Here is a 224,325-nt window from a genome sequence, read left to right on the forward strand (position 1 = left end):
CCGTGGTGTCGATGGGCCTGCGCTACGCCACGATCACGGGTGTCGCCCGCGACGACCTGCCCGACGGCGGCGCCTGGCTGTACGCCGAGACGGTCCGCCAGATCCACGCCCTCCAGCCGGGCTGCGGCGTGGAGCTGCTGATCCCCGACTTCAACGCGGTCCCCGAGCAGCTCGCCGAGGTCTTCGGCTCGCGCCCCGAGGTGCTGGGGCACAACGTCGAGACGGTGCCCCGGATCTTCAAGCGGATCCGGCCGGCGTTCCGGTACGACCGCTCGCTGGACGTGATCCGGCAGGCCCGCGCCGACGGCCTGGTCACCAAGAGCAACCTCATCCTCGGCATGGGCGAGGAGCGGGCCGAGGTGTCCCAGGCGCTGCGCGACCTGCACGAGGCGGGCTGTGAGCTGATCACCATCACGCAGTACCTGCGCCCGACGCCCCGGCACCACCCGGTGACCCGCTGGGTCAAGCCGGAGGAGTTCGTGGAGCTGCGCGAGGAGGCCGAGGAGATCGGCTTCGCCGGGGTGATGAGCGGTCCACTGGTGCGCTCGTCGTACCGGGCCGGCCGGCTCTACCGGCAGGCGCTGGACGCCCGCGACGCCGTCCGCGCCTGACCCGCGCGGCGCGTCGGGCCTCGGCCGCCCGGCACCACCGCCGTTCCGAACGGGGCGCCGCCACGAGCCGCGCCGCGCTGGGTCGGGCCGTGGCACGTCCACCGGTGACATGATCAGGTCATGACCACGGGGGTACGCGACCGGGGGCGCGCCGTCCCGGCGCCCCGGCCGGCGTGGCGGCTGACGCTGCCCACCGCGCTGACCGGGTTCGCCGTACTGGCCGGGGTCGGGTACCGACTCTGGCTGCTGGTCAACGAGGCGCCGCCGACGAACAGCGACGAGGCCACCATGGGGTTGGCGGCGCTGCACATCGCGCAGGGACGGCACTTCCCCGTCTGGTTCTACGGCCAGTCGTACATGGGGACGCTGGAGGCGTACCTCGCCGCTCCGCTGTTCGCCCTGGACGGGCCCTCGGTGACCGCCCTGCGGCTGCCCCTGCTCGCCCTGTACGCGCTCTTCCTGCTGCTGACCTGGCGGCTGACCCGCCGGCTCGGCGGTGCCCCGTGGTTCGCCCTGCTGGTCGTGGGGCTGCTCGCGCTCGGCTCGGACCGGGTGGTGAAGAACCAACTCATCGCCGGTGGCGGATACCCGGAGCTGAACCCGATGGGGGTCGGGTTGGCACTGCTGACGCTGGGCCTGTGCGCGGGCCGGCCGGGGGCCGGCGCGGCCCCGGGAGCGGAGACCGACGCGGCCGCCAGACCGGGCGCCCCGGGTGCCCGGTGGGCGAGAAGCCGGGAGGCCCGGTGGGCGGGCTGGGGCCTGCTGGCCGGGCTCACCGGGTGGATCGACCCGCTGCTGCTGCCGTACGTGCTGGCCGCCGGCGTGGTGCTGGTGGTGATGTGCCGGCGGGAGCTGGCCGGCCCGGGCGGGGCCCTGGCCTGCATCGGCGCGCTGGTGGGGGCCGCCCCGATGCTGGTCCACAGCGTCGCCCAGGGCCGGAACCCACTGTCGGCCGTGCTCACGGCGAGCGGCGCGGAGACACCGGCGGGCTGGGCGGACCGGCTGCACGGCGGGCTGCTGCTCGGGCCGCCGCTGGGTATGGGGTTCTGCTCCCCGTCGCACTGCGCGCCGTGGCAGTTGTGGTGGGCGGCGGCGCTCCCCGTTCTGCTGGTCCTGGCCGGTCTGGCCGCGTGGCGCGCCCTGCGTCCGGCCGGGGACAGGGACAGCGATCGGGACCTGCGGGCCGGGGCGGCGGTACGCCTGGCGCTGGTGGCCGGGGCGGCGGCCAGCGTCGCGGCGTACGCGGTCAGCAGCACGGCGGGGCGGACCCCGGTGGAGAGCGCCCGGTACCTGTCCTGCGTGGCGATCGCGCTGCCGGCGCTGCTCTGGCCCGTGTGGGCAGCGCTGCACGACCGGGGCCCGGGGGTCCGGGGCGTCGTGGCCCGGGTAGCGGCACTGGCCGTGCTCGCCGGGACGGTCGGCACGGCGGCGGTGGCGACGGCCGGCGCGGTGGACGCCGCCGCGGCGGCCCGGGAGACCGCCACGCAGCGCCGCGAGCTGGTGGCCGCCCTGGACCGGCTGGGGGTACATCACATCTACGGCGGCTACTGGACCTGCAACGCGGTCACCTTCGCCACCGCCGAGGAGGTGGTCTGCGCCGTGGTCGACGACGAACTGCGCCCCGGGTTCGACCGCTATCCGGCGTACCGGGAGGCGGTGGTGCGGGCGGCGGCCCCCGCGTACGTCGCGCCCGTCGGGTCGCCGCTGGCGGCACGGCTGGACCGGGAGCTGCCCGGGCGACCCGGCGGGATGCGCCTGGTGACGGTCGACGGCTGGCGGATCTGGCTGCCGGGCTCCTGACCGTCGGCCGTTCGGGGCCGATGCGGAGGCCCCACGCGTGCTAGATTCCGCGCGTTCGAGGGCCAGGCGTCCCATCCTGCGGGGCGGCACTTGCCGTCAGACGTCGAAGATGGTGAATTTAGTCATGCCCCTGCCACATACGGTGATCATCGGTGCCGGTCCCGCCGGCCTGACCGCCGCCTACGAACTGACGAGGCGGAACGCCCCTGTCGAGGTGGTCGAGACAGACGACGTGGTGGGCGGGATCAGCCGCACCGTCGAGCGGGACGGCTGGCGGTTCGACATCGGCGGGCACCGGTTCTTCACCAAGGTGGCCCGGGTCGAGGCGTTCTGGCACGAGGTGCTGCCCGACGGCGACTTCCTGCTGCGCCCCCGGATGAGCCGGATCCACTACCGGGGCCGGCTGTTCGACTACCCGCTGCGGGCCGGCAACGCGCTGGGCAACCTGGGGGTCGTCGAGGCGGCCCGCTGCGTCGGGTCGTACCTGTGGGCGCGGATGCGACCGCCGGCGGACCAGAGCCACTTCGAGGGCTGGGTGTCGGCCCGCTTCGGCACCCGGCTGTACCGGATGTTCTTCAAGACGTACACCGAGAAGGTCTGGGGCATCCCGGCCACCGAGTTGCAGGCCGACTGGGCGGCCCAGCGGATCCGGAACCTGTCGCTGGCCGGGGCGGTGCGCAACGCGCTGCTGCCCCGCCTGGCCCGGGCCGACATCACCAGCCTGATCGAGGAGTTCCAGTACCCCCGGCTCGGCCCGGGAATGATGTGGGAACGCTGCGCCGAACTGGTCACCGAGGCCGGCGGCGTGGTGACGCTGAGGGCCCGGGCGGCGACCGTGCACCGCGCCGACGGCCGGGCGGTCGCGGTGACCGTGGCCGGGCCGGACGGCACGCGCCGGGTCGCCACCGACCACGTGATCAGCAGCATGCCGCTGCCCGCGCTGGTCCGGGCCGTGGACCCGCCCGCGCCGCCGGAGGTGCTGGCCGCCGCCGACGCGCTGCGGCACCGCGACTTCCTCACCGTGGCCCTGGTGGTGCCGGCCGCCGCCGGCTTCCCGGACAACTGGATCTACGTGCACACCCCGGGGGTACGGGTCGGCCGGGTGCAGAACTTCGGCTCCTGGTCGCCGTACCTGGTGCGGGAGGGGTTCACCTGCCTGGGGCTGGAGTACTTCGTCGACGTCGGCGACGACCTGTGGGACGCCGCCGACGACGAGTTGATCGCCCTGGGCACCGCCGAACTGGAGGCGCTGGGGCTGGTCGACGCCGGCGCGGTCTCCGCCGGGTACGTGGTCCGGATGCCGAAGGCGTACCCGCTCTACGACGCCGGGTACGAGCAGGCCGTGGAGACCGTCCGCGCCTGGCTCGCCGAGGCGGTGCCGAACGTGCACCCGGTCGGCCGCAACGGCATGCACCGCTACAACAACCAGGACCACTCGATGCTCACCGCGATGCTGACCGTGGAGAACATCCTCGACGGCGGCGAGCACGACGTGTGGACCGTCAACGTCGAGGAGGAGTACCACGAGCAGGCCGACGGCGCCCCGGCAGGCGGGTCCACCGGCCGGCACGGCACCGGCCGCGCCGCGCCCGTCCTGCCCCGCCGGTCCTGACCGGCCGGAGCACCGGGCGCGGATCAACCCCGTTGCACGGCGACCACTAGACTCTGCGACATGGCAAAGCCCCAGGAGAAGGTCTCGTTCGGCCAGCGGCTGAAGCAGATCGGGATGGTGTTCCAGTTCACCGCCAAGCAGGACCGGTGGTTCGCGCCGCTGACCGCAGGCGCGGTGCTGATCCCGCTCGCGCTGACCGTGGTCGCGGTGATCCTCTGGGGCTGGTTCTGGCTGCCGCTGGGCATCCTGATCGCCCTGCTCGCCGTGCTGATCGTGCTCAACCTGCGGTCCAACAAGGCGATGATGAACGCCGCCGAGGGGCAGCCCGGCGCGGCGGCGCAGATCATGGAGAACATGCGGGGCGACTGGCGGGTCACCCCCGCCGTCAGCGCCACCACCCAGATGGACATGGTGCACCTGGTGATCGGGCGCCCCGGCGTGATCCTGCTGGCCGAGGGGAACCCGCAGCGGGTCCGCGGCCTGCTGGGGCAGGAGAAGCGGCGGCTGACCAAGGTCATCGGCTCCGCCCCGCTCTACGACTACGTGATCGGCCAGGCCGAGGGCGAGCTGCCCATCCGCAAGCTGCGAATGACCCTGATGCGGCTGCCGCGCAGCCTCAGCGGCAAGGACGTCAACTCCCTCGACAAGCGGCTCAAGGCGCTCACCGCCCGCCCACAGATGCCCAAGGGCGCGATCCCGAAGAACATGCGCCCGCAGCGCAACGCCTTCCGCCAGACCCGAGGCCGCTAACCCCCTCCCCTCCCCCGCGCGCCGCGCCCACGCCCGGCGCTCCAAGACGCGCTATTTCACGGAAAGAGTGGCCTCCCGTCGCCGGGAGGCCACTCTTTCCGTGAAATAGCGCGAGATCGCTGGGGTCGAGGAGTGGCCGCCCGGGGGCGGGGTGGTCAGGGCCGCCGCCCGGGGGCAGGGTGGTCAGGCGCGGGGGCGGGGGTGATGACCGAGCCGGTGAGGCGGTCGTGCAGGCCGCGGCGGTGCTCGTCCATGATCAGCGCCGGGACCACCAGCGCCAGTAGGACGCCGCGCAGCAGCGCGCGGGTCAGCCCGATCCGGCCGCCGTCGGCCCAGGACAGGCACCGGATCCGGGTGATGTACATGCCGGGGGTCTGGGCGAACAGTCCGAGGAAGAGGGCGTACTCGACGATCAGCACCACGACGGGGGCCCAGCCGTCGCGGACCGGGTCGGCGAAGAAGTTGGACACCAGCAGGCAGAGCACCCAGTCGATCACCAGGGCGCCGAACCGACGGCCCAGGGTGGGCGGGACGAAACCGGGGTCGGTGGCGGGGGGCGCGGGCTGCTGCGGCGTGGTCACAGTCGCCAAGGGTAGTCAGGCACGCCGGGATGGTCGGATCGGCACCGGCCGCCGAATCGGACCAATGGCGGTAATCTGCGGTACAACGCCGCGCCGAGTATCCTCCGAACGGACAGCGGATGGCGACTGACCGGCGAAGATGACGCAGCGCGAGCGACGTAACACGACAGAAACACTCAAGATACGGCCGGGCAACCGCGCGGTCATAGCGTCGCCAGGAGCCAGCCACCCCGTGGACGTGCCAGGAGGACGTGTGTTCGCCAATCCCGAGGAACTCCTGCGATACCTCAAGAACGAGGACGTAAAGTTCGTCGACGTACGTTTCTGTGACCTGCCCGGCGTGATGCAGCACTTCAACCTGCCGGTGGAGTCCTTCGACGACAGCGTCTTCACCGACGGTCTCGCCTTCGACGGGTCGTCGATCCGCGGCTTCCAGTCGATCCACGAGTCGGACATGCTCCTGCTCCCGGACGCCGCGAGCGCCTTCGTCGACCCCTTCCGCACGCATAAGACCCTCGCGCTGAACTTCTTCGTGCACGACCCGTTCACCCGTGAGGCGTACTCCCGGGACCCGCGGAACGTGGCGAAGAAGGCCGAGGCGTACCTCGCCGCGAGCGGCATCGCCGACACCGCGTACTTCGGCGCCGAGGCCGAGTTCTACATCTTCGACTCGATCCGCCATGAGACCTCGGCGCACCAGTCGTTCTACTACATCGACTCGGTCGAGGGCGCCTGGAACTCGGGCCGCGAGGAGCCGGGTGGCAACCGCGGGTACAAGACCCCGTACAAGGGCGGGTACTTCCCGGTGCCGCCGGTCGACCACTACGCCGACCTGCGCGACGGCATGGTCCGTCGCCTGCTCGACGCCGGCTTCACCGTGGAGCGGTCGCACCACGAGGTCGGCACCGCCGGCCAGTCGGAGATCAACTACAAGTTCTCCACCCTGCTGCAGTCGGCCGACCAGCTCCAGCTCTTCAAGTACCTGATCAAGAACGAGGCCTGGGTCAACGGCAAGACGGCCACGTTCATGCCGAAGCCGCTCTTCGGCGACAACGGCTCGGGCATGCACACCCACCAGAGTCTGTGGCTGAACGGTGAGCCCCTGTTCTACGACGAGACCGGCTACGCCGGCCTGTCCGACATGGCCCGCTGGTACATCGGCGGCCTGCTGCACCACGCCCCGTCGCTGCTGGCCTTCACCAACCCGACGGTCAACTCGTACCGCCGCCTGGTGCCGGGCTTCGAGGCGCCGGTGAACCTGGTCTACTCGCAGCGCAACCGGTCCGCCTGCACCCGCATCCCGGTGACCGGCAGCAACCCGAAGGCCAAGCGCGTCGAGTTCCGGGTGCCGGACCCGTCGAGCAACCCGTACCTCGCCTTCTCGGCGATGATGATGGCCGGCCTGGACGGCATCAAGAGCAAGATCGAGCCGCCGGAGCCGATCGACAAGGACCTGTACGACCTGCCGCCGGAGGAGTGGGGCTCGGTCAAGCAGGTTCCGGGCTCGCTGCCCGAGGTGCTCGACGCGCTCGAGGCCGACCACGACTACCTGCTCGACGGCGGCGTGTTCACGCCGGACCTGATCTCCACCTGGGTGGGCTGGAAGCGGGCCAACGAGGTCGACCCGGTGCGCCTGCGCCCGACCCCGCACGAGTTCGCGATGTACTTCGACTGCTGAGCCCTCGGGTCAGCAGGCTCCACCAGCACCGGCCGGGCCGGCTCCGCAGCACGCGGGGCCGGCCCGGCCGTTTCCGGTACGGGTGGAACGGCGCCCGCCCACCCACGGGATGCCCCGCCCCCACCCGCGCGACGTCCGGCCCCGATCAGCGGACGAGCAGGGCGTCCAGCTTGCCGAAGGAGCTGCCCCAGCCCTCCCGGGCGCCCGCCTCGACATCCTTCGTGTACGGGCCCTGGCACAGCACGAGGCGGGTCTTGTCGTCGCCCTCGTCGTGGAACTCGATCCGCATCTCCAGCCGGGCCCCATCCGGGAAGCCGGGGATGCCGTGCACCTCCTCGTGGCCGACGAGCAGCTCGTTCTCGACCACCTCGGTGAACGTGGCGTCGACCGGGGAGCTGAAGCTCGGGTCGGCGTCGTTGACCATGATGAAGCGCTGGTGGCCGCCGACCCGGGCGTCGACGCTGACGGTCTCCCGGGGCACCGAGAAGCCCATCGGGCCGAACCACTGGGCGAGTTGGTCGGGGTCGATGAAGGCGCGGTAGACCAGCTCGCGCGGGGCGTCGAAGATCCGGGTGATGACGAGCTTCTCGGTGGCTGCGGTCTCGGTCATGGTGTTGTCCTCTCTCACTGCTTGCCCTGGTCGTCGTGGTCGGCTTGGGCGTCGGCAGGCGTCGCCGGTGCCTGCCGCATCCGTCGCAGGTGCGCGTCGAGCCGGTCGAAGTTCGTGTCCCAGAACTGCCGGTACCGCTCCATCCACGCCGTGGCCTCGCGCAGCGGCTCGGGATTGAGGCTGCTGGAGCGCCACTGGGCGGACCGGCTCCGGGAGATCAGCCCCGCCTGTTCGAGCACCTTCAGGTGCCGGGAGATCGCCGGAAGGCTGATCGCGAACGGCTCGGCCAACTCCGTGACCGTGGCGTCCCCCTCGGCGAGCCGGGCGAGAATCGCCCGGCGGGTCGGGTCCGCCAGCGCCGCGAAGATGACGCTGAGTCGATCGGCTGCCACGTTCTTAACCACCTCGTTAATTAACTTCTGCGTTAAACATAGAGTCCGCAAGGTGGCTCGTCAAGCACTTCGACACAGCCGAGGCAGGCCTGCGCGCCAGGGCAGGTCCGTCGGTAGTCAGCCGGGGAAGTTGTTCGTAGGGCTGGCTGACCCGGTCACGGTGCGGTACGCCCACCCGGTTGACGAGGCGCCCCGGCGCAGCGCCCACCACGCCCCGACCATCAGGCCGGCGCGCGGGTCGCCCTCGCCGACCGCACCCACCACACGACGGCCCAGATCAGCAACAGCGTCATCAGCGGCGCACCGGGCACCTTGGTGTACCGGGCCAGGCCGGTGCCGTCCGGCAGCACCAGGAATGATCCGACCAGCGCGACCCCGGCGAACCACGTGCCCCGCCGGGCGGTGGCGGCGAGCACCGTCAGCGGCCAGATCCAGTACCAGGGGTGCACGATCGGGGAGAGCGCGACGGTGGCGGCCAGCGCCAGACCGGCGTGGAAGAGCGGGTCGCGGGTGCGGGCCCGCCACCAGAGCCAGACCAGCAGCACGGCCAGCGCGACCAGGCCGATCGCTCGGGTCACCGGCAGGGCGTCGACGTGCGCCCCGAAGATCACCGCGACGTAGCCGACGGTCTGGCCGACCGCCGTCGAGGGCGACGTCCAGGCGATCACGTCGCCCCCGCTCTCCAGGCCACCGATCCAGCCGAAGTCCAGGCCACCGGCGTAGGTCACCCCGACCATCGTGGCGATCGCTCCCACGACCACCGGCGCACCGTCACGGAGCAGGGTCCGGATCCGGTACGGCCCGGCCATCGCGGCCAGCGCGGCGAACGGGATCACCACCAACCCGGTGATTTTGATCGACACGGCCAGGCCGAGCAGCACCCCGCCGGCCAGCAGCGGGCCCGGCCGCCCGGGCCGGGCGGCCACCACGGCCAACCCGGCGACCAACAGGCCGACCATCAGCGCGTCGTTGTGCGCACCGGCCACCAGGTGCACGCCGATGAGCGGGCTGGCCAGGGCCAGCCAGAGCGCCCGCCCGATGGGAACCCCGCAGCGGCGGGCCAGCACCGGCAGGCAGGCGGCGGTCAGCGCCACCCCGGCGAACGCGAGCAGCCGGAACGCGACGACGGCGGCGGTCAGCGAACCGGTCGCCTTCACCACCGCCCCGGCGAGCACCACGAACAGCGGCCCGTACGGGGCCGGGGTGTCCCGCCAGATGTACGAGATGGAGTCCAGCCACGGGCAGGGCAACGCGGACACGCCCTGCTCGTACGGGCTGATCCCGTTGGCGTAGCTGGCGCCCTGGCAGGCGTACGCGTAGACGTCCCGGCTGGCCATCGGCGGGACGAGCAGCAGCGGCAGCAGCCAGAGGCCGACGGTGACCAGGGCCCAGCGCGCGGACGGCGTCCCGTCCCGCAGGGACCACCACGCCCAGGCCATCAGGGCGGTGCCGACCAGCCAGGCCGCGATGATCAGCGGCCCGTGCGGCCCCTGCCAGATGCTGACCGGGGTGGGGCGCAGGTCACCCTTCGGGAACGCCCCGCCGAGGTACGCGGACACGGCGAGCAGCAGGGAACCGGTCAGACCCGTCCAGCGCGCGAGGTGGTGAGGCACGCCCGCCATGCTGCCAGTACGGTGGTCGCGGTACGGAGGTGGGCATGCGACGCAGTGCGGTGGTGGCGGTGTCCACCGGGTTCGCGGCCGTCCTGGGCGTGGGCTACCTGCTCCTGCCGAGGATGGGCTCCGACCTCTCGGCCCAGGTGGCCCGCGCCGACTTCTTCGCCGCGCACGGCCCCGCCCTGGTGGACCTGCGGTGGTACGGCGGCATCCAGCCCCTCGGCTACAGCCTGGTCTCCCCGCCGGTGATGGCTGTCCTCGGCGTCCGGGTGACCGGCGTCCTCGCGCTGGTGGGCGCGGCGGCGGCGTTCGCCGCGCTGCTGGCGCGTACCGGGGTGCCCCGCCCGCTGCTCGGCGGCCTGGTCGGGGTGGTCACCATCGCCGGCAACCTCGTCTCCGGCCGGGTCACCTACGGCCTCGGCGTGGCGTTCGGGCTCGCCGCGCTGCTCGCGCTCACCCTGCCGACGAGCGTGCCCCCGGGCCGCCGCTGCCTGCGTGTCGGGCTGGCCGCTGCCGCAGCGCTGCTGGCCTCCGCGACCAGCCCGGTCGCCGGCCTGTTCGTGGGGCTGGCCGGGGTAGCGCTGCTGCTCACCCGCCGGTACGGCGACGGCCTGCTGCTCGGAGCCGCCGCGGCGGCCCCGCTGGCCGTGACCGGGCTGCTGTTCGGCGAGGGCGGCTGGATGAACATCAGCCGCACCGACACCCTGCGCGCCGCGCTGGCCAGCCTGGTGGTGGCCGCGCTGGTGGCGTACCGGCCGGTCCGGGTGGGCGCGCTGCTGTCGGCGGCCGGGGTGCTGATCGCCGCGCTGGTGCACACGCCGGTCGGGCTGAACGCGACCCGGCTGGCGGTGATGTTCGCGCTGCCGGTGCTGGCCGCCGCCGCCCGGCTGCCGGAGCGGGCCACCCGGCGGCTGCCGGCCGCGCTGCGTCGGGGCGGGGCGGCCGGCACCGCCCTGGCGGCGCTGCTGGCCGCCGTCTGCTGGTGGCAGCCCCCGGTGGTGCCGGCCGACCTGCGTGGCGTCGGCGGCCCGACGACCGAGCCGGCCTACTTCGCCCCGCTGCGCGCCGAGCTGGCCCGACGTGGGCTCACCGGGCGGGTCGAGGTGCCGCCGACCCGCGACTACTGGGAGGCCGCCCTCCTCGGCGACGTCCCGCTGGCGCGGGGCTGGTTGCGGCAGGCCGACATCGCCCGCAATCCGCTCTTTTTCACGACCGTGCCGGGCGCCGCCGGGACCGGCGTTCCGCTGACCGCCGAGAGCTACCGGGCCTGGCTGGCCGACAACGCCGTGCAGTACGTCGCCGTGCCCGACGCCGACCTGTCCTGGGTGGGGCGCGCGGAGGCGGAACTGATCGACGGCGGGCTGCCGTACCTCACCGAGGTCTGGTCCGAACGGCACTGGCGGCTCTACGCGGTGTCCGACCCGACCCCGCTGGTCGCGCCGCCGGGCATGCTGACGGGGCACGATGCCGGCTCGATGACGGTCGAGGCGCCCGCCGGGGCCACCGTGTCGATCCGAATCCGGTACAGCCGATGGCTGACCACCGATCCCCCCGCGCGGCTGTCCCGCGCCGGGGAGTGGACGACGATGACCGTGCCGACCACCGGCCGGTACACGATCCGCTGACCGGCGGCCCCGCCCTGCCGCAACGCCGACCGCCAGGTCAGGAGTCGAGGACGCGTTCCATCGCCGCGCGGGAGCGGCGGCCGGTGCGCAGGTACTCGTCGAGGAACTCGCCCGGGTCGTCCCGGCCGAGCAGCCGGACCACCCCGGCCAGCTCCACGCCGTGCCGGGGCAACTGGTCGCCGTCCCGGCCGCGGACCAGCATCAGCGCGTTGCGGACCTGCGCGGCCAGGGTCCAGCCGGCCGCCATCTCGCCGGCGTCCTCCGGGGCGACCAGGCCGGCTTCGGCCGCCGCCGCGAGCGCGTCGAGGGTACGCGTGCCGCGCAGCGCCGGTAGCCGGCCGGCGTGCCGGAGCTGGAGGAGCTGCACCGCCCACTCGACGTCGGCGAGGCCGCCCCGGCCCAGCTTGGTGTGGGTGGCCGGGTCTGCGCCCCGGGGCAGCCGTTCGGTCTCCACCCGGGCCTTGATCCGGCGGATCTCGACGATCTGTTCCCGGGTCAGCCCGTCGGCCGGGTAGCGCACCGGGTCGACCATCGTCTCGAACTCGGCGCCCAGGTCGGCGTCGCCGCAGACGAACCGGGCGCGCAGCAGCGCCTGCGCCTCCCACACCTTCGACCAGCGGGCGTAGTACTGGGCGTACGCGGCGAGGCTGCGTACCAGCGGGCCCTGCCGGCCCTCCGGGCGCAGGTCGGCGTCCACCCCGAGCGGCGGGTCGGGGGCCGGGGCGGACAGCAGCCGGCGCAGCTCCTCGGCGATGGCGTGGGCGGCGGCGCTGGCCGTGCCCTCCTCCGCCCCGGACGGCTGGTCGTAGACGAACAGCACGTCGGCGTCGGAGAGGTAGTTCGACTCGTACCCGCCGAGCCGGCCCACGCCGATCACCGCGAACCGCAGCCCGGGCGGGGCCGGCCGGGCGGCCCGGGCGGCGCGCAGCGCGGCGGCGAGGGTGGCGTCGGTGACGCCGGCCAGCGCGGTGCCGACGGTGGTGATGTCGGCGAGGCCGAGCGCGGCCCGCCCGGTCGGGTCGGAGCGGGTCGGGGTGGGGGCGAGCGACCCGGCGCGGCTGAGCACGTCGGCGCAGGCGATCCGGACCAGTTCCCGGCGGCGCAGCGCGCGGACCGCCCGGGTCGCCTCGACCGGGTCGGCGTGCCGGGCCGCAGCGGCGGAGAAGCCCTCGCAGAGCACGTCGCGGGGGCGCGGGGTCAGCTCGTTCTCCTCGGCCAGCAGCCGCAGCGCCTCCGGCTCCCGGGCCAGCAGGTCGGCCGCGTACCGGGAGGAGGAGAGCACCCGGGCCAGCCGGCGGGCCACCGGGCCGGAGTCGCGCAGCAGCCGCAGGTACCAGGGGGTGCCGCCCAGCTTGTCGGAGACCTTCCGGTAGTTGAGCAGCCCCCGGTCCGGCTCGGGCGCGTCGGCGAACTCGCTGAGCAGCACCGGCAGCAGGGTGCGCTGGATGGCGGCGGTGCGGCTCACCCCGCCGGTGAGGGCCTGGAGGTGGCGCAGCGCCCCGGCCGGGTCGGCGAAGCCGAGGATCTCCAGCCGGTGCCGGGCCGCCTCCGGGGTGAGCCGCAGCCCGTCGGCGGGGACCCGGGCCACCGACTCCAGCAGCGGCCGGTACAGCAGCTTGGCGTGCAGCCGGCGTACCTCGGTGGCGTGGGTGACCCACTCGGCGCGGAACTCCTCGACGGCGCTGCGGCCCGGGGTGGCCGCGTAGCCGAGCGCGGCGGCGAGCCAGCGCAGCCCGGCCGGGTCGGCCGGCACGGTGTGGGTGCGGCGCAGTCCCTGGAGCTGGAGGCGGTGCTCGACGCCGCGCAGGAAGCGGTACCCGCGCAGCAGCGCCTCGCCGTCGGCCCGGCCGACGTAGCCGCCGGCCACCAGGGCGCGCAGGGCGGGGATGGTGCCGGGTGCCCGCAGCGCCTCGTCGCCCCGGCCGTGCACCAGTTGCAGCAGCTGGACGGCGAACTCGATGTCGCGCAGCCCGCCCGGGCCGCGCTTGATCTCGCGGTCCAGCTCCTTCGGCGGGATGTTGTCGATGATCCTTCGGCGCATCGAGCGGACGTCCTCGACGGCCTCCGGTCGCTCGGCGGCCCGCCAGAGCAGCGGGGCGAGCTGGTCGATCCACTCCTGGGACAGCGCCAGGTCGCCGGCCGCCGGGCGGGCCTTCAGCAGCGCCTGGAACTCCCAGGTGCGCGCCCAGCGCCGGTAGTACGCCAGGTGGCTGGCCAGGGTGCGGACCAACGGGCCCCGGTTTCCCTCGGGGCGCAGCGCGGCGTCGACCGGCCAGGCGACCAGGCCGCAGATGTGGATCAGCCGGGTGGCGACCGTGGTGGCCGCCGGCAGCTCGTCGTCCTCGGCGCAGAGAAAGATCACGTCGACGTCGGAGACGTAGTTCAGCTCGCCACCGCCGCACTTGCCCATCGCCACCACGCCGAGGCGGGGCCGTGGCGTGCCCTCGGGCAGCTCGCCCACCGCGATGTCGTAGGCCGCGCCGAGGGTGGCGTCGGCCAGCGCGGAGAGCGCGACCATGGTCTGTTCCAGGGTGCGACCGCCGGTCAGGTCGGCCGCCGCGATCCGCAGCAGGGCCAGCCGGTACGCCTGGCGCAGCACCGCGATCGGCTGGGTGGACGCGGTGACCCGGGCCGCGGCCGTCAGGTCCAGCCGGCCCTCGGCGGCGGGGGCGAGCCCGTCCGGGTCGGTGGCGAGCACCGGCCACTGGCCGGCGTTGGCCACCAGGTGGTCGCCGAGCGCCGACGACGCGCCGAGCACGGCGATGAGCCGCCGGCGCAGCCCCGGGTCGACGTGCAGGGCGTCCAGCAGCGCCGAGTCGGCGGGCTCGCCGGCGTCGCCGGTGGCCCGGCGCGCGGGGCCCGGCGGCCCGCCGTCTGCTCCGGTGGCATCCGTGACCCGGCGCGCACCCGTCGATCCGCCGCCGCCGGTGCTGCCGGCCGCGCGGCTCTCGGCCTCGGCGAGACGGTGCAGCTGGCGCAGGGCCAGGTCCGGGTCGGCGGCCCGGGACAGCGCGGCCAACAGCTCGGCGGCCCGCTCGTCGACCGGCTCCTGTTCCTCCGGCCGCCACAGGCCGAGCCCGGCCGGGCCGAGCAGGTCGGCGGCCCGGGAGCCACCGTCGCCGTCGGCGGTGCCGAAGCCGTAGCGGGCCAGCCGGCCCCGGGCCGGTCTGCTGATCACGGGTCAGTGCCCGAGCAGGGGCAGGTTGCGCCGGACGCCGTCGCCGCTGAGCTCACCGAGGGCGAGGGCGGCGAACCGGATGGCGAACGGCTGCCACACCTCCTCGATGTCGGCCATCACCCGGTCGCAGGCGGCCACCACCAGTTCCGGGTCGTAGCCCAGCTGGTCGAGCAGGGCGGAGTCGGTGGCCCAGTCGGCGATCATCGCGGTGTCGGGCTCGATGTGGAACTGGAGCCCCCAGGCCCGGTCGCCGAGCCTGAACGCCTGGTTCGGGTAGCGGGTGGAGGCGGCCAGCAGGGTCGCCCCATGCGGCAGCTCGGTGATCTCGTCGACGTGCCACTGGAACACGTCGGGCATCAGCGGCACGTACCGGAACAGCAGGTCGGTATCGGCGGCGTCCCGCCGGCCGACCACGGTGGGGCCGACCTCGGGCCCGGACGGGCTCAGCTCGACGAGGCCGGCGTGCGACGTGGCCAGCAGTTGCGCCCCGAGGCAGATGCCGAGGGTGGGCACCCGCTGCCGGACCGCCTTGCGCAGCAGCCCCTCCAGCTTCGGAAACCAGGGTGCCCCGGGGGTGCCGTCGGGCAGCGGGTACGGCTTCTGCTCGCCGCCGAGCACCACCAGGGCCACGTACCCGTCGAGGTCGGCGGGCAGTTCGTCCCCGGCGTGCGGGCGCAGCACCCGCAGCTCCAGGCCTCCTTCCACCAGCCATTCGCCCAGGCGGCGGACGTCGTCGGTCGGGTCGTTCTCGATCACCAGCGCGGTTGCCACGCCGTCGAGGCTATCCGGTACGCCGGCCGCGGCCCGGAACGCCTCGGCGCGGTGCTCCCCGAGACGGCAGCGGACGGGCGCCGGCGGGCCAACCCGGGGTCCCCGGCCGGCGGCTAGGCTCTGCGGCTGTGATCACCGACGACGCCGTCCTGCGCCCACCGGTCCTGCGCCCCGGGCACACGGTGATGTTGGTGTCCCCGTCCGGGCCGATCCGGCCGGAGCGGGTGGCCCGGGGCATCGAGCTGCTCACCGGCTGGGGCCTGCGCCCGGTGCTCGCGCCGAACGCGTACGCCCGCCAGGGATACCTGGCCGGGTCGGACGAGCTGCGCGCCGCCGACCTGAACACGGCGTTCGCCGACCCGTCGGTGCGCGGGGTGATCTGCACCCGGGGCGGCTACGGCGCGCAGCGGGTGGTGGACGCCGTCGACATGGCGGCGGTGCGCCGGGACCCGAAGGTGGTGGCGGGCTTCTCCGACATCACCGCGTTGCAGCTCGCCCTCTGGCGCGGTGCCCGGCTGGCCGGCGTGCACGGCCCCGGGGCGGCCTGGCTGGACGAGCGCACCCCGCTGCGCTCGGCCGAGTCGCTGCACGCCGCGCTGATGACCACCGAGCCGGTCACCGTCGCCGCCGTGGCCGGGGAGGAGACGTTCGGCGTACGGGTCGCCGGCCGCGCCACCGGGACGCTGCTCGGCGGCAACCTCTGCCTGCTCGTCGCGTCGCTGGGCACCCCGGACATGCCGGACCTGACCGGGGCGGTGCTGCTGGTCGAGGACGTGCAGGAACCCCCGTACAAGGTGGACCGGATGCTGACCCAGCTGCGCCGGGCCGGCGCCCTGGACGGCCTGGCCGGGGTGGCCGTCGGGCAGTTCACCGGCTGCGCGGACGAGTGGGACACCAGCGTCGCCGACGTGCTGACCGAGCGCCTCGGCGACCTCGGGGTTCCGGTCCTCGGCGGCCTCCCGATCGGCCACGGTCAGGGCCAGCTCACGGTCGGCGTGGGCGTCCCGGCCACCCTCGACGCCGACGCCGGCACCCTCACGGTCGCGCCGGCCGTCCGCTGACCCCTCAGGGGGTCAGGTGGGCCACCGCGCCGCGTTCCAGGGCGGCGTGGACCGTGCCGTCGGGCAGGACCGCGAGGCCGTGCGGCTCCGATTCCGGGGTGGGCAGGTCGTACGCGTCGACGCGGCCGTCGGGGGTGACGTGGCCGATGCGGTTGGCCGCCCACTCGGTGAACCAGCAGCCGCCGGCCGGGTCCGCGACGATCGCGTGCGGCCGGGCGGCCCGGTCCGGCAGCGGGTACTCCTCGATCCGGCCGTCCGGGGTGATCCGGCCGAGCTGACCAGCGGCGATCTCGACGAACCAGAGGGCCCCGTCGGTGCCCAGCGTGATGCCGACCGGCCCGGCGGCGTCGGTGGGCAGCGGGTGCAGGCGCACCGCGCCGTCCAGCGCGATCCGGCCGACGGCGTTCGCCTGGTTGAGGGTGAACCACAGGGCGTCGTCCGGCCCCGCCGTGATCATCGACGGGAATCCGCCGCTGACGGGCAGCGGGTACGCGGTCACCGTCCCGTCGGTGCCGACCCGGCCCACGGTGTCGTTGCTCATCCCCGCGTACCAGAGGGCACCGTCGGGGCCGGCGGCGATGCCGCACGGTGCGCTGCCGGCCGGCAGCGCGACCGACGTGGCCGACCCGTCGGTGGTGATCCGGCCGATCCGGTCGTCCCCGGAGCGGGTGAACCAGAGCGCGCCGTCCGGGCCGGCCGCGATGACCAGCGGGCGGGTCGCCGGGTCGCCGGGGTGGGCCCGCACCGCGCCGTCGGCGGTCACCCGGGCGATCCCGCCGGTGCGGACCAGGGTCAGCCACAGCGCGCCGTCCGGCCCGGCGGTGATCCCGTACGGCCCGCAGCCCGGGTCCGGCAGGACGGTCTCTCGGATGGTGGGGGTGGTCAACGGGTGCCCGCCTCTCTGCTCGACTCGACCCCACCCTTTATGCCGGGCCGTCCTGTGGCAACTGGTTTGTCCCCGATTCGAAACCGGATTTTCAGCTCGCTGACAGGGTCGCCATGGCCCCTACCCAGCTCGCACCGTCACTGTCGGTGATGTCATCGCATCCGAGCAACGAAATGGAGAACGAATGTCCCGCACGATTTCCAAGAAGCAGTTGCTGGCCGGCCTCGCGGCGGCGGGCGTACTCACCGTGGGGATCGCGGCGCCGGCCGTCGCGTTCGCCGAGGACAGCTCGACCCCGACCCCGAGCGCGAGCAGCAGCGAGGGCACCGACCGGCAGCAGCAGCGGGCCGACCGGCAGTCCGAGTTCGCCGAGGCGCTCGCCAAGGAGCTGGGGGTCTCCACGGACAAGGTGACCGCGGCCCTGGACAAGGTGCGCGAGCAGAACAAGGCCGACCGCCCGGAGCGCGGCGAGCGTCCTGACGCCGCCGACCGGCAGGCCGCGCTGAAGGAGCGGCTGGACAAGGCCGTCAAGGACGGCAAGCTGACCCAGGAGCAGGCCGACGCCATCACCAAGGCCGCCGAGGCGGGCGTGTTCCCCGGCGGGGGCGACCGGGGTCACGGCCACGGCGGCCCGGGCAAGGGCGACCAGTCCAAGGACGACTCCGAGGGCAAGGGCGACTCCGAGGGCAAGTGACGCCCGCGCGGCCCCGCCCCGGTCGGGGCGGGGCCGCGCACCGACGCGCCGACAGGGGCGGGGTCCCGACGTCTCGGATCCCGCCCCTGTCCGCCCGGACAGGGGGCGGCTACGGGGCGGGCGGCGTGAACACCCCGAAGTGGTTCCCCGCCGGGTCTGCCAGGTGGCCGAAGGTCAGCCCGCTCGGCGCGCCGCGCGGCGGCACCAGCACCCTGCCACCGGCCGCCTCGGCCCGCCGGCAGGCGTCCGCCACGTCGGCGACCTGGGCGTAGAAGATCGCGTAGTTCGGCGTGCTGCCGTCGGAGGCGCGGATCGCCCCGCCGATCCCCCCGTCCCGACCGTCGGTCACCCGGTACGACCGGCCCGGCGCCCCCTGCTCCTCGAACGCCCAGCCGAACAGCTCCCCGTAGAAGCGCTCCGCCTCCTCGGGCCGGTCGGTGCCGATCTCGAACCAGGTGATCGCGTTGGTCGTGGTCATGTCTGCCTCCCGTGCGCCGCGCCGGCCGGTCGACCGACGCCGTCGGAGATCAGCCTCGACCCGTCCCGCGACACCGTCCTGTCGGTGTTTCCCGGCGGTCGGCCGGGATCGTGAGCCCGACGGTCAGGTCGACCGGCCCGCCCCGCGATCGGCCGGCCCGTCCAGCCCCGCCCCGCCGCCGATCCCCCGCCGCCCGGCCGTCGCGGGTCCGGACCCGGTCGTCGCGGGCTCAGGCCAGGGTGAGCTGGCGGACGATGTGCTGCGGGATGTCCAGCTCGCCGGGGCGCAGCTCCCGGGTGACCGGCTCCGGCAGCGCGGTCACCGAGCCGATCCGGTCCACCCGGAACGCGCGCAGGCCGTCGCGCAGCCGGCACCAGGCCAGCAGATACCAGTGCCAGGGGTTGCCGAGGAAGCCCAGCGGCTCCACGACCCGCTCGGTGACGGCCCCGGCCCGGTCGGCGTACCCGAGGCGCAGCACCCGGCGGGCGGTGACCGCGCCGGCGACGGCCGCCGGGACGGGCGCGGCGGGCCCACCGCCGATGAGGTGCACCCGGCCGGCGAGCCGGCGGGCCTCGGCGGCGTCGGCGGGCGGCAGCACCGCGAGCAGCTTGCGCAGGGCCGTGGCTCCCGCCTCGGTGAACGGGCCGCCGCCGAGGCGGTGCAGCGCCACGGCCATCGCCACCGCCTCGGCGGCGGTGAGGTTGACCGGCGGCAGAGTGTGCGCGCGGTCGACCACGTAGCCGCCGGTGCGGCCGGTCTCCGCCCAGATCGGCACCCCGGCCTGCTGCAACGCGCCGATGTCGCGCTCGATGGTGCGCGAGCTGACCTCGAAGCGGTGGGCGAGCCAGCGGGCGCTGCGCGGCCGGGGCGACACCGCCCGCAGCTCCTCGACCAGGGCGTAGAGGCGGTCCGTCCGGTTCACGCCCGCAGGTTAGCCGCCGGGTGCGACGAGGCGGGGCTGGGCCGAGGGCCGGGCCGCGTCAGGCGATGCAGGCGCAGACGATCAGCGCGGCCCCGAAGTGGGTGGCGGCGCTGACCCAGGCCGCCGGGTGCGGCTCGTCGGAGCAGATGACCTCGCCGAGCCGGCCCGGGGTGAGCAGGTCCAGCACGAAGAAGGCCAGCGCCATGACCGCCAGGCCGATCAGCCCGAAGATCACCGTGGAGGCCAGCCCCTTGGCGAAGTCGCTGTAGCTGGTAAGGATCGCGGTGAACACGATCCCGGCGATGCCGAGTTGGTTCGCGGCGAGCAGCAGCCCGGCGTTGGTGTTGCGCCGCACCCAGATCAGGTCGCGCAGCTTCCCCGGGGTGAGCAGGTCGACCAGGCCGAAGCCGGCCGCCATCAGACCCACCCCGACGACCCCGAACACGACGCTCTGCCAGGCTCCGCTGAGCAGGTCCTCCAGCACCGACTGCCTCCCGACCACCTACCGCCCGGCGGGGGTGCCGGCGCGGTGATCGAGACGATAGCGGCCCGCCGCAACCCCCGGCAGCCCGCGTCGGTGGCAAGCCCTACAGCGACAGGTAGCGCTGCCGCTCGTAGGGGGTGACCTCGCGGCGGTACTGCTCCCACTCGGACCGCTTGTTGCGCAGGAAGAAGTCGAAGACGTGCTCGCCGAGCACCTCGGCGACCAGCTCGGAACCGGCCATCACGTCGATCGCCTCGGACAGGTTCTCCGGCAGCGCCTCGTACCCCATGGCGCGGCGCTCGGCGCTGCTCAGCGACCAGACGTCGTCCTCGGCGCCCGGGGGCAGCTCGTAGCCCTCCTCGATGCCCTTGAGGCCGGCGCCGAGCAACACCGCGAAGGCCAGGTAAGGGTTCGTGGCCGAGTCCAGCGAGCGAACCTCCACCCGGGCGGAGTTCGGCTTGCCGTACGCGGGGACGCGGACCAACGCGGACCGGTTCAGGTGACCCCAGCAGACGTACGCGGGGCTCTCCGTGATCCGGTCCGGCAGCGCCTGCGGAAACAGCCGCTTGTACGAGTTGACCCACTGGTTGGTGACGGCCGTGTACTCCCGGGCGTGCGTGAGCAGCCCGGCGATGAACGACTTCGCCACCTTGGACAGCTTCATCGGGTCGCCGCTGTCGTGGAACGCGTTGCGCTCCCCCTCGAACAGCGACAGGTGGGTGTGCATGCCGCTGCCGGGCTGGTCGGTGAACGGCTTCGGCATGAAGCTGGCCTGCACCCCGGTGGAGAGCGCGACCTCCTTGACCACGTGCCGGAAGGTCATGATGTTGTCGGCGGTGGTCAGCGCGTCGGCGTAGCGCAGGTCGATCTCCTGCTGGCCGGGGGCGACCTCGTGGTGGCTGTACTCCACGGAGATGCCGATCCGCTCCAGGGCCAGCACGCCCTGGCGGCGGAAGTCCCGGGCCACCGCGTGGGTGGTGTGCTCGAAGTAGCCGCCCGTGTCGACCGGGACGGGCACCGAGCCGTCCTGCGGGCCGTTCTCCAGCAGGAAGAACTCGATCTCCGGGTGGGTGTAGAAGGTGAAGCCCTTCTCGGCGGCCCTGGACAGCATCCGGCGCAGCACGTGCCGGGGGTCGGCCCAGGACGGGCCGCCGTCGGGGAGCAGGATGTCGCAGAACATCCGGGCGCTCTCGCCGCTCGCCCCGCCCTCGAAGGGGAACACCTGGAAGGTGGTCGGGTCGGGCATGGCCACCATGTCGGACTCGAAGACCCGGGCGAAGCCCTCGATCGCCGAGCCGTCGAACCCGATGCCCTCCTCGAAGGCCGCCTCCAGTTCGGCGGGCGCGACCGAGACGCTCTTGAGGGTGCCCAGCACGTCGGTGAACCACAGCCGGACGAACCGGATGTCCCGCTCTTCCAGCGTGCGGAGGACGAACTCCTGCTGACGGTCCACTTCCACCCCTCGCGACGCTGTTGCCCAGCACCGGCCGGGCTTACCGCCCAGTCTCCACCGGGTCCTTTACGCAGACGTTACGCGACCTTTCCGGGCCGCGTCCTGTCGTGTCCCGCCACCTGGCGGGCGGGCCGGCGGACCTGCCCCCACGGGCCCGCGGCCGGGCCCCGGGACGCCCGGGCCGGTAGCCGCCGTCTCCCGGCCGCCCGCCGTGTCGGGCCCATCCGGCTGAGGCAAGATGAGGGCATGCCCACCCTGCGTCTCGCCCTGTCCCAGGTCAATCCGAGCGTCGGCGACCTCGACGACAATGCCGGCCTGGTCCGCCGGTGGACCCGGCGGGCCGCCGACGCGGGCGCCCAGCTCGTCCTGTTCCCGGAGATGACGCTGACCGGGTACCCGGTCGAGGACCTGGTCTTCCGTCGGTCCTTCGTCGCCGCGTCCCAGGCCGCGCTGCGCCGCCTCGCCGCCGACCTGGCCGCCGACGGCCTCGGGGAGCTGCCCGTGGTGGTCGGCTACCTGGACGCGGACGGCCCGCCGCAGGTCAGCGCCGACGCCAAGCCGGGCCACGGGGCCCGCAACGCCGCCGCCGTGCTGCACGGTGGCGAGGTGGTGGCCACCTACTTCAAGCACCACCTGCCCAACTACGGCGTGTTCGACGAGGACCGCTACTTCGTCCCGGGCGACACGCTGACCGTGGTGCGGGTCGGCGGGGTGGACGTGGCGCTGACCATCTGCGAGGACCTGTGGCAGGCCGGCGGCCCGTTCGCGGTGGCCAGGCAGGCCGGGGTGGGCCTGGTGGTCACCATCAACGGCTCGCCGTACGAGCTGAACAAGGACGACGTCCGGCTGCCGCTGGTGCGCCGCCGGGCCGCCGAGGCGGGCGCCACCGTGGCGTACGTCAACATGGTCGGCGCGCAGGACGAGCTGGTCTTCGAGGGCGACTCGATGATCGTGGGCGCGGACGGGACGCTGCTGACCCGCGCCCCGCAGTTCGTCGAGCACCTGCTGCTGCACGACGTCGAGCTGCCGGCGGCGCCGGAGCCGGTCGGCGACGCCGGGGAGCTGGAAGGCGGGATGCGGATCGAGCGCGCCAAGGTCAGCGACCTGCTGCCGCCGGCCCCGGGCGAGGTGGCGGTCGGCGGGATCATCGAGCCGGCGGCCGACGAGGCCGAGGTGTGGCAGGCGCTGGTGCTGGGCCTGCGCGACTACGTCGACAAGAACCGGTTCCCGTCGGTGGTGCTCGGGCTCTCCGGCGGCATCGACTCGGCGGTGGTGGCGGCCCTCTCGGTCGACGCGCTCGGCCCGGACCGGGTGGTCGGGGTGTCGATGCCCAGCCAGCATTCCTCGGAGCACTCCCGCGAGGACGCGGAGGACCTGGCCAAACGCACCGGGCTGGACTACCGGGTGCAGCCGATCCAGCCGATGGTGGACACCTACCTGGCGAACCTGTCGCTGTCCGGCGTGGCGGTGGAGAACCTCCAGGCCCGGGTGCGCGGGGTGCTGCTGATGGCGCTGTCGAACCAGGAGGGCCACCTCGTCCTCACCACCGGCAACAAGAGCGAGCTGGCGGTCGGCTACTCCACCCTGTACGGCGACTCGGTCGGCGGGTTCAACCCGATCAAGGACGTGTGGAAGACGCTGGTCTGGCGGCTGGCGAAGTGGCGCAACGCGGACGCCGCCCGCCGGGGCGAGACGCCGCCGATCCCGGAGAACTCGATCGGCAAGCCGCCGAGCGCCGAGCTGAGCCCCGGCCAGCTCGACAGCGACACGCTGCCCGACTACGACGTTCTCGACCCGATCCTGATCGGGTACGTCGACGGCGACCTCGGCCGGGCCGGGCTCGTCGAGTCCGGCCACGACCCGGCGGTCGTCGACCGGGTGCTGCGGATGGTGGACACCGCCGAGTACAAGCGCCGGCAGTCGGCGCCCGGCACGAAGATCTCGATGAAGGCGTTCGGGCGGGACCGCCGGCTGCCGATCACCAACCGCTGGCGCGAGGACGGCTGATCCGGCGGGGTACGCCGAGCGCCCGGCGGCCGGCCCGCGCCGCCGCCGGGGAGTGAGATCCTGCACTGTCTCCTCCCGTCGCCGCCCGCCCGGTGCGACGATCGCGGCGGAACCCGGGGACCGCGAAGGCGGCCTCGAGGAAGGAGACAGTCATGGTGGAGTCCACCCCGACCGAGGTGACGGCGCTGTACGGCGGCCCGGCCACCCGGCGGGTCCGCACCCGCGACCTGCTCGCCGCCAAGGAGCGCGGCGAGCGGTGGTCGATGCTGACCTCGTACGACCAGTACACCGCGTCGATCTTCGACGCCGCCGGCATCCCGGCGCTGCTGGTCGGCGACTCGGCGGCGAACAACGTCTTCGGCTACGAGACGACGCTGCCGGTGACCGTCGAGGAGCTGCTGCCGCTGGTCCGCGCGGTGGTGCGGGCCACCCGGCAGGCGCTGATCGTCGGCGACCTGCCGTTCGGCTCGTACGAGGAGGGGCCGACGCAGGCGCTGCGCACCGCCGTGCGGTTCATGAAGGAGGGCGGCTGCCACGCGGTGAAGCTGGAGGGCGGCCGGCGCTGCGCGGCGCAGATCGCCGCGATCGTCGACGCCGGCATCCCGGTGATGGCGCACATCGGCTTCACCCCGCAGCGCGAGCACACCCTCGGCGGGTACCGGGTGCAGGGGCGGGGCGACGCGGGCGAGGACGTGCTCGCCGACGCGCGGGCGGTGACCGAGGCGGGCGCGTTCGCGGTGGTGCTGGAGATGGTGCCGGGCGAGGTGGCCGGGCGGATCACCGCGGAGCTGCCGATCCCGACGGTCGGCATCGGGGCCGGCCCGGACACCGACGCGCAGGTGCTGGTCTGGCAGGACATGGCCGGCCTGCGTACCGGGAGGGCCCCGCGCTTCGTGAAGCGCTACGCCGACCTGGCCGGCGCGCTGACCGACGCCACCCGCCGGTTCGCCGACGAGGTCCGCGGCGGCGAGTTCCCCGCCGCCGAGCACACCTTCTGACCGGTACGCGGGTTGCGGTGGGCACCCGGCGGGTGCCCACCGCACGGCCACCGCGTCCACAATCGGGGGATGTTCGACTTCGGCATCTCCGGCTACCGGCCGGCGTGGCTCCAGGGGCGGGCGGCCGTCGAGGCGGCCCACGGGACCGGCTCGCGGCGCTGGCCGGGCGCCCGCTGACCCGGGCCTGGCTGGCCTGGGACCTGGACGACGACTCCTGGTTCGCCGACTGCCCGGTGCTGCTGGACTTCGCCGGCGAGCAGGTCGAGATCAACCACCGGAAGTTGGACGACCTCTCGGTCACCTGGAACTCGGTGTGCCCGGTCGACGGGCCCGCCTGGCCCGGTTTCCGGCTGGCCTGGCGGGCGGAACCGCTGCCCGACCTGGCCGCGCTGCGGGGCCAGGAGCTGCGCGCGGTCACGCTGCTGGAGTGGCGGGGAGCCAAGCACGACCTGGCCAACGGAGCCGCCGCGATCGGTCTCGCCTTCCCCCGGGGCGACCTGGTGGTCCACAACGCCCTCGACGAGAACGCCCTCGCCTTCGGCCCGCCCGACCCCCGCTACCGCCGCCATCCGCTGCCCCGGTTCCGGTAGCGGGGGTCGGGAAACTGCCCGTCCGGGAGCGCCGGCAGCGGCGCGCTGACGTGATCCTCGCGAACGGCCCGCCGCGCCGACGGTGCCCACCGCCGTGAGAATCTTCGCTGGCATCGGCCGGTGACGCTCAGGCCAGCGCGAACAGGACCTTCCGGGCGACCGGGTCGGCGGTGACCAGCCGGACCCGGACCCGCTCCCCCAGCGGCAGCTCGCCCGTGCAGCGGGCCCGCACCGGCGGGGAGTCCAGGGCCACCGTGCCGCCGGGCTGCCGGCCCGGCTTCGGCTGGCCGTTCGGCGGGGTGTCCACGTCGAGCACCGCCGCGTCGAACGTCTCGCCCACCCGGTGCTCCAGCAGCACCGCCTCGGTCAGCTCGACCGCGCCCCGGGTGGCCGCACCGGCGGTCCGGTCGGTCGCGGCCATCGCCTCCGGCAGCTTCGGCAGCGCGGCCCGGGCCCAGTCGGGCACCGCCCGCCCCTCGTGCAGGGCCAGGCACACCTCGGTGGCGTACCGGTCGGCCAGCCGGCGCAGCGGCGCGGTGACATGGGCGTACGCGGCGGCGACCCCGCCGTGCTCCGGCCGGTCGGGCGGCACGCCGTCGAACGCCGTGTACGCGGCGCCGCGCATCAGCTCGGCCGCCTGGTCGACGAACGCCGCCGCCCGGGGCTTCGAGGCGTCCAGCCCGGCGAGCACCTCGCCCACGCCCACACCGGCCGGCCAGTCGACGCCGAGCGCGGCGGCTGCGGTGCGCAGCCGGGCCACCGCCTCCGGCTTCGGCGCCGGCATGGTGCGCAGCAGCCCGATCCCGCCGGCCAGCATGAGGTCGGCGGCGGCCATGCCGGTGAGCAGGGAGATCTGGGCGTTGTGGTCCTCCATCGGCACCGGCCCGCGCAGCACCAGCCGCCAACCGTCGCCGTCCGCCTCGACGTCCTGCTCCGGCAGCGGCAGGTTCACCGCGCCCCGGCGCAGTCCGCGCGCGGTGAGCAGGGCGCCGATCTCGGGCAGCAGGGCGATCGGCTCGGGCAGCCGCCCGGCATCGGCATCGGCCTGGACGCCCGCGTAGTCCAGCTTGGCGCGGCTGCGCACCAGGGCGCGTTCCAGCGTGACGGCGACCGTGCCGCCGTCGGGGTCGAGGTCGACGGTCCACACCACGGCCGCCCGGTCCTGGCCCGGCAGCAGGCTGGCCGCGCCCTCGCTCAGGGTGTGCGGGTGCAGGGGCACATTGCCGTCGGGCAGGTACACGGTCTGCCCCCGCCGCCAGGTCTCCTCCTCCAGCGCGCCGCCGGGGCGCACGTGCGCGGCGACGTCCGCGATCGCGTACCGGACCCGGAAGCCACCGCCGGGACGGCGGGCGAGGTGCATCGCCTGGTCGAGGTCCCGCGAGGTGGCCGGGTCGACGGTGACGAACGGGATGTCGGTGCGGTCGGTGGCGGCGCGGGGCGGCGCGGCTGCCGCCGCCTCGGCCTCGCGCTGCGCCACGGGCGGGAACTGCTCGGGCAAGCCCAGCTCGCGGCGCAGCGCGCCGAAATCGATGCGGGGCGCCAGTACGCGTCGGATCACCACGGGGTCAATCCTGACACGGGTGATCCGCTCCCCGGCACCCTCGCGGGCCCGCCGCCCGGGCCGCGTACCGGTGCGGGTGGCGGGCCGGCGACGGACGGTCAGCGGCGGGCGGCGCTGCTCAGCCGGTGGCCTTGCGGGCCGTCGCCCGGGTACCGCGCGGCGCGCTCGCGCGGGCCGCCGCCGTCCGGGCCGCCGCCTTCTTCGCCGTGGTCTTCTTCGCCGGGGCCTTCTTCGCCGCCGCGGCCTTGCGGGTGGTGCTCGACGAGGTTGCGGTCGCCTTTTTCGCCGGGGCCTTCTTCGCGGCGGCCTTGCGGGCGCCGCCGGTGGGCCGGGTCGAGGCGGTCTTCGTCGCGGCGGTGGTCTTCTTCGCCGGGGCCTTCCTGGCCGCAGTGGTCGTCTTCCTCGCCGCCGCGCCCGTCTTCTTCGCCGCCGGGGCCTTCGTCGCGGTGGCCTTCGTCGCGGCGGCCTTCGTCGCGGTGGCCTTCGTCGCCGCGGTCTTCCTCGCCGCGGCCTTCGTCGCGGTGCCTGCGGCTGTGGTGGTCCGCTTCGCCGCCGTGCCCGCGGCGGCGGTCGTCTTCTTCGCCGTGCTCCGGGCGGCCGGGGCCTTCTGCGCCGTGGTCCTGGTGGCCGGGGCCTTCTTCGCGGCGGTCTTCGAGGCCGGGGCCTTACGTGTGACGATCTTCGTCGTGGCGGCCTTCCTCGCGACCGCCGCCTTCGCCGGCACCCGGCCCGCCCCGGCGCCGGAGGCGTTGGGGGACGCCTTGGTCACGGTCGACCCCCGGGCCGCCGCGCCGGCCATCCCCGAGGGGCGCGCGGCCGTGGCCCGGGTCCCGCCCGCGGCCCGCCCCGCCGTGGCGGTCTTCTTCGCGGGCGTACGTTTGGCGGCCGGGCGGGTGGTGGCCTTCTGTGCTTCGGCCATCTGGGTTCCCTCCTTGGGGACATGCGCTCGCGTGCCTCCTCACGGGGCACGGAGTTCCTCGACGCGGGCGGTCCCGCGCCGCTTATCTGTCCTCCCCGGCCCAACGGGCGTCCGCGGCGTCCCACGCGTCGTTACGCTCCCGCACCTGCTGCAGGGCGTTCTCCGCGTCGGATGCCGAGGCGTACGGCCCGAGCACGTGCCGCGCCGCGCAGACGTCGGCATCGGTCTCGACCCGGTGGTGTCGGGTGCACCAGTAGTAGTGCCCACCACTTCCGCTGTCGCTCATGGGATCACTGTGCACCGCGAACCGCCCGACCGCCACCGGTTCAACCAGAACCGGTAGCGGCTTCCACAGTAGACGTGCTGGTCAGCGGCCGGGCCGGAACCGCGAAACCCGCCGGACCGGGTGCGTCTGCCGCGCCCCGCCGGACGTACCGGCTCGCCTTCCGGCTGGCCCACGGGCAGGTCGGCCGACCGCTCGACGCGACGGGCGGCGGCACCGGATGCTGGCGGGCCGCAGTGAGCTGATCGGCCTGCCGGTGACGTCGGAGGAACCGCTTGACCTGGGGAACTTCATACCAGCTGGACCCGGGATGAACCATCCGTCGGAGCGTCCCACTTACGGGACTGGCGGGACCAGTAGCTTGGGCCGCTCAGGTCGATGCGACGACCTCCGTGTGCGCCGGGACCGCCCGTGTGCGAGCCTCGTCGGAGCATTTTCACTGCGTCGCGCCACCTGTCACCGCGGGGTCACCCTCGGCACGGAGCCGGTGGCGCCGGCCAGCCATAGCTGGGGAGAAGAACTGTGGCGAATCTTGACATCGCGCTGAAAAGCGCGATGAGTATCGATGGGGCGATCGGGGTGGCGCTCGTCGACTACAACAGCGGCATGACGCTCGGCGTGGCCGGCGGCACCGGGGAGATCGACCTGACCGTCGCCGCCGCCGGCAACACCGACGTGGTACGCGCCAAGATGCGCACCATCGAGATGCTGAAGCTCGACGACGAGATCGAGGACATCCTCATCACGCTCGGCGGCCAGTACCACCTGATCCGGCCGGTGACCAGCCGCACCGGCAAGGGGCTCTTCCTCTACCTGATGGTGAGCAAGAGCCGGGCCAACCTGGCGATGGCCCGCCACCAGCTGCGCACGATCGAGGAGAGCCTGGAGTTGTGAGCGGACTGGACAACACCGGGACAGCTCTCCCCCGCCGCACCGCCCGACCGTCCGAGGGGATGCCACCGCCCCGGTCGCTCCCGCCGTCGCTCGCGGGGAACCCGACGCTGCCGTACCCGCAGATCGGTCAGGCGCTGGCCGAGCTGCGGTTGGAGATCCCCGGGGTGCACGGCTGCGTGCTGGGCGGGGTGGACGGTCTCATGATCACCCACAACATGCAGACCGACGTCGACCCGAGCGACCTGGCCGCGCTCGCGGCGACCACGTACGGCCTGGGTCGTCAGGTCGGCCTGCGGCTGGGGCAGGGCGACTTCCACCAGTCCACGGTCCGCAACGCGCTCGGCTACCTGAGCGTCTACGCGGTCAGCGCGCAGGCGCTGCTCGCCGTGGTCGGGAGCGACACCATCAACGTGGCCCGGCTGCACCTGCACGCCCCGCCGGTGGCCCAGCGGCTCGCCGCCCTGCTCGACGGCGTGACGCCGACCTCCCGGCAGCGGTGACCCGGCGGCTGCCGTCCCGGGGCCACCCGCCCCGGGTCGGCACGCCACAGTGCGGCATGGACCCGGACGTGCGGCGGTACCTGACTGACCTGGTCGGGGCGGCCCGCGACGTGCTCGGCGCCGACCTGGTGGGTGCGTACGCGGCCGGCTCGGTCGCCCTCGGCGCGTACCAGGCGGGGCGCAGCGACATCGACGTGGCGCTGGTCTGCGCGCACGCCCTGCCCGACGGGCGCAAGCGGGAGCTGGTGGCCCGGCTGCGGCACGAGGCGCTGCCCTGCCCCGCGCGCGGGTTGGAACTGGTCGTCTACCGGCGGGAGGTGGCCCGCTCCGGCACCCCGGAGCCGGGCTTCGAGGTCGAGCTGAACACCGGCGCCCGGATGCCGTTCCGGGTGACCTGGTCCGGCGACGGACGGCCGGCGGCGGACGGCCGGTTCTGGTACGGGCTGGACCGCAGCATCCTGCACTCCGGTGGGCTGGCCCTGGCCGGGCCCCCGGCGGCGGAGACGTTCGCCGACCTGACGCCGGCCGACCTGCGCCGGCTGCTGGTGGACGCGCTGACCTGGTGGCTCGCGCTGCCGACGCCGCCCGGCGACGCGCCGGCGGCCGGCGCCGAGGACGCCGTGCTCGGCGCCTGCCGCTCGCTGGTGCGCTGCCGCGACGGGGTGTGGCTGCCCAAGGTCGCGGCCGGACGGCGGCTGGTGGAGCGGGGGCATCCCGAGGCGGCGCTGGTCGAGCGGGCGATCGCCGCCCGGCACGGCGGCCCGCCGCCGGGCGGCCAGACCGCACGGGCCTTCCAACGGGCCGCCCTCGACGAGCTGCGCGCGATGCTATGACCCGACTGATATATAGCCTGTCATGGATATATAGATAGCCTGTCATCACGATCTCGGACCGCGTACGACCAGCTCCGACGCGGTCGACACAGAGGAGACCGACAGATGACGCTCCCCCGCAAGGTCGCTGCCCTCGGCGTGCTGACCGTATCGGCGATGGCCACGGCCATGATCGGCGGCCCGGCCACCGCAGCACCGACGACCGGTGAGATCCGCGCCGCCGGCGGTGCCACCGCCGTCCCCTCCAGCTACATCGTCGTGCTGAACGACACCGCCGTCGGCGGCAAGGCCGGCACCCGGACCGCCGCCGTCACCAGCTCCGCCGACAAGCTCGCGAAGCGCTACGGCGGCGACGTCGCCCAGGTGTACGGCGAGGCGCTCAACGGCTTCGAGGCGCGGCTGTCCGAGGCCGCCGCCAAGCGGCTGGCCGCCGACCCGGCGGTCGCCTGGGTCGAGCAGAACCACAAGGTCACCGTCGAGACCACCCAGGCCAACCCGCCGTGGGGCCTGGACCGGATCGACCAGACCAACCTGCCGCTGAACAGCGCCTACAGCTACACCAGCACCGGGTCGGGCGTCACCGCGTACATCGTCGACACCGGCATCCGGACCACCCACACCAACTTCGGCGGGCGGGCCGTCGACGGCTACGACGCGGTCGACAACGCCCTGCCGGCCGCCGACTGCAACGGCCACGGCACCCACGTCGCCGGCACCGTCGGCGGCTCGACCTACGGCGTCGCCAAGAACGTCCGGCTGGTGGCCGTGCGGGTGCTCGACTGCGCCGGCAGCGGCACCACCGCCGGCGTCATCGCCGGGGTCAACTGGGTGACCTCCAACCACCAGGCCGGCCAGCCGGCGGTGGCGAACATGAGCCTCGGCGGCGGGCTCAACTCGGCGCTCAACACCGCCGTGGCGAACTCCGTCGCCGACGGCGTCACCTACGCGGTGGCCGCCGGCAACTCCAACGCCAACGCCTGCAACTACTCGCCGGCCTCCGTGGCCAGCGCCATCACCGTCGGCGCGACGCAGAGCAACGACGCCCGCGCGTCGTACTCGAACTACGGCACCTGCGTGGACATCTTCGCGCCGGGCACCAGCGTCCTGTCCGCCTGGTACACCAGCAACACGGCGACCAACACCATCAGCGGCACCTCGATGGCCTCGCCGCACGTGGCCGGCGCCGCCGCCCGCGTCCTGCAGAACAACCCGGCCTGGTCCCCGGCCCAGGTGGCGTCGTACCTGGTCTCCACCGCCACCCCGAACGTGGTGGGCAACCCGGGCGCCGGCTCCCCGAACCGCCTGCTGTACGTCTCCCCCGCCAACTGATCCTCCCACCCCCCCTGGTGCGGCCCCGGAGCGCTCGATCGCTCCGGGGCCGCACCGCGTCCGACGTCAGGCCGGGACGGGCACGGTCGCGTCGGCCGGCACCCGCCCGGTCGACCGGGCGGCGCGGATGGCGTACGCGAGCGCGTACGGCGTGCACGCGAGGTAGAGGTACGGCGCGATCAGCGCCTGGTCGGTTATCAGGAACATCTCCGAGCCGGTCGGCCGGGGCAGGCCGAACGCCCAGTCGGTGAGGCAGACGAACAGCCACAGGGGCGCCGAGACGTAGCTCACCGTGTCGTCCTGGGGCACCCCGTCGATGACCGTCGGCAGGCCGTTCGGGATCTGGCTCACCACGGCGAGCACCACGGCCAGGTCGGCCACCACGAGCGCGCCGAACACGCCGAGCAGCCAGGCGGCCCGGACCCGGCCCCGGGCGGCCAGCCGGCCCGCGCCCCACAGCACCGGGACCAGGCCGGCCAGCCAGAGCAGCAGCCCCGGCGCGTGCGGAGGAAGGTCGTCGGGCCGTACGCCGGCCGCGAAGCCGGTGGCGAGCAGGACGGGCCCGATGGGGAGGACGACGCCGAGCGCGACGCGCAGCGGCCCCGCGAGCGCGGTACGGCGGGCCCAGCGCGCCACGAGGACGGCCAGCGGCACCGCCAGCCCGGCGGTCAGGACGGTCCACACCGGCAACTGTGCCTGCGTCGACCAGCTCACCCGCTGCGACAGCGCGTCGCTGACCAGCGCGCCGAGGACGACGGCCGCGACGCCGGCCAGCGGGGCGAGCAGCAGCGGCAGTGCGGTGGTGCGCAGCCGCCGGTCGACGGGTGCGCGCTCGGCCAGCGGCGTGCCGGGGCGGCTGGCGGCGAGGCTCGCCGCGTACCGGAGCATCCGGGCCGGTCGCCCCTCGGCGGCGAGGACGTGCAGCTCGGCGGCCCACTCTCGGTGCAGGTCGGCGCGCAGCTCGGCGGGCCAGCGCCGGGCGGCGATCCGCAGCAGGGAGTCAGCGAGTCGGCGGGTCACCATGCCGGCGCCTCCATCGCCCCGCCCCGGGCCGGCCGTGCCTCGGGCGCCAGGGCGCGCAGCTCGGCGAGCGCCTGCCGGGCCGAGGTGACGCCCTCGGGGGTGAGCCGGTAGTAGCGCCGTGCGGGTCGGCCGGCGGCGGCCGGGTCGATCTCCTCCCAGTCGGCGGTCAGCCAGCCGGCCCCCTGGAGCCGGTGCAGCACCGGATAGAGGGTGCCGCTGGGCAGGCCGGTCAGCTTCATCAGGTCGAGGCCGTAGCGCTCGGCGCCGGGCTCGGCCAGCAGGGCGGCGAGCACCTTCGCCACCGGGATCGTCATCCGCATGGCGGCACTATATCGGAAGTCTACATAGGGTCTCGTCCCGTACGCCGACCCGGCGGACACAATGGCGGGGTGACAGACCCCCCTCCCCCGCCCCTGACGCTGCAGGTCTACTGCCGGGCAGAGGTCGTGGTGACCGACCCCGAGGCGCTCGTCGCGTACGCCGTGGCCGACCTGCGCGACGCGGACATCGACTGGCCGCAGGAGGAGGACGACCTCGACACGGCGGTCCAGGAGTTGCGGGCCGACATCACCGCGTGCCTCGCCTCGGCCATGGACCTCAACGTGATCGTCGAGGGTGTGCCCGGGGTCGAGTTCCGGGGCGGGCTGTGCTGGGCGGAGTTCGGTCCGGCCCGGGAGCCGTTTCACCCGCCGACCCCGTAGCACCCCGGTTCACCTGCTGAAACGGGCGTAACCGACGCCCCCGACGGCGGGTTGATCCCCATGACGTGGGCGAATGCCCGCGGGCACGCGTCACGGCCTGGGGGTGAGCGGTGCAGCGCAGACTTCTCTCCCTCGCCCCGCTGCTCGCCTGCGTGCTCCTGTTGCACCTCGGCTTCGCCTTCGCCACGGCGCTCCCCGGACCCGCCACGACCCACGACCGGGTTTCGGGCACCACGCTGCCCCGGACCGATCTGCCGGTCCGCACGACGCGAGATGGCGTCGCGTCGCGGGCCGATTCGGTACGGCTCGAAGCGCACCTCCCCGTGACCACCCTCGCCGCGCCGGCCGGGCAGTCGCCGAAGCGGACCGTGGTGGCGAACTTCGACGGTAAGGCGTGCGGCTCGGTCACCCGCTCCGGGCGCAACAACCCGACGACCGACCGCCGCGACCCGGGGGGCCAGGAGACGTGCGCGCCGCCCGACGCGCCGCTGCGCCGGGCCAACATCGCCGACGGGCGTCCGCTGAGCACGGTCACAGGCCCCGACCCGATCCGGTCGAGCGTCCTGCGCTGCTGACCGGCGCGCGCCGCGAGTCCCGGCCGCACCCGCCCACCCACCGCCGTCCCGAGCCGCTGCCGGGCGGGCGGCAGCAGCGGCGGCGCAGACCCGACCGGCCGGAGCGGCCCCCGCACACCCGTCGACCACGCGCGCCCCACCGACCCGTACCGCCGACCGAAGCTGGCGGTGCGCCCGGCCTCACGCCGAGGTGGCGCGCCTCCGTTGCTCGCCCCGCCGCCTCCCGGAGTGGACCATGCCGTTTCCCGCCCAGCCCTGGCGCACTCTCCGTGCCGACCTGCCCGCCTCCATCGTCGTCTTCCTCGTCGCGTTGCCGCTCTGCGTGGGCATCGCCGTCGCCTCCGGCGTACCCGCCGAACTGGGCCTGGTCACCGGCGTGGTCGGCGGCCTGGTCGTGGGGTTCATGCCCGGCAGCAGCATGCAGGTCAGCGGCCCGGCGGCCGGGCTGACCGTGCTGGTCGCCGAGGCCGTGGACCGCTACGGACTGGCCGGCCTCGGCACGATCGTGCTGGTCGCCGGGCTGCTCCAGGTCGGCCTCGGGCTGCTGCGGCTGGGTCGCTGGTTCCGGGCCATCTCCGTGGCCGTGGTGCAGGGCATGCTTGCCGGCATCGGCCTGCTGCTCATCGTCGGGCAGCTCTACGTCCTGGCCGGCGCCGCCACGCCGCACACCGGGCCGGGCAAGTTCACCGGCCTGCCCGGCCTGGTGGGCGACCTCGTCGCGTCCACCACGGCACAGGTCTCGCTCTGCGTCGGCGTCGCCACCATCGTGGTCATGGTGCTTTGGGACGCCCTACCCGGCCGGCTGGGGACGGTCCCCGGCGCGCTGGTCGCCGTCGCCGGGGCGGCCGGGGCCACCGCCGCGCTCGGGCTGCCGGTGGACACGATCAGCGTCGAGGGCCTGCTCGAGGCGGTACGACCCTCGCTCGGGCACTGGGGCACGTTGGCGGACGTCGGCGTGCTCGCCACCATCGCGACGTTCACCCTGGTCGCCTCGGCGGAGAGCCTGTTCAGCGCGGCGGCGGTCGACCGGCTGCACCAGGGGCCGCGCACCGACTTCGACAGGGAACTCGTGGCGCAGGGCACCGGCAACACCGTCTGCGGCCTGCTGGGCGCGCTGCCGATGACGGCAGTCATCGTACGCAGCTCCGCGAACGTGCGGGCCGGCGCGCGGACGAAGGCGTCCCGGGTGCTGCACGGGGTGTGGCTGCTGCTGTTCGCCGCCGCCGCGCCCGGCCTGCTCGGGCTGATCCCGCTGCCCGCGCTCGCGGCCGTGCTCGTCCACGCCGGGGTGAAGCTGCTGCCGCTGCGGGCCGTGCCGCAGCTGTGGCGGGGGCAGCACCAGGGCGAGGTGGTGGTGCTGGCGGTGACCGCCACGGCCATCCTCACCATGGACATGTTCGTCGGCGTGCTCGTCGGCCTCGGCCTGGCCATCGTCAAGACGGCGTGGGAGACGTCCCACGTGCGGGTCACCGTGCAGGACGGCCGGGCCGGGCCGATCGACGTGACGATCTCCGGGAACGCGACGTTCCTGCGGCTGCCCACCATCCTCACCACGCTGAACGGGCTGCCGTCCGACCGGACCGTACGGCTGGACCTGCGCGGCCTGCGGCACGTGGACCTCGCCTGCCGGTCGGCGCTGGACTCCTGGATCGAGACGCACAACGGCAACGCGGGGGTGTCCGTGCAGATCGTCGCGCCGCGCCCGGCCGAGGACGACCGGCCCCGGACGGTCGACGCCACCGAGTGACCCGACCCGCCGGCCGGGCCGGGCTCAGACCGCGCTGATGTGGGCCGCCAGGATCCGCCAGCCGCGATCGCCGTACGTCCACGTCCTGGTGTACCGGAGCCTCGCCGTGACCGGGACGCCACCGAAGGTCCCCGTCACCCGGCCCAGGAAGAACGTCACCCCGGTCGTCCCCTCGACGATGAGGTCCAGTTCCTCCTCCACCAGCTCGTCGATGACGGAGGTCCGGTCGCGGTGGGCGATCAGGTCGTCCTGCTTGGTGAACCTGTTCCCGTCCGGGCCGAAGGCGATCAGGCGCTCGTCGAGCAGCCCGTCGAGGGCGGCCACGTCCCCCGCCCGTTGGGCGGCCTGAAGCCGACGCTCGGCGTCGAGCAGCTCGGCCTCGAGTTCGCTGTCCGGCATCGTGCCATCCTCCTCGGGACGGACCTCGTCGGCAAGCCCGGTCGCTGCCCGAGGCGCCGTCGCTCGGCCGCCGGCCGTCCGGCCCGCCCCGGCGTACCGGTGGTTCGGGACGACGACCGGGCCCCGACGTCACGACCCTATGCGAGTCGCCCGGGCCGCACGGGACAACCGGCGGCCCGGGAGGACCGTCGGTGGGACCTGCTTGAATACCGGTCGGATTCGAGAACGAAGAGGGTGCGGACACCATGGGAACCTGGGGCAGCGGGAACTTCGACGACGACACGGCGGCCGACCATCTGACGGACCTGACCAACCGGCTGATCGCCGAGGTCACCGAGGCGATGTCCGGCGACCCGACCGGAATCGAGCCGGACGACTACTGGGGCGTCGCGGTGCCCTGCAACCTGGAACTGCTCCACCTCGTCGCGCGGCAGAACTACGTCGGGGCCATCCTGCCCGACCCGGCCACCATCGCCGCCTGGAAGACCCGGTTCCTGGCCGTCTGGGACGAGACGATCGACGGCCTGGAGCCCGGCCCGGAGTACCGGGAACAGCGGCGCGAGGTCCTCGTACGCACCTTCGACCAGCTGGCCGAGCTGGCGAGCAGCAAGAGCTGACGCGGTCGCCGTCTATCGGCGTACCGGTTGGCGTGTGCCCGGCGCAGGGGCGGGCCTGCGGCCCGGGGTTGCCGGCCGCTGGTTGGTCCGGCGCGGGGCCGGCGCGGCCGGCCGGCGCATGAGCTGGAGGCCCGCCGGCTGCACGAAGAGGTCCCGTTTCTCGACAGCGTTGCCGCGCTCGTCGAGCGAGTAGCCGTGCAGCCAGGTCCAGCCGTCGTAGGTGACCCACTCCGTGACCACCCGGATCACGCGGAACATCACCGGCCGGACGAACTGCACCGACGCGGCCCGGGTGACCAGCACGACGTCACCCGGGGAGGGCAGGCCGTCCACCGGCTCCCCCTTCCGGCGAGGCCCCGCCACCGGCTCCGCCCGGCCGGTCATCCACGCTCGGGCGGTCGAGCGGGCGTCCGCACCAGCCGAGGAACCGATCGGTGATCTCGGCGAGTTCGACGTCGACCAGATCCACGCGGGCGTCGCGGAGGTAGGGCGTCAGATAGTTGCGCAGCAGACGTACGTCGCAGCGGCACAGGTCCTTGAGCTGCCGTTTGCGGGTGTGGCAGGGCCACGGATCACCGCAGGTCACGCAGGTCCACTCCGGCCGCACGGGGCCGTGCAACGCCGCCAGTCCGCTCATCGGGTACGCCCAGCAGCACGCCGCCGGTCCGCTGGGCTCGGCCAGTGCCCGGCGTCGCGGGCCCTCATTCGACTCTCGTCCGTCGTCCGTCTCCGCGACTGACCAGCACCGCCCCGGAAAACCCGCCGGACGATCGTCACCCAGATCGAGCGCCGCCAGAGGCAAGGCCCACCCATGGTCAACCCTTTCGACGACAGGAGGTAGTGGGCCGCTGTGGAGCAGGCGAGCCGCCCGTCCACAGCGGATGACCGACACCTCGGAGTGCTGAAGTCCAGGAGCGATCGGTCACTGTCTCACTGTATCCACTGTCTCAGTGTAGTCAAGTTTTCACTGTGCTCACTTGCTCGGCTTGCTGGCTTGTCCACCCGCGCCCGGACCTGGAAGCATGATCTTCGCTGAAGTCCAGGAGAGCTGATCATGGCAACCAGACCGCCGCACTACCGACGCGTGGCCGACGACATCGAGCAGAGAATCAGATCCGGCGAATACCCGGGCGGGCACCAGTTGCCCTCGGTCTCCGAACTGGGCGAGATCTACAACATCGCGCGGTCCACGGCGTACCGGGCCGTGAAGGAGCTGCACACGCGCAACCTGGTGTACGGGCAGCAGGGCCAGGGCGTCTTCGTGACGGACGAACCGGAGACGCACGAACCGCAGGACTGAGCGCGATCGACAACCGCCGGAAACCGGGCCAACAGGGGCCGCCACCGTCTCGGGCGAGATGGCGCAGATGGTGGCCGGCGATGCGGGACGTCGCGTCCTTTTGGCGGGCGGTCGGACGAGCGGATTTGGAGGGCGCGGCGCTTATCCCCGGGCACCTGTCCCGGTCGGCACCGGCTAGACGATCAGGGTGTCGAACCGGCCCTCGCGGCGACGGACGTGCCCGCGCCAGCCGGCGAGCAGTGCGATGACGGTCCAGCCGGCGGCACCGGCGACCAGCGCCACCAGCCTCCCACGGGAGTCGACTCGATCGGCGGCCCGGAGCGGGACCACCCCGTCCGGATCGGTGAGCACGACCAGGGTGTCGCCGACCTGGTAGCCGTGGTTCCTGCCCCGATAGATCATTGGTTCATCGAGCGGCCCGTCCTCGCCCCGGAGGGTGAACGCGTGTCGCTTACCGGCGACCTCGACGTTGACGATGGTCACCTGCTGACGGACGCCGCGCTCCTCCAGCACCGCCTCGGGGGCGAACTGCACCGACCCCACGAGGACGAACAGGGCGGGAACCATCGCGAGGAAGGCCAGCCACGCCGCCCGGTGCAACACGCCCACGACCGACGCGAAGACGACGCAGAGGGCGAGGCCGGCGATGATCGGCACCGCCTTCGGCCAGCCGACCGTGGCGTACGCGACGGCGGTACTCAGCCCGACGACGGCCAGGCCGAGCAGCACCACCAGCATGGTCCTCCGGACCGACCTGCCGGCCGACCAGGCGCCCGCCGCCGGAACGCGACCGGTCGGGGGCCCTCCGGGGTGGGGGAATCCGTACGGATACGGGTTGTGTCCGGCCGGCCCCGGCCGGGCGGCTCGCCCGTCGACTGGTTGCCAGGGGCCAGACTGCATTCGGCCTGGTGGGGTGGGGTGTGCGGGCACGGCAAGATCGTAACAGCGACCCCGATACCCGCCCGCTGCGAGCCGAGGTCACGACTGGAGACACACGTCACGCGCCGATGCCGACGAGGCACGCAGCGGACGCTCCCCGGATCGCGGAACGCCCGACCCACCCGATCAGTTCACCGGTCGCCGCGCCCAGAACAGGGTGTGCCCGCTCGCGCCCTCAGGGACGAATTCCTCTGCCGTGATCGTCAGTCCGGCCCGCCGTAGCCAGGACCGGTAGGTGGGGGCGTCCGCCTGGCTCCACCACATGGCGGCTGCACCGCCGAGCCAGGCCTCCTCGGTGCCGGTCCACGCGTCGTGGCCGACGGTGGTCAGCAGCCAGCCGCCGGGGCGTAGCCACCTCGCGATCCGTTCGACCAGACGCGGCTGGTCGGGCAGGGGCATGTGGATGAGGGCGTAGAGGCAGACCACGGCGTCGAACGACTCCGGTGCCAGGTCGAGCCGGGTGGCGTCCGCGCGCAGGAAGGTGGCGGTGGGCACCAGGCGGCGGGCCCGTCCGATCTGCACGTCGCTGATGTCGATGCCGGTGACCTGGTGCCCGGCGTGGGCAAGGAAGCGGGCGACCGGCACGCCGCAGCCACAGCCGAGGTCGAGGACCGCAGCCGAGGCCGGCAGGCGCTCGTGCAGGTCGGCGAGCCAGGGCGCATACTGACCGTCGTCGGCCTTATCCGCACGGTAGTGGTAGGAGAGCGCGTCGTACCCCCGTCGGACCAGGCCCCGCTCGTCGTCGCCATCCATCCTGGTGAGACTACGAGTCCCGATGCCGCCGGCCCACGGCGATGGCAGGTAGTGGAGTCGGCCGTTCGGGGACGCCAACGATCCCGTTCCGCGTGCCCGTACAGCCGGTTGGCCGCACGCCCACGGGCTACCGCCCCGCGTGCGGCCTCCGACCACTGCCGCTACCGTCAGTTTGACTGATGCGACGCTCAGTGAGGCAGCTCGCGCCAGGTCGGGCTACTCCCGCGCCAGGCCCCGGCGAGGATGCTCGCCGAGCTGCGGCTGGAACACTCCAACACCTTCGAACGGCCCTGCGCACCACCGATCTGCGCCTGAACTTCCCAGCGCTGACCATCAGTACGGATGTAGATGTCGCGACGTCCCCGCGGCGTCGCCTCCCCATTCCACCAATGCTCCTCGACGTTCACCTCGCGACCGTACCAGGAGTCGCCAGTACCGCCAGGATCGTGTCCCTGCCGCCCGCCCCGGACCAGCCCCCGCAGCCGCACCCCGACCCCTCGCCCACTCCTGGTTCTGTGCGTCGCAGAGTCCTCGCTCAGCACGAGCAAGCGGGGTCTGACCTGCGGCCCGATCCGTCCGTCGGTGTCACCGCATGAGGCTGGTGCGTCCCACTGGTGCTTGACGGTTGGTCTAGGGATTGTCGTCCGGGTACGGGGCACCAGTCCCGCCGGCCAGCCGGGCAAGGAGCCGGCGGTACTCGTCGGGTGTGCCGATCGCGGCGCGGTGTTCGGCGTGCTCGGCGTAATGGCGAATGACGTCGGCGATGAACCATGGATGCACGGTGTCGATCCGCAGCCGCTTCTTCGGGCCAAGTCCTCGACGGCTCACTCGGCGAGGATGCGAGTAGGACAACGTGAGCTGTTGGGCGCGCAGCGACGGCCGCTGCGGATGCCCGGCTTGCAGGGCGTCCCAGGGCACGAACAGAGAGCTTTGAGTCGTCCGCACTTCGACGCCCTCGGAGCGCAGGCGCAGGTGGGCACCCCGCCAGGCGTCGATGACGCGGAGCACGACCAGGAGGGCCAACACCAAGCACGAAAACAGCGACCAGGCGAGATCCTGACCTGAGGAGGACGACAGTATGGCGATCGGCATGCACAGCAGAACGACGTACGCGGCGGCGAAGTACACGTCGGTCGCGCTTGGAGGGGCCTGAAAGGCCCGGCGCTGCGAGTCGACGACCAGCACGGCCGGACGGGATCGCCCCCAGCTCAGCACGGACAGCACCAGCAGTGTCACAGCGGAGCCGACCACGACAGCGAACAGGTCGACCGTCTTCGGGCTGCCCTCCTGAAGCAGGAGCGCCAGGGCCAACGCAGCAGTCGCGATCATCACGATGACGAGGATCGGGCGGCGGCGCCGGACCACGAAGGCGTCGATCATGGCAAGCACGACCACACGGTACGTACGGGATGCAACGGCCTCGGCAGGACGGATAGCCCCCTTCAACCCACCGTGGTTGAACTAGGACGGAGCCGGACCCCGACCACCGTGGGCCGTCGCCGCGTCGTCGGGGTCACCCGACTCGCAGGTACTGCTCCATGCGGACCCGGAGTGCCTGTCGCCGTGCGCTCTTCACCGTCATGGCGTACGCCGACTTGTCGTACGCGCCGACCTTCAGCAGGTCCAGGTCGCCGTAGGAAAAAATGACGTCGTAGAACGGCGCCAGCACCTCGTCGGTGTACCGGAACTGCGCAATCAACACCTGCAACGGCGTACCGAACTTGTTCGCGACCCCGTTGACATCGGCACCTCCGTCGATCAGCCGCCGGAGCACCGGAGCCTCGAACGCGGGATCGAGCGCCGCACTGCCGAGCATTGCGTGCAAGGTGTTCACCCCGTCGGCAGCGGTCGACCGGGCGTCGGCTCCGTCATCGAGAAGCACGGCCGCGATGCCCGCGCGGGCCGCCGGAACCACGTTGGTCAGGGCAGCCATCAGGACGCTGCGTCCCTTAACCTCGGCGTTCGCCTGCGCGGAGTCGTACCCTCCAGGAATGCGTCAAGTGAGCGCCGCTGCGCTTCGAACACGATGTCCACCCGCACCCTCCTCGGAGCGAACCTACAGCACCGGGCAGGAGGCTGCCGTCGCAGCACGACCTCATCAAGCGGCTCAGCGTCGCCCGCGAGACGATCAAGGCAGCCCTACGGAAGCTGCGAGAAGACCGGCTGATCGTGACCCGTCAGGGCAGCGGCACCGTTGGGCGATCCGTGTGTGTGAACCGGGTTGGCTCCGGGTGGGGTGGAACGAAGGTGGCCAACGCGGCGACCCGCAGCGGGCTCGGGCGTCGTAGCGGCGGGGCCGGCCGCTGCGCGGCCGGTCGGTCAGCCCGGCCAGTCCCAGCCAGGCGAACCGACGCCGCAGGCGTCGCGCGTCGGGGCGAGGCGACGCCGCGCTGATAGGGTCGAGGAGCGGCCGGACGCGGAGGACATGTGGAGCGCGGCGAGGTTTGGTGGGCTCAGATCGACGAGAAGCGGCCCGTCGTGCTGCTCTCGGGGGGTGCGGGGCCGGAGTTCCGGGCCATGCAGATCGTCGAACCGGCCACCCCGGCGCAGAGGCTCGGGTTCGTCCTGATGTCTGGTGAGCAGGCGGTCGACGCCGACGAGCTGCGCCGGATCGTCAAGGAGGCCGGGCCGGACCCGCGCGCTATCGGCATCGAGGTCTTCTTCGGAGCCGAGGAGGGCCTGGGGGAGAGCGGCGTGGTTCGCGTGGCGCTGCCCAAGGACGGGAAGATCTTCTGCACCTGGAGCACGACCATCAGCGAGGAGTACCTGATCGAGCGGATCGGCACCCTCTCCCCGGCCAAGCAGCACGAGCTGGACGTCGCCCTGGAGCTCGCCGGCGGGGAGTAACCCCGCCTCGGCGGTCCAGTGCGACCATCGACGCTTGGACATAGAACCAGCTCAGAACCTTGTTCGAGGCTCTGAGCTGGTGGGCGACGAACGAGTCGACCGGTAGGCCGGATTATGGATCTGACACCCGCTCTGGTCGGGCGTTTCCGTCACGGAGCAGGGCCTCAGGGCGTCGCCAGGGCGTCAGAACTTCTTACTGAAGTTGCACCGTCGTCCGGCTCCGCCATCCTTGCCTCCCGGCAGCCATGCCAGCAGCCATGGACATGGGCGAAGGTTAATGGAGGCATCTCCCGCGCCACGGCCGAGAGCCATGCGCGTGAGGCCTGACCTGCGATCCGCAGAGGACCCAACGCGACGTTGGCGCAGAGAGGCGGAGAATCCTCGAAGGCCACGCAACATTCGCTCAAATGGTCCTCTTTGGACTGGCGCGCGACACACGTCCGCCAACTGATCTGCGCCGACTCAACACGCTGATCGCGGCATGGGCGGATGACCGCCGATGCCGGGCGTGCTCTGACAGGTGCACTGAGGCTGCCGGGCGTGGGCTCTCAAGGTCGATGCCGAGCGTGTACGTTGCGCCGATGAGTCCACAGGATCAGGCCTCGGCCGCCTCGTTCGGCGGTCGCATAGTGGTGTCGGCGCAGTTGCTGTTGCTGACGATGTATCTGATCGGCAGCTTCGGTGTGCTGCTCGTAGCCGCACTGCACGTCAGGGATCTCCCGGCTGTGCTGGGCCCAGGGGTGGATCGGTTGGGCGACCCGAAGGATTCACTTCCGCCGGTCGGCCCGGACTCGGCGTGGAACCCGCTGCTCTGGGTGTTCGAGCTCGGTCGGGTGCTGGCGATGTTCGTCTACCCGCTCGCTTTCGTGACCTTGGTCCTCGGGCTGGCAGCCCTTATCCGAACCTGGCGGGTCGGCGACCGGAAAGCGTTCGGCTGGCTCGTTGTCAGCTCGGGAGCGTGGTCCGCCCTAGCGGCGCTCGCCCTGACTCCGTACGGCACGCAGCTACACCGCTGGTTGCTCGACTGAGCCTGGCGGAGTTCATTGGACTGGTAGAGGCTGCCGCGACGAAACTGGTGCAGAGCCGGACGGCCGTACGCGCGATGTGGTTCGAGAGTGGCCTCGTCAGCGCGGCGACCTTCGACCAAAATTCGGTATCGTCGCTTCTCGATTCCTGGTACGAACCTCCAATGATCGAAGAAGCCCTGCCGGGCGGCAGGACCGTCGGCGCCGTGCGGATCGGTGATGTCGTCCACAAGTTGGCCTCGCCCTGGACGCCAACGGTGCACGCGTTGTTGCGGCATCTGGAGGATGCCGGTTTCGACGGCGCCCCAAGAGCGCTCGGCTTCGACGACCAGGGCCGTGAGATGATCACCTATCTGCCTGGCGAAACGGTCGGCGACCGGGTTCCCTGGCCCGAGTGGGCCTTCGCCGACTCGACGCTCGTGCAGGTTGGCCAATGGCTGCGGCGCGTCCATGACGCGACGGCCGAATTCACACCTCCTGCGGATGAGCGATGGCTTATCGGTTCCACGATGCAACCCGGGTTGATCGTCGGCCACCAGGATGCGGCTCCCTACAATGCGGTGATGAACGGCGACAAGCTGGTCGGGTTCTTCGACTGGGACACCGCAGGTCCGTCGTCACGGGAATCCGACCTGGCATTCTCAGCGCTCTCCTGGGTGCCGATCCACCCACAGGGGCCGGCCGAGGAATTGGGCTTCCACAACTTCAAGGACCGGTCCCGCCGCCTTCATCTCCTGCTTGACGCCTACGGGTACGACAGCGATCGACACGCCTTCCGGGCCGCGATCGCGCAGCGCGCCCGACGGCAGGCAAGCGTCATTCGTGACATGGCCGAAGCCGCAGACCCCGCTGCGACCGCTCTCCTACCTGTCGCTGGCCACCTCGAAACGGCCGCGGCGGACGTTGAGATGCTGCCGGACGACTTCTGGGCGCGTTGACTCGCGTCCGGTCCGGTCGGCACCCCGGCAGCTCCGCTGTTTCAGTTCAATGCCACGCGAAGCATCCGCTTCTGCCGGTGACAAGGGACGGCCCCCGACGATCCGGTTAGCGGGGCGCGAGTCAGGCGCTGCCCGGTGGCGGGTGGGGGCACTATCGTTCTGGCGTGCACATTCGTTTTGACGTCCCCGCTGATCCCGCCTACCCGGGCCGCGTGGCCGCTGCGCTCAGCAGTGTTCGGTTGCGTAGGTACCGCGATATCGGCGCGGTGCTGGCGGCGGTCGGGGCGATCGGCTTCGCCGTCTCGTGGGGGTTCGCGTGGGGCGAGCGGCTCTCGCCGCTGTGGCTGTCAATGGTGGTGGCTGGCCTGCTGTCGATGCTGTACTCGCCGTGGGTGCGGTGGCGCGCCCGACGCCGCTCCAGTCGCTACGCCGTCGAGGGCGCCTACGACATCACCGACGACAACATCATGATGCGCAGCGGCTCGGAGTCCGGCGGCATCGCCTGGGACGGGGTCGCCGAGGTGAGGGACACCCCTGAGTTCTGGATCGTGTACGTCGGCCGGATGCCGGCGACCGTGATCCCCCGCCGCTTGATGTCCGCAGAGGACGCCGAGACGTTGCGAGCCTATATGGCCAAACGTGGGCTGCTCCAGCTTCGGTGAACTCATTTGCCGCGATCAGCGCGCTGAGGGGTGTCGACATCAGTAGACGGATGACAATGCCGACGTGGCAGTGCGAGCCGACAGGTGATGTGCGACACCTCAGCGCGCCAATCGCGGGCATGACAGGATGCTCGGCATGGGCGCTGCCGGCGAGCATCCCCGTCTGGCGCTGGCGATCAACAGTGACGGCCTACTCCTCGTGCAGGACAGCGTCGGCGCCTGGCTGATTCAAGGCTCTGCCGACAGATTGGTCTACCCGGCCGGAGACCGGCCGGTGTGGCTGCTGCCGTTGCTGGAGCGCACCCCGACCGCGGTCAGAACGTCGCTGTCTCACGTGCCCCTGGCCGAGACGCCCCTACCCAGCCTCGTGCGGTTCGCGCTCACCGCGTGGGGTGAGCACTGGCCGGCACTGGCACTCGGATGGTTGGAGTCTGGCTGGCCGATCCGAGACGTGCTCGACGTGCTAGCCGAGATGAAGGACTCGCGCCAACTCTCCCAGCCGCTTCGCCGCCGAACGCTTTGTCTGTGGCGTCGCAGCACATGACGGACGCCCCTGACAAGGCCGGATCTCGATGGGACAGCGCGGATCGCGGCAGATCCGCGCACTCACCTCGAACCAGTACGGTCGGCGTCACGTCAGCGTGGCAGCGTTGGCGGGGCGGGCAGTTTCACCACCGAGCAGGATTCAGTCGGGTCGTCGGTGAGTTCGTAGAACGTACTCAAGCCGCTGTTCGAGTCGGCTGCGAGCGAGGCCGTCATTGATGTCCAGCCCGGAGTCGCGCCATGGCTGGACGACTTTCGCTGGGTCCGGCAGGTAGCCGACAATGTCCATGACGTTCCAGTACCGGAACTCGTCCTCGTCGTGACGGCCATCGGCCCAGCGGCGGTAAGCGTTCGTGAATCTGGCCCCAGCCTCAACGCCGTGCAACATGGCCAAATAGGTCGCCGCGTGTGCGACGTCCAGGGTCGCCGGCCCCCACGATGTCTCGACCCAGTCCACTACGCCGCTGATGCGCCCTTGCGACCACAGCAGATTTCCCAGATGAAAGTCTCGGTGCAGGAACGTACCGGCATAGGTCGGCACGGGTTGTTCCAGCAGCTCGAACGCCTGATGCCATAACTGTCGCCGCTGTGCCCACGGCGGCATGACTCGTTTGCCCGGCGCCGCCCACGACTGGTACTGCCGTGGCCTGTTCCGCCCAGGCTCGAATTGATGGATGCCTACGAGAACCTGCGCCATTGCCTCCAGGATGCCGTCCGCGGCAGAGGTCAAGCACAGACGCCCGGGCAGCCAGGACATGAGGTGTGCCGGTGCCCCGGCGGTCTCCCCGGACAGATCGAGGGCGATACTTCGAGGCACTGGGATCGATGACCGTTGCAACTGCTGCTGGACGGCCGCCTCTCTGGAAAGCAATCCGGCAGCGTGTCGGCGCCACGGCTCCTTCGTCATCAAGCGGAGTACAGCCTGTTCGCCGTCGTGTCCGGTCAGGCCCAGCATGGTGGACGTCCAACCACCCGTGAGACGTCGCACCCTGGTGATCCGACGCTGCCAAGTCGACTCGACCCAGCGAATCTCAACCTCGGTCGCACTGCCCACAAGTAGCCAATGAGCGTGCACCCCTGGCTTCCGGAGCGATGTCACGTGACGAGCACGGCGGTGAGCATCGAGAGATACGACTCATGGGCGAGACGCAGGCTGTCAAGGTCGGACGTCTCGAACCACGCCACAGCGTCGTGCTCGTCCGGCGCGGCGTTGACGGGTGTTCCGGTCCACCTGTCGACCAACCAGATCTGCATGTCGAACGTCGAGGTCCGGATCTCATGCATCGGCGGGCTGGACGGCTCCGACGCCGTGATTCCCAACTCCTCCCGAAGCTCGCGGACGAGGCTCTCTTTCGGATCCTCTCCCTCCTCAACATGACCACCCGGCAGGTCCCACACGTCGGGATACCAACGGCGTCCGGGGATTCGATGACACAGCAACACCCGATCGCCGTCGCGAAGAACGGCCGTCACAATCCGGACCAAACCGGAGTCGTCAACGGAGATCGTCATCGTCACATTCTGCCCCATGCGGATCTGCCGCCTACCGCGCCGACTGTGTCGCAGATCAGTTGGCGGACGAGCGTCGCGCATCAGTCGACGGAGGACAACATGTGATCCGTCAGCACTGCCGAAACGTTCTCCTTAGGATCAAGGAACCGCGCTCCGCGCGGTGCGGGGCGGCAAGCCCGGCCCAGCCCGCCTACGGCGCCGGGGCGGTGAGCCACCGACAGCCGCCGGGACACCGCCCCACCGCAGGCAGGAACCAGCCACAGAGAGGCCGTGACGGAAGCCGGCGGGTCGGCCTGGTCGCGTGGTCGGGGCTTCCGGCTGCCGTGCCAGTCCAACCCCGGGACTGGCTTGCCATCGGGTCACCGGGTCGCCGCAGCAGCCCCACCGCTAGGACGTGCCCGGGCCCTCCCTCGCAGCCGGAAGCCCCGACCCAGGGTCCCCGAGCGCCGGCCCCGGAAATGCCGCCACGACGGCGCAGCCGGCCCGGTCCAGGGCAAGGTCAACTGATTCTGCGCTCAGGGCGTCTCCAGGGCGTCAGGACGTCCTCAGGGCGTCAAACGCCGGCCAATGTTGACCGAGAGCGACCATCGACACCCGAACATAGAACCAGCTCAGAGCCTTGATTAAGGTCTCTGAGCTGGTGGGCGACGGACGAGTCGACCTGTAGGCCGGATTAAGATCACGACAGACCCGCTGACCAGGGTCAGAACCTGGCGAGGGCCGCTGTAGGCCGTCGCCAGGCCGTCAGGCGTCGTCTGCCAACCAATTCGCGATCGACCACATCGCGGAAGAGCCCCAGCCAGTTGCCAGGGGTCATGTGGCCCCGGGTGCACGAGATCGCATGTCGTCGGTTGTCACACGGACGGGTCCCAGGCGGCGAGCTGATCGAAGATGCGACGGTCGCCTTCGAACTTCAGCGAATCCAGCGGTATGCGGCCGTAGAAGAACAGGACCAGGTCACTTGCCGTGCCCCGGGCGGAGGCGTCGGCCGTTTCGGGATCCTCGCCGGCAACGGGCGTGAAGCGGGCGACCTGTGCGCCGTCTTGAGAAAGCCGAAGGCGCCAGGAGTGGCCCTCGGTGGCGTGGTAATCGACGATGGCGGGATCGTGTGGCCAGGCGACCGTGGTTGCGCAGAGGGTGAACTGGCAGTCGTCGAAACCGTCGAAGGCGACCTCTTCTGGTAGCGGCTGCGGGGCACCCAGGGTGAGCTGGGCGTCGTAGGTGTGCACCGCGATCTCGGGGACCTGTCGCCGTGCCCAGGCACCAGAGGTTTGCGGTGACGGCGAGTCATCCCACCACGTCCAACAACTGCGATCCGGGCCGGCCTCACGCAGCGCGCTCGTCAGTTGCTCGATGGACTCGGTCCACCAGGCCAGCAGTGCCTCGCGTTCCCGAGGCGCACCCATGCCGTCGTCCCAGGCCAACTTCTCCGGGGGTGCGTCTGCGGGCCCTGCCGCGACGATGGCGGCTGATTTGCGGCGGCCCATGCCCACGTGTTGCACGAGATCAAACAGCGTCCGCTCGGGATGGGTCGGAACCTGCATGTCGAGACTGGGTGCCGCGGCGACCGCAGCGCGGAAGGCGGTCGACCGTTCGTTGATCAGCCGCAGATGATCAGAGAACGTGAGAATTTTATGCACCCGGCTTTCTACCACTGTGCTCCAACGATCGGACAGCGAATTTCGCAACCGATCGCGCCGGCCGCCCCGGCACTGATACGTGCCCTTGGTTGACGCGCGGAGAGCGACATCCGCGACGTGAAGACCACTCGCACGGCGCGCCACTCGACTAGGTGGTAGATCAGTCTGTGGACGGGGGTTCTTGGAAAAGATCATCGATTGCGCGGCGGGTACGTTCCTCGCTGGCCGGCATCAGGTGGGTATAGACGCGGAGCGTGAAGCCGGGGTCGGAGTGCCCGAGGTACGAGGCAAGGGCTTTGATGCTCTCCCCCGCGTCCAGCAGCGCCGAGGCGTAGAAGTGGCGAAGCGCGTGCATCCCGGTCGCCGGGTCGGGATGATGCCGGCCGCCTCGACCGCCGGGCGCCAACTCTTGCCGTCGAAGGTGGCACGCTTGAGCGCACCCCGCCGGGTGGTGGTGAAGATCAGCGGCGCCGTCACCCGCTCCTCGCTGAACGGGTCTTCCCACGGCAGGGTGATCGAGAGTGGGTCGTACTTCTTGGCGTGCTCTTTGAGTGGCTGTGCAACCGAGTCAGGTAGCGGGATGCGGCGGTCCCGATCGTTCTTGGGTAGGCCGAAGACCAGCCGGGAGCGGACCACCTTGACTTGCCGAACGACGTGGACCCAGCCTGACGCGAAGTCGACCTGATCGACACCGAGCCCGAAGATCTCACCTTGCCGCAACCCGCAGCCGGCGCCCAGGTCGGCCATCGGGCGGTACCGCTCCGGCCCGTACGAGCCGAGCGTCAGCGTGAGCCACATGGACGGCCGGTAGGTCGAGCCGTCCGAGGCGGTGTACGTCTTGCCGACGTGCACCGTTCGACCTTGCGCCGAGGAGGTTCCGGGGCATCCTACCGCCGCTTGGTCGACCGCTTGCGGCGCCGGCCGGTGCCGTCGTCGCCCAAGGTCAACCAACGACACCAAACAAAAGACCAGGTCAGAGCCTTGATCACGGCTCTGAGCTGGTGGGCGACGGACGAGTCGACCTGTACGCCGGATTCTGTGCCCGGCGCCTACCCCTCGCGGGGTCCGCGCCAGCGGCGGCCATCCATCTAGGCCTGCCGTCGCCGGCAGGCTCGTGCGGCCTACCCGCAGACATCGGGCGGGCAGCCCTCAAGCGTCTGCGCTGGGCCGTCATCTTGCGATGGCGGCCCATTTTGGCCTTGCTCCGGGTGGGGTTTACCGAGCCATCCCGGTCACCCGGGATGCTGGTGGGCTCTTACCCCACCGTTTCACCCTTACCGTCCCCGTTGGGGCCGGCGGTCTGTTTTCTGTGGCACTGTCCCGCGGGTCGCCCCGGGTTGCCGTTAACAACCACCCTGCCCTGTGGAGTCCGGACGTTCCTCGGCGACGGGCCGGAGCCCGTCGACGCGACCGCCCGGTCGACTCGTCCGTCGCACCACCCATCCTAACGACGCGGCGGCCTCGCCTATTGCCGGCCCTCGCCCGCCCTTGATCCACTCGATGTCATGGACATCGGGGAAGGGCGGGGCCTGGAGACTGCGGGGGTGCGTGACGTGAAGTGGATCAAGGTCAGGGTACGGGGGCGGGGGTGCCTCGGGCGTACTAGCCTCGGGGATCGTGGATCTCTCCAGCGCTGCGCTCCTGGTCACTGCCGGTCTCGCCGCGGGCACGGTGAACGCGGTGGCCGGGGGCGGTTCGCTGATCACCTTCCCGGCCCTGATCGCGGTCGGCCTGCCGCCGATTCCCGCGAACGTGAGCAACTCCGTGTCGGTCTTCCCCGGGTACGTGGCCAGCGTGGCGGGCAGCCGGGCGGACCTGCCTCGCGGGCGGGCGCTGTGGCTGCTGCTGCCGACCACCGTCGCCGGCACGATCGTCGGCTGCCTGCTGCTGCTGGCCACCCCGGCACGGGCGTTCGAGCTGACCGTGCCGTTCCTGGTGCTCGGGGCCACCGCCGTGCTCGCCTTCCAGGATCCGCTGCGCCGCCTCGTCGGGCACCCGGCCGACCTGGCTCCGCGCCGTCGTACGGTGACGGTGCAGGCCATGGTCGCGGTCGGCGCGGTGTACGGCGGCTACTTCGGCGCGGCGCTCGGGGTGATGCTGGTGGCCGGCCTGGCCCTGGTGCTGGACGCGACGCTGGCCCGGGTCTCGGCGGTCAAGAACCTGTTGTCCGCCACGGTCGGGCTGACCACGCTGGTGGTCTTCGCGCTGTTCGGCCCGATCAACTGGGCGGCCGTGGCGGTGGTCGCCCCGGCGACCCTGGTCGGCGGGTATGTGGGCGCGCGGCTGGTTCGCCGGCTGCCGCCGGTGGTGCTGAAGACGCTGATTGTGGTGTTCGGCACCGGCATCGGCCTGTATCTGCTCTGGCGCGCGCTGCGCTGAGCGTCGACGCGGCCGTGCTGGTCGGCACACCGGCGACCGGAGCCGCCCAGGCAACGGGACACGGGCAGCGCCGCGCTGTGCTGAGCCCGCGACCGGGGCCGCCCCGGGGAGCGGGCTCAGCGGCGGCTCAGTACGCCTCGCCGACCGGTTCCTCCGGGGTGTGCTCGACGTCGGTGGCGGCCCGGTTCCAGCGGGACCAGAGCACCCGCTCGCCGTAGCCGGCGGCCATCACGTGGGCGAAGGCCAGGTAGACCAGCACGCCGACGGCGAGGACGCCGAAGCCGACCCAGAACGGCAGGGCGAGGCTGTGCTCGGCGAGCTTGCCGGAGATGATCGGGGCGGGCGCGGCGGCCCCCCAGCGGACCAGGTTGAACGCGCCGGTGGCCACCCGGCGGTCACCGGAGCCGAGGCCGAGCGCCAGGTCGGTGAGGTTGGCGTTGGCCAGGCCCATGAACAGGCCGGAGATGACGAGCACCACCAGCGACATGGCGGTGCCGGTCGAGGTGGCGAACAGGACCATGCAGACCAGTAGGCCGGCGATGGCCACGCCGACGGTCTGCACCGCGCCGATGCGGTGGGCGAGCCGGTGGCCGAGCACCAGGATGCCGGCGGCCAGGCCGAGGCCCCAGCCGGTGAACGCCAGCCCCAGCGGGACGATGTCCAGGCCGAGGAAGAGCGGCGTGTAGCCGAGCACCACGAAGAAGACGAAGTTGTACGCGGCGGTGACCACGCACAGGGTGACGAACGCGGGCCTGCGGTAGGTCGAGAAGATCTGCCCGACGCGTACGGGCGGCTGCCGGTTGGCCGGCTCGCGGATCTCGCGGGACGCGACGGCCAGGGCGAGCACCATGAACACGCCGCAGACGAAGAACGGCAGCCGCCAGCTCACCTGGCCGAGCAGGCCGCCGATCAGCGGTCCGACTGCGAAGCCGAGGCCGAGCGCGGTCTCGAAGAGGCCGACCACCCATTCACGGTCGTTGGCGAGGTTGACCAGCACCACCATGGCGGTGGCGAAGAACATCGCGTTGCCCAGCCCCCACACGCCGCGCAGCACGGAGAGCTGGACGATGTCGTTGCTGAACGAGGCTCCGATGGCGGCCAGGCCGACCACCGAGACGCCGGTGATCAGCACCGGTTTGAAGCCGAACCGGCCGCTGGCCAGCGTCGCCGGGATCATCCCGACGGCCATCACCGCGATGTACGCCGTGAACAGCAGCTCGACCTGCCAGGCGGTGACCCCGATGGCCTCGCCGATGGCGGGCAGGATCGGGTCGACCACGGCGATGCCGGCGATGGCGAGGAAGGCCACCAGTGTGGTGGCGTAGATGGCACTGCGGTTGGGCTCGGTACGCCGATCCACTCCGCCTCCCAGATAGCTGTATCGTACAGGCAATTCGGTTGTATCATACAAGCATGAGCGACGACCACACCACGGGAAGCGGGCCGGACGAGACCGCCCTCGCGCGCATCGAGACCGAGGTGGCGATGCTGATGCGCCTCGGTGAGGCGACCCGACGGGCCACCGGCACCGCCGAGCACCGGGTGCTCGACCGAGCGGCGTACGTGATCCTGCGGCACCTGGCCGTGGCCGGGCCGCAGAACGTGTCGGCGCTGGCCGCCCGGCTCAACCTCGACGGCTCCACGGTCACCCGGCAGGTCTCGGCGATGCAGCGGGACGCCCTGATCGCCCGGTCCCCCGACCCGACCGACGGCCGGGGCACGGTCATCTCCCCCACCCCGGCGGGGCTGCACCGGATGGACGCCGTGCGGGCGGCCCGCACCCGGCTCTACGGGGACATCCTCGCCGACTGGACGCCCGGGGACCGGGACACCCTCGCCGACATGCTCGCCCGGCTCAACGAGGCCCTGGAGAACCGCGCCCGCCGCTGAACGCGCAAAACCCGGAAAGAGTGGCCATTCGCCGAGGAATGGCCACTCTTCCCGAAAGGTGCGCGGGGCGGGGGTGGGGTCAGGGGGTGGGGAGGTGGGCGGTGTCGTTGATCGAGCGGACCGCCAGGCCACCGTCGGGCCAGCGGTCCAGGACGGAGATTCCGGCCGCGTCGAGGTAGAGCCGGTGCAGGAACGCGTCGTCGGCGCTGAGGGCGTCGCGCAGCACCAGCTTGATCGGCGAGACGTGCGAGACCACCACCACGGTCTCCCCGGGGTACGCCTCGATCAGCGCGTCCGTGACCCGGGTCGTCCGGGCGGCGACCTCGGTGAACGACTCGCCGTCCGGTGGGGCGACGCGGGTGGAGGCGAGCCAGGCGTCCAGCTCCCCCGGCCAGCCGGCGCGCACCTCGGCGAAGGTGCGCCCCTCCCAGGCGCCGAAGTCGCACTCGATCAGGTCCCCGGCCGTGCGTACCGGGACGTCGCCGAGCGCCCCGGCGATCGCCTCGGCGGTCGCCGTACACCGGGACAGGGGCGAGCTGACCACGGCCGCGACGGACGGCGCGAGGGCGGCCACCCGGGCGGCCGTGGCCCGCACCTGGGCCCGGCCCCGCGCGGACAGCGGCACATCGCCCCGGCCGGAGTAGCGGCGCTGCTCGGTGAACTCGGTCTCGCCGTGCCGGACCAGGATCAGCCGGGTGGCGGTGTCACTGGGCTGCGGTTCCCAGGAGGCGGGGATGGTGGCCGGGTCGGAGCCGGCCCCCCGGGTGGCGGCGCGGGCGGCTGCCTCGCGGGCACGGGCCCGGGCGGGCGAATCCGGGGCGGCCACCTCGCGCGGCGGCTCGCCGATCGCAGCCGACGCGGCGGTCCGGGCCGGCTCGACGATCGCAGCCGGCGCAGCGGTGCGGGCCTGCTTGCCGGCGGCGGCGTCCATCGCCGCGTTGGCGAGGGCGTCGGCGTGCCGGTTGCGTTCCCGCGGGATCCACTGGAAGCGCACCGCGGCGAACCGGCCGACCAGGGCCGCCGCCTGCGCGGCGAGCGGACGCAGCCCCGGGTGCTTGATCTGCCAGCGCCCGCACATCTGCTCGACCACCAGCTTGGAGTCCAGCCGGGCGTCGACCTCGGCCGCGCCCAGCTCGGCGGCGGCCTCCAGGCCGGCGATGAGCCCGCGGTACTCGGCGACGTTGTTGGTGGCGGTGCCGATCGCCTCGGACCGCTCGGCCAGCACCTCGCCGCTGGCCGGGTCCCGGACCACCGCGCCGTAGCCGGCCGGGCCGGGGTTGCCCCGGGACCCGCCGTCGGCCTCGATGACAACCGCGCGCACCGCCACCGCGCCTACAGCCCGGACTCGTTGGTGCGGACCATGATCCGGCGGCACTCCTCGCAGCGGACCACCTCGTCCGGGGCTGCCTTACGGATGCGGGCAATGTCGGCGCCGGAGAGGTCCAGCCGGCAGCCGCCGCAGCGGGCGCCGGTCAGCAGCGCCGCGCCGAGGCCGCTGTCCTCGCGGATCTTGTCGTAGAGGGTGACCAGTTCGCCCGGCAGGTCGCCGGCGAGGGGCTGGCGGGCGGTCCGCTTGAACTCCTCCTCCTTGGCGATCTCGGCGAGGGCCTCGTCGCGACGCTGCTCGGCCGCGGCCCGCCGCTCCCGCGCCTCGGCCGCCCGCCGCTCGATGCCGTCGAGCACCCCCTGCGCGGTCTCCCGCTGCTCCATCAGCTCCAGCTCGGCGTCCTCCAGGTCGCTCTGCCGGCGGTTCAGCGAGACCAGCTCGTGCTGGAGCGCCTCCAGTTCCCGGGCCGGTCCGGTGCCGGCGGCGAGCCGCACCTCGTCCTTGTTCTTGCGGGCCCGGACCTGCTCGACGTCCTTCTCCAGCCGGGCGATGTCCCGGTCCAGGTCGTCGACGGCGACCTGGGCGCGGACCCGCTCGTCCTCCAGCGCGGACAGCTCCCGCGCGAGGCCCTCCAGCTCCGCCCGCTCGGGCAGGGAACGGCGGCGGTGGGCGAGCTGGGCGAGGGAGGTGTCGATCGCCTGGAGGTCGAGCAGGCGGCGCTGGACCTTGGGGTCAGCCTTCACGGTCTGGGCTCCTTGTCGTCCGCGGCGGGGGCGGGGTCGGGGTCGGGATCGGCGGCGGATACCGGGGCGGCGCCGCCGGGCGCGGGGTCGATGGTGGCGGGGTCGGCGGGTGCCGAGCCGCCGCCGGGCGCGGCGGCGTGCACCGTCCACGGGTCGGTGTCCAGGTCGGACACCATGGTCTCGACGCCCAGCTCCGCCCGAAGGAGGGCGGCCAGGTCGTCCAGCCAGGGTCGTTCGGTCGCCCAGTGGGCGGCGTCGAGCAGGGCCGGGCCGCCGGCGGCGAGGTGCTCGCCGGCCGGGTGGTGGCGCAGGTCGGCGGTGAGGTAGGCGTCGACGCCGGCCGCGGTGGCCGCGCCGAGGAAGGCGTCCCCCGAGCCACCGCTGACCGCAAGGGTACGCACTGTCCGCGTCGGGTCGCCGGCGGCGCGGACGCCCCAGGCGGTGGCGGGCAGCACGGCGGCGGCGTACCTGGTCAGCTCGGCGAGGGTCATCGGCCGGGGCAGCTCGCCGATCCGGCCGATCCCCCGGCCCGCGCCGACGGCCGGGGTGCCCGGGGCCGGGGGGTGCAGCGGGCGCAGCCCGGTCAGCCCGAAGCGGGCCGCCAGCGCGTCGGAGACGCCGGGATCGGCCACGTCGGCGTTGGTGTGCGCGACGAGGAGCGCAACGTCGGCCTTGATCAGTTGGTGGACGATCCGCCCCTTGTACGTCGTCGGGGCGACCGAGGAGACCCCGCGCAGCAGCAGCGGGTGGTGGGCGACGATCATGTCCGCCCCGGCGGCGAGGGCCTCGGCGACGGTCTCGGGGACGACGTCGACGACGCAGGCCACCCGGCGGACCTCGGCGGTCGGCTCGCCGAGCACCAGCCCGACCCGGTCCCAGTCCTCGGCCCAGGCCGGCGGATAGTGCCGGTGCAGCGTCGCCACCACGTCGGCCACCGTCGGCGGTGTCGGGGTTTTGCTCACGGCGGGCCACTCTACCGGCGCGCGCCGTAGGTCAGGGCCGCGGCTGTGGACAGGGCCCCCGGGTGCAACGGAATCCGTCGGCAAGGGGCCCTGCTCCTCGATCAGGCGGCTGGGGTGACCGGGCAGCGCCGGTCGCGGAGCGCCGCCAGGCCGGCGCCCCACGGGAACGCGTGCAGGTGACGCTCGCCTGCGCCGGGTGGGTGCAGCGGCACGACGTGCTCGCCGAAGACGACGTCCACCCCCCACTCGGCGAGCCGGGCCAGGCTGGCCCGGAAGGCCGGGTGCCCGGCCATCGCGACGTTGGTGAACGGCACCGCCACGATCGGCACCCCCTTGCCCTGCGCCTCGACCAGCAGGCCGAGGGCGAGGGTGTCGGTGATCCCGGCCGCCCACTTGTTGACCGTGGCCGGGCAGACGATGATCGCGTCGGCCGGCGGCAGCACGTCCAGGTCACCCGGGTCCTTGTACCGGCTGCGGACCGGATGGCCGGTCTGCCGGGCCAGCGCCGGCCGGTCGACGAACTTCGCGCCGTCCGGCGTGACGACCACGCAGACCTCCCGGCCGTCCTGCTGTGCCAGCTCGACCAAGCGGCCGACGTGACCGGCCAGCGGCGACCCGCAGGCGATGACGTAGAGCACACCATGGCGCTCGCTGCCGCGGTGCGCGCCGTTCATACCGACCCCCGCCGCGCTCATACTCCCACTCCCATGTGCTCAGCCAACTCCGCAATCGGCGGAGGCAGCGCACCCCGTGTGCGACGCAGGACGTCCGACATCACCTCGTGGGCGATTGGGCGACAGCGGATCTCCGAGGGCGCGAGCCGGTCGCCGCGCAGCAGCATCTCCCCGGCGGTGGCCACGTCGCCGATCTGGGCCATGCCCCGGGCGATGTCGAGCAGATGGTGGGCCCGGCGCTCGGGGAGCAGTCCGTTGAAGGACGACTCGGGGATGCGCTGCTGGTGCACCTCCACCGCCCGCCCCCCGTCGCCCAGCTCCACCGCGGCGGCGGCCCGGTGCAGCTCGACGTTCGTCGGGCCGAATGAGGTCCAGTAGTGGTTCTGGTCGCCGCCGAGCAGGACGGCCGCCTCCTGGGCGCCGTTGATCAGGTCGTCCACGGTCGCCGAGTCGCCGAGCCGGGCAGCGGCCATCGCGCCTTGAAGCAGCAGTATCCCGTAGACGGAGAGCCGGTCGGGGGTGGCGTCGTTGCCGCCGCCGGGGGCCAGCCGGTTGGCGATGTTGACGTTGAGTTCCAGCGCGGAACGGGCCCGCCCCATGGCGACCATCGCGTTGCAGACCCGGGTGGTGGCGATCCCGGCGAGGAGCTGGTCGTCGGCCCGCTGGGCGACCGCCATCGACCGGTCGGCGGCCAGCCAGGCCAGGTCGCACTCGCCGAGCTTGCGCAACACCGAGGAGGCGATCTGGTACACCTGGCCGAGCAGGTGGGCGGCGTCGCGGGCCTGGTCGCCGTCGTGGCCGGCGTCCGCGGCCTGGGCGTCGCGCAGCAGCTTCGGCAGCGCCCGGATGAGCATCCCGTAGCGGCCGTACTGGTAGGTCAGCCAGGCGTGGTTGACCGCCTTGCGCATGTCCACCAGCGGTGGCGGGAACGGGGCGGCGTCGAAGTAGGCGCTCATCGAGTCGTACCGCTCCAGGGCCGCCCGGATCTCCTGGACCTCGACCGGGTCGATGCAGTTGAGCACGTCGGTACGCCGCTCCGGGTCCTTGCCGAGCAGCAACTGAACGTCGACCTCGAGGATGTAGGCGATCTCGTAGAGGACGGAGAACTTGTCCAGCCGGCGCACCCCGCGCTCGACCTTGTCCACCCAGCTCTTGGACTTGCCGAGCCGGTCGGCGAAGACCTGCTGGGACATCTTGCGCCGGCCGCGCCAGTACGCCACCCGCCGACCGATGGGTAACTCGTCCATGTCCATTCCTCCCCTGGCCGGGCCGGTTGGCCTCGGCGGCGACCGTGCGGACGAATCGGTGGTCCGTTCGTCCTCAAGTTTTCGCTGGTCGCACAGCCTGTACGTCGGCCGTGTGGTCAGCACTCTTAGCTTTCGTGCAACTTGCATCAGCCGTTCCGTCAAGTCAACGAACGCGGGTTACGGCAGTGACGGCGCTCGACAAGCGACCTGGCACCTACCGGTCCGGGCGAGAGGAGTTCGTAGGCATGTGGGGGAACGTCGGGCCGCGGGTCGCGCAACTGTCGCCGCTGGAACGGGTCCGGCTGCGCCGGGTCGCCGTCCGCTACGCCGTCCACGGCTGGGAGGTGACCCCCGGCGCATGCCTGGCCCGCAGCCGCTTCGTGTGCGGTCGGGCCGGCTGTCCCACCGTCGGCTGTCATCCCGCCCTGGAGGACTGGGAGCGGGCGGCCAGCACCGACGCGGCGCGGGTGGCGACCTGGTGGCGCAGCCGCCCGTACGGCGTGCTGCTGCCCACCGGGCGGGCGTTCGACGTCCTGGAGGTGCCGGCCCACCTCGGACGGGGGGTACTCGACGTGGTCGGGAACCACCCGGCCGGCTTCGGGGTCCGCGGCCCGGTGGTGGTGACGCCGACCGGGCGGTGGATGTTCCTGGTCCGTCCCGGCGACCCGCTGCGCCCGGAGCTGGAGCACTGCTTCCACGTGGTCCGGCACGGCGTCGGCTCGTGGATCCCGGCGCCGCCGACCCGGCTGCCGGAGGGCACGGTCCGCTGGGCGGTCGCCCCGGAACAGGCGCGCTGGCAGCTCCCGGACTCCTACCTGGTGCAGAACGTGCTGGTCGACGCGCTGCTGGCCACCGGCGTGACACTCACCCCCGAGTTGCTTCCCGGGCACCTGCCACTGCCACGACGCGGCTGGTGAACCCGCCCCGCCACACGCCCGCCTGTCGGGGAGCCGACGGGCCCCGGGCAGCGTCCCGCGCCCCGGGACGTCGTTGACCCGGACGAGGGGGCGACAGCGCCCCGAGCGGGGGTGTGATGTCCAGCAGGGATGACGCGGCACGCCGGCCAGACGGCGCCGAACCGCCACCGCACCACCGACGCGGGCACCGCTGGCCGCCGACCCGCCCGGCCGGCTCTCGCCCCGGCCGCCCCCGCCCCGGAGGCGCCCACCCGACCGGCACCCGCCGCCCCGCCGGCTAACCCCCCACCCACCACCCGCTGACCACCCACCCCACCCCACCCCCGCCCTCCGCGATCTTGCAGTTCGGGCCCGGTCATACCGGGACGAAAGCCCCATCCCGGGGCCGCGAGTGCATGATCACGGCGAGCGACGGGGCGCAGGGCCGGGGCCGTCAGGTGGGGAGGAGCGAGAACGGGGCGGGGAGGAGGGGGAGGCGGGGGGAGTGTAGGCAGCGGGCGTCGTCCGTGATCACCGCGTGCAGGTGGCCCGGGAGGCGGTCGAGCCAGCCGATGCCGGCCACCCCCATCGCCACCGCCGCCGTGGCGTACGCGTCGGCGACCCCCAGGTCCGGGCCGACCACGGTGACCGAGCGCAGGCCGGCGGCCGGGACCCCCCTGCGCGGGTCGAGCACGTGGTGCCCGCGCTCGTACACCCCGGAGGTGGCCACGGCCAGGTCGGTGCCGGTGAGCACCAGGCAGGCCGCCGACTCGTCCCACGGGTGCCGGACGCCGACCCGCCACGGCCGGCCGCTCGCCGAGTGCCCCCGGACGCGGACGTCCCCGCCGGCGTTCAGGCAGTGGTTCGGTGCCCCCGCGGCGACCAACCGGTCCGAGGCGACCTGCGCCGCCCAGCCCTTCACGTAGCCGGACGGGTCCAGCCGCCCGGTGGCGTACGCGTCGAAGAAGCCGTCCGTGGCGCCCCACAGGTCGGCGCAGCGCTCCAGGACCGTGCGCAGGTCCCCGGACGCCTTGGACAGCGGCACCTCGCCCCGGTCGAACCGGCACACCTCGCTGTCGGCCCGGTACGTGCTGAACCGGGCGTCCACCTCGCGCAGCCAGGCGAAGGCGTCCCCGGTCAGCTCGCGCAGCCGCGCCGTGGGCAGGTCATCGGCGAGGTCGAGGCTGATCGCCGTACCCATGACCTGCTCGACCCGGCGCAGGCCGGGGCGGGTCACCGGCGTGGTCACCTCAGCGCGCCCGGTCGAGGGCGGCCTGCAACGACTTCCGGTACGAGGTGCTGGTGGCGGTCGCCCCGGAGACGGTGTCCAGGTCGGCGCCCTGCTTCTGCACGACCTGCCCGGCGGTGCCGCTGTACCGGCCGTCGATCTCCTCGCTGCGCCGGTCGGACTGCGCGGTCTCCTGGGGCAGCTCCAGCGCCACCACGTCGACGATCCGGGTCCCGGACAGGGTGATCTGCACCTGCACGTTGCCGTACTCGTTGGAGACCACCGACCCGGTCACCTTGCGGGTGGTGGACTTCGGCGGCGCGGTGGTGGTGCGCGGCACCGAGGTGGGCCGGGCCGAGGTGCCGGTCCGGGAGCCCGGGGTGCGGGTGGCGCTGGCGCGGGGCTTCGGGGTGACGGTGGCGCGGGCCGACGCGGCGGAGGTCGGCGTGGGCTCGGCCGATCGGCCCGGGGCCGGCCCGGACGGCACCACCGGCGGCCGGGGGGCGGGCAGCTCCTGGGCGACCGGGCTGGCCTCCGGGGCGCCCTTGAGCACCACCAGCGCGGTGGTGCCGGCCGCGAGGCCGGCGATCGCGAGCAGCGCACGACGCATGGGCGGGGATCTCCTCACAGACTCGAAGGCGACGGTGGACGGAGGCAACGGAACGGAGGCGAAGGCGACGGGACCGACGGAGGCGGCGGTGGACGGCTACAGCTCGAAGGTGGCGAGGTGGATCTGCCGGCGCGGCACGCCGGCCCGGCGCAGCGCCCGGACGGACTGTTCCATCAGGCCGGGCGGGCCGCACAGGTAGACGTCCCGGCGGGCCACGTCGGGCACCAACTGGCGCAGGCCCTCGGCACTCATCACCTGCCGGGGGCCCTGGTCGTCGCGGGAGCCGATGACGTACCAGACGTCGGTGCCCCGCTCCTGGGCCAGCCAGTCCAGCTCCCGGTTCAGCAGCACGTCGTCGGCGGTGCGGGCCCGGTAGATCAGGGCCGCGCCGGGCGGCAGCTCCTCCAGCATCGCCCGCAGCGGGGTGATCCCGCTGCCGCCGGCGATCAGCAGGGCGCGCTCCCGGGTGCGGTGGGCGGCGGTGAACGTGCCCGAGGGGCCCTCCGCCCAGACCCGGGTGCCCTGGTCGAGGTCGCGCAGGTCGGCGGTGTGCCGGCCGACCACCTTGACGGTCAGCCGCAGCCAGCGGCCGTTCGCGGCGGCGGAGACGGAGAACGGGTGCGACTGCCACCAGCAGCCCCGGGTGAGGAACCGCCAGCGGAAGAACTGCCCGCCGAGCAGGTCGATGCGGTCGAGCCGGTCACCGGTGAGGTAGACCGAGACGGTGTCCGGGCTCTCCGCGACCACGTCGGCCACCCGCAGCCGGTGCCGCAGGTTGAACCGCAGCGGGGCCACCACCTGGCCCCAGAGCAGGGCGGCGGCGACCAGCCCGTACGCGGCGATCCAGCCGGCGCGTACCGGGCCGGCCGGGAAGAGCTGGGCGCCGTTGCTGAACTGGTGGCTGAAGCCGAGCAGCAGGACCAGGTAGCTGGCCAGGTGCAGGTGGTGCCAGAGCTCGTAGGGCAGGGCGGTGCGGACCGCCCGGATCCCGGTGAGGCCGAGCAGCACCAGGATGCCGGCGGCGGCGAACGCGGCGACCATGTCCTCGTACTCGCGCAGCAGCTCGCCGGCCTGGCCGAGCACCGACCGCCGGCCGGCGGCGTAGCCGACCACGATCAGCGACAGGTGGGCCAGCACGGTGACCACCAGGGTGGCGCCGACGTCGCGGTGCCAGCGGGAGATCCGCTCCCCGGCGAGGCGTCCCAGCAGGCCGAGGCGGCTCATCATCAGCACCTGCACCAGCAGCAGGTAGCCGGCGACCAGGCCGGCGATCCGCCCGGCGGCGGTCAGCGTGGCACCGGTGCCGTCCAGCGAGCCGGCCGGGGTGTCCAGCCACCACGGCAGCACGGCCGCGACCAGGCCCACCCAGAACAGGGTGGCCAGCGCCCGCCGGCCGCCCGGCCCGCGCCGGGGCACCGCCGCCGGGGGTACGGGAGCAGCCGACCGGCCGCCGCGCCGGGACGGGGTCCCGGCGCGGCGGCCGGCGGCGTGGGCGTGCTGATGGGTCACGCGTACAGCTTCATCGGGCTGAACTTCCGCCGGGGGAAGATCTTGTCCACCTGCGCGGTGGTGAGCCCGAACCGGCCCTGGGCGACGGATCCGTACACGTTGAACATGTTGTTGTACTCGGGCACGTCGCCGGAGTCCAGCTTGTCCAGGCCGTTCCAGGCGCCGAGCAGGGAACCGGCGAGCTTGCGGCCGGACAGGACGGTGACCACCCCGCCGTGGCCGTGGTCGGTGCCGCCACCGTTGGAGGAGACCCGGCGGCCGAACTCGCTGGACACCATGATCGTCACGTCGGCGGCCTTGTCGCCCAGGTCGGTGAAGAAGGCGGCCATGGCGCCGGCCAGCTCGTTGAGCCGCCGGTGCAGTTGGCCGCCGGACCGGGTGCCCTGGTTCTCGTGGGTGTCGTAGCCGCCCATCCCGACGGTGGCGACCCGGACGTTCGCCCCGCCCTTGATGAGCTGGGCGAGCTGCTGGAACGCGTTCCCGACGCCCTCGTACCTGACGCCCTCGACCGCCTGGTACGGCTTCGCGGCCAGCTTCTGCGCGGTGGCCAGCGCGCCGAGGCCGTCCTGCACCGCCTCCTCGACCGGGTGGTTGATCCCGGTGAACAGGCCCCTGATCGCCTTCTCGGTGGCGGCCCGGTACCGGGCGTCGCCGTTGAGCCGCAGCGAGCCGACGCTGTTCATGGACAGCGCGCCGTTGGTGCCGACCAGCGACCGCGGCAGGGTGCTGCCGATGCCGACGCTGCGGAACGCGGTGCCCTTGCCGAGGTTGTCGACCAGGCTGTCCAGCCAGCCCCGGCCGCCGGTCTCGCTGGGCAGGCCCCCCAGGTTGCAGGCGTCCGCGGCCTGGAAGTGGCTGCGGGACAGCCGCTCGTCGGAGACCGCCGGGACGAAGCCGAGCTGGCCGGCCTTGAGCCACTGCTCCAGCGGCTTGAACGCGCTGGTCAGCTTGAACCCTCGGCCCAGGGCCAGGGAGTCGTCGCCGAGCAGCAGGTCGGGGCGGGTCTTGGCCAGCACCGGGTCGCCGTCCGGGGCGACCAGGCTCAGCCCGTCCAGCCCGCCGTAGAGGAAGACGTGGATCAGCGTGCCGGTCCTCGTGGCGGCGAACGAGGCGGAGGTGGTGACGAACTGGGCGGTGGCCAGCGCGGTGGCGGTGGCGGCGGCCCCGGCCACGAAGGTGCGCCGGGTGACTCCCCGGCCGTCCTGCTGGGCCTCCTCCAGCTCCTCGAGCCGCCGGTAGCGGTCGGTCTCGGCGGCGTTCTCGGCGGCGACGAGGTCGGCCTCCGCCCGCAGCAGCGCCTCGGCCGGGTTGTCGGCCAGCCGCCGCAGGTCGGGGCATTCGGGGTGCAGGGGGAACGAGTGCACAGTCTTCTCCATCGGATGCCTCACCGGAGGTGGTGCTGGGGGGACGCGAGGATCGCCCGCGCGACGGCGGCGACGGCCCCGTTGAACGTGGCGTCGACCCTGGCGCTCGCCGACACCCCGGCGACGTCGAGGATCAGCTCCCGCTCCCGGGCGCTGAGCTTCTGGTGCACCAGTCGCTGGGCCAGCGCGTCCACGTACGCCCCGGCGGTGGCCGGCGGCCGGGCGACCAGCTTCTCCGGCCTGGTGTACGTGAACTGGGTGCGCCAGCCGCCGATCAGCTCGCCGGCCTCGTTCCAGCCGTTGACCATCGCGCCGGCCGAGGTCCAGGCGACGTAGACGTCCGGGTAGCCGTCCGGGGTGGGTTGGCCCATCGGGTACTGGCCCAGCTCGCGCATCTTGTCGTGGATCTGCCGCAGCCCCTGGGCGAACGCGGTGCGCTTGTTGTCGCCCTGCTTGAACCCGGGCGCCGCCTGCGGGGAGACGCCGAGGGTGCGGTACGTGGCGACCAGGTACTCCATCGGCCGGCGCACCTTCTGGCCCACCGACGCCCAGAACTCCGAGGAGCTGAAGAGCGTCATCAGCATCGGCCTGATCATGCCCTTGCTCGCCGAGTACGTCTTGGCCAGGCGCTCCACCAGGGACTTCGGCGGGGTGTCCGAAACGAACCGGGTGGCCAGGCTCTGCGCCACGTACCTCGCGGTCGACGGGTGCAACGCGATGTACGCGATGTACGCGTCGATGGCCGCGTCGGCCTTCTTCGGGTCGTCGGAGTTGTTCGGGTGGGAGAAGCCGAGGACCTTCACCTTGCCCAGGTAGTGCCGCTCCGGGCGGAAGACGTACTTGCCGTCGTTGACGCCGCGGCCGGTCTGGAGCAGGGCGGCCTGCCGGACGTCCTTCTCGCTGTAGCCGCCGTCGACGCCCACCGAGTACAGCTCCAGGTTCTCCCGGGCCAGGTTCTCGTTGACCGCGTCGGCGCGGGAGTCGTTCTGGCTGAGGTAGAGCAGCAGCGCCGGGTGCTTGTTCGCGGCGACCAGCATCTCCGGGTAGCTGCCCAACGCGTGCTTGCGCACCACGTCGGCGTCGAACGAGGTCCGGTACACCTCGCCGCCGTCGAAGTTGGCGGCGACGTGCAGGAAGTCGTTCCAGAAGTCGACCATCACCTCGAAGAGCTGGCGCTCCGACCAGATCTGCCGGGCGATGGTGGCGTCGACCACCTCACGCTCGGGCTGCGCGCCCCGCTCGTTGAGGGCGTCGCGCCGGTCGCGTAGCTGCTGGGGGCTCAGCTTGAGCGTCGGCAGGTCGGCCAGCTTCAGCTCCGCCGGGGTGGGCGCGAGTTTCTCCGGCTCCAGCTGCTGGCGGACCCAGGCGTCGATGCCGAGCCGCTTGATGTCGGCCGTCAGCTTCGGGGTGGCGCCGAAGGTCGCCCGGCTGGCCAGGTGCCGGATCGGGTCCTTGGCGAGCACGGTCTTGACCGTGACCTCGGTGGCCTCGGCGGCGGCGGCCGGGCCGGAGAAGGTACGCCCACCGGAGGGGCTGTTCTTCTTCAGCGCCTCGCCGGCCCGGGAGCCCATGTAGCTCTCGTTCTGCTCGGTGTAGGTGCGCACCGTGCTCGGCTGCTGGCCGCTGGGGCGGGCGGGGGTGCCGTCGGTGACCGTGGTGCCGGTGGCGTCGCCGACCGGGGCGTCGTCGCCGAAGAGCCCACGTACCTGCGGGGTCATGGCCAGGGCGGCACCGCCGGCCACCACTGCGGCGGTTCCCCCGATGGCGGCGAGGGCCCGCCGCCGACCCACCCCGCGGCCCGGGTCGTCGTCATCGTCGAGGTTGGGCAGTCCGTGGCCGGGGGTCGCGGCCTGGGCCGGCCGGCCGAGGCCGTCGGGGCCGACCCACTGGGGGCCGCGTCGCGCCGGCCCGGGGGCGGCGGGCGGATGTCCCAGGTACGGGCCGGCCGGGGCGGGGACGGCGGGCGGATGTCCCGGGTACGGATGGTTCGGCTGCTGGCCGGTCGGGCCGTAGGGGGCGGACGTGCCGTGGTCGCGGTAACCGTCCGGGGTGGGGTGCTGTCGTCCGTCCCAGCCGCGGTCGTCCCGCTGCCGGCTCGGTGGCACATTCTGGTCGGCCATGTACCAATCCCGTTTTCGTCGAACGCCGGCACGGCTGCGCCCGGGGGGTGGGGCGGGGTGCGGCGGCTACTGCTGGAGGAGTTGCCACGGAAGGTAGCCGGGGGGTGAAGGGCCTTCAAGACACGCCGAACCAGCCGGTGGAGGCACTTAAGGCGGCGCTCAACACCACCGACGGAGGGTCCGTTTCGACTGCTGCCGGGGGCGACGTCCGGAGCAGGACGAACACGCACCGGGCGGGCCCGGACGTGCCGTTTCGCACCGTCCCGGCGCGAGGTGCGCCGTTCCACGGCACAGGGAAACTTAAGTCGGGAGTAAGGCTGCGCTCAGGCGGCCACGGCCCGGGAAACCGCGCTCCGGCAGCGGTGGACGGACCGCCGGCGGGACGGCGGCGGCGGCTCCCGCCCGGCGGCCTGTCGAAAGTAGCAGCAGGAGGAGCGCGTGAGCCGCCGCCGCAGCGGGTATGCCGCCGAACCGCTGAACGCGTGAGGGGAAGGCACCGCCATGCTCAGCAAAGAGGATCAGCGCAGGTTCGAACAGATCACCCGTCAACTCCGGGAAAGCGATCCGGAGTTCTTCGCCCGCCTGGAACACCGGGCCCGGGCCCACCGCGGCCGGTACCTGATGCTGTTGACCATCGTGCTGTGGGCCTCGCTGCCGGCGGCGACCGTGCTGGCCGGCGGGCTGGCCGGGGCGATCTTCGCGGTGGTACTGCTGGCCAACGCCGCGCTCATGTGGCGGTTCCGCCGCCGCTGGCTGTGACGCCGGCCCGGCCGCCGGTCCGACGTGGACCGTGGCCAGGACCCTCCCCGCCGGATGGTCTCCGCCGTGGGCCGGGACCCGTCATCGTGGCGTCGGACGGGACCCCGACGCCGGTGCCCGGCCCGCCTCCGGGCGGGCCTGGCCGAACTCCCGGTACGCCCGGCGCAGCCGTTCCAGCAGGCCGGGCCCGCCGAGCGCGGGCGCGGGCGCGCCGAGCTGCCGCAGCAGCAGGTCCGGGCCGGTCGACAGGGTCGGTGGCCGGTCCGGCAGCGGCACCGGAGGCACCCAGAACCGGTCGACGGCCTCGTCCAGCGGCGCCGGGGGCAGCGCGGCGAGCGCCCGAGCCGCGCCGACGGCCGGCGCGACCCGGGGAGCATCGTCCCTCGTGGACGGCGGCCCCGGCCCGCCGCCGGCAACCGCCGGGGCGGCGGCGCGCAGGGCGCGCAGCCGGTCCAGCAGCTCCGCCCGACGCCGCCCCCGCCAGTGCAGCAGCTCGAACGGGTCCGCGTCGAACGCCTCCGCGAGCAGGTAGAACGCCGCCGCGAGGTGCTTGCACGGGACGGCGAAGTCGGGGCAGTCGCACCGCTGGGCCAGCTCGTCGACCCCGGCGGGGAACAGCGGCGCCCCGACACCGGCGCACAGCTCCTCCAGCTCGGCGGGGAGGTCGCCGGCGAGCAGCCGGGCGCTGAAGAACGCCTGCGCCGCCAGCTCCGCCTCGATCCGGTCCCACAGCGCCGCCGGGAACGGCTCCAACGCGATCCGCACCCGGTACGGCCCGGGCCGGGAGCCCTGCACCCGCGCGGTCACCACGCCGGGGGCGACGTCGAGGCTGAGCACCTGGCCCGCCCGCGCGTACGACCGGCCCCGGGTGAGCCGGGTGCCCAGCGCGAACGACTCCAGCACCTCCAGGAACCGGCGGGACCACCAGGACAGGCCGATCGCGCCCCGGGTGCTGCGGGCGCGCAGCCCGCCGTCCACCCGACGCGGCCGGCCGTAGTCGGCGAACCGGCCGGTCGACGCCGACCCGTCCGGCGGCGACCCGGTCACTCGGCCACCGCCCCGGCCTCCAGCGCGAACAGCTCGCGCAGCCGCTCGGTGGACAGCTCGGTCACCCACTGCTCCCCGGAGCCCACCACGGACGCGGCGAGGCTCCGCTTCTCGGCGATCATCGCGGCCACCTTCTCCTCCACCGTGCCGGCGCAGACGAACTTGCGGACCTGCACCCTCCGGCGCTGACCGATCCGGAACGCCCGGTCGGTGGCCTGGTCCTCGACGGCGGGGTTCCACCACCGGTCGACGTGGACCACGTGGTTGGCTGCGGTGAGGGTCAGCCCGGTGCCGCCGGCCTTGAGGCTGAGCACGAACAGCGGCGGCCCGTCGGCGGACTGGAACCGGGTCACCATCGCGTCCCGGTCGGCCTTGCCCACCCCGCCGTGCAGGAAGAGCACCTCCCGGCCGAACCGGGCGGAGAGGTGCCCGCGCAGCATCCCGCCGAACTCGGCGTACTGGGTGAACAGCAGGGCCCGCTCCCCCGCCGCGAGCACCTCGTCGAGGATCTCCTCCAGCCGGGCCAGCTTGCCGGAGCGGCCGGCCAACGCGGACCCGTCGCGCAGGAGTTGGGCGGGGTGGTTGCAGACCTGCTTGAGCCGGGTCATCGCCGACAGCACCAGGCCGCGCCGCTCGATGCCGTCGCTGGACTCGATGCGGGCCAGCATGTCATCGACCACCGCCCGGTAGAGCGACGCCTGTTCGGCGGTGAGGTTGCACAGCACCTCCATCTCCAGCTTCTCGGGCAGATCGGAGATGATCGACGAGTCGGTCTTGAGTCGGCGCAGCACGAACGGGCCGGTCATCCGGCGCAGCCGCTCGGCGGCCTCGGTGTCGCCGTGCCGCTCGATCGGCTCGGCGTACGCCTTCTTGAAGCTGGCGGCCGGGCCGAGCAGGCCGGGGTTGGCGAACTGCATGATGGACCACAGGTCGGCGAGCCGGTTCTCCACCGGCGTGCCGGTGACCGCCACCCGGTGCCGGGCGGGCAGCGACCGGACCGCCTCCGCCTGCCGGGTGGCGGCGTTCTTGATGGCCTGCGCCTCGTCCACCACCAACCGGTGCCAGTCGATCCCGGCCAGCTCGACCGCGTCCCGGGTGGCCACCGAGTAGGTGGTGAGGACCAGGTCCGCCGCGTGCACGACGGCGGCGAACCCCTCCCGGCGCGCCCGGTCGGCACCGTGGTGCACGTGTACGCGCAGCGTCGGGGCGAACCGGGCGGCCTCCCGTTGCCAGTTGCCGACCAGCGACATCGGGCAGACCAGCAGGGTCGGCCCGGCGGTCGGCGGGTCCCCGGCGATCAGGGCGAGCAGCTGCACCGTCTTGCCCAGCCCCATGTCGTCGGCGAGCACCCCGCCGAGGCCGAGCGACTGGAGGAACGCCAGCCAGGCCAGCCCTCGCCGCTGGTACGGCCGGAGCGTCCCGGTGAACGTCGGCGGCGGGTCCAGCGGGGTGAGCCGCCGCTCGGCCTGCCCGGAGAGCAGCTCGCCGAGCGCCCCGTCGGCGGTCACCTCCAGCACCGGGAGCGCGTCGTCGGAGTCCGCGTCGGCGAGGCCGAGCCGGAGCAGGTCGGCCACGGTCAGCTCACCGGCCGAACGGAGCATCCGCAGCCCGGCGGCGAGCCGCCCCGGGTCCAGCTCCACCCAGCGCCCCCGCAGCCGGACCAGCGGCGTCTTCAGCTCCGCCAACGCGGCCAGCTCCTCGGCGGTGAGCGGCTCGTCGCCGAGGGCCACCTCCCACCGGTAGTCGACCAGCGCGTCCAGGCCGAACCCGCCGTCGGCTGCCGCCACGGTGCCCGGCGCGGTGCGGCTGCGGGCCTGCAGCCGGGCCCCCAGCCGGGACGAGGGCCGCCGCCACCAGGACGGCACCAGCACCCCGAAGCCGGCGGCGTGCAGCACCGGAGCGCCGTCGCGCAGGAACCGGTGCGCACCCTCGACGTCCAGCTCCAGGGCCTCCGGGGTGGCCGTACGCAGCGCGGTGTCCAGCTCCGGCCAGAGCCGGCTGGCCCGGCCCAGCTCGGCGAGCAGGGTCTCCTGGGGGGAGTCCAGCCGGCCGGCGAGGGCGGGCACGGTGTGCGGGGACCGCCAGACCTGCCCGGCGTCGACGATCAGGCTCGGCTCGTCGGCGGCCTGGAGCCCGAACTCGACCCGCCAGCGGGCGGCGTCGGGGAGCGTCCCGGCCTGGTCGGCCACCGCCTCCCGCAGGTCCCGGGCCCCGGCCGGCACCTCGCCGAGCGGGTCGGTCAAGGCATCGCCCATCGGGTCGGCGGCCGGCTCCACCAGGCGGAAGCTGGCCCGGACCGCGCCGCCGGCCGCGTCCCGCTGCCAGTCGTCCAGCTCGGCGCGCAGCGCCGCGAGGGCCCCCGGCTCGGCGGTGAACTCCCCGGCCGGCCCGGTCAACGCGGCCAGCCAGGCCGGCACCGCGCCGGTCGGCCGGCCGCCCCGGGTCGGCATGGTGCGGGTGAGGACGGCCCGGGCTGCGGCGTCGGTCAGCGTGTCGAGGGCGTCGGCGACCAGGTCTCCCGGGGGCAGGTCGCCGGCGGCCCGGGCGGCCGGCGGGAGGGCCAGGGCGAGCGACCGGGCCCAGGCCGCGTCGGCGCCGGTGAGCAACGGCCGCCACACCGCCCGCGCCGCGACCGCACCGGTCCGCGCGGGCCGGCGCCGGGCCCGCGTCGGCCCGCCGGCCGGGCGGAACGCCGGCTCCGCCCGCGCCACCGGGGCCCCGGGGTCGTCGTCCTCGGGCCGCGACAGGGCGACCCCGGGCAGGACGCGGCCCCGGCGGACCAGGTCGGCGGCGAACTCGGCCAGCTCGGCCAGGTGCCGAAAGCTGGCGCCGGGCGCCCCGGCGTGGTCACCGGCAGCGCGCAGCAGCGCGAGCGCGTCCGCCGGGGCGTACCGGAGGGCGGGAACGCGCCAGCCGGCGAGGGTGACCGACCCGCGGACCGGCTCGGCGACGGCGGTCCGGACCAGCTCCGGCGAGTCGACCGGCGAGCCTGCCCGGGTGGGCAGGCTCAGCAGCACCGACCCGGCCTCGGCGGTCCCCGGCCCGGTCGTCCCCGGCCCGGTCGTCCCCAGCCCGGTCGTCCCCGGCACGCCGGGTGGCCAGCCGGTGGCCGCCGACCCGGTGCTCTCGGGGCCCGCGGTCGCCGGGCCGGCGGGTGGCGGGCCGGCGGGTGGCGGGCCATCGGTCCGCGGATCGGCGGGGTCGAGGGCTGCGGCCAGGGCGGTGGGGTCGGCGGCGAACGGGTGGGGCCGCTCGCGGGGGGCCCGACCGGGACGGCGGGGCGCCCGCGCCGGCAGGGCGGTGTCCTCGGCCCAGACGGCGAGCCCCGAGCCGGGCAGCCACGCCCCGTGGATGACCAGCACCCTTCCCCCTCCGACCGACGACCACCGAGAATAGCCGGGCGCTGCCGGACCGGCCCGGGACAACGCCCGGCGCCGTCCGGGTTTCCTTCGTTGCGTTCCCGGGGGCGGGCGCGCCGGCACAGCCCGAGCCGACGCCGCTGGAGCGAGCCCCGCCGCTACCGTGGGGCCCATGTTCGATCTTCTCGTGCTCGGCGGGCTGGGGGTGGACCTGCGGGTACGCGTGCCACAGCTTCCGCTGCCGGCCGCCGACTCGCTCACCGTCCCCCCGATCGACCTGCGGGTCGGCAACACCGGCGCCGGGGTGGCGCTGGCCGCCCGCGCCCTCGGCCTGCGGGTGGCAGTCGTCGACGTGCTCGGCGACGACCCGGCGGGCGAGGTGGTCCGGGCCGCACTGGACCGGGCCGGGGTGCACACCGTGCTGACCGTGGACCCGGGCGGGACCCGCCGGTCGGTGAACATGGTGGATCCGGCCGGCCGGCGGATGTCGCTCTACGACCCCCGCCCCTGGCAGGGGCCGCCGCCGTTCGCGCCGGAGCGGCTGGTCGCGCTGGCCCGGGACGCGGCGCACGTACACCTGTCGATCATGGATTGGGCGCCGCCCGTGCTGCCCGCGCTGCGGGCCGGGCTACCGGCCGGGGTCGGCCTCTCCACCGACCTGCACGACTGGGACGGCGACAACCCCTACCACCGCCCGTTCGCCGAGGTGGCCGACCTGGTTTTCGTCAGCGGCGTCCGGCTCGGCGAGCGGGCCGGGGCGGTCGCCGCCGCGCTGGCGCCCCGGACCACCGTGGTCACCCGGGGCGCGGACGGTGCGGAACTCTTCGTCGCCGGCGGGCCGCCCGCCCGGGTGCCCGCCGCCGCGCCGCCGGGGCCGGTGGTGGACACCAACGGCGCCGGGGACGCGTTCGCGGCCGGCCTGGTCGCCGCCCGGCTGCGCGGCGCGGGGCTGCCCGAGGCGGCGGCGTACGCGGCCCGGGTCGCCTCGGCGGCCTGCGCGCACGACGGCATGGAGTACCCGCCGGGGCTGCTGCCGCCCGGGTGAGCGGCCCGGCCGAGGTGAGCGCGCCCGGCCGAGGTGAGCGCGCCACCTGGCCGTCCGGGTGGCGCCGGTGGTCAGACCGCCCCGGTGGAGCCGTCGGTCAGCTCGCGCAGAATGTCGGCGTGGCCGGCGTGCCGGGCCGTCTCCTCCACCATGTGCGTCAGGATCCAGCGCAGGGAGACCTCGCCGAGCTGCAGGTGCGGCACCACATGGTCGAGGTCGAAGCGCGCGGCGACCGCGCGGGACCGGGCGCAGGCCCGCTCGTAGCCGGCCAGGAGGGACCGCACCGTGTCGGCGTCGTCGAGGACGAAGCTCGCCGTCGCCTCCTCCTCGGTGGTCGGGTAGACGTCGCCGGGCTCCGGGGCGAGCAGGTAGGGGAACCAGTTCCGCTCGACCAGCGTCAGGTGTTTCACCAGGCCGGCGAGGGTGGTGAGGGAGGGCACCAGCCGGCGCCGGGCGTCGGCGTCGCTGAGGCCGCGCAGTTTGCGCGTCACGGTGGCGCGGTGGAAGTCGAGGAAGGATTCGAGCACGGCGCGCTCGTCGCCGGTGCGGGCCAGCACCGGCCCGAGGGTGGGGTCGATCGCGATCTCCGCCATCTACGGACCCTAACCGTCACCCCTGGCTCACGCTGCCCCGCTCGCCCGCGCCTCGCAGCGGGAGATCTTGGTAGGAAACGGCCCTTCGGGGGGCCGTTTTCTACCAAGATCTCGCCCGCCCCGGCAAGCGCGGCGCGCGCTGCCGGGGATCTCCTGCGGGGCGGCGGTCGCCCCGGCAGGATTGGGCGCATGGCAGCAACGGAAGAGATCCCGCTGGCGGGCGGCACCGCCGACGGGCAGGCGGTCACGGTCGAGCTGGACAGCAACGGCCGTCCGCCGTTGACCCACCACCACCTCGGCGGGCACGGGCTGGCCGAGGCTGAGATCTACGAGCTGGAATCGGTGGCCGAGGGCGGCCAGGGGTGGCTCTACCGGTGGCGGGGGTCGGCCGTCTGACCGCCCGGCGCCCCGGTCGGGCGAAGCCGGCCGTCCACCCGGCCCGGCAGCCGCGACGAGCGCAGGCTCTCCAGCACCGCGCCGGTCACCTGCGACGTGCCCCGGGCCTGGTCGCAGACCTCGGCCACCCGGCGGGCCGTCTGCGCGGCGCGGGCCTCCCGCTCGTCCCACAACCGGTCCACCTCGGCCAGCAGCGGCCCTTCCACCTCCCGCTCCACGCCGCGCAGCGCCGGCACGCCGAGGCGCTGGGCCAGGTCGAAGACCTTCCCCGCGTACGGCAGAGGCAGGAACGGGGTGCCGACCATCGCGGCGAAGATCAGGAAGTGCAGCCGCATGCCGACGGCGAGGTCGAAGTGCCGCATCAGCCCGAGCACCTGCCGGGGCGAGTAGTCGCCGTGCAGGATGCGCCCCCGCTCGGCGGCGGTCATGTGCGACATCACGCCGTGCGAGTGCCGGATGTCGTCGCGTTCCATGGGCACGAAGAGCACGTACGCGTCGATCCGGTGGATCAGGAAGTCGGCGATCTGGGCGATCAGCCGGTGGTAGCCGTCGACGTCGAGCCGTTCGGCGGCCCGGCCCGGCTCGCGGACGCTGAGCCCGACCAGTCGCCGGCCGGCCGGCACCCCCTCCTCGCGGAGGAACCGCTCGGGGAACTCCTCCGGCGTGAGCAGGAACGCCGGGTCGGCGGTCACCGTGATCGGGTTGATCAGCCCAGCCTCCTCCAGCACCATCCGGGACTCCTGGTCCCGCACGGTCACCTCGGTGGCACCGGCCAGGGTCTCCCGGACCATCCCGGTGTCCACCCCGTCGCTGAGCGGCCCCACCCCCACCGCGTACGTGAGCAGGGGCAGGCCCCGCTCCTGGGCCACCCGGACCACCCGCAGGTAGCGGCGGGCCTCCCGGTCGTAGAGGATGCCGCCGCCGCCGAGGATCAGCAGGTCCAGCTCGGCCAGCACCTGCGCCGAGTCGACCCGGCTCACCCCCTCCCAGGGCACCGCCTCCACGTCGGGATGCGCCCGGGCGGTGTGGTCCGGGTTCCGGGAGAAGACGATGATCCGCGCGCGCGGCTCGTGCGAGCGCAGGTCGGCCAGGAGGCCGGTCAGGATGGCCTCGTCGCCGAGGTTGCGGCCACCGTACGAGCCCAGCACACCGATCGTCAGTGCGGTGCGGTCCCCCATCGCCTCGCTCCTCCCGGTGTGCGTCCGGGCAGGGTCCCGGTGTGCGCCCGGGCGTCCGGCCTCCCGGTGTGCGCCCGGGCGTGGGTTCCCGCTGGGTACGGGGGCACACCTGCGACGTTCAGCCAGCCGACCTCGACGTCGTCGACCAGGGCCAGCCGCAGCAGCACGCGCCAGCCCCGTGTCCCCCGGACGCGGGGTAATCGGTTGCCCGGCCCGCCGGCCGCGCGCCAGTATGGGCCGGTGAGCGAGGCGGCGCGTACCCGGATCAAGTGGGCCGACCTGCCCGGCCACGTGCGCGCCGCCGTGGAGGAGATCATCGGCGACCGGGTGGTGGCGGCGGCGACGCAGCCGGGCGGCTGGTCCCCCGGCAGCGCCGACCGGGTACGCACGGCCGGGGGCCGGCGGGCGTTCGTCAAGGCGGTCAGCCCCGCGCAGAACGACCGCAGCCCCGCCCTGCACCGCGCCGAATCGCGCAACGCCGCCGCGCTGCCCGCGCACACGCCCGCGCCCCGGCTGTGGGGCTGCCACGACGACGGCGAGTGGGTGGCGCTGGTCTTCGACGACGTGGAGGGCCGCCACCCGGCCACCCCGTGGCGGGCCGACGAACTCGCCGCCGTGCTGGACGCCCTGGAGGCCATGGCCGCCGCGCTCACCCCCGCGCCCGTCGCGCACGCGCCACGCGCCGCCGACACGCTGGGGAACGACTTCGCCGGCTGGCACCGGATCGCCGCCGAACCGCCGGAGCACCTCGACCCGTGGGCGCGGGCCCGGCTCGACGAGTTGCGGGCCCGCGCCGACCACGGCGTCGCCGCGCTGGCCGGCGACACCCTCTGCCACGGCGACCTGCGGGCCGACAACCTGCTCGTCGGCCCGGACGGCCGGGTGAGCGTGGTCGACTGGCCCTGGGCGTGCCGGGGCCCGGCCTGGCTGGACACCGTGTTGCTGCTGGTCAACGTTCGGCTGCACGGCGGCCACGACACCGAGGCGCTGCTGCGCGCCCGGCCGCTCACCGCCGCCGCCGAGCCGGACGCGGTCACCGGCGTGCTGGCCGGCCTGGCCGGCTTCTTCGCCGACAGGGCCCGGCACCCGTCGCCGGTCGGCATCCCGGGGCTGCGGGAGTTTCAGCGGGCCCAGGCCGACGCGGTGCTGGCCTGGCTGGCCGAGCGCCTCGACCGGCCGGCTACTCGGTCGGCCAGTCGATGTCGCGCGACCGGATCCGCGCCGCCAGGATCCTGATCCAGCCCGCCTCGGCGGCGACGACGTTGCGCCAGTAGGCGATTTCGAGCTTGTACGCCTCGGGCACCCCGGCGGGCTCCTGCCGCAGGGCCGTCAGCCGCTGGCCCAGGCGGGCGGCACGGTCGTCCAGGATCGCCGCCGCGTCGTCGGCCGGGAGGAGCATCAGGTAGGCCACGGCCATGACGAAGTCCGGGGAGGCGACCTGGGCGTCGCTGAGCCCCTCCACGACCCTGCGGCTGAAGTCCGCCAGACCCGCCTCGGTCACCTCGTAGGCTGTGCGCGGCGGCCGGTTTCCCACCCGCTCGGGGGCGCGGGCGGCGACCAGGCCGGCCCGCTCCAGCGCCTTCAACAGGGACGTGATGGTCCTGCCGGTCACCGACAGGTGCCCGTATCGGTCGCGGAGCCGTGTCGCGACCTCGTAGGCGTGCGACGGCTGCTCGACGAGAAGCCCGAGCAGCGGCAGCACCAGGCTGTCCCGGGAGGTGTCCAGGGGCACCGCGACAACCTAGTTTGCGCACCCGTCGATCGCAACGTCGACCGTGCGGCAGAGCGATCTCGAACGCGCCACCGGTGAGCCGCAGCCGTCAACGTCTTCCATCGGCGGGTGACCGACCGGCGCCGTGGACGACGTCGCGGTAGCTGGCGAGAGCGGGCTTGGGCCGGTAGGTGTCGGTGACGATCCCCAACGTTCCGGTGGGCTGGTCGGAACCGCTGTCCGCGTCACGCAGGCTGAACATCTCGTACTGGGTAATGTTCAGGGCTTCCCGGCGGGCGAGGATCACGCCGAGCATGTCGGACAGTGAGTCGCACTGCCCCTGTTCGGTGCGCGGCGCCCCGCTGGGGCTGCCGTTCTCGACCACGTGGATCGGAACGCCGGGCGGGATGCTGGCACGCGGTAGCGAGTGGTTTCGCAGGTGGTCGAGGGCGTGTCCGGTGAGGGATGCGACGTCGCCCGGCCTGCCGCGCGGGGCGACGGGCGAAAAGGCGTCGGGGTACAGGCCCAGGCCGACGTAGTCGACGTGATCCGCGAAGTCCCGCCGCGGCAGGGCGGACAGGTATGCCCAGAACGCGTCGTCGCCGCCCAGCCACTCCGCCGGCTCGGCGACGGAGAAACCGACCCGTACGTCCTGCCGGCACCGTCGGTCGAGCGCGGCGCGCGCGTGCGGTACGCCGAGGGTCAGGGCCTGGAGAACGCCGGGGGCGCTTCCGTCGATGAGCGGGATCGGGAAGTTGGGTTCGAGCGTCACCTGAAGGCACCGCGCAAGGTGGCCGTAGCGGTCGATGACAGTGTCGAGGAAGGCCAGCCATCCGGGGATGTCGGCGGTCTGGGGGAGGTAGCTCACCACGAGGTCGAGCTCGCGGCCTCCCTCGACGTACCACTCGTCGGGCATCGTGAGGTGGGCGAGGTCGTGGTCGGCGCCGAGCGAGGCGACGACGTCCGGCGGTGTGTCGTCGCCGAAGAAGTGCACGTACTCGCGGACGACGAACGGCTGGCCGCCCGCGAGGTCGTCGACGAGGGCGCGGATCGCGGTGGGATCGGGCGGGTACGAGCAGACGGCGCCCGCCCGTCCGCCCGGGTAGATGCCGAACTTCATGCGTCGGTCCTCCCCAGTCCGCCGGGCTCCGCGCTCGGCCAGTCGATGTCGTGTGATCGGATCCGCGCCGCCATGTTCTTGATCCAGCCCGCCTCGGCGGCGACCACGGTGCGCCAGTAGGCGACTTCGAGCATGTGCGCCTCGACCACCCCGTCGGGCTGTTCCCGCAGGGCCGTCAGCTCCTGGTCGAGCCGGGCGGCGCGGGCGTCCAGGATCGAAGTCGCGTGGCCGGCCGGGAGGATCCCCAGGTAGGCGACGGCCATGATGAAGTCCACTGAGGCGACCTGGGCGTCCCGAAGTCCCTCCTCGACCTTGCGGCGGAAGTCGGTCACGCCCGCCTCCGTCAGCCCATAGGCCGTGCGCGGCGGCCGGTTGCCCACCCGCTCGGGGGCGCGGGCGGCGACCAGGCCGGCCCGCTCCAGCGCCTTCAACAGGGACGTGACGGTGCTTCGGGTCACCGGCAGGTGCCCGTACCGGTCGCGTAGGCGCGTCGTGAGGTCGTAGGCGTGCGACGGCTGCTCGACGAGAAGCCCGAGCAGCGGCAGCACCAGGCTGTTCCGGGAGGCGTCCAGGGGCACCGGGACAACCTAGTAGACGTATACGTCTAAGAGCAACCGGGCCAGGGACCTCGCCGCCGTACTCGACGACCGACGCGGCCCGGTCAGGCCGGCTCGCGGACCTGGGTGGTGAGGAACGGGATCACCGCGGCGGGCAGCGCCGGCGAGGCGACGATGTCGTAGTGGGTGAGGCCGGGCAGCACGGCCAGGCGCGACGCGGGGCGGTCGGTGCCGTCCCAGCCGGCGTCACGGTGGCCGCCCCCGAGCAGCCCGAAGAACTCCGCCACGTGGCCGACCGGGATCGAGTCGGCGTCGGCGAAGACCAGCAGGGTGGGCAGGGCCAGGGCGGCCACCTCGGCCGACCAGTCGTACTCGCGGCGGAGCAGATCGCCGGTCTTGGCCCAGAGCGCCGGCCAGTCCTGCGGGCGCGGGGCCACCCGGGCGTACAGCTCGTGCGGCGGGGTGCCCCGCATCCGCTCGCCCGTCCGCTCGTCCTGGGTGCCCATCGCGGCCAGCACCTCCGGGTACCAGCCCTGCCGTCGGCAGGGGGCGGAGACCACCACCAACCGTCGCACCAGGTCCGGGTGCTGGATCGCGACCCGCAGGGCCACGCCGCCACCCAGCGAGTAGCCCAGCACGTCGGTCTCGCCGAGGCCGAGGTGGCGGATCAGCGCGGCGACGTCGTCGGCCATCGACTCGTACCGCAGCGGGCGGTCGATGTCGGCGGTGCGGCCGTGACCCTGAAGGTCGACCGCGACCACCCGGCGGCGCCCGGCGAGGGCGGGCAGGATCGGGGCGAACATCTCCACCGCGCCGTACCCGCCGTGCAGCAGCACCAGCGGCCGGCCGGAGCCGTGCACCTCGTACCACAGCCGCAGGCCGTTGACCTCCGCGTAGCTCACCAGGGCACCTCCGGCTCGTCCGGCCACTCGCCCCGATCCAACACCAGCCGTACGAAATCCAGGCGTGGATCGCCCCCGGCCCACCCCACGTCCCTCCTATCCCGGCCGGACGCACGGGTCGGTGATCGTGTAGGTCGGGCTCTGCGCCGTGCGGCCGTCCACCGCGGTCGCCCGTACCGACCAGGTCAGCGCCGACGCGCGCAGCCCTCCGACGGTCACCCGCCCGGCGGATCCGTCCACCGTCGTGGCCCGGGTCGACGTGCGGCCGCCGGCAGGTGTCCAGCGAACCTCGGCACCGCCGAGCGTGGCACTGCCGGTGGCCTGCACCGCGAGGCTGTACGTCTCCGCACCGCACCGCACCCGCGCGGTGGCGGAGACCGTGAACGGCGCGGCGACCTTCGGTGCGGCGGTCGGCCGGGGCACGGTCGGTGGTCTGCTCGGTGCCACGGTCGGTGCCGGTGCGGTGCCACCCGGCACGAGATCGGGCGCGGCGGGCGCATCGGTCCGGGCGGCCCCGTCGCCGTCCGCCGGCCCGGCAACGGGGCCGGACGTCGCACCGCCGCCGCCGGCCGGAGCCGGCGTTTCGGCTTCCGTGGCTGTGCCGGACGGCAGCGGCGCGGCGGGGGGTGCCACCGGCTCCCCGGCCGGCTGACCGAGCACTTCGGACACCGGTTGGCCGGAGCCGTCCTGCGCGGCGGTCTTGCGACCGGGGGCCAGTGCCCAGGTGCCGAACACGGCGATGAGGATCAGCAGAGCCACGGTCGCGGCCAGCCGCCGACGGTTCCGGTCGCGGTCCGCCCGCGAGGTCGCCCGCACGGCGTGCGTCGTTCCGCGCGGCACCGCCGCCGCACCGTCCGGGGACGCCGTCGCACCGCCGCCCGTTGGAGTGGGCCCGTCGGCCGGTCCGTCCGCCGGCCCGGCATCGCCGGATCCGGAGGGTTCGTCGGCTGCCGGCGCCAAGTCGGCCGCCGCGCCGTCCGGGCCCGCGCTAGCCGGATCGGCCGGGACCGCACTCGCCGGATCGACTGTCGCGTCGGACGCCGGATCCGCCGGGACCGCACCTGCCGCGTCGGCCGCCGGATCCGCGCTCGCCGCGTCGGACGCCGGGTCGGCGAGGGCGTCGGTCGCGCAGACCTCGGCCAGTCTCGGCCACACCGTGTCGGCGACGACCAGGAAGGCCGGTGCCGTGTACGCCGACAGCAGCGCGGCCGGGCTGAGCTGTTCCCGCCGGAGCAGCCCGCACACCGCGCAGTCCTCGATGTGCCGCGAGACCCGCTTGCGCAGGGTCGGGGTGAGCCGGCCCTGCCAGCCGTCGATCAGGTCGGCGAGGGTGGGGCAGTCCCGGGCCCCGGTGCGGGCCACCAGCAGCGCCCCCAGCGCCCGTTCGAGCTGGGTGCGGGCGCGCGACAGGCGGGCGTGCGCGTGGTTGGCGGGCACCCCGAGGGCCGCGCCGATGTCGGCGGACGACAGGTCGTGGCGGATCGCCAGGTGGACCACCTCACGGTCGCCCGGGTTCAGCGCGGCGGTCGCGGCGTGCACCAGGTCGCGTACCTGCTCGGCGTTGACGCCCGTGGCCGGGTCGGCGGTGTCGGCCACCGGCTCGCCGGCCTCCTCCAGCGGCAGGGAGCGGGACCGCTCCCGGAGCTGCCGGAGGCACTCGTTGCGCACGATCGCGTACAGCCAGGAGCGCAGCCGGTCGGGCTCGCGCAGCTGGCCGATGCGCTGGCTGGCGGTGAGGAACGCGTCGTGGACGGCGTCCGCGGCGGCCTCCGGCTCGCGCAGCATGGTCCGGGCGTACGTGTACAGCCGGTCGGCGTACCGCCGGTACATGCCCTCCAGCCCGGCCCGCTCGCCGCGACGTACCGCCTCGACCAGCGCGGTGTCGTCCTGTGCCGCCGTGTCCATCGTGTCCCCCGCTGCTCGTCAACCGTGCCAGTAAAGCCGGGAATTTTTTTCTTCGGAACTTTCTGTTGGCATCCCGACCCGACCGCGCTCCTACCGGTGTCGAACACCTCCTAGAAAAGGAAGACACCATGCGAGAAGGATTGAACCGGAACCGTTGGTCGCGTCGGACGGCAGCCGTGGGCGGGTGCGTGCTGAGCGCGCTCGTGCTCGGCCAGGTGGTCCTCACCGGACCGGTGGCGGCGGTGCCCGGCCTGAGCCTCAAAACGACGACCGGCCCCAGCAACAGCGTCGCGAAGTCACAGAACGCGACCTGTCCGGCCGGCTCCAAGGTCATCGGCGGCGGCGGCGCGATCACCGGTTCGGGCCTCGGGCAGGTCGGCATGGACATCATGGTGCCGCTGGTGGGCTCGGACACGTACTCGGTGACCGGACGTGAGGACGAGAACGGCGTGGCCGGCAACTGGGCGGTCACGGCCAACGCGGTGTGCGCCCCGTTGCCCCCGGGCCTGGTGACCGTATCCGGCAGTTCCGCGCCCAGCCTCGGCACGTCGAACTGGTTCGAGAAGTCCTGCCCGGCCGGCAAGCACGCCATCGGGGTCGGTGGCGCGGTCGTCGGGGCCTCGAACAGCGAGCTCGTCCTCGAGGATCTGCGCATCAACCTGAACAGCGTCGTGGTGGCGGGCGCCGAGGACGGCACCGGCTTCGCCGGCACGTGGTGGTTGGACGCCACCGCGATCTGTGCCGACCCGCTGCCCGGCGAGCAGCGCGTGATCGACGACAGCGTCTACAGCTCCACCGCCACCCAGTCGGTCACGGCCACCTGCCCCGCCGGCACGCGCGTGCACGGGGTGGGGGGCGAGATCCTCGGCGGCGAGGGCCAGGTGCGCCTGACCGAGATGCGGGCCACGTCCTCGACCGTCGTCACCGTCCGCGCCGCGGAGGACGAGAACGGCTTCAGCGACACCTGGAAGGTGCGCGCGTACGCCGTCTGCGCGAGCTGACCGGCAGGTATCCGTGGTCCCGCGCCGGGCGTCCGGCGCGGGACCACCACCGTTCGGCCCGCCTCACAGTCCGAGCGGGGAGCGGAACCGACGGGGATTGCACGAGATGATCGAGCACTGCACCAGCCTCGCGCACAAAGACGGGGAGCCCGACCACAGAATCGTCGCCTTCTACGGGGAACTGCGGCAGTGCTTCCCAGATCAACCACCGCTCGGTCCTGAATCGCCCTGGATGTCGGCACCTCTGGATGTCGGCATCGACCACGTCGACATGAGCATCACCCATAGGCCCCTGGGCACCAGGGCGGTAGACGTCGTGTGTCGCATGGCCGAGCGGTACGGCCTGGTCATCTACGATCCTCAGGGCAACGAGGTCACTGGCTTGCATCAGGACTATCGCAGGACGGTGCGACTGAGTGACGCTGTTCGCGGGGCGCCCCTCGATCTGGGCGCTGCGCTCCGGTGGGCCGTCAGCCGCGACCATCCCTCCACGTCTCGGGGGGGGAAGGCGCTTAGCCGTGAGACGGTGGCCGGCCACGACCGTGACTGTCGCTCAGCCGCCGCACCATGCCGTCCGCGCTCACACCGAGAGTGAACCTGACGAAACCCCATGTCATCACGTCCCCGGTGGGTGGCACCGGACTATGGTGTTGGTATGACCGAGCCTGCCCAGCGGTTCCGTAAGCTGTCGATCTCCGTCCCCGAAGACGTAGCCGACCGGCTCGAAGCCGAACCCAACGCCAGCGCGTTCGTCGTCGACAGCGTCCGCGCCCGCATTGAACTGGAACAGCTCACCAACCTCAACCGCGAACTCGGTATCACCGTCACCGCCGAAGGCGTCGCCCAGGCCCGCGCCCGCCGCCTTGCCGCCGAAGCCGAATGGACCTCCGAACGGCGGGCCGCGCTCCGCGAAGACGCCCGACGGGCAGCCGCCGACATGTTCACCGACCCCGGCGCATCCCGCTCCTCCGCCGCGTGATCACACCCCACCGGCCCGTCCGGCTCATCCTCGACAGGTCCGCACTGCTCACCTACATCACCGGGTCCGTGCACGTCGCCGAACCCATTCACGAAGTCGTCGAAAGCCGTGTCGCGTTCGGTGTGCCCGCCATCGCCGCCGCCGAAGCCCTCGCCGACATCGACGACGGCCACGACCGGGCGCTGCTGGTACGGCTTCTCCAGCACAGGGCCTGCGCTGTACTCGACACCCACGGTGACTCGTGGCATGAATTGGCGTACTGGCGATCCGCCACCGGCCGCCCTGACCTCGCCGCGTGCGCTATGGCCGCACTCGACCACGACGCCGCGGTACTCACCGCCGACGGGAAGTTGTACGGCGGGGTTCCCGTCATCGACATCGAGGAGGGGTGACCCGCCTGCGCGTACACGGCTTCGAGGGCTGGCTCGCCGACCGTCTGGGCGGTCAGCCGTGGGCGGGCGCCGAGATTCGCGCCGGCCGCCAGCATCCCGGCGTCAAGCAGGTGCAGACGTACGCCGAGTGGGGCGGCTCCATGGGCGCGGGGCGTGGCGCGGATCCCGGCCACTGGTCGTGGCGGTCACCTCGCAAAAAGCCCAAGTAATGCGACGAGCCCGCCGAACAGCACCATGAAGCCCACGAGCATCACATAGAGCGTCATCGCGCCCAAAACCGCCTGAAAGTCGCGTCGATCGAACCATACATAGAGTCCGATTCCTGCGGTTGCCGCCAGCAGGATGGCGACGCCCGCCACGATGAGCGGGTTGGCTGTGAGGAAGTCACCGGCGACAGCGAGCAGGAAGATGATCGCCGCCGCGATGAGGTTCGCCAACACGTTGACTCCGACGTCCCGGGCGAGCTTTCGTCGGGCGGCTGCTGCGGGTTGCGGCTCGGTCACGTGCTCATGGTGAACCAGTGCGTCGACCTTGTCGTCCACGCTGGATTTCGGCGTTGGAAAGGACAGCCCGGTCACCCTCGACGACCTGACGGCCGCCGGCTTTCCAGGCCGTCGCCCGACACTCCGAAGTGAAGATCACTCTGAGGGTCTACTCGCACGCGAACCTTGACGCCATGCGCTCGGTGAGCTCGACGGGCGGCTGTAGTGACCCTCGTTGCTGTCACCGTTGCTGTCAGCGGCCGAACGCTCAATCTTCGGAACTGCGTCGATGCTGGCGCCTCCCATCACCAGCACGGACCGAGATGCGTTCCCGCAAGGCGGAGGCAGCCGCAGGCCAGACGTCGTTACAATGCATGGAACTGCCGAGAAGAGTGCGTCGGTCATCGTGCCTTCGAGCTGCTATTTCGACGAATTCGCGAGGCAGTCCATCGTAACAGTCGGACCCGCCTCGACCACCGGTGAGGAACATTGACCGCTGTGCCCGTGAAAAACGCAGCCTTATCGAGGCTGTCTTCCAACAACGCATCATGAAATGGGTGGTAGATAAGGGGATATGTCAGAAGGGCAGACCATCGCATGCTCGCCACCAACGAATGACGGATAACGCATTCACTTTCAGCTACCGGAATTAGCTCATACTCATGAAATCCGTCGAAGCCACTCGGCGCAGTGAAACGAAATCGGATACGCACCCGGGGCTCATACTGCTCGATCCAGTACCTGACCGGTCCGTGGCCACCGACCGCACCGTCCCCCCTGACGACCGCCTCCACGCCATACCAATCGCAGGACGACGCACGTCGAAGCCCGTAGTTCGGCGCATGCGGGCCGAAAACAATAACCCTTTCAGGCAGGGCCCCGGCAAAGTCGTGAGGGTCTCCGGCCTGGGGTGGTTGGTGGAGACGCGCCCTTGCTGGTAGGAGCAGCGCGGGCAGGATTGCTTCAGAGAATCATCGAAGTTCACGCCGGGGTCACGACTTACCGCACGGGAGATCTTGGTAGGAATCGGCCCCTGGAGGGGCCGATTCCTACCAAGATCTCCCGTCATCCTAAATAGCGGAACGGAATTCCCAGAAGATCAGCGACCGTGCTCTCTCAGCGCGTATTTACTACAGCATGAACTGTCTTCACAACCTCGCCAGTGATCGGAGGCGCCGAACCTCAAGGCGGCGCGGCGGATGTCCACTGCGCCGGAGCCGGCGGTGTGCTGACCGCTCTTGCTGCGGCTCCCCGGTACCGGCAAGGAGTGGACGGTTGCGCGGCCAGCATTCACCAATGGGGGAGCTGATCACCCGGCTGGTGTGGAACCTGTGCAGCGGCACTGCGCACGGGGACTTCTGGTCGATGGTCACCCTCGCCGACCGTCTTGAGCTTCCAGGTGCCCCCGCAGAAATCTCCTAAGTAAGCGAGTCCTGTCCGACCGATTAAGCTCTTTCGAGTTGTGACCCTCCGCCGCCGTTTCCGCAGGTGAAGGGGTGTTGGTGGGCGCGGCAGGTTTCGAACCTGCGACCCCTCGCTTGTAAGGCGAGTGCTCTCCCACTGAGCTACGCGCCCCGAACGCCCGTGCGGCGGGCCGGAGTCCGGCAAGCCTACCCTGCCGGCCCGGCCCGACGCGCCGGTGTGCCTGGGGTGGGATCAGGCGGCGACGGCCTCGGCGAGGGCCTTGCGCCAGCCCTGCTGGTCACGCGCCTCGCCCGGCATGTTCATCTCGGCGAACCGGACGACGCCGGCCTTGTCGATCACGAAGGTGCCCCGGTTGGCGATCCCGGCGACGTCGTTGAACACGCCGTACGCCTGGGCCACCGCGCCGTGCGGCCAGAAGTCGGCCAGCAACGGGAACTGGTAGCCCTCCTTGTCGGCCCAGATCTTGTGGCTGTAGACCGAGTCCACGCTGACGGTGAGCACCTGCACGTCGTCGTTGACGTACTCGTTGAGGTTGTCCCGCACCTCGCAGAGCTCGCCCTGGCAGATGCCGGTGAAGGCGAGCGGGTAGAAGACCAGCAGCACGGTGCGGCTGCCACGGAAGTCCGACAGCCGGACCTCCTGGTTGTTCTGGTCCTTGAGCACGAAGTCCGGCGCGTCTGCGCCAACCTCGATCGGCATGCAAGCTCCTCAGGTCGAGTCAGGGTCGTACCAGCCTGCCACCACACCCGGCGGCCGGGGCTGCCGGGTGTGGTGGCGGAGGGCTGCTGCCCGGTCTTGCCCCGGGCGGGCCGCTGCTACTTCTTGGCCTTCGCACCCCGGCGCAGCACCAGACGGGCGCCGCTCCAGTCCCGGCCGGCGTTGACCGTGGAGGTCTGCTGGAGGCCAGCGGTGGGCGCGGACTCCGCGACCTCGCTCGGCTCGACGTGCCCCTCCCGCCCGGCCTTGGGCGTCAGCAGCCACACGACGCCGTTGTCGGCCAGCGGGCCGAGGGCGTCAACGAGGAGTTCGAAGAGATCACCGTCACTGTCGCGGTACCACACCAGCACCGCGTCGACCACCTCATCGGTGTCCTCGTCGACCAACTCTCCACAGCGGTCGGTCAGGGCGTCCCGGAGATCCTGGTCGACGTCTTCGTCGTACCCCATCTCCATGACGACCATCCCCGGCTCGATCCCGAACCGGTCCGCCAGGCTGCGTACCCCGTCGGCGGCCTGACCAGCGGTCGCGCTCACTGTCGCGTGCCTCCTCATCTCGTCCCTGCTCGCGGCATCGTTGCGATGCCGTCAGGCAGAGTCCACACACTCGTGGCTCCCCGCGCAAGTGGCGCACCGGGTGGATCGGAATTTACCGTGCCAGCAGCGTACGGGCACCCTGGGTGATGGCCTCCTCGGACACCAGTACCTGGCGCGCTGCCGGACCTAATGGTACAAACGAGTCAATTGCCGCCACCCGCAGCGCCGCTCCGACGTACCCGCCGTCCACCAGCGCCGCGAGCACCCCCTCCCCGACCCCGCCGGACCGGCGCGTCTCATCCACGACCAGCACCCGGCCGGTCGCGGAGGCCTCCCGGACGATGTCCGCGACCGGCAGCGGCGCGATCCAGCGCAGGTCCACCACCCGGGTGCCGACTCCCTCGTCGGCGAGAGCGGCCGCCGCGCGCAACGACATCCGTACGCCGTTACCGAAGGTGATGATGGTGACATCCTCGGCCGAGCCCACGCCGTAGACCCGGGCCCGCCCGACCGGGGCGTGTCCCGCCGCCCACGCCTCCGGCTCCGGATAGTCGGCCAGCCACTCGCCGTCTCCCTTGGCGTACAGGTCGCGGGTGTGGTAAAGGGCGATCGGCTCGACGAAGACGCACACGCTGCCGTCCACCGCCGCGCTCGCCAGGCAGGCGCGCAGCATCGGCGCGGCGTCGTCCGGGCGGGCCGGCACGGCGATCACCAGGCCCGGCACGTCGCGGAGCACGGCGAGGGAGTTGTCGTTGTGGAAGTGCCCGCCGAAGCCCTCCTGGTACGCCAGCCCGGCCACCCGGACCACCATCGGGTTACGGAACGCGCCCGAGGAGAAGAACCGCATGGTGGCCGCCTCGCCGCGGAGCTGGTCCTCGGCGTTGTGCAGGTACGCCAGGTACTGGATCTCCGGCACCGGCAGCAGCCCGGCCAGCCCGGCGCCCAGCCCGAGCCCGAGGATCGAGGTCTCGTCGAGCAGGGTGTCGAAGACCCGGGCCGCGCCGAACCGGTCGCGCAGCCCCTTGGTCACCCCGTACACCCCGCCCTTGACGGCGATGTCCTCGCCGAAGACGACCATCCCGGGGTGGTCGAGCATGCCGTCGGCGAGGGCGGCGTTGATGCTCTGGGCCAGGGTGAGCGGACCGGCCGACTCGGGCAGCCGGCCGCTGAACGCCTCGGCCCGGGCGACGCCGCCGGGCCCGGCGGCCCGGGTCGCCGCGTCGGCCACCGCGCGGGCCACCCGGGCCGGCCGCCGGGGCGCGATCTCGGCGACCACCTCGGCCGCGGAGGCGAGTTTCGGCTCGCCGAGCACCTCCTCGGCGATCCGGCGTACCTGCCAGCCGCGCTCGTCGTAGCGGGTCAGCAGCTCATCGGCGGTGGCCACGCCGGCGGAGACCAGCAGCCGCGCGGTGGCCAGCAGCGGATCCCGCGCCAGGTCCGCGGCCAGCTCCCCGGGGCGGCGGTACGCGGCCTCCGCGTCGGCCCCGGCGTGTCCCATCAGCCGCACGGTGGACAGGTGCAGTACGGCCGGCCGCCGGTGCCGGCGCACCCAGCCGGCCGCCTCCACCGCCGCCTCGTACGCGTGCACCGGGTCGGTCCCGTCGGCGGCGAAGTAGCGGATGCCCGGCTTGGCCCGCAGCGTCGCCTCCACCCAGCCCCTGGGCGAGCGGACGCTGATGCCGAGGCCGTTGTCCTCGCAGACGAAGAGCACCGGGATGCGCAGCCCGGTGTGGTCGTACCAGCCCGCAGTGTTGAACGCGGCGGTGGCGCTGGCGTGGTTGACCGAGGCGTCGCCGAACGAGCAGACCACGATGGCGTCCGGCGGCCAGGGCGAGCGGGGTGGCTGCCCGACGTCACCGGCCGGGGCCGCCCCGGCCGGCCGCCCGGCCGGGTCACGCCGGCGCAGCCGCTCCAGGGCCAGGCCCGCGCCGACCGCCCGGGGCAGGTGCGAGGCGATGGTGGAGGTGGTCGGGACGACGGCGAGGTCGGCCCGGCCGAAGACCTTGTGCCGGCCACCGGCGATCGGCTCCCGGGCGGAGGCGACCATGCCGCGCAGCACGTCCCGGGCCGCTTCGGCGTACGTGTCCTCCGGATCGGTCTCCCCGGCCGGGCCGGCACCCTCGGCGGCGTCACCTCCCGCCACGGCGTCGGCCGGCGGGCCGGCCGGGCCGTTCGGGCGGACCGCGCCGGCCGGGCTGGTCGGACCGGCCGGGCTGGTCAGGCCGGCGTCGGGGCCCTCTGCGTCGGCGTCTGCGGCATCGGTGTCGTCGGCATCGATGGCTGGGGCGGCGGCGTCGGGGTCCGGGTCGGTTTCTGGGCGGCGAGGGCCGGCGTGGTCGTCCGCGCCACCCTCGTCGGCGTTCCCGGCCGGGTCGGGGAAGGCCGGGTCGGGGAAGGCGGTCCGGCCGGCGGCCAGGGCGGCCCGGAGGCAGTAGAACGCGCCCGAGCGGTAGTGCAGCAGGGCGGGGTCACCGGGACGCAGCGCGGCGGCGACCGCCGCGTTGCCCTCGTGGCCGGCGGACCCGATGGTGTAGAAACCCTCGCCGAAGCTGCGCAGCCACCGCCCGGCGAGGTCGAGTTGCCGGCTGGTGACCTGGGCGTCGAAGAGGTCCAGCAGTTGCGCCCCGGTCAGCGCCGTGCCGTCGCGGACGGGCTCGGCCGGGTCACGTCGCCGAGGCGCGGCAGCCAGCCCGGCGAGGGCCTCCCGGAACCGGTCGTCGAGATCTTGCGGGGTGGTCACGTCGGACAGCATTACCGACTCGACGCCCCCTCGCCCACTCAGACACGATTCGCCCGGCGCGGCTCAGTCCTCCGCGCACCGCTGTGGGCAGCCGCCGTCGGAGACCTTCCACACCAGCTCGCGCAGGGTGGCCAGCTCGGCGTCGGTGAGCCCGGAGAGCAGTCGGGAGTCTGACATCACCCGTTCGACGTGGCCGCGCATCCGCCGGCCTGCCTCGGTGACGGCCAGCGTCTTCAGCCGGCGGTCCGTCGGGTCGGCCCGGCGCTCCACGAGCCCCGCCTGCTCCAGCTTGTCGACCAGGGTGGTGACGTTCGACCGGTCACAGCCGAGCTGCTCGGCCAGGTCGCGGGCGGGCTGCGGGCGGTCCGGGTCGAGCTGGTGCAGCGCCCGGGCGGCGGCCGGGGTGAGCCCCAGCTCGGCCACCTCGGCGTCCTGATGGTGCCGCACGGCCGCCGCGACGTGCAGGAGCCGGCGCACGGTGTCCCCGGCGAGGCCGGAGCGGTCGCCCGCGTCGGGAGGGACGGGCTGCGGCATGGGCGTCATCGTACGTCCGACCTGGCGAGGGGGGACCGTCCCGCCCTGAGCCGGTGCCGATGGGCGGGCGTGGCCCGCCCCCCGGGTCAGCCCGGCAGGAACGAGAGACGGACCTTGCGGGTGGGGTTGTCGCCGTTCGTGTCGACGAGGCAGATGGACTGCCAGGTGCCCAGCGCGAGCCGCCCGTCGACCACCGGCAGGGTCGCGTACGGCGGGACGAAGGCGGGCAGGACGTGGTCCCGCCCGTGCCCCTGCGAGCCGTGCCGGTGCCGCCAGCGGTCGTCGGTGGGCAGCAGGTCGTCCAGCGCCCGCAGCAGGTCGTCGTCGGAGCCCGAGCCGGTCTCGATCACGGCCAGGCCGGCGGTGGCGTGCGGCACGAAGACGTGCAGCAGGCCGTCGCCCTGGCCCGAGACGAACCGTTCCGCCTCGGCGGTGATGTCCCGGACGGTCGGCCGGGACCCGGTCTGGACGGTGATCACCTCGGTACGCATACGGCGCATTCTGCCCGAGGCACGGCGTGCCCGCCGGCAGCCGCCGCGACGGCGGTCACCAACTTCCGCCGCCCCCGCTCTCGCCGCCGCCCGACCAGCCGCCGGAGTCCCCGCCGCGCCGGCGGCCCGCCCGCTCGAACAGCACCAGGCCCGCCGCCAGCAGGACCAGGCCGAACACCCCGGACCGGGCCGCGTCGAGTTCCCCACCGGCGAGCCCGATCAGCGCCAGCAGGAGGACGAGCCCACCGACCAGTACGACTGCGCCAGCCAACCCCCGCAGCATCGTCATGCCCAGACGGTAGGGGGCGCGGGCAACCCGCCCGCCGCGCCGGACGGAGCGGGGCGGGGCGGTTCCGGGTAAGCGCAATCCGGGGCGCGGGCCTGGAGTGTTCCGCCGGCAGCTCGGGTGGAGCGGCCGGCCCAAATGTTACCCACGGGTACCTGTGTCCAGCGTCGCGTCTGGGGGAGGCAGACGTGACGATCACCGCCGGGAGGAGGCAGGATGGCATCTAGAGACCTGTCCCACACACAACCGAGGGAACGCCTGTGGCCACGGAACGCAAGCGCCCGGTGATCACCGCCGGTCTGCCGAGCCAGCTTCCGGACATCGACCCCGAAGAGACCGGCGAATGGATCGAGTCGCTCGACGGAGTAATCGACGAGCGCGGAACCAAACGCGCCCGGTACGTCATGCTGCGTCTGCTGGAGCGCGCGCGCGAGCGTCAGGTCGGGGTGCCGTCGCTGACCACCACCGACTACATCAACACCATCCCGCCGGAGCACGAGCCGTGGTTCCCGGGTGACGAGCACATCGAGCGGCGGATCCGGGCGTACATCCGGTGGAACGCGGCGATGCTGGTGCACCGTGCGCAGCGCCCCGAGATCGGCGTCGGCGGGCACATCTCCACCTTCGCCAGCTCGGCGTCGCTCTACGAGGTGGGCTTCAACCACTTCTTCCGGGGCAAGGACCACCCGGGCGGTGGCGACCACATCTTCTACCAGGGGCACGCCTCCCCCGGCATGTACGCGCGCGCGTACCTGGAGGGGCGGCTGAGCGAGCACCAGCTCGACGGGTTCCGCCAGGAGCTGTCCCACCCGGGCGGCGGGCTGCCGTCGTACCCGCACCCGCGGCTGATGCCGGACTTCTGGGAGTTCCCGACGGTCTCCATGGGTCTCGGCCCGCTGAACGCGATCTACCAGGCCCGGTTCAACCGGTACCTGCACCACCGGGGCATCAAGGACACCTCGCAGCAGCACGTCTGGGCGTTCCTCGGCGACGGCGAGATGGACGAGGTGGAGTCGCTCGGCGCGATCGGCGTGGCCGCCCGCGAGGAGCTGGACAACCTCACCTTCGTGATCAACTGCAACCTCCAGCGGCTCGACGGGCCGGTCCGGGGCAACGGCAAGATCATGCAGGAGCTGGAGGCGTTCTTCCGGGGCGCCGGCTGGAACGTCATCAAGGTCGTCTGGGGCCGCGAGTGGGACCCGCTGCTCGCCGCCGACACCGACGGCGCGCTGGTCAACCTGATGAACACCACGCCCGACGGCGACTACCAGACCTACAAGGCGGAGTCCGGGGCGTACGTGCGGGAGCACTTCTTCGGCCGTGACCAGCGGACCCGCAAGATGGTCGAGGGGTTCAGCGACGACGAGATCTGGAACCTCAAGCGGGGCGGCCACGACTACCGCAAGCTCTACGCGGCCTACAAGGCGGCGACGGAGCACACCGGCCAGCCGACGGTGATCCTGGCCAAGACGATCAAGGGCTGGACGCTCGGCTCGCACTTCGAGGGCCGCAACGCCACCCACCAGATGAAGAAGCTGACGCTGGACGACCTGAAGCTCTTCCGCGACCGCCTCTACCTGGACATATCGGACAAGACGCTGGAGGAGAACCCCTACCTCCCGCCGTACTACCAGCCGGGCGAGAAGTCTGACGAGATCGCGTACCTGAAGGAACGGCGGCAGCAGCTCGGCGGTTACCTGCCGTCGCGGCGGACCGCCGGCAAGGCGCTGGCGATCCCGGGCAGCGAGCGGTTCGCCGACGTCAAGCGCGGCTCCGGCAAGCAGAAGGTGGCCACCACGATGGCCTTCGTCCGCCTGCTCAAGGACATCATGAAGGACAAGGAGTTCGGCAAGCGCTGGGTGCCGATCATCCCGGACGAGGCCCGCACCTTCGGCATGGACTCGCTCTTCCCGACGCAGAAGATCTACTCGCCGCACGGCCAGCGGTACACCTCGGTCGACCGGGAGCTGTTCCTGTCGTACAAGGAGTCGACGACCGGACAGATCCTGCACGAGGGCATCAACGAGGCCGGCTCGGTGGCCTCGTTCACCGCCGCCGGCACCGCGTACGCCACCCACGGCGAGCCGATGATCCCGCTGTACATCTTCTACTCGATGTTCGGCTTCCAGCGCACCGGCGACGGTTTCTGGGCGGCGGCCGACCAGATGGCGCGGGGCTTCGTGCTCGGCGCGACCGCCGGGCGGACCACGCTCAACGGCGAGGGCCTCCAGCACGAGGACGGCCACTCGCTGCTGCTCGCCGCCACCAACCCGGCGGTGGTCGCCTACGACGCGGCGTTCGCGTTCGAGCTGGCGCACATCGTGGAGAACGGCCTGCACCGGATGTACGGGGAGCAGCCGGAGAACATCTTCTACTACCTGACCATCTACAACGAGCCGATCCACCAGCCGGCGGAGCCGGCGGACGTGGACGTGGAGGGCCTACTCAAGGGCATCTACCGCTACTCCCCCGCCCCGCAGGTCGACGGCCCGAAGGCCAACATCCTGGCCTCCGGCACGGGCATGCAGTGGGCGCTCAAGGCGCAGCAGTTGCTCGCCCAGGACTGGGGGGTGGCCGCCGACGTCTGGTCGGTGACCTCCTGGGCCGAGCTGCGCCGCGACGCGGTGCAGTGCGAGGAGCACAACCTGCTCAACCCGGGCGCTGAGCAGCGGGTGCCGTACATCCAGCAGAAGCTGGCCGATGCCGACGGGCCGAAGGTCGCGGTCAGCGACTGGATGCGCGCGGTGCCGGACCTGATCGCCCGCTGGGTACCGGGCGACTACACCTCGCTCGGCACGGACGGGTTCGGCATGTCGGACACCCGGCACGCGCTGCGCCGGCACTTCCACGTCGACGCCGAGTCGGTGGCGGTCGCGACTCTGCGGCAGCTCGCGCTGCGCGGCGTGGTGCCGGCCACGGTTCCGGCCGAGGCGGCCAAGAAGTACGCGATCGAGGACGTGAACGCGGCCCCGGTCGGCGAGACCGGCGGCGACAGCTAGGTGTAGTGACCATGAGCGTTGTTGACGGCGTGGCGGCTTGATATGAGGTGAGACCTCCGGCGAGGTGTGAGGTGCTGACGCCCACAACCGGACCGGAGGTCTCATGCCCCACCGTAATGCCCGTCTGACAGTGCACGGCCGGCGGCTGTTGATCGCGCGTGTCGTCGGCGAGGGCCGACCCGTGGCCCACGTCGTGAAAGAGCTGGGTTGTTCCCGCGCCACCGGCTACAAGTGGTTGGCCCGGTGGCGTGCTGAGGGAGATCAAGGACTACGGGACCGACCCAGCACCGCTCACCATCTGCCCCACAAGACTCCAGCCACGGTCGAGACAGCGATTTGTCAACTACGTCAGGACCGCAAACTCGGACCTCGCCGGATCGCGCCGCTACTCGGCATACCGGCCTCCACGGTGCACGCGGTATTGACCCGCCACGGCCTACACCGTCTGGCCTGGCTGGACCGGCCCACCGGCGAGCCGATCCGCCGCTACGAACGGGACCGGCCGGGCGAACTGATCCACGTCGACGTGAAGAAGCTCGGCCGCCTGCGCGACGGCGGCGGCTGGCGCGTCCACGGCCGCGACAGCATCGAAAGCCGCCGCGCCCGCTACGCCACCCGCGTCGGCTTCGACTACGTCCACTGCGCCATCGACGACCACAGCCGCCTCGCCTACGCCGAAATCCACCCGGACGAAAAAGCCGACACCTGCGCCAGCTTCCTCCGCCGCGCCGCCGAGCACTTCACCACCCACGGCATCACCCACATCGAACGAGTCATGACCGACAACGCCATGGCCTACCGCCGCTCACGAGCCTGGCGCGACGCCCTGGCCGACCTCAACGCCCAAGCCCGCTTCACCCGCCGCTACCGCCCACAGACCAACGGCAAAGCCGAACGCTTCAATCGCACCCTCCTCGACGAATGGGCCTACCAACAGCCCTACACCAGCAACCAACACCGCACCGACGCCCTACCAACCTGGATCCACACCTACAACCACCACCGCAACCACACCTCACTCGGCGGCAAACCACCCATCACCCGCGTCAACAACGGTGCTGGGCATTACAGCTAGGGCTGCGAAAAACGGCAGGGCCCGGCGCGGTGGTCACCGCGCCGGGCCCTTCGTCTTCTCCACCCCGGACAGGGCAATGGTCCGGCATCCCTGGCGGGGACGCCGGACCATCTCCATCGCGGGTGACGCCGGGACGGGCCCGGTCAGCCGACGGCGGCCAGATCGGTGAGCCGGGCCAGCGAGTTCTCCAGATCGGCGCCGACCCGACGCAACCCGAGCCGGAGCAGGGCGGCCTTGACCGGGCCAGCCGGCCAGCGTACGACGATGAGCCGCACGACGGTCCCGCCCTGCTCCTCGTCTCCGGTGAGCTGGACGTAGATCTCGGTCCGGGCCTCGGCCCGGGCCCCGGCGCCCTTGGCGCGCTCCCGCCAGCCGATCAGGTTCGGCTCCTGGTAGGCGATCACCTCGGCCTCATGCGCCGACCCGCGCCCGGCCTGGACCAGCTGCCGGCGACCAAAGCCCTCCCCTGAGAGCACCTCGGCCGCACGGACTCCCGCCAGCCAGGCCGGCAACTGCTCGGCCCGCTGGACGACTTCCCAGACCGCTTCCACCGGCGCCGCCACGTGCGTACTGCGTTCCACGAGGATCATTTTCGTTCTTTCCCCCACTGAGGACATCCGCGATATTCCGCACTCTATGCATGAAAACGGACTTACTAGGACTTCTTCGGAAAAGACACGCCGAAAGCCCTTGCGCACCGATCGCCGGCCACCTATGGCGCGATCGGCGGTCGGGGGCCTAGAGTCCGAACACGTTTCGCGTTTCGCGGGCGTTCCGCGGGTCGCGCTCCCGGCGTCCCCGCGGAACGCCCGCGAACGCCGTCGGTTCTCGACTCGCCTGGAGGGTGCATGACCACCGAGCCGCTGCCCGAGTTCCCGGCCGGATTCCGCTGGGGCATCGCCACCTCCGCCTACCAGATCGAGGGGGCGACGACCGCCGCCGGACGCGGGCCGTCCATCTGGGACACCTTCGCGCACACCCCGGGGCTGGTCGCCGACGGCAGCACCGGCGACGTCGCCTGCGACCACTGGCACCGGACCGGCGAGGACGTCGCGCTGATGGCCGGGCTCGGCGTGTCGGCGTACCGGTTCTCGGTCGCCTGGCCCCGGGTCCAGCCCGGCGGCACCGGCCCGGCCAACGCCGCCGGCCTGGACTTCTACGACCGGCTCGTCGACGACCTGGCCGCCGCAGGCATCGACCCGGTCGCCACCCTGTACCACTGGGACCTGCCGCAGCCGCTGGAGGACGCGGGCGGCTGGCTGAACCGGGACACCGCCGCCCGGTTCGCGGAGTACGCCGACCTGGTGGCCGCCCGGCTCGGCGACCGGGTCAAGCTGTGGATCACCCTCAACGAGCCGTTCGTGCACATGAGCCTCGGCTACGGCACCGGCGAGCACGCCCCCGGCCGGACGCTGCTGTTCGACGCGTTCCCGGTGGCCCACCACCAACTCCTCGGGCACGGCCTGGCCGTCGCCGCGCTGCGCGCCCGCACCACGAGCCCGGTGGCCATCACCAACAACTACTCGCCCGTACGGGTGGCCGGCGACACCGACGCCGACCGGGCCGCCGCCGACGCGTACGACGCGCTGCACAACCGGCTGTTCACCGACCCGCTGCTCGGCCTCGGCTACCCCGACGTCGCCGGGGCCGACACGGGGGCCGTCCGCGACGAAGACCTCGCGGTGATCGCCGCGCCGATCGACGTGCTCGGCGTCAACTACTACAACCCGACCGGGGTACGGGCCCCCGACGCGGACTCGCCGCTGCCGTTCGAGCTGGTGGAGCTGGCCGGGTACCCGCGCACCGCGTTCGACTGGCCGGTCGCGCCCGAGGGGCTGCGCGAGCTGCTCACCGGCCTGCGCGACCGGTACCGCGACCGGCTGCCGCCGATCCAGGTCACCGAGAGCGGCTGCGCCTACGACGACGCCCCGGACGCCGACGGCCGGGTCCACGACCCGGAGCGGATCACCTACCTGGACGGTCACCTGCGCGCCGTGCGGGCGGCGATCGACGACGGCGTGGACGTGACCGGGTACTTCGTCTGGTCGCTGCTGGACAACTGGGAGTGGGCGGAGGGCTTCACCAAGCGCTTCGGCCTGGTGCACGTCGACTTCGCCACCGGAGCCCGCACGCCCAAGTCGTCGTACGCCTGGTTCCGCGACGCGGTCACCCGGCCGGCGGGCCCCGCGACACCGAGCGCGGAGTAGGGCCGTGACCACCGTCGACCCGCCGCCGGCCACGCTGCCGGCGGCGCTCGCCGAGCCGATCGCGCCGGTGCGGCGGGGCTGGATCGCGCTGATCTTCGCGGCGAACCTCGGGGTGTGGATGGCCTTCTTCACCCCCATCCAGGTGCTGCTGCCCCAGCAGATCGAGCGGATCGCGCCGGGCAACAAGGAAGCCATGTTCGCCGTGGTCACCGGCCTCGGCGCGCTCGCCGCCGTGCTGGCCAACCCGCTCGCCGGGGCGCTGTCGGACCGGACCTGCCTGCGGCTGGGCGGCCGGGAGCTGGGCCGCCGGCACGTCTGGACGGCCGGCGGCGCGGTCCTCGGGGCGCTCGCCCTGCTGCTGCTGGCCCGGCAGAACACGATCGCCGGGGTGGCGGTCGGCTGGGTGGCCGCCCAGGTCTGCTTCAACGCGATGCTGGCCAGCCTCACCGCCGGCATCCCGGACCGGGTGCCGGTGGCACAGCGTGGTGGCGTCTCCGGCTGGATCGGCATCCCGCAGTCACTCGGCCTGGTGCTCGGCGCGGTGCTGGTGACCGCCCTGGTGACCGGCAACGCCGCCGGGTACGCCGCGGTCGCGCTGGCCGTGCTGCTGCTGTCGCTGCCGTTCGCGCTGCTCACCGCCGACGACCCGCTGCCCCGGGAGCACCGCCCGGCGCTGCGGCTGCGCACGCTGCTCGCCTCGATGTGGATCAGCCCACGCCGGCACCCCGACTTCGCCTGGGCCTGGATCACCCGGTTCCTGGTCCAGCTCGGCAACGCGCTGGGCACCCTGTACCTGCTGTACTTCCTCACCGACGGGGTGCGCCACCCCGATCCCGAGGGCGGGCTACTGATCCTGATCCTGCTCTACACCCTCGGGATGATCCTCACCGCCGTGGTCGCCGGCCGGCTGTCCGACCGGTCCGGGCGACGAAAGGCCTTCGTGATCGCCTCGGGCCTGGTGATGGCGGTGGCCGCGACGCTGCTGGCCATCGCCCCGGTCTGGTCGATGGCCATGGTCGCCGCGCTGCTGCTCGGGGCGGGCTACGGCGTCTACCTGTCCGTCGACGCGGCGCTGATCACCGAGGTGCTGCCGACGGCCACCGACCGGGCCAAGGACCTCGGGGTGATCAACATCGCCAACTCCGCGCCGCAGGTGCTCGGCCCGGCGCTGTCCGCCCCGCTCGTGGTGCACCTGGGCGGCTACCCCACCCTGTACGCGGCCACCGCGGCGGTCACCCTGCTCGGCAGCGTCCTGGTGGTCAAGATCCGCTCGGTGGCCTGACCCGTCCGGAGGGGGTGGCCCGGCCCCCTCGCGGAAAGCGCTGGCCGACGGCCGTAGGCTGGGGGACGTGACGGTACGTGTGCGCTTCGCCCCTTCCCCGACCGGTATGTTCCACGTCGGCGGTGCCCGCTCGGCCCTGCAGAACTGGATCTACGCCAAGCAGCAGGGCGGGGTGTTCGTGCTCCGCATCGAGGACACCGACGCCGCCCGCAACAAGCCGGAGTGGACCGAGGGCATCCTCTCGGCGCTGGACTGGATCGGCATCGCCCGGGACAGCTACGAGGGCCCACACTTCCAGTCCTCGTACGCCGGGGAGCACCGCGCCGCAGCCCAGCGCCTGTTCGAGGCCGGCCGGGCGTACTACTGCGACTGCACCCGCGACGCCGTGCAGGCCCGCACCGGCTCCCAGTACCAGGGCTACGACGGCTTCTGCCGCGACCGGGGGCTGGAACCGGGCGAGGGTCGGGCGCTGCGCTTCCGGACCCCCGATGCCGGCGAGACCGTGGTGGTCGACCTGATCCGCGGCGAGCCGACCTTCGAAAACAAGTTGATCGAGGACTTCGTCATCGCCCGGGGCGACGGCTCGCCGGTGTTCCTGCTGGCCAACGTGGTCGACGACATGACCATGGGGATCACCCACGTGATCCGGGCCGAGGAGCACCTGCCCAACACCCCGAAGCAGCAGCTTCTCTGGGACGCCCTCGGGGTCACCCCGCCGATCTGGGCGCACGTGCCGGTGGTGGTCAACGAGAAGCGGCAGAAGCTGTCCAAGCGGCGGGACAAGGTCGCCCTGGAGGCGTTCCGGGACGAGGGCTACCTCGCCGACGCGATGCGCAACTACCTGATGCTGCTGGGCTGGGCGCCGTCCGGCGACCGGGAGATCGTGCCCTGGTCGGTGATCGAGGAGGAGTTCCGGCTGGACGAGGTCAACCCCTCCCCCGCGTTCTTCGACGAGAAGAAGCTGCGCGCGTTCAACGGCGACTACATCCGGGCGCTGCCGGTGGACGAGTTCGTCGCGGCCTGCCAGCCGTGGCTGACCGGCACCGACACCATCGCCCCGCCGCCGTGGCAGCCGGAGGAGTTCGACGCGGACGCGTTCGCCGCGGTCGCCCCCCTGGCCCAGACCCGGATCGCCGTGCTCAGCGAGATCGTGCCGAACGTCGACTTCCTCTTCCTGGCCGCACCGCTGATCGACGAGGCGGCCTGGGCCAAGGCGATGAAGGAGGGCGCGGCCGAACTGCTGGACGCGGCGGTGGTCGCGTTCGAGGCGCTGGAGTCGTGGGACGCCGACTCGCTGAAGGCGACGCTGGAGGCGGTCGGCGCGGAGCGTGGCCTCAAGCTCGGCAAGGCTCAGGCGCCGGTCCGGGTCGCGGTCACCGGCCGCACCGTGGGCCTGCCGCTGTTCGAGTCGCTGGAGGTCCTCGGCCGCGAGCGCTCCCTCACCCGGCTGCGCGCCGCGCGTCTCCGCCTGCCCTGACCTGACCTGCGAAGGGGCCCGCCGGTGACCCGGCGGGCCCCTTCGCCGTCAGTGCCTCGGGCATGCCGGGGCAAGGCCCCTTCGCCGTCAACGCCCGGGCGCGTGGCGACTCAGCGCCCGGGCGCGCGGCGGCTCAGGGGCGGGGCGAGCGGCGGCGCAGCAGGAGGCCGGCGGCGAGGGCCGCGAGGACGACGAGCCCGCCGAGCGCCCACAGCCAGCCGGCACCGCCGCCGTCGTCGTCGGAGCGTTCGGCGGCGGCCGGGGTAGCCGCCGGCGGGCTCGTCGTGGCGGCCGGTGACGACGGCGCGGCCGTCGGGGCGGCGCTCGCCGTCGGGGGCGACGACGGGGGCTGGGCCGGGGTGCCGGCGGTGAGGGTGAACCGCACCTCGCCCTTGACCGGGTGGCCGTCGCCCGAGGCGACCTGGTACCCGACGACGTAGAGGCCGGCGGCGCCGGGCGCGAACGGGACGCTCACCCGGCTTCCGGAGAAGGTGGGCTCGCCCCCGAGCGCGGCCACGTTGTCCGGACCGGTCACTGTGATCTTCGTCGTACCCGGGTCCGGCTTCGCCAGGAAGCGAAGCTCGATCCGGGCCGGCGCGGCGGCCACCCGCGCGCCGTTCTCCGGGTTGCTGCCGGTCAGCGAATTGTGCGCCGAAGCCGGCGCCGCCGGGAGCGCCAGCGACACACCGAGCGCCACGCCGAGAACCACTACCCAGGTACGCGCCATACGTGGGAACGTCCCCCCCATGAACCCCTCCGGAAAGGTACTATCCGCCCGCTAATCAACGGCTGATGGTTAGTCGGCCCAGGATCGCAGATAGTTCCAATTCCCGATCCAGTAGCTGCAACTGATCGACGTTCCGCACAGTCTTAGAGGTGGGCACCCGCCCTGGGGGGCAAGGTCACCGCCGTCGACCGACCAGCGCGTGACCCGCAGTGAAGCCATCCAAATCGAAACGGGGCGAGGAGGCGGCGATGGTCCGACAGGTGAGGCGGCTGATCGCGTTGGCCGCAGGGGTGCTGCTGGCGGCGGTCCTCACGGGACCGGCCCACGCGGGCGGTCCGGCGCAGACCGCCGGCCCGGCGCGCGTCGCGGTGCCGGCCGCCCCGAAACCGCAGCCGGCCGGCGTGGACATCACCGGCGACCGGCTCGCCGAGCCGCTGCGGCTGCGGGCCGCCACCCACCCCGCCGCGGTGCTCGCGGTCATCGACCAGGTGAGCTGGCTGGGTCGCACCGGCTCGCCCTCCGGCCCGGCCGCGAAGGATCTCGGCCCGAAGTACACGGTCGTGGTGTTCGCCGGGGAGATCGCCACCCAGACGTACGACCTGTATCCGCTGGCCAAGGGCGGCCCGCGGGTGTACCGGCCGGCGAAGCAGCCGGGCCCGTCCCCCAAGGTGAAGGCCGGCTGGTTCCTCGGCCGGCTGAACATGTCGGAGAGCCTGCGCACCGCCGGGGTGCCGCTGGAGCGGCAGCTCGACACGGTCGACACGGTCGGCGGGGGTGGCGTCGGCGGCGGCGAGCGGGTGAACCCGGACGAGTCGCTGAACCCGGGCCGGGACCTCGACGAGACCCTCGGCGAGTTGCAGCGGCTGCTGCTGCTCAACGTCGGGGTGATGCTGGTGATCACCCTCGGGCTGGCCGGAATCGCACTGCTGATCCGCCGCCGCACCCGCTGAGCCGCACCCGCCGAGCCGCACCCGCCGAGCCGCCTGAGCCGACCGCGCTACCCGACCGCGCTGCCCGACCGGGCGGTCGGCGGGTCAGACCTCCAGGACCACCTTGCCCCGGACGTGTCCCTGCTCGACCAGGCGCTGCGCCTCGGCGGCCTGCTCCAGCGGGAACGTCCGTGCCACGTGGACGGTGAGCCGGCCGGCGTCGACCAGCCCGGCCAGCACGCTCAGGTCGGCCGTGGACGGCCTGACGAACAGGTAGCTGCCGCCGAGGCGGGTGACGTGTTCGGGGTCGGCGGTGGAGACCAGCCGGGCGGGGCGGGTCAGCAACTCGGCCGAGACGTCCAGCGCCGCACCGCCGAACAGGTCCAGGGCCACGTCCACCCCGTCGGGCGCGACCGCGCGGACCCGGTCGAGCAGCCCGTCGCCGTAGCTGACCGGCTCCGCGCCGAGCGACCGGACGAAGTCGTGGTTGGCCTCGCCCGCCGTGCCGATCACCTTGCCGGCGCCGAGCGCCCGGGCGATCTGGACGGCGAGGTGCCCGACCCCGCCCGCCGCGCCGTGCACCAGCACGGTGTCCCCCGCCCCGGTGCGGGTGAGCTGGAGCGCCTGGTACGCGGTGAGCCCGGCCAGCGGCAACCCGGCCGCCTCCGCCCAGGACGCGCGGACCGGCTTGTCCGCCACCGTCCGCTCCGGGGCCGGCACCAGCTCCGCGTACGTGCCGTGCTGGAGGTCGTCGCGGCGGACGTACCCGATCACCTCGTCGCCCACGGCGAACCCGGCCACCGCCGGGCCCACCGCGGCCACCACGCCGGCCGCGTCCCAGCCGGGCACCAGCGGGAAGTGCGCGGGGATGGCCGCAGCGAGGTGCCCCTCGCGGATCTTTCCGTCGACCGGGTTGACGCCAGCCGCGCGCACCCGCACCAGCACCGTGTCCGGCCCGACCGGCGGGTCGGGCAACTCCCGCACGGCGAGCCGGTCGGCGGGGCCGTACGCGTCGATCGCGATCGCCTTCACCCTGTTCACGCTAGCCGCTGTGGGGTCACCGCGGGGCCGGCACGGGTGGGCCCGCGGACCCGCGCCACGGGGTGGGGCCGGCGGCGGGCGTCAGGCCGCTGTCAGCACCAGCGGCGCGGCGGGCGCTCCCGGCGGACCGCCCGGTGCCGGGGGCGGACCGGGCCGTGCCGGTGCGCGCCGGCCCAGCCGGGCAGGTCGCTGCAGCAGGCCGCCGCGCGGCCCAGCTCGTCGGCGAGTGGCTCGGGGGTGCGCTGGCGGGGCACCGGCGCGTCGTCCTCGGCCCGCTCGGCGGCCCGGCCGGAGGTCGGCTCGACGGGGTGGACCGGGCCGGTGAGCCGGCGGTGGTGCTCGGCCGTCGGCTGGGGGTCGTGGTGGCCCGGCCGGCGGGTCTCCCCCTGGGCGCAGCCGTACTCGGCCTCCCCGTGCGCCATCCCCGGTCTCCTCATGTTCGCCGTCGCGCCTGGCCGGTCGTGGCCCGCGTGCCCTGTCACCGTACTGGGGCGGGCCGACGAGTCGTGCGGCGCGTACCCCACCTCAGTGCTTGGGGCGACGCGGGAAGATCGTCTCCCAGACCGGGAAGGCGACCAGCCAGATCGCCATGGCGAGGGTGAGTTTCTGGATCCAGTTCCACAGCTCACGGGTGCGTTCGGCGTCGTCCACGTAGAGGATCGCGGCACCGAGCAGCGCGCAGGTGACGGCCCAGCCCAGCAGCCCCTTGCCCCACTCCCGCCACTCGTGCCGGGCGCGCGCCCAGCCGTGCCGGGGCGGCCGGACCGGGGGCGGGCCGCCGGCGAACCGGTGGGCGAAGCGCTGGTCGGCCCAGCGGATTATCGAGTGTCCGAAGGCCACCGAGAAGCCCAGGTAGACGGCGGCCAGGCCGTGGGTGACGTCCGCGGTGGCACCGCGCCGCAGGTCCAGCGCGGTCGCCGCGAGCAGCACCAGGTCGACCAGGGGTACGCAGAACAGCAGCGCCGCGCCGAGGCGCGGTCGACGCAGCGGGTAACGGGCCACCAGACCCGCCGCGAGCACCACCCAGAACCCGATCTCGCACCCGATGATGACCGCGACCAGCACGCCGACCCCCCCGTTCGTCGGGGTCCAGCATGCCGCCCGTCACGGGCCCCGGCGTCGGCGCGGACGGTGAGATCCGGGTCCGCCGAAGGATGGACCCGAGGCAGCCCGCCCGGGGCACCTGCGCCTGGCCGCCGTCATGACCCCGGTGTACGGCTGAGCCGTACCTCCTTCGGCGGACCACGGCCTCGTGCCGTGGGCGGAGCCGGCACGGCGGCGGGTGTGGTGGGATCGGGCCATGCGACCGCCACCCTGGCTCGGCTCCGGGACCCCCGGCCGGGACCTGGCGCTGGCCGGGGCCTCCCTGACGGGCGGGCTGGCGCTGCTCAGCCTCGGCTCGTACCTGGCGATCGCCCCGCGCACCGACGTGCCGGCTGCGGCCTTCCTGCCGTCGCTGCTGGCCGTGTCGGCGGCGGTCGGCCTGCGCCGGGTGGCCCCCCGCACCGGCCTGGCCCTCGGCACGGCGGCGCTGGTCGTCGACGTCGTGCTCGGCACCACCCTCGGCACCGCGCTGATCTACACCCAGGTGCTCTACGACTCCTGCGTGTACGGCCCGCCCCGGCTGTGGCGGTGGCTGCTGCGGGTCGCCGTGGCACTCAGCCTGCTCGCCGCCGGCGCCGGGACGCTGGTGTTCGGCAACTGGCGGGGGGTGGCGCTCGCCGTGCCCCTGGTGCTGGTCGCGGTCCTGCCGGTGCTGAGCGGGATCAGCGTGCGGCAGTACCGGGACCAGGCGGCGGCCGAGCGGGCCCGGGCCGAGCAGACCGCCCGGCTCACCGAGCTGGACCGGCGGGAGGCGGTCCGCGCCGAACGGTCCCGGATGGCCCGGGAGCTGCACGACGTGGTGGCCAACCACCTCAGCGCGGTGGCCATCCACGCCACCGCCGCGCTCTCCGTGCCGGGGCTGGACCGGGCGCAGGTGAACTCGGCGCTGCGGGTCATCCGGGAGAGCAGCGTGCAGGGCATGGCGGAGATGCGCCAGCTCATCGGGCTGCTGCGGGAGCCGACGCCGGGGACGACGGACCCGGCCGAGGAGGCGACCCGGGTCCGCCTCGACGAGCTGGACCTGCTGGTGGACCGGATGCGGGCCGCCGGGCTGGCGGTGCGGGCCGAGGTGACCGGCGGGCCGCGTCCGCTGCCGGTGGGGGTGGACCTGGCGGCGTACCGGATCGTGCAGGAGTCGTTGACCAACGCGCTGAAGCACGGCGCGGGCGAGGCGGAGCTGATCGTGACGTACCGACCGGCGGAGGTGGTGGTGACCGTGGCGAACCCGGTCCAGGCGGGCAGCGGCGGACTGGCTGGGGCGGGCGCCGGCCTGATCGGGATGCGCGAGCGCGCGGTGCTGCTGGGCGGCGAGTTCGCCGCCGGCCCGGCCGACGGGCGTTGGCGGGTGCGGGCGGCGCTGCCCACCGGGGAGCCGACGTGAGCGGCCCGGGCGCGGCGGGCCCCGACCGAGAGGGCAACGCCGTGAGCGGCCCGGACGCGGCCGGCCCCGGCCGGCGGGGCGATGGCGCGGTCGGTCCGGTGCGGGTGGTCCTCGCCGACGACCAGGCGGCGGTGCGGTCCGGGCTTGCGCTGATCCTGGCCGGCACGCCGGGGATCGCGGTGGTCGGCGAGGCCGCCGACGGGGCGGAGGCGGTGCGGCTCTGCGCCGAGCTGCGCCCCGACGTCGCCGTGCTGGACGTGCGGATGCCCCGGCTGGACGGCATCTCCGCCACCCGGGAGATCGTCGCCGGCCGGCTCGCCGACGTGCTGGTGCTGACCACCTTCGACCTCGACGAGTACGTGTTCGGCGCGCTGCGGGCCGGGGCGGCCGGCTTCCTGCTGAAGGACACCGACGCGGACACTCTGGTCGCCGCCGTCCGGACGGTGGCCCGGGGCGAGGGATTCATCGCCCCGGCGGTGACCCGGCGGCTGATCAGCGCGTTTGCGGCCACCGCTCCGGGGGCGTCGGCCGCCGTCCGGGAGGCGGTGGCCGGCCTGACCGCCCGGGAGCGGGACGTGCTGGCCTGCCTCGGGCTGGGCCTGTCCAACCAGCAGCTCGCCGACCGGCTGGCGATGGCGGAGAGCACCGCCAAGACCCACGTCAGCCGGATCCTGGCCAAGCTCGACCTGCGCAGCCGCGTCCAGGCCGCGATCCTGGCCCAGGAGCTGGCCCTGCCGGCACCGCCGCCGAGGGGGTGAGCGCCCACGCCACCGGTGCCGTTGACCGGGGCCCCCGGCCTTCTGGAAGGCTGGGGGGGTGAGCGAGCCGGGCGGGATAGAGCTGTCGGCCACGCTGCGCCGGATCGAGCGGGCGGCGGGGGCGCTGGCCACCGCCAGCGTGACCCGGATGGACGAGACGCTGCCCTGGTTCCGGGCGCTCCCGGCCGACCAGCGCTCCTGGGTGATGCTGGTGGCCCAGGCCGGCGCCCGGTCGCTGGTGCAGTGGCTGCGTGAGGGCGGCGGCTCGGCCGACAGCACCCAGGAGGTCTCCGACGAGGTCTTCGCCACCGCGCCGCAGGCGCTGGCCCGCTCGATCAGCCTCCAGCAGACGGTGGCGCTGGTCAAGGTGACCATCGAGGTGGTGGAGGAGCAGGTCGGCGCCCTGGCCGCCGAGGGCGAGGAGCAGCGGCTGCGGGAGGCGGTGCTGCGGTTCTCCCGGGAGATCGCCTTCGCCGCCGCCCGGGCGTACGCGCGGGCCGCCGAGTCGCGCGGCTCCTGGGACGCGCGGTTGCAGGCCCTGCTGGTGGACGCCCTGCTGCGCGGGGACTCCCCGGACGTGCTGGCCAGCCGCGCCGCCGCGCTGGGCTGGTCGGACGCCCCGCCGGTCGCGGTCGCGGTGGGCCGCTCCCCCGGCGGCGAGGTGGCCGCCGTGCTGCACACCGCGTACCGGCTGGCCCGCCGGATCGGGGTGGAGATGATCGGCGGGGTGCACGGTGACCGGCTGGTGATCGTGCTCGGCGGGGCGGCCGACCCGCTTTCCGCCGCCGGGACGCTGCTGCCCGCGTTCGGTGACGGCCCGGTGGTGGTGGGCCCGGCGGTGCCGAGCCTGGACGAGGCGACGGATTCGGCCCGCGCCGCGCTGGCCGGGTTCCGGGCGGCTCCGGCCTGGCCCACCGCGCCGCGCCCGGTGCCGGCGGCCGACCTGCTGCCCGAGCGGGCCCTGGCCGGCGACGCCGAGGCCCGCCGTCTGCTGCGCCACGACGTGTACGCGCTACTGGCCCGGGCCAGCGGCGAGCTGTTGGAGACCCTGGACGCGTTCTTCGCCGCCGGCGGGACGCTGGAGAGCGCCGCCCGGGCGCTGTTCGTGCACCCGAACACGGTGCGCTACCGGCTGCGGCGGATCGCCGAGGTGACCGGGTTCTCGCCGCTGGTCCCCCGGGACGCGTTCGCCCTCCAGGTGGCCCTGACCGTGGGCCGGCTCGACCCGGTGGTGCCCCTGCTCGCGAATCAGCCGGTAAGCGCCACGAGCCGGCAAAAGTCCACATAACGACTATCACCGTTGCCGATCTTTGTAGGGTTCCTCCAAAGGTTCTAGTGCGGTTTGGTGTCGGTCGGTAGCACCGTGACCGGCGAGTATCCGGAAGAGTCATATCCGTGCTCGCCGTACTCTCACCCGGACAGGGTTCCCAGAAACCCGGCTTCCTGACACCCTGGCTCGACCTGACCGGCGCCGAGGCACGGCTGCGGTGGTGGTCGGTGCTGGCCGGCGTCGACCTGGTCCACCTCGGCACGGCGGCCGACGCCGACGAGATCAAGGACACCGCCCGCACCCAGCCGCTGCTGGTCGCCGCGGCGCTGCTCGCGGCCGAGCACCTGCCGATGCACGACGTCGCACTCACGGTCGGGCACAGCGTCGGCGAGCTGGGCGCGGCGGCGCTCGCCGGGGTCTTCCCCGCCGAGACCGCGATCACCCTCGCCGGGGTGCGCGGCCGGGAGATGGCGGCGGCGTGCGCGCTGGAGCCGACGGGCATGGCCGCGGTGCTGGGCGGGGACACCGAGGAGGTGCTCGCCGCCCTCGACAGGCACGGGCTGGAGCCGGCCAACCGCAACAGCGCCGGGCAGATCGTCGCCGCCGGTTCGCTCGACGGGCTGGACAAGCTCGCCGCCGAGCCGCCCGCGAAGGCCCGGGTGGTCCGGCTGAAGGTGGCCGGCGCGTTCCACACCCCGTACATGGCCCCGGCGGAGGCCGCTCTGGGCGCGGTGGCCGCCGGGATCACCCCGGCCGACCCGGCCCGGATCCTGCTGTCCGACCTCGACGGCGCGGCGGTCAACCACGGCCGGGAGATGGTGCAGCGGCTGGTCCGCCAGGTCACCTCGCCGGTGCGCTGGGACCTGTGCATGCGCACCATCGCCGACCTCGGCGTCACCGGGGTGATCGAGCTGCCGCCGGCCGGCACCCTCGCCGGCCTGGTCAAGCGGGAGCTCAAGGAGTCGGGCCTGCCCGAGATCGTCACCCTGAACACGCCGGACGACCTGCCGGCCGCGCGGGACCTGATCGCCCGGCACGGAACGATGAGGGGTCAACACTGATGACTGGCAGCCGGATTCTCGCGCTGGGGCACTACCAGCCGTCCCGGGTCGTCACCAACGACGACCTCGCCCAGTTCGTCGAGACCAACGACGAGTGGATCCGGGACCGGGTCGGCATCGCCAGCCGGCGGATCGCCGGCGACGAGACGGTGGCCGACATGGCGGCGGCCGCCGCCGACAAGGCCCTGGCAAACTCCGGGCTCACCGCCGCCGACATCGACCTCGTCGTGGTGGCCACCTGCACCTCGATCGACCGCAGCCCGAACGTGGCCTGCCGGGTCGCCGCGAAGCTCGGCATCACCGCGCCGGGCGCGTTCGACCTCAACACCGCGTGCTCGGGCTTCGCCTACGCGCTGGGCACCGTCGACCACGCGATCCGGGCCGGGGCGTCGCGGAACGCGATCGTCATCGGGGCGGAGAAGCTGTCCGACTTCACCGACTGGACCGACCGCTCCACCTGCATCATCTTCGCCGACGGCGCCGGCGCCGCGGTGGTCACCGCCACGGCCGAGGGCGAGCCGGCCGGGGTGGGCCCGGTGGTCTGGGGCTCCGTCCCGGAGAAGGGCGACGCGGTACGCATCGAGGGCTGGCGGCCGTACGTCAAGCAGGAGGGCCAGACGGTGTTCCGCTGGGCCACCACCGAACTGGCCCCGCTGGCCCTGCAGGCCTGCGAGCGGGCCGGGGTCGCCCCGTCGGAGCTGGCCGCGTTCGTGCCGCACCAGGCCAACACCCGGATCATCGACGGCATCGCCAAGCGGCTCGGCATCCCCAACGCGATCATCGCGAAGGACCTCATCGAGTCGGGCAACACCTCGGCGGCGAGCGTGCCGCTGGCGCTGTCCAAGCTCGTCGAGCGCCGGGAGGTGCCCTCCGGCGCCCCGGTCCTGCTCTTCGGCTTCGGCGGCGGCCTGACCTACGCCGGTCAGGTCGTCCGCTGCCCCTGACGTCCGGTCCCTTCCGGGGCCGTTCGCACGCCGCCGGCACGCGCCGCGCGGCGAGTCCAACCATCGAGAGGAACGCACCAACCATGACCCGTGACGAGATCACCGCCGGCCTCGCCGAGATCCTCGAAGAGGTTGCCGGGGTGAACCCGGACGACGTGGCCGAGGGCAAGTCCTTCACCGACGACCTTGACGTCGACTCGCTCTCCATGGTGGAGGTCGTGGTCGCCGCCGAGGAGAAGTTCGGCGTCAAGATCCCCGACAACGAGGTGCAGAACCTGAAGACCGTAGGCGACGCCGTCAGCTACATCGAGGCACAGGCCTGATCATGGCTCGCTCCGACGTCGTCGTCACCGGGCTCGGCGCGACCACCCCGCTGGGCGGGGACGTCGCGTCGACCTGGGACGCCATGCTCGCCGGCCGCTCCGGGGTGGGTCCGCTCACCCAGGAGTGGGCCGCGCAACTCCCGGTCCGGATCGCCGCGCAGCTCGCCGTCGACCCGTCCGAGGTGCTGGACCGGGTCAAGCTGCGCCGGCTCGACCGCTCCGAGGCAATCGCGATCATCGCGGCCAGGCAGGCCTGGGCGGACGCGGGCCTGGCCGACTCCGGGTTGGACCCGGAGCGGCTGGCGGTCAGCGTCGGCTCCGGCATCGGCGGGGCCACCACCCTGCTCGCCCAGGACGACATCCTGGAGGCGTCCGGCCCTCGACGGGTGTCCCCGCACACCATCCCGATGCTGATGCCCAACGGTCCCGCCGCCTGGGTGGGGTTGGAGCTGGGCGCGAAGGCCGGGGTGCACACGGTGGCCAGCGCCTGCGCCACCGGCGCGGAGGCCATCTCGCTCGGCCTGGACATCATCCGCTCCGGCCGGGCCGACGTGGTGATGGCCGGCGGCACCGAGGCGGTCATCCACCCGCTGCCGATCGCCGGGTTCGCCTCGATGCGGGCGATGTCCACCCGCAACGACGAGCCCGAGCGGGCCTCCCGGCCGTGGGACACCGGGCGGGACGGCTTCGTCCTCGGCGAGGGCGCGGGCGTGCTGGTCCTGGAGCGGGCCGAGCACGCCGCAGCCCGGGGCGCCCGGGTGTACGCGCGGCTGGCCGGCGCCGGGATCACCTCCGACGCGTACGACATCGTGCAGCCGCACGCGGAGGGCGAGGGCGCGATCCGGGCGATCGCGAAGGCGGTCGAGGACGCCGGCGTCGCGAAGAGTGACATCGTCCATGTCAACGCGCACGCCACCTCGACCCCGGTCGGGGACATGCTGGAGATCGGGGCGCTGCGCGCGGCGCTCGGCGACCATCCGGTGCTCACCGCCACCAAGTCGATGACCGGTCACCTGCTCGGTGCGGCCGGCGCGTTGGAGTCGATCGCCACCATCCTGGCCATCCGCGACGGTGTCATCCCCCCGACGATCAACCTGGACGACCCGGAAGCCGGCCTCGATCTGGACGTGGTCGCCCACAAGGCACGGCACATGGAGATCCCCGCCGCGCTGAACAACGCGTTCGGCTTCGGCGGGCACAACGTGGCTCTCGTCTTCACCCGGCCCTGATACTCCAGGCTCTGAAGGCGGATCTGTCCGGACGACGCGGCCGGCATCGAGGGCGGGGCACGACCTGACCGCGACGATGCCGGCCCCAGGCCATCTGCCCGGCCCAGGCCAGGGGCGGGACGGCGTGGTCTGTGACCGGTGGTGAGAAGGCCCCCTGTTGACGCGATCCGCGCAGCAGGGGGCCTTTTCGACGTTCCGGGGCGCAGGCGTGTTCAAGCTCGATCGCGGATCAGGCTCGGTTGCGGGGGTGCTGCCGCGCGGCGCGTTCGTTGCCCCGGCGGTAGTTGCCGGTCCACCGGGCCATCACCAGTTGCGGGTCGTCGTCGACCTCGGCGAGGAACTCCGCCGCCCGGCCACCCCGCAGCGTGCCGGCCACCCGTCCGTGGTGCGTGATCACCACCGACCCGTCCGCTCGCTGGACGTACGCAAAACCCTGTGCTTCTCCCATGCCCGGCACGCTCCCACCCCGCCCCCACCCGCCGCACCCGATTTAGCCCGCACACCCGGACAGATCTTGGTAGGAAACGGCCCCTCCAGGGGCCAAAATCTTCCAAGATCTGTCGCGGCGGGTCACAAACGACTCAGCTCGAAGGCGTCGTATCTCTCTCGGCGAGGATTCCGGTGCCCTGGCCCAGCTCGACGAGGTAGCCGTCGGGGTCGCGCAGGTAGCACCGGATCTCCACGCCGTGGTCCTTCGGCTCGGTGAGGAACTGTCCGCCGCGCGAGCGCCACAGCTCGTAGACGGCGTGCACGTCGGTCACCCGGACGTTGAGCGCGCTGTGGAGCACGTTCGGGTCCGTCGGCGCCTGAGCGAGGACGGTCGGCTTGTCGTCGGTCGGGCCGCCCTCGTCGTTGATCACGAGGTAGCTGTTGTGCAGCCGGAGGATGGCGGGCTGGCGCTCCCGTACCACCGTCGCTCCGAGCACCGTCCGGTAGAACTCACGCGAGCGTTCCACGTCCCGCACGATCAACAGGTGGGTGAGCACCATGCCGTGTTCCGGCTGGAAGTAGTCCGGGGCCTCGTTCGTCACTGCCGCCTCCCTCGGGATGGCCCGTCGGGTACCCGCAGGTGACCGCGGCACACCTGCAACGCCTGGTCACGCCCGTCAACGGACAGCTCCGAGGAGACCGACAGGCGGCCAGGATGACCCTCGGCGGGATAGACACCGACGAGTTCGAGGCGATGTCTCGGCGTCCCAGCTCGCGACGAGCACCCTGCGGCCGACCGGCTGAGCGGACCGGCGGTTCCGGGTGCGGTTGTTGCGGCCCTGGCAGCAACAACCGCACCCGGAGGGCACCGCCCCGCAAGCGGGGTCAGTGGGGGGCCGGGACCGCCTCGCGGGCCAGGACGACCGCGCCGAGCAGCGCGGCGTCGTCGGCGAAGCCGGAGAGCACCACGTCCGGCCGGTACGGCAGCACGGCGGCCATTCGCTCGACCAGCAGGCCACGGATCAGCTCGCTGCCGGCCACCCCGCCCACCAGCACCACCCGCTGCGGGTCGAGCAGCAGGCAGCAGGTGACCAGGTGGCGGGCCAACTCGTCGACCCGGGCGGTCAGTGCGTCCCGGGCCGGGCCGGGCCGCTCGGCGGCGGCGGCCAGCCCGGCGGCCGTCCCCGGAACCCCGAGTTCGTCGGCGAGCCGGTCCAGCGCCCGGCCGGAGAAGTCCAGCTCCAGCATGGTGCCGGGCCACGGGCCGCCCGCCACGGCGTACCCGATCTCGCCGGCCGCGCCGTGGTGCCCGGCCAGCACCGACCCGCGCACGGTGAGCGCCGCCGCGACCCCGGTGCCGATGCCGACGACCAGGCCGGGGTCGGCGTCGCGGAGCGCGCCGAAGCGCAGCTCGGCGAGGGCGGCGGCGTTCAGGTCGTTGTCGACGGCCACCGCCGGCACGCCGAACCGGTCGCGGACCGCATCGGCCAGCCGGAGCCGGTCCCAGCCGGGCACGTTCGGGGCCAGATCTATGCCGTCGGGCCGGACCACCCCGGGCGAGGCGATCCCGGCCGCCGCGACCGGGCCGCCGACCTCCCCCACCAGCTTCGCGGCCAGGTCCAGCGCGCGGTCCAGGGCCTGCGGGGCACCCTGTTCGGCGTGCGTCGGCACGCGCTCGCAGGCCAGCAGCCGGCCCTCGCCGTCGGCCACCCCGACGGCCATCTTGGTGCCGCCGAAGTCGATGCCGAGCAGCACGGGCGCGTCACCGGCCACCGGCGCGGGCTGGGCGACCCGCCCGGCCAGCCGCACGCTCACAGTTCAGTCCCCTCGATCGGGTCCGCGGTGCCCGCGCTCATCGGGCCGCTCGCTCGGCGGCCACGGCGTCCAGCGCCTCGTCGGCCCGGGCCAGTCGGTCCCGCACGGCGGCCAGCCGGCCGGCCACGGTGTCGAAGGTGCCGCGCAGCACGGTCACCTGGGCCCGGACGGCGTACGCGCCGGGGCCGTCGACCTGGGCCCGGTCGAGCACCAGCTCGGGGCGGACGGCGGCGGCGATCAGGTCGCCGATCGCGTCGTCGTCGAGCCGGTCGGTGATCTGATCGGCCGCCGCCCGGACGCCCTCGGGGGTCCAGGTGTCCGGCGCACCGCCCCGGACCAGCCGGCCGACCACCGAGTGGGCAGCCCGGAACGGCACCCCGTGCCGGGTCAGCGCGTCCGCGGCGGCCGTGGTGGTGGCCCCGGAGGCGACGATCTCCTCCCGCGACGGCGGCTCCAGCGGCTCGATCTCGGCGAGGAAGCCGCCGAGCAGGGCGAAGAACCGGTCGGTGCGGTCGTTGCTGTCCCACAGCCGCACCTGCACGTCGGTGGTGGCGTTGTTGGAGTCCTCCCACCAGGCCGCGCCCACGTTGTTGAGCACGCTCGCGGCGTCGGCGGCGGTGGCCCCGGCCATCGACACCAGGTGCTCCAGCACCACCGGGTTGCGCTTCTGCGGCATGATGCTGCTGCCCTGGGTGAAGTCGCCCGGGGTGGTCACCCAGCGCCAGGTCAGCCAGTCCATCAGGGTGCGGGCCAGCCGCGCCCCGGTGGCCAGGGCCTGCGCGTTGAGGGTGCCGACCCGGACCAGGTGGTCGGCGCCGGCCACCGCCTCGTACGAGTTGGTGACCAGGCCGCCGAAGCCGAGCAGCTCGGCCACCCGGGCGGGGGCGATGTCCAGGTCGGTGCCGGCGAACGCGCAGGAGCCCAGCGGCGAGGTGTTCAGCTGGTCGATCAGGTCGGCGTACGCGACGGCCTCGCCGGCCAGGGCCTCGGCGTACCCGGCGAGGGCGTGGCCGATGGTGGTCGGCTGGGCCGGGCGGCGGTGGGTGTAGCCGGTGATGACCACGTCGGCGTACCGGTCGGCGGAGTCCAGGGCGGTGGCCCCGGTGGCGAGCACCCGGTCGAGCACCCCGAGGAGCTGGTCGCGCAGCAGCATCCGGAACACCCCGGCGTCGAGGTCGTTGCGGCTGCGCGCCATCTGCACGTCCAGCTCGGACGTGGGGATGCCGCATGCCTCGGCGATCCGCTTCTCCATGAGGTAGTACGTGTCCTCGAAGCTGCCGTCGAAGGCGGGCGCGGGGCCCGTGTCGGCGCGCAGCTCCGCCAGCCCGCGCAGCAGCCGGGCGCCCCGCGCGGCGGGGATCAGCCCCTGCTCGGTCAGCATGACCACGTGCGCCTGGCTGGCCCGCACCATCGCCGGGTAGAGGTACCCGACGTGGTGGTCGTATGTCGGCCGCAGGTGGTGCCGCTGGTAGGTGGTCAGCGCGGGTGTGCTCATCAGGAGTCTCTGCTTCCTTCCAGGCCGGGTGCGGCGCTGTTCGCCGCGCCCGGACGTCAGCCGGTCTACTCGTGCACGCCGAGCAGGCGCTCGGCGTTCCCGGCGAAGATCGCGCCCAGGTGGTCGTCGGGCAGGCCCAGTTCCCGGCAGATCCGGAGCTGGTCGTCGAGGTAGCGGGTGACGTACCCGCGCGGGAACCACGACGAGTCGCTGCCGTACACGATCCGGTGCGGGCCGATGGTCTCGTAGCAGCGCCGGAACAGCTCCTCCAGCGTGAGCTTGTACGGCATCCAGCGCACCCACTGATTGGAACCCGACGTGTCGACGTGGATGTTCGGGCATCCCCAGGCGGCGAAGAGCAGGTCCTGCACGTGCTGGACGCCGAAGTGCGGCACCACCACGGCCAGCTCGGGGAAGCGGCGGGCCATCCGGGCCAGCTCGTCCGGGCCGCCGTACCGGCCGTGGGACAGGCCGCCGGCGCTGCCGTAGTGCCCGATGTGGATCAGCACCGGCACGCCGAGTCGCTGGGCGGTGGACCAGAGCGGGTCCAGGTCGGCGTGGTCGAGGGGCCCGCGCAGCAGCGGGGCGAACAGTTTCAGCCCGCGCAGGCCGCGCTCGGTCACCGCGCGGTCCAGCTCGCCGGCCGCGTCGGGGCCGTACGGGTCGTGGTGGGCGAAGCCGAGCAGCAGGTCCGGGTGCCGGTCGACGACGTCGGCGACGGTGTCGTTGCCGCCGCCGGTGACGAAGACGGCCCGGCGGACGTTCACCCGGCGCAGCTCCTCGGCCCACCGGTCCGCCTCGTCCTGCCAGCGCTCGGCCGGGGGCTCCGGGTCGGGGAAGGCCCAGGCCTGCCGCCACTGCCGGGCGTACGGGGCGGAGCCGGCGGCCCGGACGGCCCGCTCGTGCTCCCCGCCGGGGTGCATCCCGGCGGCGTGCTCACACGCCTGGATGGTCGAATCCGCGCCGATGCGGAAGTGCAGGTGGAAGTCGACGATGTCGAGTCCCCGGTCGACGGTCATGATCCTCCCTCGGTTGGCAGCGGGTCGGCGGTGGGCGGGGCGGGCGGCGGGGCGGCCACCCAGGCGGCGACGACCTCGCGCAGCCGCGTCCCGGCCAGCTCCCGCACCCGCCGGCCGGCGGGCTCGTCGGCCAGCGAGATGTGCCCGGACCAGCCCTGCCACGGGTCGGGCCGGGACTCCACCAGCACGTACGGGTGGGTCACCGGCAGCTTCGGCTTCGGCGGCAGGTCGTCGACCGCGCCGAGCCGGACCGCGCCGGGGTCGAACCCGAGCACCCCGGAGGTCTCGTACGCCCCGCCGTGCCCGCGCGAGACCAGCGGGCCGTACAGCTCGGTGGTCTCGGCGGGGGTGACGAGCTGGAACCAGTTGACCAGCAGCAGGCTGGCGGTGCGCCGCCCGGAGACCCACTCCATCGCGGCCCGGACGGTGGACATGTTGGCGTCGTGTCCGTTGACGATGAGCAGCCGGGGGAAGCCGGCCGCGACGATGCCCTCGATCACGTCGGCCAGGTAGCCGACCGCGATCTCGGGCCGGATCGCCACGGTGCCGGGCCAGGGCCGGGTCTGGCCGGGACAGGCGGCGTACGGCACGGCGGGGAAGAGCACCCCGCGAGGGCCCACCGCCGGCCGGCCCTCGGCCGGGGTCGCGGCCTCGTCCGGGGTCCCGCCGCCGGACGAGGCCGCGTCGACTCCGGCCGCCGGGGCGGCGTCGCCCCGAGCCGGCCAGGCCGCGCCGGGGCCCGCCGCGCCCCCGCCGGAGCCACCGCCCGGCCGGGCGGACCCGGTCGCGGCGGAGCTGGTCGCGCTCTCGGCGGCGAAGCCCTCGGCGAGGATCAGGTCGGTGCCCAGCGGCAGGTGCGGGCCGTGCCACTCGACCGCGCCGACGGGCAGCACCGCGAAGTCCGCCGCCCCGGCGACCGCCGCCAGTTCCCCGCCGGGGACCCGGGCGACCGGGACCAGCCCGCCGTGGGCGAGCCAGGCGGCCACGTGGTCGCCGCCGGGGGTCACGTCCGTCACGCCGTCCACTTCGCTGCCTCCCGGCTGGACCGCCGGCCGCCTTCCAGCCGGCCGGAGACCACCATCACCACGAAGATCAGGACCACCTGGAGCATGCCGTACGCGGCGGCGGTGCCGACCTCGAACGAGTACATCCGGTTGTTGATCTCCACCGAGATCGGCGCGGTGTTCGAGGTGTAGATGAGCACCGAGGCGACGAACTCGCCGACGCCGTGCACGAAGGCGAGCAGCGCGCCGGCCAGCACGCCCGGCAGCATCAGCCGCAGGGTGACCGTGCCGAACGCCCGCCACCAGGACGCGCCGAGGTTGCGGGCGGCCTCCTCCAGCGACGGGTCGAGCTGCGCCAGGGCGGCCGAGCTGGACCGGAACACCAGCGGCAGGAACCGCACGAAGTACGCCAGCGGCATGATCCAGAAGGTGCCGATCAGCACCTGGCCGAAGCTGAACGCGTTGCCGGTGCTGAACGCCGAGATCAGGTTGATCGCCACCACCGTGCCGGGCAGCGCCCAGGCCAGCATGACCGCCACGTCCAGCAGCCCCCGGCCACGGAAGTTCAGCCGGCGCACCGCGTACGCGATGAGCACGCCGACCACGACGCAGGCGACGGTCGCGATCAGGCTCATCTGGAGCGAGTTCAGGATCGGCTGGAACGCCCGGGGCTCGGAGAAGATCGTGACGAAGTTCTGCATGGTGTACTGCGCCGGGATCACCTCGGTGGTCCACGAGCCGTCCGCGGAGAACGCCACCAGGGCGATGGTCGCCACCGGGGCCAGCAGCACGGCCGTGGCCAGCAGCGACGCGGCCAGGGCGAGCCACTTGCCCAACGGGTTGGTGATCTCGCGCCGGTGCGCGGCGACGCCCTTGGACTGGGAGCGGTAGCTGCGCCGCCCCTCGTACCAGCGCATGCCGAGCAGGAACAGCACCGAGACGACGCCGAGCACGGAGGCGTACGTGGAGGCCATCGGCAGGTCGCCGTTGGTGCGGTTGATGTAGATCTGCATGGTCATCGTCTGGTCCACCCCGAACAGCAGCGGGGCGGTGTACGACGCCAGCGAGGTCATGAACACCAGCAGCGACGCGGAGACCAGCGCCGGGGTGAGCATCGGCAGCAGCACCGTGCGCCAGACCCGGACCCGGCCGGCCCCCAGGTTGTACGCCGCCTCCTCCACCGACGGGTCCATCCCGCCGAGCGCCGCCGAGGCGGACAGGTAGAAGTACGGGTACATGGTGAACGTGTGCACCACCAGCACCCCGGCGATGCCGCTGAACGGCAGCACCGGGTTCTCCGCGCCGAAGAGCTGCTGGAGGCCGCGCGGCAGGATGCCGGTCTCGCTGTAGAGGAGCTGGAAGGAGATCGCCCCGATCAGCGGCGGCAGGGCCGCCGGCACCAGGATGATCGCCTCGATCAGCTTGCGCCCGGGGAACGAGAAGCGCTTGAGCAGGAACGCCATCGACACGCCGACGATCCCGCAGAGCAGCACGCTGGCCGCGGAGATGATCAGTGAGGTGAACAGGGAGGACCGGGCCACCCCGTCGCTGGTGAGGAAGCTGCCGTAGTTCTCCACCCCGTCCACGCCGACGCTCTCGGCGAAGGTGGCGAACATCGGCTGCACCACGTACCCGAACAGGACCAGCGCGAGCGGGAAGACCAGCACGTACGGGAACCAGCGGGAGCCGGTGCCACCGGCGAACCGGGCGGCGAGCCGGCGGCGCGGGCCCGGCGGCGGCGTCGGGTCCTTCGTCACCGGCGCGACGGTGGCCGGGGTGGGGGTCGCGGGGATGGTGCTCACGGGCGCACCACCCACATCCGCTCGCGGTTGAGCAGCAGCCCGACCTGGTCGCCGACGGCGATCCCGGTGGGCACCTCGACGGCGGCCACCTGCACCTGCTCACCGGCGGTGTCGACGACCAGGTTGGTGGCCATGCCGGTGAACTCCAGGTCGACGATCCGGCCGGGCAGCGCCCCCGGGTCGGTGGTCGAGGTGAGGCCGATGTGCTCGGGGCGCACGGACACCAGGGCGGTCTCCCCCTGGCTGAGGCCGTGGTCGGCCGGCGCGGGGACGACGATCTCCGCGCCGCCGGGCAGCCCCACCGTGAGGGTCTGCGCCGTGGCGCCGAGCACCGGCAGGGTGAGCACGTTGCTGCGGCCGATGAACCGGGCCACGAAGCTGGTGGCCGGGCGGTGGTAGATCTCCTGCGGGGCGCCGATCTGCTGCACCCGGCCGGACTGCATGACCGCGATCCGGTCCGACATGGCCATCGCCTCGGCCTGGTCGTGGGTGACGTAGATGCCGGTGGTGCCGGCTTCCTTCTGGATCCGGCGGATCTCCGTCCGGGTCTCCTCGCGCAGCTTGGCGTCGAGGTTGGACAGCGGCTCGTCCAACAGCAGGGTCTTCGGCCGGATGACCAGGGCGCGGGCCAGCGCCACCCGCTGCTGCTGGCCGCCGGACAGCTCGTCGATGCGCCGGTCGCCGTACCCGGCGAGGTGCACCTGGCCGAGCGCCTCCTCGACCCGCCGCCTCGACTCGGCCCGGTTGACCTTGCGGATCTTCAGCCCGTACGCGACGTTCTGCGCGACGCTCATGTGCGGGAAGAGCGCGTAGTTCTGGAACACCATGCCGGTGTCGCGCTTGTTCGGCGGGCGCCGGGTGACGTCCTCGGTGCCGAACCGGATCCGGCCCGAGGTGGGGAAGTAGAACCCGGCCACCATGCGCAGGGTGGTGGTCTTGCCGCAGCCGCTCGGGCCGAGCAGGGTGAAGAACTCCCCGGCGGCGATGGTGATGTCGACGTCGTCCACGGCCGCGGTGTCGCCGCCGCGCGCGAAGCGCTTGCTCACCGACTCCAGCGTGACATCGATCATGATGCCTTTCTCCTTCTGCGGTACCGGACCGGGGTCGGTCGTGTGACGGGTGGGCGGTGGACCGGAGGACGGGCACCTGACGCCTCCGGCGGGAAGGGCTCCCCTCCGCGCACCGTCCGGGCGCCCCGTGAACGGGCGACGCCGGGGGCGGGAACCTTCCCGCCCCCGGCGTCCGCTGGTCAGCCCTTGTTCTTGATCTGGCTGTTCCAGTGGTTGATCCACTCGGTCTCGTTCTTGCCGATCACGTCCCAGTTGACGTCCAGCGGCTTGAGGTTGAGCTGGGCCAGCCACTCCGGCTTCTCGGCGATGTCCACGGCCGGGATCTGGAAGTAGTCCTTGGCCAGGTCGGCGCGGAGCTTGTCGTCGAAGAGGAACTCCATGAACTTCTGCGCGCCGGTGGTGTTGCCGCCCTTGACCGTGGCGATGCCGTCGACCAGCACCGGGGCGCCGGAGGCCGGCATCACGTAGCCGAACGGCATGTTCGACTGGTTGGCCTGGAGCAGGACGTCCTGGAGGTTCCAGGCGCTGAGCACGCCCTGCTGGCGGGAGAGCTTGAGGTACAGGTCGGCCGGGTTGGCCGCGTACGAGCCGGTGTTGGCGTCGAGCTTCTTCAGCCAGTCGTAGCCGGGCTGCGGGTTGCTGCCGTCCGGGGACTGCCGCGTGATCATCGCGGAGTAGATCGACCGCATGGTGCCGGACGCGGCCACGTCCCGAATGATGATCTTGTCCTTCCACTCCGGCTTCAGCAGGTCGTCCCAGTCCTTCGGGGCCTGCTCCGGGGTGAGCGCCTTGTTGTTGTACATGATGACCTCGGGCAGCAGGATCTCCCCGAACCAGCGGCCCTCGGCGTCCTTGTACTTGGCGTCCATCTTGCTGGCGAACGCCGGCTGCCAGCCGGTCAGCAGGTCCTCGGACGCGCCGGCGGACAGCCCCTGCTGGGTGCCGCCCCACCAGACGTCGGCCTGCGGGTTGGCCTTCTCCGCCCGGACCCGCTCCAGGATCTCCTGCGCGCCCAGGTTGAGGATCTCGACCTTGCCCTTGTACTCGGGGTACTTCGCCGTGAACTGGTCCACCACGAAGGTCGAGACCTTCTTGTCGCGGGCCGTGTAGATGGTGAGCTTCTCGGCGCTCGCGCCGCCGGACGCGCCACCGGCCGCGTCGTCGTCACCGCCGCCGCCACAGGCGGTGCCGGCGGCGAGGACGGTGGCGAGCGCACCGGCGAGGAGAAGACGACGTCTCATGGGGTACCTCCGAGGGGAATAAGGGGAAACTCGTGGGTCAGGGGCTGGAGAGCAGGATCGGCAGGCCGGCCGCGGCGGCGGAGAGCGCGTAGCTGACCGCGCCGTGCAGCACGGCCCGGTCACCGAGCACCGCACGGCGGACCTCGGTGACGCTCGGCGCGGCGGCGTCGACCAGCGACTGGAGCCGTTCGACGGCCTGGTCGTCGAGCTGGGCGGCAGCTCCGCTGAGCAGCACCCGACCGGGGTCGATGACGCAGACGCAGGAGACGATCAGCCGGGACCAGGCGGTCAGCACCTCGTCCAGGTACGTGGCGGCCCGCTCGTCGGCGCCGGCCAGCGCGACCAGGGCGGCCACCGGCGCGTCCGGCCGACGCCCGGGGGCCAGGGCCACCACCCGTTCGGCGATGGCGTTCTCCGACCAGCGGGCCTCGAACGGGCCGATACCGTCGTGGCCCCGGTCGGCCGGGTCCAGCGGCAGAAAGCCGACCTCGCCGGCGGCCCCGCCCGCGCCCCGGCGGACCTGGCCGTCGAGCACCAGGCCGGCGCCGATCCCGTCGGCGACGTGCAGCAGCAGCAGGTCGGCGACGTCGCTGCCGGCACCGGCCGCGTGCTCGCCGGCCGCCATCAGGTTGACGTCGTTGTCCACCACCACCGGCACCCCGAGGTGCCGCTGCACCGACTCCCCTATCGGCCGGCCCTCGACGAGGCCGACCGAGGGGGCCAGCCGGACCGCCCCGCCGGAGGAGACGCCGGGCGCGGCGATGGCCACCCCGCGCAGCGCCGGCAGGCCGTCGCCGGCCAACTCGGGGACCGAGCGGCAGATGGTGTCGATGATGTCGCCGGTGAGCCGGACGGCCCGGTGGGCGACCACGGTGCCGTCGCTGTCGGCGATCTCGCAGCTGATCCGGGACGGCTCCAGCGAGACGGCGGCGACCAGCTCGGCGCGCGGGTTGAACTCCAGCATCGCCCGGGGGCGGCCGGAGCGGGACGCCCCGGGCCCCCGCTCGATGAGGTACCCCTCGGCGATCAGCTCGCGCACGAGCGGGGTGAGCGTGGCGGGACTCAGGCCGGTGAGCTCGGTCAGCTCGGCGCGCGAGAGCAGCCGAACCTGGCGGGCGGTGGAGATCACGGACAACCGCTTGATCTCCTTCGACCGCTCCCGGCTCACCGGGCTCGTTGGTGGCGTCACCACGTCAGTCACACTTCCTTCCTACGGCGAACGAACTATGGAGTCAAGTAACGAAACCGTCTCGGGTTTCGGCGAACCCCTCCACGAGCAGGGGAAACGTCCCCCTTTGGCACCGCAGTCGGGTTGGGCGCATGCGGCCACGCAGGCACTGATGGGGGCAGTTCGGGCGCACTTTATTTCTTACGCAAAGAAAGAAAGACCTTGCAAAGCATTGACTGGCCGCCGCGCCGGTCCTTAGCGTCACCGGGCGAAGGCCTTCCAGTGTGTACGGACCACCGTGCCGCTGCTGTACCCGGTGACCCTGCGCCCGTCGGCGCCCACCGTCCCGTCCTCCACTCGCCGTCCGATCACGACACCCGCGTCGACGCCCCGCGTCCGACGACGGTGGTCGCTGCCCGGACCTCGTAGTTCCGGAAGGATCTGCATGCGAATCAAGGCGTTCCTGCTACCCACGGCGCTCGCCCTGGCCCTGTCCGGGGTGCCCACCGCCGCTCTCGCCGCCCCCGCCGCCGCCGACGCCGTCGACCTGGACGTTCTCTTCGTCAGCGCCCACCCCGACGACGAGGCGGGCAGCCTCGCCACCCTCGGCCAGTGGAAGGAGCGCTACGGCGCCAAGGCCGGCGTCGTCACCATCACCCGGGGCGAGGGCGGCGGCAACGCCGTCGGCCTCGAGGAGGGCCCGCCGCTCGGCATCATCCGGGAGCGCGAGGAGCGCACCGCGATCGGCAAGGCCGGCGTGAAGAACCTCTACAACCTCGACCGCGTCGACTTCTGGTACACCGCCTCCGCCCCGCTGTCCGAGCAGATCTGGGGACACGACGACACCCTGGCGCAGATCGTCCGGGTGATCCGGCAGACCCGGCCCGAGATCATCATGACGATGAACCCGTCGCCGACCCCGGGCAACCACGGCAACCACCAGCAGGCCGCCCGGTTCGCCGCCGAGGCGTTCCAGGCCGCCGCCGACCCGGCCGCGTTCCCCGAGCAGATCAGCAAGGAGAAGCTGAAGCCGTTCCGGGCGGCGAAGTTCCTGCGCTCCGGGGGCACCGGCACCTCGGCCGCCGGGCCGCAGTGCGCCACCAGCTTCGTACCCACCGTGCCGACCGACCAGGTCTTCGGCGTCTGGGAGGGCACCCAGAGCACCACCGGCAAGACCTGGGCCGCGATCGAGGTCGACGCCCGCCGGGAGTACGTCACCCAGGGCTGGGCCAACAGCGCCGACGCCGCCACCGACCCGGCCAAGATCCGCTGCGACTTCTACACCCTGATCGACAGCCGCGTTCCGTACGACCCGGCGGACACCTCCCCCGAGGCGATCCTGCGCGGATCCGTGCTGCCGAACGCGGCCGGCGGCCTGCCCAAGGGCTCCGAGCTGTACCTCACCACCGACCGGTTCGACCTCGCCCCCGGCGAGACCGTCAAGGTCACCGCGCACGTGCGAGCGCCCCGGGACCGGGCACTGGCCGCGCCGCGGATCGACCTGCGGCTGCCGCAGGGCTGGACCGCCAAGGGCTCCGGGACGCTGAACAACGCCGTACCGGCCGGCAAGGAGCGGACCAGGACGTTCACCGTGACCGTGCCGGCTGACGCCGACACCAGCCAGCAGCAGCTCATCGGGGCGACCCTGACCACCCGCCAGGGCGTCGGCCGCACCGACCGGGCCGTCCGGGTCGTCGCCGACGTGCGCGGCACCCTGGAGCCGCTGGAGGAGGTCGGGGTGTTCCGGCAGTGGGCCAGCGAGGGCGGATACCCGCAGCTCGACACCCTGATCAAGCCGGTGCTCACCGTCGGCTCCGGCCAGAGCCGGCCGGTCCGGATCGACCTGCGCAACCACGGCGTGGCCGCCCAGAGCGGCACCGTCACCCTCGGCCTGCCCGCCGGCTTCACCGCCGACGCCACGACGAAGAGCTACGCCGACCTGGCCCCCGGCGCGACCGGGGCGGTCACCTTCACCGTCACCGCCGACGCCAGCCTGCCGACCGCCAACGAGGGCGGCACGGGCGGCGACTACGGCATCACCATCACCACCACCAGCAACGCCGGCAGTGCCGTGGAGACCGGCGCCCTGGAGGTCATGCCGACCACCGAGGTGCCGCAGGCCGGCCCCGGCCACGCCGTGGACGGCGTGGCCTCCCCCGGCGAGTACCCCGGCGAGGAGCTGGACTTCTCCCGCATCTGGGAGGGGCAGGCCACCACCCCGCAGGACGCCTCGGCAAAGGGCCGCATCGCCTGGACCGCCGACGCGCTGAAGGTGTACGTGCAGGTCACCGACGACGTGCTCGGCACGAAGGTCGTCCCGGAGGACTGCAAGCGGCAGCGCCGCACCGACAGCGTGGAGATCATCGTCGACCCGAAGGGGAACTCGGCGGACACCTCCACCGTGTTCAAGGCCGGCATCTTCCCGATCACCGACGACCCGGCCAACGGCAACCCGCCGTGCTGGCAGCGCGACGCCGACAACCGGCAGGGACCGGGCGCCACCACCGCGCCGGGGATGACCGTGGTCAGCAAGGTCACCAGCCCGTACGCGGGCTACACCATCGAGACGAGCATCCCGTTCGCGGTGCTGCCCGACGCGGTGGACCCGGCCCGGATGGGCTTCAACGTGCTGGTCTACGACTCGGACACCCAGGACCTCAGCTCCCAGTCCCGGCTGGGCTGGTCCACCTTCACCGGCGTCCGGGCCGACCCGTACCGCTACGGCCTGGCCACCCTGCCCGGTTACACCCCGGCGCAGCAGCAGCCCAGCGCCCCGGTGTTCCCGGACACCTCCGCCCGCAGCGTGCACAGCCCGCAGACCATCGCCCAGTCGGCGGTGGACGGGGTGGCCCCGGCCGCCGTGGCCAAGCTGCCCGAGAAAGCGCTGCGGCTGACCGACCAGCGCCGGGTGGCCGGCGGGGTGCTGGTCACCCTGCGGGCCGACCGGGCCGGCACGGCGTACCTGTACGCCTGGAACGGCACCACCGCCATCGGTGACAAGAAGGTCGAGCTGACCGCCGGCCGCGCGGTGAGCGTCGTGGTTCCGGTCGCCTCGGGCCGGCCCAGCGCCCTGCTGGCCGCGTTCGAGTCGAACGGCTCGGCCCTGGCCAGCAAGCTCCCCCTGAACTGACGCACCAACCGGGGCCTGCCGGCGACGCATCCGCGTCGCCGGCAGGCCCCGCGTCTTGCGCTCTGCACCCCGCTCTCGGGCACCCCGCTGTTGGGCACCCCGCTCTCGGGCACCGCCGCGAACGGCGCGCGCATCGCCAGCGGCCAGTAGGCCCCCGCGCGCGACCCGGATGTTGCTCCCGTCGGGTCAGTTGCCGCAGGCCGTGGCGGGCAGACCGGAGACCGGCACCGGGGACCGGCCGGCCGGGCGGGCCTTGCCGGCGAGCACGTTCGCCAGGGCGGTCATCGACGCCCGGCCGGAGGAGTACGTGGCCAGCAGCGTCGGCGACTTCGCCTTCGCCAGCAGGTACGGGGTGTCCATCGCCACGGTCACCGCGGCGTCGGCGCTGAGGTCGGCCGAGCCGTCGCCGTACCCGACGAGATGCACCCTCGTGCCGCCGCTCGGGACCACCTTCGCCCCGGCGGCGGTGAGCGCCTCGGCCAGCAGGGCCCGGGTCTTCTCCCGCCCCCCGGAGGAGGTGACGGTGACCGGGCCGCGCACCCCGGTCGCGCAGGAGCCGCGCAGCACGGTCACCGCGCCGGCCGCCAGCGCGTCCGCTGCCTGCCGGTGCGCGGGGCTGTTCAGCGTGGACATCGCCGGGGCGGGCGTGTCGGCCAGGGTGAACTTCATGGTCAGCACCCGGGTGACCGCCTCGACCAGCCGGTCCCGGGGCAGCGAGCCGTCGCGCAGCGCGGCGAGCAGCCCGTCGTACGCCTGGGTGACGTTCGGGGGCATCAGGATCAGGTCGTTGCCGGCCTTGAGCGCCCGCACCGCCGCTTCCCCCGGTGCCCAGCGCTTGGCCGGCGGCATGTTCATCCCGTCGGTGACCACGACGCCCTTGAACCCGAGCTGGCCGCGCAGCACGTCGGTGAGGACCTTGCGCGAGAAGGTGGCCGGGGTGCCCGGGTCGATGGCGGTGACGTCGAGGTGGGCGGACATCACCGCGAGTGCACCGGCGTCGATCCCGGCGGTGAACGGCGGGAACGCGGTGCCGTCGAGCACCTTGCGGCTCTGCGGGATCACCGGGACGTCCTTGTGCGAGTCGGTGGCGCTCAGGCCGTGCCCCGGGAAGTGCTTGACGCTGGCCGCCACCCCGGCGCTCTGCAACCCCCTGACCGCGCCGGCGACCTGCGCCGAGGCCCGCTTCGGGTCTGCGCCGAAGGACCGTGAGCCGATCACCGTGCTGCGGGTGACCAGCACGTCGGCGACCGGGGCGAAGTCCATGTTGATCCCCATCGCGGCCAGCTCGGCGCCGGCGGCCCGCCACGCCGCCTCGGTCAGGGCCGGGTCGCCGGCCGCCCCGGCGGCCATCGGGCTGGGCAGCAGGGTGACGCCGTCGGTGATCCGGGTGACGATGCCGTGCTCCTGGTCGGTGCCGACCAGGAAGGGCGCGGCGGCGGTGGGGAGCTTCCCGGCTGCCTCGCGCAGGCCGGTGGTCAGCTCGTAAACCTGCTTAGGGTTGTCGACGTTGGTGGTGGCCTGGTTGCCGGCGGTCGGGTCGTCGGCGCTGAAGCCGACCAGGATCAGCCCGCCCAGCCGGTACTTCGCGACCATCTCCGCCGGGGTGGCCACCCCCGCGAGGGACCGGTTGCCGGCGGCGGAGCCGTCCGAGACCTTCGTCGCCGAGCTGCCGTACGCGTACGGCATCAGCACCTGGCCGACCAGGTCCTCGTCGGCGAGGGTGCCGACCAGGGCGGTGGCCCGGGCGGCCGGGTCGGCGGCGGCGGGCGGGTTACCGGACGCGGTCGGTTCCGCCGCGGCCGTGCTGGCCGACGGCGTGGGACGGGGCCGGTCCGGCTCCCCCGAGCATCCGGTAACGAGCACAGCGGTCAGGGCGGCGAGCGCGACGCCGGCACGTCGCGAGGTAATCGACACGCGGACCATCCCACCAGTTCCCCCCTTATCAGGGCAACTTGACCTGGTCAAACATCACCCCGGTCGGGCGCATGGGGGCAGCGCCACCCCACCGGACGCGCGGCGGGCGCGGTTCAGCCGACCCGGGTGAGCAGGGTCACCGGCGCGCCGTCGCCGGCGTACCGGTAGGGCTCAAGCTCGGCGTCCCACGCGGTGCCGAGCGCCTTGTCGAGGGCGTGCGCCAGGGCCTCCGGGGCCCGGGCTGCGGCCATGATGGCGCGCAGCCGGTCCTCGCCCAGCTGGATGTCGCCGGCCGCGCCGACGGCGGCCCGGAACAGTCCCCGGCCCGGGACGTACATGAAGCGCTCGCCGTCGACGCCCGCGCTCGGTTCCTCGGTCACCTCGAAACGGATCATGGGCCACTGCCGGAGGGCAGCAGCCAGCTCGGCGCCCGTCCCCGGGCGACCGGTCCACCCACACTCGGCGCGACGAGCACCGGGGTCGACGGGCTGAGCCGTCCACTGCAGGTTGACCGGCGCGACAAGGACGCGCGCGATCGCCCACTCGACGTGCGAGCACACGGCGAGCGGGGTCGAGTGGACGTATACGACGCCACGCGTTGGCACGGTGACCTCCCGGAGAGCGAGGTGCGTCTTCCCCTACGACCTCGACCACCCGAGTGGCTGTTGCAACACATGATGACTCCTGTGACGGATGGTGCGCCAGTGAATCGGCGAATTCGCCGGAACGGGCGCTCGGATCCACCCCGGCCCGGGCCACCGGAGCGGCCGTCCCGGGTCGGCCGGCGAGCGGTCCGACCCGGCGGAATGCCGGGCCGGCGTCCGTGGTTGTGCCCTTCGGACAGGCACGGTGACCAGCCAGGCATCGCGGTCGTGTAAAGTTCTCTCGGCGGCTTGTGCCGCGCACAACTTCGGCGGACCGAGGCTCATTCCGAGCATCACCCGCCACAGCCCCCGGACGTTACCGTCCTCCCGTACGTCTCAAGGAGTACCTCCGTGGCGAGCAACACCTCTAAGACCGCGCGCGCGTCAGTCCGGGCCGGCCAGGCAGGCCAGGGTGGCGCCCTCAGCGTGCTGGGCGAGTTCAAGTACGTCATCCCGCTCAACGGCGGCAAGCACGCCTACGTGCGCAACCTGACCAACGGCAAGACCGCGCACCTGCGCACCGACTCCGAGGCCTTCGTCGAGGAGATCCGGGTGCTGGCCGCCGCCGGCCACGCCGCCAAGATCCGGGCCGAGCTGAACAACCTCGCGGCCACCCACCCGGACCACGGCTGGGACGCCACCGAGAAGCGCCTCGCCGAGGCCGGCGTCTTCGGCGGCTGAGCCCGCCCACCGCGACACCAGGAACCGCCCGTCGGGTCTACCCGGCGGGCGGTTCGTCGTCTCCGCCTCCGCGCACGGCAGGCGTCACCTCCCGCCCACGGTGGCGTCACCTCCCGCCCACGGCAGGCGTCACCTCCCACCCCACCCCACCGCAGCCGGCCGGCTGACCTCCTTCCCCTGGGAGGGTTGGCGTGGTGTCATGACGGGTAGCCGGTGTTACCGCCGGGTCACCCGATGGTGAAATTCTCGCGGCGGCCCGAGGGGAGGCGGCGATGCCGAAGCAGACCGAGGTGCGGCTCGCCGACGACGTGCGGCTGCACGTCGAAGTGTCCGGGCCGGCGGACGCCGAGGTCACCGCGCTCCTGCTGCACGGCTGGACGCTGGACGGGCGGAGCTGGCACCGGCAGCTCGCCGAGGTCCGGGAGCGGTTCGGCGGCCGGGTCCGGGTGGTGACCTACGACGCCCGGGGACACGGCCGGTCGAGCTGCATGGCGCTGCGCACCGCCACCCTCGCCCAGCTCGGCGACGACCTGGTCGCCGTGCTCGACGCGGTGGCCCCGACCGGGCCGGTGGTGCTGGTCGGGCACTCGATGGGCGGCATGACGATCATGGAGTACGCACACCGCCACCCCCGGCACTTCGCAGCCCGCACGGCCGGGCTGGTCTTCGTCTCGACCACGGCCGAGGGGCACACCCACACCGCCTACGGCCTCTCCCCGCGCATCGCCCGGCTGATCCGGCTGGCCGAGACCGCCGGAGCCGGGGTGCTGGCCCGCTGCGGCGCGTGGCGCCCGCCCCGGGCGCTGCTACGGGCCCTGCAGCCCAGCATCCGCTGGATGCTCTTCGGCGACCGCTGCGAGCCCACCGACATTCGGCTGGTCACCTCGGCGGTGGCCCGCGCCTCGCTGCGCTCGATCGGCGGCTTCCGGGCCTCGATCGGGACGCAGCACCGACTGGACACCCTCGCCGCGCTGGCCCACCTACCGGCGGCGGCGCTGGTCGGCGACCGGGACCGGCTCACCCCGCCGCCGTGCGCCGAGTCGATCGCGGCGGCGCTGCCGGCGACCGAGCTGACCGTCTGCCCGGGCGCCGGGCACATGCTGATGATGGAGCGGCCGGACCAGGTGAACACCGCCGTGGCCGGCGTGCTGCACCGGGTCCTGGCGGGCGCGCCGCACCCGGCTTCCCCGGCCTGACCGGAGCCGCGTCACAGGGGCGAGCGGCGGTCCGGGACGTGGGCTGGATCGCGGCGGCGGCATGGCCCCGCATCCCGGTCGGCCGATGGCCGTACCCTCTCCGGTTAGCCCGAGGCGCGGCCCGCGCCCCGGCGCGGCCGTCCGCCGCCGTCTGCGAGGAGCTGCGCGTGACCGACCGGACCACCCTGGAGCAGGAGATCGCCGTCGAGCAGCGGCATCTCGACCGGGTGTACGCCCGCCTCAGCGAACTGCGCCGCTCGGCCGCTCAGGCCGAGAAGGACGGCTACCAGCTGGCCCGGGTGGGCAACTTCGGCGCGCTGGTCGAGCGGGACGCGATGGTCTTCCACGCCGCCCAGCGCCGACACCGGCTCGACGCCGAACACGAGGGGCTGGTCTTCGGCCGGCTGGACCTGCGCGACCGGCAGGTGCTGCACGTCGGGCGGCTCGGGGTGCGCGGCGAGGACGCGGAGACCCTGGTGGTGGACTGGCGGGCCCCGGCCGCCGCCGCGTTCTACCAGGCCACCCCGGCGCAGCCGCTGGGCGTGGTGCGGCGGCGCACCATCGGGTCCTCGGCCGAGCGGGTGACCCGGATCGAGGACGACCTGCTGGACCCGGCGGCTGCCCCGCCGGACATGGCTGTGGTGGGCGACGGCGCGCTGCTGGCCACCCTGTCCCGGGCCACCGGCCGGGGCATGCGGGACATCATCGCCACCATCCAGCGGGAGCAGGACGAGGCGATCCGCTCCCCCGGCTCCGGGGTGACGATCGTCTCCGGCGGCCCGGGGACGGGCAAGACGGCGGTCGCCCTGCACCGGGCGGCGTACCTGCTGTACTCCGATCGCAGCCGATACGCCGGCGGCGGCATCCTGGTGGTCGGCCCGTCGGCGGTGTTCGTGGAGTACATCGCCTCGGTGCTGCCGTCGCTGGGCGAGGAGACCGCGACGCTGCACTCGCTCGGCTCGCTGTTCCCGGGGATGGACGCGACCCGCACCGACCCGCCCGAGGTGGCCGCGGTGAAGGGATCGCTGCGGATGCGGCGGGTACTTGAGCAGGCTGCGCGGGACGCGGTGCCGGGCGGGCCGGGCGAGCTGCGCCTGCTCTACCGGGGTGCCCTGCTCCGGCTGGACCGCCGGGAGCTGGACGGCATCCGGGACCGGGCGCTGTCCCGGGGGGCCCGCCGCAACGAGGCGCGCCGGGCCGGCTTCGACGGCGTGTTCGCCGCGCTGTGGGCCCAGGCCCGGCGGATGAACGTCGGGCGGCTGCCGGAGCAGCGCGCATTCGAGGACGAGATCGCCGAGCGGTCCGAGTTCCGCGAGTTCCTCAAGGCGTGGTGGCCCCGGCTGCACCCCCGGCACGTGCTGGGCTGGCTGGCCCGCCCGGACCGGCTGCGCCGGTACGCCGGGGGGATCCTGTCCCGGGCGGAGATCGGCCTGCTCGTCGAGGCGTACCGGACGCTGGACACCGAGGGGCTCACGATCGCCGACATCGCCCTGCTGGACGAGTTGGACGCGCTGCTGGGCAAGCCGATGCAGCCGAAGCGGGCCAAGCGGGACCCGTTCCAGCTCGCCGGGGGCGTGCGGGAGCTGAGCACGCAGGCCGACCGGCAGCGGGCGGCCCGGGAGGCGGCCCGGCAGCGCCCGGAGGACTACCGCGACTACGCGCACGTGGTGGTCGACGAGGCGCAGGACGTCTCCCCGATGCAGTGGCGGATGGTCGGCCGGCGCGGCCGGCTGGCGTCCTGGACGGTGGTGGGCGACCCGGCGCAGACCGCGTGGACGGGCGCGGAGGAGGAGCTGACCCGGGCCCGGGACCAGGCGCTGGGCCGGCGGCGGCGGCACCAGTTCGAGCTGACCACCAACTACCGCAACTCGGCGGAGATCTTCGCGGTGGCGGCGGCGGAGATCCGCCGGCTCTACCCGGACCTCAGGCTGCCCAGCGCGGTGCGGTCCACCGGCGTGGAGCCGGTCGCGCTGACCGTGCCGCCGGCCGAGCTGGAACGGGCCACCGTTGCGGCGGTCGCCGCGCTGCTCGGCGAGGTGGAGGGGACGGTCGGCGTGATCACGCCGGTGCCGCGCCGGGACGAGGTCGCCGGCTGGCTCGCCGGCCTGGCCGCGCCGCGCCTGCAGGTGGTGACCAGTCTTCAGGCCAAGGGCATGGAGTACGACGGGGTCGCGCTGGTCGCCCCGGCCGAGATCCGGGCCGATCCGGGCTCCGGCGTGCGGACGCTGTACGTGGCGCTGTCCCGGGCCACCCAGCGGCTGACCACGATCGATCCGACCGGCTGACCGGCCGGCGCCCCCGTCCCCGGTCGGACGCCCGACTTTTACTTGCATACATAGCGATGTGAGCATACATTGAGTCGGGTCCGGATCGGGGACGGAGGGTGTTGGCGTGGGCGCAGGTCATGACCATCACGGCGCGGTGGCGAACGCCGCAGACCGCCACTCAGGGCGACTCTGGGCGGCCTTCGGGCTACTCACCGCCCTGATGATCGTCGAGGCGGTGGCCGCGTTCGGCACCGGCTCGCTGGCGCTGCTCTCCGATGCCGGGCACATGTTCACCGACGTGCTCGGCATCGGCATGGCGCTGGCCGCGATCACCGCCACCCGGCGGGCCACCGCCGACCCCCAGCGCACCTTCGGGCTCTACCGGCTGGAGGTGCTCGCCGCGCTCGGCAACGCCGTCCTGCTCAGCGGCGTCGCGGTCTACGTCCTCGTCGAGGCGGTCCGCCGGTTCGGCGACCCGCCCGAGGTGACCGCCGGCCCGATGCTCGTGGTGGCGACGCTGGGCCTGCTCGCCAACGTTGCCGCGTTCGCCCTGCTGCGCAGCGGGGCGAAGGAGAGCATCAACATGCGTGGGGCGTACCTGGAGGTGCTGGGCGACCTGCTCGGGTCGGTCGGGGTGATCGGCGCCGCGGCGCTGATCACCGTCACCGACTGGTGGTGGGCGGACCCACTGGTGGCCGTCGCGATCGGCGTGTTCATCCTGCCCCGCACCTGGCGGCTCGGGCGGGCCGCGGTGCGCATCCTGGTGCAGGCCGCGCCGGAACATCTCCAGGTGACCGCGGTGCACGACCGGCTGGCGGCGGTGCCCGGCGTGGTCGAGGTGCACGACCTGCACGTCTGGACGCTGACCTCCGGCATGGAGGTCGCCTCGGCCCACCTGACCATGGCACCGGACGCCGAGGTGGGCGCGGTGCTGACCGCGGCCCGCACCGCCCTGCACGAGGACTTCCACATCGAGCACGCCACGTTGCAGGTGGAGCCCGGGGCGTCGGCGGGCCCCTGCGGGCCGACCGGCTGGTGATACCCACACCCATCAATTAGGTGGTGTATTGTGCCTTCATGCCGGTTTTAAGAGTATTGGCCCACGCACCGTCCGCCACGGAGGCAGCGGGGGTCTCAACCGCACCGGTAGGCTCTCATCCGGCCTCCGCCGGGCGGCGCCCTCCGGCGCCTGCGGTGGCCGCCGCCTAATCGCCTCCTGGCGAGCCGGGGAACCATGTTCGTGGGGTGCATCCGCCTGAGCGGTAGGGATCTTCCGTCCCGAACCCGTCAGCTAACCCGGTCGGCGACTGACGGAAGGACATACGTATGCCAGTAGTGGCACCTGTACGAAGGACCGCCGCCCGGATGGCGGCGATGCTGGTGCTGACGCTCGCCGTCGGCCTCGGGTTCGGGCCGGTGGCCCCGGCCGGCGCGGCCCCACCCACCGGCCTGCGCGCCCCCACACCCGGCCAGGACGAGGAGGGCGGCACCCCCGCCCTGCGCGCCCAACTGGAAGCGGCCAGCAAGGGTTACCTGGACGCCAAGAGAGCCCTGGCCAACTCGGTCAAGCGGCAGCAGCAGCTCGGCAGCCAGCTCAAGACGGTCGAGGCGGAGCTGACCGTACGCGGCGCCAAGGTCGACGAGATCGCCGGCGTGGCGTACAAGTCGGGCCGGCTCAGCCCGGTGTCCGCGCTGCTCAACAGCACCAGCCCCGCAGGCTTCCTGGACCGGATCGCCGCGCTGGACGCGGTCGCCACCAACGAGGACCGGGCGCTGCGCGACCTGCTGGAGACCCGGGACCAGGCCGCCAAGACCCGGCTGGCCCTCGACGGGGAGATCCGCGAGCAGCGCAAGCAGGTCACCGTGATGGCCAAGCGCAAGGGCCAGGCCGAGCAGGCCCTGACCGTGGCCAACGAGAAGGCCAGCGCCAGCGCCAGCGGCGGCGGCGGGACCAACCGGGGCACCTCCAGCGCGAACGCCACCCCGGCGAAGCGCAACTCCGACGGGTCCTGGCCGTCGGAGTCGTGCAGCGTGAACGACCCGACCCCGGCCGACGGCTGCATCACCCCACGGACGCTGCACGCGCTCCAGCAGGCCAAGTCTGCCGGCTTCACCCGGTACGTCTCCTGCCACCGGCCCAGCGGCTCCGGCGAGCATCCCAAGGGACGGGCGTGCGACTTCGCCGCCCAGAAGGGCGGCTTCGGCGGGGTGGCCTCCGGCGGGGACCGCACCTACGGCAACAACCTGGCGGCGTACTACATCCGCAACGCCGACAACCTCGCCGTGCTGTACGTGATCTGGTTCAGGCAGATCTGGCTGCCCAGCAGCGGCTGGAAGTCGTACAGCGGGGGCAACGGGGACCCGTCCAGCGACCACACCAACCACGTGCACCTGTCGGTGTACTGACCGCGCGGCGGGTGGCCCCCGCCATCCGGGGGCCACCCGCACAAGCCGTGGGGCCCGGCCTGAGCAGCCCGGCCGCGCCGCTCAGGCCGGCTGGGCCGGGCCGTCCCCGGCGCGGTCCAGCACCTCTCCCAGCCTCCGGGCCAGCCCGAGATGCGCCGACCGGGCCTGCCGGAAGGCGTACCGGAACAGTGGCGCCGGGGCGGCAAGGGTGATCTCCACGTCGATCCGGACCACCCCGCCCGGCTCGTCACGCAGCCGGGTGCGGTTGCGCACGGTGGTGGCCGGCCGCTGCCGGGCCACCGTGACGATCTCGTCGTCGGTGACGACCAGCACATCCGCCTGGTACGTCACCGGGAAGCGCAGCAGACCGGCGGCGAGCCGGTCGGTGATGGCGTAACTGGCCCGGGCGCCCGGCCGGGCCGGCAGCCGGCGCACCCGCGTGATCAGTGGATGCAGCTCGCCCTGCCGGGCCGGGTCGCCGAGCAGCGCCACCGCCTCGGCCCGCGAGCAGCGGGCCTGAACCGAATACTGGAAGGTGTCTCGCCGAAGCACGTCCCGATCGTCCCGCACCCGGCGCCCGGAGGGAAGGACCACCGCCCCGGCCACGGTGAACCGCCCCAGAGTGACCGAGTGAACCGCCGCCCCAGAGTGACCGAGTGAACCGCCGCCCGATAGTGACCGACCCAGGGTGAACCGACCCGGCGGCCGACGAAGACCGGGGCACCCGGGGCGGGCTGGGCGGGCGGCCGTCAGGCGCCCGGCAGCACCTCGGGGGTGGCGGCACCGGCACCCGCGTAGTAGGGCTCCGGAGCGCCGAACAGGCCGAGCAGCCCGGTCACCCAGAGCTGTCGGTGCACGAACCGGCTCGGCTCGGTGACGACCAGCTTCACGCTGCTGACCTCGGCGGTCTGGAAACCGGCCACCATCGCGCTGATACCGACGGAGTCGATGAAGGTGACGAGGCGCATGTTGAGCTCGATGCGGGCGGGACGCCCCTTGGCGAGCACCTCTGCGATGGCTTCGCGCACCTCGTACGCGGTGTCGACGTCGATTTCGCCGCGCGGGACGATCTCGATGACACCACCCGACAGTACCGACTTCACGATCGACAGGCTCACGCGAGCACCTCCACTCGCCCGTTCACGGGCGCCTCATCAGTACGCGGGCCGCGACCGAGAGTATTCCTCCGACGGCCTCGGTCGCCACCCCTCGGGATGAGCAATTCATGGATCAGGACACAGCGGGCTGGCCCTTATCCGGACTTTTCACGTCCTGCTCAGCGGACGATCGACCGGGGCCGACGTCGCCGACCCAGGGTAACGGTGACCCCCGACCTTCGCGCGCACATTGTGCGCCGGGCGCGCCCCGCCCCGCCCCGCCCACAGCGGACCGGGTGAGAGAGGTCACCGCCGCCGTTGCCCGGCCCGCCTACGCTCGGTGGCGCCCGTCACCCGTACCACGGAAGGACCACTCATGATCCGGAGACTGGCCGGCCTCGCCGGCGTCGGCGCACTGCTCGCTCTCATGCTGGCCTGCGGCTTCGGCGGCGCGGGTGACGACGACGATGACGACGACGGCGACGACTTCGCCCGTGGCGCTGCCGTGGTGTCCGTCCGCTGACCGCCGCCGTCCGCTGGCCGCCGCCAGACGGGCCGCCGCCGGACGGGCCGCCGCCGGACGGGCCGCCGCCGGACGGGCCGGGTTTGCGGCCGGATCCGGCGGGGCACTGCCCGACTGGGCGGACGGGCGGACCGCCGGACCATGCCGGTGGGCGGGGCGCCCGAGCCCTGCCCAAGCCGAAAAGCCGAAGTGGCCGCAAGCTTCGGCACCCCGAGGAGGTAAGAACGATGTTCGGAACCGATCTGCTGGAACGCCGCAGCAAGCCCGAGCGAATCGCGGACCAGGCGTGGCAGCACCTGGTCTCCGCCGTCAGCTCCGCCGGGGACAATGTCCGGGACACCGCCCGTTCGGCCCGCCGCAACGGTTCGGGCCTCGCCGACGACGCCGGTGACCTGGTCGGCTCCGCGGCCGAGGCGGCCCGCCGCCGGGCGTTGCTGGCCTTCGACGCGCTCGCCGGCCGCCGCCCGGCCCTGCCCTGGACGCTGCTGATCGGCGCCGCGCTGGTCGGCGCGGCGGTCGGCTGGGCCGCGGGGTCGGCCGCGCGGGCCGCTGGCGACCGGAACGCCGACGACATCGAGTTCGTCGACGTCGACCGGCCCGACTCCCCTGTCGGCCTCGACGGCTGACCCGACCGGTCCGGCGGCGCGGCGATCTCCCGCCGCGCCATCGGACCGACCGAGAACCAGATCGACCGACCGAGAACCAGACCGACCGACCGGCCGAGAACCGAAACGGACCGGCCCGCCGAGAACCGCTAGCGGGCGACGGTGGCGGTGCAGCTCAGCACCGGCACCGAGTTCGCCCCGGTGAAGCTGCCGAGGAAGCCGAAGCTGGTGCTGGCACCGGTGCCGAGGGCGCCGTTCCAACCGGCGTCCCGCACCACGACCTGGGTGCCGGTCTGGGTGAACGAGCCGCCCCACAGCTGGGTGAGCCGCTGCCCGTCGGCGTAGTTCCACGCCACCGACCAGGCGCTGCTCGGTGACCCGGTGTTCCTGACGGTCACCTCGCCCTGGAAGCCGCCCGACCAGGATCCGGTCACCTTGTACGTCGCCGTGCAGCCGCCAGCCGGGGCCGGCGTGGTCGGGGACGGCGGCGGCGTGGTGGTTGGCGGGGGCGTGGTGGGCGGGGGCGTGGTGGGTGCCGGGGTGGTCGGCGCGGGCGTGGTCGGCGACGGACTGGTCGTGCCGCCGAGCCGGTCGGCTACGAGGATGCCCCGGCCGTTGGTGCCCAGGTAGACCCGGCCGTAGACCCGGGGGTCGCCGGTCAGCGCCTCGCCCGCGTTGCCGTACTGGTGCTTGTCGTCGTTGATCCGGACCCAGCTCACGCCGGCGTTGTCGGACCGGAACACGCCGTGCTGGCCGTCGACCGTGCCGAAGGTGAACAACGCCGGGTACGTCTGCCCGGGGGCCGCCTTGCCGAAGCCGACGTTCACCGCCGACGACACGTTGGCGAGCTTGGTGAAGGTGGCGCCGGAGTCGGTGGAGTGCCACAGGCCGCCCTCACCGGCCAGCCAGATGTCGCCCTCCCTGCCGGGCAGTGCCTTGAACTTCACGTTCCCCGTGGTCGGCAGGCCGGTCGCGGCCGACGCGGCGAAGCTGGCCCCGCCGTTGGTGCTCACGTAGAACCTGCCGCCGCCGAAGCCGTAGAACTTGTTCTTGTTGACCCGGTCGGACTCGACCACCGCGTTGGCCGGGATGCCGGTCGCCGGGGCCCACGAGGTGCCGAAGCCCACCGAGCGGACCACGGCCTGACCGGCGTCGCCGGGCGCCCAGACGAACTGGCTGCCGTCGGCGGACGCGGCCACCGTGCCGCCGCTGTTGATCCCGGACGGCTCGCCGCCCTGGAACCAGTTTCCCCCGCCGTCGGTGGAGAACGCGACGTGGCTGTCGCCCGGCCGGTCCGCGTCGGCGAAGTTGCCGGCCCGCACCAGCACCGACGGGTTGGTCTCGGCGTAGTCGAGGCTGGTGGTGCTGGTGAAGTTCGGCTGGGTGAACATCATCGGCGGCACGGCCGCGAGGTCGGTGTGCCGGAAGCCGCCGATGTCCCCGAGCGCGCTGACCAGGGGTGCCCCGGACGGCGGGCTGACCAGGTCGAGCACGGCGGTCTCCTCCAGCCCCTTGACCATCGGCTTGATGGTGAGCTGGCCGCCGGTGTCCCATTTGGTCAGGTCGGTGCTGCCGTAGATGGTCGCGCCGGTGCCGTACAGGAAGCGGTTGGAGTCGAACGGGTCGATCTCCACCGACTCGTTCATCCAGCCCAGCTTCGGGGTCTCCTCCGGCGGGGACGGGTTGCTGCCGAAGGTCAGCCACGGCACGGAGCTGACGTCCATCGTGTACTTCTTGGTCTTGTTCGGGTAGCTGCCCCAGTCCCAGATCCGGGTCCAGGTCGCGCCCCCGTCGGTGCTGCGCCAGAAGATGGCGTCCGGCCACCAGGAGATCTGGGTGGCCACCACGAGGGTGTTCGGCTTCTGCCGGTCGATGGTCAGCCCGGAGTAGCCGAAGTACGCGTCGGTGCTGGACGACGGGATCGGGCTGATCCGCGTCCACGCGCCGGTGGCCCGGTTGAACTTCCACACGTCGCCCTTGGCCCCGTCGTACGGGCCGCCGGTGTCGCTGGTGGCGATGTAGAGGTAGCCCCCGACCGGGTCCACCACGCCCTTGTGGGCGAGGTACCCGGTGGGCTGGCCGGCGATCCGCTCCCAGGTCGTGCCGCCGTTGGTGCTGCGGTAGACCGGGTTCTCCTTGTCCGCCACGCCGACGTAGACGGTCTGGGTGGCGGTGCCGGCCGTGCCGGTGCTCTTGTCGAAGCTGACCCAGGTCAGGCCCTGGTTCTGGCTCTGGTAGCCGCTGCTGTCGTTCGGGTCGGCCCGGTAGTTGCCGACGTTGGGGAAGTTCGCCACCTTGGCCCAGGTCGCCCCGTAGTCGGTGCTGCGCCACAGGCCGTTGCCGCCCTCGGCGCCGTAGTACAGGATGCTGTTCCTGTTCGGGTCAACCGCCAGCCGCTCGCCCATCCCCCGGCCGGGCATGTTGCCGCCGTTCTTGAACGGCAGCGCGGTGACCTGCCAGGTGGCGCCCTTGTCCGTCGAACGCAGGATCGCGCCGTTGTTCGGGTCCCAGTCGTTGGTGTACATGCCGACGGCGGCGTACACCCGGTTGGTCTGCACCGGGTCGGTGGCCAGGCTGACCACTCCGTTGTATCCCCACTTGTCGGCGTCGACCCAGTCGAGCAGCGGCGTCCAGGACTGGCTGGTTTGCTCCCAGCGGTACGCGCCGCCGATGTCGGTGCGGGCGTAGATCAGGTTCTTCTCGGTCTGGTTGAACACGATGCCGGGGACGAAGCCGCCGCCGTCGATCCGGACGTTCTTCCAGGAGTACGGCTCCGCCGCCGCGGCGGCGGCCGGGGCGGATGGGGCGACGGTGAACTGAACGGCCACGACTGCTGTGGCGGCGGCCAGCACGGTGGTGACCGCGCCGACGAGACCTCTCCGCATCTGCGGTTCCTCTCGGGATGCCCGTGGGGGTGGGGTACGAGCACGACGCGCGGCGGTCGACGAATGGCCGCGCCCTGGCGCGTCGAGGTGGGGGGAGCGGCCCAGGCTCCCCACCGGCATGCGTGGCTCCCGCTGCCGAGGAAGGAATTCACAGTAGCCTCTCCCCCGACCAGTTTGGAAGCGCTCCCAAGAAAGCCGGTGGACCGGCGCGGGCCACGCCCTGCCCGGGCGGGGTCGCGGAGCGCGGTGGCGGCTCAGCCCGGGCCGCCCACCGCGGCGGCGGCTCAGTCGAGGTGGTAGACGAGCCCGTCGCCGACGGTCTCCCGCCGGATGCCCAGCCCGTCCACCGGCCGGGCCGCCGCGTCGGCCCACGGCGTGCCGGCCGCGTACGCCGGCAGCAGCACCACCGTGCGCACCCCGAGCCCCCGCAGGTACGCCACCGACGCCGCGTCGGGGAAGCTCCCGCTCGCCGCCCGGATCTGCTGCTGGCCGGCCGGGGTGAACGAGGCCAGCCCGTTGACCACCTTCGGGAAGCCGTCGGTGGACCAGAGCATCACGTGGAACTCCCGGATGCCGTCGCTGGGTAGCACCAGCGCCGGCCCGCGCAGCCCGTGCAGCGCCGCCGGCTGCACCGGGGCGGGCACGTGCGGGGTGCGGTTGACCCCCTCGGCGAGCACCAGCAGCATCGGGAGCACCAGTGCCGCCTGCCCCCACCGCCGCCACCGGACGCCGGGCGACCCCGGCTCCGGGTCCGGCTCGCGGACGGTCAGCGCCCCGGCCGCCAGGACGCCCAGCAGCAGCGTCGTCCAGAGCACCAGCCGGCCCGGGGTGCGCACGCCGTCCCAGCCGGGCACGTGCTCCACCAGGGTGACGTAGCCGGGGTCGCCGTCGCCGAACAGCGTGGTGCCGGCGGCCAGCGCCGCGCTGACCAGCACCCCGGCGGCCAGCGCCAGCCGGTGCCGCAACCGCCACGCCGAGACGAACAGCCCGGCGAAGGCGAGCCCGATCAGCACCATCCCGGGCAGCAGGGTCATCTCCCCGGCGAAGCTCAGGGTGGCCCGGGCGGCGATGTGCCGCTCCCCCCACAGCCAGGACTCCGGCGGCGCGGTGAGGAAGCCGCGCAGCGGCGGGGAGAACATCGCGATCTGCTCGACCGTGCGGCGGCCGGACGGGTGCCGGGCCACCACCTCGAAGTAGGGCGCGGCCATCAGCAGGGTCACCCCGGCGAAGAAGGCGCCGCCGGCCAGGTCCGCCACCAGCAGCCGGCGCGGGAACGCCGGCCGGGCCCGTCGCCACCACGACCAGCCGTACCCGACGGCCGCGCCGAGGCAGAGCAGCCCCAGCGCGTACGCGAAGGGCAGGCCGATGCCGAAGCCGAGGCTGACCTGCCAGGCGGCGACCAGCCAGCCGGCCCCCGCCCAGCCCGGCCGGGCCCGGTCCGGCCGGTACCCGTGCCGCAGCGACCAGCCGTGCCCCCGGGCGAGCATGGCCAGCGCCAGCGCGATCCCGCCGATGCTGAGCACGTGCAGGTGCCCGGCCTGGGCCAGCTTCCACGGCGCGTACGCGAAGGACGCCCCGGCCACCGCGGCGCCCGCCCAGCCCGCGCCGAGCTGCCGGGACAGCGCGTACGCCCCGACGAAGGCCAGCGCGTGCACCAGTACGTACAGCAGGTTGTAGCGGACCACGGCGGCGACCGGCCCGTGCCCGATCATCCCGAACGGGGCGTAGCCGAGCAGTGTGTCGGAGTATGCGTAGGTGTACGGCTCCGGCCAGAACGTGTTCGAGTGCCAGACGTGCACCGGGTCGGTGAGCAGGGCGTGCCCGCCCCACGCGATCTGCCACGCCTGGAGCGTCGGGTCGCCGGTGTCCTGCGGGATGGTGCCGGCCAGGTCGCGCAGCGTCGGCCAGGTCAGCACGGCGGCGAGCAGCAGCGAGCCGATCACCGCGAGGGTCCACTCGTGCCGGGCCAGCAGGCCCAGCCGGACGGCCGCCGCCCGGCCCCGTGCGGGGCCCCACCGCCCGGGGGCCCGCCGCCCGGGGGCGGCGGCCGGAGCCGCCGTGCGAACCTCACCCATCGCTCACTCCCCGCCGCCGACAGTCACGCCGCCCACAGATGGTGCCGGACCCGGTGGGTCCTTGTCGACGCCCGGCCGCCTCCCGCCACCCCGGGACGGCCGTGCGCGGCACCCCTCACCCGACCGGGGTGGGTCCGGTTCACCCGCTCCGGCGGCAGCATCGGCCCCGGCGGGCCCACGCGCGCCGCCGACCGTTCGTCGACTTTCGGGAGGATGCAGCCGATGGCCACCGCGACGACCACCCGCACCGACCAGGACATCCAGTCCGACGTGCTGGACGAGCTGACCTGGGAGCCGCGGGTCCAGCCGCACGAGATCGGCGTGACCGTCACCGGGGGCGTGGTCACCCTGACCGGCTGGGTGGACAGCTACGCGAAGAAGTGGGTGGCGGAACGCGCCGCCCACCGGGTCGCCCGGGTCCGGGCGGTCGCCAACGACCTCACCGTCCGGCTGCCCGGCTCGGCCGAGCGCACCGACACCGAGTTGGCCACGGCCGTCGGGCGGGCGCTGGAGTGGGACGCGTTCGTGCCGGTCGAGCGGATGGAGGTCACCGTCGCCGACGGGTGGGTCACCCTGCACGGCGAGGTGGAGTGGGAGTACCAGCGCCGGGCCACCGAACGCGTCGTCGGCCGGCTGACCGGCGTACGCGGGCTGAGCAACGGGGTCACCGTGCGGCCGGCGGCCCGGCCGGACACCGGCGACCTCACCGTACGGATCATCGACGCGCTGACCCGCGCCGCGGCGGTCGACGGCGAGCAGGTCACCGTGCGGGTGCACGGCGACGCCGTGCTGCTGGAGGGCACGGTGCACTCGGTGCCGGAGCGCGAGGCGGTGGAGCGGACGGTCTGGTCGGCGCCCGGCGTCCACGAGGTGCGCAACCGCCTCACGGTGGTGACCCGATGACCACACCGTTGCAGGTCACCGCCCGACTTCGGGTGCCGGTGACCGGGACCGACCACGCCCGAGGGCCGGCGGACGCCCCGGTGACCCTCGTCGAGTACGGCGACTTCCAGTGCGGGCACTGCGGCGCGGTGCACTCGAACCTCGCCGAGCTGCTGCGCCAGCGGGCCGACGTGGTCCGGCTGGTCTACCGGCACTTCCCGATCGCCAACGTCCATCCGTACGCCGAGAGCGCCGCCGAAGTCGCCGAGGCGGCCGGGCGGCGGGACCGGTTCTGGGAGATGCACGACTGGCTGTACGAGCACCAGGACCAGCTCGACCCGGTGCACCTGGCGCTCGGCGTGGCGCAGCTCGGCCTGCCCGCCGACGAGGTGGGCGGCGAGGTGGAGCGGCACGCCCACGCCGACCGGGTCCGCCGGGACTTCGTCGGGGGCATCCGCAGCGGGGTGAGCGGCACCCCGACGCTGTTCCTCAACGACGTCCGGTACGAGGGCGGGCACGCCCTGCCCGAGCTGCTCGCCGCCGTGGACCAGGCCGCCACCGCCTGACCGGGGCCCCGCCGTGGCTTCAGGCGGTGCCGCTTGCCGGTCCCCCTGGTGGACGGCCCCGGGCCCGGTCAGGGCCTCGCCGGCGCCAGGTGGGTGCGTTCCCCGTCGTGGTCGAGGATGCACAGGATCTCGGCCGCACCGCCGTGTGCGCCGAACGCGTGCGGCACCATCGTGGAGAACTCCGCCGCCTGACCGGTCTCGACCAGGATGGTCCGCTCGCCGAGGCGTAGCACCACCGTGCCGGAGAGCACGGTGAACCAGTCCCGGCCCGGATGCACCCGCCCCTCGTCGGGGATCGACCGGGTGATCCGTAGCTTGGCGACCGTTACGCCGTGCGGTGCGCCCTCGCGGGACAACAGCCAGGTAGTGACGCCGCGTGCCTCGTCGCGGTGGGGGCGGATCACCACGTCGTCGTCGGCACCCGACTCCACCAGTTGGTCGAGCGTGGTGCCCAGCGCCCGGGCGATCGGCGTCAACTGGTCCAGGGCGATCCGCCGGTGGCCGGTCTCGATCCGGCTCAGCGTCGACGGGCTCAGAAAACAGCGAGCTGCCAGGTCGTCGAGCGACCAGCCGCGCGCCACCCGCAACCCCCGGATCCGCTGCCGAACCAGGGCGTCCAACTCACCGTCTTGCGTCATACGCAAGATACTATGCTGCCTCCGCAAGAAGCGGGTACCGTCGTCGGCATGGCACATTCGCATTCTCAGCTGGGCGAGATGCTCGACCTCGACGCCGACGTTCTGCACGAGTTCCACCGCGAGGTGATCGCCTGGGCCGGCTCGCTGGTCCCCGACCGGCCACGCATCATCGACGTGGGCGCCGGCACGGGCACCGGCAGCCTCGCGTTGGCCCGACACCTGCCGGACGCCGAGGTCATCGCGGTGGACCTCTCCGACGAGATGCTCGAGCACCTGCGGCACAAGGCCCGGGCGGCTGGCGTCGCGGACCGGATCCGCACCGTGCAGGCCGACCTGGACCAGCCCTGGCCGGACCTCGGGCCCGCCGACCTGGTGTGGGCGTCGGCCTCGCTGCACCACATGGCCGACCCCGTTCGTACCCTCGCCCAAGCCCTCGCGGCGCTGCACCCCGGCGGCATCCTCGTGGCCACCGAGCTGGACTCGCTCCCCCGGTTCCTGCCCGACGACGCCGGTGCCGCGCTGGAGGAACGCGGCAACGCCGCCATCGCCGAGATCCGCGCCGAGGCGGGAATGCACATGGGCGAGGACTGGACGGCCCACCTCACGGAGGCCGGCTTCACCGTCGAGGCGCAGCGGCACTTCGACATCGCCCTGCGAGCACCCCTGCCCCCGGCCACCGGCCGCTACGCCCAGCTCTGCCTGCAGCGCCTGCGGCACGGTCTCGACGGCCGACTCGGTGCCGACGACCTGGCGGCCCTCGACACGCTCGCGGCCGGCGTCCTCGACCGCGACGACCTCATCGTCCGGGCGACCCGGACGGTATGGCTGGCTCGGCGGCCGTAGCAACCCGCGCCCCGAACCCACGCCTCGCGGAGGCCCACGACGCCGGGCCCCGCGAGGCTCAGATCAGGTGCAGCTCCCGGGCCCGGCGGACGGCCTCCCGGCGGCGGGTGGCGTCCAGCTTGCGGTAGATGTTGCGCACGTGCGTCTTGACCGTGTTGACCGACAGCGACAGCTCGCCGGCGATCTCCACGTTGGACAGGATGCTCTGCAGGTAGCGCAGGATGGTCAGCTCCCGCTCGGTGAGCGGCTCCTCCAACGCCCGCCCCGACGCCGGGGCCGGCCGATCGGTCGGCTCCTGGGCGCGGACCAGGTCGCTGACCGTCGGCCAGTGCGCCGTGCCGGAGTCGAGGTGGGCGGCGAGCAGGTCCCGCGCCCCCGGCTCGGCCCGGGTGAAGACCCGCCGGTACCCGTCCGGTTCGGCCAGCTCCAGCGCCCGCTCCAGCAGCCGCCCGGCCCGCCGCTCGTCGCCGGCCCGCCCGGCCAGCACCGCGTCGAGCAGCGCCGCGTCGAGGCGTACGGGCAGCGGCCAGGCGGCGGCGTCCGGGCCGTCCCAGTCCGGCAGGGCGTGCCCGGCGGCCCGCGCGTCCCCGGCGCGCAGCTCGACCCGGGCCAGCGCCACCGCCACCGCCGGCGCGGGCCCGTCCGGGTGGCGCAGCCCGTCGGCGAACAACTCCCGGGCGGTTCCCAGGTCGCCGTGGGCGGCCCGCAGCTCCGCCTCGGCGGCCAGCAGCCAGCCGGCGACCTCCCGCGCCCCGGCCGACCCCTGCCCCGCCCCGCCGAGGCGGTCCCGCGCCGCCGCGAGCAGACGCAGGCCGCCGGCCGGGTCACCCCGGTCGCGCAGCAGCTCCGCCCGGCACAGCGCGGCGAGCGCCGCGACCGGCGGCTCCCCGGCGTCGCCGGGGCCGCCGGGGGTGCCGATGCCGCCAGGAGTGCGGGGGTCGCCGGGTTCGCGGAGGGCACCGGGGGTGCCGGGAGCGCGGGGGTCGCCAGGTGCGCCCGGGGCGTCGCCGCCGGTGGCCGGGGCGGCCAGCGCCAGGTGCGCCGCCGCCTCGTCGGGCAGGTCCCGGTGCAGCGCCACCAGGGCCAGCGCCAGGTGGCCTTGGGCGCAGTCGACCCGGCAGGACCAGCCCTGGCAGGCCGGCAGGGCCAACGCCTCCCGGGCCGTCCGCTCGGCTGCCCGCAGCTCGCCGAGGGCCGCGTGCAGCAGGGCCGACCGGCTCGCGCAGAGCAGCTCGGTGCGGGGCCGGCCGCCCTCCCGGGCCGCCGTCAGCGCCGGCCCGAACTCGGCCGCCGCGCCGCGCAGGTCGCCCTCGGCGAGCGCGGCCAGGCCGAGCGCTGCGCCGGCCGTCGCCCGCACGTCGGCGTCGTCGGCCGCGCCGGTGCGCGGATCGTCCGCCGACCCGCCGGGGGTACGCGTGGCGAGCAGCCGGTGCGCCGCCCGGCGTACCTCGTCGTGGTCGCCGGCCAGCCGGGCCAGGGTGACCTCCAGCGCGGTGGCCAGCCGGCGGAACCGGTCCCGGCGCGGCACGGGCAGCGACCGGGCGTGAGCGGCGGCCCGGTGCAGCTGCGCGGCGGCGGCGGCCGGATCGCCGGCGTGGGTCCGCTCGGCGGCGGCGGCGAGCCCCAGCTCCGGGTCCCGCCGGACCGCCTCCTCCGGCGGCGCGGCCGGCGGCGGCCCGCCCGCGCCCTCGCGGTCGTACGGGACCAGCTCCGGCCAGCGGGTGACCAGCACCTCGGTGGCCCGGTCCCAGTGACCGGCGGCGAGGTCGTGCCGCAGCGCCTCGGCGGGGCGCCCGTGCCCGGCGTACCAGCCGGCCGCCCGCAGGTGCAGGTCGCGCAGCTCCTCGGCGGGCAGCCCGGCCAGCTCGGCCCGGAGCAGGTCAGCCAGCAACGGGTGGCAGCGGTACCAGGGCGGCCGGTTGTCGTCGCGACGCACGAATCCCCCGGTCGCGGCCAGCGCGGCGAGCACCGGCTCGGCGCCGGGGCGGCCGGTCAGCGCGTCGACCAGGTCGGCGCGGAACGCGTCGGCCACCGCGCCCCGGCGCAGGCAGTCCCGGGCCGCCCCGTCGAGCGGGTCGAGCACCTCCTCGCGCAGGTAGCCGGCGACGTCCGGCTGGTCCCCGCCGAACTGCTCCAGCCAGCGCACCGGGTCCGGCCGGTCCCGTACGGCCAGCGCGGCGAGCCGCAGCCCGGCCGCCCAGCCGGCGGTGCGCTCCCGCAGCCGGGGCACCACCGCCGCCGGCAGGTACACGCCGTGCGCGGTGAGCAGGTCCGCCACCTCGTCGTCGGTGAAGGCCAGCTCGTCGGGGCCGACGGTGGTCAGTTCCCCGGCCAGGCGCAGTCGGTGCAGGCCCGGCGGCAGGTCGGTGCGCGCCCCGACCAGCAGGCGCAGCCGCTGGCCCGCGTGGCGGAGCAGGAACTCCAGCCCCGTCAGCGCCGCCGGGTCGGCGATCCGGTGCAGGTCGTCCAGGACGAGCAGCACCGGGCTCTCCCGGGCGGCGAGCGCGGCGGCCAGCAGTTCGAGCTGGTCCGGGCGGGGCGGCGCGTCGGCCGGGGGCGGGGCGGGCGGGGGCGGCTGAGCCGGGTCGGGCCGCCCGTCGGTGGCAGCGCGCAGCGCCGCCGCCAGGTACGACCAGAGCCGCGCGCCCGTGTCGCCGGCCTCGACCGTCACCCACGCCGGGGCCGGCTCGACCGTGCGGGCCCAGGAGCCGAGCAGGGTGGTCTTTCCCCAGCCGGCCGGGCCGGAGACCAGGGTGACCGGGCCGGCCGTGCCTTCGTCCAGCCGGCGCAGCAGCCGGGGCCGGACCAGCACCGGCTCGGCCAGCGGGGCGGGGGCCAGCCGGGACGCCAACAGCGGCGGCGGTCCGCCCGCCCCGGCGCTCCCGGCGGCGGGACCCGGGACCGCGTCCCCGTCGTGGGTCCCCGGCCCCGTACTCGTGGCGGTGGGACCCGGGGCCGCGGCCCCGTCGTGGGTCCCCGGCTCGGCGCTCGGGGCGGCCACGACCGTGGCGTCCCAGTCGTGCTGCGGCATCCGGCCCCACCCCCACGGACGCGTCCACTTCCCCAGGTCGTGCGGCGGGCGGTTACCCGGCCCCGGCCGGTTCACCCCTTCGGGGGGAACCCGCTTCACCCGGCCGGCGGCCACCGTGGGGGCACGCGGGGGCCGGCCGCTCGTCCGCCGGCCCGGGTTCGCAGCGGCCCGCAGGCCGACGAGGGCCACCGACGACGAGGGGTGGGTGGGACGGATGGGACGCGGGACGCGGGGGGCGCGGGCGGTGGCCCGTACCGCCGGGGCGCTGACGGCCGGCGCGGTGACGGCGGCGCGGGCGCTGCGCGGACCTGGGCGGGCGGACCGGTCCCGCCCGGCGGGCCCCGGCGGCCGGGAGGACCGTTGGCAGGTGGTGACCGTCGACCGGCCGCCGGAGCGGGTGCTGCCGGGCGGGCGACGACCCGAACCGCTGCGCCGCCTCGGCGACGGGGTGGAGGTGACGCTGCGCCCGGCACCCGGCGGGCGGGGCACCGAACTGGCCGCCCGGCCGGCCGGCGGCGGCCCGCTCACCGGGCTGGCCGCCCACCTGGTCGGGAACGACCCCGGGCTGCTGATCCGGGAGACCCTGCGGCAGGTCAAGCAGCTCGCCGAGACCGGTGAGCTGCTCCGCCCGGACCGCTCCCCGCTGGACGGGCCGGCGCCACCGGCCGGGCCGGGCCGCCCCCCGTTCGACGGCCCGCTCGACGGGTCGGCACACGGATGAGGGCGCTCTGCTGGCTCGGCGCGGACGGCCTCGGGATGCGCGAGGTGCCCGACCCGGAGCTGCGCAACTCCGCCGACGCGATCGTCCGGGTGCGGCGCAGCGCCACCTGCGGGGAGGACTTGCCGCTGCTCGGCGGCCGGGGGCCGAGCCTCGCCGTCGGCGACGTGCTCGGGCACGAGTTCCTCGGCGACGTGGTCGAGGTGGGCCCCGGGGTGCGCCGGCACCGGGTCGGCGATCGGGTGGTGGTCTGCGCCGTCGTGGCCTGCGGGAGCTGCTGGTACTGCCGGCAGGGCCTGTACGCCTGTTGCGACAACGGCAGCACCGGGGCGGCTGTCGCCGAGCAGGCGTGGGGGCAGCCCACCGGCGGCTGCTACGGCCAGCCCCGCTCAGCCGGGGGCTTCGCCGGCGGCCACGCCGAGTACGTCCGGGTGCCGTACGCCGACGTCGGGGCGTTCGCCGTGCCCGACCCGGTGGACGACGACCGGGCCGTCTTCGCGTCCGACGCGGTGCCGACCGGCTGGCTCGGCGCCGAGCTGGGCGAGGTGCGCCCCGGCGACGTGGTGGCGGTCTGGGGGGCCGGGGCCGTGGGCCAGATGACCGCGCAGGCCGCCCTGCTGCGCGGCGCGGCCCGGGTGGTGGTGATCGACCGGTACCCCGACCGGCTGCGGTCGGCCGAGCGGCACGTCGGCGCGGAGACCCTCGACTACCTAGCCACCGACGTCGCGGCCGAGTTGCGCGAGCGCAGCGGCGGACGGGGTCCGGACGTCTGCGTGGAGGCGGTCGGGATGGCCTGGGGCGGCACGGGACCCCGATCCCTGGCCGACCTGTTCGCCGCCGCCGGGCGGGCCGGCGCGGTCCCGGACCGGCCGATCGCGCTCCGCGAGGCGGTGCACGCCTGCCGCAAGGGCGGCACGGTCGTCGTGCTCGGCACGTTCACCGGGTTCGTCGACACGTTCCCGCTCGGCGCGGTGATGCACAAGGGGCTGACCGTGCGCAGCTCCCGGCAGCACGGGCAGCGGTGGATCCCGATGCTGCTGGACCGGATGGCCCGTGGCGAGATCAACACCGGCCACCTGGCCACCCACCGCCTCCCCCTGGAGCAGGGCGCGCACGGCTACGACCTGTTCCGCGAGCGCGCCGACGGCTGCCTGCGCGCGGTCTTCACGCCCTGAGCCGTTCCCTGAGCCGTCCTCGGGAGCCGGCCGTCCTCGGGGGCGTCCTCGGGTGCCGGGCGGGGTGTCGGCCCGGGTGGGACACTCGCAGGATGCGTGAGGACCGGGCGTACGACGTCGTTCTGTTCGGGGCCACCGGGTTCACCGGGGGGCTCACCGCCGAGTACCTCGCCCGGCACGCGCCGGACGGGCTGCGCTGGGCGCTCGCCGGGCGCAACCCGGCGAAGCTGGCGGCCGTTCGGGACCGGCTGGCCGGCATCGACCCGGCGCTGGCCGGGCTGCCGCTGCTCACCGCCGACGTCACCGACCCGGAGTCGCTGCGCCGGGTCGCCGGCAGCGCCCGGGTGGTGGCCAGCACGGTCGGGCCGTACGTGCACCACGGCGAGCCGCTGGTCGCCGCGTGCGCCGCGGCCGGCACCGACTACCTCGACATCACCGGCGAGCCGGAGTTCGTCGACACGATGTACGTGCGCCACCACGCCGAGGCGGTGCGCACCGGGGCCCGGCTGGTGCACGCCTGCGGCTTCGACTCCGTCCCGCACGACCTGGGCGTCTGGTTCACCGTCAAGCAGCTCCCGGCGGACGCACCGATCACCGTGGACGGGTTCGTCCGGGCCGGCGGGAAGTTCTCCGCCGGGACGTACCACTCGGCGCTGACCGCGTTCTCACGTACCGCCGAGGCGAGCCGGGCGGCGCGGGAGCGCCGGGCCGTCGAGCCCCGGCCGGAGGGCCGCCGGGTCCGGGCGGTGCCCGGGAAGGTGGGCCGGTCGAAGGAGCTGGGCACCTGGGCCGTGCCGCTGCCGACCATCGACCCGCAGGTGGTCCGCCGGTCGGCGGCGGCCCGCCCGGAGTACGGCCCGGACTTCCGCTACCGGCACTTCGCCGCCGTGAAGCGGCTGCCGACGATCGTGCTCGGCGCGGCCGGGCTGGGCGGCCTCGTCGGGCTGGTCAAGCTCCCGCCGACCCGGCGCTGGTTGCTCGGCCGGCTCGCCTCCGGGCAGGGGCCGAGCCCGCAGCAACGGGCCAAGTCCTGGTTCCAGGTGCGGTTCCTCGGCTCGGGCGGCGGCCGGCGGGTGCTCACCGAGGTCTCCGGCGGCGACCCCGGGTACGACGAGACCGCGAAGATGCTCGGCGAGTCCGCGCTCTGCCTGGCCCTGGACGAGGGCCTGCCGGCCACCTCCGGCCAGGTGACCCCGGTGACCGCGATGGGCGACGCCCTGCTGGACCGGTTGACGCGGGCGGGGATGACGTTCCGGGTCCTGGACGCGCCCCGCTGAACGTCAGCCCGGCTCGTCGCCGGGCGGCGGGTTGTACGTGTGGGCCCGCTGCTGGCCGGAGAGGGCACCGATGGCGTCCATGATCTGGTCGGTCACCCGGCGACGGGCCGGGGCGGAGCCGGCGTTCCCCCGGTGTGCGGGGAACTCCAACACCGGGCCGAACCGGACCGCCGGCCGGGCGGCGCCGGGCAGCAGGGCCGCCGCCGACCCCAGCCGGGCCGTGCCGACCACCGCCACCGGCACCACGGGGGCGCCGGAGGCCATCGCCAGCCAGGCCACCCCGGTGCGCCCCCGGTGCAGCCGGCCGTCCCGCGAGCGGGTGCCCTCCGGGTAGATGCCGAAGGCGCCGCCCGCCTCCAGCAGCGCGAGGGCGGCATCGAGCGAGGACTGGAACTCGCGGTTGACGCCCCGCCGCACGGGGATGGCCCCGAGGCCCGCGAAGAACTGGCGGCGCAGCAGCCCGCCGGCACCGTGGCCCTCGAAGTACTCCGCCTTGGCCAGGAACGACACCGGGCGGGGCGCGGACAGCGGGATGAGCACACTGTCCTGGAAGGACAGGTGGTTGCTGGCCAGGATGACCGGGCCGGTGGCGGGCACGTGCGACGCCCCATCGATGCGGGGGTGCCAGGCCAGCCGCATCAGCGGTCGCAGCACGGCGCGGACGGTGGCGGGGGCTCGGGGCAAGGCACTCTCCTGAGTGAGGGGTCCCCCGCACTATAGCGACCGAACGTTCGGACGTTATTTCCTGCGCGCGTCGCTACACTCTCCCGATGAGTCCCCGCTCGTCCCTTGCCGACGCCGCCCGCACGCGCGCCGCCATCCTGGCGCACGGTGCCGCGGTCGCCTCGGTCGAGGGCCTCGCCGGGCTGACCATCGGCCGGCTCGCCGCCGACCTCGGCATGAGCAAGTCCGGGCTGCTCGGCCCGTTCGGCAACAAGGAGACCCTGCAACTCCAGGTGGTCGAGGCCGCCGCCGACGTGTTCTGGCGGGAGATCTGGGAACCGGTCGCGGACCGGCCGGCCGGGCTGCCGAGACTGGCCGCCGTCTGCGGCAGTTGGGTACGCCACCTCGCCCGTCCCGTCTACCCCGGCGGGTGCTTCTTCATCGCCGCCGCCAGCGAGTTCGACGACCGGCCGGGCCCGGTCCGCGACCTCGTCCTCGGGTACGCCGACCGCTGGCACCGCGAACTGCGGGGGCAGGCCCTGCGGGCCGTCGCCGACGGGGACCTGCCCGCCGACACCGACCCGGAGCAGCTGGTCTTCGAGCTGACCGGGCTGGCGCTGGCCCTGCACCAGGCGCTGCGGCTGCGCCAGGACGCGGGCGCGGTGCCGCGCGCCTGTCAGGGCATGGGGCGGCTGCTCGGCGTCCCGGTCCGGCCCCCGGCTTGACCCTCGACCAGGTTGAGGCAACAGGATCCTCGGTGTGGAGAGCGAACTGCGCAGCATCGGCGAGCTGGCCCGGGCCAGCGGGCTGACGATCAGCGCCCTGCGGTTCTACGACCGCTCTGGGGTGCTGGTGCCGGCCCTGGTCGACCCGGTGACCGGCTACCGCTGGTACGCCGACGACCAGGTTGCCCCGGCCCGCCTGGTGGCGGGGCTGCGCCGGGTCGGGATGCCGCTGGCGGAGATCGCCGCCGCCGTGCGGCACCGCGCCGAGCCGGCCGTGGTGCGCCGGCTGCTCGACGGGCACCTGCGCCGGCTGGAGGACGGCCTCGCCGATGCCCGCCGCGAGCTCTCCCGCGTCCGCGCCCTGATCGATCCCGAGGAGAACTCGATGACCACCGTTCTTGTCCTGTCCCGCGTCGACCTCGCCGCCGCGATCGACGCCGTCCGCTTCGCCGTCGGCGCCGACCCCGAGCTGCCGATGCTCTCGGCGGTCCTGTTCGAGGCGAACGACGACGGCGTACGCCTCGTCGCCACCGACCGGTACCGGCTGGCCGTGTCCCGGGTTCCCGGCCGGGTCGACGGGCCCGGAGCGCGGGCGCTCGCCCCGGTGGCCCTCGTGGACCGGATCCGCGCGCTGCTCGACACCGACGCCCCCGAGGCGCTGCTGCGGCTGGACGGGACGAGCGTCTCCGTCTCCGTCGCCGACGACGAGGTCTCCGACACGGTCCTGCCGTACGACTCCCCGGACTACGGGCGGCTGCTGCACGGGCACGTCGCGCCCGCGTACCGGATCGAGGTGGACGTGCCGGCGCTGCGCGCGGCGCTCGCGGGCGCGACGCCGGCCCTGGTCCGACACGAGGGCCTCGACGTACCGGTGACGGTGCTGGGCCTGGACGACGCGGGCGGGCTGCGGGTGCTCGACGGCGAGGCGCCCGCCGACCCGGGCGCGGTGCGGGTCGGGGTCAACGGGCGGTACCTGCTCGACGCCCTCGACGCGGGCGACCGGGGCCAGCTCGTGCTGGAGCTCGACGGCCCGATCGCCCCGCTGGCCGTGCGCCGACCCGACGACGCCGACGCGTTCTCGATCCTGATGCCGATCCGCCTGTGACCGCCCGGGCACCGACCCGCCTTCTTCCCTGATGCCGATCCGCCTGGCCGGCTTGACACCGATCCGCCTGACCGACGTGGCGCCGATCCGCCTTGCCGACGTGGCGCCGATCCGCCGGTGACCGCCCCGCCGGGGTCGTCGACCCGCGCGGCCCCGGCGGGCGGTCACAGGGCCGGGCCGGTGGCGCGGGGCGGCGACGGTAGCATCTGGGGGTTCCACCTGACCCCCGGACGGAGGCGTACGGAGCAGCATGCTCGACATGGAGTTGATCCGGAAGGATCGCGAGGCGGTGGCGACCGCGCTGGCGAAGCGACTGGATCCCGCCGAGGTCAACCGGGCGCTGGACGAGATCCAGCGGCTCGACCAGGAACGTCGCGCCCTCATCACGGAGATCGACGCCGAGCGGCAGCGCCGCAAGGCGGACGCCCGGGCGTACGCGGCGGCGAAGCGGGCCGGCACCACGCCGGAGAGCGTCGCCCCGGAGGCGGAGCGCAAGCAGCTCGCCGAGCTGGAGTCCCAGCTCGACAAGGTGCAGTCCCGGCTGCGCGACCAGATGAGCGAGCTGCCCAACCTGCCCGCCGACGACGTGGTCGCCGGTGGCAAGGAGGCCAACCGGGTCGTGAAGACCTTCGGCCAGCCGCCGGCCATCGAGAAGGTCCGCGACCACGTCGAGCTGTCCCGGTCGCTCGGCCTGGTCGACTACGAGCGGGGCGTCAAGCTCGGCGGCTCCGGCTTCTGGATCTACACCGGTCAGGGCGCGCGGCTGGAGTGGGCGCTGATCAACTGGTTCATCGACCGGCACGTCGCGGCGGGGTACGAGTTCCTCCTCCCGCCGCACCTCCTGCTGGACAGCGTCGGGTTCGCGGCCGGGCAGTTCCCCAAGTTCTACGACGACGTCTACCACCTGGACCGGGAGTCCGCCCCGCGCGGGCAGTTCCTGCTGCCCACGGCGGAGACGGCGCTGCTGGGCACGTATCAGGACGAAATCCTGGACACGACGAAGCTGCCGCTGAAGACGTTCGCGTACACCCCCTGCTACCGGCGTGAGTCGGCCGGGTCGCACTCGGACGAGCGGGGCACCGTGCGGGGCCATCAGTTCAACAAGGTGGAGATCTTCCAGTTCACCCTGCCTGAGCAGGCGGACGCGGCGCTGGAGGAGATGCTCGCCCACGCGGAGAGCCTGGTGGAGGGGCTGGGCCTGCACTACCAGCGCAGCCTGCTGTCGGCCGGCGACGCCAGCGCAGGGATGAAGAAGACCCTCGACATCGAGGTGTGGATGCCGAGCACCGGGAAGTACAAGGAGGTGTCGTCGGTCTCCTGGGCCGGCGACTACCAGGCCCGTCGGGCGGCGATCCGGTACCGGGAGCCGGGCGGCAAGCAGACCCGGTTCGTGCACACCCTCAACGGTTCGGCGCTGGCCACCAGCCGGCTGTTCCCGGCGATCCTGGAGCAGTTCCAGCAGCCCGACGGCTCGGTGCTGGTGCCAGAGGTGCTCCGCGACCGGATCGGCACCGACCGCCTCACCCCCCTCCGCTGACGCCCTTTCACTGACGCCCTTTCACTGACGCCCAAGCCGGGGCGGAACCCCACCGCCCCGGCCCCGGCCCCGGCCCCGGCCCACGCCCTCCTCTGCCCTACCCCGCGCCCCGTGGCCCGTGGCCCTACCCGCACCCTGCGGCCCTGCCCCGCACCCCGTGGGCCCTGCCCCGCACGCCCCACCCTGCCCCGCACCCCGCACCCCGCACCCCGCGGCCCGCACCCCGCGGCCCTGCCCCGCGCCGCCGCCCCCGCTGATCTTGCACTTTGGGCCCACTAGAAGGGCGTCATGCGGCATTTGTCGGGGCCGCAACTGCAAGATCGCGGGACTCAGGAGTGCCCGAGCGGCGCAGGCCGGTCGGCCAGGGCGGCGTCGAACCGCCCCTAGGCGGGCCACCGGCAGCGTCCGGCACAGTGATACATGTCCATGTATTGACAGTCTGCGCAACGCGCTTGTAACATTTCCGGAAATTTCAGCGCGACTTGCAGGATTCCGGCAGTCGGCCCTTCCCCCGTCGTGCGCCGCCGCTCCCCCGATCCCCGTCAGGAGTTCCGATGCATCGACGCCGATGCCGCTCGGCGGTCCTCGCCCTCGGCGTGATCGCCAGCCTGCTCGTCCCGACCATCGTGACGGCACCCCCGGCCGTCGCGGCCCCGTCCGGCGGCAAGAAGGTCATCGCCAACCTGTTCGAGTGGAACTGGCCCTCGGTGGCTAGCGAGTGCACGAACGTCCTCGGCCCGAAGGGGTACGGCTACATCCAGGTCTCCCCGCCCCAGGAGCACGTCCGGGGCAACCAGTGGTGGGTGGCGTACCAGCCGGTCAGCTACCGCATCGAGTCCCGCAAGGGCACCCGGGCGCAGTTCCAGTCCATGGTGAACACCTGTCACACCGCCGGGGTGAAGGTGATCGTGGACGCCGTCGTCAACCACATGTCCGGGCAGGACGCCGGCGGCACCGGCTGGGCCGGTTCGTCGTACGGCCACTACGACTACCCGGGGATCTACCAGACGCAGGACTTCCACCACTGCGGGCGCAACGGCGGCGACGACATCGCCAACTACAACGACCGGTACGAGGTGCAGAACTGCGAACTGGTCAACCTCTCGGACCTGAAGACCGAGTCGGAGTACGTCCGGTCGAAGCTCGCCGGATACCTGAACGACCTGCTCTCCCTCGGCGTGGACGGGTTCCGGCTGGACGCCAGCAAGCACATGCCGGCCGCCGACATCGCCGCCATCAAGGGCAGGCTCTCCCGCTCGGCGTACCTCGTGCAGGAGGTCATCCACGGCGCGGGTGAGCCGATCCAGCCGCCGGAGTACACCGGCAACGGCGACGTGCACGAGTTCCGCTACGGCAAGGACCTCGCCCGGGTGTTCCGCGGCGAGAAGCTGGCGTACCTAAAGAACTTCGGCGAGGGGTGGGGCCACCTGCCCAGCGGCTCGGCGGCGGTCTTCGTGGACAACCACGACACCCAGCGCGAGGGTGGCGTGCTGACCTACCGCGACGGTGGGATCTACGCGCTGGCCAACGCCTTCATGCTGGCCTGGCCGTACGGCTCTCCGACGGTGATGTCCAGCTACACCTTCAGCAACCGGGAGGCCGGCCCGCCCTCGGACAGCGGCAACAAGACCCGGAACACCACCTGCTACTCCGGCTGGGAGTGCGAGCACCGTTGGCGGGTGGTGGCCAACATGGTCGCATTCAACAACGCCACCCAGGGCGCGGACGTCGCCAACTGGTACGACAACGGCAACAACCACATCGCGTTCAGCCGCAGCGGCAAGGGCTACCTGACGGTCAACGACGAGGACGGCGCGGTCAACGGGCGCTCCTACTACGCCGGGCTGCCCGCCGGCCGGTACTGCGACGTCATCCACGGCGACTTCTCGGGCGGGGCGTGCAGCGGCCCGGTGATCACCGTGGACGCGGGCGGCTGGTTCGCCGCGAGCGTCCCGGCCCACGACGCGGTAGCCATCCACGTCGGCGCCAAGCTGAGCTGAGCCGAGCTGAAGTGAGGGCCCTATCCGGGCGCATTTCGCACAGGAGGGGGCCTAACCCAGGACAGGTGGTTACAGTGCATTTGTGCTGTTTGCCCGATTGACCTCGCGGTGGGTGTTCGGCTGGCTGGCTGTCGCGCTCGGCGTACCGCTGCTGCTGGCCGCCGCGGTGCTCGCCGGCCGGGCCGTGACCCCCGACCCGGTCCGCCCAGCGCCCCCGCCCGCCGCCGAGCCGACCGGGAACGCCCCGCCCACCGAGGACGCCGCCCCCACCGACGAGCCGGTCCCGGCGGCGGCCCCCGCGCCCGCCACCCTGCCGGTCGTCGACTACGACCCGGCGCCCGCCGGCTTCCCGGCCGATCCCCGCCCGCTGGACGCCACCCCGCTCACCGAGGGGCTGCGGCCGAGCCGGAACGTCGCCGCCTACGACGCACCCGGCGGCCGGCCGCTGGCCTTCCTCGCCCCCACCATCAACGGCGTCAAGCTGACCGTGCCGATCGTCGAGCGCCGGACCGGCTGGACGGCGGTGCTGCTGCCCTCGGCCAACCGGCGGCTCGCCTGGCTGCCACCCGGCGACGACCGCAGTGTCGTGCCGCTGCGCGACCAGATCGTGGTGGAACGCCGACAGCACCGGCTCACCTGGTACCGGGACGGTCGGGCGAAGAAGTCGTGGCCGGTCAGTCTCGGCATGCCGGGCCAGTCCACCCCGCTCGGCCGCACCTTCGTCCTCGGCCGCACACCCCCGCCCGAGGCGGTGTACGGCGGCGTGGACGTCTACGCCCTCGGCGCAGTCCCCGACGACCCGGACGCCGTACCGGCCGGGCTCCGCGGCGCGCACATCGGCGTGCACAGCTGGCACAACGACGACACCCTCGGCGAGGACGTCACCAACGGCTGCATCCGGTTGACCCGCAGCGGCCAGCGCCAACTTCTCGCCGAGGTCCCGCCCGGCACCGGCGTACTGGTGGTCGACGCCCTGCCCACTCCCCCGACCGCCTGACGCCACCGGAGCCGCACTCACCGCAGCCTCGGCCGGCGGGAGCACTCGCCGTCGTGGTCGGGCCGGAGCAGGCACCGCCGGCCGCCGGGCAGGAGCCGGTCGCAGAAGACCCAGTGGCGTACGTTCTGGTCGTCCTCGGCCGACACGGTGGTGCCTCCCGGTTCGCTCTGCGGCAGAACGTGCGTCCATTGCGCCACCACCCGGGCGATCCTCTGGGCGGAGACCAGGTCGTTGGCGACCACCGGCAGGTGGATGACGAAGCGTTCGCTCACCGGCCCCACTCCCGCTCGTTGCGGGTGTGCGCCCGCTCGGACCGCAGGTGACACAGCGCGAGCTTGATCCGGCTGACCTCCCGCCGGCTCTGCGAGAGCGCGTCGTAGACGGCGGCCAGATCACCGGCAACCCGGTCGAGAAACTCCCCCACCTCCTGCGGATCGAGCCCGCGCCGGCCAAGCAGGGTGGGCCGGAACCGCTGCTCGCGCACCTGCCAGGGCAGCAGCGGGCGGTACGCGGCCGAGCGCTGGCCGGCCGGCCCGTGGACCGCCCGCTGGCGACGGCGGACACGCCGGAGGAAGACACGCATGACAGGACCTGCCTCTCGTCGAGATTGACCTGTGGAAGGGCGGGCCCACCGGCCCGCCGCGCACCGGCGGACCCACCCCGGCACCTACCGCCGCAGCCTTCGATCAGCGGTACGGCAGCAGGGCGCACATGGCCACTGAGCAGCAAAAACTCCACATTGGCCGCAGAGGCGGTGAAGCACCGCGTCACCTCAATTGCAACATCTCAACAGCGATGCCTGGGAAGCGAGTCAACTTCAGTCGAGTACACGCCGTGACGTGTCTATTGCTTATTAGGCAGGGGCACGGTTCAATTGGACGCGCGGCTGTCGACGAATTACGAAAAGCGGAGGCGAAGAGTGTCACGAACAGTTACCGCATCGACGATGTTGCGGCGACAGATCGGGCGCAAGTTCGAGTCGCTTCGCAGGGCGGCAGGGCTGACGATGGAACAGGCCGCCGAGCGGCTGGACCGGGCACGTGCGACGCTGCACCGGATCGAGAACGGTGCGGAGCACGTCCGTTTCCGGCAGGCCGACGTGCAGCAGATGCTCGACCTCTACGGCGCTTCCGCCGAGGACAGTGAGTTGCTTCTCGCGATGACGGCGGCCACCCGGGAGAACAAGAACTGGTGGCACGACTACATCGGCTCCGGCCTTCCGCGCTGGTTTCAGCTCTACATCGGACTGGAAGCCGGGGCATCGAACATTCGGCAGTACGAGGCGGAGTTGGTTCCCGGTCTACTCCAGACCCGTGCCTACGCGGAGCAGGTCTTCAAACTCCCCAGCGGCGGGATCGACACCAGCGACAACGAGACACATCAACGCGCCGTCCAACTCCGGGTGGAGCGACAGGCGCTGCTCACACGGTTCTCCCCGCCACAACTCAGCGTGATTATCAACGAGGCCGTGCTACGCCGCCCTGTTGGTAACAACGCGATCATGGCTGAGCAGCTTCACCAGATCATCAAGGCTGCAGAGTTACCCAACGTAACCGTCCAGGTGATGAATTTTTCTGCCGGACTGCACGCCGGGATGACGGCTGGGGGCTTCTCGATGCTGGAGTTCCCGCAGGACGGCAACGGCAGGGAGACAGAGCCGCCGGTGGCCTATCTGGAATCTGCGACGGGGGCGATCTACCGCGACAAGCCGCACGAGACGGTTGTCTATGATGCCATCTGGGCCGACATGACGGGCCGTGTCCTCAACGAGTCCCGGTCAACGAGCCTAATCCAGCAAGTCGCAGAGGAGTACTCCCGTGCCTGACCTAACCAGTGCCGTCTGGCGCAAGTCGAGCCGCAGCAACGCTGGCGGCAACTGCGTCGAGGTCGCCGACAACCTCCCAGACGTCGTCGGGCTCCGCGACAGCAAGGACCCAACCGGCCCGGTGTTGACCTTCGCCCCGAAAGCCTGGGGCACCTTCGTTCAAGGCGTCAAGGCGAGTCGCTGACCGTCGGCCGTGCCGCCTCCAAAGCAGTTCGGAGGCGGCACGCTGATCTCGCACCACCGAACTATGCCTTCGGCATCTGGACCGGGCTCGGGTGCAGATGCGAGCACACAGGCATTCGTCCCACCTGCGTGGGCCGCCTGCGATAGTACGAACGGCTCACATGTATATCTGATGTGATCTGTGTATCTAGGTGCTCGGGTGACAGCATTCATGGGTGGCGTCCTCATCGTTCGTTAACGGCCAGCCGCCAGCGCTTTCGACGCCTGGGATCTACGAGGTCGAGTCAAGTTGGAAGCTGGCCGATCAGGTCAGCGAGAAGTTTTTCCACAAGACGCAGCGCATGGTGCAGATCCATCCAGTTCCGGAACTGGAGGCTGGCGCGACGGAGCGCAACGTCCGTCCCATGGAACTGCTGCTCGGTCTGGGTAAGACGACAAGCGCGCTGCCAGGGCTTCATGTGGCAGGTGCAGCCGGGCTGCCTGGGCTCACCGCGCTCCGCACCGCCAGTCGCTGGGCAATCATCCGTTACCTGTGGGCGTTCGCGGAAGCCCGGCCTGATCTTCGGCTCTCGGCGCTGACGAACCAGGTCAGAAAGCACCAGCGCTCCCTCTTCTCGGAGCATTTCGGGATCGCCATCGCGACGGACCTGGTAGAGCAGCTCATACTCACCGAACCCGCCCGCCTGGTGGACGCGGACGCGGTAAGTTACGACGCCGTCCTCGGCCCAGCAATGGGTGGCTTGGGGTCTCACAAGCCGGACTACTTCTGGTACAACATGCGCGGGCGGAACTTGACCGATGTGGTGGTTCTGGAAGCCAAGGGGAACAGCTCAGGCCGACCATTGAGCATCCTTCAACTGGCCCGCGGCGTCGAGCAGGTACTCGTTCCAAAGGCCATCCCGGGCGCTCGTATGCGACGGATCGTGATCGGTGCCTGCTTGGCTGGCGGAAGGATCAAAGGCTATGCCTTGGAGGTGGGCGAGACTGATGACGAGACCCGCGAAGACATCGCGGTGGCCCTCGCCAGGGAGGAGGCAGGGGTTAGGTCTCGCTACAAGGATCGTGAGATGTCAAGCTGGATCTCGCCCGCCAGTTTCACTGCCCCCGTCGACCGCGAAGAGGTGGTAAGTGAGGTTGAAGATCTTGATCGAGCGCGCCTCTTCGCCTTCGCTGGATTGCCCCCGGAACCAGCAGAACCGCTGCTTCAAGCAGACCGTCAAGCCCTCGGCGCGCTGGATGTCGTTGACTCCGACGACACCTCCTACTGGTGTGAAACTTCCCTGATCAACCTCGGTGGTCGCTACCTGAGCGTGCGGACCGGTGTAGCCGAAGACTTCCTCTCCAGGTCCGATGATGCCGAAGCCGATCTTGCCTCTGAGCGACGCCGCGCTCGTTATGCCGAACGGCGTCCAGGAAGGAATTCCTATGTCCTCAGGCCCGGCAGATCGCGGAGCCGACCCCAGGAAGAACTGGCCGTCGTGACGTCGTCAGACGGTTGCATGCTGTCAGTCTCTCTACTCAATTAATCAGGAGAAGTCGATGACCGGTCTTGAGAAAAGTTCAGCCCGAGCGGGTGCCCACGATCGACGGTCCTGGCGGCTACGCGCATGGAACGATCCAGGCATCGAGCAACGCTTCCTCAAGGACAGCTTCATTGCTATCGGGGGCGACGACATGCCGAGTTTGCTCCAATGGCCGGGCGATCTGGTTGTGCTTCGAACGCTGAAGACAGCCCACCCCGACCGTGGCGACAGAGCCCTGCGGAACTTTCTACGCTATTGGCAGGTCTTTCGCCTGCACATGAGGGCGGGCGACGTGGTTGTCGTGCCGTTGACCGGCTCTCGCGCTGCCATCGGTGAAGTGACGGCGGACTACGGGTATGCCGAGGATGCAACCGAACCACGACTACACCATTGGCGACCCGTGGCATGGCTCGGCGTGGTACGCCGTGACGCACTCGACCGTGACCTCCGCCGAGTGGTCAACGCCCCCGGAACGGTCTGTCTCTTCCGCGCACCCGCAGCAGCCGAACGCCTCGTGGCATTCGCACAGAGTGACCCGTCAGGATAGTGACGGCCATGCCAGAGCCATTGGTAGCCCTACCAGGTGGTCACCTCGTCGAGCCGACCGAGTACCACCCGTCCGACGAGGCTGGGCGGCATTGGCTTCGCGCGGCGCCGCCGTCATGCGCACCGCCCTGGACGAGGTGAGCGGTCACCCGCCCTCGCCACAATCGCCCGCCGACTCTCGCGTTCCATCCACCTCCAAGGCGCTCTGCCACCGAATGGCGTTGGGGGGCGCTCCTTTGTCGCGCTCCAGCCCGTCGGAACTCAGGAGCCAAGGGCCGGTCGGGTCGGTGAACTGCAGCTCCACCGCGGGAGGGTGGTTGATCCAGAGCGCCATATCTACATCTTGGGAGAGGGGCGGCAGGTCAATCGTGAGGATCACGCACGGCGGGGCGGCCGGCACGTTGTAGATATGAGGCACAGGCGTCCCTGGTTTCTGAGTAGGCGTCACGCGCATCCCTATGCCCCGGATCGGCACGGGCGACCGGTTCTGCACCTTGAAGCGCCCGGGGCCCAGCCTGGTCCCCGCAGGTCTCACCCACCAGTAGGCCACCCGGGCGGCGTATCTCTGCTCGAAGCGTCCACGCTCCAGCTGGGCCATCTCGATCTGGGAGCGGTTGATCTCCTGCTGGTCCCTGTACGTGACGGTCGCGATCACCAGCGCCGGGATCGCGACTATCACCGTGACAAAACTCGACAACGCCTGCATCCAGTCGGTGGCCCTCGCCCGCTCCGGCGGCTGCCCCGGTCGCTGGCGCCGGGCCGGCAGGATCCGGCGCCGCGGCCGCTGTCGAATCACCATTTGCCCACCCCCGACTCCCAGACTGACCCTCCATAATGGCCTTTGGCCGCCACGGCCATCGCGGCAAGCGTCAGCGCCCGGTCCCCGTCGGACCGCTGACGCTTTCCTGGTCGACCACGCTGACGTCTTTCGTCGAGCCCTTGATCATTTTTGCCGTCCCTTCGGGCGCCGCCTGTCGGCACTCCTGTCTCATCGCTGGCTTGAAAGTTCGGGCTCGCTTCACAGGATCGACCGGGCGTGATCTGCGCCACCTTGCGGCGGGTGTGGTCGCCGACGGGCGGCTGCACCCCGGTCGTCGGGGCGTCGGCCGGGCCCGTTGGCGAGGCGACGGACTGACCCCCGCCCTACATCGACTTCGCTAGCCGGCCCGCACCGCCCTGCTCGGCTAGGCTGCGCCGGCCGGGTTGGCGTAGGAGGCGATCGACTGTCCGGAGAAAGGGTCACCGGCGTGGCAGCACTATGTGCGCACTGAGCAGCCGGGTCGCGTCCTGCTCCGAAAGCACGTCCAGTACGGCACGGATGGCACCATCCCGGACGGCCAGCTCAGAGAACCGACTGCGGCTCGTGATAAGTCACCATGCAGCTCGGTGTGGTGCCGGCCGCCGCGCACCGGCGGCCCTGCCGCGGCCGCTCAGCGGGAGAGAGGCGTTCACCGCCCGGAGGAGTCGGTCTACGCCCTGAGCCCCGCCTCCGCCGCGCCGGTCGCCGGCCGCTGGTGCGGCACGGTCGGACGTGCCTCCCCGCTCAGGTTGCGCCACAGGAACTCCAGCGTCAGCGCCCAGACGAAGGCGCGTTGCGCATTGTTCGCCGCCGCGCCATGCCCGCCCTCGACGTTCTCGTAGTACGCCACCTCGTGCCCGTGCTCGCGCAGCCGGGCCGCCATCTTGCGGGCGTGCCCCGGATGCACCCGGTCGTCCCGGGTGGAGGTGACGAACAGGGCCGGCGGATACGGCGGGTCGCTACGGACGTTGTGGTAGGGCGAGTACCGGCTCAGGTAGGCCCAGTCGGTCGGCTCGTCCGGGTCGCCGTACTCGGCCATCCACGAGGCGCCGGCCAGCAGCCGGTGGTAGCGCCGCATGTCCAGCAGCGGGACGTGTGCGACGACCGCCCCGAACAGCTCGGGGTAGCGGGTCAGCATTACCCCGGTCAGCAGGCCGCCGTTGCTGCCGCCCTCGATGCCGAGTCGCGCCGGCGTGGTGATCCCCCGGGCGACCACGTCGGCCGCCACCGCCGCGAAGTCCTCGTACGCCCGGGGCCGGTCCTCCCGGAGCGCGGCCCGGTGCCACGCGGGGCCGTACTCGCCGCCGCCCCGGATGTTCGCCACCACGTAGGTGCCGCCCCTGGCCAGCCACCCCCGGCCGATGATGCCGCTGTAGTGCGGGGTCAGGGAGATCTCGAAGCCGCCGTACCCGGTGAGCAGGGTCGGGCCGTCGGCCGCGTCCGGGTCGCCCACCACGAAGTACGGCACCCGCGTTCCGTCGGCCGAGGTGGCGAAGAACTGCCGTTCCGCCAGGCCCTCCCCGGCGAAGAACGTCGGTGCCCGTTTGAGCGTCTCGACCGTGCCACCGACCCGGCCGAGCCGCAGGGTCGCCGGTTCCCGGAACCCCTCGGACACGAGCAGGTAGTCGTCGCCGGTGTCGCGGTCGGTCTCCACCAGCCGGCTGTGGCCGGACTCCGGTACGCCTGGCAGCGGCTCCCGCCGCCAGCCCGTCGCGTCGGGGGTCAGCACCTCCAGCCGGCTCCGCACGTCCGTGAGGGTGGCCAGGATGAGATGGTTGCGGGTCCACGCGTGGCCGCCCAGCGCGGTGCGGTCGTCTGGCCTGAACAGCACCGCCAGGTCCCGCCCACCGGCGAGGAACGCGTCGAACCGGGCCGCCAGCAGTGCGCCCGCCGGATGGGTGACGCCCTCGACCGTCCACGGCGAGCGCAGCCCGATCACCAGCCACTCCCGGTGCACGTCCCACCGGGCGTCGTCCGGCACGCCGATCCGCTGCCGCTCACCCTCCCGCGTCAGCAGGAAGCTCTCCCTGCGGTAGAAGTCCAGGTCCCGGACCAGGAAGGTGCGTTCGAACCCGGGCGTGCAGTCGTACGAGGCGTGGGCGGCGACGTCGTCCACCTGCCCCTCGAAGACGACCTCGGCCGCCGACAGCGGCGTGCCCCGCCGCCATCGTTTGGCCACCCGGGGATAGCCGGAGGTGGTCAGCGAGCCCGGCCCGAAGTCGGTGGCCACGTAGATGTGGTCGGCGTCGATCCAGCAGACCGTGCTCTTGGCCTCGGGAAGCGTGAAGCCGCCCTCGACGAAGGTGCGGCCGACCAGGTCGAACTCGCGCACCACGAGCGCGTCGGAGCCGCCTCGGGACAGGCTGACCAGGCAGCGCTCGTACCCGGGGCGCAGCACCGTCACACCGTCCCAGACCCAGTTCTCGCCCTCCTCGGCGGCCAGGGCGTCGAGGTCGAGCAGCACGTCCCACTCGGGCTCGGGCCGGCGGTACTGGTCGAGGGTGGTCCGCCGCCACATCCCCCGCGGATGCGTCGCGTCGGTCCAGAAGTCGTAGTAGAAGCGGTCCCCGCGCCACCCGGGGTAGGGGATGCGGTCGTCCGAGTCGAGCACCTGCCGGATCTCGGCCCGCAGGGCGTCGAACCGCCCGTCCCCGGTCAGCGCGGCCAGCGTCTCCGCGTTGCGGTCCCGCACCCATCCGGCGGCGTCCGGTCCGTCCAGGTCCTCCAGCCAGAGGTACGGGTCGTCATGCTCATCAATCAGCCTCGCCACGTTGTCACTATCCCCGACGGGGTCAACCTGGCCGGAGAACCGGGCCACCGGCCGGGGCATGCTCCGGGTTTAGCGGGGTATGCCCGGAAGATGAGGGCGAGTTTCCGGATCGGCCGGATCGCGGGCGTGCCGGTCGGGGTCAACTGGAGCGTCCTGGTCATCTTCCTGCTGATCGCCTGGGGGCTGTCGGCCAACCAGTTCCCCCGGTCGTACCCGGACCGGCCGACCTGGGAGTACGTGCTCGCCGGGCTGAGCGCCGCGGTGGTCTTCTTCCTCGGGCTGTTGGCCCACGAGGTCTCGCACGCCGTGGTGGCCAGGCGCAACGGCATCGAGGTCGGTGGGATCACCCTGTGGCTCTTCGGCGGGGTGGCCGAGCTGCGCGGGGAGGCCCGCGACCCCGGGGCGGAGCTGCGCATCGCGGGGGTCGGGCCGCTGGTCAGCCTGATCATCGGCGTCTTCTTCGGCGGCATCGCGGTGCTGCTCGCGCTGGCCGGGGTGCACGGGCTGTGGTTGGGTGCGCTGGCCTGGCTGGCCGGCATCAACCTCCTGCTGGCGGTCTTCAACGCGCTGCCGGCCGCCCCGCTGGACGGGGGCCGGCTGCTGCGCGCCGCCGTGTGGAAGGCCACCGGCGACCGGACGAGGGCGTCCGTGGTGGCGGCGCGGGCCGGCCGGATCCTCGGCGTGCTGCTGATCGGGCTGGGCCTGTGGCAGTTCCTGCGCGGCGTGGGGTTCGGCGGGCTCTGGCTGGCGCTGATCGGCTGGTTCCTGATCGGGGCCGCCGGCATGGAGGAGCGGCAGGCCCGGACGGGCAGCGCGCTGCGCGGGATGCGGGTGGCGGACGTGATGACCCCGCAGCCGCAGACCGCGTCGGCCGAGATGACCGTGGCCGACTTCGTCGACCACTACCTCTTCGCGTACCGGCACTCGGCGCTGCCGCTGACCGAGGACGGCCGGCCGGTCGGCCTGGTCACCCTCGACCGGGTACGCGGCGTCCCGGCCGACCGACGGGCCGCGACCACGCTGGCCGAGGTGGCCTGCCGGGCCGACCAGCTCGTGCTGGCCTCCCCGGACGAGCAGCTCACCGACCTGCTCCCCCGGCTCAGCGAGTGCGCCGACGGTCGGGCGCTGGTGGTGACCGAACAGCGCCTGGTCGGCATCGTCTCGCCCAGCGACATCAGCCGTGCGGTGCAGCGCGGCAGCCTCCGCGACCAGGTGCCGGCCGGCCGGCACTGAGCCGCCTTGATCGTCTGCTGTGCACCGGCACCCGCTCCGGCGTGTCGTGCCGGCCAGCCGCAGACGATCAAGGGGGCCGGTCAGCGGGGGAAGTGGCGGTCCAACAGGGCTGTGCGGAACTTGCCTGCCGGGTCCAGGGTGCGCAGCAGGGCCAGGAAGTCGGCGTGCCGGGGGTACGCGGCGGCGACCGCCGCCGGGTCGAGCGTGAACACCTTCCCCCAGTGCGGTCGGGGCGCGAACGGGGCCAGCCGCGCCTCCACCTCGGCCAGCACCGGGGTCACCGCGTCGGCGTCGTCGGTCCAGGTGAAGTGCACGGCGACGCTGTCCCGCCCGTACTGCGGGCTCAGCCACAGCTCGTCGGCGGCGACCGTACGCAGCTCGCAGACCTGGAGCACGGCGGCGATCCGGTCCGCCACCGGGTCGAGGGCGGCCAGCGCGTCCACCGCCGCCGCCCGGGGCAGGTGGTACTCCGACTGGAGTTCGTCGCCGCTGCTCGGGGTGAAGCCGAGCCGGAAGTGCGGCAGCCGCTCGTGCCAGGGGCCGGGCTCACCGAGCTGAGCCGTGCAGTTGCCCGCCGGCATCCCGGGCACCGGGTGCACCGGCCCGGCCGCCGCCGTGGTGCCCAGCCAGTCGGCCTCCGGCGGCGGGGCGTCGGCGAGCTGCTTGCGCCACACCTGCCCGATCCGGTCGCCGCGCCAGTCGGTGAAGAGGCTGACGCTGTACGCCGAGGCGAACGCCTCATCCAGGGCCACGCGGGGCAGGCCGAGCCGGACGTACTGCCGTATCTCGAAGGCGGGCAGCACGTCCAGGGTGACCCGGGTGACCACGCCCAGCGCGCCGAGGGCGACCACCATCCCGGCGAACCGGTCGCCGTCGGCGTCCCGGCGCACGGTCAGCAGGTCCCCGTCAGCGGTGACCAGTTCCAGGGCGGCCACGGCGGTGGCCAGGTTGCCGATCCCGACGCCCGAGCCGTGGGTGGCGGTGGCCACCGCGCCAGCCACCGAGATGTGCGGCAACGACGCCATCGTCGGCAGGGCGTACCCGGCGGCGTGCAGCCGGATGGCCAGGTCGCCGTAGCGCACGGCGGCGGCCACCGTGACCGTGCGGCGCTCCCGGTCCACCTCGACGGTGGGCGGCAGGCCGGCCAGCGACACCAGGTCGCCGGTGGTGTCGCCGAACCGGTTGAACGAGTGCCCGGTGCCGACCGCCCGGACCCGGTCGCTGCCGGCGACCAGCCGGCGCAGCTCGTCCACCCCGGACGGGCGGTGCCGCCGGGCGGCGGCGTACCGGACGTTGCCGGCCCAGTTGCGCTCCGGCACGCCCGGTGCCCGGTCGGCGGGCCCCGCCCCGGGCACGCCGAGGCCCGCGCGTGGTTCCTGCTCCCCTGCGTCCACGTCGCACTCCCGTCGCTCGGCGTCGTCGGCCGACGCCCCGGGGCGGCACCGGCCGGGGGCGGTTGGCCCGGGGGTCGTCGGGGAACCATACGTCGATGAGCAGCTACCCCGATCCCGCGGCACCCGCGCCGGCCCCGTGCCCGCCGGGCGAGTCGCACTCGATCGTCACCCACCACCTGGACGGCTCGACCGAGGTCGTCACCGACCTCGACGGCGACGGGATCGCCGACGTGGTCCAGTTGGACCTGAACGGCGACGGCACCCCCGACATCACCTACCTGGACAGCGACCGGGACGGCCGCCTCGACACGATCCTGCGCACCCCGCACCCCGCCCGCTGAGGCCCGGCCCGACCGCGCCGAGCGGGGGCCCGGGCGGGCGCCAGGACTCAGAGCTGCTGCATGACCTCGGCGGCGACCAGCTCGACGTGGTCCAGGTCTGCCAGGTCGAGGACCTGGAGGTAGATCCGCTCGCTGCCGATCTCGGCGTACCGGCCGATCCGGTCGACGATCTCGGCCGGGGTGCCGGCGAGGCCGTTCTCGCGCAGCTCCGCCGGCTCCCGGCCGATCACCTCGGCCCGCCGTCGCACCTCCGCCTCGTCCCGGCCGCAGCACAGCACCAGGGCGTTCGACCAGCGCATCCCGGCCGGGTCCCGGCCGATGTCGGCGCAGGCGGCCCGGACCCGGTCGAACTGGGCCACCGAGTCGGCGACGGAGACGAACGGCAGGTTGAACTCGTCGGCGTAGCGGGCCGCGAGGCGGGGCGTGCGCTTCGGCCCCATGCCGCCGAGCAGGATCGGCGGGCGCGGCTGCTGCACCGGCTTGGGCAGGGCCGGTGAGCCGCTCACCGGGTAGTGGCGGCCCGCGAAGTCGAACGTCTCGCCGGTCGGCGTCTCCCAGAGCCCGGTGATGACGGCGAGTTGCTCCTCCAGCCGGTCGAACCGTTCGCCCACCGAGGGGAACGGGATGCCGTACGCGGTGTGCTCGTCGGCGAACCAGCCGGCGCCGATGCCCAGCTCCACCCGGCCGCCGCTCATCTGGTCGACCTGGGCGACGCTGATCGCCAGCGGGCCGGGCAGCCGGAACGTGGCCGCCGTCACCAGGGTGCCGAGCCGGATCCGGGACGTCTCCCGGGCCAGTCCGGCCAGCGTGATCCAGGCGTCCGTCGGGCCCGGGTCGCCGCTGACCGCGCCCATCTTCAGGTAGTGGTCGGACCGGAAGAACGCGCCGTAGCCGGCGTCCTCGGCGCAGCGGGCCACGGCGAGCAGCTGGTCGTAGCTGGCCCCCTGCTGGGGTTCGGTGAAGATCCGCAGTTCCATGCCCCGAGCATAGGGAGCCCGTCGGGCCCCCGCCGCGAAAGGAAGGCCCCCGGGCGCAGCCGGGGCGTACCGGTCAGGGTTGGCCGAGGCCGGCCTCGCGCGCCCGCTGGATCGCCTGGCTGCGGTCGGCGACCTGAAGCTTGCCGAGCACGTTGGACAGGTGGTTGCGGACGGTCTTCGGGCTCAGCGTCAGCCGGCGGGCGATCACCACGTTGCTCAGCCCCTGCGCGACCAGGTCCAGCACCTCGCGTTCCCGGTCGGTCAGCTCGGGGAACGGCGCCGGCCCGCCGGCCCGCCCGCCGGCGAGGAAGCCGATCGCCCGGCTGGCGATCACCGGCCCGAGCAGCACCTCGCCGTTGGCGACCGCGCGGATGGCCCGTTCCACCTCGCCCGGCGCGGCACCCTTGAGCAGGTACCCCCGCGCCCCGGCGCGCAGCGCGGCGAACACCGAGTCGTCGTCGTCCAGCATCGTCACCACCAGCACCCCGATCCCCGGGTGCCGGGCGACGATCTCCCGGGTGGCCTCCACGCCGGACCGGCCGCCGAGGTGCAGGTCCATGATGATCACCTCGGGCCGGGTGCGGTCGGCGAGCCGGACCGCCTCGTCGGCGTCCGCGGCCTCGCCGACGACCTCCAGTCCCGGCGTGGACGCCAGCAGCGCCGTCATGCCGAGCCGGAACACGGGATGGTCGTCGACCACCGCCAGCCGGATCACCGCCGCGCCACCGACCACCACACCATCACCCGTCACCGCCGCACCGCCAAGGTCCGTCACGCCATCGTCCACCGTCACCGCCGCACCACCAGGGTTCGTCCCGCCCGCGTCCCCGGCACCGTACCGGCCTCCGCCGGCACTCCCCACGGCTGCCGCTGGCCCGTCGACGGGTCGGCCGGGGCGGGGACTGCGGCCGGCGGCTCCGGCCCGGGGTCGGCGGCCGGCAGTTCCTCACCGGGTTCGACCGGGGCGGCCCAGCCGCGCTGGGCGGGGACGGCCGGCGGCCGGTCGTCGTCGACCGGCGGCAGGCGGTCGGCGGGCACCCGGACGGTGACCTCGGTGCCGCCGTCGGGCACCGGGCCGATCACGCACACCCCGCCGATGCCCTCGGCCCGCTCCCGCATGGAGAGCATGCCGACCCCGGCCGGCGTGCCGACCGCGACGCCCCGGCCCGGGTCGGTAACCCGGACGGTGAGCCCGTCCGGATTCCGCTCGACCGCCACCCGGCAGGTCGGTGCGCCGGAGTGCCGTTGGGCGTTGCGGACCGCCTCGGAGACGATCCCGTACACGGCGGTGGCGACCGGCTCGGGCAGCGGCAGCGGCAGCGCCTCGACCCGCACGGTCAGGCCCGAGCCGTCGTACCGTTGGGCCAGCTCGTGCAGGGCGGGGACCAGGCCGCGCTCGCCGAGGACCGGCGGCAGCAGCCCTCGGGCCAGGTCGCGGACCTGCTCGACCCGCTGGTCCGTCTCGTCGCGCAGCCGGTCCAGCAGCCGTCCGGCCGCGCCCGGGTCGGCGCCCAGCAGGTTGCGGGCCGCCTGGAGGCCGAGCGCCACCCCGGCCAGGGCGGGACCGAGCCCGTCATGCAGGTCCCGGCGCAGCTTGCGGCGTTCCGAGTCGCGGGCCTCGGCCAGCCGGGCCCGGGAGGTGACCAGCGCCCGGCTGGTCGCGGCGAGGCTGGCCGCCGAGGCGACCACCGGCACCAGATCGACCAGCGCCGAGCGGGTACGCCCGTCCAGCCGCTCGCCGGCCCGGGCCCACGCGGTCAGTCGCCCCACCTCCCGCTCGCCCCGGCGCAGCGGCAGCACCAGCGGCTCCCCCACCGGCCCGGCGGACGCGCAGTGGGCGGTGCACGGGTCCGGGCCGTCCACCTCGATGCCGCAGGCGCCCAACCGCAGCGACTCGGTGAGGCTCCGCGCCACCCCGGTCAGCACGTCGGTCGGGTCCTCGCTCGCGCTGATCCGGTCGCCGACGCCCCGGACCACGCCGATCGGTTCCGCCGCCGCGCCGTGGATCAGCCGGTCCACCCGCCGCTGCACCCACCACCGGCCCGGCTGCACGGCGGCCGCGACCAGGGCGGTGACCAGCACCCCGGGGACCGCCCGGCTGGCCGGGAGCAGCGCGTCCAGCGTGGTCACCCCGACGACGTACGCGGCGACCAGCAGGAAGGTCAGCAGGAACCAGACCAGCGTGCGGCGGACCGCTATCTCGATCCCCCACAGCCGCTGCCGCAGCACCACGGCCAGCACGGCGGCCGGGAAGAACGCCTGCGCGGCCAGCATGGCGATCGGCGGCAGCCACTCCGCCACCGAGCCCGTCCAGCCGGCGGGCAGGGCGATCGGGGCGAAGCTCACCGCCAGCAGCACCGTGCCGACCGCGAGCCAGCCCAGGCCGACCCGTTCGACGACCGGCGAGACCCGACGCCGCCACAGCAGCCCGGCGGCGGCGACGAGCCCGAGCAGCGGCACCAGGGCGGTGAGCACGGGCTGCACCCGGGTGACGAACTCGGCCCAGTCCGCGCTGCGGATCGCCAGCGGCGCCCCGGACGGGGCGCCACCCAGCCCGGGGAAGGTCAGCTGGAACAGCTCGGTCGCGGCGACCACCGCGACGCCGACAGCAACCGCCAACCGGGGCCCCAGCGTGAGCCGGCTCTCCCGGACCAGCCAGGGCAGCACCACGATCAGCGACAGCATCCCCGGCACCCAGCCCCAGTGCCGGGCCGAGGTCAGCAGCGTGACCTCGGGCAGCCCGGGATACACCCGGAGCAGGTCGAGGTACTGGGCACCGAGGGCGGCGATCCCCCCGCCGACCCCGGTGACCGCCAGCAGCCAGGCAACCGGGTGACTGCGGCGCAGCAGGATCAGCCATCCGGTCGTGCCGTACACCGCGCAGTCGGTGTAGTCGACGAGGAAGTAGAGCTGGGACAGGCCCCACGGGCGGCGGGCGAGGGCCCAGCAGAGCGTCGTGGCGGCGAGCAGCAGCACGCAGCCGACCAGCACTGTCCAGGCGGCGACCGGCCGGCGCAGGTCGTCGCCGGCGTTCGGGACGGTCAGCGCGCGCGGCGCTGGATCGACCAGCATGGCGTGATCCTGTCAGTCGGGGCGTCGGTTGCCGAGACCCCGGCGCTGCGCAGCGGGTGTCGGTCCGGCGACAGTCGCGCGGAGCCCGACCGGGACGGGGTACGGCCACCGGTGGGACACGGGCACCTCCCGGCGGGACGTGGTCATCGATGGGGCCGGCGGGTCGGGGTGCGGGCGACACCGCCGGTCCACCGAGCGTGCCGGTCCCGGCGTCCCGGCCGCATGGTGCGCGCTGTCCCGGCCACCCGGGAACTTCTGCCGGACAGGGGGGCGCCCGGCGGGCCGGTACCGCCGTCCCTTCCCGCCGGGACGCCGGGCCGTCCAACGTCTGAGCCGCGGATGCCGCAGGCCGGCGCCGCGAGTCCGACGGTGCCGGGACGGCGCCGCGACGCCCGGGGCGAGCAGGAGGCAACCATGGACGAACAGCACCGGACCCGACTGACAGGTGCGGTACGGGAGCTGACGCCGGAGTTGAGCCGGCGGGTGGAGGAGATCGAGGCCGCCCGGGAACTGCCCGCCGACCTGCTCGACGGGCTCCGGGCCGCCGGCTGCTTCCGGATGTTCGTGCCGCGCAGCCACGGCGGGTACGAGGCGGACCCGCACACCGGGCTGGCGGTGCTGGAGGAGTTGGCCCGCGCCGACGGCTCCACCGGCTGGACGGTGATGATCGGCGCGGAGACGCCGCACCTGCTGGCGTTGCTGCCCCGGGACCGGTTCGACAAGCTCTACGCGTCGGGCCCGGACGTCGTGGTGGCCGGCGGTTTCGCCCCGCAGGGACGGGCCGAGCTGGCCGACGGCGGGTTCCAGGTCACCGGGCGGTGGGGGTTCGTCAGCGGCTCCCGGCACGCCGACTGGATCTTCGGCAACTGCGTGCTCACCGGGGACGGCCAGCCGCTGCCCGGCCCGAACGGCCAGCCCGTGGAGATACGTTCGATGCTGCTGCCCGCCGGCGCGGCGACGGTGCAGGACACCTGGCACACGCTGGGGTTGCGCGGCACCGGCAGCCATGACGTGCTGATGGAATCGGTATTCTGCCCGGTGGAGCAGAGCTTCGACCTGTTCACCGGGGCCCCGTGCGTCCCGGGGCCCGGGTTCGTCGCGCCGCTGGCGCAGTTCGTCCTGCACCTGGGCGCGGTGGCCGTCGGGATCGCCCAGGGTGCCCTGGACGACACCGTGGCGCTGCTCGACGGCGGACGGCAACGGCTGTACGCGCGGCAGTCGCTGGCCGACTCGCCGGCCTTCCGGGTGCAGCTCGGCCGGGCCGACCTGAACGTCCGGGCGGCCCGGGCGCTGGTGCGGTCGCTGGCCCACGACCTGTTCCGGGCGGCCGACGCGGAGGACCTGGCCGCGGTCGAGGCGCTGCGCCCGCAGATCTCCGCCAGCCTGCCCTGGGTGACCGAGGTCGCCACCGCCGCCGTGGACGCCTGCTACCGGGCGGGCGGGGGCGGCGCGGCCCGCGACTCCTCCCCGGTGCAGCGCCGCTTCCGGGACATCCACACCTTCGCCCAGCATGCGGCGGCGGCGGAGGGCTGGCTGGGCAACAACGGCGCCCACCTGCTCGGCCGCCCGGTCGAGCTGGCGTACTAGGTGGCGCTTCGTGGGATCGACGTGTCGGGCGGTGGGCATTTCGATGTCGGACCCGCTCGGGCGGGGCACCAACCGTACGGGTGAGGCCCCGCCCGAACTGGGTGGTGACGGAGGGCGCCGGTGAGCTAATGGGTGCGTGACAGTCCTAGCGATCATCGTCGGCGGTGGCATCGGCGCCACCCTGCGGTACCTCCTGGGGCTCGCCCTCGCCCCGCCCACGCCACCGGATTTTCCCTGGGTCACCTTTATGATCAACATGGTGGGCGCCTTCGCCCTCGGCGCCGTGATGACGCTGCTCGCGGCGCACCGGCTGCCGGGGCCATGGGGCAAGCCGTTCCTCTCGACCGGTGTCATCGGCGGCTTCACGACCTGGTCGCACTTCATCGTCGAGTCCGATCAACTGATCGGGGCGCGGCGCAGTGGGGTGGGCATCGCCTACCTCGTCGTGAGCATCTTCGGTGGAGTGATCGCCGCGGCGCTCGGCGCACGCCTCGCGGAAATGCGGGTGGGGCGTCCGACGGGCAGGGGTGCGTGATGTGGGTGGGCATCGGGGTGTTCCTGGCCGGCGGGCTCGGGGCGCTGAGCCGCGCCGGCGTCGACGCGCTGGTGAAACCCTGGTGGAAGGCGCGGGTCACCGGGTCCAGTAGGGCCTTCCCGGCGAGCACCTTTCTGATCAACGTCTCCGGCGCCTTCGTGCTCGGCGTCGTCACCGGTTATGCCGCGAAGAACGTCGCCGCTGGGGCGCAGGACTTCGCCGCGATCGTCGGGGTCGGCTTCCTCGGTGCCTACACCACCTTCTCCACCGAGGAGTGGCACACGCTGGGACTGCTGCGCAAGAACGCCGCCGTCGAGGCCTTCAACGTGCTCGGCAGCCTCGGCGCGAGCCTTGTGCTGGCCGCGTTCGGCCTGTGGCTCGGCGGTCTGCTTCATTAGCTGGTCGGCGCGGGTCAGCCCGCCCGGTCGATCACCTCCTCCGGCGTCAGCGGCGCCTTGGGGTGGTGGGTCAGGCACAGCGGGGTGTCGACCTTGACGAACGGGAAGCCCTCGCCCGCGACGTAGAACTGGCCGCTGCTCAACAGCCCGATGTCGGGCAGCCGGCCACCCTTGGCCTCGGCGAGTTGCCGCGCCGCGTCGATCTGCGCCGGGGCGTTGAGCAGACCGAAGAACTGGGTGGTGGCGTTGCCCGAGATCTGGTTGTGCAGGCCCTTGGGGGCCTGGGTGGCGAAGACCAGCCCGAGGCCGTACTTGCGGGCCTGCGAGGCGAGCGCGATCGTGCTGGCCGTGCAGGCGGTGTTCCCGGTCGACGGGGCGAGGGTCTGCGCCTCGTCCATGACGAACAGGCCGCCCAGCGGCCGGTCCCCGGCGGGGTGCCGCCGCACCCAGGCGAACAGCGCCATCTGCAACTGGTTGACGAAGCTCTGCCGCTCCTGGTCGGAGGTGAGCCCGACGAAGCTGACCACCGACACCCGGGCCCGCCGGCCGGGCGTCGGGGTGAGCAGCAGCCCGGGATCGGCCGGGGCGCCCGTGCCGCCGAAGAGCGGGTCGGTGACCATCGCCGCCTTGAGCGCCTCGGCCAGTTCCAGGGCCAACTTGTCGGCCCGGGCCAGCCGGCTCACCCCGTCGGGCAGGTCGGCGAGGAACTCGGTGAAGCCGGGCAGGCCCACCATGCCGGTCCTCGCGTACGCCAGCAGCGCCTCCGTCAGCACGGCCTTGCCCTGCTGGGCGAGCCGGGTGGGTCGGTCCACCCCGGCCCGGGGCGCTAGGGCCTCCACCGCCGAGCGGATGGCCTGGTCGAACTCGTCCGGCGAGTCCCGCACGGGGCTGAAGTCCGGCAGCGGCTGGAAGCTCAACGGCCGCCCGGCCTTGACCCGGGGAGTCCAGACGACGACCTCCGTGTGGTCGAGGTAGTCCCGGGCCCGCTCGTCGTCGCCCGGCTCCCAGCCGACCGGCGGCTGCGGCCACGCGTCCCCCAGCCGGGCCAGGTCGTTGTTCGGGTCCAGCACGATCGAGGACACGCCCTGCCGGGCGCACTCCTCGACCAGCCGCCGGATCAGCACCGTCTTGCCCGACCCGGAGCCGGCGAAGACCACGGCGTGCCGGCGCAGCGACTCCAGGTCCACCTGGAACGGTCGCCGCCCGTCCGTGGTCTGTCCCAGCCGGACCGCCGCCGGGTCCGGCCCGTCGCCGACGGCCGGCCGCTCCCCCGTCGCCCGGCCGCCGGCGGGGGTCGGCACCGCAGCACCGGGTGCGCCCGGGACCGGCCCGTCGGGGGTTGCCGGCACCAGGCCGTCGGCGGCCCCGGAAACCGGCGTCGCAGGCTCGGCCGACCCGGAGGCAGCCGACCCGGAGGCGGCCGGGGTGGAGGCGGCCGGCACAGGGGCGGCCGGGGCGGAGGGGCCGAGCACCGCACGGAACAGGGCGGTGCCGCTCGCCGGCCGGCGGGCGAGCAGCCACTCCTGGTACGCCGCGTCCGGCTCGCGGGCCAGCTCGCGCAGTGCGGCGAACACCCGCAGGTCGGCCTCCGCCACGGCGCACCGCACCCCGCCGGCGGCGTCGAACTCCGCCAGCACCTGGGCGGTACGCGGGCCGGTCGGCCAGGGGTCGTTGCGCAGGAGCACCAGTCGCCGCTGCGGGTACTGCCGGTCCAGGCCGGCCATCGTGCAGGCCGCCCGGACCCGGGCGATCGTGGCGATCGCGTTCGGGTGGGCGAGGCCGCGGAAGCACCAGTGCGCCTCGTTCTCGGTGGCCTCGTCCAGCACCTCGATGAGGCGACCGTGCAGCGCCGGCTTGCGGCTCGGCGGCGGGTCGTGCTTGTACGTGGCCCCCGTGGGGGCCTGCTCGGCGATCCACGCGGCGAGCCCGGCGGCGAGCAGCGGCGGCAGGTGCTCGTCCTCCGTGCGGTGCTCCAGCGCGGGCCCGACCTCGGCCGCCGCCACCAGCCGGGCGAACCGCTCGTCCAGCGGGCGCAGGTCCGCCGTCCCGGCCGGCCCCGGCGGCGGGACGACCGGAGGATCCCCGCCGTCGACGAGCCGGTCGAGCAGGGTCACCTCGTCGGCGTCGCGACATCGGGCGACGTGCCGGTCCACCCGGCGCAGCAGGGCCCGCGGGGTGAGGTTCGGGGCGTCGGCGAAGGCGTCGGGGCTGACCGGCCACGTCGGGTGGGGCGGAAAGAACCGCCGCTCGGTGAACACGGCGGCGAGCCGCTTCGCCACGATCGCCCGCCCGATCTGCGGCGTCGGGATCCGGTCGGGCAGCAGGGACACCCGGAACCGGTCCGCCACGGAGGTCGGCGCGCTGCGGGTCAGCAGCTCCCAGGTGTCCGGCAGGCAGGACACCACGAGCAGCGTCCGGCGGGTGACGTCGCGCAGGGTCAGCAGGCCGTCGGCGATCGGCCCGAACGCGGTCGCGTGTGCGTCGTCCAGCTCCGCGCGCGGGTCGAACATGGACGTGCTGGTCTGGGCGAGAAGCGTGTCGAGCTGGTCGACGGCGATCACCGTCGGGTCCAGCGTCAGCGCCATCAGCCGGGAGATGTCCTGGACGATCTGCTGCGGAAGGCGTACCCCGTGGGTGAGCCCCCACTCCGCGCGGCGCGCCGGGTCGCCGGGCTCGCTGATCAGGTGGGCGTAGCCGACGTCCTGGTCGTCGAACTCGCGGGAGCCGTGCAGCACGAGGGCCCGGGCGGTGTCCTGGCAGTCCCGGCCCACCTCGCGGTGGAAGGTGCGCAGGGCCCGGACGAAGGTGTCCAGGTGCTCGCGGCTGAGCGGCTCGGCGCCGGACACCGCGTCCCGGACCTCGGCGGGGAGGCCGAGCTGCGAGGTGAGCCGGCGCAGGAACTTGCGCAGCTGCGTGTCCCAGCCGCCCGACTCCCGGCCCATCCCCTCGACCATCGCCAGCGCGACGCTCGACCAGAAGGTCCGGCCGCTGACCATGTTGACCAGGAAGAAGTAGCCGCCGTCCTGCTGGATGCGCTCCCGGACCGCGCCGAGCAGGTGGGTCTTGCCGGAGCCGGCCCGCCCCTGCATGGCCACCCCGAGGGGCCGGCTGGTGTCGTCGGTGCGGGCCCGGGCCACCCCGCGCAGGATCTCGGCGACCACCCGCTCGTGCAGCTCGGGCACGTTGTACGGGGAGGGCCGCCACACGTCGTCGGGGGTGACCGCCGGGTGGAAGGTCAACGCCTCCAGCGCGGCGCGCTCGTCGTCAGGAATCATGCCGGGCCGATCGACAGGGTGTGGTTGTCCTCGTCCCCGATGCGTACCGCCGCCGCCCGGTCCCGCGCGGTCAGCGACTTGCTGTTGGTGACCGGGATGATCCGTACGCCGTCCTGCCGCACCAGTGCCCGCAGCGCGGCGTCCACCGCAGCGCGGTCGGTGCCGTCGAGGTGGTCGCGCAGGTCGGCGAGGCCGACCCAGGCGCCGGGCGTCGCGGCCAGCTCCCGGTACGCGGCCCGGACCAGCTCCGCGACGTCCCCGGCGGCCGGGGGCGGCCCGGCCGGGTCGGCGGCGGTCTGCTTGAAGAAGTCGGCGTGGCTGATCCGCAGCCGGTCCAGCCCCCGGTGCAGGTTGCCCAGCAGGGTGAACAGGGAGCGGCTGGCCGAGCCGCCCGCCCTGGGCGGGGCGCCGGTGTGCAGTTGGCGCATCACCCGCCAGCCCTCATCCGTCAGCTCGTGCGAGAGCATGCGGCGGCTGCGGTCGGTCTCGACCAGGCCCAGCTCCACCAGCTTCTTGTTGTCCTTGCCGGTGAGCGCGAACCCGGCCAGGTCCCGCAGCTCGGCGTTGGTCAGCTTCCGGGCCTCCACCATCAGCACGACGAGCGCTTGAATCTGGTTGGGGGTCAGGCTCGGCAGGTCCGCGGTGCTGCTCGACATGGTGCCTCTTTTTCCTGTCAGGGGTGCGCGCCGGCCGCGCGTCGTCGGGCCAGCAGGTCCCGGATGCTCCGGATGACGGCCTGGACGTCGGTCAGCACCTGTTCGTTGGTGAACCGGAGCACGTCGAGCCCCAGAAGCTGGAGCTGTACGTCGCGCCGCCGGTCGTCGGCGAACATCATGGCTCCCCGATGCTCCGGGCCGTCCACCTCGACCGCAAGCCCTTCGACCGTCCAGAGCAGATCCAGGCGGTACGGCCGACCCAGTGGATGCCATTCGTAGGTGTGGTTCCACCGCCGGCCACGGGCCCAGTCGTGCGGGGCGAGGGCACGCTCCAGGGCCTGTTCGGCGGCGCTGTCCGGCCGGGGCGTCCCGGCCAGCGGCGGGTACGCCAGGCCCACCACACCCGGGCCGGCGGGGCTGTCGGAAACCCGACCGACGCCCCCGTTCAGCTCGGCGAGGTGTATCGGGAGCCGGAGCGGAACCGGGCGGACCCGGTCGCCTCCGTGCGGGAGCGGGCCGACCAGCCACACCGCGCACCGGCCGTGCTGGACGAGCCACTCGGCCGCCGCCACGAGCGCCCGCTCGTCCTCCGGCCCGGCCCGCTGCGGCGACTCGGCCACCAGCACGCAGGACTCCCGGTCGTACGCGTCGGCGAGCACCCTGGTGAGGCCGGCGGCCCGCACCTCGGCGGGAAAGCGCGACGGGCGCGCACGCCGTCGGTCCTCGCCGGGGCCCTGCGGGCCGCTCCCGCCCGGCTGTGCCCGTCGGTCACGGGGGTCGGCTCCGGCACGGCGGGAGCCCAGGGCCCGCTCGGCCAGGTCGGCGAGGAACGGCCCGAAGTGGTCGGAGCGGGCCGCGACCCGGGTGGCGAGTTCCCGGGCGGCGGTGGCGCCGAGGCGTCCGCTGCCGTCGAGCCGGGCCGCGCCGGGCAGCCAGCGGGGAAACAGTGCCCGGGCGGCGTCCTCCAGCTCGTCGAGGAGGACGGTGACCAGGCCGGCGAGGGGAAGGCCCCGTGCCGGCCGGTAGGCGACCACCGCCGGCGCGGACGGCGGCAGCGGGTCGAGGGCCAACCGGAGCAGCTCGGGGTCGACGCCCGCGAGGTGGCTGACGCGAAGCGGCGGGACAGCCGTCCACCACTCCGGACCGGCCCCGCTGCGCATGGCCACGCACGCTACCGAGCCGGCGGCGCGGGCGCTGCCCCGGTGCGGATCAGCTTCCGCCGGCACGCTGCCGGTGGAGCAGGTGGGCCCCCGCGCTGACTGCGGTGCTGCCGGCCGCCATCCCGACCAGGATCAGGACCGCCCCGACCGCCCACAGGCCCGAGTCGTCGCTCGTCGCCGCCCGCCACGCCCAGGCGACGGTGAAGGCCACCGTCATGACCGGCACCACCAGCCAGGGGCGGAGTGTCCAGCCGCCGACGGCGGCGACCACCGCCAGGGACAGAACGCACCCGACGATTTGCCACACGTCGTACGGGCCGCTGACCGAGTCGGTCACCGGGTCGACCGTGTACTCCGTGTCCCAGCCGAGCCAGGCCCACCAGACCGCGACCGTCGCCACCGCGAGGACCGACCCACCGAGCAGAGCACGTGTACGCGTAGAGGTGTTCACGACAAGATCCTCCCCCCGCCAACCCGCACGACGAACAAGCCCCACCCCGATGAACTGCAACCTTGGACAGTTTCCGTCACCGGCGGACGTGAACTGTCCAAGGTTCGGAGGTGAGGGCCGCCTCGTCGGTCCGGGGCCCGCACGTGCAGCGGTTTGACTCGATCGGCGAGACTCGGGCGGTACCCGCCCCTCGCGGCGACGGGCCCGACCCCTCGGCACAAGGCTGGAGCGCATGTCACACACCCTCCCGATCTGGCTGGCCGGTGGCCTGCTGCTGGTGGGTGCGGGCTTCGCGACGACCCTGCTGCCCCGGTGGCGGGCCCGGGAGCGGGCTCGCCGTACCGCCTGGTCCACCGCCCGCGCACAGATCGACAGCGCGGCCGTCAGCCGGGACGCGGCCGGGACCCGGGTGCCCGAGGCCGAGCAGTTGCTCGCCCGCGCCGAGCTGATCGCCGCCGGCCGGGGCGGGTCGGCGGCGGCGCGGACGGCGACCGAGCACGCCCGGCAGGCCGACCGGCTGTGGCGGGAGCACGCATGACCGGCCGCCTGGGCCAGGACCGCCGCGAGCTGCTGCGCTGGGCGTTCCTCGGCATCGCCGTGGTCATCCTGGTCGTCTTCCTGCTCGCCCAGCGGCAGAGCATCGACGTCAGCTACGGCAGGTCGCCGTCGCCCTCCCAGAAGGTCGAGGAGGGCTCGGCCGGTGAGCTGAGCGACGCGAGCGTGCCCTCGGAGGACGAGATGACCGCGCTGGTGGCCGCCGCCCCCGTGGTGCGGCTGCCCGGTTCGACCGCGCGGTGGAACGAGCAGCGGGTACGGGAGATCATCGGGAAACGGGACGTCCGCATCCTGGTCGCCCCGCCCGGGCTGGACGAGGACGAACGCCTCCGGGTGAAGGGCGTCAAGAACGCGACCGTCCGGGTGGTCGGCACCGAGGTGAGCGGGGGCCTCTATCAGTCCCTCCCCGACGACCTGCCCGGCTGGCGCGACCAGTTCGCCACCGACGACGTGACGGGGCCGCTGCTGACGCTCATCGCGAAGCTGGAGGACCAGCCCACCCCGCCCGACGGCGACGAACTGCGCTGGCGGGAGCCGAGCGCCCGGGAGCTGGCCGTGGTCGCCGCCGATCTGCGGGCGACCGGGCTGCACCGCGCGCCCGGGGCCACGCTCACCAAGGTTCCCGCCGTCAACGCCAAGAACGCCTTCCCGGACGGCGTCCGCTTCGTCGCGCTCCCCCCGCAGCGCGACGGCGTGCCGGTGCCCCAGTACGGTCCGGCGCTGACCAGGCTCTTTCCGGGCACCCCGATCGTGGTGATGTACGGCCTCTGGATCGAGTACCACGGCCCGTGGCAGGAGGACTTCGCCGAGCTGGTCGGGGCGAGCTTCTACGGTCAGTTCGGCGGCCGGCTCAGCCGGTACGACTACCCGCAGTACAACGTGTTGGCGGTCTACCTGAACCAGGTCACCGACGTCCGCTACGCGGGCCTGTTCGACCGGCCCCTGCCGTACCGTCCGATCGATCCGCTCCGGGTGGCGCTGCCGGCGCTGCCGTGGGTGTTCGCGGCCTGCGTGGCAGCGTTCCTGACCCTGTCGATCCGGTCGCTGCGCCGCCTCGACGACGGCCGAGACGGCCGGCGGGACGGCCTGCCCAGGAGCGGCGTGCCGGCCCGGTTGGCCGGCCTGACCGCCCTCGCCGTCGAGATGTCCCTGCTGACCGACGCCCGCAGCGACCCGGCGCTGGCCCGGGGCATCGTCCGGCTGCAGGCGGCCCGCGAGGCGCTGGACGAGAGCCTGCCGGACCAGCACGTCCGGACGTTGCTGAACGACGCGACGGACGAGTTGGACGACGCCGCCCGCACGCTGGGCATCCCCAGCTACCGACCGGACCTCTACCTCCGGGGCAGGTTGTCGTGAGACCGACCGTACGCCGCCGGCTCGGCGACCTCCTCGGCACGGCCTTCGGCCGCGCGGCGCTGGCCTGCGCGGTCCTGGCGGGTTGGGCGTTGTGGAGCGGCGGGGCGCTGCACGGCCCGGTGGCCCGGCAGGTCCGCACCTCGTCGGTGTACGCCGCGCCCGGCGTCGACCTGGACCAAGCCGCCGCGGAACGAATCATCGGCAACCGCAGGCTGGTCGTGGTGCTGCTCGAACCGGGCGGGAACCTGCGGGACGCCTGCAATCAGGTCGAGCGCGCCGCCGACGGGACCGTCGTGCTGGTGATGAGCCGTGACGGTGACGACTACGACACCTACGGCTGCGCGCTGTTGCCCGAGCGCAAGGAGAAGAACCTCGGCCGGGCCGCCGTCGCCGAGATGACCATCAGCCGGGGCATCGACACCTTCGTCGACCGTCCCCTGGAGGCGCTGAAGGTCGTCACCGTCAACTACGACCTGCTGGTCAAGAACGGCACCCTTCCAGACGGTGCCCGCACGATCAGCCCGTCCCTGCCCCGGTACCTGCTGGCGGCCGCGGCGATCGCGGGCGTCATCGCCGCGGCGACGGTGCTCTACGTCGGAGGCCGGCGGGCCGGCCGGCTCACGGCGACCCGCCGCAGCCGCCACGACGAGCAGGCGGACGACCGGAGCGCGCTCAGCGCCGCCGCCGCCGTCCTGGCCCAGCAGATCATCGACCTCGACCAGCAGTATGCCCTGGCGGACGGCCAGCCCGGCCGCGCCAACCGGCAGTTCTGCCGGAGTTACCTGAAGCTGACGTCCGAGTACGCCGCGCTGTTCGACGGCATCACGGCCATGGACGGCGACGACGAGACTGCCGTACGCGAACTCACCGAGCGCGTCGACTCGCTGAGCCGGCGGGCCCGGTCGGTCGCCGGGGTGGAGCCCGGAACCCTTCCTGCGGCTGACCGCCCTGCCCGGCGGGTGCGCCGTGGTTGACGTGCCCGGCAGGTACGCCGACGCAATCCGTTAGGAGCGGGACGCGCGGCGGCTGCTCGGTGTGCGGACGGGAGCCGATGGCCCGGGTCGACGTCATCGCCCCGGGCCACCGGCTGTCGCGTCACAGCCGCTCGTTCATGCTCTCGGTCAGGCGCGGGTGATGCGGACCGCGTCGGCGATGACGTAGCCGGTGCCGCTGGTCCACCGGCTCACTCCCACCTTGTTTCCGGCGCCCGCGGCCAGCGTGAACACGCCGAGCGACACCCATCGTCCCCCGTTGAGCCGCTGGTTCACCTTCACCGTCTGGCTGCCGCTGGTGGTGGCGACGACGTACGGGGTCGAGTCGTTGTAGCCCGGGTCGGCCGGGTACCAGACCGAGACCTCGTAGCTGCCGGTCGCCGGGAGGTCCGCCCCGAACCAGGCGGCATCGCTGGCGGGGGTCGGGGTGGCGAACCGGTAGTCGGTGCCGAACCGTTGGCTGGAATAGGCCGAGGCGCTCCAGTTCGCGCTCGCGGTGAACCGGCCCGTGGTGGTGTTGTCGACCGTGACGGTGAACCCCTGCGGCGGCTCCGTGGTTCCGGTCGAGACGTCGAGATAGTCGCGGTCGATGTAGATCGTCACGCCGCCCCAGGTCTCGCTGGTGTCGCCGGTGTACTGGTGGATGCGCTGGTGGTTGCTGTAGTACGCGTCCGGGCAGTAGTCGCCGGCGTCGGTGTTCGCCACGCCGTTCCACCAGCCGAGGAAGAGATGGTCGACGCGGGTGTACCGGGTGTCGTTGTAGGCGTTGCACAGGTCCCGGACCCCGGAGGAGCCGCTGGAGTACATGCCCGAGAGGTAGCCGAGCGTGTGCAGCCGCTCGGTCCAGCCGGAGAGGTACGAGAGCACGGCCGCCTTGCACGACTCACCCGACGGGTACTGCTCGATGTCGTTGTAGATCGCGCTGCCGGCGGGGATGCCCAGCGCCTTGGCCGCGTTCACCGCGCTGGTCGCCCGGGTCGCACCCTCGGACCGTGCCGTGGCGGGGTCGTACGACATCTTCGGCAGGCGGGTGCCGCACGGCGCCTGGCGGTCGAGCTCGATGGGGATGAGGTGCCAGCCCTTGGCGGCCTGGTTGGCCACCCAGGTCGCGGTCAGGTTGGCCTGGGTGCAGGATCGGCTCGCGCCGCTGATGTAGATGCCGACAGCGCGGTAGGGCGAGCTGTTGCGCCACGTGTCCATCGTCGACTGCGACGGGGCGGTGCACGTGTCGAAGCCCTTGCCGGTGTAGGTGCCCGGCTGCGGGCCGGGCGCTGCCGCCGGTGCCGCCGTGGCGGTCGTCGAGGCCGCGCGGACGGCATCCAGGTTCACCGGCCTGGCACCCGCGCCGAGCTTGGCGGCGGCCAGGATCCGGCGGACCGCCGGCTCGGTCTGCGGGGTGTGGACGGCGGTGACGAGTACGCCCGCGTCGCGCACCGCGACCTGGGCCGTACCGTCGCGGGACACCAGGGTGTCCACGGTCGCCCGGCCGCCGGCCGTGACGGCGGTGTCCCCGGTGAGGCGCTCGGCGGTGACGGCGTCGATCGGCTCGATGATCAGTCCTGCTGTTCGCCCGACCAGCCCGGTGGGGCACCAGGGCTCGGCGCTCGGATGACCGAGGTAGACCGTGCGTCGGTCGAACCGGACGCATGCGTGCGGGTCGGTGGACAGGTCGACGACCTGCCAGTCCGCCGGCACCGACACCTGGTAGCCGCGGTAGCTGACGATCTGTTCGCCGGTGGGGGCCGCCCAGGTCGGGGTGGCCGCCACAGCCGGAACGACGATGGCGGCCACGAGGCCGGCCATGATCCTTCTTATCCTCATCGAGGCATCTCCGTGGGTGAAATCCTTCGCGAGCAACGCAGATATTGGCAAATTCCTACCATGCGCGGGCCCGCTCGCACCAGAGATCAGCGTCGATGGAAATGCGGTGTTGCCCTCCCGTCACCCTCCGACCGCGCGGGCGCGGCGCTGCTACGACGGCCGGGTGCGCTTGATCTTGGTTCCGCAAGGACGCATCCAACCGGGAAGTTGAAGCAGCGGCTCGGTCCGATGGCGCACCGGTGACGGCCACCCGAATCGCCCGGGACGTGCGCACGGTGGCGGCGTCCTGGCTCTGCTGCGGCCGAACCGCCGCCCTACGCGCCCCGGTCGCCGCATATGAAATCGTCGCCGAGGCACCGCCACAACCGGGGAGATCGTCCAACTTGCCACCGGCCACCCACCACCCGGGGGTGCAAAGCCCCGTTCATGATGTGGCTACCCCCGGACCGAGCAGTACGGAAAGCCGCGACGGTTGACGGCCCGACCGGCCCGGACGCGTGGCCCGGGCCGGCCGCCCCCCGATGGCGAACCGTCTGACGACGTCCCACCCGCGGAGTCCGCAGCTCAGGTGCGGATGTTGGGCAGGTTGACCCCGCAGGTGCGTTCGATGAACTCCCCCGCGCGGCGTCCGCTCGCCTTTACCGCCGTGCCGTTCGGCACGGCCGCCTCCGCAGCGGACGCGTCGTCGTGCTCGTGCGCGGCCGTGCCGGGGTCGTGCTCGTGCGCGGCCGTGCCGGCGTCGTGACCGGCCGCCTCCGGGCTCGATCCGGTCGGGCCGTGGTCGTGCGGGGTGGTGGGCTCGGGTCCCCCCAGTGCACCGGCGAGCCGCTCCAGGTCCGGGGTTAGCTCCCGTGGTGCGGAGCGGATCAGGGCGGCCATCGCCTCGACCCGCTGCTCACTGGTGAGCTCGCCCTGGTTGACCAGAGCGAAGGTCTGCGCCTCGGCGCAGAACTGGCTCCGGCCCGACCAGTCCGAGGGCAGATCCGGCCGAGACAGCCACCACCCGCCCAGCGCGGCGGCGGCCACCGCGACCACCGCCGCACCGGAGAACAGCAGACGACGATCAGACGTTGTCATTGATCGCGGTGATGTCATGGCTGTCGAAGTTCTTGGGCCAGATATCGCTGCGCATACACGAGTTGTTGTCCGTGTCGGCGCTCTTCGAGCGGTGGCCCAGCGAGCCGGTGTGCCCGAGTTCGTGACAGCCGAGGCTCTGCCAGTAGCCCGTGGACTTGCCGCTCATCGTCCGGGTGTTGAATTTGACGTCGTACTGGTCGCACAGCCCGTTCCACCAGTTGGTGTCGGTGCAGGTCGTCTGCCCGTACCAAGAACTGGAGTACGACTTGTCGTAGACGTGGATGTCCCCGCCGCCGGTCGAGGTGTTGATCTGCGAGCGGTCGAGCTGAGCCCGGCCGTGCGAGACCGCCGCCTTGCCGGCGCTCGTCAGCGAGTTCGACTCCACCGCCTGTTCCTTGTTGTCCGGCTTGCCGCTGTTGGCCTTGCCGCCGTGCCCGGCCATGGCCGGTGGCGCCAACGCCACCACGGCGATCAGCGTGGTACCGAGGACGATCGTCGTGCGCTTCATTCCCCACTCTCCTCCGGAGGCTGCGGCAGCTCCGCGGTCGGAATCGACTCGGTCAGCGTGCCGGCGGCGACCTGCCCGCTCGCCGCGACGACCGTGTTGTTCAGGAACGAGGGCGCCATCGTGGTGATCGACGTGGCCAGCTCGTTCTCCGCGTTGCTGGGCCGCAGCGCGCCGTCGACCACCAGCGCGCGCCCGTCGGAGCTGGCCAGCTGGTAGGTGTAGGGGTTGCTGGTGCCGACGGCGCGGCGCAGGAAGAAGTAGCCGGTGTCGCCCACCGCACTCCAGGCCACGTTGTTGGAGATGTAGCCGCGCCCCTCCTCGTCCCAGCCCTCCTCCTCGAGGGTGATGGACGGCGGGATGATCAGGTTCTTCGGGTTGTGCAGGACGTCGTACCGGGTGATTGTCACCGTCCGCAGCCGGACGTCACCGCCAACCGCCGCCGGGTCCTCGTCGGCGCTGGCCAGCCGGCCGGGCTCCACCGAGGTGACCGTGCCGAAGACCACCAGGTGTGAGGTGGCGGTCATCTGCTCGACGGTCTGGAAGTCGTACATCTCCTTGCCGAAGGCAAGCGCCTCGGGCTGTGTGTCGTAGCGCACGCCGGGGTCGGCCCGGCCGACACCCACGGCCGCCACGAGCGCGGCCACCGCGACGGCCCCTGCCGCCGTCAGGGCCAGCCGGCGTGGGCCGGGACGCCTGAGTTTCTCCACTCGCCGTTCTCCCTTTTCGAGGTGACGCGCGGCCGGTGCCGGCCGCGCGTCCCGACCGAACGGCCGAAGGACCGCCAGATCAGGACGGGATACACGGTCCACACCCGTGGATGCAGGATGCTTGCAACCGGCTTGCAGCTCGTCCACTGCGGACCGTCATACTCGCCGGTGGGGAGGTGGCGGTGGAGTTCCGGGTGTTGGGCACGGTCGAGGTGTGGGCGCACAGCGTCCAGGTCGACCTCGGTGGGCGCCAGCCTCGCCTCGTTCTCGCGACGCTGCTGCTGGAGCCGGACCGGGTGGTGGCGGTGGATCGGCTGATCGACCTGGTCTGGGGTCCGGCGCCGCCGCGCAGCGCCCGGGGCACCGTGCAGGCGCTGGTCTCCCGGCTGCGCACCGCGTTGCGGCAGGCGGGGGCGCCGGTGGAACTGATCGGCCGTGCGCCCGGCTACCTGCTCCGGGTCGACCCGCTGGCGGTCGACGCGCACCGGTTCACCGACCTGGTCGCGCGGGCGCGGGCGGCCGGCGACGACGACGCCGTGGCCCTGTTCGACCAGGCGCTGGCGCTGTGGCGGGGGGAGCCGCTCGCCGACGTGGCCGACGAGGAGGTGCGGCACCGGCTCTGCGCCGGCCTGCGCGAGGCCCGCTGGACGGCGGTCGAGGAGCGGGCCGACGTGCTGCTGCGGCGGGGGCGTTCCCGGCAGGTCGCCGACGAGTTGACCGACGCGGTGGCCCGGCAACCCGGACGCCAGCGGCTGGTCGGTCAGCTCATGCTGGCCCTGTACCGGGAGGGCGGCGCCGACCGGGCGCTGGCCACCTACCGGCAGGTACGCGATCGGCTCGCCGACGAACTCGGCCTCGACCCGGCCCCGGCGCTGCGCCGCCTTGAGGAGCGGATCCTGCGCGCCGACCCGACGCTGGGGCCGCCCGCCGACGTCGCCGGACCGGGCGGCGACGACCGCTCCGCGCTCGTCCGCCCCGCCGGGCTGCCGCACAGCAGCACGACCCTCACCGGACGGGACGCCGAGCTGGAACGGCTCGACGCCGGGTTGGCGGAGCCGGCCGGCCGTACCCGGATCTGGGTGATCAGCGGCACCGCCGGGGTGGGCAAGACCGCCCTGGCGCTGCACTGGGCCCACCGGGTCCGCGCGGAGTTCCCGGACGGACAGCTCCACCTCGACCTGCGTGGCTTCGACGCCGACCGGGAGCCGATGCCGGTGGAGACGGCGCTGACCCACCTGCTGACCGCGCTCGGGGTCGACCCGAGGGCGGTGCCGGACGGGTTGGACGGCCGAACGGCGCTGCTCCGCTCGCTACTGGCCGGTCGGGACGTGCTGCTGGTGCTGGACAACGCCCGCCACGCCGACCAGGTGCTGCCGCTCATCCCGTCCCGCGGCACCGTGCTCGTCACCAGCCGGCACCGCCTCGGTGACCTCGTGGTCCGCGCCGACGCCCGGCTGCTCCCGTTGGACGTGCTCACCCCGGTGGCGTCGGTACGTCTCCTGGCGACGCTGCTGGGTGCGGCGGCCGTGCGGGCCGACCCGGCGGCGGCAGCGAAGCTGGCTCGGCTCTGCGGCCACCTGCCACTGGCCCTGCGCATCGCTGCGGCCAACGTGCAGTCGGCCGGCAGGGCGGACGTCGCCGGCCTGGTCCGCGAGCTGGCCGACGGGGACCGGCTGGCCGGGTTGACCGTCGACGGCGCCGAGGAGGGGGCGGTGACGAAGGCGTTCGCCCTGTCGTACCGGGTGTTGTCCGGGCCGCAGCGGGAACTGTTCCGCCGCCTCGGCCTGGTGCCCGGGGCGAGCATCACCGCCGGCCCGGCCGGCGCGGTCGCCGGCGTGCCGGTGCCCACCGCGACCCGGCGACTGCGGGCCCTGGCGGCGGCGCACCTGCTGGAGCGACACCCCGGCGAGCGCTACCGCTTCCACGACCTGTTGCGCCGGTACGCCGTGGACCGGCTCACCGCGGAGGACGACGAGGCGGCCCGTGGGGTGGCCCGGAGGCGGCTGTTCGACCACTACCTGGACACGGCCGACGCGGCGGGCCGCCGGGTCATTCCGCATTTCGTGCGGCTGCCGCGGCCGGTGGCAGCGGACCCCTTCCCCGACACCGACGCCGCCCTGGCCTGGTTGGATGCCGAGTGGGCGAACCTTACGGCGGCGGTCGAAGAGGCCGCCCGGTGCGGTCCCCGGCGGTACGCCTGGCATCTCACCGACGCGCTGCGCGCCTACTTCCACCAGCGGGGTCGTCGGGAGGAGTGGCTGAACGCGGCGACGGTGGCGCTGGCCGCCGCCCAGACCGACGGTGACGCCCGCGCCCAGGCCGCGATGCACCAGAGCATCGCGCTCGTGCAGGTCAACAGCGGCCGGTACGAGGAGGCCCGCGAGCACCTGCTCGAAGGGCTGCGGTGCAGCGACGCGGACAGCTGGCAGGAGGGACGGGCCGGGATCCTGAACAACCTCAGCGCGGTGCACCAGCGGCTCGGCGACCCGCACGCGGCGATCGACTGCGCCCGCCTGTCGTTGGCGCTCAACCGCCGGTCGGGCACTGACGGCGGGGAGGCGATGTCCCTGGCCAACCTCGGGTTCTCGCATTGGCAGCTCGGCGCGTTCGCGGAGGCGGACGCCCACTTCCGGGCCGCACTGGAGCGCGGGGAGCGGGCCGGGGCGCACTACAACGTGGCCGTGCTCCTGGTCGACCTGGCCAACGTGCGCCGGGACCGGGGCGACCCGGACGGCGCGGATGATCTCTACGCCCGCGCGCTCGCCGCCAATCGGGAGCTCGGCTACCGGTACGGTGAGGCGACCGCCCTGGCCGGCCGTGCGGTGCTCTGGAGCGACACGGATCGCGCCGAGCTGGCCCGTGCCGACGCCGAGCGGGCGGTGACGCTGACCCGGGAGATCGGCGACGCGGGCACCGAGGCGTGGGCTGCCGACGCGCTGGGGCGGGTGCTGCTGGCGCTGGGACACCCGGGCGAGGCGGCCGAGCAGCACCGCCGGTCCCTCGAACTTGCCCGGCGTACCCGATTCTGCTGGTGCGAGGCGACGGCCCTGACCGGCCTCGCCGCCGCCGAGCTGGCCGGGGGTGACCCGGAGGCCGCCGGGCGACACGGGCGGGCGGCGTTGGGTCTGGCCACCCGCTCGGGCTACCGGCCGCTTGAGATTCGGGCGTCCTATCTCCTCGCCCGGCTCGCGGAGCGGTCCGCGGACACGGCCGAGGCAGTGCGGCTGGACGGCCAGGCGACGCGGCTGGCCCGGGAGACCGGGTACGCGCTGCCGGGTCGCCCGGCACCGCAGCCGCAGCGCTAGACGAGTAAGTCCTAACGGCCCCCGGGGCTGCGGTATAGGCGAAGGGTGTTGAAGATCCGTTTGTGACGACAGACCTCAATCGAGTCGGTCAACGACACGTTGAAGGGCCAACTCGACCTCGAACTCCACGGCGGCCGCAGCATCGAAGGAGTCACCGCCCGAGTCGCCCAACGACTCCTCGCCATGACCGCCGCAATCTGGCACAACCGCGCCACCGGCCAACCCGTCACCAGGTCCCTGATCGCCTACGACCACTAACCCGACTTCGGACTTACTCGTCTAGGCCCAGCCGTCACCGGCGCAGGTGATCAAAGGTGTAAATGTCGCCGGAGCGCGGAAAACCGGACTGCTTGACGGAGTCGATAGCGGAAGTCACGTCAGCGGCGAGGAGCACGATTGCCAAAGACTCTCTTGCTCTGGACACGGACGAATTCTCCCCACACAAACACCCCAGGGTCCTCGCCTGGCGCACCCTCAACCGCGTCGGCCTGGTGTTCCTGCCGTCGTACGCGTCTTGGTCGAACTGGAGGCACATTGCCGTGTTTACAGAGAGCGAAGTAGACGCAGAGTGCCGAGACAGACACCCCTCGCATTGAATCTTGTCCGCAGACAATTTTTGCAACCTCGGACGCTTGCGATTGGGCCCCTGGGTTGCACGGATGTCGCAACCGCCTCACACGTAACCTTCTGTCAGGCGACAGTTGGAGAATCCGATGAACGACGCGAGCGGCCAGAAGAAGCACTCTGCCGAGAGCTTCGCCGCCGAACTCAGGCGCAGGATCAGGGAAGGCGTCAAAGGCTACGAAGCTGGCGCGAAGCTCCCCACGCTTCGCGAGTTCGCCGCCAGCGAGGAAGAGGGCGCAGCGCGCGGTGTTGCGGAGAAGGCTATCGACCGCCTGCGAGCCGAAGGGTTGATCGAGTCGCGCCGGGGCTCCGGCAGCTACGTGCGGGCGAGCCGTATCCCCCGAACCTCACCGGGGCGACTGGCACCAAGCCAGTGGGGGCGCGGGCTACCGATCCAGGCGCACGACTCTACGAACCCACCAAAGGCCGTCGACGTCACGGTGGGCGACGTCGTACCGCCAGCGCAGGTTGCTGACGCTCTCGGCGTGCGGCCCGGAGACGTGGTGCTGTCAAGGTACCGCCGATACGTACTGGATCGACGCTCCGTACAGCTCGCCACCGCCTACCTTCCGACCGATCTGACCCGAGGTACTCGCATCGAGCACACAGACACCGGGCCTGGCGGCACGTTCGCCCGCCTTGCTGAGCAGGGATTCGGACCGACGAGGTTCGTGGAGCGAGTCATCAGCCGCGCGGCCACACCTGAGGAGATCAACGGAGTGGATGGCCGAGAGGGACTGGGCCTGCGCCGGGAAGGCAGCCTGGTCTTCGAGATCACCAGACACGCCTACGCGGGAGACCGCTGCGTTGAGGTGTCCTTGATGGTGCTCGACGCCGAGATGTACGAGTTGGTGTACGCCTTCCCTGCTGGCAAGGACGACAACTAGCGGAGATTTGACCTCAGACTCATTGATTGTCTGCTGACAGTCTGGCAGGGTTAGTCCTCAAGGGAGTCCCTGCACCGACCCGGATCTTGGCTAGAGCAGGTCGGCGCAAGGGGCCATGGAACCAACGCCCAAGCAGGAGTGGCCCGATGCAGCAGGACACTGCCGCGCGCCCGCAGCCCGGTCCCAACCGGCTGTGGAGTGAACACCCAGATGACGGCCGGCGGCGGCCGCTTAATCAACTTCGTGACCGGGGCAATCGACCATCGGGAGCCGATGCGGGCAACGCCCGCACCCCCGGCCTCGTCAAAAGGTAAACGTACGGTGATCTCCGGAGTCGTGTCGATCGTGTTCGGCGGCCTGGTGCCGGGGTTCCTGTTCGGGCTCCTCGCGTTCCGGGTCAAGTCCCGGTGGTGTCCGCGCTGCGGGGAGTCCACCGAGGCCATGTGGCCGGTGGAGCGGGAGCGGTGACCGGGCCCGGCCGACGCAACGGCAACGAGCTGCCGATTGGGCGGCGGATGGCGGAGTTGCGGGCCCGCCGGGGAATGAACCAGCAGGTCTTCGCCGATCGGATCGGCAAGTCGAAGAGCTGGGTCGACAAGGTCGAACGCGGCGTGCGTACCCTCAACCGGCTCTCGGTGATCGAGACGGTCGCCGCAGCCCTCGGCGTCGCCCCGAACGTCCTGCTCGCCGGCAGGGCACGACGCGAAACGGCCACCGACAGCGGTGCCGACGTGGAGCGGATACGGGCGGCGCTGGCCCGCCACGACCCACCCCGCTCCGGCATCGCACCGCCGTCGGTGCGGCACCTCGACGACCAGGTGGGATACGCGTGGACGGCGTACCGCAACGGCCACCACTCCCAGGTGTTACGGATGCTGCCCGACCTGATCGACGACACCCGCCACGCCGGCCACGCCCAGCCCGCCGACGCGCCCACGGCCGACCTGTCGGTGCGGATGTACCGGCTCGCCGCCCAGACCCTGGTCAAACTCGGCGAAGCCAACCTGGCCTGGCTGGCCGCCGACCGGGCGATAACCACCGCCACCGGTGACCCCCGACGCGCCGGCCTCGCGACGATCTCCCTCGCCCAGGCACTCCGCGCCCTGCGGCGGGGCCGACTGGCGATGACCGCCGCCCTCACCGCCGTGCACCAACTCGACCTGGCACCCGCCCGCGTCTTCCTGCCCGACGAACCCGCCCTGACCGGGACTCTGCTGATCGAAGCCGCTCTCGCCGCCGCCACCTGCGGAGACGACACCGCCGCCGGCGAACTCACCGAGCGCGCGGCCCGCCTCGCCACCGTCCACGGCCACCACCACCACGACAACGACGGGATCGGCTTCGGGTCCACCGCCGTCGAACTCGCCCGCGCCCTGACCGCCATGCGTCTCGGCGACCACCACCGGGCCGCCACCACCCATCGGCAGGCCACCAGCGGCGACGGCTGGCACCTGCTCCCCGCCGAACACCGGGCCGCCCACCTGATCGACATCACCCGCGCCCACCTCGACCTCGGCGACCCCCACGCCGCCGGCCGCGCCCTGGTCACCGCCGACGGCATCGCCCCCGCCGAGACCCGCATCCGCCCCGCCGCCCGCGCCGCGCTGACCGCCGTCCTGCGCGCCGGCCCCACCTCGGCCGACGTGGCCCGCCTCGCCGCCATCGTGGGACTGACCCGGCAATAACTCAGCAGCCGCAGGCCTCGTCCCCGACGGGCGCGGTCAAGCCGTCCGCCGGCCGTCGGAGCAGGCCGTCCGGGGTCAGCACCGGGAAGCCCTCTCGGACCCAGTACTCGTACCCGCCGATCATTTCCTTGACCGGAAAGCCCAGTTGGGCCAACTCCAGCGCGGCCCGGGTGGCACCGTTGCACCCCGGGCCCCAGCAGTAGGTGACGACCCGGCGTCCGGCGGGGATGAGCGCCGAAGCGCGGCCGGCGATGTCGGCGGTGGGCAGGTGCAGCGCGCCGGGCAGGTGCCCCTGACGCCAGGCCCCCTCGTTCCTGCTGTCCACCACCAGCATGTCGGCCCCGGACTCCAGGTCGGCGTGCACGTCGCTGACGTCGGTCTCGACGGAGAGCCGGGCGGCGAAGTGGGCGATGGCGATCGCGGGCGGGGCCGCCGGCGTGGAAAAGGCTCTCGACATGCCCAGCAGCCTGCCGGCCGGCGGGGGTCGCCGACAGTGGCGCTGATGCCATGCTTCGCTAAGATCCCGCCATGACCGTGTCGCCCGAAGTTCGACGAACGGTCTCGGTGCTGGCCTATCCCGGCATGTCGGTGTTCGAAACCGGCATCGTCACTGAGGTGTTCGGGCTGCCTCGGCCCGAGCTCGACCGGCCCTGGTACGACCTCACCGTCTGCGCCGAGCAACCCGGGCCGGTGCCGCTCCTCGGCGGGGCCAGTCTCGAGACCCCGTTCGGGCTGGACACGTTCGCCGCTGCCGACACTGTGATCGTGCCCGGGGTGCCCGACGTCACCGTGGATCCGTCACCGGATCTCGTCGCCGCGCTGCGGCTGGCCCACCGGCGGGGCGCCCGGCTGATGTCCATCTGTTCGGGTGCCTTCGCCCTGGCCGGCGCGGGCCTGCTCGACGGCCGTCGGGCGACCACCCATTGGCGGTACGCCGACGAGTTGCGCCGCCGCCACCCGGCCGTGCGGGTCGACGCCGACGTGCTCTACGTCGACCTCGGGGACGTGCTCACCAGCGCGGGCAGCGCCGCAGGGCTCGACCTCTGCGTGCATGTCGTTCGGCAGGACCACGGGAGCACGGTCGCGAACGCCGTCGCCCGCAGGCTGGTCACCGCGCCGCACCGGGACGGCGGGCAGGCCCAGTTCATCGAGGCACCGGTGAGCCCGGTTGCCCACGACGATGACGGGGTGGCCCGCAGCATGGACTGGGCGCTGGGACACCTGGCGCAGCCGATCACCGTCGAAACGCTGGCCGCCCGGGCCCGGATGTCCTCCCGGTCGTACCTGCGACATTTCGCTCGGGCGACCGGCAGCAGCCCGATCCGCTGGCTGATAGTCCAGCGGGTCCGGGCCAGCCTCGCCCCGCTCGAGACCTCGGACTGGCCGGTCGAGCGGATCGCGAGCCTGGTCGGCTTCGACTCACCAGTCACCTTCCGCTACCACTTCGGCCGGATCATGCGTACCTCGCCGGCGGCCTACCGGCGGACCTTCCGCACGACCCCCATGTGAGGCGGTTTCGAATATCGCTCGGGCACACCGGCAATAGACAACTGCACCGAACGACCGTCGACCAAGGCGACCTGGTCAGGCACCTTCACGCACTGGCCGTTGCCGCCTCTGGGTAGGGCCCCTCGATGACTCGCCTGACGCGGGGGGTGCTTCCTGGGCCAGCCGCTTCAGCAACTCCTGTCGCAGGGGCCACGACTGGTCGCCGATGGACTGAGCCAGGTAGGCCAGGCCGAAGGCCAGGGGCCAGGACGCCGAGCGTCTGACCTCCTCCGGCAGCATGGTCAGCGGCTTTCTCGGGTTCCATCTGGCTACTGGCGCTAGGTCGACCGCCAGCACCTCGGAGACGTAGGGGCGCTCGACGAGCCGGATCGCCCGATCGAGTACCTGGTCGCTGGTGAGTTGAAGAAGGGTGACCGCACAGAACTCCGGCATGGCACCTCGACTGATCCACCGGCCGTGCCCCACGATCTCACTGATCTCGATTTCGGACGGGCTGACGTGGCATTCCTCCCGCAACTCCCGCTCGGCACCGCGGAGGACGACGTCTCCGATCGTCAGCCCTGTTCCGTCCTGCGGCACGTCGCGGGGCTCTAGAGCGCCAGAGCCGGATGGGGCGATGAGGCCGGGACTTCCCACATTGTCCTTGGCCTGGGCCACAAGGATCAGTTGACCGTCCGTGGTGAAGGCCAGGGACGAGACGCCGACCGTGTTCGCGAGCCGGCTGCGCCGGAAGGTCATCAGTTGCCCACGCTGATCGAGGATGAGTTCCCGTCCCCGGAGATGCGGCAACTTCCGCCCTGTCTCCCACACATCAAAAGGGGCGAGCAGGTTGCTGCAGAAGAAGTCAAAATAGCGGCCGGGCCTGAGCTTGACGACTACGTCCTCGCCGCCGGAAGGCAGGTCAGAGGCCAGTCCGAGTATGTCGCCGTTGTACATGGCGGCAACCCGGGCCCGACGCGCAAGGAAGTCGAACGACCAGGTCTTGAGCTCGCGAGGTAGTCGGTACGGTGCAGTTTCGAGCTCGGCTCGGACGGGTTGTCCGCGAAGTCGCGCGCACTCCTTTGCCATTACCACGCCGACGTCGTGTGCGCTTTCTACGACCGGCCCCAAACTTCCCAGTTGACTCGACAGGTCGCGGTAGTTGTCGCCGTCCCGTGACTGGAAACGCACCAACCGAGCCCGGCGGCGATTGGCTCGAATCTCCAGTAGGGACACGAGGCAGCCAACAACTGCCGCCAGGACACTGACTGCTGTGGGAGGGTTGTCCAGAGCCGTGGCGGCCCCGAAAGAGGTCAGCACAATTCCCGCAGTGGTGACTCGGTACCGCCACAGGCTTCTACGCCAGATGCTCATCGTCGCCAAGGCTTTCCTCGCAGTTCCCAGCATCCGCGCCCTCCCCAGTGCGACCTGACGTTGACTGCCGCATTGTAGCTACGCCGCGACAGCGCCTTTGGGGCCGAACATTCGACTCAGGGGACGTGGCTTGCATTTGTCGTAATTAATAGTGACTTAGAAGAGCGGGCTGGAGTGCCTTGCACTGTCAACGCCCGGAAGGCGCCGATGGTGACGTATGAGCGAGGCAGCAGGCAGGGAGCCCCGAACGGAGGTCTCGGCCGACCGGCGGGCGTCCCTCTCGGGGCGGACCGGAGGCAGATCGCCTCGGGCACCGGGTCGTCTGCCTCAAGCCGTCCTTCGTGGAGCCGGACGCCACTCCGGATCGGGGGGAAGGGCCAGCCTGCACCCGATCCTGACCGCCACCCATCCACCCACCCCCCCGATAGCGGCCCTTGTCGAGCAGGTACGTCACGCATGCGTCGGCGCGCATCCGAGAACCAACCTGGCGGCGTGACCGGACATGCGGCCAGCAGGCGACACTCACCCGATCGGGCGGCGTGACGGCACGGTCGACCGCGACCGGTGACCGGAAGGACGAAGGCGGAAAGGAGCACCAATGGATGTTCCGACGCATCTCTCAGAATGCATTCATTTGACTCGAATAAATTAGGTATCCGGCCATTGCCGCAACTATCTCGGCTTTCCGCAGAAAGCGGTCGTCGACGAGACGTCGAACATCGCCGCAGCCTCCCTGCGGGCCGGCGGGCGACACCCGGCACGGTGCTCCACCACTGCGATCCGGGGGGCCTGCCATGCATCCCATTCACGACATGTCACAGCATTCACGACGCGTATGTCTCGACAACAGAACGATTCCCTGCTAAATATGGCCACGAATGTGGCCGGCCTCATACTCCTAGATTTAGATCAAGCTGTCTGAATGCCCTCAGGAGGAATGATGTCCGCTCCAGCCGACCCGGCGCATTTAGCGCCCGTCCGACCCACCGGCCCTGAACGGCCGGCGCCACCGCCGGCCGTCGGCGAGCCGAGCCACGCAAGCCCGTCCGACCGGCCGCGCACCAGATTCCGGGGCGACATCGAGGGAATCCGCGCGGTCGCCGTGGTGATGGTGATGCTGTTCCACGCCGGCGTACCAGCGATCTCCGGCGGCTTCGCCGGCGTCGACGTCTTCTTCGTCATCTCGGGCTACCTCATCACCACCCAACTGCTGTCCGAACAGGGCCGGACCGGCTCGGTCGCGCTGATCGACTTCTACGCCCGCCGGGCCAAGAGACTGCTGCCGGCGGTCAACGTGGTGTTGCTGACGGCAGCGGTGTTCGTGTTCCTGATGGTGCCTCGTGGCCGGTGGGGTCAGATCGGCGGCGACATCGTCGCCGCAGTGGCCTACCTGCTGAACTGGCGGCTGGCCGAGCGCTTCACGCACCCCGACCCGACGATGCCGCCGTCCCCCGTCCAGCATTTCTGGTCGCTTGCCGTCGAAGAGCAGTACTACCTGATCTGGCCGTTGCTCATCCTGCTGGCGGTGGCGCTGGCCAAGGTGTCCGGCGCCCGGTTGAAGCCGGTACTGGCGACGACGCTGGGCCTGCTGGCCGCCGGCTCGCTGGCCTGGTCGGTAGCCACCACCGTCGGTGCGCAGTCCCCGGCGTTCTTCCAGACCACCAGCCGGATCTGGGAGTTGGCCATCGGCGCTGGCGTCGCCATGTCGGTCGGGGCCTGGGCCCGGCTGCCCAAGCCGGTCGCTGTCGTGCTGGGCTGGGCCGGGTTGGCAGCGGTGCTGGTGACGTGCCTGTTCTTCACCCCGATGATGGACTTCCCCGGCTACACCGCCGCCCTGCCGGTACTAGGCACCGCGGCGGTCATCGCGGCCGGCTGCGCCGCGGCCCGGGGCGGGGTGGAGACTCTGCTCGGGATCGCGCCACTGCGCTGGATCGGCGCGCTGTCGTACTCGCTGTACCTGTGGCACTGGCCGATGCTCGCGATCGCGGCCACGTACTGGGGACCGCTCTCGATGTCCACCGGACTGCTGGTGATCGCACTGTCGATCATCCCGGCCTGGTTGACCTTCCACTTCGTCGAGAACCCCGTCAGGTACTCCCGGCGGGTCTCGCAGTCGCCACGGCTCGCCCTGGGCATCGGGGCCGGCTTCTCCGCGCTGGGCGCGCTGGCCGGCGTCGCGCTGCTGCTGGCGAGCTGACCGGATCCGGTGCCGGCCGCGTGAGCGGTCGGCACCGAACCGACGGCCGCGACGTCAGGCCGACTCGCCGCCGCGCACGCCGAGGACTTGAACGCGGCCATGCGGCGCGCGCCGCCGACACCTTCGGCGCCTTGGCCGGGTCGGCCTCGGCCGGGTCGGCCTGCCCTGCGTTGGCCCCTTTGGAGCTGCCCCGTTTGTGCTGTCGATGGAGCGGGAGCGTGGACGGGGCAGCTCCAAAGGGGCCAACGGGCAGGTCCCCGGCCGCTGGCATTCGTCAGGCCGCCGCCCGACTGCCCGACGTACGGGGCGGCGTAGCGGCGACCTCCCGGGGCATCTGCGGGAGAGGAGACATAGCTGAGGACCGGCGAGATTGAGGACCTGGCCAGGATCTCGGGTCATCCGCAAGGAACGGAACGGGACCCCCGGAAGGTGAACGAACTTCGGGCGGGATCGGACACTCCGCGACTTTGCCGGGGCCCTGTGATACCCCCACCCACCTGACCCCACCACCCGGGCCCATCAGCAAAAAAGACGCTCCCGGCACCAGGAGAACCGGCGCGCCCACAGCGACACGCGGCACACCCGCCAACCATCCGGCAGCAGACAAAACGGCCAGCCCGAAACGGACTAGAGGGATCAACACCCTCTTGACGGATTAAGGCCGGAAAGTAATGCCACCCAGGATGTCTAGTCCTGGCCCGGTCGCTCGTTGATGAGACGAATGCCGCTCGGCAGCCTTCCGAGCGGTCCCGGCCGTGGAGGTTGTCATGACATACCCCTTTGATGCGGAGCTGGCACCGTGGGTCCCGATGCTGCCCATCCTCGACCTTCGCGACCCGGCCGCCGCCCGCGAAGTCGGGCGGGCCATCGCGGCCCAGCTTCCCCAGCCCGACCTGACCGGCCTTGCCGTGCTGGACCGCACGGTGCCCGGCCCGGCCGGCGCCCCCGCCGTCCCGGTGCGGATCTACACCCCGCAGCCGGCGGCGGCGCCGGCGCCGGCCGTCCTGCACCTGCACGGCGGCGGCTTCGTGCTCGGCGACCTGGCGCTCGAACACGCCGACGCCGCCGCGTTCGCCACCGGCATCGGGGCCGTGGTGATCGCCGTCGACTACCGCCTCGCGCCCGAGGAGCCCTTCCCGGCGGCCCTGGAGGACTGCTACGCGGTGCTGTGCTGGCTGGCCGGCAACACCGACGAACTCGGCGTGGACCCCACCCGCCTGGGCGTCTACGGCCGCAGCGCCGGTGGCGGGATCGCCGCCGGCCTCACCCTGCTGACCCGCGACCGCGGCGGCCCGCGGCTGGCCATGCAGTACCTCGACGTCCCGATGCTCGACGACCAGCTCGACAGCGTGTCCATGCGCGCCTACGTCGACACCCCGATCTGGAATCGCCCCAACGCCGAGCTGGGCTGGGCCTACTACCTCGGGGACGACGTCAAGCCCGGCGACCCGAGCGTGTCGCCGTACGCCGCCCCGGCCCGCGCGGAGGATCTTGCCGGGCTGCCGCCGGCGTTCGTATCGAGCTGCCAGTTCGATCCGGTACGCGACGAGGGAATGCACTATGCCCAGCGGCTGGCCCAGGCCGGCGTGCCGACCGAGGCGCACCTGTACCCGGCCACCTTCCACGGCTCCGCGCTGGTGACCGAGGCGGCTGTGTCGCGGCGGATGCAGCAGGACGCGGTGGCCGCCTTCCGCCGGATGCTCTGACCGCCCGGCGGCGTGCTCCCGTGGGCCCTGCGGGAGCACGCCGCCGCCCGGCGGTGGCCGAGCTGGTGCAAGGCGGGCAGGTCAGCGGACGGTGACGATGACCGACTCGGCCTCGCCGACGCCGCCGCAGATGGCGACCAGGCCCCTCCCCCCACCCCGCCGGTGCAACTCGTTGATCATCGTCATCACCAGCCGGCCGCCCGTAGCGCCCGTGGGATGACCGACCGCGACAGCGCCGCCGTTGACGTTCGTCCGCTCCCGCAACCGCAGCGCCCTCCCCCGGTCCCCGTCCGCCAGAGCAAGCGTCGTGACCAGGGGCACCGCCGCGAATGCCTCGTTGACCTCGATCAGGTCGATGTCCCCGAGGGTCAGGCCGGCCCGGGCCAGTGCCCGCTGGGCCGCCCGCGCGGGCATCGACGCCAGGCGCTGCGGATCGCCCGACACCTGGGTACACGCGCTGATGGTGGCCAGGCCGGTGGTACCGCGCCGCGCCGCCTCCGCCGTACTGGCCAGCACCAGGGCCACCGCGCCGGTACTCATGTTGGGCGCGTTGCCCGCCGTCACCGTGGCGCTGTCGTAGACCGTCGGCAGCGCGGCCAGTCGTTGTGCTGTGGTGTCGGGCCGTGGCGCCTCGTCGGCGGCCAGCCGTACCGGGCGGCCGGTCCGGTCCGGCACGTCCACCGGCACGATCTCGTCGGCGAAGCAGCCGCGGGCCAGGGCGTCCGCGTACCGTTGCTGGCTGCGCAGCGCCCAGTCGTCCTGTTCGGCGCGGTCCACCCCGTACTCGGTGGCCTCGACGCCGGCCTGCACGGCCCGGGGTACCCCCGTGTGCGGGCAGGCGACGACGAGTTGGTCGGTGAGCACGATGTCGCCGATCCGGTTTCCGAAGCGGGCCGCATGCACGAAGTACGGCACCCGGCTCAGGTTCTCCACGCCGCCGGCGATGCTCAGCGCGGTGTCGTTGAGCCGCAGTCCCCGGCTGGTCAGCGTGATCGCCGCGAGCGACGAGCAGCAGGCCCGGTCGACGGTGTACGCGACCTTCTCCTCGGGGATGCCGGCCCGCAGCAGCACCTGCCGGGCCACCGAGCGCTCGGAGCCGGGGAAGTTCACCCCGAACGCCAACTCGTCGACGTCCGCGCCGGTCAGCCCGGCGCGGTGCAGCACGGCACCCACCGGGATCACGCCGAGGTCGGGCAGGGGCAGGTCACGAAGTGCGCCGCCGAAGCGGCCGAACGGGGTACGGGCCGTGGCGAGAACGACAACGTCGTCGGTCATGGGGAGTTCCTCTCGAAGACGTCGGCGGTCCACGCCGCCCTGCGGTACGGGGTCAGCGCCTGGGTGCGCAGCTGCGCGATGCGCCGCCCGTACCAGGCCACGCCGCCCTCTTCGGTGAACGCCATCGCGCCGTACGCCTGGAAGGTGTGGTGGGTGGCGGTACGGGCCGCGCGGGCGGCGGACAGGACGGCGGCGCGGGCGGCACGGGCTGCGTCCGCGCCGCCGTCCGCCAGCCGGGACGCGGCCCGGCTGGTCAGGGCCCGCGCGGCAGCCAGTTCGATGTCGGCCTCGGCGAGCGGGAAGGCCACGCCCTGGAAGTCGCCCAGCGGCCGGCGGAACTGATGGCGGCCGGCCACGTACTCGGCGGCGTCCCGAACCAGCCGGGCACCGGCTCCGACGAGTTGCGCGGCGAGCGCCAGGTCACCCAGGGCGAGCGCGCCGCACTCGTCGGGGACGCGCCGGCGGGGTGCCAGCGGCACCTCGGCCCACAGCTCACCGGTGAGCATCGGTGTCGGCACCGCCTCGCCGACCGGCTCACACTCCCAGAGGCCCTCGTCGGTGAGCGCGAAGAACACGGTGGCGCGGTGTCCCCAGGGCAGCGGGCCGCCGGTGCCCACGGTGGCGATGCCGCCCGCCGGCGGTTCGGCGGCGGCGCGGGTCGCCAGGACGGTTTCCCAGAGCGGGCCGGGGCAGCCCAGGCCGCCCAGCTCCTCCATGACGGCGGCGATCTCGCCGGCCACCTCGGTGCCCTCGGCTGCGAGGCCGAGGAACCCGATGTCGGCGAGTTCCTGCCAGGTCTGCTCGGGAAACCCGTCGCCGGGCAGGTGGCGCCAACCTTCCTCATGGCGCCGGCACAGCGTGCGTACCGCCTCCGCGAACTCGCGCGGCTGCTGGCCGTAGTCCACCTCAAGCGTCACGGGTGACCTCCCGGAGGGCACGTTTGTCCACCTTCATCGCCGGGGTCACCGGCAGCTCGTCGAGCACGTGGAACCGGCGGGGCACCTTGTACCCGGCCAGTTCGGCGCGGCAGTGCTCACGCAGCCCGTCGGGATCCACGCCGCCGCCGGGGTGTGGCACGACGGCGGCCTCCACCCGTTCGCCCCACAGCGGGTCGTCCACGCCGAACACCGCAGCCTGGTGCACCTGCGGATGCCGGGCGATCACGTTCTCCACCTCGATCGGGAAGACGTTCTCACCCCCCGAGATGATCATGTCTTTGGCGCGGCCGGCCAGGTGGAGGAAGCCGTCCTCGTCGAGCCGGCCGAGGTCACCGGAGCGGATCGCACCGTCGACCGCCGTGGCCCGGGTCTGTTCCGGCCGCGCCCAGTACCCGGACATCTGCCACGGCGCGCGGACCAGGACCTCACCGACGCTGCCCCGGGGCACGTCGTGTCCGGCGTCGTCGACGATGCGGATCGACGCGCCCGGCACCGGGCGGCCCAGCCCCCGGTCGACGCCGTCCTCCTGTTCCCAGGAGCGAAACCGGGCCACCGCGCCGAACTCGGTGGCGCCGTACCCGGTGATCAGGTGGGCCCGTGGAAACGCGGCGCGCAACCGACCGGGGAAGGCGGGCACGCTGGCGGTGGAGCCGAACAGCACCCGGCGGATCGAGGCACCGTGCTCCGCGCCGAAGCCGGGGTGCTCCAGCAGCCGCAACAGTGCGGTGGGTGCGCCGAACAGCCGGGTGGGGCGGCCGGTGGCGAGCGCGTCGAGGACAGCGGCCTCGTCGAAGCGCGGCAGCAGCCAGGCGGTGCCGCCCGCGAACAGGGTCGAGAACACGATCGTGGCGACCGCGATGTGGAAGAACGGGGAGAAGTACAGCTCCACGTCGGTGCGCCGGATGTCCATCTGCGCCTGGCAGGACGCGGCGTACTGGTACAGCGCCGAATGGGTCCAGGTGGCGCCCTTCGGTTCGCCGGTGGTGCCGCCGGTACCGATGATCATCGCGGCCGTCTCGTCGCGGAACGCGGGTGACGACGAGACAGGCGTCACGACGGTCAGCGACATCCGGTCGGTCAACGACCCGGGAGCGCCGGCCGAGGGCAGCGTGGCCAGGCCACAGCCCAGCCGGGCCGCCAGCTCGGTGTCGGGTTCGACGGCCAGCAACTGGGCCGGGCGGAGCGGGGCCAGGAAGGCGTACGCCTCGGGCGGGGCGAGTCGGATGTTCAGCGGCACCGCGACCGCCCCGGCGGCCATCACCCCGAACAACGCGGCCAGGTGCGGAGCGCCGGGCGTCAGTGCGGTGACCACCCGGTCGCCGGGGACGACGCCGAGGGCGCGCAGCGCGGCGGCGTGCTCCTCGATCGCGGTCCACAGCTCCGCGTAGGTGTACTCGCCGACCGGGTCGATCAGCGCCGGCGCGTTCGGCGCGTGCCGCGCGTGGTCGGCGAGCACGTCCAGGTACCCGGTCATCGACGTCCTCCCAGCCCGAGCGCCTCGCGGGCCAGCACGCCCAGCATGATTTCCGAGGTGCCTCCGGCGATGGTCTCCATGAAGGTCTCGTGCCACAGGAAACTCGGCGTGCCGGTGCGGGCGGCCCCGGCATCGCCGACGTCGAACGGCAGCCGCGCGATGCGTTGCAGGGTCCTGCTGCCCAGCAGCTTCGCCCGCGCCGCCTGCGCGGCACCGTCGTGGCCGGCCTCCAGCGCCGCGAGGGTGCTCATGGCCATCACCTCCACCTCGGCCACGTCCAACGCGATGTCGGCGATGTCGGCGCGGGTCCGGGCATCGGCCGACCAGCCCCGCTCGGCCGACCAGCGCAGCAGATCCTCGAAGTCGCGGCGGACCCGTCCGGGCAGCACCATCAGATGCCGCTCGACGGCCAGCGCGGCCCGGATCAGCCGCCACGCCTCGCCTTCGGCGCCGATCCGGTTCTCCTGCGGCACGTACACGCCGTCGAGGCTCACCTCGTTGAGCCGGTGCCCGTCGATGGTGTCGATCGGCCGGATCTGCACCCCGGGCGCGGTGAGGTCGAGCATCAGCAGGGTGTGACCGTTCTCCGGGGTGCGGCACAGCAGCCACAGGTAGTCGGAGTTGTGCGCGTCGGAGGTCCACCGCTTCTCACCGGTGACCCGGTACCCGTCGCCGTCGGGCACCGCCCGGGTGCGCACCCCGGCCAAGTCCGATCCGGCTTCCGGCTCCGAGTATCCCAACGCGAAGCTGATCTCGCCGAGGCCGATGCCGGGCAGGAAGCGGGCCCGTTGCTCGTCCGTGCCGTGCCCGATGATGGTCTTCGCGACGATTCCGGCGGCCAGGTCGGGGCGTACCGCGCGGGCGTAGGCCAGTTCGTCCCAGACGATGAACTCGGTGGAGGGCCGCGCTCCCTGCCCGCCCCACTCACGCGGCCAGGCCAGCCGTAGCCAGCCGCGCAAGCCGAGCTCGCGGTACAGCTCGCGGCTGGCGCCGCCACGGCCGTGGAAGTACTGCATCGGGTCGCGCCTGTGCGCGTGTTCGGCCAGGAAGGCCCGCACCTCGTCGCGCAGGCGTTCCTGATCGGCGGTGAAGGCCCACCTCATGCCGGCACCTCGACATCCCACTGCGGGGGGCGCTTCTGCACGAAGGCGCGCGCGCCCTCGACGAAGTCGGGGTGGGTCCACTGCCGGCGGGCCAGTTCCCAGCCGTACTCCAGGGCCTCCTGGTGTGGCCGTTCGGCTGCACCCCAGATGGCCTGCTTCGAGCGCGACACGGCACTCGGGGAGTTGGCGGCGATGGCCGTGGCCAGCTCCCGCGCGGTGTCCATCAGGCCGGCCGCCGGCACCAGTTCGTCGACCAGACCAAGCTGGTACGCGCGGGTCGCGTCGAGCCGGAAACCCCGGCCCGCCAGCGTCATCCGCAGCACCGTGCCCAGCGGCAGGCGGCGGGCCAGTCCGATGTTCTCCACCGCACCGACCTGCCCGACGCTGACATGGGTGTCCATGAACTGGGCATGCTCGGCGGCCACGACGACGTCGGCGTCCGCGACGAAGTGCAGCCCACCTCCGGCCACCAACCCGTTCACGGCGCAGATGACGGGCTTCCACACCTGGTTCTGCAACGGTGACCAGACGATGTCCTCGGCCACCGTGCCGTGCCCGGACGAGGTCGTACCGGCGTCGGCCACCTCGCGGACGTCGGCGCCGGTGCAGAAGTGGCGGTCCCCGGTTCCGGTGACGATGACCACCCGTACCGACGGGTCGTCGCGTACCTTCGCCCACAACTCGCGCAGCCGGGGCCGCATCCGCCGGGACAGCGCGTTGCCCACCTCCGGCCGGTTGAGCCGGATGGTGGCGATGCCGTCGCGCTCGTCGTACTCGATGTCCTCGTTGGTCATGGCGCTAACCCACGATCCGCTCGGCGCGCAGCCGTTCGATGTCTGCTTCGGACAGTCCGAGGCCGGCGAGCAGCTCGTCGGTGTGCCGGCCGTACCCGACCGGCGGGCCCGGCGGCACCGCGGCGGTCCGGGAGAACCGTGGCGCGGGTGCCGGCTGGGGCGTACCCGCGACCGGCACCAGCGTGCCCCGGGCGGCCAGATGCGGGTGAGCGGCGGCCTCGGCCATCGACAGCACCGGTGTGACGCAGGCGTCGGTGCCGTCGAACACCGCAGTCCACTCGTCCCGGGTGCGGGTGGCGAAGATCCGGGCGAACGCGGCGGCCAACGCGGGCCAGCGCTCCCGGTCGTGCTGCGGAAAGTTAGCGGCGGCCACCCCGAGCCCGGACAGCAGCTGGGCGTAGAACTGCGGCTCGATCGCGCCGACCGCCATGAAACCACCGTCGCCGGTGCGGTACGTGCGGTAGAAGTGCGCCGAGCCGTCGAGCACGTTGCTCTCCCGCCGGTCCGACCAGGTGCCGGCGGCCAGCATCCCGTGGAACATCGCGGTCAGCGAGACGGCACCGTCCACCATGGCCGCGTCGATGACCTGCCCGACCCCTGAGCGCTCCCGTTCCCGCAGCGCGCAGGCGATGCCGAAGGCCAGGTACATCGCGCCGCCGCCGAAGTCGCCGACCAGGTTCAACGGCACCGGCGGTGGCAGCTCGGCCGGGCCCATCGGGTGCAGCGCTCCGGCGATCCCGATGTAGTTGATGTCGTGCCCGGCCCGCTGGGCCAGCGGCCCGTCCTGCCCCCAGCCGGTCATCCGCGCGTAGATCAGCCCCGGATTGCGTTCCTGGCAGGGTTGCGGGCCGGCGCCCAGCCGCTCCATCACGCCGGGCCGCATCCCCTCCATCAGCACGTCGGCGCCCTCCACGAGGCGCAGCAACAGGTCCACGCCCTCGGACCGCTTGAGGTCCAGTGCCACGGTGCGCCGGTGCCGGTGCCGCGGATCCGTCTCGACGCTCGCTCCCGCACCCGGCGCGGGGGCGCCCACCCGGTCGACCCGGATCACCTCGGCGCCCATGTCGGCCAGCAGCATCCCGGCGAACGGCACCGGGCCCAGCGCCGCCACCTCGATGACCCGTACCCCGTGCAGCGGCCCGGTCATGGCCCCTCCTCCGTCGTGTGCCGTGTTCATCGCAGTGCCGACACGCCGAGCAGGTGCTTGCCCAGGTGCAGGATCTGGATCTGGCTGGTGCCCTCGGGGATGGTCGCCTCCCGTGCGTCGCGGAAGTAGCGCTCCACCGGGGACTCCTCCATCAGCCCGGCCCCGCCGTGCACCTGCAACGCGAGCGTGGCCGCCTGACCGGCCGCCTCGCCGCAGTAGTACTTGGCCATCGAGCACTCGTACCGGCCCGGCAGCCCGGCGTCGAGCGTGCGGGCGGCCTGGTAGCCCAGCAGCCGGGCGGTCTCGGTGAGCGTGGCGACCTGCACCACCATCTCCTGCACCAGCTGGAACCCGGCGATCGGGCGGCCGAACTGTTCCCGGGTGCGGGCGAAGTCCACGCAGGACTCCAGGCACGCCTGGGCCAGCCCGACCGCGCCCATGGCCATGTTCAACCGGCCCAGGTTGACGCCGGACATCGCCAGGGACAGCCCCCGGCCCAGCTCGCCGAGCAGGTTGGTCGCCGGAATCCGGGTCTGGTCGAAGACCAGTTCGCAGCTGGTCGTGGCCCGCAGCGGCATGTGCGGGATGTCGTGGGCCTGGTACTCCGACTCCGTCCGGTCGACCAGGAACGCGCTGACCTCGCCGGTGTCCGGAACCCGGGCCAGCACGACCCCGAAGTCGCCGGCCAGGGCGTTGGTGATGTACAGCTTCTGCCCGTTGATGACGTAGTCGTCCCCGTCGCGCCGGGCGGTGGTGCGCAGCGCGCCGGCGTCGGAGCCCGCGTCGGGTTCGGTGAGCGCGAACCAGCCGAACCGTTGCCCGGCCAGCAGCGGTCGCAGGAACCGCTCCTTCTGCTCCGGCGTGCCGGCGGTGCTCAGCACGCGGGCCAGCATGCTCTGCACGTTGAGGGTGGTGCGCAGCGAACCCCAGCAGCGGCCGGCCTCCTGCATCAGCAGCGCCAGCACCATGTGGCTGGCGCCGTCACCGCCGTCCGCCTCCGGCACCACACCGCGCACGTACCCGAACTCGTACAGCTCGGCCAACCTGTGCCAGGGGAAGGTGCGTGCGCGTTCGTGTTCGGTCACGATCGGTGCGATCTTCGCGTCGAGGTACGAGCGCACGCTGTCGCGCAGCAGCCGCTCGTCCTCACTCAGCATGACGTCCATCGCCGCCGCCTCAGCTGAACCGGCCGCCGGTGACGTGCAGCACGTCCCCGGTGACGAATGAGGCTGCCGGCGAGGCGAGGTACAGCGCGGCGGCGGAGATGTCCTCGGGGGTGCCGAGGCGGCGGATCGAGTTGGCGCGCTGCGCCCGTTCCGCGATGGCGTCGAACTTCGGGTGCCGGCGGACGGTCTCGGTGGCGATCAGGCCGGGGGCGATCGCGTTGACCGTGATGTTGTGCTTGCCGAGCTCCTTGGCCAGCGTGCGGGTCAGGCCGACGATGCCGGCCTTGGCCGCCGCGTAGTTCGCCTGCCCCGGGTTGCCCAGGTACGCGCGGGAGCTGATGTTGATGAGCCGTCCGTAGCCGCGCTCGATCATGCCCGGCGCCACCGCCCGGCTGCACGCGAAGGTGCCGTACAGGCACACGTTGAGCACCTGGTGCCAGTCCTCGTCACTCATGGACACCAGCGGCCGGTCCACCGGAAAGCCGGCGTTGTTGACCAGGATGTCGATGCGGCCGTGCCGGGCATTCACCTCGGCGGCCATCGCGTCGATGCTCTGCCGGGACGTCACGTCCAGCACGTGCGGATGTGCGTCGACGCCATCCGCGGCGAGCTGTTCGGCACTGCGGGCGGCGGGTTCGGCGGCGATGTCGGCGACGATCACAATGGCGCCGGCCATCCCGAGTTCCCGGCTGATGGCCAGGCCCAGCCCGCCCGCTCCACCGGTGACGACGGCCACCTGACCGCGAAGCGCCTGTGTTGAAACCGAGGCCGTAGCCGTCATGTGCGGTACTCCCTGTCTTTCGGAGGTTGGTGGTCGGCCCAGGACTCGTCCTGACCGACGAGTTCGGTGCGACCGGCGAGCATTTTCGTGATCCGCTCGCAGCATTCGCGCAGCAGACGCCCGTACAAGGCGGATTGTTGTTCGTCCATCTCACTGGTGAAAGCCACGGCGGCGGCGACCAGCCGGATCTGCCCGTCCGGCCCGAAGACCGGCGCGGCGACGGTGCTGACGCCCAGCGCGTATCCCTCGTGGTCGACCGCGAAGCCCTGCTCGCGCACCCGTTCCAGGTCGCGCAGGAAGATCTCCTTGCGGGTGACGCTCTTGCTGGTGAACAGTTGCAGCCCGGTGGCCAGCGCGGCATTGACCTGCGAGGGCTGGTCGTAGGCGAGGAAGACCCGGCCGAACGAGCCGCCCTGGATCGGCACCGGCGTGCCGACCTGCAGGGTGATGCGTACCCGGTGCGGGCGCTCCAGCTTGTCGACCAGGATGATCTCCGTCAGGCTGATCCGCCGGTACAGCACGATCGTGGCGTTCATCTGGTCCAGCAGTTTCGCCAGGCTGCGCTTGGCGATGCTGACGTCGTTCATCTGGTTGGCCGCGGCGGCACCGAGTTCGACCAGTGCGGGGCCGAGTTGGTAGCCCTGTCCGGTGTCGTCAATCTGGACGAGATTCTCGGCCAGCAGGGTGCGCAGAATGTAGTAGGTGGTGCTCTTGTTCATGCCGGTGGCTTCCACCGTCTTCGCCAGCGACATTGAGTCCTGTGCCGCAAGCAGCCGCAGCACCCGTACGGCCCGTTCGATGGCGGGAACCCGATATTCCTCGGTCATGGCAGCGTCACCTCGACTCATCTGCTCACCTCTCCATTGGCCATGCGCCGTGAGATGAGCCGCTTGAGTATCTCCGAAGAGCCGTCCGCGATCTGGACCGTCCGCATGCTCTGCCACGCCTTAGCGAGCCCCACCTCGGTGGTGATGCCCATTCCGCCCAGCGTCTGCATGGCCCGGTCGATGACATCGGTGGCCATCTCCGTGGCGAACAGCTTGGCCATCGCCACCTCGGTCAGGGCGGGACGCCCGGCGTCGACCAGTTCGGCGGCGTGCAGTCCCATGAGGTGCGCCGCGTGGATCCGGGTGGCGGCATCGGCCAGCGGGAACGAGATGCCCTGGTTGTCGAACAGCCGGGTGCCGAACGTCTCCCGCTCGGTGGCGAAGTCGACCGCCAGGCCCAGCGCCCAGCGGGCCAGCCCGACGCCCTTCGCCGTGTTGTACAGCCGGCCGGTGGCGATGCCGTCCAGCCCGAGCGACAGCCCGCCGCCCGGCTCGCCGAACAGCTGCCAGTCCTCGACGCGCACCTCGTTCATCGACAGGATGGCGTGCTCGCCGCCCATCTGGCCGTACAGGCCGATGACGCTGTCCACCTGGAATCCCGGCGCGTCGGTCGGCACCAGGAACGCCGAGATGCCGCCCGCCCTGGCCCGCGCCCTCTCGGGATCGGTGACCGCGAAGACGATGGCCAGGTCGGCATGCGGCCCGTTGGAGATCCACTGCTTGACGCCGGTGAGCCGCCAGCCGCCGGCCTCGGGTACCGCCCGGGTCGACATCTGCCACACGTCCGAGCCGGCGCCGGGCTCGGACATCGCGAAGCACATGGTCTGCTCGCCGGAGAGCAGGGAGCCCAGGAAGGTGTCCCGCAGCCGCTGCCCGGCGCGGGCGAACACCACGCTCGGTCCGGTGGCCCAGTGCGCCACCACCTCGCTGCCCAGCCAGCCGCCGCTGCCGCAGAGCCGGTTGATGAGTTCCCACGCCGCGTACATGGTGACCGCGCCCTGCCCGCCGCCGCCCAGCTCCTCGGGCACGAACATCGTGTAGTACCCGGCGCGGGACGAGGCCATCCGGACCGCGCGGCGGTGCTCCTCGACGGCGGCGACGTGCCGGCCGTCCGGCCCGTACCGCTGGCGCGGGTCGGACAGCAGCGCACCGGCGTCACGGTGGCGGGCGAGGACCTCCGCGTTCAGGAAGTCGCGCAGCCCGTCCAGGATCTCCCGGGTATCCGCCGACAGCAGTTCGCTCATGCCTCACCAATCCGTTCGTAGAGCGTCGCGGTGGCCATCCCGTATCCGACGCACATGACCTGCAACCCGTACCGGCCGCCCCGGCGGCGCAGCTCGTACAGCAGGGTGGTGGCCAGCCGGGCGCCCGAGCACCCGGTGGGGTGGCCCAGCGCGATGGCGCCACCATTGACGTTGAGCCGCCCGGGATCGGCGCCTGTCTCCCGCAGCCAGGCCAGGGGGACACTGGCAAACGCCTCGTTGACCTCGTACAGGTCGATGTCGGCAAGGGTCAGTCCGGTGCGCTCCAGGATGCGCCGGGTCACCGGAATGACGCCGTGCAGCATCAGGTCGGTGTCCACGCCGACGACCTCGGTGGCCACGATCCGGGCCAGCGGTACCAGGCCGAGCCGTTGCGCCTCGGCGCCGTCGCAGACCAGCACGGCCGCCGCGCCGTCGGTGAGCTGGCTGGAGTTGCCGGCGTGGTGTACGCCGTCCGCGCCGAACGCGGGCTCCAGAGCGGCCAGGGCCGCCAGCGAGGTGTCGGGCCGGATACCCTCGTCGCGCTCGATGAGCCAGCCGGCGTCGGGCTGCTCGCCGGCGAGCAGCGCCGCGGTGAGGTCGGCGGGTACCGGCACGCACTCGTCGGCGAACCGGCCGTCCCGCCAGGCCGCCTCGGCGTTGCGGTGGCTGGCCAGGGCGAAGGCGTCCAGCTCGGCCCGGTCCAGGTGCCAGCGCGCGGCGATCCGGTCCGCCGCCACGCCCTGGTCCACCAGCGCGTACCGGCCGGTGACCGCGCCCGGTGGGGTGACGCCCGCCGCGTCGGCGCCCAGCGGTACCCGGGACATCGACTCGACGCCGGCGGCGATCACCATCCGCTGCTGGCCGCTCAGCACCGCGTGCGCCGCGAAGTGCAGCGCCTGCTGGCTGGAACCGCACATCCGGTTGACCGTCACACCGGGCACCGTGACCGGCAGGCCGGCGGCCAGCGCGGCCACCCGGGCGATGTTGCGCCCCTGCTCACCGACCGCGTTGACGCATCCGGCGATCACGTCGTCCACCGTGTCCGGCGCGATGCCGGCCCGCTGCACGAGCCGGCTCAGGGTGTAGGCCAGCAGCTCGTCCGGGCGTACCCCGCTCAGCGCCCCCCGGCGGCGGCCCAGTGGGGTCCGCAGCGCCGCCACCACCACCGCCTCCCGCGCGGGGGCGCCGGCGGCCAGCCTGGTCAACGGGAGGTCCGCGCCGTCGCCGGCCAGCGCGACGGCGGCGTGCAGGTCCTTGGCGACCATGCCGGGCGGCAGCACCTCGCGGATCTGCCGGCGGTAGTAGGCGAAGTTGCCGGTCAGCCAGGACTGCGCGGTGCCGGAGTCCAGCACCTCCAGCAGCGCCGCCTCGCCGACGCCCGCGCCGCCGCCCAGCGCCAGGGCCTCTTCCAGCACCTGGAACCCGACGTGCAGCGCCAGGTTGTTGGCCAGCTTGGCGGCCAGTCCCGCGCCGACCGGACCCACGTGGTAGATCCGGCTGCCCAGGGTGTCGAGGACCGGGCGGACGCGGGCCAGCTCGTCCGGGTCGCCGCCGACCATCAGGGTGAGTTCGCCGCTTCGGGCCCGGGCGTCACCGCCGGCCACCGCCACGTCCAGCAGCGCCACCCCGGCCGCGCCCGCCTGGGTCGCGACGTCCCGCACCGTGCCCGGCGAGATCGTGCTGTGCACCAGGATGGTGCCGCCTGGGCGCATCCCGGCCAGCAGCCCGGTCACCACGTCCCGGACCTGGGCATCGTCGTAGACGGCGACGCCCACCACGGTCGCGGCGGCGCCCACGTCGGCCAGCGAGGCCGCGACCCGGGCACCGGGCACCTCGGCCGCGGCCGACGCGTTCACGTCGTACACGACCACCGGGAACGTGCCCGCCAGGGTGCCGGCCATCGGCCGACCGATGTTGCCCAGCCCCACGAAACCGACCACGACGGCACCGTCGGCCACGGCTCAGCCCTCCACGATGGCGCCCATGGCGGCCTGGTAGGCGGCGTCCAGTTCGGCGACGTCATCGTGTTCGGCGACGACGCGGCCGCGCATCAGCACGACGCCGCCGTCGGCGACCTGGCCGAGCACGCCGATGGTCGGCGCGGCCAGCAGCACGGCGGTGCCCGACCGGGCCAGCTCCCGCACGGTGCGCAGCAGGTCGTCCACGATCAGTGGGGCCAGCCCGGTGGCCATCTCGTCGAGCAGCAGCACGCTGGGGTCGGTCATCAGCGCCCGGGCCACCACCATCATCTGCTGCTCACCGCCGGAGAGCACGCCCGCCGGCCGGTTCGCGCGGGTGCGCAGGATCGGGAAGCGGTCCAGTGCCTGCTCCACCCGCTCCGGGTCCAGGCGGAGCAGCTCGGCGCTGACCATCAGGTTCTCCCGGACGCTCATCCGGGCGAAGAGCTGCCGGCCCTGCGGAACCAGGGCGAGCCCGGACCGGGCCCGGACCCGGGTGGGCAGCGCGGAGACGTCCCGGCCGCCGAGGTACACCTGCCCGCCCGCCGGCACCGAGCCGTACAGTGCCAGGACCAGACTGCTCTTGCCGGCGCCGTTGGGGCCGACCACGAGGGTCACCCGCCCCGCCGGTACCCGCAGTTCCGTTTCGGTGAGGTTCAGCGCGCTGGCCCGTCCGTACCGGACGGTCAGGTCGGTGGCCCGTAGTCCCGTCTCACTCATCGATCCACCTGCCCGGTGCCGAAGTAGACTGCCTGCATCTCGGTGCTGGCGAGGCAGTCGCGGGGTGCGCCGTCGAAGACGACCGTGCCGCCGGCCATCAGCACCATCCGGTCGGCCATCGAGGCCACGATGTCGACGTTGTGGTCGACCAGCAGCACGGCAGTGCCGGCGGCGGCGACCGTGCGGATGGATTCGGACAGGCCGGCGATGCCGTCGGAGGCCAGCCCGGCGAAGGGCTCGTCGAGCAGCGCGATGCGCGGATGCTGCAACAGCGCGCGGGCCACCTCAAGCAGCCGCAGCTCGCCGAGGGTCAGGTCGGCGGCCAGCCGGTCGATCCGGTGCAGCCCGAGTCGGGCAGCGACCTGGCCGGCTTCCTCGCGCAGTGCCCGGCCGCCCGGGGCGACCACGCCCCGCGCCGCCGCTCCCAGCAGTGCGAGGCCGGAGGACATCCCCCGGGCGAGGCCGCCGACGATGATGTTGTCGCGGGCCGTGAGCGCGCCGGCGACCTGCGGATACTGATAGGTACGGGCCAGCCCGGCGCGACGGGCGCGGCGGGACGGCGATCCGGCCAGCGGCACCCCGCCGGCGAGTACCTGGCCGCTGTCGGGCTGCTGTTCGCCGCCGATCAGGTCGACCATCGTGCTCTTGCCCGCGCCGTTGGGGCCGACCAGCCCCACGATCTCACCGGCACCGACCGTGAACGAGGCGCCGGTGACCGCCTTGACGCCGCCGTACGACTTGGTCAGCTCTTGACAGGAGAGAATGTCAGCGTTCATCGCGTCCGCCTCTGTTGACAGCGCCGACGAGCCGGCCGGTCAGATCGCGGGCCAGCCCGATCAGGCCCTCCGGGGCGAAGATGAGCACCGCCACCACGGCGACGGCGAACAGGAGCGTCCCGGAACCCTGGAAGAAGTTGAGGTTGAAGGTGAGCTGGGTGACCAGCAGCGCACCGATGACCACACCCCACGGGCTGGACCGCCCGCCCAGGAACGGGATGAACACCGCGAGGAACGCCACCGACACCGGGATCGACTCCGGCAGGATCGACAGGTTCGCCGAGGTGAACACGGCGCCGGCCAGCGATCCGATCGCGGCGCCGATGCTCAGCGAGATGAGGGTCAGCGCGGTCACCGGCACCCCGGCCGCCTCGACGGCGACCGCGGCCTGCCCCTTGGCCCGCAGCGCGACGCCGAACGGCGAGCGGCGCAGCCGGGACAGCAGCAGCGCGACGAGCCACATCAGCACCAGCGCGATGACCACGATCTGGTCCCTGCCGAGCTCCGCGCCGAAGACGCTGAGCGACCGGGTGAGGATCACGCCCTCGGCGCCGCCGGTGACGCCGTCCGCGTCGACGAGCCACGCCTGGAACGCCTCGCTGAACAGCAGCGTCACGGCGGCCAGGTAGAAGCCGTTGAGCCGGCGGGTGGCCAGGCCCAGGAGCACGGAGATGAGCACGGCGGCGACGATGCCCAGTGGTAGCGACACCAGCAGCGGCCAGCCGGTCCGGGTGGCGACCAGGCCCAGCGCGTAGCCGCCGATCGCCGCATACGCGTTGTAAGCGATGGACAGCGAGTCGCCCATGATGAAGTGGCTGTACAGGCCGAGCCCGATCAGCCCGTACGTGACGGTGAGCACGGCGAGGTCCTGCCGGTACCCGTCGGTGCCGACCCAGGTGACGGCGAGGATCAGCAGCACGCCGGAGATGACCGGTTCGGCGAGGGGCCGCAGGCGAGTGGCGCTCATACCCGTACCCGTTTCATGAAGATCCCCTGGGGGCGGAAGGCGAAGAACAGCACGGCGGCGGCGAGCGTCGCGTAGTGCAGGGCTGCCGCGCCGAAGTAGAAGATGGCGGCCGACTGGATGGCGGCCAGGATCAGCCCGCCGGCCAGCGGCCCCCACACCGACGCGGTACCGCCGATCACCAGGGCCAGGAACGCGAAGAGGGTGTAGTCCATCGCGCTTTCGAAGATGATCCCGGATCGCGCCGCGAAGACGCTGCCGGCGAGGCCGGCCAGCACCCCGGCCAGGGTGAACGAGGTGATGCGTACCGCCCGCACCGGCAGCCCGAGGACGATGGCGGCCGGGGTGTTCTCACCGATCGCGCGCAGTCCCCGACCCATCCGGGTGCGGTAGATGAACAGCAGCAGCAACCCGAACGCCAGCGCGGTCAGCCCGACCTCCAGCGCCGCCTGCGCGGTCACCGTGGCGCTGCCCAGCCGTACCGCCCCGTCCCCGACCAGTTGTGGCCCGGGCAGCGCGGCACGGCCGAACAGCACCCCGGAGATCTGTTCGAGGGCGAACAGTGTGGCCACCAGCGCGATCACCATCGGCAGTTCCTCGTTGGCGCCCGGCTTCCACATCGGACGCACCACGAGCACCTCGGTCAGCAGCGCCAGCGCCACCGCGCCGATCACCCCGATGACAATTCCGGCGGCGGCGGGAAGCCCCCGCACGCTGGTGAAGTACGCCGAGGCAAGCCCGGCGAACACCGCGTACCCGCCGACCGCGAAGTTGAAGAATCCGGAACTCTCCCGCACCACGAACATCGCCGCGGCCAGCAGACCGAAGAAGCATCCCGTCTCGATGATCGAGACGATGACCTGTAGGGGGATCATTGGATCAAGGGTGCTTCTGGTTGATTTCGACGACGTTCATCGACGGGTCGTAGCAGTAGACCTGCCGGTACCCCTTGAACGCCCACGTGCCGGCGTCGTTGTAGGGCATCTTCATCTCGGCCAGCCGTCGCATCACGCCGTCGATGTCGTCGACCTCGATGGCGATGTGTCCGTTGATGACCGGGTGCAGCCGCAGGTCGTTGTCCCACGGCAGCGACGGGGTCGGCTTGCAGATGTGGATCTGCCGTTGGTTGGTGTCCTCGAACAGTGCGACGAAGTCGTTGCCCGTCTGCAGAGCACCCCGGCCGTCGTCGACGAACGGGAACTTCTTCTCCTGCATGCCGAACACCTTCGTGTAGAAGGCGGCCATCGCCCGGACGTCCGAGGCGGGCAGGTTGACGTGATGCAGGCTCCACGACATAGAACTCACTCCTTGGGGTGGTGGTGATGCGGGTGGTGGTGATGCGGGTCAGACCCGAAGTGGGTGACCGCCGCCGACGATCAGGGTCTCGCCGGTGATGAAGGCGCTGTCCGCGCCGCAGAAGAACCGCATGGCGCCCACGAGGTCGGCCATCCGGCCCTGCCGCTGGATGAGCTGCTTGTTGGTGATGAAGTCGCGAAGCAACTCCTCGGGCAGGTCGGCCATGGCCGACTCGGAGTCCATCGGCCCGGGGGCCAGGCAGTTGACCCGTGTCCCGTCGGGCGCGAACTCCTTCGCCAGCGCGACGGTCAGGCCACGCACGGCGAGCTTGGTGATGGCGTACACGTCGGTGGCGGCGAACCCGGACACCGACGAGATGTTGAGTACCGCACCCGCGCCGCCGCGGCTCAGGTGCGGCCGGCAGGCCCGGGCGCAGTTGACGATGCCCAGCACGTTCACGTCGAGGATCTCCCGCCAGCCGGCCGTGGAGATCTCGGTGACCGGTCGGCTCCAGGCCATCAGGTGCTTGCCGGCGTTGTTGATCAGGATGTCGAGACCGCCGAAGTGGGCCACCGCTTCGTCGACCGCGCGTTGCACCGACGTCTCGTCGGCGATGTCGCAGGCGACCCCGAGCGCCACGGTGGCCCCGAGATCAGCGGCGGCCTGCACCGCCGCCGTCTCGTCGACGTCGGCCAGGACCACCCGGGTGCCGTCGGCGACGAGCGCCTCTGCGAACGCCCGCCCGATGCCCCGGGCGCCACCGGTGATGAACGCGGTACGCGGCTGAGCTGTCGTGTCGGTCATGAGCACTGCGGCTGGTAGTCGGCCCAGTTGTCGCCGGGCTGGTTCTGCTCGGTGAAGCGGCGCAGCACGATGCCGCACAGCCCGTCGCTGCCGACGTGCTTGGTGGACGTGAAGCTCATCGTGAAGCCCTGCCGCCCCCAACTCGCCGGGAAAGCGCTGATCTGCTCAAGCCCGCCCCGCACCTGCGCCGGGCCGCTGTCCACGCCGGCCTTCTCGATCGCCTGCTTCAGCAGGTGCACGGTGTCGTAGCCCTGCGCGGCGAACGCGGTCAGCCCCAGGTACTTGTCCCCCAGCTTGGCCTTGAGCTTTTCGCCCAGCTCGATGGAGCGGGTGTTGTCGGCGGAGATGGCGCTGGCGTAGACGAGCTGCCGAAACGCGCCGGGCTTGGCGAGCTTCCAGGTGTCCGGCTGGTTGCCGATCGACGCCAGGGAGATCCGCGGCAGGTCCGGCATGATCTGGTTCGCGGTGTTGTGGAAGAGCACCTCCAGCTGTCCGCCCAGCGAGGAGACGAACAGCGCGTCGGGCTTGGCGGCGTCGATGCGGCTCACCTGCGACGCCACGTCGGTGCTGTTGAGCGGCGCCTTCTCGTTGGCGACGATGGTGACGCCGGACTTCTCGAAGATGGGCAGCAGCCCCTTGTTGAGCCCGGCCATGGTGGGCGAGTCGTCGGTGATGACGGCCAGCCGCTTGACGCCGATCTTCTCGAACGCCGCCGCATACACGGTGCCGATGTCGGTGATCGGGTTGGCCAGGATGAACGAGAACGTGTTGTTCGGCGGTTCCGCGATGGCGGTGGCGATGTTCGTCGCCGAGACGGCCACGATCTTCTCCTGCTCGACGATCGGCTTGACCTGCTGGGCCGAGGCCGACGACGAGTTCATGATGATGACGCGGGCACCGTCGCTGACGAGCTTGCGTACCACGGCCGGGGTCTGGCTGGGCTGACTGCCGTCGCTCTGGCGGATCAGCTTGAGCGATCGCCCGCCGACGCCGCCTGCCTTGTTGATCTCGTCGATGGCCAGCGAGATCCCGGTGCTCGCTTCGGCCGATGTGGCCGCGGTACCACCCGAGGTGTCCTCGACCATGCCGATGACGATGTCTCCGGACGACGAGTCGCCGGAGTCCTTGCCGTCGCCGCAGGCGGTGATCGATACGGCGAGCGTGAGTGAGGTGGCCACGATGCTCAGGCATCGCGCCGCGTGGGTACGGGACATGGTCGCTCCTGCGGGTGGGGCATTGCGGCCGGAGAGCCCTGACGAGCGACATGCGACGCCGGGCTGGGGGGTGTGGAGGAGATGAGCCGGGGGCTCCGGCTCTCGGCGTCCGAGTAGAGGACGGGAACGAACGCCAACGGTCTGTCAGCAGAACTGCGTTCAAAGCCTGTGTGGCGAACATCATCGAATGGGCCCCGTGGGTTGTCAACCCTCTTCCGGCCCCCACCTCGGCATCAGTCGAGATTCCCGGCCCTTGACGCCCATCCCTCAGCGTCCCTACTGTTCTCGAAATCAAGACGATGATCGTTCTATATACAGAACGGGCCTCATGAAACTCGGACTCAGCCTCGGACACTCAACCGGCCTGCGGGACCTCGGTGCCGTGGCCCGCCGCGCCGACGCCGCCGGCCTGGACTCGCTGTGGGTCTCGGAGGCGTACGGCTCCGACGCGGTCAGCGTGCTGGGCCACCTGTCGGCGGTGACCAGCCGCATCGGCCTGGGCACGGCGGTGCTCCAGATGCCGGCCCGCACCCCGGCCGCCACCGCGATGACCGCGCTCACCCTCGACCAGCTCAGCGACGGCCGGCTCCTGCTGGGCCTGGGCACCTCCGGCCCGCAGGTGGTGGAGGGCTGGCACGGCGTCGCCTTCGACTCCCCGCTGGCCCGAACCCGTGAGTACGTCGACATCGTGCGCGCGGCGGTGGCCCGGCGGGAACCGCTGACCTACCCTGGCGTCCACTACCCGCTGCCGTATCCGCGCCCCGACCGGGAACCACCGCGCCCACTGAAGGCCACCCTGCATCCGGTACGCCCGCGGATACCGATCCTGTTGGCGGCCAACGGCCCGCGCAACGTGGCGCTCGCCGGACAACTCGCCGAGGGCTGGCTGCCCGCCTTCTACTGCCCGGACCGGCCCGAGCTGTACCGGGACATGCTCGCCCCCGGGCTGGCCCGCCGCCCTGCGGACCTCGGCCCGCTGCGGATCGTGGCCACGGTGCACATGGCGCCCGGAGCCGACCTCGCGGCCTGCCGGGACGCGCTGCGCCCGGCGTTCGCCCTGTACCTGGGCGGCATGGGCGGACGCGGCCGCAACTTCTACGCCGACCTGGCGTCCCGGCTGGGCTACGAGGCGGCCACCCACCAGATCCAGGAGTTGTACCTGGGCGGCCACCGCGACCAGGCCGCCGGCGCGGTACCGGACGCGCTCATCGACCAGCTTGCCCTGGTGGGACCCCGCGAAAGGATCCGGGACCGGCTGGCGGCCTGGGCGGATGCCGGCGTCGACGTCATGACCCTCAAGACCACCGACGTCGACCTGGTCGCGTGGCTGGCCGCCGCGCTCTAGAAGACCCGATCAGGAGAGAGACATGCCGCTCAACGAGGCATTCATTGGCCAGGTGTTCGCGCCCACCGCGCCGTACCGGGTCAGCCAGGAGAAGATCCAGGAGTTCATCCTGGCCACCGGAGCCGCCCCTGCCCAGGACGGCCAGCCGGTGGTCCCACCCACCTTCCCCATCGTGCTGAGCCTGCCCGCCACTCGGAACACGCTGTCCGACCCGACGCTCGGTCTGGACTACAGCCGGGTGGTGCACGGGAGCCAGCGATTCCGGCACACGCGAGGCATCCAGCCCGGCGACGAGCTGACGGTGACCGTCCACATCGAACGGATCCAGTCCGGCGGGGTACACCAGATCCTCACCACTCGCAGCGAGATCGCCACCACGGGCGGCGAGCCGGTCTGTACGGCGTACTCGACGCTGGTGGAGCGGGGCACCCGGCCCCCGGGTGCCAAGCGCAGCGCGGAACCGCGACAGCCCTGGACCGTGCCCGGCCAGAAGCTTCCGGCCCGCGAGTTCACGGTCACCCGACAGGACCTGGTGCGCTACGCGGGCGCGTCGGGTGACTTCAACCCGATCCACTTCAGCGACCACGCCGCCACCCGGTCGGGACTGCCCGGCGTCATCGGGCACGGGATGCTCACCATGGCGCTGACCGCGCGGGCAGTCACCGAGTGGATCGGGGACCTGGCCGGAGTGCTCGACCACGAGACCCGGTTCATGCTGCCGCTGCTGGTGCCCGACGACGGGGGCACCACGCTCACCGTCACCGCGACGATCGGCGATCCCGACGATGCCGGCCACCGCCAGTTGGTGGCCGAGGCGACCGCCGGCGCCGCCGTTGTCGCGGTCTCCCGCCTCACCATCCGCCCAGCCGGGCGGTAACTCGCGCGTACCAGCACCGGTGGGGTCGGCCAGCTTCGGAGAACGTTCAAAGCAGGTTAGGGAGTGATGCGCTACCCCTTGTCCGTTGCCGGATCGTAACGGCCCTCCAGCCACAGCAGGAACCGGTCGGGGTGGAACTCGCGCAGCTCTTTTGAGCGCGGCTCATACCCGCCGACCTCATGGGCTTGCCCATGCTGTTCGGCAAGCTGACGGAGGCCACTGATCAATCCGGCGGGGAGTTTCGGGGTGGCCATGGGAGCAGGGCCCCGGCAAAGCCGCGGAGTGTCCGATCCCGCCCGACGTTTCATCCACCTTCCGGGAATCCCGTTCCGCTCCTTGCGGATGACCCGAGATCCCGGCCAGGGCCCCGGTCTCACCGACCCTCAGCTATCCGGCCCCGGAAGGTCGCCGCTACGCCGCCCCGCACACCGGGCAGCCGGGCGGCGGCCTGACGAATCCCCCCACCCACCCGGTCGGGGGACCTGCCCTTCAGCCCCTATGGAGCTGCCCCGTCCACGCTCCCACACCACCGACAGCACAAACGGGGCAGCTCCATAGGAACCAACACAGGGCACGCCGACCCGGCAAAGACCGACCCGGCAGGGGCCGATGGCGTCGGCAGCGCGCGCATCCCATGGGGCCTGCCAAGCCGGAGCCCCTCACGACTTTGCCGGGGCCCTGGCCATGGGAGTGTTCTTCCTGCGTCGAGCTAGTCCTTGTTCAGGTCGACGATCACGCCCTGGTCGGCGCAAGCAGTCTGCAACCCCGACATGTGAGTGGTCAACGGCCCCATGTATGCCAGCGCACCCATCTCCTGCCCCTTGGGAAGCTTACTGACCTGCCAGGCGACATCCATGAGCGCGGTTCCGTGTTCGCGGATCTTCTCGTGGCGGGAGTCTTCGAACACCTCCCGCACCTCCCGATACTGCGCTTCGGTGATCTTCTCGTCGTCGCCGATGTCTTTGCTGCCGTCGGGGCTCTTTCCGTCGCGCATGGCTTTGCAAGCGGCGACTCCGGAGTCTTCCTTGATGTAGCCGTCCCACACGACGTAGCCGATGGTGCCGATGGCGAGGACACCGATGGTTGCTGCGGCGACGACGATGATCGGCCTGCGGCTGGGTTTCGCTGGCGGCGCGGGAAAGGCGGCGGGCTGCTGTGCGGGCGGGTACGGCTGTCCGGTGGGATCAACCCACGGCTGCGGCTGCGGCTGAGGTGCCGGGATGGTGGGGGTGTGGTCGGGCTGCTGGGGAGGGTAGGTCAAGGAAGCTCCTCGTTCTGTTGCGGATTGGTCGATGGTGGTGGTTGGGATGGCTTTGGCCGGGCTGGCTGTCGGATAGGTGACTACAGGTGTGGCCGCCCGAGGGCCGGTTAGCGACGGTCGACGGAAGCGAAGCGACGTCCGATGCCGAAGCACACCGAGCAGTACGTCCAGCGGCGCAGTTTTCGGCTATTCAAGGACACCCTGGCGCAGCAGTCCGCGATATCCCGCGGTGTGGTGCGTGACCGGGTGATCGACGGCACCGCCACCGAGCGGATCGCCTGACCTCACCACCTCAAGCTGGCACCAGGTCTTACTCCCCAGCGCCGAGTTCCCAACGGGCCGCCTCGTCCATTCCTGCCTCGCCGCCACGCGGGCCGATGGACGGGGCGGCCTCTTTGTCGTTGTGCTTGCAAGAGATGCGAAAGGTGAGGTGGTCTTCGTGTGGGATTGGGTTACGGCTGTGGTGGAGGCGTGCCGGCGGCGCACTCCGGCGCAGGTAGAGGCAGGACGGGATGGGTGAGCTGCCCGCATCAGGATCTGATCATATATCCGGCCACGATGGTGGCCAGGATCAGCAGCGGCGAGGCATAGCCGGCGGCGATCAGTGCTTTCTCCCGCGCGGGCCAGGGCTCCAGGTTCTCGTCCGGTGCGAGGACGTTGGGCCATCCGTTGCGGTGGCGTGAATGCCGTAGACGATCAGCCACCAGCCGCAGGTCAGGGCGGGTTCAGCCAGTGGAAGCATTCGCCTCGACGAGTTCGGTGAATATCTCGGAGGGCTTCTTCCAGCCGTGGATCTTACGCGGTCGGTCGTTGATCTCGGAAGCCACCATCGCCAGATATTTGGGGTCGGAGGTGATCGGGACGCCCTTGGGGAAGTATTCGCGCAGGATTCGGTTGGCGTTCTCGTTGCTGCCTCGTTGCCAGGGTGAGTGCGGGCGGGCGAAGTACACCGGCAGGCCGGCTGCGGTGATCCGGGCGTGTCCGGCCATCTCCGACCCGCAGTCCCAGGTCAACGACCGGGCCAGCTGCGACGGGAGGGTTCCGGCGGCGGCGATGATCGCGTCGCCGACGGTCAGCGCGTCCCGGCCGGTCAGCGGGACCAGGACCACGAACCGGGAGGTGCGCTCCACCAGGGTCGCCACGGCGCTCTTGCCTGCCTTGCCGATGACCAGATCACCTTCCCAGTGCCCGGGGACCTGCCGCCCCTCGACCTCGGCGGGCCGTTCGTCCAGGTAGCGGGGCTCCCGGATCCGCGGTGCCGGCGCCGGACGGGCACCGCCACGGCGGGCCGTGCGGCCAGTCCGCAACCCGATCAACTCCCGCGCCAGGGTGGACACCGGCTGGGCGTACACCCACTGGTAGATCGCCTCGTGAGACACCCGGTAAGCCTGATCGTCGGGGTAGTCGAACGCCAACCGACCCGCGATCGACGCCGGCGACCAACCCAGCCGCAGCCGCTCCCGGACCACCTCCCGCAGACCCGGCACCCGCTCCACCGCCCACGTCTTCGGCCGCCGCCGCGCCACCCCCGCACCGGTGTCAGCGGCCGCAGCCCGGTAGGCGACCGGGCCGCCGCGCCGGGCGACCTCCCGCGACACCACCGACGGGTTACGGCCGATCAGGACCGCGATCTGCTTGAACTCCAAGCCTTCGGCCAGGCCACGGGATATCTCTTCCCGATCACCCAAAGTCAACATCGCACGCACGGCGGAACATCCTGCCCCACCCAAACCGCCAAGATCAAATGCTACGACTGTCTGAACTCGCCCATGACTGACATAAGAATGTGGACGGCATGCCACGCGTGCTTGACAACCGCCTCTAGGTAGCCGCTAACGAAGGACAGGGCCAGCGACCGCCGCCACAAACAGGAGCGTCGGTGACGCGGCGGCGGTGCCAAGCACAACCGCCGAGTTGATCCGGTTTTTCGCCAGGAGCCTCCGGAGCAGGACCAGACCAACCAGCAGGGTCCCGAGAAGTACCGGTGCACCGACGGAGACCCCGAAGATCAGCATGTCTTCCTGCGGTGAGTTGCCCCAGGACTCCCTCATTCCAGATTGCTGGCAAAGGAGGACGAAGTAGGCGATGATCACTAGGCCGTGCCAGCCGAGCATGACCAGGTACGCGAAAAATCGGTTCGCGGCCGACCGGCCCCTGGGCGGTGTCACCGGGCCCCGGTCGGCGGTGTCCGGCCTTTCGTTGTCGTCACACCCTACTCGTCGCACCCGGTTCCGTTCCTGTGCCGGTCGAGGTGGCAATGGTCAATGACGTCGCCGTTGCCCACCCACGATATCCACGCCTCGGCCTCGCGCAAAGCCTTCCCATCGTGACGGGGACGCCTCCGCCGAGGCAATGATGGAGCGCCCGCAGCAGCTCATCAACGGCGCCGACAGCGGCAACGTTCGGTCGTTCCGGGGGCATGCCTGAGAGCAACTGGCACCCAGCGAGCGGTGCCCCGACCCGGATAGAAACCGTCCGGTCGGGGCGCCGTTTCCCGTCGTGGTGCACCTCGTGGTGCGGGCTGGTACACCTGCCGTGCACCTGCACCGGGGCTGGCGGTGCTCTTTGAGTGGGTGTTTGCGCTGGTGGGGCGGGCGGGGCTCGAACCCGCGACCGAGGGATTATGAGTCCCCTGCTCTAACCCGCTGAGCTACCGCCCCGCTACCGCGCCGGATCGTAACCCGCGTGGTGGATCACTGACCACCACGAAACAGCCCCATCCATCCGCCCCACCGGACGGCTCATCGGTGATCCAGCACGATGGGCTACGCGAGGATAACAGCACGCAGCCGTCTATGAAGGGCGCGGCCCGGGGCGCGCGGCCCGGCGAGGACCGCCCCGGCGGTACGCCACCCGTTGGCCGGCGCACCCTGGAGGAGGGCTCGGTGAATCACCGGCCCGGCCGTGGCCGTCGGGCAGAAAGAGGGACGCCCGCCGGGGGCCGGCGGGCGTTGGTGTGGAGCTTGGCTCCCCCGTTTGGACTCGAACCAAAAACCTGCCGGTTAACAGCCGGCTGCTCTGCCAATTGAGCTACGGGGGACCGCTGTCGCCTGGTCCGGAACCCTCCGGTGCCCGGTGACGGCACAAGAATACAGGACTGCCGGGGGGTTTGGTCCAGGGGGTTACCGACCCGGCCCGACCGGGCGGGGGCCTGCGGCGGCAACTGGAAACCAGACAATTCGTCATCCTGGCACAACCAGGTATGAGCTCGGAGGAGGATGGGTAGTTAGCTGTCGACAGAGAAGATAGGCGCGAGATGATCGCCACGGGGTCCGCCCCGGGGAGACGATGGCGCGTCAGGTACGGAAGGAGCCGCCATGCGCGGAAAGATCATGTTTCTTGGCGGGCTGGCTGCGGGATTCGTCCTGGGCGCCCGTGCCGGTCGGGAAAAGTACGAGGAGCTCGTCGTCCGGGGCCGCAAGGTGCTCGACCACCCGACCGTCCAGGAGGCGGCCGGGGTCGCGCAGGCCCAGGCCAACCGGC

General features: G+C 73.0%; 209 protein-coding genes, 3 tRNA genes, 1 other RNA gene, 5 pseudogenes and 1 riboswitch (2 of these 219 cut by a window edge). Of the genes and pseudogenes, 94 read left to right on the forward strand and 124 right to left on the reverse strand.

Annotated features, from left to right (window positions below; translation table 11 throughout):
- The 4 genes from lipA to ACQPZO_RS22490 form a co-directional block, all read left to right on the forward strand.
- Nucleotides 1-611: the 3' portion of a lipoyl synthase gene (lipA, locus tag ACQPZO_RS22475; RefSeq protein ID WP_396671048.1), read on the forward strand. 397 nt of this gene lie to the left of the window's left edge; the window shows 611 of its 1,008 coding nt (coding positions 398-1,008); its start codon lies beyond the left edge, outside the window; its stop codon occupies nt 609-611.
- A 120-nt stretch (nt 612-731) separates the two neighbouring features.
- Entirely contained in the window at nt 732-2,411 is a 1,680-nt protein-coding gene (locus tag ACQPZO_RS22480; RefSeq protein WP_433343722.1) for a hypothetical protein, read from the forward strand.
- 124 nt (nt 2,412-2,535) lie between these two features.
- Nucleotides 2,536-4,023 (forward strand): NAD(P)/FAD-dependent oxidoreductase, encoded by a 1,488-nt coding sequence (locus tag ACQPZO_RS22485; RefSeq protein WP_433343723.1) that lies wholly within the window; start codon nt 2,536-2,538, stop codon nt 4,021-4,023.
- A gap of 60 nt (nt 4,024-4,083) precedes the next feature.
- Nucleotides 4,084-4,773: a DUF4191 domain-containing protein gene (locus ACQPZO_RS22490; RefSeq protein ID WP_433343725.1), complete on the forward strand. Its 690-nt coding sequence runs from the start codon at nt 4,084-4,086 to the stop codon at nt 4,771-4,773.
- A gap of 155 nt (nt 4,774-4,928) precedes the next feature.
- Here the strand turns inward: ACQPZO_RS22490 and ACQPZO_RS22495 are convergent, their stop codons facing one another.
- The gene (locus tag ACQPZO_RS22495) at nt 4,929-5,354 is read right to left on the reverse strand and encodes an RDD family protein (protein WP_433343727.1); all 426 of its coding nucleotides are present in this window, start codon (nt 5,352-5,354) and stop codon (nt 4,929-4,931) included.
- A 253-nt stretch (nt 5,355-5,607) separates the two neighbouring features.
- Here ACQPZO_RS22495 and glnA (ACQPZO_RS22500) point away from each other — a divergent pair, with 253 nt between their 5' ends.
- Nucleotides 5,608-7,032: a type I glutamate--ammonia ligase gene (glnA, locus tag ACQPZO_RS22500; RefSeq protein ID WP_433343728.1), complete on the forward strand. Its 1,425-nt coding sequence runs from the start codon at nt 5,608-5,610 to the stop codon at nt 7,030-7,032.
- 145 nt (nt 7,033-7,177) lie between these two features.
- On the opposite strand, the gene ACQPZO_RS22505 is transcribed toward glnA (ACQPZO_RS22500), so the two are convergent.
- The 3 genes from ACQPZO_RS22505 to mptB all read right to left on the reverse strand — a co-directional run bounded on the left by ACQPZO_RS22505 (nt 7,178) and on the right by mptB (nt 9,656).
- Complete coding sequence (locus tag ACQPZO_RS22505; RefSeq protein WP_433343730.1) at nt 7,178-7,642, reverse strand: SRPBCC family protein; 465 nt, start codon at nt 7,640-7,642, stop codon at nt 7,178-7,180.
- A gap of 14 nt (nt 7,643-7,656) precedes the next feature.
- Nucleotides 7,657-8,034, reverse strand: a complete 378-nt coding sequence (locus tag ACQPZO_RS22510; protein WP_433343732.1) for an ArsR/SmtB family transcription factor — start codon at nt 8,032-8,034, stop codon at nt 7,657-7,659.
- 221 nt (nt 8,035-8,255) lie between these two features.
- The gene (gene mptB / locus ACQPZO_RS22515) at nt 8,256-9,656 is read right to left on the reverse strand and encodes a polyprenol phosphomannose-dependent alpha 1,6 mannosyltransferase MptB (RefSeq protein WP_433343734.1); all 1,401 of its coding nucleotides are present in this window, start codon (nt 9,654-9,656) and stop codon (nt 8,256-8,258) included.
- A 35-nt stretch (nt 9,657-9,691) separates the two neighbouring features.
- On the opposite strand from mptB, the gene ACQPZO_RS22520 reads away from it, so the two are divergent.
- Nucleotides 9,692-11,275, forward strand: a complete 1,584-nt coding sequence (locus ACQPZO_RS22520) for a hypothetical protein (protein ID WP_433343736.1) — start codon at nt 9,692-9,694, stop codon at nt 11,273-11,275.
- A gap of 37 nt (nt 11,276-11,312) precedes the next feature.
- On the opposite strand, the gene ACQPZO_RS22525 is transcribed toward ACQPZO_RS22520, so the two are convergent.
- On the reverse strand, nt 11,313-14,450 hold the full coding sequence (locus tag ACQPZO_RS22525; RefSeq protein ID WP_433351163.1) for a bifunctional [glutamine synthetase] adenylyltransferase/[glutamine synthetase]-adenylyl-L-tyrosine phosphorylase: 3,138 nt from the start codon (nt 14,448-14,450) through the stop codon (nt 11,313-11,315).
- A gap of 6 nt (nt 14,451-14,456) precedes the next feature.
- Nucleotides 14,457-15,224, reverse strand: coding sequence for a type 1 glutamine amidotransferase (locus ACQPZO_RS22530; protein WP_433343737.1), 768 nt, complete (start codon nt 15,222-15,224; stop codon nt 14,457-14,459).
- 128 nt (nt 15,225-15,352) lie between these two features.
- On the opposite strand from ACQPZO_RS22530, the gene ACQPZO_RS22535 reads away from it, so the two are divergent.
- Nucleotides 15,353-16,285: a S66 peptidase family protein gene (locus ACQPZO_RS22535; RefSeq protein WP_433343739.1), complete on the forward strand. Its 933-nt coding sequence runs from the start codon at nt 15,353-15,355 to the stop codon at nt 16,283-16,285.
- A 4-nt stretch (nt 16,286-16,289) separates the two neighbouring features.
- Here ACQPZO_RS22535 and ACQPZO_RS22540 read toward each other — a convergent pair whose 3' ends face one another.
- On the reverse strand, nt 16,290-17,171 hold the full coding sequence (locus ACQPZO_RS22540; RefSeq protein WP_433343741.1) for a Vgb family protein: 882 nt from the start codon (nt 17,169-17,171) through the stop codon (nt 16,290-16,292).
- Nucleotides 17,172-17,355: 184 nt separating this feature from the next.
- Between ACQPZO_RS22540 and ACQPZO_RS22545 the strand changes: the two genes are divergently transcribed.
- Nucleotides 17,356-17,865, forward strand: a complete 510-nt coding sequence (locus tag ACQPZO_RS22545) for a hypothetical protein (protein ID WP_433343743.1) — start codon at nt 17,356-17,358, stop codon at nt 17,863-17,865.
- A 109-nt stretch (nt 17,866-17,974) separates the two neighbouring features.
- Here the strand turns inward: ACQPZO_RS22545 and ACQPZO_RS22550 are convergent, their stop codons facing one another.
- The 4 genes from ACQPZO_RS22550 to glnA (ACQPZO_RS22565) all read right to left on the reverse strand — a co-directional run bounded on the left by ACQPZO_RS22550 (nt 17,975) and on the right by glnA (ACQPZO_RS22565) (nt 21,202).
- Nucleotides 17,975-18,343, reverse strand: a complete 369-nt coding sequence (locus ACQPZO_RS22550) for a VOC family protein (protein ID WP_405105857.1) — start codon at nt 18,341-18,343, stop codon at nt 17,975-17,977.
- Nucleotides 18,344-18,572: 229 nt separating this feature from the next.
- A complete protein-coding gene (locus ACQPZO_RS22555) occupies nt 18,573-19,265 on the reverse strand; it encodes a helix-turn-helix transcriptional regulator (RefSeq protein WP_433343745.1) in 693 nt (230 codons plus the stop codon).
- Nucleotides 19,266-19,323: 58 nt separating this feature from the next.
- Nucleotides 19,324-19,749 carry a DUF350 domain-containing protein gene (locus ACQPZO_RS22560; RefSeq protein ID WP_433343746.1) on the reverse strand — a complete coding sequence of 142 codons (426 nt, stop codon included), beginning with the start codon at nt 19,747-19,749 and terminating at the stop codon, nt 19,324-19,326.
- Between the two features lie 103 nt (nt 19,750-19,852).
- Nucleotides 19,853-21,202 (reverse strand): type I glutamate--ammonia ligase, encoded by a 1,350-nt coding sequence (gene glnA / locus ACQPZO_RS22565; protein WP_433343748.1) that lies wholly within the window; start codon nt 21,200-21,202, stop codon nt 19,853-19,855.
- A gap of 246 nt (nt 21,203-21,448) precedes the next feature.
- Between glnA (ACQPZO_RS22565) and ACQPZO_RS22570 the strand changes: the two genes are divergently transcribed.
- The 3 genes from ACQPZO_RS22570 (at nt 21,449) to ACQPZO_RS22580 (ending at nt 24,797) form a co-directional block, all read left to right on the forward strand.
- Nucleotides 21,449-23,209 carry an NAD+ synthase gene (locus ACQPZO_RS22570; RefSeq protein ID WP_433343749.1) on the forward strand — a complete coding sequence of 587 codons (1,761 nt, stop codon included), beginning with the start codon at nt 21,449-21,451 and terminating at the stop codon, nt 23,207-23,209.
- 152 nt (nt 23,210-23,361) lie between these two features.
- A complete protein-coding gene (panB, locus tag ACQPZO_RS22575) occupies nt 23,362-24,207 on the forward strand; it encodes a 3-methyl-2-oxobutanoate hydroxymethyltransferase (protein ID WP_433343751.1) in 846 nt (281 codons plus the stop codon).
- A 104-nt stretch (nt 24,208-24,311) separates the two neighbouring features.
- Nucleotides 24,312-24,797: a hypothetical protein gene (locus ACQPZO_RS22580; RefSeq protein ID WP_433343753.1), complete on the forward strand. Its 486-nt coding sequence runs from the start codon at nt 24,312-24,314 to the stop codon at nt 24,795-24,797.
- 127 nt (nt 24,798-24,924) lie between these two features.
- Here ACQPZO_RS22580 and ACQPZO_RS22585 read toward each other — a convergent pair whose 3' ends face one another.
- From ACQPZO_RS22585 to ACQPZO_RS22595, 3 genes are all read right to left on the reverse strand, one after another.
- Complete coding sequence (locus ACQPZO_RS22585; protein WP_433343754.1) at nt 24,925-26,358, reverse strand: RNB domain-containing ribonuclease; 1,434 nt, start codon at nt 26,356-26,358, stop codon at nt 24,925-24,927.
- Nucleotides 26,359-26,476: 118 nt separating this feature from the next.
- Nucleotides 26,477-27,277: a histone gene (locus ACQPZO_RS22590; RefSeq protein WP_433343756.1), complete on the reverse strand. Its 801-nt coding sequence runs from the start codon at nt 27,275-27,277 to the stop codon at nt 26,477-26,479.
- Between the two features lie 82 nt (nt 27,278-27,359).
- Entirely contained in the window at nt 27,360-27,563 is a 204-nt protein-coding gene (locus ACQPZO_RS22595) for a hypothetical protein (protein ID WP_387025640.1), read from the reverse strand.
- Between the two features lie 552 nt (nt 27,564-28,115).
- Here ACQPZO_RS22595 and ACQPZO_RS22600 point away from each other — a divergent pair.
- The 4 genes from ACQPZO_RS22600 (at nt 28,116) to ACQPZO_RS22615 (ending at nt 31,116) form a co-directional block, all read left to right on the forward strand.
- The gene (locus ACQPZO_RS22600) at nt 28,116-28,454 is read left to right on the forward strand and encodes a hypothetical protein (RefSeq protein WP_396671073.1); all 339 of its coding nucleotides are present in this window, start codon (nt 28,116-28,118) and stop codon (nt 28,452-28,454) included.
- Nucleotides 28,451-28,954: a roadblock/LC7 domain-containing protein gene (locus ACQPZO_RS22605; protein ID WP_433343759.1), complete on the forward strand. Its 504-nt coding sequence runs from the start codon at nt 28,451-28,453 to the stop codon at nt 28,952-28,954. Before ACQPZO_RS22600 ends, ACQPZO_RS22605 begins: the two co-directional genes overlap by 4 nt.
- Before the next feature lie 56 nt (nt 28,955-29,010).
- On the forward strand, nt 29,011-29,787 hold the full coding sequence (locus ACQPZO_RS22610) for a nucleotidyltransferase domain-containing protein (protein WP_433343760.1): 777 nt from the start codon (nt 29,011-29,013) through the stop codon (nt 29,785-29,787).
- 105 nt (nt 29,788-29,892) lie between these two features.
- Nucleotides 29,893-31,116: a S8 family peptidase gene (locus tag ACQPZO_RS22615; RefSeq protein WP_433343762.1), complete on the forward strand. Its 1,224-nt coding sequence runs from the start codon at nt 29,893-29,895 to the stop codon at nt 31,114-31,116.
- Nucleotides 31,117-31,182: 66 nt separating this feature from the next.
- On the opposite strand, the gene ACQPZO_RS22620 is transcribed toward ACQPZO_RS22615, so the two are convergent.
- A complete protein-coding gene (locus ACQPZO_RS22620; RefSeq protein WP_433343764.1) occupies nt 31,183-32,139 on the reverse strand; it encodes a hypothetical protein in 957 nt (318 codons plus the stop codon).
- Nucleotides 32,133-32,459, reverse strand: a complete 327-nt coding sequence (locus ACQPZO_RS22625; protein ID WP_433343766.1) for a PadR family transcriptional regulator — start codon at nt 32,457-32,459, stop codon at nt 32,133-32,135. Before ACQPZO_RS22625 ends, ACQPZO_RS22620 begins: the two co-directional genes overlap by 7 nt.
- Nucleotides 32,460-32,528: 69 nt before the next feature.
- Here ACQPZO_RS22625 and ACQPZO_RS22630 point away from each other — a divergent pair, with 69 nt between their 5' ends.
- From ACQPZO_RS22630 to ACQPZO_RS22640, 3 genes are all read left to right on the forward strand, one after another.
- Complete coding sequence (locus tag ACQPZO_RS22630; RefSeq protein ID WP_433343768.1) at nt 32,529-32,840, forward strand: hypothetical protein; 312 nt, start codon at nt 32,529-32,531, stop codon at nt 32,838-32,840.
- 110 nt (nt 32,841-32,950) lie between these two features.
- Nucleotides 32,951-33,415, forward strand: coding sequence for a hypothetical protein (locus ACQPZO_RS22635; protein ID WP_433343769.1), 465 nt, complete (start codon nt 32,951-32,953; stop codon nt 33,413-33,415).
- A 235-nt stretch (nt 33,416-33,650) separates the two neighbouring features.
- Nucleotides 33,651-35,162 carry a SulP family inorganic anion transporter gene (locus ACQPZO_RS22640; protein ID WP_433343771.1) on the forward strand — a complete coding sequence of 504 codons (1,512 nt, stop codon included), beginning with the start codon at nt 33,651-33,653 and terminating at the stop codon, nt 35,160-35,162.
- Between the two features lie 24 nt (nt 35,163-35,186).
- Here the strand turns inward: ACQPZO_RS22640 and ACQPZO_RS22645 are convergent, their stop codons facing one another.
- Nucleotides 35,187-35,561 carry a nuclear transport factor 2 family protein gene (locus ACQPZO_RS22645; RefSeq protein ID WP_433343772.1) on the reverse strand — a complete coding sequence of 125 codons (375 nt, stop codon included), beginning with the start codon at nt 35,559-35,561 and terminating at the stop codon, nt 35,187-35,189.
- Nucleotides 35,562-35,806: 245 nt separating this feature from the next.
- On the opposite strand from ACQPZO_RS22645, the gene ACQPZO_RS22650 reads away from it, so the two are divergent.
- The gene (locus tag ACQPZO_RS22650; protein WP_433343774.1) at nt 35,807-36,178 is read left to right on the forward strand and encodes a DUF4259 domain-containing protein; all 372 of its coding nucleotides are present in this window, start codon (nt 35,807-35,809) and stop codon (nt 36,176-36,178) included.
- Nucleotides 36,179-36,190: 12 nt separating this feature from the next.
- On the opposite strand, the gene ACQPZO_RS22655 is transcribed toward ACQPZO_RS22650, so the two are convergent.
- Both ACQPZO_RS22655 and ACQPZO_RS22660 read right to left on the reverse strand, forming a co-directional pair.
- Nucleotides 36,191-36,511, reverse strand: a complete 321-nt coding sequence (locus ACQPZO_RS22655) for a hypothetical protein (RefSeq protein ID WP_433343776.1) — start codon at nt 36,509-36,511, stop codon at nt 36,191-36,193.
- Nucleotides 36,486-36,815: a flavin reductase gene (locus ACQPZO_RS22660; RefSeq protein WP_433343777.1), complete on the reverse strand. Its 330-nt coding sequence runs from the start codon at nt 36,813-36,815 to the stop codon at nt 36,486-36,488. The genes ACQPZO_RS22655 and ACQPZO_RS22660 overlap by 26 nt, the downstream gene beginning before the upstream one ends.
- Before the next feature lie 417 nt (nt 36,816-37,232).
- Between ACQPZO_RS22660 and ACQPZO_RS22665 the strand changes: the two genes are divergently transcribed.
- Entirely contained in the window at nt 37,233-37,478 is a 246-nt protein-coding gene (locus ACQPZO_RS22665; RefSeq protein ID WP_433343779.1) for a GntR family transcriptional regulator, read from the forward strand.
- Between the two features lie 174 nt (nt 37,479-37,652).
- Here ACQPZO_RS22665 and ACQPZO_RS22670 read toward each other — a convergent pair whose 3' ends face one another.
- The 5 genes from ACQPZO_RS22670 to ACQPZO_RS22690 form a co-directional block, all read right to left on the reverse strand.
- Nucleotides 37,653-38,216 (reverse strand): hypothetical protein, encoded by a 564-nt coding sequence (locus tag ACQPZO_RS22670; RefSeq protein ID WP_433343780.1) that lies wholly within the window; start codon nt 38,214-38,216, stop codon nt 37,653-37,655.
- Nucleotides 38,217-38,543: 327 nt separating this feature from the next.
- Nucleotides 38,544-39,170 (reverse strand): class I SAM-dependent methyltransferase, encoded by a 627-nt coding sequence (locus ACQPZO_RS22675; RefSeq protein WP_433343782.1) that lies wholly within the window; start codon nt 39,168-39,170, stop codon nt 38,544-38,546.
- A 188-nt stretch (nt 39,171-39,358) separates the two neighbouring features.
- Nucleotides 39,359-39,577 carry a hypothetical protein gene (locus ACQPZO_RS22680; RefSeq protein ID WP_350882678.1) on the reverse strand — a complete coding sequence of 73 codons (219 nt, stop codon included), beginning with the start codon at nt 39,575-39,577 and terminating at the stop codon, nt 39,359-39,361.
- Between the two features lie 223 nt (nt 39,578-39,800).
- Complete coding sequence (locus tag ACQPZO_RS22685; RefSeq protein WP_433343784.1) at nt 39,801-40,559, reverse strand: hypothetical protein; 759 nt, start codon at nt 40,557-40,559, stop codon at nt 39,801-39,803.
- A gap of 124 nt (nt 40,560-40,683) precedes the next feature.
- Nucleotides 40,684-41,103, reverse strand: coding sequence for a hypothetical protein (locus ACQPZO_RS22690; protein ID WP_433343786.1), 420 nt, complete (start codon nt 41,101-41,103; stop codon nt 40,684-40,686).
- A 128-nt stretch (nt 41,104-41,231) separates the two neighbouring features.
- Here ACQPZO_RS22690 and ACQPZO_RS22695 point away from each other — a divergent pair.
- From ACQPZO_RS22695 to ACQPZO_RS22720, 6 genes and pseudogenes are all read left to right on the forward strand, one after another.
- Nucleotides 41,232-41,375: pseudogene (locus ACQPZO_RS22695) on the forward strand (GntR family transcriptional regulator); the annotation flags it as partial.
- Between the two features lie 222 nt (nt 41,376-41,597).
- A complete protein-coding gene (locus ACQPZO_RS22700) occupies nt 41,598-42,017 on the forward strand; it encodes a hypothetical protein (RefSeq protein WP_433343788.1) in 420 nt (139 codons plus the stop codon).
- Nucleotides 42,018-42,598: 581 nt separating this feature from the next.
- Complete coding sequence (locus ACQPZO_RS22705; protein WP_433343790.1) at nt 42,599-43,045, forward strand: hypothetical protein; 447 nt, start codon at nt 42,599-42,601, stop codon at nt 43,043-43,045.
- A 161-nt stretch (nt 43,046-43,206) separates the two neighbouring features.
- Entirely contained in the window at nt 43,207-43,980 is a 774-nt protein-coding gene (locus ACQPZO_RS22710; RefSeq protein ID WP_433343791.1) for a phosphotransferase, read from the forward strand.
- 164 nt (nt 43,981-44,144) lie between these two features.
- On the forward strand, nt 44,145-44,642 hold the full coding sequence (locus ACQPZO_RS22715) for a YcxB family protein (RefSeq protein ID WP_433343793.1): 498 nt from the start codon (nt 44,145-44,147) through the stop codon (nt 44,640-44,642).
- 136 nt (nt 44,643-44,778) lie between these two features.
- Nucleotides 44,779-45,186 carry a hypothetical protein gene (locus tag ACQPZO_RS22720; protein WP_433343795.1) on the forward strand — a complete coding sequence of 136 codons (408 nt, stop codon included), beginning with the start codon at nt 44,779-44,781 and terminating at the stop codon, nt 45,184-45,186.
- A gap of 141 nt (nt 45,187-45,327) precedes the next feature.
- On the opposite strand, the gene ACQPZO_RS22725 is transcribed toward ACQPZO_RS22720, so the two are convergent.
- From ACQPZO_RS22725 to rnpB, 5 genes are all read right to left on the reverse strand, one after another.
- The gene (locus ACQPZO_RS22725) at nt 45,328-46,140 is read right to left on the reverse strand and encodes an aminoglycoside phosphotransferase family protein (RefSeq protein ID WP_433343797.1); all 813 of its coding nucleotides are present in this window, start codon (nt 46,138-46,140) and stop codon (nt 45,328-45,330) included.
- Nucleotides 46,141-46,280: 140 nt separating this feature from the next.
- Entirely contained in the window at nt 46,281-46,697 is a 417-nt protein-coding gene (locus tag ACQPZO_RS22730; RefSeq protein WP_433343798.1) for an NUDIX domain-containing protein, read from the reverse strand.
- An 854-nt stretch (nt 46,698-47,551) separates the two neighbouring features.
- The gene (locus ACQPZO_RS22735) at nt 47,552-48,337 is read right to left on the reverse strand and encodes a maleylpyruvate isomerase family mycothiol-dependent enzyme (RefSeq protein ID WP_433343800.1); all 786 of its coding nucleotides are present in this window, start codon (nt 48,335-48,337) and stop codon (nt 47,552-47,554) included.
- A 160-nt stretch (nt 48,338-48,497) separates the two neighbouring features.
- Nucleotides 48,498-48,692, reverse strand: a complete 195-nt coding sequence (locus ACQPZO_RS22740) for a tyrosine-type recombinase/integrase (protein ID WP_433343801.1) — start codon at nt 48,690-48,692, stop codon at nt 48,498-48,500.
- A gap of 654 nt (nt 48,693-49,346) precedes the next feature.
- Nucleotides 49,347-49,763: RNase P RNA component class A (gene rnpB / locus ACQPZO_RS22745), an RNA gene on the reverse strand.
- A 191-nt stretch (nt 49,764-49,954) separates the two neighbouring features.
- Here rnpB and ACQPZO_RS22750 point away from each other — a divergent pair.
- The gene (locus ACQPZO_RS22750; RefSeq protein WP_433343803.1) at nt 49,955-50,716 is read left to right on the forward strand and encodes a sulfite exporter TauE/SafE family protein; all 762 of its coding nucleotides are present in this window, start codon (nt 49,955-49,957) and stop codon (nt 50,714-50,716) included.
- A 127-nt stretch (nt 50,717-50,843) separates the two neighbouring features.
- On the opposite strand, the gene ACQPZO_RS22755 is transcribed toward ACQPZO_RS22750, so the two are convergent.
- Nucleotides 50,844-52,076, reverse strand: coding sequence for an MFS transporter (locus tag ACQPZO_RS22755; protein WP_433343805.1), 1,233 nt, complete (start codon nt 52,074-52,076; stop codon nt 50,844-50,846).
- A 53-nt stretch (nt 52,077-52,129) separates the two neighbouring features.
- Between ACQPZO_RS22755 and ACQPZO_RS22760 the strand changes: the two genes are divergently transcribed.
- On the forward strand, nt 52,130-52,606 hold the full coding sequence (locus ACQPZO_RS22760) for a MarR family winged helix-turn-helix transcriptional regulator (protein ID WP_433343807.1): 477 nt from the start codon (nt 52,130-52,132) through the stop codon (nt 52,604-52,606).
- Nucleotides 52,607-52,685: 79 nt separating this feature from the next.
- On the opposite strand, the gene ACQPZO_RS22765 is transcribed toward ACQPZO_RS22760, so the two are convergent.
- From ACQPZO_RS22765 to ACQPZO_RS22785, 5 genes are all read right to left on the reverse strand, one after another.
- Entirely contained in the window at nt 52,686-53,933 is a 1,248-nt protein-coding gene (locus ACQPZO_RS22765; RefSeq protein ID WP_433343809.1) for a bifunctional RNase H/acid phosphatase, read from the reverse strand.
- 5 nt (nt 53,934-53,938) lie between these two features.
- Nucleotides 53,939-54,676, reverse strand: coding sequence for a zinc ribbon domain-containing protein (locus tag ACQPZO_RS22770; protein ID WP_433343811.1), 738 nt, complete (start codon nt 54,674-54,676; stop codon nt 53,939-53,941).
- On the reverse strand, nt 54,673-55,638 hold the full coding sequence (locus ACQPZO_RS22775; RefSeq protein WP_433343813.1) for a Nif3-like dinuclear metal center hexameric protein: 966 nt from the start codon (nt 55,636-55,638) through the stop codon (nt 54,673-54,675). The genes ACQPZO_RS22770 and ACQPZO_RS22775 overlap by 4 nt, the downstream gene beginning before the upstream one ends.
- Before the next feature lie 101 nt (nt 55,639-55,739).
- Complete coding sequence (locus tag ACQPZO_RS22780) at nt 55,740-56,312, reverse strand: flavoprotein (protein WP_433351165.1); 573 nt, start codon at nt 56,310-56,312, stop codon at nt 55,740-55,742.
- Between the two features lie 17 nt (nt 56,313-56,329).
- Entirely contained in the window at nt 56,330-57,559 is a 1,230-nt protein-coding gene (locus ACQPZO_RS22785; protein WP_433343814.1) for a helix-turn-helix domain-containing protein, read from the reverse strand.
- A 245-nt stretch (nt 57,560-57,804) separates the two neighbouring features.
- Between ACQPZO_RS22785 and ACQPZO_RS22790 the strand changes: the two genes are divergently transcribed.
- A complete protein-coding gene (locus ACQPZO_RS22790) occupies nt 57,805-58,476 on the forward strand; it encodes a bifunctional DNA primase/polymerase (RefSeq protein ID WP_433343816.1) in 672 nt (223 codons plus the stop codon).
- A 433-nt stretch (nt 58,477-58,909) separates the two neighbouring features.
- On the opposite strand, the gene ACQPZO_RS22795 is transcribed toward ACQPZO_RS22790, so the two are convergent.
- From ACQPZO_RS22795 to ACQPZO_RS22815, 5 genes are all read right to left on the reverse strand, one after another.
- Entirely contained in the window at nt 58,910-59,656 is a 747-nt protein-coding gene (locus ACQPZO_RS22795; RefSeq protein WP_433351167.1) for an FAD:protein FMN transferase, read from the reverse strand.
- Nucleotides 59,657-59,705: 49 nt separating this feature from the next.
- On the reverse strand, nt 59,706-60,293 hold the full coding sequence (locus ACQPZO_RS22800; protein ID WP_433343818.1) for an FMN-binding protein: 588 nt from the start codon (nt 60,291-60,293) through the stop codon (nt 59,706-59,708).
- A 96-nt stretch (nt 60,294-60,389) separates the two neighbouring features.
- Nucleotides 60,390-61,802: a ferredoxin reductase family protein gene (locus ACQPZO_RS22805; protein WP_433343819.1), complete on the reverse strand. Its 1,413-nt coding sequence runs from the start codon at nt 61,800-61,802 to the stop codon at nt 60,390-60,392.
- Nucleotides 61,799-63,178 (reverse strand): DUF1501 domain-containing protein, encoded by a 1,380-nt coding sequence (locus ACQPZO_RS22810; protein ID WP_433343820.1) that lies wholly within the window; start codon nt 63,176-63,178, stop codon nt 61,799-61,801. The genes ACQPZO_RS22805 and ACQPZO_RS22810 overlap by 4 nt, the downstream gene beginning before the upstream one ends.
- Before the next feature lie 8 nt (nt 63,179-63,186).
- Nucleotides 63,187-65,286, reverse strand: coding sequence for a DUF1800 domain-containing protein (locus ACQPZO_RS22815; protein WP_433343822.1), 2,100 nt, complete (start codon nt 65,284-65,286; stop codon nt 63,187-63,189).
- 501 nt (nt 65,287-65,787) lie between these two features.
- On the opposite strand from ACQPZO_RS22815, the gene ACQPZO_RS22820 reads away from it, so the two are divergent.
- Complete coding sequence (locus ACQPZO_RS22820; RefSeq protein WP_405105747.1) at nt 65,788-66,045, forward strand: DUF3040 domain-containing protein; 258 nt, start codon at nt 65,788-65,790, stop codon at nt 66,043-66,045.
- A gap of 81 nt (nt 66,046-66,126) precedes the next feature.
- Here the strand turns inward: ACQPZO_RS22820 and ACQPZO_RS22825 are convergent, their stop codons facing one another.
- On the reverse strand, nt 66,127-67,092 hold the full coding sequence (locus ACQPZO_RS22825) for an SWIM zinc finger family protein (RefSeq protein ID WP_433343824.1): 966 nt from the start codon (nt 67,090-67,092) through the stop codon (nt 66,127-66,129).
- A complete protein-coding gene (locus ACQPZO_RS22830) occupies nt 67,089-70,181 on the reverse strand; it encodes an SNF2-related protein (protein WP_433351169.1) in 3,093 nt (1,030 codons plus the stop codon). The genes ACQPZO_RS22825 and ACQPZO_RS22830 overlap by 4 nt, the downstream gene beginning before the upstream one ends.
- A gap of 442 nt (nt 70,182-70,623) precedes the next feature.
- Between ACQPZO_RS22830 and ACQPZO_RS22835 the strand changes: the two genes are divergently transcribed.
- The gene (locus ACQPZO_RS22835) at nt 70,624-71,496 is read left to right on the forward strand and encodes a carbohydrate kinase family protein (RefSeq protein WP_433343826.1); all 873 of its coding nucleotides are present in this window, start codon (nt 70,624-70,626) and stop codon (nt 71,494-71,496) included.
- Nucleotides 71,497-71,567: 71 nt separating this feature from the next.
- Here ACQPZO_RS22835 and ACQPZO_RS22840 read toward each other — a convergent pair whose 3' ends face one another.
- Nucleotides 71,568-72,089, reverse strand: coding sequence for a DinB family protein (locus ACQPZO_RS22840; RefSeq protein ID WP_433343827.1), 522 nt, complete (start codon nt 72,087-72,089; stop codon nt 71,568-71,570).
- A gap of 189 nt (nt 72,090-72,278) precedes the next feature.
- Here ACQPZO_RS22840 and ACQPZO_RS22845 point away from each other — a divergent pair, with 189 nt between their 5' ends.
- Nucleotides 72,279-72,485, forward strand: a complete 207-nt coding sequence (locus tag ACQPZO_RS22845) for a hypothetical protein (RefSeq protein ID WP_433343829.1) — start codon at nt 72,279-72,281, stop codon at nt 72,483-72,485.
- On the opposite strand, the gene ACQPZO_RS22850 is transcribed toward ACQPZO_RS22845, so the two are convergent.
- A complete protein-coding gene (locus tag ACQPZO_RS22850) occupies nt 72,458-73,663 on the reverse strand; it encodes a polysaccharide pyruvyl transferase family protein (RefSeq protein ID WP_433343831.1) in 1,206 nt (401 codons plus the stop codon). The genes ACQPZO_RS22845 and ACQPZO_RS22850 overlap by 28 nt on opposite strands.
- A 240-nt stretch (nt 73,664-73,903) precedes the next feature.
- Here ACQPZO_RS22850 and ACQPZO_RS22855 point away from each other — a divergent pair, with 240 nt between their 5' ends.
- Nucleotides 73,904-74,899 (forward strand): phosphotransferase, encoded by a 996-nt coding sequence (locus ACQPZO_RS22855; RefSeq protein ID WP_433343833.1) that lies wholly within the window; start codon nt 73,904-73,906, stop codon nt 74,897-74,899.
- Here ACQPZO_RS22855 and ACQPZO_RS22860 read toward each other — a convergent pair.
- The 5 genes from ACQPZO_RS22860 to ACQPZO_RS22880 all read right to left on the reverse strand — a co-directional run bounded on the left by ACQPZO_RS22860 (nt 74,844) and on the right by ACQPZO_RS22880 (nt 79,858).
- A complete protein-coding gene (locus ACQPZO_RS22860; RefSeq protein ID WP_433343835.1) occupies nt 74,844-75,395 on the reverse strand; it encodes a PadR family transcriptional regulator in 552 nt (183 codons plus the stop codon). The two genes, ACQPZO_RS22855 and ACQPZO_RS22860, sit on opposite strands and share 56 nt — an antisense overlap.
- An 88-nt stretch (nt 75,396-75,483) precedes the next feature.
- Nucleotides 75,484-76,494, reverse strand: a complete 1,011-nt coding sequence (locus ACQPZO_RS22865) for a hypothetical protein (protein ID WP_433343837.1) — start codon at nt 76,492-76,494, stop codon at nt 75,484-75,486.
- On the reverse strand, nt 76,491-77,072 hold the full coding sequence (locus ACQPZO_RS22870) for a PadR family transcriptional regulator (RefSeq protein ID WP_433343839.1): 582 nt from the start codon (nt 77,070-77,072) through the stop codon (nt 76,491-76,493). Before ACQPZO_RS22870 ends, ACQPZO_RS22865 begins: the two co-directional genes overlap by 4 nt.
- 83 nt (nt 77,073-77,155) lie before the next feature.
- Entirely contained in the window at nt 77,156-77,953 is a 798-nt protein-coding gene (locus ACQPZO_RS22875; RefSeq protein WP_433343841.1) for an alpha/beta fold hydrolase, read from the reverse strand.
- A gap of 96 nt (nt 77,954-78,049) precedes the next feature.
- A complete protein-coding gene (locus ACQPZO_RS22880; RefSeq protein ID WP_433343843.1) occupies nt 78,050-79,858 on the reverse strand; it encodes a sigma-70 family RNA polymerase sigma factor in 1,809 nt (602 codons plus the stop codon).
- Nucleotides 79,859-80,046: 188 nt separating this feature from the next.
- Between ACQPZO_RS22880 and ACQPZO_RS22885 the strand changes: the two genes are divergently transcribed.
- The 3 genes from ACQPZO_RS22885 to ACQPZO_RS22895 all read left to right on the forward strand — a co-directional run bounded on the left by ACQPZO_RS22885 (nt 80,047) and on the right by ACQPZO_RS22895 (nt 82,230).
- Nucleotides 80,047-80,859, forward strand: a complete 813-nt coding sequence (locus ACQPZO_RS22885; RefSeq protein WP_433343845.1) for a hypothetical protein — start codon at nt 80,047-80,049, stop codon at nt 80,857-80,859.
- A 655-nt stretch (nt 80,860-81,514) separates the two neighbouring features.
- Nucleotides 81,515-81,838, forward strand: a complete 324-nt coding sequence (locus tag ACQPZO_RS22890; protein WP_433343846.1) for a hypothetical protein — start codon at nt 81,515-81,517, stop codon at nt 81,836-81,838.
- Complete coding sequence (locus ACQPZO_RS22895) at nt 81,835-82,230, forward strand: hypothetical protein (protein WP_433343847.1); 396 nt, start codon at nt 81,835-81,837, stop codon at nt 82,228-82,230. The genes ACQPZO_RS22890 and ACQPZO_RS22895 overlap by 4 nt, the downstream gene beginning before the upstream one ends.
- A gap of 185 nt (nt 82,231-82,415) precedes the next feature.
- Here the strand turns inward: ACQPZO_RS22895 and ACQPZO_RS22900 are convergent, their stop codons facing one another.
- Nucleotides 82,416-82,808, reverse strand: a complete 393-nt coding sequence (locus ACQPZO_RS22900) for a hypothetical protein (RefSeq protein WP_433343849.1) — start codon at nt 82,806-82,808, stop codon at nt 82,416-82,418.
- A gap of 1,200 nt (nt 82,809-84,008) precedes the next feature.
- On the opposite strand from ACQPZO_RS22900, the gene ACQPZO_RS22905 reads away from it, so the two are divergent.
- Complete coding sequence (locus ACQPZO_RS22905; protein ID WP_433343850.1) at nt 84,009-84,134, forward strand: hypothetical protein; 126 nt, start codon at nt 84,009-84,011, stop codon at nt 84,132-84,134.
- 78 nt (nt 84,135-84,212) lie between these two features.
- Here the strand turns inward: ACQPZO_RS22905 and ACQPZO_RS22910 are convergent.
- The 7 genes from ACQPZO_RS22910 to ACQPZO_RS22940 form a co-directional block, all read right to left on the reverse strand.
- A tRNA-Val gene (locus ACQPZO_RS22910) sits at nt 84,213-84,287 on the reverse strand.
- Nucleotides 84,288-84,368: 81 nt separating this feature from the next.
- The gene (locus tag ACQPZO_RS22915; RefSeq protein WP_387025741.1) at nt 84,369-84,836 is read right to left on the reverse strand and encodes a peroxiredoxin; all 468 of its coding nucleotides are present in this window, start codon (nt 84,834-84,836) and stop codon (nt 84,369-84,371) included.
- Between the two features lie 116 nt (nt 84,837-84,952).
- Entirely contained in the window at nt 84,953-85,390 is a 438-nt protein-coding gene (locus ACQPZO_RS22920) for a DUF3052 domain-containing protein (protein WP_387025743.1), read from the reverse strand.
- A gap of 112 nt (nt 85,391-85,502) precedes the next feature.
- Nucleotides 85,503-88,142 carry a transketolase C-terminal domain-containing protein gene (locus tag ACQPZO_RS22925; RefSeq protein WP_433343853.1) on the reverse strand — a complete coding sequence of 880 codons (2,640 nt, stop codon included), beginning with the start codon at nt 88,140-88,142 and terminating at the stop codon, nt 85,503-85,505.
- Between the two features lie 51 nt (nt 88,143-88,193).
- Nucleotides 88,194-88,664, reverse strand: a complete 471-nt coding sequence (locus ACQPZO_RS22930; RefSeq protein ID WP_433343855.1) for a MarR family winged helix-turn-helix transcriptional regulator — start codon at nt 88,662-88,664, stop codon at nt 88,194-88,196.
- 86 nt (nt 88,665-88,750) lie between these two features.
- On the reverse strand, nt 88,751-89,155 hold the full coding sequence (locus ACQPZO_RS22935) for a secondary thiamine-phosphate synthase enzyme YjbQ (RefSeq protein WP_433343857.1): 405 nt from the start codon (nt 89,153-89,155) through the stop codon (nt 88,751-88,753).
- Between the two features lie 55 nt (nt 89,156-89,210).
- Nucleotides 89,211-89,444 carry a hypothetical protein gene (locus ACQPZO_RS22940; RefSeq protein ID WP_433343858.1) on the reverse strand — a complete coding sequence of 78 codons (234 nt, stop codon included), beginning with the start codon at nt 89,442-89,444 and terminating at the stop codon, nt 89,211-89,213.
- Between the two features lie 257 nt (nt 89,445-89,701).
- On the opposite strand from ACQPZO_RS22940, the gene aceE reads away from it, so the two are divergent.
- The gene (gene aceE / locus ACQPZO_RS22945; RefSeq protein WP_433343860.1) at nt 89,702-92,440 is read left to right on the forward strand and encodes a pyruvate dehydrogenase (acetyl-transferring), homodimeric type; all 2,739 of its coding nucleotides are present in this window, start codon (nt 89,702-89,704) and stop codon (nt 92,438-92,440) included.
- A gap of 103 nt (nt 92,441-92,543) precedes the next feature.
- Complete coding sequence (locus ACQPZO_RS22950) at nt 92,544-93,515, forward strand: IS481 family transposase (protein ID WP_433343862.1); 972 nt, start codon at nt 92,544-92,546, stop codon at nt 93,513-93,515.
- 143 nt (nt 93,516-93,658) lie between these two features.
- On the opposite strand, the gene ACQPZO_RS22955 is transcribed toward ACQPZO_RS22950, so the two are convergent.
- Nucleotides 93,659-94,105 carry an SRPBCC family protein gene (locus ACQPZO_RS22955; protein WP_433343864.1) on the reverse strand — a complete coding sequence of 149 codons (447 nt, stop codon included), beginning with the start codon at nt 94,103-94,105 and terminating at the stop codon, nt 93,659-93,661.
- 258 nt (nt 94,106-94,363) lie between these two features.
- On the opposite strand from ACQPZO_RS22955, the gene ACQPZO_RS22960 reads away from it, so the two are divergent.
- The 3 genes from ACQPZO_RS22960 (at nt 94,364) to gltX (ending at nt 98,481) form a co-directional block, all read left to right on the forward strand.
- The gene (locus tag ACQPZO_RS22960) at nt 94,364-95,722 is read left to right on the forward strand and encodes a GH1 family beta-glucosidase (RefSeq protein WP_433343865.1); all 1,359 of its coding nucleotides are present in this window, start codon (nt 94,364-94,366) and stop codon (nt 95,720-95,722) included.
- 4 nt (nt 95,723-95,726) lie between these two features.
- Nucleotides 95,727-97,004, forward strand: coding sequence for an MFS transporter (locus ACQPZO_RS22965; protein ID WP_433343867.1), 1,278 nt, complete (start codon nt 95,727-95,729; stop codon nt 97,002-97,004).
- Nucleotides 97,005-97,110: 106 nt separating this feature from the next.
- Nucleotides 97,111-98,481, forward strand: coding sequence for a glutamate--tRNA ligase (gene gltX / locus ACQPZO_RS22970; protein ID WP_433351170.1), 1,371 nt, complete (start codon nt 97,111-97,113; stop codon nt 98,479-98,481).
- A 133-nt stretch (nt 98,482-98,614) separates the two neighbouring features.
- Here gltX and ACQPZO_RS22975 read toward each other — a convergent pair whose 3' ends face one another.
- Nucleotides 98,615-99,208 (reverse strand): copper resistance CopC family protein, encoded by a 594-nt coding sequence (locus ACQPZO_RS22975; protein WP_433343869.1) that lies wholly within the window; start codon nt 99,206-99,208, stop codon nt 98,615-98,617.
- Between the two features lie 248 nt (nt 99,209-99,456).
- On the opposite strand from ACQPZO_RS22975, the gene ACQPZO_RS22980 reads away from it, so the two are divergent.
- Complete coding sequence (locus tag ACQPZO_RS22980) at nt 99,457-100,158, forward strand: hypothetical protein (protein WP_433343871.1); 702 nt, start codon at nt 99,457-99,459, stop codon at nt 100,156-100,158.
- An 84-nt stretch (nt 100,159-100,242) separates the two neighbouring features.
- On the opposite strand, the gene ACQPZO_RS22985 is transcribed toward ACQPZO_RS22980, so the two are convergent.
- The 3 genes from ACQPZO_RS22985 to ACQPZO_RS22995 form a co-directional block, all read right to left on the reverse strand.
- Entirely contained in the window at nt 100,243-101,169 is a 927-nt protein-coding gene (locus ACQPZO_RS22985; protein ID WP_433343872.1) for an NADP-dependent oxidoreductase, read from the reverse strand.
- A 101-nt stretch (nt 101,170-101,270) separates the two neighbouring features.
- Nucleotides 101,271-101,600 carry a hypothetical protein gene (locus tag ACQPZO_RS22990; protein ID WP_433343874.1) on the reverse strand — a complete coding sequence of 110 codons (330 nt, stop codon included), beginning with the start codon at nt 101,598-101,600 and terminating at the stop codon, nt 101,271-101,273.
- Nucleotides 101,601-101,703: 103 nt separating this feature from the next.
- Complete coding sequence (locus ACQPZO_RS22995) at nt 101,704-102,243, reverse strand: hypothetical protein (RefSeq protein WP_433343875.1); 540 nt, start codon at nt 102,241-102,243, stop codon at nt 101,704-101,706.
- A 235-nt stretch (nt 102,244-102,478) separates the two neighbouring features.
- Between ACQPZO_RS22995 and ACQPZO_RS23000 the strand changes: the two genes are divergently transcribed.
- From ACQPZO_RS23000 to fabF, 7 genes and pseudogenes are all read left to right on the forward strand, one after another.
- Entirely contained in the window at nt 102,479-103,663 is a 1,185-nt protein-coding gene (locus tag ACQPZO_RS23000) for a sensor histidine kinase (protein WP_433343877.1), read from the forward strand.
- Between the two features lie 98 nt (nt 103,664-103,761).
- Nucleotides 103,762-104,421, forward strand: coding sequence for a response regulator (locus ACQPZO_RS23005; RefSeq protein WP_433351172.1), 660 nt, complete (start codon nt 103,762-103,764; stop codon nt 104,419-104,421).
- A 58-nt stretch (nt 104,422-104,479) separates the two neighbouring features.
- Nucleotides 104,480-105,709, forward strand: coding sequence for a PucR family transcriptional regulator (locus tag ACQPZO_RS23010; protein ID WP_433343878.1), 1,230 nt, complete (start codon nt 104,480-104,482; stop codon nt 105,707-105,709).
- A gap of 107 nt (nt 105,710-105,816) precedes the next feature.
- Nucleotides 105,817-106,743: pseudogene (locus ACQPZO_RS23015) on the forward strand (ACP S-malonyltransferase); the annotation flags it as partial.
- A gap of 8 nt (nt 106,744-106,751) precedes the next feature.
- The gene (locus ACQPZO_RS23020) at nt 106,752-107,696 is read left to right on the forward strand and encodes a beta-ketoacyl-ACP synthase III (RefSeq protein WP_350882579.1); all 945 of its coding nucleotides are present in this window, start codon (nt 106,752-106,754) and stop codon (nt 107,694-107,696) included.
- 83 nt (nt 107,697-107,779) lie between these two features.
- On the forward strand, nt 107,780-108,019 hold the full coding sequence (locus ACQPZO_RS23025) for an acyl carrier protein (RefSeq protein WP_161691984.1): 240 nt from the start codon (nt 107,780-107,782) through the stop codon (nt 108,017-108,019).
- Nucleotides 108,020-108,021: 2 nt separating this feature from the next.
- Nucleotides 108,022-109,248, forward strand: a complete 1,227-nt coding sequence (fabF, locus tag ACQPZO_RS23030) for a beta-ketoacyl-ACP synthase II (protein ID WP_433343879.1) — start codon at nt 108,022-108,024, stop codon at nt 109,246-109,248.
- Between the two features lie 229 nt (nt 109,249-109,477).
- On the opposite strand, the gene ACQPZO_RS23035 is transcribed toward fabF, so the two are convergent.
- The 10 genes from ACQPZO_RS23035 to ACQPZO_RS23080 all read right to left on the reverse strand — a co-directional run bounded on the left by ACQPZO_RS23035 (nt 109,478) and on the right by ACQPZO_RS23080 (nt 120,324).
- Nucleotides 109,478-109,696 carry a hypothetical protein gene (locus ACQPZO_RS23035; protein WP_433343881.1) on the reverse strand — a complete coding sequence of 73 codons (219 nt, stop codon included), beginning with the start codon at nt 109,694-109,696 and terminating at the stop codon, nt 109,478-109,480.
- 133 nt (nt 109,697-109,829) lie between these two features.
- Nucleotides 109,830-110,279 (reverse strand): VOC family protein, encoded by a 450-nt coding sequence (locus ACQPZO_RS23040; RefSeq protein ID WP_433343882.1) that lies wholly within the window; start codon nt 110,277-110,279, stop codon nt 109,830-109,832.
- Between the two features lie 283 nt (nt 110,280-110,562).
- Nucleotides 110,563-111,492: an ROK family protein gene (locus tag ACQPZO_RS23045; RefSeq protein WP_433343884.1), complete on the reverse strand. Its 930-nt coding sequence runs from the start codon at nt 111,490-111,492 to the stop codon at nt 110,563-110,565.
- 37 nt (nt 111,493-111,529) lie between these two features.
- Nucleotides 111,530-112,987: an argininosuccinate lyase gene (locus tag ACQPZO_RS23050; protein WP_433343886.1), complete on the reverse strand. Its 1,458-nt coding sequence runs from the start codon at nt 112,985-112,987 to the stop codon at nt 111,530-111,532.
- A gap of 65 nt (nt 112,988-113,052) precedes the next feature.
- On the reverse strand, nt 113,053-114,006 hold the full coding sequence (locus ACQPZO_RS23055) for an amidohydrolase family protein (protein WP_350882561.1): 954 nt from the start codon (nt 114,004-114,006) through the stop codon (nt 113,053-113,055).
- Nucleotides 114,003-115,022, reverse strand: coding sequence for a creatininase family protein (locus tag ACQPZO_RS23060; RefSeq protein ID WP_433343888.1), 1,020 nt, complete (start codon nt 115,020-115,022; stop codon nt 114,003-114,005). Before ACQPZO_RS23060 ends, ACQPZO_RS23055 begins: the two co-directional genes overlap by 4 nt.
- The gene (locus tag ACQPZO_RS23065; RefSeq protein ID WP_433343890.1) at nt 115,019-116,812 is read right to left on the reverse strand and encodes an ABC transporter permease; all 1,794 of its coding nucleotides are present in this window, start codon (nt 116,810-116,812) and stop codon (nt 115,019-115,021) included. Before ACQPZO_RS23065 ends, ACQPZO_RS23060 begins: the two co-directional genes overlap by 4 nt.
- Nucleotides 116,809-117,882, reverse strand: coding sequence for an ABC transporter ATP-binding protein (locus ACQPZO_RS23070; protein WP_433343891.1), 1,074 nt, complete (start codon nt 117,880-117,882; stop codon nt 116,809-116,811). Before ACQPZO_RS23070 ends, ACQPZO_RS23065 begins: the two co-directional genes overlap by 4 nt.
- 179 nt (nt 117,883-118,061) lie before the next feature.
- Nucleotides 118,062-119,123 carry an extracellular solute-binding protein gene (locus ACQPZO_RS23075; protein ID WP_433343892.1) on the reverse strand — a complete coding sequence of 354 codons (1,062 nt, stop codon included), beginning with the start codon at nt 119,121-119,123 and terminating at the stop codon, nt 118,062-118,064.
- Between the two features lie 37 nt (nt 119,124-119,160).
- Nucleotides 119,161-120,324 (reverse strand): ROK family protein, encoded by a 1,164-nt coding sequence (locus ACQPZO_RS23080; RefSeq protein ID WP_433343894.1) that lies wholly within the window; start codon nt 120,322-120,324, stop codon nt 119,161-119,163.
- 412 nt (nt 120,325-120,736) lie between these two features.
- On the opposite strand from ACQPZO_RS23080, the gene ACQPZO_RS23085 reads away from it, so the two are divergent.
- Nucleotides 120,737-123,421, forward strand: a complete 2,685-nt coding sequence (locus ACQPZO_RS23085; protein ID WP_433343895.1) for a sugar-binding protein — start codon at nt 120,737-120,739, stop codon at nt 123,419-123,421.
- 186 nt (nt 123,422-123,607) lie between these two features.
- On the opposite strand, the gene ACQPZO_RS23090 is transcribed toward ACQPZO_RS23085, so the two are convergent.
- Nucleotides 123,608-125,344, reverse strand: a complete 1,737-nt coding sequence (locus tag ACQPZO_RS23090) for a glycoside hydrolase family 3 protein (protein WP_433343896.1) — start codon at nt 125,342-125,344, stop codon at nt 123,608-123,610.
- A 104-nt stretch (nt 125,345-125,448) separates the two neighbouring features.
- Nucleotides 125,449-125,940: a DUF3145 domain-containing protein gene (locus tag ACQPZO_RS23095; RefSeq protein WP_433343898.1), complete on the reverse strand. Its 492-nt coding sequence runs from the start codon at nt 125,938-125,940 to the stop codon at nt 125,449-125,451.
- Nucleotides 125,941-126,330: 390 nt separating this feature from the next.
- Here ACQPZO_RS23095 and ACQPZO_RS23100 point away from each other — a divergent pair, with 390 nt between their 5' ends.
- From ACQPZO_RS23100 to ACQPZO_RS23120, 5 genes are all read left to right on the forward strand, one after another.
- Entirely contained in the window at nt 126,331-126,660 is a 330-nt protein-coding gene (locus ACQPZO_RS23100) for a hypothetical protein (protein ID WP_387025805.1), read from the forward strand.
- A gap of 272 nt (nt 126,661-126,932) precedes the next feature.
- Entirely contained in the window at nt 126,933-127,856 is a 924-nt protein-coding gene (locus tag ACQPZO_RS23105; RefSeq protein ID WP_433343900.1) for an alpha/beta fold hydrolase, read from the forward strand.
- Nucleotides 127,857-128,023: 167 nt separating this feature from the next.
- On the forward strand, nt 128,024-130,141 hold the full coding sequence (locus ACQPZO_RS23110) for a HelD family protein (RefSeq protein WP_433343901.1): 2,118 nt from the start codon (nt 128,024-128,026) through the stop codon (nt 130,139-130,141).
- Nucleotides 130,142-130,247: 106 nt separating this feature from the next.
- Nucleotides 130,248-131,162, forward strand: a complete 915-nt coding sequence (locus ACQPZO_RS23115) for a cation diffusion facilitator family transporter (protein ID WP_433343903.1) — start codon at nt 130,248-130,250, stop codon at nt 131,160-131,162.
- A 153-nt stretch (nt 131,163-131,315) separates the two neighbouring features.
- Nucleotides 131,316-131,445: riboswitch (cyclic di-AMP (ydaO/yuaA leader) on the forward strand.
- Nucleotides 131,446-131,449: 4 nt separating this feature from the next.
- A complete protein-coding gene (locus ACQPZO_RS23120) occupies nt 131,450-132,529 on the forward strand; it encodes a coiled-coil domain-containing protein (RefSeq protein WP_433343905.1) in 1,080 nt (359 codons plus the stop codon).
- An 81-nt stretch (nt 132,530-132,610) separates the two neighbouring features.
- On the opposite strand, the gene ACQPZO_RS23125 is transcribed toward ACQPZO_RS23120, so the two are convergent.
- Nucleotides 132,611-133,081 (reverse strand): SRPBCC family protein, encoded by a 471-nt coding sequence (locus ACQPZO_RS23125; protein WP_433343906.1) that lies wholly within the window; start codon nt 133,079-133,081, stop codon nt 132,611-132,613.
- Nucleotides 133,082-133,278: 197 nt separating this feature from the next.
- Nucleotides 133,279-133,647, reverse strand: a complete 369-nt coding sequence (locus ACQPZO_RS23130) for an STAS domain-containing protein (protein WP_350889171.1) — start codon at nt 133,645-133,647, stop codon at nt 133,279-133,281.
- Nucleotides 133,648-134,002: 355 nt separating this feature from the next.
- Here ACQPZO_RS23130 and ACQPZO_RS23135 point away from each other — a divergent pair, with 355 nt between their 5' ends.
- Together ACQPZO_RS23135 and ACQPZO_RS23140 are read left to right on the forward strand one after the other, a co-directional pair.
- Nucleotides 134,003-134,149, forward strand: coding sequence for a hypothetical protein (locus ACQPZO_RS23135; RefSeq protein ID WP_396671316.1), 147 nt, complete (start codon nt 134,003-134,005; stop codon nt 134,147-134,149).
- Nucleotides 134,150-134,376: 227 nt separating this feature from the next.
- Nucleotides 134,377-134,775 carry a hypothetical protein gene (locus ACQPZO_RS23140; protein ID WP_433343908.1) on the forward strand — a complete coding sequence of 133 codons (399 nt, stop codon included), beginning with the start codon at nt 134,377-134,379 and terminating at the stop codon, nt 134,773-134,775.
- Between the two features lie 128 nt (nt 134,776-134,903).
- Here ACQPZO_RS23140 and ACQPZO_RS23145 read toward each other — a convergent pair whose 3' ends face one another.
- Together ACQPZO_RS23145 and ACQPZO_RS23150 are read right to left on the reverse strand one after the other, a co-directional pair.
- Nucleotides 134,904-137,639: a cellulose binding domain-containing protein gene (locus ACQPZO_RS23145; protein WP_433343910.1), complete on the reverse strand. Its 2,736-nt coding sequence runs from the start codon at nt 137,637-137,639 to the stop codon at nt 134,904-134,906.
- A gap of 284 nt (nt 137,640-137,923) precedes the next feature.
- Nucleotides 137,924-139,714 (reverse strand): hypothetical protein, encoded by a 1,791-nt coding sequence (locus ACQPZO_RS23150; RefSeq protein ID WP_433343912.1) that lies wholly within the window; start codon nt 139,712-139,714, stop codon nt 137,924-137,926.
- Nucleotides 139,715-139,936: 222 nt separating this feature from the next.
- On the opposite strand from ACQPZO_RS23150, the gene ACQPZO_RS23155 reads away from it, so the two are divergent.
- Nucleotides 139,937-140,617 carry a BON domain-containing protein gene (locus ACQPZO_RS23155; protein ID WP_433343913.1) on the forward strand — a complete coding sequence of 227 codons (681 nt, stop codon included), beginning with the start codon at nt 139,937-139,939 and terminating at the stop codon, nt 140,615-140,617.
- Entirely contained in the window at nt 140,614-141,162 is a 549-nt protein-coding gene (locus ACQPZO_RS23160; protein ID WP_433343914.1) for a DsbA family protein, read from the forward strand. The genes ACQPZO_RS23155 and ACQPZO_RS23160 overlap by 4 nt, the downstream gene beginning before the upstream one ends.
- A gap of 68 nt (nt 141,163-141,230) precedes the next feature.
- Here the strand turns inward: ACQPZO_RS23160 and ACQPZO_RS23165 are convergent, their stop codons facing one another.
- The gene (locus ACQPZO_RS23165; RefSeq protein ID WP_433343916.1) at nt 141,231-141,800 is read right to left on the reverse strand and encodes a helix-turn-helix domain-containing protein; all 570 of its coding nucleotides are present in this window, start codon (nt 141,798-141,800) and stop codon (nt 141,231-141,233) included.
- A 48-nt stretch (nt 141,801-141,848) separates the two neighbouring features.
- On the opposite strand from ACQPZO_RS23165, the gene ACQPZO_RS23170 reads away from it, so the two are divergent.
- Nucleotides 141,849-142,643: a class I SAM-dependent methyltransferase gene (locus ACQPZO_RS23170; RefSeq protein WP_433343918.1), complete on the forward strand. Its 795-nt coding sequence runs from the start codon at nt 141,849-141,851 to the stop codon at nt 142,641-142,643.
- A 58-nt stretch (nt 142,644-142,701) separates the two neighbouring features.
- On the opposite strand, the gene ACQPZO_RS23175 is transcribed toward ACQPZO_RS23170, so the two are convergent.
- The gene (locus ACQPZO_RS23175; protein WP_433343920.1) at nt 142,702-145,773 is read right to left on the reverse strand and encodes a LuxR C-terminal-related transcriptional regulator; all 3,072 of its coding nucleotides are present in this window, start codon (nt 145,771-145,773) and stop codon (nt 142,702-142,704) included.
- 115 nt (nt 145,774-145,888) lie between these two features.
- On the opposite strand from ACQPZO_RS23175, the gene ACQPZO_RS23180 reads away from it, so the two are divergent.
- The 3 genes from ACQPZO_RS23180 to ACQPZO_RS23190 all read left to right on the forward strand — a co-directional run bounded on the left by ACQPZO_RS23180 (nt 145,889) and on the right by ACQPZO_RS23190 (nt 148,844).
- A complete protein-coding gene (locus tag ACQPZO_RS23180; protein ID WP_433343922.1) occupies nt 145,889-146,395 on the forward strand; it encodes a hypothetical protein in 507 nt (168 codons plus the stop codon).
- Nucleotides 146,392-147,567, forward strand: coding sequence for an alcohol dehydrogenase catalytic domain-containing protein (locus ACQPZO_RS23185; protein WP_433343924.1), 1,176 nt, complete (start codon nt 146,392-146,394; stop codon nt 147,565-147,567). Before ACQPZO_RS23180 ends, ACQPZO_RS23185 begins: the two co-directional genes overlap by 4 nt.
- 92 nt (nt 147,568-147,659) lie before the next feature.
- On the forward strand, nt 147,660-148,844 hold the full coding sequence (locus tag ACQPZO_RS23190) for a saccharopine dehydrogenase family protein (RefSeq protein ID WP_433343926.1): 1,185 nt from the start codon (nt 147,660-147,662) through the stop codon (nt 148,842-148,844).
- A 3-nt stretch (nt 148,845-148,847) separates the two neighbouring features.
- On the opposite strand, the gene ACQPZO_RS23195 is transcribed toward ACQPZO_RS23190, so the two are convergent.
- Nucleotides 148,848-149,528: a lysophospholipid acyltransferase family protein gene (locus tag ACQPZO_RS23195; RefSeq protein WP_433343927.1), complete on the reverse strand. Its 681-nt coding sequence runs from the start codon at nt 149,526-149,528 to the stop codon at nt 148,848-148,850.
- 86 nt (nt 149,529-149,614) lie between these two features.
- Here ACQPZO_RS23195 and ACQPZO_RS23200 point away from each other — a divergent pair, with 86 nt between their 5' ends.
- The 5 genes from ACQPZO_RS23200 to ACQPZO_RS23220 all read left to right on the forward strand — a co-directional run bounded on the left by ACQPZO_RS23200 (nt 149,615) and on the right by ACQPZO_RS23220 (nt 155,871).
- Nucleotides 149,615-150,232, forward strand: a complete 618-nt coding sequence (locus ACQPZO_RS23200; RefSeq protein ID WP_433343928.1) for a TetR/AcrR family transcriptional regulator — start codon at nt 149,615-149,617, stop codon at nt 150,230-150,232.
- Between the two features lie 46 nt (nt 150,233-150,278).
- A complete protein-coding gene (locus tag ACQPZO_RS23205) occupies nt 150,279-151,337 on the forward strand; it encodes a MerR family transcriptional regulator (RefSeq protein WP_433351174.1) in 1,059 nt (352 codons plus the stop codon).
- A 250-nt stretch (nt 151,338-151,587) separates the two neighbouring features.
- Nucleotides 151,588-152,874, forward strand: a complete 1,287-nt coding sequence (serS, locus tag ACQPZO_RS23210) for a serine--tRNA ligase (protein ID WP_433343930.1) — start codon at nt 151,588-151,590, stop codon at nt 152,872-152,874.
- 554 nt (nt 152,875-153,428) lie between these two features.
- Nucleotides 153,429-154,874 carry an alpha-amylase gene (locus ACQPZO_RS23215; protein ID WP_433343932.1) on the forward strand — a complete coding sequence of 482 codons (1,446 nt, stop codon included), beginning with the start codon at nt 153,429-153,431 and terminating at the stop codon, nt 154,872-154,874.
- Between the two features lie 82 nt (nt 154,875-154,956).
- Complete coding sequence (locus ACQPZO_RS23220) at nt 154,957-155,871, forward strand: L,D-transpeptidase (RefSeq protein WP_433343933.1); 915 nt, start codon at nt 154,957-154,959, stop codon at nt 155,869-155,871.
- A gap of 17 nt (nt 155,872-155,888) precedes the next feature.
- Here the strand turns inward: ACQPZO_RS23220 and ACQPZO_RS23225 are convergent, their stop codons facing one another.
- The gene (locus ACQPZO_RS23225) at nt 155,889-156,143 is read right to left on the reverse strand and encodes a hypothetical protein (RefSeq protein WP_433343935.1); all 255 of its coding nucleotides are present in this window, start codon (nt 156,141-156,143) and stop codon (nt 155,889-155,891) included.
- Nucleotides 156,140-156,454: a DivIVA domain-containing protein gene (locus tag ACQPZO_RS23230; RefSeq protein WP_433343937.1), complete on the reverse strand. Its 315-nt coding sequence runs from the start codon at nt 156,452-156,454 to the stop codon at nt 156,140-156,142. Before ACQPZO_RS23230 ends, ACQPZO_RS23225 begins: the two co-directional genes overlap by 4 nt.
- 363 nt (nt 156,455-156,817) lie before the next feature.
- On the opposite strand from ACQPZO_RS23230, the gene ACQPZO_RS23235 reads away from it, so the two are divergent.
- From ACQPZO_RS23235 to ACQPZO_RS23250, 4 genes are all read left to right on the forward strand, one after another.
- A complete protein-coding gene (locus ACQPZO_RS23235) occupies nt 156,818-157,696 on the forward strand; it encodes a helix-turn-helix domain-containing protein (RefSeq protein ID WP_433343939.1) in 879 nt (292 codons plus the stop codon).
- Nucleotides 157,689-157,880: a DUF397 domain-containing protein gene (locus ACQPZO_RS23240; protein WP_433343941.1), complete on the forward strand. Its 192-nt coding sequence runs from the start codon at nt 157,689-157,691 to the stop codon at nt 157,878-157,880. The genes ACQPZO_RS23235 and ACQPZO_RS23240 overlap by 8 nt, the downstream gene beginning before the upstream one ends.
- 214 nt (nt 157,881-158,094) lie before the next feature.
- A complete protein-coding gene (locus tag ACQPZO_RS23245) occupies nt 158,095-159,405 on the forward strand; it encodes a hypothetical protein (RefSeq protein WP_433343943.1) in 1,311 nt (436 codons plus the stop codon).
- Between the two features lie 13 nt (nt 159,406-159,418).
- Complete coding sequence (locus ACQPZO_RS23250) at nt 159,419-159,949, forward strand: hypothetical protein (protein WP_433343945.1); 531 nt, start codon at nt 159,419-159,421, stop codon at nt 159,947-159,949.
- A 144-nt stretch (nt 159,950-160,093) separates the two neighbouring features.
- Here ACQPZO_RS23250 and ACQPZO_RS23255 read toward each other — a convergent pair whose 3' ends face one another.
- Nucleotides 160,094-160,747, reverse strand: a complete 654-nt coding sequence (locus ACQPZO_RS23255) for a hypothetical protein (RefSeq protein WP_433343947.1) — start codon at nt 160,745-160,747, stop codon at nt 160,094-160,096.
- Nucleotides 160,748-161,417: 670 nt separating this feature from the next.
- Complete coding sequence (locus tag ACQPZO_RS23260; RefSeq protein WP_433343948.1) at nt 161,418-163,517, reverse strand: prolyl oligopeptidase family serine peptidase; 2,100 nt, start codon at nt 163,515-163,517, stop codon at nt 161,418-161,420.
- A 90-nt stretch (nt 163,518-163,607) separates the two neighbouring features.
- On the opposite strand from ACQPZO_RS23260, the gene ACQPZO_RS23265 reads away from it, so the two are divergent.
- The gene (locus ACQPZO_RS23265) at nt 163,608-164,750 is read left to right on the forward strand and encodes a site-2 protease family protein (protein ID WP_433343950.1); all 1,143 of its coding nucleotides are present in this window, start codon (nt 163,608-163,610) and stop codon (nt 164,748-164,750) included.
- 80 nt (nt 164,751-164,830) lie between these two features.
- On the opposite strand, the gene ACQPZO_RS23270 is transcribed toward ACQPZO_RS23265, so the two are convergent.
- Complete coding sequence (locus ACQPZO_RS23270) at nt 164,831-166,069, reverse strand: FAD-binding protein (RefSeq protein WP_433351176.1); 1,239 nt, start codon at nt 166,067-166,069, stop codon at nt 164,831-164,833.
- A 170-nt stretch (nt 166,070-166,239) separates the two neighbouring features.
- Here ACQPZO_RS23270 and ACQPZO_RS23275 point away from each other — a divergent pair, with 170 nt between their 5' ends.
- The gene (locus tag ACQPZO_RS23275) at nt 166,240-166,485 is read left to right on the forward strand and encodes a hypothetical protein (RefSeq protein WP_433343952.1); all 246 of its coding nucleotides are present in this window, start codon (nt 166,240-166,242) and stop codon (nt 166,483-166,485) included.
- A 47-nt stretch (nt 166,486-166,532) separates the two neighbouring features.
- Here the strand turns inward: ACQPZO_RS23275 and ACQPZO_RS23280 are convergent, their stop codons facing one another.
- The 3 genes from ACQPZO_RS23280 to ACQPZO_RS23290 form a co-directional block, all read right to left on the reverse strand.
- Nucleotides 166,533-167,462, reverse strand: coding sequence for an LLM class F420-dependent oxidoreductase (locus ACQPZO_RS23280; protein WP_433343953.1), 930 nt, complete (start codon nt 167,460-167,462; stop codon nt 166,533-166,535).
- 73 nt (nt 167,463-167,535) lie between these two features.
- Nucleotides 167,536-168,237: a response regulator gene (locus ACQPZO_RS23285; RefSeq protein ID WP_433343954.1), complete on the reverse strand. Its 702-nt coding sequence runs from the start codon at nt 168,235-168,237 to the stop codon at nt 167,536-167,538.
- Nucleotides 168,238-168,251: 14 nt separating this feature from the next.
- A complete protein-coding gene (locus ACQPZO_RS23290; protein ID WP_433343955.1) occupies nt 168,252-170,534 on the reverse strand; it encodes a sensor histidine kinase in 2,283 nt (760 codons plus the stop codon).
- 414 nt (nt 170,535-170,948) lie between these two features.
- Here ACQPZO_RS23290 and ACQPZO_RS23295 point away from each other — a divergent pair, with 414 nt between their 5' ends.
- The 3 genes from ACQPZO_RS23295 (at nt 170,949) to ACQPZO_RS23305 (ending at nt 173,054) form a co-directional block, all read left to right on the forward strand.
- The gene (locus tag ACQPZO_RS23295; RefSeq protein ID WP_433343957.1) at nt 170,949-172,121 is read left to right on the forward strand and encodes an acyl-CoA dehydrogenase family protein; all 1,173 of its coding nucleotides are present in this window, start codon (nt 170,949-170,951) and stop codon (nt 172,119-172,121) included.
- A 136-nt stretch (nt 172,122-172,257) separates the two neighbouring features.
- Nucleotides 172,258-172,656, forward strand: a complete 399-nt coding sequence (gene crcB / locus ACQPZO_RS23300) for a fluoride efflux transporter CrcB (RefSeq protein ID WP_433343959.1) — start codon at nt 172,258-172,260, stop codon at nt 172,654-172,656.
- A complete protein-coding gene (locus tag ACQPZO_RS23305; protein ID WP_387024718.1) occupies nt 172,656-173,054 on the forward strand; it encodes a fluoride efflux transporter FluC in 399 nt (132 codons plus the stop codon). The genes crcB and ACQPZO_RS23305 overlap by 1 nt, the downstream gene beginning before the upstream one ends.
- A gap of 14 nt (nt 173,055-173,068) precedes the next feature.
- Here ACQPZO_RS23305 and ACQPZO_RS23310 read toward each other — a convergent pair whose 3' ends face one another.
- Genes ACQPZO_RS23310 through ACQPZO_RS23325 form a run of 4 tightly spaced genes read right to left on the reverse strand, consistent with a single transcriptional unit; the run spans nt 173,069 to nt 178,596 of the window.
- On the reverse strand, nt 173,069-176,329 hold the full coding sequence (locus ACQPZO_RS23310) for an ATP-binding protein (RefSeq protein WP_433343962.1): 3,261 nt from the start codon (nt 176,327-176,329) through the stop codon (nt 173,069-173,071).
- Nucleotides 176,326-176,985, reverse strand: a complete 660-nt coding sequence (locus ACQPZO_RS23315; RefSeq protein ID WP_433343963.1) for a hypothetical protein — start codon at nt 176,983-176,985, stop codon at nt 176,326-176,328. Before ACQPZO_RS23315 ends, ACQPZO_RS23310 begins: the two co-directional genes overlap by 4 nt.
- Before the next feature lie 17 nt (nt 176,986-177,002).
- A complete protein-coding gene (locus ACQPZO_RS23320; RefSeq protein WP_433343965.1) occupies nt 177,003-178,145 on the reverse strand; it encodes a DUF559 domain-containing protein in 1,143 nt (380 codons plus the stop codon).
- 49 nt (nt 178,146-178,194) lie between these two features.
- Entirely contained in the window at nt 178,195-178,596 is a 402-nt protein-coding gene (locus ACQPZO_RS23325; protein WP_433343967.1) for a hypothetical protein, read from the reverse strand.
- 232 nt (nt 178,597-178,828) lie between these two features.
- Here ACQPZO_RS23325 and ACQPZO_RS23330 point away from each other — a divergent pair, with 232 nt between their 5' ends.
- Genes ACQPZO_RS23330 through ACQPZO_RS23340 form a run of 3 tightly spaced genes read left to right on the forward strand, consistent with a single transcriptional unit; the run spans nt 178,829 to nt 181,481 of the window.
- A complete protein-coding gene (locus ACQPZO_RS23330) occupies nt 178,829-179,134 on the forward strand; it encodes a DUF6403 family protein (protein ID WP_433343969.1) in 306 nt (101 codons plus the stop codon).
- Nucleotides 179,131-180,507 (forward strand): hypothetical protein, encoded by a 1,377-nt coding sequence (locus tag ACQPZO_RS23335; RefSeq protein WP_433343971.1) that lies wholly within the window; start codon nt 179,131-179,133, stop codon nt 180,505-180,507. The genes ACQPZO_RS23330 and ACQPZO_RS23335 overlap by 4 nt, the downstream gene beginning before the upstream one ends.
- A complete protein-coding gene (locus ACQPZO_RS23340) occupies nt 180,504-181,481 on the forward strand; it encodes a hypothetical protein (RefSeq protein WP_433343973.1) in 978 nt (325 codons plus the stop codon). Before ACQPZO_RS23335 ends, ACQPZO_RS23340 begins: the two co-directional genes overlap by 4 nt.
- A gap of 147 nt (nt 181,482-181,628) precedes the next feature.
- On the opposite strand, the gene ACQPZO_RS23345 is transcribed toward ACQPZO_RS23340, so the two are convergent.
- The 4 genes from ACQPZO_RS23345 to ACQPZO_RS23360 all read right to left on the reverse strand — a co-directional run bounded on the left by ACQPZO_RS23345 (nt 181,629) and on the right by ACQPZO_RS23360 (nt 185,612).
- Nucleotides 181,629-183,302, reverse strand: a complete 1,674-nt coding sequence (locus ACQPZO_RS23345; protein WP_433343975.1) for a glycoside hydrolase domain-containing protein — start codon at nt 183,300-183,302, stop codon at nt 181,629-181,631.
- A 582-nt stretch (nt 183,303-183,884) separates the two neighbouring features.
- Complete coding sequence (locus ACQPZO_RS23350; RefSeq protein WP_433343977.1) at nt 183,885-184,397, reverse strand: hypothetical protein; 513 nt, start codon at nt 184,395-184,397, stop codon at nt 183,885-183,887.
- A complete protein-coding gene (locus ACQPZO_RS23355; protein ID WP_161690948.1) occupies nt 184,384-184,905 on the reverse strand; it encodes a hypothetical protein in 522 nt (173 codons plus the stop codon). The genes ACQPZO_RS23350 and ACQPZO_RS23355 overlap by 14 nt, the downstream gene beginning before the upstream one ends.
- Complete coding sequence (locus ACQPZO_RS23360; RefSeq protein ID WP_433343978.1) at nt 184,902-185,612, reverse strand: hypothetical protein; 711 nt, start codon at nt 185,610-185,612, stop codon at nt 184,902-184,904. The genes ACQPZO_RS23355 and ACQPZO_RS23360 overlap by 4 nt, the downstream gene beginning before the upstream one ends.
- 182 nt (nt 185,613-185,794) lie before the next feature.
- On the opposite strand from ACQPZO_RS23360, the gene ACQPZO_RS23365 reads away from it, so the two are divergent.
- The 5 genes and pseudogenes from ACQPZO_RS23365 (at nt 185,795) to ACQPZO_RS23385 (ending at nt 192,113) form a co-directional block, all read left to right on the forward strand.
- Entirely contained in the window at nt 185,795-188,917 is a 3,123-nt protein-coding gene (locus ACQPZO_RS23365) for an AfsR/SARP family transcriptional regulator (RefSeq protein WP_433343980.1), read from the forward strand.
- Nucleotides 188,918-188,995: 78 nt separating this feature from the next.
- Nucleotides 188,996-189,175 (forward strand): annotated as a pseudogene (locus ACQPZO_RS23370) (IS982 family transposase); the annotation flags it as partial.
- A 455-nt stretch (nt 189,176-189,630) separates the two neighbouring features.
- A complete protein-coding gene (locus tag ACQPZO_RS23375; RefSeq protein WP_433343982.1) occupies nt 189,631-190,428 on the forward strand; it encodes a GntR family transcriptional regulator in 798 nt (265 codons plus the stop codon).
- Nucleotides 190,429-190,749: 321 nt separating this feature from the next.
- Nucleotides 190,750-190,896: a hypothetical protein gene (locus ACQPZO_RS23380; RefSeq protein ID WP_433343984.1), complete on the forward strand. Its 147-nt coding sequence runs from the start codon at nt 190,750-190,752 to the stop codon at nt 190,894-190,896.
- Nucleotides 190,893-192,113, forward strand: a complete 1,221-nt coding sequence (locus ACQPZO_RS23385) for a helix-turn-helix domain-containing protein (RefSeq protein ID WP_433343986.1) — start codon at nt 190,893-190,895, stop codon at nt 192,111-192,113. Before ACQPZO_RS23380 ends, ACQPZO_RS23385 begins: the two co-directional genes overlap by 4 nt.
- A 1-nt stretch (nt 192,114) precedes the next feature.
- Here the strand turns inward: ACQPZO_RS23385 and ACQPZO_RS23390 are convergent, their stop codons facing one another.
- On the reverse strand, nt 192,115-192,570 hold the full coding sequence (locus ACQPZO_RS23390) for a rhodanese-like domain-containing protein (RefSeq protein ID WP_433343988.1): 456 nt from the start codon (nt 192,568-192,570) through the stop codon (nt 192,115-192,117).
- A gap of 71 nt (nt 192,571-192,641) precedes the next feature.
- On the opposite strand from ACQPZO_RS23390, the gene ACQPZO_RS23395 reads away from it, so the two are divergent.
- Nucleotides 192,642-193,622, forward strand: a complete 981-nt coding sequence (locus ACQPZO_RS23395) for a helix-turn-helix domain-containing protein (protein ID WP_433343990.1) — start codon at nt 192,642-192,644, stop codon at nt 193,620-193,622.
- 75 nt (nt 193,623-193,697) lie between these two features.
- Here the strand turns inward: ACQPZO_RS23395 and ACQPZO_RS23400 are convergent, their stop codons facing one another.
- Complete coding sequence (locus ACQPZO_RS23400; protein ID WP_433343991.1) at nt 193,698-194,558, reverse strand: hypothetical protein; 861 nt, start codon at nt 194,556-194,558, stop codon at nt 193,698-193,700.
- A gap of 1,531 nt (nt 194,559-196,089) precedes the next feature.
- Between ACQPZO_RS23400 and ACQPZO_RS23405 the strand changes: the two genes are divergently transcribed.
- A complete protein-coding gene (locus ACQPZO_RS23405) occupies nt 196,090-197,172 on the forward strand; it encodes an acyltransferase family protein (RefSeq protein WP_433343993.1) in 1,083 nt (360 codons plus the stop codon).
- A 767-nt stretch (nt 197,173-197,939) separates the two neighbouring features.
- Nucleotides 197,940-198,878, forward strand: a complete 939-nt coding sequence (locus tag ACQPZO_RS23410) for an alpha/beta hydrolase (RefSeq protein ID WP_433343994.1) — start codon at nt 197,940-197,942, stop codon at nt 198,876-198,878.
- Between the two features lie 81 nt (nt 198,879-198,959).
- On the opposite strand, the gene ACQPZO_RS23415 is transcribed toward ACQPZO_RS23410, so the two are convergent.
- The 19 genes and pseudogenes from ACQPZO_RS23415 to ACQPZO_RS23505 all read right to left on the reverse strand — a co-directional run bounded on the left by ACQPZO_RS23415 (nt 198,960) and on the right by ACQPZO_RS23505 (nt 217,359).
- Nucleotides 198,960-200,153: a thiolase family protein gene (locus tag ACQPZO_RS23415; protein WP_433343996.1), complete on the reverse strand. Its 1,194-nt coding sequence runs from the start codon at nt 200,151-200,153 to the stop codon at nt 198,960-198,962.
- Nucleotides 200,150-201,070: an acyl-CoA dehydrogenase family protein gene (locus ACQPZO_RS23420; protein ID WP_433343998.1), complete on the reverse strand. Its 921-nt coding sequence runs from the start codon at nt 201,068-201,070 to the stop codon at nt 200,150-200,152. The genes ACQPZO_RS23415 and ACQPZO_RS23420 overlap by 4 nt, the downstream gene beginning before the upstream one ends.
- Nucleotides 201,060-202,565 (reverse strand): class I adenylate-forming enzyme family protein, encoded by a 1,506-nt coding sequence (locus tag ACQPZO_RS23425; RefSeq protein ID WP_433343999.1) that lies wholly within the window; start codon nt 202,563-202,565, stop codon nt 201,060-201,062. The genes ACQPZO_RS23420 and ACQPZO_RS23425 overlap by 11 nt, the downstream gene beginning before the upstream one ends.
- The gene (locus ACQPZO_RS23430) at nt 202,562-203,668 is read right to left on the reverse strand and encodes an acyl-CoA dehydrogenase family protein (RefSeq protein ID WP_433344001.1); all 1,107 of its coding nucleotides are present in this window, start codon (nt 203,666-203,668) and stop codon (nt 202,562-202,564) included. The genes ACQPZO_RS23425 and ACQPZO_RS23430 overlap by 4 nt, the downstream gene beginning before the upstream one ends.
- Nucleotides 203,665-204,462, reverse strand: coding sequence for an enoyl-CoA hydratase/isomerase family protein (locus tag ACQPZO_RS23435; RefSeq protein ID WP_433344003.1), 798 nt, complete (start codon nt 204,460-204,462; stop codon nt 203,665-203,667). Before ACQPZO_RS23435 ends, ACQPZO_RS23430 begins: the two co-directional genes overlap by 4 nt.
- 4 nt (nt 204,463-204,466) lie before the next feature.
- Nucleotides 204,467-205,609, reverse strand: a complete 1,143-nt coding sequence (locus ACQPZO_RS23440; protein WP_433344005.1) for a CaiB/BaiF CoA transferase family protein — start codon at nt 205,607-205,609, stop codon at nt 204,467-204,469.
- Between the two features lie 26 nt (nt 205,610-205,635).
- Nucleotides 205,636-206,775, reverse strand: a complete 1,140-nt coding sequence (locus ACQPZO_RS23445; RefSeq protein ID WP_433344007.1) for an acyl-CoA dehydrogenase family protein — start codon at nt 206,773-206,775, stop codon at nt 205,636-205,638.
- Between the two features lie 10 nt (nt 206,776-206,785).
- Nucleotides 206,786-207,556 (reverse strand): SDR family NAD(P)-dependent oxidoreductase, encoded by a 771-nt coding sequence (locus ACQPZO_RS23450; protein WP_433344009.1) that lies wholly within the window; start codon nt 207,554-207,556, stop codon nt 206,786-206,788.
- Nucleotides 207,553-208,404 (reverse strand): IclR family transcriptional regulator, encoded by an 852-nt coding sequence (locus ACQPZO_RS23455; protein WP_433344011.1) that lies wholly within the window; start codon nt 208,402-208,404, stop codon nt 207,553-207,555. The genes ACQPZO_RS23450 and ACQPZO_RS23455 overlap by 4 nt, the downstream gene beginning before the upstream one ends.
- A complete protein-coding gene (locus ACQPZO_RS23460) occupies nt 208,401-209,627 on the reverse strand; it encodes an acyl-CoA dehydrogenase family protein (RefSeq protein ID WP_433344013.1) in 1,227 nt (408 codons plus the stop codon). The genes ACQPZO_RS23455 and ACQPZO_RS23460 overlap by 4 nt, the downstream gene beginning before the upstream one ends.
- Nucleotides 209,624-210,823, reverse strand: a complete 1,200-nt coding sequence (locus ACQPZO_RS23465) for a thiolase family protein (protein ID WP_433351178.1) — start codon at nt 210,821-210,823, stop codon at nt 209,624-209,626. The genes ACQPZO_RS23460 and ACQPZO_RS23465 overlap by 4 nt, the downstream gene beginning before the upstream one ends.
- A 51-nt stretch (nt 210,824-210,874) precedes the next feature.
- Nucleotides 210,875-211,528 (reverse strand): annotated as a pseudogene (locus ACQPZO_RS23470) (NAD(P)-dependent oxidoreductase); the annotation flags it as partial.
- A gap of 60 nt (nt 211,529-211,588) precedes the next feature.
- Complete coding sequence (locus tag ACQPZO_RS23475; protein WP_433344014.1) at nt 211,589-212,305, reverse strand: ABC transporter ATP-binding protein; 717 nt, start codon at nt 212,303-212,305, stop codon at nt 211,589-211,591.
- Nucleotides 212,302-213,081 (reverse strand): ABC transporter ATP-binding protein, encoded by a 780-nt coding sequence (locus ACQPZO_RS23480; protein WP_433344016.1) that lies wholly within the window; start codon nt 213,079-213,081, stop codon nt 212,302-212,304. Before ACQPZO_RS23480 ends, ACQPZO_RS23475 begins: the two co-directional genes overlap by 4 nt.
- Entirely contained in the window at nt 213,071-214,048 is a 978-nt protein-coding gene (locus tag ACQPZO_RS23485) for a branched-chain amino acid ABC transporter permease (protein WP_433344018.1), read from the reverse strand. The genes ACQPZO_RS23480 and ACQPZO_RS23485 overlap by 11 nt, the downstream gene beginning before the upstream one ends.
- Nucleotides 214,045-214,920, reverse strand: coding sequence for a branched-chain amino acid ABC transporter permease (locus ACQPZO_RS23490; protein ID WP_433344020.1), 876 nt, complete (start codon nt 214,918-214,920; stop codon nt 214,045-214,047). Before ACQPZO_RS23490 ends, ACQPZO_RS23485 begins: the two co-directional genes overlap by 4 nt.
- Nucleotides 214,921-214,924: 4 nt before the next feature.
- Nucleotides 214,925-215,341, reverse strand: a complete 417-nt coding sequence (locus tag ACQPZO_RS23495; protein ID WP_433344021.1) for a VOC family protein — start codon at nt 215,339-215,341, stop codon at nt 214,925-214,927.
- Between the two features lie 48 nt (nt 215,342-215,389).
- Nucleotides 215,390-216,145: an SDR family NAD(P)-dependent oxidoreductase gene (locus ACQPZO_RS23500; RefSeq protein ID WP_433344022.1), complete on the reverse strand. Its 756-nt coding sequence runs from the start codon at nt 216,143-216,145 to the stop codon at nt 215,390-215,392.
- Complete coding sequence (locus ACQPZO_RS23505; protein WP_433344023.1) at nt 216,142-217,359, reverse strand: ABC transporter substrate-binding protein; 1,218 nt, start codon at nt 217,357-217,359, stop codon at nt 216,142-216,144. The genes ACQPZO_RS23500 and ACQPZO_RS23505 overlap by 4 nt, the downstream gene beginning before the upstream one ends.
- A 328-nt stretch (nt 217,360-217,687) precedes the next feature.
- On the opposite strand from ACQPZO_RS23505, the gene ACQPZO_RS23510 reads away from it, so the two are divergent.
- The 3 genes and pseudogenes from ACQPZO_RS23510 to ACQPZO_RS23520 all read left to right on the forward strand — a co-directional run bounded on the left by ACQPZO_RS23510 (nt 217,688) and on the right by ACQPZO_RS23520 (nt 219,581).
- A complete protein-coding gene (locus ACQPZO_RS23510; protein WP_433344024.1) occupies nt 217,688-218,704 on the forward strand; it encodes an LLM class F420-dependent oxidoreductase in 1,017 nt (338 codons plus the stop codon).
- 22 nt (nt 218,705-218,726) lie between these two features.
- Nucleotides 218,727-219,044 (forward strand): annotated as a pseudogene (locus tag ACQPZO_RS23515) (FAS1-like dehydratase domain-containing protein); the annotation flags it as partial.
- Between the two features lie 138 nt (nt 219,045-219,182).
- Nucleotides 219,183-219,581: a MaoC/PaaZ C-terminal domain-containing protein gene (locus tag ACQPZO_RS23520; RefSeq protein WP_433351180.1), complete on the forward strand. Its 399-nt coding sequence runs from the start codon at nt 219,183-219,185 to the stop codon at nt 219,579-219,581.
- Between the two features lie 71 nt (nt 219,582-219,652).
- Here ACQPZO_RS23520 and ACQPZO_RS23525 read toward each other — a convergent pair whose 3' ends face one another.
- Together ACQPZO_RS23525 and ACQPZO_RS23530 are read right to left on the reverse strand one after the other, a co-directional pair.
- Nucleotides 219,653-219,835, reverse strand: coding sequence for a hypothetical protein (locus ACQPZO_RS23525; protein WP_433344026.1), 183 nt, complete (start codon nt 219,833-219,835; stop codon nt 219,653-219,655).
- A gap of 455 nt (nt 219,836-220,290) precedes the next feature.
- A complete protein-coding gene (locus tag ACQPZO_RS23530) occupies nt 220,291-220,842 on the reverse strand; it encodes a hypothetical protein (protein WP_433344028.1) in 552 nt (183 codons plus the stop codon).
- Nucleotides 220,843-220,983: 141 nt separating this feature from the next.
- Here ACQPZO_RS23530 and ACQPZO_RS23535 point away from each other — a divergent pair, with 141 nt between their 5' ends.
- The gene (locus tag ACQPZO_RS23535; RefSeq protein ID WP_433344029.1) at nt 220,984-221,124 is read left to right on the forward strand and encodes a hypothetical protein; all 141 of its coding nucleotides are present in this window, start codon (nt 220,984-220,986) and stop codon (nt 221,122-221,124) included.
- Between the two features lie 248 nt (nt 221,125-221,372).
- Here the strand turns inward: ACQPZO_RS23535 and ACQPZO_RS23540 are convergent, their stop codons facing one another.
- The 4 genes from ACQPZO_RS23540 to ACQPZO_RS23555 all read right to left on the reverse strand — a co-directional run bounded on the left by ACQPZO_RS23540 (nt 221,373) and on the right by ACQPZO_RS23555 (nt 223,882).
- Nucleotides 221,373-221,546 (reverse strand): hypothetical protein, encoded by a 174-nt coding sequence (locus ACQPZO_RS23540; protein ID WP_433344031.1) that lies wholly within the window; start codon nt 221,544-221,546, stop codon nt 221,373-221,375.
- 21 nt (nt 221,547-221,567) lie between these two features.
- A complete protein-coding gene (locus tag ACQPZO_RS23545; protein ID WP_433351182.1) occupies nt 221,568-222,539 on the reverse strand; it encodes an IS30 family transposase in 972 nt (323 codons plus the stop codon).
- Nucleotides 222,540-223,425: 886 nt separating this feature from the next.
- Nucleotides 223,426-223,502: transfer RNA gene (locus tag ACQPZO_RS23550), tRNA-Ile, on the reverse strand.
- A gap of 304 nt (nt 223,503-223,806) precedes the next feature.
- A tRNA-Asn gene (locus tag ACQPZO_RS23555) sits at nt 223,807-223,882 on the reverse strand.
- Between the two features lie 277 nt (nt 223,883-224,159).
- On the opposite strand from ACQPZO_RS23555, the gene ACQPZO_RS23560 reads away from it, so the two are divergent.
- Nucleotides 224,160-224,325: the beginning of a hypothetical protein gene (locus ACQPZO_RS23560; RefSeq protein ID WP_433344033.1), read on the forward strand. It continues 242 nt past the right edge of the window; 166 of the gene's 408 nt are visible here — the first part of the coding sequence; it begins with the start codon at nt 224,160-224,162; its stop codon lies off the right edge, out of view.

This window comes from Micromonospora sp. CA-111912, from assembly GCF_050948415.1.
In the GTDB taxonomy this organism is placed as follows: Bacteria; Actinomycetota; Actinomycetes; order Mycobacteriales; family Micromonosporaceae; genus Micromonospora.

Bases quoted from the DNA above. Each gene is read 5' to 3' on its own strand.
- ACQPZO_RS22480 (WP_433343722.1), top strand. From the start codon at position 732: ATGACCACGGGGGTACGCGACCGGGGGCGCGCCGTCCCGGCGCCCCGG.
- ACQPZO_RS22485 (WP_433343723.1), top strand. From the start codon at position 2,536: ATGCCCCTGCCACATACGGTGATCATCGGTGCCGGTCCCGCCGGCCTG.
- ACQPZO_RS22490 (WP_433343725.1), top strand. From the start codon at position 4,084: ATGGCAAAGCCCCAGGAGAAGGTCTCGTTCGGCCAGCGGCTGAAGCAG.
- ACQPZO_RS22505 (WP_433343730.1), bottom strand. From the start codon at position 7,642: ATGACCGAGACCGCAGCCACCGAGAAGCTCGTCATCACCCGGATCTTC.
- mptB (WP_433343734.1), bottom strand. From the start codon at position 9,656: ATGGCGGGCGTGCCTCACCACCTCGCGCGCTGGACGGGTCTGACCGGT.
- ACQPZO_RS22520 (WP_433343736.1), top strand. From the start codon at position 9,692: ATGCGACGCAGTGCGGTGGTGGCGGTGTCCACCGGGTTCGCGGCCGTC.
- ACQPZO_RS22545 (WP_433343743.1), top strand. From the start codon at position 17,356: ATGTCCCGCACGATTTCCAAGAAGCAGTTGCTGGCCGGCCTCGCGGCG.
- ACQPZO_RS22550 (WP_405105857.1), bottom strand. From the start codon at position 18,343: ATGACCACGACCAACGCGATCACCTGGTTCGAGATCGGCACCGACCGG.
- ACQPZO_RS22570 (WP_433343749.1), top strand. From the start codon at position 21,449: ATGCCCACCCTGCGTCTCGCCCTGTCCCAGGTCAATCCGAGCGTCGGC.
- panB (WP_433343751.1), top strand. From the start codon at position 23,362: ATGGTGGAGTCCACCCCGACCGAGGTGACGGCGCTGTACGGCGGCCCG.
- ACQPZO_RS22590 (WP_433343756.1), bottom strand. From the start codon at position 27,277: ATGGCCGAAGCACAGAAGGCCACCACCCGCCCGGCCGCCAAACGTACG.
- ACQPZO_RS22595 (WP_387025640.1), bottom strand. From the start codon at position 27,563: ATGAGCGACAGCGGAAGTGGTGGGCACTACTACTGGTGCACCCGACAC.
- ACQPZO_RS22600 (WP_396671073.1), top strand. From the start codon at position 28,116: ATGAGTATCGATGGGGCGATCGGGGTGGCGCTCGTCGACTACAACAGC.
- ACQPZO_RS22610 (WP_433343760.1), top strand. From the start codon at position 29,011: ATGGACCCGGACGTGCGGCGGTACCTGACTGACCTGGTCGGGGCGGCC.
- ACQPZO_RS22615 (WP_433343762.1), top strand. From the start codon at position 29,893: ATGACGCTCCCCCGCAAGGTCGCTGCCCTCGGCGTGCTGACCGTATCG.
- ACQPZO_RS22620 (WP_433343764.1), bottom strand. From the start codon at position 32,139: ATGGTGACCCGCCGACTCGCTGACTCCCTGCTGCGGATCGCCGCCCGG.
- ACQPZO_RS22625 (WP_433343766.1), bottom strand. From the start codon at position 32,459: ATGCGGATGACGATCCCGGTGGCGAAGGTGCTCGCCGCCCTGCTGGCC.
- ACQPZO_RS22640 (WP_433343771.1), top strand. From the start codon at position 33,651: ATGCCGTTTCCCGCCCAGCCCTGGCGCACTCTCCGTGCCGACCTGCCC.
- ACQPZO_RS22645 (WP_433343772.1), bottom strand. From the start codon at position 35,561: ATGCCGGACAGCGAACTCGAGGCCGAGCTGCTCGACGCCGAGCGTCGG.
- ACQPZO_RS22650 (WP_433343774.1), top strand. From the start codon at position 35,807: ATGGGAACCTGGGGCAGCGGGAACTTCGACGACGACACGGCGGCCGAC.
- ACQPZO_RS22660 (WP_433343777.1), bottom strand. From the start codon at position 36,815: ATGAGCGGACTGGCGGCGTTGCACGGCCCCGTGCGGCCGGAGTGGACC.
- ACQPZO_RS22665 (WP_433343779.1), top strand. From the start codon at position 37,233: ATGGCAACCAGACCGCCGCACTACCGACGCGTGGCCGACGACATCGAG.
- ACQPZO_RS22670 (WP_433343780.1), bottom strand. From the start codon at position 38,216: ATGCTGGTGGTGCTGCTCGGCCTGGCCGTCGTCGGGCTGAGTACCGCC.
- ACQPZO_RS22675 (WP_433343782.1), bottom strand. From the start codon at position 39,170: ATGGATGGCGACGACGAGCGGGGCCTGGTCCGACGGGGGTACGACGCG.
- ACQPZO_RS22690 (WP_433343786.1), bottom strand. From the start codon at position 41,103: ATGGCTGCCCTGACCAACGTGGTTCCGGCGGCCCGCGCGGGCATCGCG.
- ACQPZO_RS22705 (WP_433343790.1), top strand. From the start codon at position 42,599: ATGAGTCCACAGGATCAGGCCTCGGCCGCCTCGTTCGGCGGTCGCATA.
- ACQPZO_RS22710 (WP_433343791.1), top strand. From the start codon at position 43,207: ATGATCGAAGAAGCCCTGCCGGGCGGCAGGACCGTCGGCGCCGTGCGG.
- ACQPZO_RS22720 (WP_433343795.1), top strand. From the start codon at position 44,779: ATGGGCGCTGCCGGCGAGCATCCCCGTCTGGCGCTGGCGATCAACAGT.
- ACQPZO_RS22725 (WP_433343797.1), bottom strand. From the start codon at position 46,140: ATGCTGGGCCTGACCGGACACGACGGCGAACAGGCTGTACTCCGCTTG.
- ACQPZO_RS22730 (WP_433343798.1), bottom strand. From the start codon at position 46,697: ATGACGATCTCCGTTGACGACTCCGGTTTGGTCCGGATTGTGACGGCC.
- ACQPZO_RS22740 (WP_433343801.1), bottom strand. From the start codon at position 48,692: ATGCACGCGCTTCGCCACTTCTACGCCTCGGCGCTGCTGGACGCGGGG.
- ACQPZO_RS22760 (WP_433343807.1), top strand. From the start codon at position 52,130: ATGAGCGACGACCACACCACGGGAAGCGGGCCGGACGAGACCGCCCTC.
- ACQPZO_RS22780 (WP_433351165.1), bottom strand. From the start codon at position 56,312: ATGAACGGCGCGCACCGCGGCAGCGAGCGCCATGGTGTGCTCTACGTC.
- ACQPZO_RS22785 (WP_433343814.1), bottom strand. From the start codon at position 57,559: ATGGACGAGTTACCCATCGGTCGGCGGGTGGCGTACTGGCGCGGCCGG.
- ACQPZO_RS22790 (WP_433343816.1), top strand. From the start codon at position 57,805: ATGTGGGGGAACGTCGGGCCGCGGGTCGCGCAACTGTCGCCGCTGGAA.
- ACQPZO_RS22795 (WP_433351167.1), bottom strand. From the start codon at position 59,656: ATGGGTACGGCGATCAGCCTCGACCTCGCCGATGACCTGCCCACGGCG.
- ACQPZO_RS22800 (WP_433343818.1), bottom strand. From the start codon at position 60,293: ATGCGTCGTGCGCTGCTCGCGATCGCCGGCCTCGCGGCCGGCACCACC.
- ACQPZO_RS22810 (WP_433343820.1), bottom strand. From the start codon at position 63,178: ATGGAGAAGACTGTGCACTCGTTCCCCCTGCACCCCGAATGCCCCGAC.
- ACQPZO_RS22815 (WP_433343822.1), bottom strand. From the start codon at position 65,286: ATGGCCGACCAGAATGTGCCACCGAGCCGGCAGCGGGACGACCGCGGC.
- ACQPZO_RS22820 (WP_405105747.1), top strand. From the start codon at position 65,788: ATGCTCAGCAAAGAGGATCAGCGCAGGTTCGAACAGATCACCCGTCAA.
- ACQPZO_RS22835 (WP_433343826.1), top strand. From the start codon at position 70,624: ATGTTCGATCTTCTCGTGCTCGGCGGGCTGGGGGTGGACCTGCGGGTA.
- ACQPZO_RS22840 (WP_433343827.1), bottom strand. From the start codon at position 72,089: ATGGCGGAGATCGCGATCGACCCCACCCTCGGGCCGGTGCTGGCCCGC.
- ACQPZO_RS22845 (WP_433343829.1), top strand. From the start codon at position 72,279: ATGGCAGCAACGGAAGAGATCCCGCTGGCGGGCGGCACCGCCGACGGG.
- ACQPZO_RS22850 (WP_433343831.1), bottom strand. From the start codon at position 73,663: ATGGGGGACCGCACCGCACTGACGATCGGTGTGCTGGGCTCGTACGGT.
- ACQPZO_RS22865 (WP_433343837.1), bottom strand. From the start codon at position 76,494: ATGAAGTTCGGCATCTACCCGGGCGGACGGGCGGGCGCCGTCTGCTCG.
- ACQPZO_RS22880 (WP_433343843.1), bottom strand. From the start codon at position 79,858: ATGGACACGGCGGCACAGGACGACACCGCGCTGGTCGAGGCGGTACGT.
- ACQPZO_RS22890 (WP_433343846.1), top strand. From the start codon at position 81,515: ATGACCGAGCCTGCCCAGCGGTTCCGTAAGCTGTCGATCTCCGTCCCC.
- ACQPZO_RS22905 (WP_433343850.1), top strand. From the start codon at position 84,009: ATGGGGGAGCTGATCACCCGGCTGGTGTGGAACCTGTGCAGCGGCACT.
- ACQPZO_RS22915 (WP_387025741.1), bottom strand. From the start codon at position 84,836: ATGCCGATCGAGGTTGGCGCAGACGCGCCGGACTTCGTGCTCAAGGAC.
- ACQPZO_RS22925 (WP_433343853.1), bottom strand. From the start codon at position 88,142: ATGCTGTCCGACGTGACCACCCCGCAAGATCTCGACGACCGGTTCCGG.
- ACQPZO_RS22930 (WP_433343855.1), bottom strand. From the start codon at position 88,664: ATGCCGCAGCCCGTCCCTCCCGACGCGGGCGACCGCTCCGGCCTCGCC.
- ACQPZO_RS22935 (WP_433343857.1), bottom strand. From the start codon at position 89,155: ATGCGTACCGAGGTGATCACCGTCCAGACCGGGTCCCGGCCGACCGTC.
- ACQPZO_RS22940 (WP_433343858.1), bottom strand. From the start codon at position 89,444: ATGACGATGCTGCGGGGGTTGGCTGGCGCAGTCGTACTGGTCGGTGGG.
- ACQPZO_RS22950 (WP_433343862.1), top strand. From the start codon at position 92,544: ATGCCCCACCGTAATGCCCGTCTGACAGTGCACGGCCGGCGGCTGTTG.
- ACQPZO_RS22955 (WP_433343864.1), bottom strand. From the start codon at position 94,105: ATGATCCTCGTGGAACGCAGTACGCACGTGGCGGCGCCGGTGGAAGCG.
- ACQPZO_RS22960 (WP_433343865.1), top strand. From the start codon at position 94,364: ATGACCACCGAGCCGCTGCCCGAGTTCCCGGCCGGATTCCGCTGGGGC.
- gltX (WP_433351170.1), top strand. From the start codon at position 97,111: ATGTTCCACGTCGGCGGTGCCCGCTCGGCCCTGCAGAACTGGATCTAC.
- ACQPZO_RS22975 (WP_433343869.1), bottom strand. From the start codon at position 99,208: ATGGCGCGTACCTGGGTAGTGGTTCTCGGCGTGGCGCTCGGTGTGTCG.
- ACQPZO_RS22980 (WP_433343871.1), top strand. From the start codon at position 99,457: ATGGTCCGACAGGTGAGGCGGCTGATCGCGTTGGCCGCAGGGGTGCTG.
- ACQPZO_RS22990 (WP_433343874.1), bottom strand. From the start codon at position 101,600: ATGGCGCACGGGGAGGCCGAGTACGGCTGCGCCCAGGGGGAGACCCGC.
- ACQPZO_RS23000 (WP_433343877.1), top strand. From the start codon at position 102,479: ATGCGACCGCCACCCTGGCTCGGCTCCGGGACCCCCGGCCGGGACCTG.
- ACQPZO_RS23020 (WP_350882579.1), top strand. From the start codon at position 106,752: ATGACTGGCAGCCGGATTCTCGCGCTGGGGCACTACCAGCCGTCCCGG.
- ACQPZO_RS23025 (WP_161691984.1), top strand. From the start codon at position 107,780: ATGACCCGTGACGAGATCACCGCCGGCCTCGCCGAGATCCTCGAAGAG.
- fabF (WP_433343879.1), top strand. From the start codon at position 108,022: ATGGCTCGCTCCGACGTCGTCGTCACCGGGCTCGGCGCGACCACCCCG.
- ACQPZO_RS23035 (WP_433343881.1), bottom strand. From the start codon at position 109,696: ATGGGAGAAGCACAGGGTTTTGCGTACGTCCAGCGAGCGGACGGGTCG.
- ACQPZO_RS23050 (WP_433343886.1), bottom strand. From the start codon at position 112,987: ATGAGCACACCCGCGCTGACCACCTACCAGCGGCACCACCTGCGGCCG.
- ACQPZO_RS23055 (WP_350882561.1), bottom strand. From the start codon at position 114,006: ATGACCGTCGACCGGGGACTCGACATCGTCGACTTCCACCTGCACTTC.
- ACQPZO_RS23070 (WP_433343891.1), bottom strand. From the start codon at position 117,882: ATGATCGATGTCACGCTGGAGTCGGTGAGCAAGCGCTTCGCGCGCGGC.
- ACQPZO_RS23075 (WP_433343892.1), bottom strand. From the start codon at position 119,123: ATGAGACGTCGTCTTCTCCTCGCCGGTGCGCTCGCCACCGTCCTCGCC.
- ACQPZO_RS23085 (WP_433343895.1), top strand. From the start codon at position 120,737: ATGCGAATCAAGGCGTTCCTGCTACCCACGGCGCTCGCCCTGGCCCTG.
- ACQPZO_RS23090 (WP_433343896.1), bottom strand. From the start codon at position 125,344: ATGGTCCGCGTGTCGATTACCTCGCGACGTGCCGGCGTCGCGCTCGCC.
- ACQPZO_RS23105 (WP_433343900.1), top strand. From the start codon at position 126,933: ATGCCGAAGCAGACCGAGGTGCGGCTCGCCGACGACGTGCGGCTGCAC.
- ACQPZO_RS23120 (WP_433343905.1), top strand. From the start codon at position 131,450: ATGCCAGTAGTGGCACCTGTACGAAGGACCGCCGCCCGGATGGCGGCG.
- ACQPZO_RS23135 (WP_396671316.1), top strand. From the start codon at position 134,003: ATGATCCGGAGACTGGCCGGCCTCGCCGGCGTCGGCGCACTGCTCGCT.
- ACQPZO_RS23140 (WP_433343908.1), top strand. From the start codon at position 134,377: ATGTTCGGAACCGATCTGCTGGAACGCCGCAGCAAGCCCGAGCGAATC.
- ACQPZO_RS23145 (WP_433343910.1), bottom strand. From the start codon at position 137,639: ATGCGGAGAGGTCTCGTCGGCGCGGTCACCACCGTGCTGGCCGCCGCC.
- ACQPZO_RS23150 (WP_433343912.1), bottom strand. From the start codon at position 139,714: ATGGGTGAGGTTCGCACGGCGGCTCCGGCCGCCGCCCCCGGGCGGCGG.
- ACQPZO_RS23155 (WP_433343913.1), top strand. From the start codon at position 139,937: ATGGCCACCGCGACGACCACCCGCACCGACCAGGACATCCAGTCCGAC.
- ACQPZO_RS23160 (WP_433343914.1), top strand. From the start codon at position 140,614: ATGACCACACCGTTGCAGGTCACCGCCCGACTTCGGGTGCCGGTGACC.
- ACQPZO_RS23165 (WP_433343916.1), bottom strand. From the start codon at position 141,800: ATGACGCAAGACGGTGAGTTGGACGCCCTGGTTCGGCAGCGGATCCGG.
- ACQPZO_RS23170 (WP_433343918.1), top strand. From the start codon at position 141,849: ATGGCACATTCGCATTCTCAGCTGGGCGAGATGCTCGACCTCGACGCC.
- ACQPZO_RS23180 (WP_433343922.1), top strand. From the start codon at position 145,889: ATGGGACGCGGGACGCGGGGGGCGCGGGCGGTGGCCCGTACCGCCGGG.
- ACQPZO_RS23185 (WP_433343924.1), top strand. From the start codon at position 146,392: ATGAGGGCGCTCTGCTGGCTCGGCGCGGACGGCCTCGGGATGCGCGAG.
- ACQPZO_RS23190 (WP_433343926.1), top strand. From the start codon at position 147,660: ATGCGTGAGGACCGGGCGTACGACGTCGTTCTGTTCGGGGCCACCGGG.
- ACQPZO_RS23200 (WP_433343928.1), top strand. From the start codon at position 149,615: ATGAGTCCCCGCTCGTCCCTTGCCGACGCCGCCCGCACGCGCGCCGCC.
- serS (WP_433343930.1), top strand. From the start codon at position 151,588: ATGCTCGACATGGAGTTGATCCGGAAGGATCGCGAGGCGGTGGCGACC.
- ACQPZO_RS23215 (WP_433343932.1), top strand. From the start codon at position 153,429: ATGCATCGACGCCGATGCCGCTCGGCGGTCCTCGCCCTCGGCGTGATC.
- ACQPZO_RS23230 (WP_433343937.1), bottom strand. From the start codon at position 156,454: ATGCGTGTCTTCCTCCGGCGTGTCCGCCGTCGCCAGCGGGCGGTCCAC.
- ACQPZO_RS23235 (WP_433343939.1), top strand. From the start codon at position 156,818: ATGTTGCGGCGACAGATCGGGCGCAAGTTCGAGTCGCTTCGCAGGGCG.
- ACQPZO_RS23250 (WP_433343945.1), top strand. From the start codon at position 159,419: ATGACCGGTCTTGAGAAAAGTTCAGCCCGAGCGGGTGCCCACGATCGA.
- ACQPZO_RS23255 (WP_433343947.1), bottom strand. From the start codon at position 160,747: ATGGTGATTCGACAGCGGCCGCGGCGCCGGATCCTGCCGGCCCGGCGC.
- ACQPZO_RS23265 (WP_433343950.1), top strand. From the start codon at position 163,608: ATGAGGGCGAGTTTCCGGATCGGCCGGATCGCGGGCGTGCCGGTCGGG.
- ACQPZO_RS23275 (WP_433343952.1), top strand. From the start codon at position 166,240: ATGAGCAGCTACCCCGATCCCGCGGCACCCGCGCCGGCCCCGTGCCCG.
- ACQPZO_RS23280 (WP_433343953.1), bottom strand. From the start codon at position 167,462: ATGGAACTGCGGATCTTCACCGAACCCCAGCAGGGGGCCAGCTACGAC.
- ACQPZO_RS23290 (WP_433343955.1), bottom strand. From the start codon at position 170,534: ATGCTGGTCGATCCAGCGCCGCGCGCGCTGACCGTCCCGAACGCCGGC.
- ACQPZO_RS23295 (WP_433343957.1), top strand. From the start codon at position 170,949: ATGGACGAACAGCACCGGACCCGACTGACAGGTGCGGTACGGGAGCTG.
- ACQPZO_RS23305 (WP_387024718.1), top strand. From the start codon at position 172,656: ATGTGGGTGGGCATCGGGGTGTTCCTGGCCGGCGGGCTCGGGGCGCTG.
- ACQPZO_RS23310 (WP_433343962.1), bottom strand. From the start codon at position 176,329: ATGATTCCTGACGACGAGCGCGCCGCGCTGGAGGCGTTGACCTTCCAC.
- ACQPZO_RS23315 (WP_433343963.1), bottom strand. From the start codon at position 176,985: ATGTCGAGCAGCACCGCGGACCTGCCGAGCCTGACCCCCAACCAGATT.
- ACQPZO_RS23320 (WP_433343965.1), bottom strand. From the start codon at position 178,145: ATGCGCAGCGGGGCCGGTCCGGAGTGGTGGACGGCTGTCCCGCCGCTT.
- ACQPZO_RS23330 (WP_433343969.1), top strand. From the start codon at position 178,829: ATGTCACACACCCTCCCGATCTGGCTGGCCGGTGGCCTGCTGCTGGTG.
- ACQPZO_RS23335 (WP_433343971.1), top strand. From the start codon at position 179,131: ATGACCGGCCGCCTGGGCCAGGACCGCCGCGAGCTGCTGCGCTGGGCG.
- ACQPZO_RS23345 (WP_433343975.1), bottom strand. From the start codon at position 183,302: ATGGCCGGCCTCGTGGCCGCCATCGTCGTTCCGGCTGTGGCGGCCACC.
- ACQPZO_RS23350 (WP_433343977.1), bottom strand. From the start codon at position 184,397: ATGACAACGTCTGATCGTCGTCTGCTGTTCTCCGGTGCGGCGGTGGTC.
- ACQPZO_RS23355 (WP_161690948.1), bottom strand. From the start codon at position 184,905: ATGAAGCGCACGACGATCGTCCTCGGTACCACGCTGATCGCCGTGGTG.
- ACQPZO_RS23375 (WP_433343982.1), top strand. From the start codon at position 189,631: ATGAACGACGCGAGCGGCCAGAAGAAGCACTCTGCCGAGAGCTTCGCC.
- ACQPZO_RS23390 (WP_433343988.1), bottom strand. From the start codon at position 192,570: ATGTCGAGAGCCTTTTCCACGCCGGCGGCCCCGCCCGCGATCGCCATC.
- ACQPZO_RS23395 (WP_433343990.1), top strand. From the start codon at position 192,642: ATGACCGTGTCGCCCGAAGTTCGACGAACGGTCTCGGTGCTGGCCTAT.
- ACQPZO_RS23400 (WP_433343991.1), bottom strand. From the start codon at position 194,558: ATGTACAACGGCGACATACTCGGACTGGCCTCTGACCTGCCTTCCGGC.
- ACQPZO_RS23405 (WP_433343993.1), top strand. From the start codon at position 196,090: ATGCTGTTCCACGCCGGCGTACCAGCGATCTCCGGCGGCTTCGCCGGC.
- ACQPZO_RS23410 (WP_433343994.1), top strand. From the start codon at position 197,940: ATGACATACCCCTTTGATGCGGAGCTGGCACCGTGGGTCCCGATGCTG.
- ACQPZO_RS23415 (WP_433343996.1), bottom strand. From the start codon at position 200,153: ATGACCGACGACGTTGTCGTTCTCGCCACGGCCCGTACCCCGTTCGGC.
- ACQPZO_RS23425 (WP_433343999.1), bottom strand. From the start codon at position 202,565: ATGACCGGGTACCTGGACGTGCTCGCCGACCACGCGCGGCACGCGCCG.
- ACQPZO_RS23430 (WP_433344001.1), bottom strand. From the start codon at position 203,668: ATGAGGTGGGCCTTCACCGCCGATCAGGAACGCCTGCGCGACGAGGTG.
- ACQPZO_RS23435 (WP_433344003.1), bottom strand. From the start codon at position 204,462: ATGACCAACGAGGACATCGAGTACGACGAGCGCGACGGCATCGCCACC.
- ACQPZO_RS23440 (WP_433344005.1), bottom strand. From the start codon at position 205,609: ATGACCGGGCCGCTGCACGGGGTACGGGTCATCGAGGTGGCGGCGCTG.
- ACQPZO_RS23445 (WP_433344007.1), bottom strand. From the start codon at position 206,775: ATGGACGTCATGCTGAGTGAGGACGAGCGGCTGCTGCGCGACAGCGTG.
- ACQPZO_RS23450 (WP_433344009.1), bottom strand. From the start codon at position 207,556: ATGACGGCTACGGCCTCGGTTTCAACACAGGCGCTTCGCGGTCAGGTG.
- ACQPZO_RS23455 (WP_433344011.1), bottom strand. From the start codon at position 208,404: ATGAGTCGAGGTGACGCTGCCATGACCGAGGAATATCGGGTTCCCGCC.
- ACQPZO_RS23460 (WP_433344013.1), bottom strand. From the start codon at position 209,627: ATGAGCGAACTGCTGTCGGCGGATACCCGGGAGATCCTGGACGGGCTG.
- ACQPZO_RS23475 (WP_433344014.1), bottom strand. From the start codon at position 212,305: ATGAGTGAGACGGGACTACGGGCCACCGACCTGACCGTCCGGTACGGA.
- ACQPZO_RS23480 (WP_433344016.1), bottom strand. From the start codon at position 213,081: ATGAACGCTGACATTCTCTCCTGTCAAGAGCTGACCAAGTCGTACGGC.
- ACQPZO_RS23485 (WP_433344018.1), bottom strand. From the start codon at position 214,048: ATGAGCGCCACTCGCCTGCGGCCCCTCGCCGAACCGGTCATCTCCGGC.
- ACQPZO_RS23490 (WP_433344020.1), bottom strand. From the start codon at position 214,920: ATGATCCCCCTACAGGTCATCGTCTCGATCATCGAGACGGGATGCTTC.
- ACQPZO_RS23495 (WP_433344021.1), bottom strand. From the start codon at position 215,341: ATGTCGTGGAGCCTGCATCACGTCAACCTGCCCGCCTCGGACGTCCGG.
- ACQPZO_RS23500 (WP_433344022.1), bottom strand. From the start codon at position 216,145: ATGACCGACACGACAGCTCAGCCGCGTACCGCGTTCATCACCGGTGGC.
- ACQPZO_RS23505 (WP_433344023.1), bottom strand. From the start codon at position 217,359: ATGTCCCGTACCCACGCGGCGCGATGCCTGAGCATCGTGGCCACCTCA.
- ACQPZO_RS23510 (WP_433344024.1), top strand. From the start codon at position 217,688: ATGAAACTCGGACTCAGCCTCGGACACTCAACCGGCCTGCGGGACCTC.
- ACQPZO_RS23525 (WP_433344026.1), bottom strand. From the start codon at position 219,835: ATGGCCACCCCGAAACTCCCCGCCGGATTGATCAGTGGCCTCCGTCAG.
- ACQPZO_RS23535 (WP_433344029.1), top strand. From the start codon at position 220,984: ATGCCGAAGCACACCGAGCAGTACGTCCAGCGGCGCAGTTTTCGGCTA.
- ACQPZO_RS23545 (WP_433351182.1), bottom strand. From the start codon at position 222,539: ATGTTGACTTTGGGTGATCGGGAAGAGATATCCCGTGGCCTGGCCGAA.